The sequence below is a fragment of the Vibrio atypicus genome (genome assembly GCF_009811315.1).
GTDB classification, from domain to species: domain Bacteria; phylum Pseudomonadota; class Gammaproteobacteria; order Enterobacterales; family Vibrionaceae; genus Vibrio; species Vibrio atypicus.
The window spans coordinates 1-230686 of record NZ_BLID01000008.1; the positions used below are offsets into that span (position 1 = coordinate 1).

The 230686-nt window shown below is 43.5% G+C and carries 213 protein-coding genes, 1 tRNA gene, 1 rRNA gene, 2 pseudogenes and 1 riboswitch (1 of these 218 cut by a window edge); of the genes and pseudogenes, 135 read left to right on the plus strand and 82 right to left on the minus strand.

Going from position 1 to position 230686, the window contains the following annotated elements; translation table 11 throughout:
• Positions 1-3 precede the first annotated feature (3 nt).
• Positions 4-120: ribosomal RNA gene (gene rrf, locus GVO60_RS16120) — 5S ribosomal RNA — on the plus strand.
• 70 nt (positions 121-190) lie between these two features.
• Positions 191-281: transfer RNA gene (locus tag GVO60_RS16125), tRNA-Ser, on the plus strand.
• Between the two features lie 76 nt (positions 282-357).
• On the opposite strand, the gene GVO60_RS16130 is transcribed toward GVO60_RS16125, so the two are convergent.
• The 7 genes from GVO60_RS16130 to glnA form a co-directional block, all read right to left on the minus strand.
• Positions 358-1167, minus strand: a complete 810-nt coding sequence (locus GVO60_RS16130; protein WP_225874937.1) for a substrate-binding periplasmic protein — start codon at positions 1165-1167, stop codon at positions 358-360.
• Positions 1168-1286: 119 nt separating this feature from the next.
• Entirely contained in the window at positions 1287-2291 is a 1005-nt protein-coding gene (gene add / locus GVO60_RS16135) for an adenosine deaminase (protein ID WP_159655843.1), read from the minus strand.
• Positions 2292-2389: 98 nt separating this feature from the next.
• Positions 2390-4930 (minus strand): phosphodiesterase GepA, encoded by a 2541-nt coding sequence (gene gepA / locus GVO60_RS16140; protein WP_159655845.1) that lies wholly within the window; start codon positions 4928-4930, stop codon positions 2390-2392.
• A gap of 161 nt (positions 4931-5091) precedes the next feature.
• A complete protein-coding gene (glnG, locus tag GVO60_RS16145) occupies positions 5092-6495 on the minus strand; it encodes a nitrogen regulation protein NR(I) (protein WP_159655847.1) in 1404 nt (467 codons plus the stop codon).
• A 33-nt stretch (positions 6496-6528) separates the two neighbouring features.
• The gene (gene glnL, locus GVO60_RS16150) at positions 6529-7593 is read right to left on the minus strand and encodes a nitrogen regulation protein NR(II) (RefSeq protein ID WP_159655849.1); all 1065 of its coding nucleotides are present in this window, start codon (positions 7591-7593) and stop codon (positions 6529-6531) included.
• A gap of 91 nt (positions 7594-7684) precedes the next feature.
• Entirely contained in the window at positions 7685-8215 is a 531-nt protein-coding gene (locus tag GVO60_RS16155; RefSeq protein ID WP_443098429.1) for a DUF4124 domain-containing protein, read from the minus strand.
• A gap of 150 nt (positions 8216-8365) precedes the next feature.
• Complete coding sequence (gene glnA, locus GVO60_RS16160) at positions 8366-9775, minus strand: glutamate--ammonia ligase (RefSeq protein ID WP_159655853.1); 1410 nt, start codon at positions 9773-9775, stop codon at positions 8366-8368.
• 476 nt (positions 9776-10251) lie between these two features.
• Between glnA and typA the strand changes: the two genes are divergently transcribed.
• Positions 10252-12081, plus strand: coding sequence for a translational GTPase TypA (gene typA / locus GVO60_RS16165; RefSeq protein WP_159655855.1), 1830 nt, complete (start codon positions 10252-10254; stop codon positions 12079-12081).
• A 140-nt stretch (positions 12082-12221) separates the two neighbouring features.
• On the opposite strand, the gene GVO60_RS16170 is transcribed toward typA, so the two are convergent.
• Both GVO60_RS16170 and GVO60_RS16175 read right to left on the minus strand, forming a co-directional pair.
• The gene (locus GVO60_RS16170) at positions 12222-12746 is read right to left on the minus strand and encodes an AAA family ATPase (protein WP_159655857.1); all 525 of its coding nucleotides are present in this window, start codon (positions 12744-12746) and stop codon (positions 12222-12224) included.
• A gap of 6 nt (positions 12747-12752) precedes the next feature.
• Positions 12753-13394: a DUF2959 domain-containing protein gene (locus tag GVO60_RS16175; RefSeq protein ID WP_159655859.1), complete on the minus strand. Its 642-nt coding sequence runs from the start codon at positions 13392-13394 to the stop codon at positions 12753-12755.
• A gap of 35 nt (positions 13395-13429) precedes the next feature.
• Between GVO60_RS16175 and GVO60_RS16180 the strand changes: the two genes are divergently transcribed.
• The 3 genes from GVO60_RS16180 (at position 13430) to GVO60_RS16190 (ending at position 15785) form a co-directional block, all read left to right on the plus strand.
• Complete coding sequence (locus GVO60_RS16180; protein ID WP_371862481.1) at positions 13430-14377, plus strand: virulence factor BrkB family protein; 948 nt, start codon at positions 13430-13432, stop codon at positions 14375-14377.
• A complete protein-coding gene (gene dtd, locus GVO60_RS16185; protein WP_159655863.1) occupies positions 14349-14783 on the plus strand; it encodes a D-aminoacyl-tRNA deacylase in 435 nt (144 codons plus the stop codon). The genes GVO60_RS16180 and dtd overlap by 29 nt, the downstream gene beginning before the upstream one ends.
• Before the next feature lie 66 nt (positions 14784-14849).
• Positions 14850-15785 carry a bifunctional GNAT family N-acetyltransferase/hotdog fold thioesterase gene (locus GVO60_RS16190; RefSeq protein ID WP_159655865.1) on the plus strand — a complete coding sequence of 312 codons (936 nt, stop codon included), beginning with the start codon at positions 14850-14852 and terminating at the stop codon, positions 15783-15785.
• Here the strand turns inward: GVO60_RS16190 and GVO60_RS16195 are convergent.
• The 4 genes from GVO60_RS16195 to hslR form a co-directional block, all read right to left on the minus strand.
• Positions 15743-17698, minus strand: a complete 1956-nt coding sequence (locus GVO60_RS16195; protein WP_225874938.1) for an AsmA family protein — start codon at positions 17696-17698, stop codon at positions 15743-15745. The two genes, GVO60_RS16190 and GVO60_RS16195, sit on opposite strands and share 43 nt — an antisense overlap.
• A 111-nt stretch (positions 17699-17809) precedes the next feature.
• Positions 17810-19441, minus strand: coding sequence for a phosphoenolpyruvate carboxykinase (ATP) (pckA, locus tag GVO60_RS16200; RefSeq protein WP_159655869.1), 1632 nt, complete (start codon positions 19439-19441; stop codon positions 17810-17812).
• Between the two features lie 338 nt (positions 19442-19779).
• The gene (hslO, locus tag GVO60_RS16205) at positions 19780-20655 is read right to left on the minus strand and encodes an Hsp33 family molecular chaperone HslO (protein ID WP_159655871.1); all 876 of its coding nucleotides are present in this window, start codon (positions 20653-20655) and stop codon (positions 19780-19782) included.
• Between the two features lie 27 nt (positions 20656-20682).
• Positions 20683-21069 (minus strand): ribosome-associated heat shock protein Hsp15, encoded by a 387-nt coding sequence (hslR, locus tag GVO60_RS16210; protein ID WP_159655873.1) that lies wholly within the window; start codon positions 21067-21069, stop codon positions 20683-20685.
• A gap of 223 nt (positions 21070-21292) precedes the next feature.
• Here hslR and gspC point away from each other — a divergent pair, with 223 nt between their 5' ends.
• Genes gspC through GVO60_RS16270 form a run of 12 tightly spaced genes read left to right on the plus strand, consistent with a single transcriptional unit; the run spans position 21293 to position 32524 of the window.
• Positions 21293-22183 (plus strand): type II secretion system protein GspC, encoded by an 891-nt coding sequence (gene gspC / locus GVO60_RS16215; protein WP_159655875.1) that lies wholly within the window; start codon positions 21293-21295, stop codon positions 22181-22183.
• Positions 22184-22222: 39 nt separating this feature from the next.
• Positions 22223-24250 carry a type II secretion system secretin GspD gene (gspD, locus tag GVO60_RS16220; RefSeq protein ID WP_159655877.1) on the plus strand — a complete coding sequence of 676 codons (2028 nt, stop codon included), beginning with the start codon at positions 22223-22225 and terminating at the stop codon, positions 24248-24250.
• Complete coding sequence (gspE, locus tag GVO60_RS16225; RefSeq protein WP_159655879.1) at positions 24250-25740, plus strand: type II secretion system ATPase GspE; 1491 nt, start codon at positions 24250-24252, stop codon at positions 25738-25740. Before gspD ends, gspE begins: the two co-directional genes overlap by 1 nt.
• Positions 25740-26963, plus strand: a complete 1224-nt coding sequence (gene gspF / locus GVO60_RS16230) for a type II secretion system inner membrane protein GspF (RefSeq protein WP_159655881.1) — start codon at positions 25740-25742, stop codon at positions 26961-26963. The genes gspE and gspF overlap by 1 nt, the downstream gene beginning before the upstream one ends.
• Before the next feature lie 47 nt (positions 26964-27010).
• On the plus strand, positions 27011-27454 hold the full coding sequence (gene gspG / locus GVO60_RS16235; RefSeq protein ID WP_038140834.1) for a type II secretion system major pseudopilin GspG: 444 nt from the start codon (positions 27011-27013) through the stop codon (positions 27452-27454).
• 46 nt (positions 27455-27500) lie between these two features.
• The gene (gene gspH, locus GVO60_RS16240; protein WP_159656291.1) at positions 27501-28088 is read left to right on the plus strand and encodes a type II secretion system minor pseudopilin GspH; all 588 of its coding nucleotides are present in this window, start codon (positions 27501-27503) and stop codon (positions 28086-28088) included.
• Positions 28072-28431 carry a type II secretion system minor pseudopilin GspI gene (gspI, locus tag GVO60_RS16245; RefSeq protein ID WP_159655883.1) on the plus strand — a complete coding sequence of 120 codons (360 nt, stop codon included), beginning with the start codon at positions 28072-28074 and terminating at the stop codon, positions 28429-28431. The genes gspH and gspI overlap by 17 nt, the downstream gene beginning before the upstream one ends.
• On the plus strand, positions 28418-29074 hold the full coding sequence (gspJ, locus tag GVO60_RS16250) for a type II secretion system minor pseudopilin GspJ (RefSeq protein ID WP_159655885.1): 657 nt from the start codon (positions 28418-28420) through the stop codon (positions 29072-29074). The genes gspI and gspJ overlap by 14 nt, the downstream gene beginning before the upstream one ends.
• Positions 29061-30080, plus strand: coding sequence for a type II secretion system minor pseudopilin GspK (gene gspK / locus GVO60_RS16255; RefSeq protein ID WP_159655887.1), 1020 nt, complete (start codon positions 29061-29063; stop codon positions 30078-30080). The genes gspJ and gspK overlap by 14 nt, the downstream gene beginning before the upstream one ends.
• On the plus strand, positions 30046-31257 hold the full coding sequence (gspL, locus tag GVO60_RS16260) for a type II secretion system protein GspL (RefSeq protein WP_159655889.1): 1212 nt from the start codon (positions 30046-30048) through the stop codon (positions 31255-31257). The genes gspK and gspL overlap by 35 nt, the downstream gene beginning before the upstream one ends.
• Before the next feature lie 10 nt (positions 31258-31267).
• A complete protein-coding gene (locus GVO60_RS16265) occupies positions 31268-31759 on the plus strand; it encodes a type II secretion system protein M (protein WP_159655890.1) in 492 nt (163 codons plus the stop codon).
• Between the two features lie 3 nt (positions 31760-31762).
• A complete protein-coding gene (locus tag GVO60_RS16270) occupies positions 31763-32524 on the plus strand; it encodes a type II secretion system protein N (protein WP_159655892.1) in 762 nt (253 codons plus the stop codon).
• A gap of 55 nt (positions 32525-32579) precedes the next feature.
• On the opposite strand, the gene envZ is transcribed toward GVO60_RS16270, so the two are convergent.
• Positions 32580-33887 carry a two-component system sensor histidine kinase EnvZ gene (envZ, locus tag GVO60_RS16275; RefSeq protein ID WP_159655894.1) on the minus strand — a complete coding sequence of 436 codons (1308 nt, stop codon included), beginning with the start codon at positions 33885-33887 and terminating at the stop codon, positions 32580-32582.
• Between the two features lie 68 nt (positions 33888-33955).
• Positions 33956-34675 carry an osmolarity response regulator transcription factor OmpR gene (gene ompR, locus GVO60_RS16280; protein ID WP_159655896.1) on the minus strand — a complete coding sequence of 240 codons (720 nt, stop codon included), beginning with the start codon at positions 34673-34675 and terminating at the stop codon, positions 33956-33958.
• A 171-nt stretch (positions 34676-34846) separates the two neighbouring features.
• Between ompR and greB the strand changes: the two genes are divergently transcribed.
• Complete coding sequence (gene greB / locus GVO60_RS16285) at positions 34847-35323, plus strand: transcription elongation factor GreB (protein ID WP_159655898.1); 477 nt, start codon at positions 34847-34849, stop codon at positions 35321-35323.
• Positions 35324-35385: 62 nt separating this feature from the next.
• Entirely contained in the window at positions 35386-37716 is a 2331-nt protein-coding gene (locus GVO60_RS16290) for a Tex family protein (RefSeq protein WP_159655900.1), read from the plus strand.
• A gap of 85 nt (positions 37717-37801) precedes the next feature.
• Here GVO60_RS16290 and GVO60_RS16295 read toward each other — a convergent pair whose 3' ends face one another.
• Positions 37802-38272 (minus strand): ATP-dependent Lon protease, encoded by a 471-nt coding sequence (locus GVO60_RS16295; RefSeq protein ID WP_159655902.1) that lies wholly within the window; start codon positions 38270-38272, stop codon positions 37802-37804.
• Positions 38273-38383: 111 nt separating this feature from the next.
• Positions 38384-39181 (minus strand): pimeloyl-ACP methyl ester esterase BioH, encoded by a 798-nt coding sequence (bioH, locus tag GVO60_RS16300; RefSeq protein ID WP_159655904.1) that lies wholly within the window; start codon positions 39179-39181, stop codon positions 38384-38386.
• Positions 39182-39249: 68 nt separating this feature from the next.
• Between bioH and GVO60_RS16305 the strand changes: the two genes are divergently transcribed.
• From GVO60_RS16305 to cysQ, 4 genes are all read left to right on the plus strand, one after another.
• Entirely contained in the window at positions 39250-39957 is a 708-nt protein-coding gene (locus GVO60_RS16305; RefSeq protein ID WP_159655906.1) for a ComF family protein, read from the plus strand.
• Positions 39958-40048: 91 nt separating this feature from the next.
• A complete protein-coding gene (gene nfuA / locus GVO60_RS16310) occupies positions 40049-40636 on the plus strand; it encodes a Fe-S biogenesis protein NfuA (RefSeq protein WP_159655908.1) in 588 nt (195 codons plus the stop codon).
• A 138-nt stretch (positions 40637-40774) separates the two neighbouring features.
• Positions 40775-41323, plus strand: a complete 549-nt coding sequence (gene nudE, locus GVO60_RS16315; protein ID WP_159655910.1) for an ADP compounds hydrolase NudE — start codon at positions 40775-40777, stop codon at positions 41321-41323.
• Between the two features lie 27 nt (positions 41324-41350).
• Positions 41351-42178: a 3'(2'),5'-bisphosphate nucleotidase CysQ gene (gene cysQ, locus GVO60_RS16320; RefSeq protein ID WP_159655912.1), complete on the plus strand. Its 828-nt coding sequence runs from the start codon at positions 41351-41353 to the stop codon at positions 42176-42178.
• 165 nt (positions 42179-42343) lie between these two features.
• Here the strand turns inward: cysQ and recG are convergent, their stop codons facing one another.
• From recG to gmk, 5 genes are all read right to left on the minus strand, one after another.
• Positions 42344-44422: an ATP-dependent DNA helicase RecG gene (gene recG / locus GVO60_RS16325; protein ID WP_159655914.1), complete on the minus strand. Its 2079-nt coding sequence runs from the start codon at positions 44420-44422 to the stop codon at positions 42344-42346.
• Between the two features lie 87 nt (positions 44423-44509).
• A complete protein-coding gene (gene trmH, locus GVO60_RS16330) occupies positions 44510-45193 on the minus strand; it encodes a tRNA (guanosine(18)-2'-O)-methyltransferase TrmH (protein ID WP_159655916.1) in 684 nt (227 codons plus the stop codon).
• 65 nt (positions 45194-45258) lie between these two features.
• Positions 45259-47382 carry a bifunctional GTP diphosphokinase/guanosine-3',5'-bis pyrophosphate 3'-pyrophosphohydrolase gene (gene spoT, locus GVO60_RS16335; protein WP_159655918.1) on the minus strand — a complete coding sequence of 708 codons (2124 nt, stop codon included), beginning with the start codon at positions 47380-47382 and terminating at the stop codon, positions 45259-45261.
• 41 nt (positions 47383-47423) lie between these two features.
• Positions 47424-47696 (minus strand): DNA-directed RNA polymerase subunit omega, encoded by a 273-nt coding sequence (gene rpoZ, locus GVO60_RS16340; RefSeq protein WP_159655920.1) that lies wholly within the window; start codon positions 47694-47696, stop codon positions 47424-47426.
• A 77-nt stretch (positions 47697-47773) separates the two neighbouring features.
• Positions 47774-48397: a guanylate kinase gene (gmk, locus tag GVO60_RS16345; RefSeq protein ID WP_159655922.1), complete on the minus strand. Its 624-nt coding sequence runs from the start codon at positions 48395-48397 to the stop codon at positions 47774-47776.
• A 296-nt stretch (positions 48398-48693) separates the two neighbouring features.
• A riboswitch (purine riboswitch) is annotated at positions 48694-48793 on the plus strand.
• Between the two features lie 64 nt (positions 48794-48857).
• Between gmk and GVO60_RS16350 the strand changes: the two genes are divergently transcribed.
• Positions 48858-50228 carry an NCS2 family permease gene (locus GVO60_RS16350; RefSeq protein ID WP_159655924.1) on the plus strand — a complete coding sequence of 457 codons (1371 nt, stop codon included), beginning with the start codon at positions 48858-48860 and terminating at the stop codon, positions 50226-50228.
• Positions 50229-50336: 108 nt separating this feature from the next.
• Positions 50337-50762, plus strand: coding sequence for a phosphate-starvation-inducible protein PsiE (locus GVO60_RS16355; RefSeq protein WP_159655926.1), 426 nt, complete (start codon positions 50337-50339; stop codon positions 50760-50762).
• A 73-nt stretch (positions 50763-50835) separates the two neighbouring features.
• Here the strand turns inward: GVO60_RS16355 and uxuA are convergent, their stop codons facing one another.
• The 3 genes from uxuA to GVO60_RS16370 all read right to left on the minus strand — a co-directional run bounded on the left by uxuA (position 50836) and on the right by GVO60_RS16370 (position 54022).
• Positions 50836-52023, minus strand: a complete 1188-nt coding sequence (gene uxuA, locus GVO60_RS16360; RefSeq protein ID WP_159655928.1) for a mannonate dehydratase — start codon at positions 52021-52023, stop codon at positions 50836-50838.
• Positions 52024-52149: 126 nt separating this feature from the next.
• Complete coding sequence (locus GVO60_RS16365; protein ID WP_159655930.1) at positions 52150-52938, minus strand: FCD domain-containing protein; 789 nt, start codon at positions 52936-52938, stop codon at positions 52150-52152.
• A gap of 100 nt (positions 52939-53038) precedes the next feature.
• Positions 53039-54022 (minus strand): TRAP transporter substrate-binding protein, encoded by a 984-nt coding sequence (locus GVO60_RS16370; RefSeq protein WP_159655932.1) that lies wholly within the window; start codon positions 54020-54022, stop codon positions 53039-53041.
• A 316-nt stretch (positions 54023-54338) separates the two neighbouring features.
• On the opposite strand from GVO60_RS16370, the gene GVO60_RS16375 reads away from it, so the two are divergent.
• The 8 genes and pseudogenes from GVO60_RS16375 (at position 54339) to GVO60_RS16410 (ending at position 61636) form a co-directional block, all read left to right on the plus strand.
• A complete protein-coding gene (locus tag GVO60_RS16375) occupies positions 54339-54851 on the plus strand; it encodes a TRAP transporter small permease (protein ID WP_159655934.1) in 513 nt (170 codons plus the stop codon).
• 19 nt (positions 54852-54870) lie between these two features.
• Positions 54871-56172, plus strand: a complete 1302-nt coding sequence (locus tag GVO60_RS16380) for a TRAP transporter large permease (RefSeq protein WP_159655936.1) — start codon at positions 54871-54873, stop codon at positions 56170-56172.
• Positions 56173-56243: 71 nt separating this feature from the next.
• Positions 56244-57710 carry a fructuronate reductase gene (locus GVO60_RS16385; protein WP_159655938.1) on the plus strand — a complete coding sequence of 489 codons (1467 nt, stop codon included), beginning with the start codon at positions 56244-56246 and terminating at the stop codon, positions 57708-57710.
• Between the two features lie 83 nt (positions 57711-57793).
• Positions 57794-59226 (plus strand): annotated as a pseudogene (uxaC, locus tag GVO60_RS16390) (glucuronate isomerase).
• Positions 59226-60161 carry a sugar kinase gene (locus GVO60_RS16395; protein WP_159655940.1) on the plus strand — a complete coding sequence of 312 codons (936 nt, stop codon included), beginning with the start codon at positions 59226-59228 and terminating at the stop codon, positions 60159-60161. The pseudogene uxaC and the gene GVO60_RS16395 overlap by 1 nt, the downstream one beginning before the upstream one ends.
• A 43-nt stretch (positions 60162-60204) precedes the next feature.
• Positions 60205-60831, plus strand: coding sequence for a bifunctional 4-hydroxy-2-oxoglutarate aldolase/2-dehydro-3-deoxy-phosphogluconate aldolase (locus GVO60_RS16400; RefSeq protein WP_159655942.1), 627 nt, complete (start codon positions 60205-60207; stop codon positions 60829-60831).
• An 81-nt stretch (positions 60832-60912) separates the two neighbouring features.
• Entirely contained in the window at positions 60913-61116 is a 204-nt protein-coding gene (locus tag GVO60_RS16405) for a hypothetical protein (RefSeq protein WP_159655944.1), read from the plus strand.
• Positions 61117-61129: 13 nt separating this feature from the next.
• Entirely contained in the window at positions 61130-61636 is a 507-nt protein-coding gene (locus GVO60_RS16410; protein ID WP_159656293.1) for a YgjV family protein, read from the plus strand.
• A 65-nt stretch (positions 61637-61701) separates the two neighbouring features.
• Here the strand turns inward: GVO60_RS16410 and GVO60_RS16415 are convergent, their stop codons facing one another.
• The 3 genes from GVO60_RS16415 to GVO60_RS16425 all read right to left on the minus strand — a co-directional run bounded on the left by GVO60_RS16415 (position 61702) and on the right by GVO60_RS16425 (position 63275).
• The gene (locus GVO60_RS16415) at positions 61702-62067 is read right to left on the minus strand and encodes a hypothetical protein (RefSeq protein ID WP_159655945.1); all 366 of its coding nucleotides are present in this window, start codon (positions 62065-62067) and stop codon (positions 61702-61704) included.
• Positions 62068-62069: 2 nt separating this feature from the next.
• Positions 62070-62540 (minus strand): NanQ anomerase/TabA/YiaL family protein, encoded by a 471-nt coding sequence (locus GVO60_RS16420; protein ID WP_159655947.1) that lies wholly within the window; start codon positions 62538-62540, stop codon positions 62070-62072.
• A gap of 522 nt (positions 62541-63062) precedes the next feature.
• Complete coding sequence (locus GVO60_RS16425; RefSeq protein WP_159655949.1) at positions 63063-63275, minus strand: hypothetical protein; 213 nt, start codon at positions 63273-63275, stop codon at positions 63063-63065.
• 395 nt (positions 63276-63670) lie between these two features.
• On the opposite strand from GVO60_RS16425, the gene GVO60_RS16430 reads away from it, so the two are divergent.
• Together GVO60_RS16430 and GVO60_RS16435 are read left to right on the plus strand one after the other, a co-directional pair.
• Positions 63671-64753, plus strand: coding sequence for an AI-2E family transporter (locus GVO60_RS16430; protein WP_140333302.1), 1083 nt, complete (start codon positions 63671-63673; stop codon positions 64751-64753).
• 211 nt (positions 64754-64964) lie between these two features.
• Complete coding sequence (locus GVO60_RS16435) at positions 64965-66596, plus strand: M81 family metallopeptidase (protein ID WP_159655951.1); 1632 nt, start codon at positions 64965-64967, stop codon at positions 66594-66596.
• A gap of 117 nt (positions 66597-66713) precedes the next feature.
• Here the strand turns inward: GVO60_RS16435 and GVO60_RS22685 are convergent.
• Positions 66714-66997, minus strand: a pseudogene (locus GVO60_RS22685) (transposase family protein); the annotation flags it as partial.
• Here GVO60_RS22685 and GVO60_RS22365 point away from each other — a divergent pair.
• The 5 genes from GVO60_RS22365 to GVO60_RS16455 all read left to right on the plus strand — a co-directional run bounded on the left by GVO60_RS22365 (position 66983) and on the right by GVO60_RS16455 (position 72635).
• Complete coding sequence (locus tag GVO60_RS22365; RefSeq protein ID WP_162596553.1) at positions 66983-67177, plus strand: hypothetical protein; 195 nt, start codon at positions 66983-66985, stop codon at positions 67175-67177. The pseudogene GVO60_RS22685 and the gene GVO60_RS22365 overlap by 15 nt on opposite strands.
• A gap of 55 nt (positions 67178-67232) precedes the next feature.
• Positions 67233-68897: an amidohydrolase family protein gene (locus GVO60_RS16440; protein WP_159655953.1), complete on the plus strand. Its 1665-nt coding sequence runs from the start codon at positions 67233-67235 to the stop codon at positions 68895-68897.
• Positions 68898-68965: 68 nt separating this feature from the next.
• Complete coding sequence (locus GVO60_RS16445) at positions 68966-69940, plus strand: CobW family GTP-binding protein (protein WP_159655955.1); 975 nt, start codon at positions 68966-68968, stop codon at positions 69938-69940.
• A 156-nt stretch (positions 69941-70096) separates the two neighbouring features.
• The gene (gene bla, locus GVO60_RS16450; protein WP_225874939.1) at positions 70097-71086 is read left to right on the plus strand and encodes a class A beta-lactamase; all 990 of its coding nucleotides are present in this window, start codon (positions 70097-70099) and stop codon (positions 71084-71086) included.
• A gap of 40 nt (positions 71087-71126) precedes the next feature.
• On the plus strand, positions 71127-72635 hold the full coding sequence (locus tag GVO60_RS16455) for a serine hydrolase domain-containing protein (RefSeq protein ID WP_159655957.1): 1509 nt from the start codon (positions 71127-71129) through the stop codon (positions 72633-72635).
• Between the two features lie 441 nt (positions 72636-73076).
• Here the strand turns inward: GVO60_RS16455 and GVO60_RS16460 are convergent, their stop codons facing one another.
• The 8 genes from GVO60_RS16460 to GVO60_RS16495 all read right to left on the minus strand — a co-directional run bounded on the left by GVO60_RS16460 (position 73077) and on the right by GVO60_RS16495 (position 81441).
• A complete protein-coding gene (locus GVO60_RS16460) occupies positions 73077-74582 on the minus strand; it encodes a phospholipase D family protein (protein ID WP_159656295.1) in 1506 nt (501 codons plus the stop codon).
• A 60-nt stretch (positions 74583-74642) separates the two neighbouring features.
• The gene (locus tag GVO60_RS16465; RefSeq protein ID WP_011081636.1) at positions 74643-75650 is read right to left on the minus strand and encodes a DUF2955 domain-containing protein; all 1008 of its coding nucleotides are present in this window, start codon (positions 75648-75650) and stop codon (positions 74643-74645) included.
• Positions 75640-76704 carry an HlyD family secretion protein gene (locus tag GVO60_RS16470; protein WP_159655959.1) on the minus strand — a complete coding sequence of 355 codons (1065 nt, stop codon included), beginning with the start codon at positions 76702-76704 and terminating at the stop codon, positions 75640-75642. The genes GVO60_RS16465 and GVO60_RS16470 overlap by 11 nt, the downstream gene beginning before the upstream one ends.
• A 981-nt stretch (positions 76705-77685) precedes the next feature.
• Positions 77686-77919 (minus strand): helix-turn-helix transcriptional regulator, encoded by a 234-nt coding sequence (locus GVO60_RS16475; protein ID WP_159655961.1) that lies wholly within the window; start codon positions 77917-77919, stop codon positions 77686-77688.
• Positions 77903-78154, minus strand: a complete 252-nt coding sequence (locus GVO60_RS16480) for a helix-turn-helix transcriptional regulator (RefSeq protein ID WP_025550521.1) — start codon at positions 78152-78154, stop codon at positions 77903-77905. Before GVO60_RS16480 ends, GVO60_RS16475 begins: the two co-directional genes overlap by 17 nt.
• Before the next feature lie 154 nt (positions 78155-78308).
• Positions 78309-80420: a fimbria/pilus outer membrane usher protein gene (locus tag GVO60_RS16485; RefSeq protein WP_159655963.1), complete on the minus strand. Its 2112-nt coding sequence runs from the start codon at positions 80418-80420 to the stop codon at positions 78309-78311.
• On the minus strand, positions 80417-80911 hold the full coding sequence (locus GVO60_RS16490; protein WP_225874940.1) for a hypothetical protein: 495 nt from the start codon (positions 80909-80911) through the stop codon (positions 80417-80419). Before GVO60_RS16490 ends, GVO60_RS16485 begins: the two co-directional genes overlap by 4 nt.
• Positions 80857-81441, minus strand: coding sequence for a hypothetical protein (locus tag GVO60_RS16495; RefSeq protein WP_025550516.1), 585 nt, complete (start codon positions 81439-81441; stop codon positions 80857-80859). Before GVO60_RS16495 ends, GVO60_RS16490 begins: the two co-directional genes overlap by 55 nt.
• Positions 81442-81818: 377 nt before the next feature.
• On the opposite strand from GVO60_RS16495, the gene GVO60_RS16500 reads away from it, so the two are divergent.
• From GVO60_RS16500 to GVO60_RS16540, 9 genes are all read left to right on the plus strand, one after another.
• On the plus strand, positions 81819-82388 hold the full coding sequence (locus GVO60_RS16500) for a type 2 periplasmic-binding domain-containing protein (protein WP_140073712.1): 570 nt from the start codon (positions 81819-81821) through the stop codon (positions 82386-82388).
• 646 nt (positions 82389-83034) lie between these two features.
• A complete protein-coding gene (locus GVO60_RS16505; RefSeq protein ID WP_159655965.1) occupies positions 83035-83772 on the plus strand; it encodes a hypothetical protein in 738 nt (245 codons plus the stop codon).
• Positions 83773-84480 carry a replication protein P gene (locus GVO60_RS16510; protein WP_159655967.1) on the plus strand — a complete coding sequence of 236 codons (708 nt, stop codon included), beginning with the start codon at positions 83773-83775 and terminating at the stop codon, positions 84478-84480.
• 1153 nt (positions 84481-85633) lie between these two features.
• Positions 85634-85990 (plus strand): hypothetical protein, encoded by a 357-nt coding sequence (locus tag GVO60_RS16515; protein ID WP_025550503.1) that lies wholly within the window; start codon positions 85634-85636, stop codon positions 85988-85990.
• A complete protein-coding gene (locus tag GVO60_RS16520; protein ID WP_159655969.1) occupies positions 85977-87953 on the plus strand; it encodes a type IV secretion system DNA-binding domain-containing protein in 1977 nt (658 codons plus the stop codon). The genes GVO60_RS16515 and GVO60_RS16520 overlap by 14 nt, the downstream gene beginning before the upstream one ends.
• On the plus strand, positions 87950-91063 hold the full coding sequence (gene mobF / locus GVO60_RS16525; protein WP_159655971.1) for a MobF family relaxase: 3114 nt from the start codon (positions 87950-87952) through the stop codon (positions 91061-91063). Before GVO60_RS16520 ends, mobF begins: the two co-directional genes overlap by 4 nt.
• Before the next feature lie 99 nt (positions 91064-91162).
• Complete coding sequence (locus GVO60_RS16530; protein WP_225874941.1) at positions 91163-92695, plus strand: hypothetical protein; 1533 nt, start codon at positions 91163-91165, stop codon at positions 92693-92695.
• A 125-nt stretch (positions 92696-92820) separates the two neighbouring features.
• The gene (locus tag GVO60_RS16535; protein WP_139060815.1) at positions 92821-93048 is read left to right on the plus strand and encodes a hypothetical protein; all 228 of its coding nucleotides are present in this window, start codon (positions 92821-92823) and stop codon (positions 93046-93048) included.
• Between the two features lie 11 nt (positions 93049-93059).
• A complete protein-coding gene (locus tag GVO60_RS16540; protein ID WP_159655973.1) occupies positions 93060-93875 on the plus strand; it encodes a hypothetical protein in 816 nt (271 codons plus the stop codon).
• 332 nt (positions 93876-94207) lie between these two features.
• Here the strand turns inward: GVO60_RS16540 and GVO60_RS16545 are convergent, their stop codons facing one another.
• The 8 genes from GVO60_RS16545 to GVO60_RS16580 form a co-directional block, all read right to left on the minus strand.
• Positions 94208-96085: an AAA family ATPase gene (locus tag GVO60_RS16545; RefSeq protein ID WP_159655975.1), complete on the minus strand. Its 1878-nt coding sequence runs from the start codon at positions 96083-96085 to the stop codon at positions 94208-94210.
• Positions 96082-96579, minus strand: coding sequence for an ABC-three component system middle component 2 (locus GVO60_RS16550; RefSeq protein ID WP_078558686.1), 498 nt, complete (start codon positions 96577-96579; stop codon positions 96082-96084). Before GVO60_RS16550 ends, GVO60_RS16545 begins: the two co-directional genes overlap by 4 nt.
• Positions 96569-97633 carry an ABC-three component system protein gene (locus GVO60_RS16555; RefSeq protein ID WP_225874942.1) on the minus strand — a complete coding sequence of 355 codons (1065 nt, stop codon included), beginning with the start codon at positions 97631-97633 and terminating at the stop codon, positions 96569-96571. The genes GVO60_RS16550 and GVO60_RS16555 overlap by 11 nt, the downstream gene beginning before the upstream one ends.
• Positions 97634-97984: 351 nt before the next feature.
• Positions 97985-98284, minus strand: a complete 300-nt coding sequence (locus tag GVO60_RS16560) for a hypothetical protein (RefSeq protein ID WP_053809692.1) — start codon at positions 98282-98284, stop codon at positions 97985-97987.
• A 94-nt stretch (positions 98285-98378) separates the two neighbouring features.
• A complete protein-coding gene (locus tag GVO60_RS16565) occupies positions 98379-98756 on the minus strand; it encodes a hypothetical protein (RefSeq protein WP_140071266.1) in 378 nt (125 codons plus the stop codon).
• A gap of 2 nt (positions 98757-98758) precedes the next feature.
• A complete protein-coding gene (locus GVO60_RS16570) occupies positions 98759-99925 on the minus strand; it encodes a hypothetical protein (protein ID WP_139059361.1) in 1167 nt (388 codons plus the stop codon).
• Between the two features lie 219 nt (positions 99926-100144).
• Positions 100145-100783 (minus strand): hypothetical protein, encoded by a 639-nt coding sequence (locus GVO60_RS16575; RefSeq protein ID WP_159655977.1) that lies wholly within the window; start codon positions 100781-100783, stop codon positions 100145-100147.
• Positions 100773-101159, minus strand: a complete 387-nt coding sequence (locus GVO60_RS16580; RefSeq protein WP_139059360.1) for a hypothetical protein — start codon at positions 101157-101159, stop codon at positions 100773-100775. The genes GVO60_RS16575 and GVO60_RS16580 overlap by 11 nt, the downstream gene beginning before the upstream one ends.
• Before the next feature lie 490 nt (positions 101160-101649).
• On the opposite strand from GVO60_RS16580, the gene GVO60_RS16585 reads away from it, so the two are divergent.
• A complete protein-coding gene (locus tag GVO60_RS16585) occupies positions 101650-102456 on the plus strand; it encodes a hypothetical protein (protein WP_078558692.1) in 807 nt (268 codons plus the stop codon).
• Positions 102457-102601: 145 nt separating this feature from the next.
• On the opposite strand, the gene GVO60_RS16590 is transcribed toward GVO60_RS16585, so the two are convergent.
• Together GVO60_RS16590 and GVO60_RS16595 are read right to left on the minus strand one after the other, a co-directional pair.
• Positions 102602-103819, minus strand: a complete 1218-nt coding sequence (locus GVO60_RS16590; protein WP_025550484.1) for a tyrosine-type recombinase/integrase — start codon at positions 103817-103819, stop codon at positions 102602-102604.
• Between the two features lie 170 nt (positions 103820-103989).
• On the minus strand, positions 103990-104856 hold the full coding sequence (locus tag GVO60_RS16595) for a YicC/YloC family endoribonuclease (protein WP_159655979.1): 867 nt from the start codon (positions 104854-104856) through the stop codon (positions 103990-103992).
• 180 nt (positions 104857-105036) lie between these two features.
• Here GVO60_RS16595 and rph point away from each other — a divergent pair, with 180 nt between their 5' ends.
• Positions 105037-105753: a ribonuclease PH gene (gene rph / locus GVO60_RS16600; protein WP_159655981.1), complete on the plus strand. Its 717-nt coding sequence runs from the start codon at positions 105037-105039 to the stop codon at positions 105751-105753.
• A 114-nt stretch (positions 105754-105867) separates the two neighbouring features.
• Positions 105868-106509, plus strand: coding sequence for an orotate phosphoribosyltransferase (gene pyrE / locus GVO60_RS16605; RefSeq protein ID WP_159655983.1), 642 nt, complete (start codon positions 105868-105870; stop codon positions 106507-106509).
• Positions 106510-106575: 66 nt separating this feature from the next.
• Here pyrE and lpxL read toward each other — a convergent pair whose 3' ends face one another.
• The 4 genes from lpxL to coaBC all read right to left on the minus strand — a co-directional run bounded on the left by lpxL (position 106576) and on the right by coaBC (position 110015).
• Positions 106576-107514 carry an LpxL/LpxP family Kdo(2)-lipid IV(A) lauroyl/palmitoleoyl acyltransferase gene (gene lpxL / locus GVO60_RS16610; RefSeq protein WP_159655985.1) on the minus strand — a complete coding sequence of 313 codons (939 nt, stop codon included), beginning with the start codon at positions 107512-107514 and terminating at the stop codon, positions 106576-106578.
• Positions 107498-108103, minus strand: a complete 606-nt coding sequence (locus tag GVO60_RS16615; RefSeq protein WP_159655987.1) for a YrbL family protein — start codon at positions 108101-108103, stop codon at positions 107498-107500. Before GVO60_RS16615 ends, lpxL begins: the two co-directional genes overlap by 17 nt.
• Positions 108104-108115: 12 nt before the next feature.
• Positions 108116-108706, minus strand: a complete 591-nt coding sequence (gene slmA, locus GVO60_RS16620) for a nucleoid occlusion factor SlmA (RefSeq protein ID WP_159655989.1) — start codon at positions 108704-108706, stop codon at positions 108116-108118.
• A 103-nt stretch (positions 108707-108809) separates the two neighbouring features.
• A complete protein-coding gene (gene coaBC / locus GVO60_RS16625) occupies positions 108810-110015 on the minus strand; it encodes a bifunctional phosphopantothenoylcysteine decarboxylase/phosphopantothenate--cysteine ligase CoaBC (RefSeq protein ID WP_159655991.1) in 1206 nt (401 codons plus the stop codon).
• A 203-nt stretch (positions 110016-110218) separates the two neighbouring features.
• On the opposite strand from coaBC, the gene radC reads away from it, so the two are divergent.
• The 11 genes from radC to GVO60_RS16680 all read left to right on the plus strand — a co-directional run bounded on the left by radC (position 110219) and on the right by GVO60_RS16680 (position 119545).
• Positions 110219-110917, plus strand: coding sequence for a RadC family protein (gene radC / locus GVO60_RS16630; RefSeq protein WP_174244349.1), 699 nt, complete (start codon positions 110219-110221; stop codon positions 110915-110917).
• Positions 110918-111195: 278 nt separating this feature from the next.
• A complete protein-coding gene (rpmB, locus tag GVO60_RS16635) occupies positions 111196-111432 on the plus strand; it encodes a 50S ribosomal protein L28 (protein WP_004743834.1) in 237 nt (78 codons plus the stop codon).
• A gap of 13 nt (positions 111433-111445) precedes the next feature.
• Positions 111446-111616 (plus strand): 50S ribosomal protein L33, encoded by a 171-nt coding sequence (gene rpmG / locus GVO60_RS16640; protein WP_004410866.1) that lies wholly within the window; start codon positions 111446-111448, stop codon positions 111614-111616.
• A gap of 271 nt (positions 111617-111887) precedes the next feature.
• Positions 111888-112370, plus strand: coding sequence for a hypothetical protein (locus GVO60_RS16645; RefSeq protein WP_159655995.1), 483 nt, complete (start codon positions 111888-111890; stop codon positions 112368-112370).
• Positions 112371-112398: 28 nt separating this feature from the next.
• Positions 112399-113208 (plus strand): bifunctional DNA-formamidopyrimidine glycosylase/DNA-(apurinic or apyrimidinic site) lyase, encoded by an 810-nt coding sequence (gene mutM, locus GVO60_RS16650; protein WP_159655997.1) that lies wholly within the window; start codon positions 112399-112401, stop codon positions 113206-113208.
• Between the two features lie 177 nt (positions 113209-113385).
• Entirely contained in the window at positions 113386-114420 is a 1035-nt protein-coding gene (locus tag GVO60_RS16655) for a glycosyltransferase family 2 protein (RefSeq protein ID WP_159655999.1), read from the plus strand.
• Positions 114421-114428: 8 nt separating this feature from the next.
• Positions 114429-115856: an ArnT family glycosyltransferase gene (locus GVO60_RS16660; protein ID WP_371862488.1), complete on the plus strand. Its 1428-nt coding sequence runs from the start codon at positions 114429-114431 to the stop codon at positions 115854-115856.
• Positions 115843-116232, plus strand: a complete 390-nt coding sequence (locus GVO60_RS16665) for a GtrA family protein (RefSeq protein WP_159656003.1) — start codon at positions 115843-115845, stop codon at positions 116230-116232. The genes GVO60_RS16660 and GVO60_RS16665 overlap by 14 nt, the downstream gene beginning before the upstream one ends.
• A gap of 28 nt (positions 116233-116260) precedes the next feature.
• Positions 116261-118240, plus strand: a complete 1980-nt coding sequence (locus GVO60_RS16670) for an LTA synthase family protein (RefSeq protein ID WP_159656005.1) — start codon at positions 116261-116263, stop codon at positions 118238-118240.
• An 8-nt stretch (positions 118241-118248) separates the two neighbouring features.
• Positions 118249-118797, plus strand: coding sequence for a YrbL family protein (locus tag GVO60_RS16675; RefSeq protein ID WP_159656007.1), 549 nt, complete (start codon positions 118249-118251; stop codon positions 118795-118797).
• Positions 118790-119545, plus strand: coding sequence for an acyltransferase (locus tag GVO60_RS16680; protein WP_159656009.1), 756 nt, complete (start codon positions 118790-118792; stop codon positions 119543-119545). The genes GVO60_RS16675 and GVO60_RS16680 overlap by 8 nt, the downstream gene beginning before the upstream one ends.
• Positions 119546-119593: 48 nt before the next feature.
• Here GVO60_RS16680 and coaD read toward each other — a convergent pair whose 3' ends face one another.
• Entirely contained in the window at positions 119594-120067 is a 474-nt protein-coding gene (gene coaD, locus GVO60_RS16685) for a pantetheine-phosphate adenylyltransferase (protein ID WP_159656011.1), read from the minus strand.
• Positions 120068-120115: 48 nt separating this feature from the next.
• Here coaD and GVO60_RS16690 point away from each other — a divergent pair, with 48 nt between their 5' ends.
• Positions 120116-121138: a glycosyltransferase family 4 protein gene (locus GVO60_RS16690; RefSeq protein ID WP_159656013.1), complete on the plus strand. Its 1023-nt coding sequence runs from the start codon at positions 120116-120118 to the stop codon at positions 121136-121138.
• Positions 121139-121141: 3 nt separating this feature from the next.
• Here the strand turns inward: GVO60_RS16690 and GVO60_RS16695 are convergent, their stop codons facing one another.
• Both GVO60_RS16695 and GVO60_RS16700 read right to left on the minus strand, forming a co-directional pair.
• Positions 121142-121924: a glycosyltransferase family 2 protein gene (locus tag GVO60_RS16695; RefSeq protein ID WP_159656015.1), complete on the minus strand. Its 783-nt coding sequence runs from the start codon at positions 121922-121924 to the stop codon at positions 121142-121144.
• Between the two features lie 9 nt (positions 121925-121933).
• A complete protein-coding gene (locus tag GVO60_RS16700; RefSeq protein WP_159656017.1) occupies positions 121934-122980 on the minus strand; it encodes a glycosyltransferase family 9 protein in 1047 nt (348 codons plus the stop codon).
• A 93-nt stretch (positions 122981-123073) separates the two neighbouring features.
• On the opposite strand from GVO60_RS16700, the gene GVO60_RS16705 reads away from it, so the two are divergent.
• Genes GVO60_RS16705 through GVO60_RS16715 form a run of 3 tightly spaced genes read left to right on the plus strand, consistent with a single transcriptional unit; the run spans position 123074 to position 126083 of the window.
• The gene (locus tag GVO60_RS16705; RefSeq protein ID WP_159656019.1) at positions 123074-123463 is read left to right on the plus strand and encodes a diacylglycerol kinase; all 390 of its coding nucleotides are present in this window, start codon (positions 123074-123076) and stop codon (positions 123461-123463) included.
• Between the two features lie 32 nt (positions 123464-123495).
• Entirely contained in the window at positions 123496-124206 is a 711-nt protein-coding gene (locus GVO60_RS16710; RefSeq protein ID WP_159656021.1) for a 3-deoxy-D-manno-octulosonic acid kinase, read from the plus strand.
• A 44-nt stretch (positions 124207-124250) separates the two neighbouring features.
• A complete protein-coding gene (locus GVO60_RS16715; protein WP_159656023.1) occupies positions 124251-126083 on the plus strand; it encodes a DUF3413 domain-containing protein in 1833 nt (610 codons plus the stop codon).
• 30 nt (positions 126084-126113) lie between these two features.
• On the opposite strand, the gene waaA is transcribed toward GVO60_RS16715, so the two are convergent.
• The 6 genes from waaA to rfaD form a co-directional block, all read right to left on the minus strand.
• A complete protein-coding gene (gene waaA / locus GVO60_RS16720; protein WP_159656025.1) occupies positions 126114-127361 on the minus strand; it encodes a lipid IV(A) 3-deoxy-D-manno-octulosonic acid transferase in 1248 nt (415 codons plus the stop codon).
• Positions 127358-128494 carry a glycosyltransferase gene (locus GVO60_RS16725; protein WP_159656027.1) on the minus strand — a complete coding sequence of 379 codons (1137 nt, stop codon included), beginning with the start codon at positions 128492-128494 and terminating at the stop codon, positions 127358-127360. The genes waaA and GVO60_RS16725 overlap by 4 nt, the downstream gene beginning before the upstream one ends.
• Before the next feature lie 43 nt (positions 128495-128537).
• On the minus strand, positions 128538-129800 hold the full coding sequence (locus GVO60_RS16730; protein ID WP_159656029.1) for an O-antigen ligase family protein: 1263 nt from the start codon (positions 129798-129800) through the stop codon (positions 128538-128540).
• Between the two features lie 70 nt (positions 129801-129870).
• Positions 129871-130905 (minus strand): lipopolysaccharide heptosyltransferase II, encoded by a 1035-nt coding sequence (waaF, locus tag GVO60_RS16735; RefSeq protein WP_159656031.1) that lies wholly within the window; start codon positions 130903-130905, stop codon positions 129871-129873.
• 18 nt (positions 130906-130923) lie between these two features.
• On the minus strand, positions 130924-131889 hold the full coding sequence (lpxM, locus tag GVO60_RS16740) for a lauroyl-Kdo(2)-lipid IV(A) myristoyltransferase (protein WP_225874943.1): 966 nt from the start codon (positions 131887-131889) through the stop codon (positions 130924-130926).
• Positions 131890-131901: 12 nt separating this feature from the next.
• Positions 131902-132843, minus strand: coding sequence for an ADP-glyceromanno-heptose 6-epimerase (gene rfaD / locus GVO60_RS16745; RefSeq protein ID WP_159656033.1), 942 nt, complete (start codon positions 132841-132843; stop codon positions 131902-131904).
• Positions 132844-133146: 303 nt separating this feature from the next.
• Here rfaD and GVO60_RS16750 point away from each other — a divergent pair, with 303 nt between their 5' ends.
• From GVO60_RS16750 to GVO60_RS16860, 23 genes are all read left to right on the plus strand, one after another.
• Positions 133147-134187: a Gfo/Idh/MocA family protein gene (locus GVO60_RS16750; protein WP_159656035.1), complete on the plus strand. Its 1041-nt coding sequence runs from the start codon at positions 133147-133149 to the stop codon at positions 134185-134187.
• 16 nt (positions 134188-134203) lie between these two features.
• Positions 134204-135478 (plus strand): Vi polysaccharide biosynthesis UDP-N-acetylglucosamine C-6 dehydrogenase TviB, encoded by a 1275-nt coding sequence (gene tviB, locus GVO60_RS16755; protein ID WP_159656037.1) that lies wholly within the window; start codon positions 134204-134206, stop codon positions 135476-135478.
• Positions 135479-135523: 45 nt separating this feature from the next.
• Positions 135524-136105, plus strand: a complete 582-nt coding sequence (locus GVO60_RS16760; RefSeq protein ID WP_159656057.1) for an acyltransferase — start codon at positions 135524-135526, stop codon at positions 136103-136105.
• A 10-nt stretch (positions 136106-136115) separates the two neighbouring features.
• Positions 136116-137186, plus strand: a complete 1071-nt coding sequence (locus GVO60_RS16765; RefSeq protein WP_159656301.1) for a DegT/DnrJ/EryC1/StrS family aminotransferase — start codon at positions 136116-136118, stop codon at positions 137184-137186.
• A gap of 21 nt (positions 137187-137207) precedes the next feature.
• Positions 137208-138206 (plus strand): NAD-dependent epimerase/dehydratase family protein, encoded by a 999-nt coding sequence (locus tag GVO60_RS16770; protein WP_159656059.1) that lies wholly within the window; start codon positions 137208-137210, stop codon positions 138204-138206.
• Between the two features lie 4 nt (positions 138207-138210).
• Positions 138211-139332 carry a DegT/DnrJ/EryC1/StrS family aminotransferase gene (locus GVO60_RS16775; protein ID WP_159656061.1) on the plus strand — a complete coding sequence of 374 codons (1122 nt, stop codon included), beginning with the start codon at positions 138211-138213 and terminating at the stop codon, positions 139330-139332.
• Positions 139322-140242, plus strand: coding sequence for a methionyl-tRNA formyltransferase (locus GVO60_RS16780; protein ID WP_159656063.1), 921 nt, complete (start codon positions 139322-139324; stop codon positions 140240-140242). Before GVO60_RS16775 ends, GVO60_RS16780 begins: the two co-directional genes overlap by 11 nt.
• Positions 140239-140889, plus strand: coding sequence for an imidazole glycerol phosphate synthase subunit HisH (hisH, locus tag GVO60_RS16785; RefSeq protein WP_159656065.1), 651 nt, complete (start codon positions 140239-140241; stop codon positions 140887-140889). Before GVO60_RS16780 ends, hisH begins: the two co-directional genes overlap by 4 nt.
• Positions 140890-141660, plus strand: coding sequence for a HisA/HisF-related TIM barrel protein (locus GVO60_RS16790; RefSeq protein WP_159656067.1), 771 nt, complete (start codon positions 140890-140892; stop codon positions 141658-141660).
• Between the two features lies 1 nt (position 141661).
• Positions 141662-142810 carry an N-acetyl sugar amidotransferase gene (locus GVO60_RS16795; RefSeq protein WP_159656069.1) on the plus strand — a complete coding sequence of 383 codons (1149 nt, stop codon included), beginning with the start codon at positions 141662-141664 and terminating at the stop codon, positions 142808-142810.
• Positions 142807-143496 (plus strand): polysaccharide deacetylase family protein, encoded by a 690-nt coding sequence (locus GVO60_RS16800; RefSeq protein WP_159656071.1) that lies wholly within the window; start codon positions 142807-142809, stop codon positions 143494-143496. Before GVO60_RS16795 ends, GVO60_RS16800 begins: the two co-directional genes overlap by 4 nt.
• A gap of 2 nt (positions 143497-143498) precedes the next feature.
• Positions 143499-144431 (plus strand): UDP-3-O-(3-hydroxymyristoyl)glucosamine N-acyltransferase, encoded by a 933-nt coding sequence (locus GVO60_RS16805; protein ID WP_159656073.1) that lies wholly within the window; start codon positions 143499-143501, stop codon positions 144429-144431.
• On the plus strand, positions 144428-145267 hold the full coding sequence (locus tag GVO60_RS16810) for a 3-hydroxyacyl-CoA dehydrogenase family protein (RefSeq protein ID WP_159656075.1): 840 nt from the start codon (positions 144428-144430) through the stop codon (positions 145265-145267). Before GVO60_RS16805 ends, GVO60_RS16810 begins: the two co-directional genes overlap by 4 nt.
• Before the next feature lie 113 nt (positions 145268-145380).
• Entirely contained in the window at positions 145381-146526 is a 1146-nt protein-coding gene (locus tag GVO60_RS16815) for a hypothetical protein (protein ID WP_159656077.1), read from the plus strand.
• Positions 146523-147764 carry an oligosaccharide flippase family protein gene (locus GVO60_RS16820; protein ID WP_159656079.1) on the plus strand — a complete coding sequence of 414 codons (1242 nt, stop codon included), beginning with the start codon at positions 146523-146525 and terminating at the stop codon, positions 147762-147764. The genes GVO60_RS16815 and GVO60_RS16820 overlap by 4 nt, the downstream gene beginning before the upstream one ends.
• Before the next feature lie 39 nt (positions 147765-147803).
• The gene (locus GVO60_RS16825; protein WP_159656081.1) at positions 147804-148919 is read left to right on the plus strand and encodes a glycosyltransferase family protein; all 1116 of its coding nucleotides are present in this window, start codon (positions 147804-147806) and stop codon (positions 148917-148919) included.
• Positions 148920-148921: 2 nt separating this feature from the next.
• The gene (locus GVO60_RS16830) at positions 148922-149977 is read left to right on the plus strand and encodes a glycosyltransferase (protein WP_159656083.1); all 1056 of its coding nucleotides are present in this window, start codon (positions 148922-148924) and stop codon (positions 149975-149977) included.
• On the plus strand, positions 149974-151044 hold the full coding sequence (wecB, locus tag GVO60_RS16835; RefSeq protein ID WP_159656085.1) for a non-hydrolyzing UDP-N-acetylglucosamine 2-epimerase: 1071 nt from the start codon (positions 149974-149976) through the stop codon (positions 151042-151044). Before GVO60_RS16830 ends, wecB begins: the two co-directional genes overlap by 4 nt.
• Positions 151034-152260 (plus strand): glycosyltransferase family 4 protein, encoded by a 1227-nt coding sequence (locus GVO60_RS16840; protein WP_159656087.1) that lies wholly within the window; start codon positions 151034-151036, stop codon positions 152258-152260. Before wecB ends, GVO60_RS16840 begins: the two co-directional genes overlap by 11 nt.
• Positions 152257-152853, plus strand: a complete 597-nt coding sequence (locus GVO60_RS16845) for a sugar transferase (protein WP_159656089.1) — start codon at positions 152257-152259, stop codon at positions 152851-152853. The genes GVO60_RS16840 and GVO60_RS16845 overlap by 4 nt, the downstream gene beginning before the upstream one ends.
• Positions 152846-153466: an acetyltransferase gene (locus GVO60_RS16850; RefSeq protein ID WP_159656091.1), complete on the plus strand. Its 621-nt coding sequence runs from the start codon at positions 152846-152848 to the stop codon at positions 153464-153466. Before GVO60_RS16845 ends, GVO60_RS16850 begins: the two co-directional genes overlap by 8 nt.
• Before the next feature lie 14 nt (positions 153467-153480).
• Positions 153481-154662 (plus strand): DegT/DnrJ/EryC1/StrS family aminotransferase, encoded by a 1182-nt coding sequence (locus GVO60_RS16855; RefSeq protein ID WP_159656093.1) that lies wholly within the window; start codon positions 153481-153483, stop codon positions 154660-154662.
• 31 nt (positions 154663-154693) lie between these two features.
• Positions 154694-156598 (plus strand): polysaccharide biosynthesis protein, encoded by a 1905-nt coding sequence (locus tag GVO60_RS16860; RefSeq protein WP_159656095.1) that lies wholly within the window; start codon positions 154694-154696, stop codon positions 156596-156598.
• A gap of 52 nt (positions 156599-156650) precedes the next feature.
• On the opposite strand, the gene birA is transcribed toward GVO60_RS16860, so the two are convergent.
• The gene (birA, locus tag GVO60_RS16865; protein ID WP_159656097.1) at positions 156651-157616 is read right to left on the minus strand and encodes a bifunctional biotin--[acetyl-CoA-carboxylase] ligase/biotin operon repressor BirA; all 966 of its coding nucleotides are present in this window, start codon (positions 157614-157616) and stop codon (positions 156651-156653) included.
• Positions 157613-158659, minus strand: coding sequence for a UDP-N-acetylmuramate dehydrogenase (murB, locus tag GVO60_RS16870; RefSeq protein ID WP_159656099.1), 1047 nt, complete (start codon positions 158657-158659; stop codon positions 157613-157615). Before murB ends, birA begins: the two co-directional genes overlap by 4 nt.
• Before the next feature lie 59 nt (positions 158660-158718).
• Here murB and GVO60_RS16875 point away from each other — a divergent pair, with 59 nt between their 5' ends.
• Together GVO60_RS16875 and pssA are read left to right on the plus strand one after the other, a co-directional pair.
• Entirely contained in the window at positions 158719-159144 is a 426-nt protein-coding gene (locus GVO60_RS16875) for a GNAT family N-acetyltransferase (RefSeq protein ID WP_159656101.1), read from the plus strand.
• A gap of 179 nt (positions 159145-159323) precedes the next feature.
• On the plus strand, positions 159324-160664 hold the full coding sequence (pssA, locus tag GVO60_RS16880) for a CDP-diacylglycerol--serine O-phosphatidyltransferase (protein WP_159656103.1): 1341 nt from the start codon (positions 159324-159326) through the stop codon (positions 160662-160664).
• Positions 160665-160724: 60 nt separating this feature from the next.
• On the opposite strand, the gene GVO60_RS16885 is transcribed toward pssA, so the two are convergent.
• From GVO60_RS16885 to GVO60_RS16905, 5 genes are all read right to left on the minus strand, one after another.
• Positions 160725-162149, minus strand: coding sequence for a hypothetical protein (locus GVO60_RS16885; protein WP_159656105.1), 1425 nt, complete (start codon positions 162147-162149; stop codon positions 160725-160727).
• Positions 162150-162346: 197 nt separating this feature from the next.
• Positions 162347-164536: a YjbH domain-containing protein gene (locus tag GVO60_RS16890; protein ID WP_159656107.1), complete on the minus strand. Its 2190-nt coding sequence runs from the start codon at positions 164534-164536 to the stop codon at positions 162347-162349.
• Positions 164533-165300: a capsule biosynthesis GfcC family protein gene (locus tag GVO60_RS16895; protein ID WP_159656109.1), complete on the minus strand. Its 768-nt coding sequence runs from the start codon at positions 165298-165300 to the stop codon at positions 164533-164535. The genes GVO60_RS16890 and GVO60_RS16895 overlap by 4 nt, the downstream gene beginning before the upstream one ends.
• 7 nt (positions 165301-165307) lie before the next feature.
• Entirely contained in the window at positions 165308-165967 is a 660-nt protein-coding gene (locus GVO60_RS16900; protein ID WP_159656111.1) for a YjbF family lipoprotein, read from the minus strand.
• Between the two features lie 102 nt (positions 165968-166069).
• The gene (locus GVO60_RS16905; protein WP_159656113.1) at positions 166070-166327 is read right to left on the minus strand and encodes a hypothetical protein; all 258 of its coding nucleotides are present in this window, start codon (positions 166325-166327) and stop codon (positions 166070-166072) included.
• 297 nt (positions 166328-166624) lie between these two features.
• Between GVO60_RS16905 and GVO60_RS16910 the strand changes: the two genes are divergently transcribed.
• The 28 genes from GVO60_RS16910 (at position 166625) to GVO60_RS17045 (ending at position 197727) form a co-directional block, all read left to right on the plus strand.
• A complete protein-coding gene (locus tag GVO60_RS16910) occupies positions 166625-167008 on the plus strand; it encodes a hypothetical protein (protein ID WP_159656115.1) in 384 nt (127 codons plus the stop codon).
• A 2-nt stretch (positions 167009-167010) separates the two neighbouring features.
• Positions 167011-168774: a polysaccharide biosynthesis/export family protein gene (locus tag GVO60_RS16915; RefSeq protein ID WP_225874944.1), complete on the plus strand. Its 1764-nt coding sequence runs from the start codon at positions 167011-167013 to the stop codon at positions 168772-168774.
• Positions 168775-168776: 2 nt separating this feature from the next.
• Positions 168777-169562: an ABC transporter permease gene (locus GVO60_RS16920; protein ID WP_159656117.1), complete on the plus strand. Its 786-nt coding sequence runs from the start codon at positions 168777-168779 to the stop codon at positions 169560-169562.
• Positions 169563-169664: 102 nt separating this feature from the next.
• Positions 169665-171080, plus strand: coding sequence for a KpsE/RkpR family capsule polysaccharide export protein (locus GVO60_RS16925; protein ID WP_159656119.1), 1416 nt, complete (start codon positions 169665-169667; stop codon positions 171078-171080).
• Positions 171081-171110: 30 nt separating this feature from the next.
• Positions 171111-172025: a glucose-1-phosphate thymidylyltransferase RfbA gene (gene rfbA / locus GVO60_RS16930; protein ID WP_159656121.1), complete on the plus strand. Its 915-nt coding sequence runs from the start codon at positions 171111-171113 to the stop codon at positions 172023-172025.
• A gap of 60 nt (positions 172026-172085) precedes the next feature.
• On the plus strand, positions 172086-172631 hold the full coding sequence (rfbC, locus tag GVO60_RS16935; protein WP_159656123.1) for a dTDP-4-dehydrorhamnose 3,5-epimerase: 546 nt from the start codon (positions 172086-172088) through the stop codon (positions 172629-172631).
• On the plus strand, positions 172632-173429 hold the full coding sequence (locus tag GVO60_RS16940; protein ID WP_159656125.1) for a glycosyltransferase family 2 protein: 798 nt from the start codon (positions 172632-172634) through the stop codon (positions 173427-173429). It begins immediately after the preceding gene.
• Positions 173422-174387 (plus strand): glycosyltransferase family 2 protein, encoded by a 966-nt coding sequence (locus tag GVO60_RS16945; protein WP_159656127.1) that lies wholly within the window; start codon positions 173422-173424, stop codon positions 174385-174387. The genes GVO60_RS16940 and GVO60_RS16945 overlap by 8 nt, the downstream gene beginning before the upstream one ends.
• Before the next feature lie 12 nt (positions 174388-174399).
• The gene (gene rfbD, locus GVO60_RS16950; protein WP_159656129.1) at positions 174400-175347 is read left to right on the plus strand and encodes a dTDP-4-dehydrorhamnose reductase; all 948 of its coding nucleotides are present in this window, start codon (positions 174400-174402) and stop codon (positions 175345-175347) included.
• Between the two features lie 143 nt (positions 175348-175490).
• Entirely contained in the window at positions 175491-176576 is a 1086-nt protein-coding gene (gene rfbB, locus GVO60_RS16955; protein ID WP_159656131.1) for a dTDP-glucose 4,6-dehydratase, read from the plus strand.
• Positions 176577-176587: 11 nt separating this feature from the next.
• Positions 176588-178831 (plus strand): glycoside hydrolase family 99-like domain-containing protein, encoded by a 2244-nt coding sequence (locus tag GVO60_RS16960; RefSeq protein ID WP_159656133.1) that lies wholly within the window; start codon positions 176588-176590, stop codon positions 178829-178831.
• Positions 178832-178892: 61 nt separating this feature from the next.
• Entirely contained in the window at positions 178893-179738 is an 846-nt protein-coding gene (locus tag GVO60_RS16965) for a hypothetical protein (RefSeq protein ID WP_159656135.1), read from the plus strand.
• Positions 179739-179749: 11 nt separating this feature from the next.
• Positions 179750-180658, plus strand: coding sequence for a class I SAM-dependent methyltransferase (locus GVO60_RS16970; RefSeq protein ID WP_159656137.1), 909 nt, complete (start codon positions 179750-179752; stop codon positions 180656-180658).
• A gap of 124 nt (positions 180659-180782) precedes the next feature.
• Positions 180783-181829: a hypothetical protein gene (locus GVO60_RS16975; RefSeq protein WP_217358370.1), complete on the plus strand. Its 1047-nt coding sequence runs from the start codon at positions 180783-180785 to the stop codon at positions 181827-181829.
• Positions 181826-183859 (plus strand): HAD-IA family hydrolase, encoded by a 2034-nt coding sequence (locus tag GVO60_RS16980; protein ID WP_159656139.1) that lies wholly within the window; start codon positions 181826-181828, stop codon positions 183857-183859. Before GVO60_RS16975 ends, GVO60_RS16980 begins: the two co-directional genes overlap by 4 nt.
• A 3-nt stretch (positions 183860-183862) precedes the next feature.
• The gene (locus GVO60_RS16985; RefSeq protein ID WP_159656141.1) at positions 183863-184726 is read left to right on the plus strand and encodes a hypothetical protein; all 864 of its coding nucleotides are present in this window, start codon (positions 183863-183865) and stop codon (positions 184724-184726) included.
• Positions 184727-184758: 32 nt separating this feature from the next.
• A complete protein-coding gene (locus GVO60_RS16990; RefSeq protein WP_159656143.1) occupies positions 184759-185931 on the plus strand; it encodes a hypothetical protein in 1173 nt (390 codons plus the stop codon).
• Positions 185932-185945: 14 nt separating this feature from the next.
• Positions 185946-186596 carry an ABC transporter ATP-binding protein gene (locus GVO60_RS16995; RefSeq protein ID WP_159656145.1) on the plus strand — a complete coding sequence of 217 codons (651 nt, stop codon included), beginning with the start codon at positions 185946-185948 and terminating at the stop codon, positions 186594-186596.
• A 50-nt stretch (positions 186597-186646) separates the two neighbouring features.
• Positions 186647-188380, plus strand: coding sequence for an SLC13 family permease (locus GVO60_RS17000; RefSeq protein ID WP_159656147.1), 1734 nt, complete (start codon positions 186647-186649; stop codon positions 188378-188380).
• Between the two features lie 121 nt (positions 188381-188501).
• On the plus strand, positions 188502-189416 hold the full coding sequence (gene cysD / locus GVO60_RS17005; protein WP_159656149.1) for a sulfate adenylyltransferase subunit CysD: 915 nt from the start codon (positions 188502-188504) through the stop codon (positions 189414-189416).
• The gene (gene cysC, locus GVO60_RS17010; RefSeq protein WP_159656151.1) at positions 189416-190045 is read left to right on the plus strand and encodes an adenylyl-sulfate kinase; all 630 of its coding nucleotides are present in this window, start codon (positions 189416-189418) and stop codon (positions 190043-190045) included. Before cysD ends, cysC begins: the two co-directional genes overlap by 1 nt.
• Positions 190046-190047: 2 nt before the next feature.
• A complete protein-coding gene (locus GVO60_RS17015; protein ID WP_159656307.1) occupies positions 190048-191010 on the plus strand; it encodes a DHH family phosphoesterase in 963 nt (320 codons plus the stop codon).
• Between the two features lie 78 nt (positions 191011-191088).
• A complete protein-coding gene (gene cysN, locus GVO60_RS17020; protein WP_159656153.1) occupies positions 191089-192495 on the plus strand; it encodes a sulfate adenylyltransferase subunit CysN in 1407 nt (468 codons plus the stop codon).
• Between the two features lie 18 nt (positions 192496-192513).
• On the plus strand, positions 192514-193677 hold the full coding sequence (wecA, locus tag GVO60_RS17025; protein ID WP_159656155.1) for a UDP-N-acetylglucosamine--undecaprenyl-phosphate N-acetylglucosaminephosphotransferase: 1164 nt from the start codon (positions 192514-192516) through the stop codon (positions 193675-193677).
• A gap of 123 nt (positions 193678-193800) precedes the next feature.
• Positions 193801-194133, plus strand: a complete 333-nt coding sequence (locus GVO60_RS17030) for a DUF3135 domain-containing protein (protein ID WP_159656157.1) — start codon at positions 193801-193803, stop codon at positions 194131-194133.
• 261 nt (positions 194134-194394) lie between these two features.
• A complete protein-coding gene (locus GVO60_RS17035) occupies positions 194395-194685 on the plus strand; it encodes a co-chaperone GroES (protein WP_004410737.1) in 291 nt (96 codons plus the stop codon).
• A gap of 56 nt (positions 194686-194741) precedes the next feature.
• The gene (gene groL, locus GVO60_RS17040) at positions 194742-196388 is read left to right on the plus strand and encodes a chaperonin GroEL (protein WP_159656159.1); all 1647 of its coding nucleotides are present in this window, start codon (positions 194742-194744) and stop codon (positions 196386-196388) included.
• A 172-nt stretch (positions 196389-196560) separates the two neighbouring features.
• Positions 196561-197727, plus strand: coding sequence for a nucleotide sugar dehydrogenase (locus tag GVO60_RS17045; protein ID WP_159656161.1), 1167 nt, complete (start codon positions 196561-196563; stop codon positions 197725-197727).
• A 49-nt stretch (positions 197728-197776) separates the two neighbouring features.
• Here GVO60_RS17045 and GVO60_RS17050 read toward each other — a convergent pair whose 3' ends face one another.
• Positions 197777-198358, minus strand: coding sequence for a uracil-DNA glycosylase family protein (locus GVO60_RS17050; protein WP_159656163.1), 582 nt, complete (start codon positions 198356-198358; stop codon positions 197777-197779).
• A gap of 37 nt (positions 198359-198395) precedes the next feature.
• Entirely contained in the window at positions 198396-199322 is a 927-nt protein-coding gene (locus GVO60_RS17055; RefSeq protein WP_159656165.1) for a D-2-hydroxyacid dehydrogenase, read from the minus strand.
• A gap of 71 nt (positions 199323-199393) precedes the next feature.
• On the opposite strand from GVO60_RS17055, the gene GVO60_RS17060 reads away from it, so the two are divergent.
• On the plus strand, positions 199394-199981 hold the full coding sequence (locus tag GVO60_RS17060) for a YjaG family protein (RefSeq protein WP_159656167.1): 588 nt from the start codon (positions 199394-199396) through the stop codon (positions 199979-199981).
• A gap of 88 nt (positions 199982-200069) precedes the next feature.
• Here GVO60_RS17060 and metF read toward each other — a convergent pair whose 3' ends face one another.
• The 3 genes from metF to GVO60_RS17075 form a co-directional block, all read right to left on the minus strand.
• Positions 200070-200960: a methylenetetrahydrofolate reductase gene (gene metF / locus GVO60_RS17065; protein ID WP_159656169.1), complete on the minus strand. Its 891-nt coding sequence runs from the start codon at positions 200958-200960 to the stop codon at positions 200070-200072.
• A gap of 234 nt (positions 200961-201194) precedes the next feature.
• On the minus strand, positions 201195-203606 hold the full coding sequence (locus GVO60_RS17070; RefSeq protein WP_159656171.1) for a bifunctional aspartate kinase/homoserine dehydrogenase II: 2412 nt from the start codon (positions 203604-203606) through the stop codon (positions 201195-201197).
• Positions 203606-204772 carry an O-succinylhomoserine (thiol)-lyase gene (locus tag GVO60_RS17075; RefSeq protein ID WP_159656173.1) on the minus strand — a complete coding sequence of 389 codons (1167 nt, stop codon included), beginning with the start codon at positions 204770-204772 and terminating at the stop codon, positions 203606-203608. The genes GVO60_RS17070 and GVO60_RS17075 overlap by 1 nt, the downstream gene beginning before the upstream one ends.
• A gap of 219 nt (positions 204773-204991) precedes the next feature.
• Between GVO60_RS17075 and metJ the strand changes: the two genes are divergently transcribed.
• Positions 204992-205312, plus strand: a complete 321-nt coding sequence (metJ, locus tag GVO60_RS17080) for a met regulon transcriptional regulator MetJ (RefSeq protein ID WP_038141179.1) — start codon at positions 204992-204994, stop codon at positions 205310-205312.
• A gap of 124 nt (positions 205313-205436) precedes the next feature.
• On the opposite strand, the gene GVO60_RS17085 is transcribed toward metJ, so the two are convergent.
• The gene (locus tag GVO60_RS17085) at positions 205437-206714 is read right to left on the minus strand and encodes a malic enzyme-like NAD(P)-binding protein (protein ID WP_159656175.1); all 1278 of its coding nucleotides are present in this window, start codon (positions 206712-206714) and stop codon (positions 205437-205439) included.
• A 264-nt stretch (positions 206715-206978) separates the two neighbouring features.
• Positions 206979-207197: a 50S ribosomal protein L31 gene (rpmE, locus tag GVO60_RS17090; RefSeq protein ID WP_053410189.1), complete on the minus strand. Its 219-nt coding sequence runs from the start codon at positions 207195-207197 to the stop codon at positions 206979-206981.
• Between the two features lie 324 nt (positions 207198-207521).
• On the opposite strand from rpmE, the gene priA reads away from it, so the two are divergent.
• From priA to GVO60_RS17120, 6 genes are all read left to right on the plus strand, one after another.
• Positions 207522-209723, plus strand: coding sequence for a primosomal protein N' (gene priA / locus GVO60_RS17095; protein ID WP_159656177.1), 2202 nt, complete (start codon positions 207522-207524; stop codon positions 209721-209723).
• 353 nt (positions 209724-210076) lie between these two features.
• Entirely contained in the window at positions 210077-211084 is a 1008-nt protein-coding gene (cytR, locus tag GVO60_RS17100) for a DNA-binding transcriptional regulator CytR (protein WP_159656179.1), read from the plus strand.
• Between the two features lie 112 nt (positions 211085-211196).
• The gene (ftsN, locus tag GVO60_RS17105; RefSeq protein ID WP_159656181.1) at positions 211197-211742 is read left to right on the plus strand and encodes a cell division protein FtsN; all 546 of its coding nucleotides are present in this window, start codon (positions 211197-211199) and stop codon (positions 211740-211742) included.
• 127 nt (positions 211743-211869) lie between these two features.
• The gene (gene hslV / locus GVO60_RS17110) at positions 211870-212415 is read left to right on the plus strand and encodes an ATP-dependent protease subunit HslV (RefSeq protein WP_159656183.1); all 546 of its coding nucleotides are present in this window, start codon (positions 211870-211872) and stop codon (positions 212413-212415) included.
• A 37-nt stretch (positions 212416-212452) separates the two neighbouring features.
• Entirely contained in the window at positions 212453-213787 is a 1335-nt protein-coding gene (gene hslU / locus GVO60_RS17115; protein ID WP_159656185.1) for an ATP-dependent protease ATPase subunit HslU, read from the plus strand.
• A gap of 226 nt (positions 213788-214013) precedes the next feature.
• Positions 214014-215417 carry an SPFH domain-containing protein gene (locus GVO60_RS17120; RefSeq protein WP_159656187.1) on the plus strand — a complete coding sequence of 468 codons (1404 nt, stop codon included), beginning with the start codon at positions 214014-214016 and terminating at the stop codon, positions 215415-215417.
• An 89-nt stretch (positions 215418-215506) separates the two neighbouring features.
• Here GVO60_RS17120 and frdD read toward each other — a convergent pair whose 3' ends face one another.
• Genes frdD through frdA form a run of 4 tightly spaced genes read right to left on the minus strand, consistent with a single transcriptional unit; the run spans position 215507 to position 218863 of the window.
• Entirely contained in the window at positions 215507-215884 is a 378-nt protein-coding gene (frdD, locus tag GVO60_RS17125) for a fumarate reductase subunit FrdD (RefSeq protein WP_159656189.1), read from the minus strand.
• Positions 215885-215896: 12 nt separating this feature from the next.
• Positions 215897-216280: a fumarate reductase subunit FrdC gene (gene frdC / locus GVO60_RS17130; RefSeq protein WP_053441439.1), complete on the minus strand. Its 384-nt coding sequence runs from the start codon at positions 216278-216280 to the stop codon at positions 215897-215899.
• Position 216281: 1 nt separating this feature from the next.
• Positions 216282-217046, minus strand: coding sequence for a succinate dehydrogenase/fumarate reductase iron-sulfur subunit (locus GVO60_RS17135; RefSeq protein WP_159656191.1), 765 nt, complete (start codon positions 217044-217046; stop codon positions 216282-216284).
• Positions 217046-218863, minus strand: a complete 1818-nt coding sequence (gene frdA, locus GVO60_RS17140; RefSeq protein WP_159656193.1) for a fumarate reductase (quinol) flavoprotein subunit — start codon at positions 218861-218863, stop codon at positions 217046-217048. The genes GVO60_RS17135 and frdA overlap by 1 nt, the downstream gene beginning before the upstream one ends.
• Positions 218864-219299: 436 nt before the next feature.
• Here frdA and epmA point away from each other — a divergent pair, with 436 nt between their 5' ends.
• The 5 genes from epmA (at position 219300) to cysE (ending at position 223697) form a co-directional block, all read left to right on the plus strand.
• Positions 219300-220271: an elongation factor P--(R)-beta-lysine ligase gene (gene epmA / locus GVO60_RS17145; protein ID WP_159656195.1), complete on the plus strand. Its 972-nt coding sequence runs from the start codon at positions 219300-219302 to the stop codon at positions 220269-220271.
• A gap of 290 nt (positions 220272-220561) precedes the next feature.
• A complete protein-coding gene (locus GVO60_RS17150; protein ID WP_159656197.1) occupies positions 220562-220996 on the plus strand; it encodes a rhodanese-like domain-containing protein in 435 nt (144 codons plus the stop codon).
• Positions 220997-221153: 157 nt separating this feature from the next.
• Positions 221154-221621 carry a protein-export chaperone SecB gene (gene secB / locus GVO60_RS17155; protein ID WP_159656199.1) on the plus strand — a complete coding sequence of 156 codons (468 nt, stop codon included), beginning with the start codon at positions 221154-221156 and terminating at the stop codon, positions 221619-221621.
• Positions 221622-221792: 171 nt separating this feature from the next.
• The gene (gene gpsA, locus GVO60_RS17160; protein ID WP_159656201.1) at positions 221793-222827 is read left to right on the plus strand and encodes an NAD(P)H-dependent glycerol-3-phosphate dehydrogenase; all 1035 of its coding nucleotides are present in this window, start codon (positions 221793-221795) and stop codon (positions 222825-222827) included.
• Positions 222828-222875: 48 nt separating this feature from the next.
• Positions 222876-223697, plus strand: a complete 822-nt coding sequence (gene cysE, locus GVO60_RS17165; protein ID WP_159656203.1) for a serine O-acetyltransferase — start codon at positions 222876-222878, stop codon at positions 223695-223697.
• Positions 223698-223784: 87 nt separating this feature from the next.
• On the opposite strand, the gene GVO60_RS17170 is transcribed toward cysE, so the two are convergent.
• The 4 genes from GVO60_RS17170 to argE form a co-directional block, all read right to left on the minus strand.
• On the minus strand, positions 223785-224597 hold the full coding sequence (locus tag GVO60_RS17170) for a C13 family peptidase (protein WP_159656205.1): 813 nt from the start codon (positions 224595-224597) through the stop codon (positions 223785-223787).
• A gap of 174 nt (positions 224598-224771) precedes the next feature.
• Complete coding sequence (locus GVO60_RS17175) at positions 224772-225311, minus strand: PadR family transcriptional regulator (RefSeq protein ID WP_159656207.1); 540 nt, start codon at positions 225309-225311, stop codon at positions 224772-224774.
• Positions 225312-225752: 441 nt separating this feature from the next.
• Positions 225753-228389, minus strand: coding sequence for a phosphoenolpyruvate carboxylase (gene ppc / locus GVO60_RS17180; RefSeq protein WP_159656209.1), 2637 nt, complete (start codon positions 228387-228389; stop codon positions 225753-225755).
• A 274-nt stretch (positions 228390-228663) separates the two neighbouring features.
• The gene (gene argE / locus GVO60_RS17185; protein ID WP_159656211.1) at positions 228664-229800 is read right to left on the minus strand and encodes an acetylornithine deacetylase; all 1137 of its coding nucleotides are present in this window, start codon (positions 229798-229800) and stop codon (positions 228664-228666) included.
• Between the two features lie 153 nt (positions 229801-229953).
• On the opposite strand from argE, the gene argC reads away from it, so the two are divergent.
• Positions 229954-230686: the 5' portion of an N-acetyl-gamma-glutamyl-phosphate reductase gene (gene argC / locus GVO60_RS17190; RefSeq protein WP_159656213.1), read on the plus strand. 272 nt of this gene lie beyond the right edge of the window; only the first 733 of its 1005 coding nucleotides appear in the window; it begins with the start codon at positions 229954-229956; its stop codon lies beyond the right edge, outside the window.

The following is a 230686-nucleotide window of genomic DNA, read 5'->3' on the forward strand; positions in this document are numbered from 1 at the left end:
TTGCTTGGCGACCATAGCGATTTGGACCCACCTGATTTCCATGCCGAACTCAGAAGTGAAACGAATTAGCGCCGATGGTAGTGTGGGGCTTCCCCATGTGAGAGTAGGACATCGCCAGGCTTTAAATATCGTTATCTGTATAGACAGGTAACTACATCATCAGTGTACTAATCTGACGATGACAATTTGTGGAGAGATGGCTGAGTGGTTGAAAGCACCGGTCTTGAAAACCGGCATACGTTAATAGCGTATCTAGGGTTCAAATCCCTATCTCTCCGCCACATTGAAAAGCCTCGCTAGAAATAGCGAGGCTTTTTTCATTTCTGTTCAATCCTGTTTCTGTGATTTGTTTGATAATTAGTAATACTGGTTATAAATACTATCTGTTTCGCCGCTTGCTTTCATTTTTATCAAAACCTTCTGTAGTTCATAAGCTTTAGATCCCTTTCTTAGCTGTACTGTGGCGTTATTTGGTCCCTTCTCTTTATTTGGGTTGTAGTCAGGATTTGGTACTTCTTGGTAGTGATTAGAGTTACGTGAGAAACCCAAATATAAAGGTTCCACACCACCACAGCACTCCATGTGAACTTTGATGTCTTGAGCATTATGGATTTTGAGGTAATAGAGTAGAGATGCTCGATTGTAGATATAGAAATCCCCTCGCTTTTTACGTAGCAAGCTAATTGCTTTCGGAATGGTCATTTCTGGTACTGCATAGATTCGAATGTTTTCTAGCTCACGTACAAAGTCGGGTGATCCAAGAGACTGTAAAATGGTCGACCCTTCAAGTTGCTTTAGAGAGGTTATCGTTGGGAATTCGTGCCGAGAGATGCCGATTTCTCCTCCAGGAAAACCATTCTCAATGTAATAGGTATAAACCTCGCGGTGTTCATTGAAATTAAAGCCGGGATAGAAGTCGATCTCGCCATCTTGTAACTGCTTTAATATACGTTTTTTGGGGCCTCGAATGATCTCTAGTTGACAGCCTAGTTTTTCGGCGATGACTTGGTAGAAGTGAGCATAAAGTCCACTGCTATCAGGTGCGGAGGCAATTAAAGGTAGGCGCTCATTTGTTCTATAACCCATTTTTAGAGTACAGGCTTGAGTACTAAACGATACGGTGAGTAGTAAGTATAGAGATACGTGAACCAACATGGTCAAATGCATCCTGTGATCCTCCACGAAAGCGAGCTGGTAGGAATGCATAAAGTTTAGTTGAAGACTAGTCGATAGGTATAAAAAAGCCGACGTTTATTCGTCGGCTTATCAGCATCTAAAAATGAAAGTTATACGCGGTTAGCGACTTTATCTTTAAGCTCTTGTTTTTCTGCATCAGAAATGAAAGCGAGTTCTAGACCGTTGATCTGTGCTTGACAAATTTGTTCTTGGGATAGCCCTGCTTGTGGTGCTGCTACTTCGTATTCATACGGAAGTTCAATACCTTCAACTGCTGGGTCATCAGTGTTGAGACAAGCTAATACGCCGTGCTCAAGGAACTGTTTTAACGGGTGGTTAGCTAACGTTTCAACAGTGCTGGTTTGGAAGTTTGATGTTAGGCAAGACTCAATACCAATACGGTTAGCTGCAAGGTAATCCATTAGCTTAGGATCGTGAATTGCTTTTACGCCGTGACCGATACGAGTTGCACCAAGCTCCTGAATCGCTTGCCACATACTTTCAGCACCAGCAGCTTCACCTGCGTGAACGGTGACTTTTAGTCCTGCATCTTTGACTTGTGCAAAGTGTTTAACAAAACGATCGCCTGGTTGGCCTAGCTCATCACCTGCCAAGTCTACAGCAACAATTTTGTCTTTTTGAGTTAGGATAGCATCTAGCTCTTGCTGACAAGCGTCAGTACCAAATGTGCGGCTCATAATGCCAATTAGGTTGGTCTTGATACCGAAGTCACGCATACCTGCTTCTACACCGTCAACAACTGCCTCAACGACACCAGCGATAGGGAGTTTATGTTTCATTGCCATGTAGTATGGAGAGAAACGTAATTCAGCGTAATCGATTTGTGCGTTTAGTGCGTCTTCTACGTTTTCGTAAGCAACACGACGACAAGCGTCTAGGTCACCTAAAACAGCAACCCCCCAATCTAATTTTGAAAGGAAAGCGACTAATGAAGGCTCAGCTTCGACAATTTGAACGTGAGGAGTTAAAGATTCTACGTCGTAAGCAGGTAAAGCCACACCAAACTTTTGGCCAAGCTCTAGAATGGTTTTAGTACGGATATTACCATCAAGGTGACGGTGAAGATCAGTCAGAGGGAGGTTCTTGGTTATCATTATTGTCATTCCAATTAGATGAGTTGAGCTAAGTATAAGAATCAATGACAGTAGTGTCAGCAGAGTAAGGGCAGAAAAGCAGCGATAGACGTTGCTTTTTATTTCATGTTAACTAAATCTGTTGGCCATTCTTTAAAAGGAACAGGGCGACTATATAGAAAGCCTTGTGCTTGAGGACAATTTAGTTGAGATAGCATTTGTGCTTGTTCTTCAGTTTCTACGCCTTCCGCGACAAGATCCACTTTCATTCCGCGCGTCATATTGATGATGGCGGCAACGATGGAGGTATCTAAGCCATTACTATCCAGTTTATTGACAAAGGTGCGGTCTATTTTTAGACAGTCAAAAGGTAGCTTATGTAAGTAAGCAAGAGAGCTATATCCGGTACCAAAATCATCAATAGCGATATGAACACCAAGCTCTTTGATCGCTTGCATATTCTTAATCGTCACTGGGTCATTATCAACAATGCGTGATTCAGTAATCTCTAGGGTTAGATTATTTGCAGGCAGTCCCGATTTATTGAGAACATTGCGTAAGCTTGCAATAAAGTCGGGTTGTGATAACTGGTTGACTGAAAGGTTAACGTGCATATGGAAGCTTTCATCCCACTTTCCTTCCTCAATACCGCGAATAGCATCTTGGCATGCTTGCGTGAGGATCTGCTCTCCCATTGGCCCGATAAGACCGCTCTCTTCAGCAATTGGGATAAACTCTAAAGGTGAAACTAAACCAGACGTAGGAGATATCCAACGCGCGAGAGCTTCTGCACCCAATATTTTCCCTGTATTGATATCGACAATTGGCTGATAGAAAGGAATGAACTCGCCATTCTCTAGTCCCTCTTTTATTTGCGATAACATCAAGGTTCGCTTGCGGGAGATATCTGCCATTTCCGGACTGTAGTAGCTGACTTGAGAAGATTCTTGCTTGGCATTGCTGAGTGCAATACTGCCGTTGCGAAGCCAGCGAGTCATATTATGATCAGGACCACTTTCTACAATACCGATTGATACGTTAACGACGATGCTTTCTTGCTCCATGATGAAAGGAGACGCAAACATCTGCTGAATTCGGCGCGTGATCAATGAGGTTTGTTCTGCGTCGTACAGCTGAGGTATGTAGATTGCGAACTCATCACCACCGATGCGGGCAAGGTAACTCTCGTCTGAAAAAAGAGATTTCAAACGCTCCGAAAGAATGATTAATAGCTGATCACCTTTATAGTGACCTAGGCTATTGTTGATATTCCTAAATTTGTTGATCCCGATAAGCATTAAGGTGCCATCAAGTTTGTTCAACGTATCGCAAGTGTCGATTAAACCCTCACGGCTATAGAGTTGGGTGAGGGAGTCATAGAGCAGTTGTGAGCGCAGAGCTCGAAATGAGGCTTTTAAATTATTGGCCATTTCGTTGAAGGCGAACACTAACATTGTCGTTTCGTAGATATTGCCTGGTTTCGGCATTTGCGTGTCCCAATCACCTTTGGCGAGGTGTTTTGCTGCAGCCACTGTAGAAGTAATTGGGGCGACCACGCGATTGAATGCAACCAAGCCAATGGTGATACCGGTTAAACAGACAATCACGCCGATAATCCAGCTATAACGCTGGCTCTCTGGGAGTCTTCCCAGTAGATCAGACTCTGAGATCGCTACACCGATTTGCCACTTGAGGCCATATTCGTCGATATATGGTGTCAGGTGATTAAAGAAGCGCTCGCCATTAATCTTGAGTGTAAAACGCTCTATCTGTTCCAGGTGATTGAGATTATTGCTATCGGTGTACTCTGCGCTTCTTTTAACGATTAGGTTGGCGCTTTCAGTCGCAAGTAATCTTTCTCCTTTCTTACTATATGGGGTTCCCCAAGAAACAACGCTCCCGCCCGTAGAGTGTGCCACTAGCCTTTGTTGGTCATCAATAATAAAAATGATGGCATTGGTACGCTCTTGTTGATCCTTTAAGAATGAGTTAAATGTATCAATCTTAACATCGGTGACTACCACACCTTGAAACTGATTCTGTTGGAATACAGGTGTTAGGGCAGAGAGAGTGATTTCTTGTCTTTCATCAGCATTGGCATAGATTGAAGACCAAATCGGTTTTTTTGCTTTGGCGACAGGGGTATACCAAGGACGGACTCGAGGATCGTAGTCACTGATGATAGAGCGAATATCATTGCTTGCTGTTTGACCACGATAGATGATGAGCTGCTGATTGGTGCGGTCATCTTGCACCATGAGAGTAAAGCCTTGGTTTGCTTCTTTTCTAAAGCCGATATATTCGGCATTTTCACCACCAAAGCCAATCACATCCAACTGAGGGATCGAATCATAGCGATCTTGGAAACTAGAGAGAAAGTATTGCTCGATAACTGAGCCATCACCAGGCGTGTACAATTGGTTGAAGCCAATGCTATGACTTAGCGCCAAGCTTGCTTGAAAGGGCTCATTAAGGAACTCATTCAACTCAAGCGTGACATTATTGGTTAAAGCGGAGAGTTGTTTATCGCTAATATCGACCACCATCTCTTCATAGCTTTTTTTCTGGACAGCAATAATGACACCGATTGTGATAATAAAAATCATCACAAAAGGAAGCACTACCGCCGTTCTAAGCGTAATCTGTGTGGTTGTTGACATACTCTTGCTTCTATAGATGGTGTATATCGTATTCTATATTCTTAAAAACACTCAAGCGAGCCATTTTTAGCCAATAAACCATTCATCATAGCTAAAATAGTAAACTGATTGATTACAATTTATCTATTTTTTGTCATTCCTTCAAAACTTAGATTAATGACTTAATAGAGCTCTTTTAGTTTGCGTGTCAGAGTGTTTCTTCCCCAGCCTAATACTTTAGCGGCATCTTGCTTATGGCCATTGGTATGCTCAAGTGCTGCTTCCAAAAGTATACGTTCAAATTCAGGAAGTGCGTAAGAAAGTAGTTCAGTATCTCCCTGAGATAGCGATTGTTTTGCCCAAGATGAGAGTTGAACCTGCCATGAGTCATTGGTTGAGAAGCTTTGCGTCGACTTTTCTTCAAGCAGTTCGGTTGGGAGATCGCTTGGTAATACTTCGCTGCCACTCGCCATTACCGTGAGCCAGCGACAAATATTCTCAAGTTGTCTTACGTTCCCTGGCCATTCAAGGTTGTTGAGCCTCTCAATTGTGGTTGGGTGAAGCGTTTTTACATCCACACCAAGCTCTTCCGAGGCTAATGCTAAGAAGTGCAATGTTAGCTTCTCAATGTCTTGTTTGCGTTCTCGCAGGGCAGGGATTTGGATTCGAATAACATTAAGGCGGTGAAAAAGGTCTTCACGAAAGTCGCCTTCATGGACTAGCTTTTCAAGGTTTTGGTGTGTCGCTGCGACAATTCGCACATCCACTTTTATGGGTGAGTGTCCGCCGACTCGATAAAACTGACCATCGGCGAGAACGCGCAATAAACGCGTTTGAATATCGAGTGGCATATCACCAATCTCATCCAAAAACAGGGTGCCTCCATTGGCTTGTTCAAAGCGACCTTGGCGAATGCTATTGGCGCCAGTGAATGCTCCTTTCTCATGACCAAACAATTCTGACTCGATCAGATCTTTTGGAATCGCCGCCATGTTGAGCGCGATGAAGGGTTTGCTGGCTCGCGGACTGTGCCTGTGTAATGCGTGGGCGACCAGTTCTTTACCTGTACCGGACTCACCATTAATAAGAACAGAAATCGATGAGCGCGAGAGTCGACCAATGGCGCGAAACACCTCCTGCATGGAAGGCGCTTCACCAATGATCTCTGGCGCGTTGTATTCGGCTGTGTCAGCGCTTGCTTGCTCTCTTTTTTGTTCTTGGCTATGAGCAATCGCACGTTCAACTAGAGTAAGAGTTTCGTCAACATCAAAAGGTTTTGGAAGATACTCGAAAGCCCCTTTTTGATAGGCGTTAACGGCGGCATCCAAGTCAGAGTGGGCAGTCATGATAATGACTGGAAGATCAGGAGAGCGTTCATTTACTTGGCGCAGCAGTTCGATACCATCGATGCCCGGCATGCGAATATCTGATACTAATACGTCAGGGCTTTCACGTTCTAAGGCCAGTAATACGCTTTCGGCATCTGAGAAAGTGTCACACTTAATATTGGCGGATGAGAGCGTCTTTTCCATAACCCAGCGGATTGAGCTGTCATCATCGACTACCCAAACGTATCCTTTACTCATAATTCTTCCTCACAGCAATGCAACTCACGTTAATTAAATCGGCAGGTAAATTGTAAATATGGTTCTGCCTGGCCAGCTTTCGACATCGATCTTTCCTTGATGTTGATCGATGAGGTTTTGCGAAATTGAAAGGCCTAGCCCAGTACCGCCTTCTCTACCGCTGACCATAGGGTAAAAGAGTGTGTCTTGTAGATCGGCAGGAATGCCAGGTCCGTTGTCGATAATTTCAACTCGCGCGGCCAGCTTACAACGCTGACCATGAATATTGGCTTGATGCACTGTTCTGGTGCGAACCGTGATTTTGCCATTGTTTTGGTTTTGTAGAATTTGACCAGCATTGCTGACGATATTCAGTAAAGCTTGCTCGATTTGGTCCGCATCCATTAAAAACTCAGGTAAGCTAGGATCGTAGTCACGCTCGATGACAACACTTTGTCCGATCTCCAGTTCAACCAGTTGGCGAACTTTTTCTAAAATAAGGTGCAGGTTTTCATTTTGCTTTTTACCTGGCTTTTGAGGGCCGAGCAGTCGGTCGACTAAGTTTCTGAGGCGATCCGCTTGTTCGATAATGATTTGGGTATATTCAGTCAGCGATTGGTCTGGCAGCATGCGCTCAAGTAATTGTGCTGCACCGCGTAGGCCACCTAATGGGTTTTTGATTTCATGGGCTAATCCGCGAACCAATAACTTGGCGGCTTGTTGCTGCGCATGTTGATTGAGTTCCTGTGAGAGACGACGCTGCTGACCAATTTTACGCATTTCGACCAGCAACATGAGTTCGCGGTTCCAAGAGATTGGGCTAACCGTAACTTCTAACATCAAGGGTTTACCATCAACAACAAAGGTCACGTCACTATCCGTAATGCTCTGGCCACTTTGTAGGGGCTGAGAAAGCAGCGCTAAATCCATTGAGGCGTGCTGAATGAGCTTAGACAATGGTTGATCGACAATGCGCTTGGCACTTTGCGAGAAGAGTTGCTCTGCTGATGGGTTTGCGTACTTCACCTGAAGTACTTCATTCATCACCAAAGTCGCCGTTACTTGGTTGTTTAAAATGATACTGTCGAGTTCATTACTCACAAAATACCTCTCATCCATGATCTTAAAATGTGCAATGCACCATAATGGTGCGTTCTACATTTCAAGTATGGCGCAATCTAGGCTAGAGCAGAAGAAAAAAGTCGTGTAATCACTTAGGTTTTACAGGTGAAGGGACCTTTTTCTGGCTCGCACGTAATAGATGCACCGATATAGGGTTAGAAGATGCAATAAGCTTGCCGTCTCTATGAGCTTGAATCATAAAGGTATGCGTACCTCGATCTAGGTTTCTTAATTCCCAAAGGGACTGAACTTTAGGCGCTGAATGAGGGGCGCCATCCATCACCAGTTGTAAGCTTTCATCAACAGCCAGTTTTCGGTTGACTGTGGCTCTAATCGTAAGCATTCCGGCATTGCTGCGTATGGTTTGGTCATGCAGTGGCGCAATGATACTGATTGTTAGTGGTTCAATGGTGGGTTCTGACGCGCTTGGAGGTTCAGGCGGCGTTGGTTGCTCAAATTGAGGTGCGGGAGCAGAGTCACGATAGTCGGGCATTTCTATTTTTTTAGCATCATTGCTAATCGGTGTATCGCTGAAATGGACAACCCCCATGTCGTCGGTCCAAGTATAGACAGTTTGGGCCATACTTAGCGCGGTTTGGCTTAACATGAGGCAGAGCATGATGAGCGTTCGCATCGCGTGTTCCTAGCTGACTATGGGTGGGAACTTGATTTTAAACCGATGAAAAGCCTAGAAGAAATGAAAAAGGCTCGCCTGCGAGGCGAGCCTTAAATTTTTGCAACATGACTGAATGTTGCCAACTAAAGTCGATTATACAGAGTAGTAAAGTTCGAACTCTAGTGGGTGAGTTGTCATGTTTACTTTCTCTACGTCTTCAGACTTAAGACCGATGTAAGAATCGATGAAGTCGTCAGAGAATACACCGCCAGCAGTTAGGAACTCACGGTCAGCATCTAGTTCTTCTAGCGCGTCTTTTAGTGAGTAAGCCACTGTTGGGATCTCTGCTGCTTCTTCAGCTGGAAGATCGTAAAGGTCTTTATCCATCGCTTCGCCTGGGTGGATCTTGTTCTTAATACCGTCAAGACCAGCCATTAGCATTGCTGCGAAACATAGGTATGGGTTAGCCGCTGGGTCACCGAAACGAACTTCGATACGACGCGCTTTAGGGCTTGGTACCACTGGGATACGGATAGAAGCAGAGCGGTTACGAGCTGAGTAAGCAAGCATAACTGGCGCTTCGAAGCCTGGTACAAGACGCTTGTACGAGTTAGTTGATGGGTTAGCAAATGCGTTGATTGCACGAGCGTGCTTGATGATACCACCGATGTAGTAAAGCGCCATTTCAGATAGGCCGCCGTACTTGTCACCAGCAAATAGGTTAACGCCATCTTTTGCTAGAGATTGGTGAACGTGCATACCAGAGCCGTTATCACCAACAAGTGGCTTAGGCATAAATGTCGCTGTCTTACCAAATGCGTGAGCAACGTTGTGTACAACGTACTTGTAGATTTGGATTTCATCAGCTTTAGTCGTTAGAGTGTTAAAGCGAGTTGCAATTTCGTTCTGACCAGCAGTTGCTACTTCGTGGTGGTGCGCTTCAACAACTAGGCCCATCTCTTCCATGATTAGACACATTGCAGAGCGGATGTCTTGAGATGAATCAACAGGAGCTACTGGGAAGTAACCACCTTTAACGCCTGGACGGTGACCTTTGTTGCCTTCTTCGTACTCAGAACCTGTGTTCCAAGCTGCTTCCACGTCGTCAATCTTGAAGAAAGAACCTGACATGTCAGTTGCGAATTTAACGTCGTCAAATAGGAAGAACTCTGGCTCAGGACCGATTAGTACTGTGTCAGCTACGCCAGTAGAGCGCATGAAGTCTTCAGCGCGCTTAGCGATAGAGCGTGGGTCACGGTCATAACCTTGCATAGTTGCAGGCTCAAGAATGTCACAACGGATGTTTAGCGTTGCATCTTCTGTGAATGGGTCAAGAACCGCTGATGATGCGTCTGGCATCATTACCATGTCTGATTCGTTGATGCCTTTCCAGCCAGCAACAGAAGAACCATCGAACATCTTACCTTCTTCGAAGAAGTCTGCGTCAACTTGGTGAGAAGGTAGAGAGATATGCTGCTCTTTACCTTTAGTATCAGTAAAGCGTAGGTCAACAAACTTAACTTCGTTTTCTTGGATCAGCGATAGAACGTTTTCTACTGACATCTTGGATAACCTCCAGTGTTATTAATTCGGTATTAGCGTGATTTGTTATAAATCCAGCATTGATTAATTTCATTTCAATCGTATTAATCGATGCTGATTTTACTAAAGCTAAAACCGTGCCAAAAAATTAATCCATTAATTTTCAATAAATTAGCGGGCTAGGTTCAAATGTGATGCACTGTTTTGCACCAAAATGATCTTGTGTTGCACCAAGTTGGTGCTTTTGCTTGGTTATGCACCAAGAGTAAACAAAATCGAGTTCCATTCAGCCGAGTTTTGTCCTTGATGTCAATGAGGATTTCACCTTACTCAGAGGCAGCTTGCGTTTCATCAATAAATTATCTTCGCAAAAGTAGCGAATCAGATCACATATTTCTGGGTTTTTCGCTAGAATCTGGTACATTATGGCCGTTTTTTTAATCAAATAAGTTTGCCGAGATTTTCGGTGGGCTACTTATATCGAGCGAATCAAATCCATGGCTACTCCACAGATTGATAAATTAAGAAATATCGCGATCATCGCGCACGTTGACCACGGTAAAACAACACTGGTTGATAAACTACTGCAGCAATCAGGTACTTTAGAGTCTCGCGGCGAAGCTGAAGAGCGTGTCATGGACTCAAACGACATCGAAAAAGAGCGTGGTATTACCATTCTTGCTAAGAACACAGCAATTAACTGGAATGATTACCGCATCAACATCGTAGATACTCCGGGACACGCGGACTTCGGTGGTGAAGTAGAGCGTATCATGTCTATGGTTGACTCTGTGCTACTTATCGTTGACGCAGTTGATGGCCCAATGCCACAAACTCGTTTCGTAACGCAGAAAGCATTTGCTCACGGTCTTAAGCCAATCGTTGTAATCAACAAGATTGACCGCCCAGGCGCGCGTCCTGATTGGGTTATGGACCAAGTATTCGACCTATTCGACAACCTAGGTGCAACTGATGAACAGCTAGACTTTAAAGTAGTTTACGCTTCAGCACTGAACGGTTGGGCTACTAAAGAAGAAGGCGAAACTGGCGAGAACATGGAACCACTATTCGAGACTATCGTTGAAGAAGTAGCGGCTCCACAAGTTGACCTTGAAGGTCCACTACAGATGCAAGTTTCTCAGCTAGACTACAGCTCTTACGTTGGTGTTATCGGTGTTGCACGTGTAACTCGTGGTAGCGTTAAGCCAAACCAACAAGTAACGGTTATCGGTGCTGACGGTAAAACTCGCAATGGTAAAGTAGGTACGGTAATGGGTTACCTAGGCCTTGACCGTCATGAAGTAGAGCAAGCAAACGCTGGTGATATCATCGCTATCACAGGTCTTGGCGAGCTGAAAATTTCTGACACTATCTGTGCTCAGAACCAAGTTGAAGCACTACCAGCACTGTCTGTTGATGAACCAACAGTAACAATGACGTTCCAAGTAAACACGTCTCCATTCGCAGGTAAAGAAGGTAAGTTCGTAACTTCACGTAACATCCTTGAGCGTCTAGAGAAAGAATTGGTGCACAACGTTGCACTACGTGTTGAACAGACTGACGATCCAGACAAATTCCGCGTATCAGGCCGTGGTGAGCTTCACCTATCTATCCTGATCGAAAACATGCGTCGTGAAGGCTTCGAGCTTGCTGTATCTCGTCCAGAAGTAATCATCAAAGAAGAAGATGGTCAGCTAATGGAACCGTTTGAAACGGTAACGATTGACGTTCTTGAAGAGCACCAAGGCGGCATCATGGAAAACATCGGCCTACGTAAAGGTGAGCTGAAAGACATGGCACCAGACGGTAAAGGCCGTGTGCGCATGGACTTCGATATGCCTTCTCGTGGTTTGATCGGTTTCCAAACTGAGTTCATGACACTAACGTCAGGTTCTGGTCTTCTATACCACACGTTCGATCACTACGGCCCACACAAAGGCGGTAACATTGGTCAACGTATCAACGGTGTATTGATCGCAAACGCTGCAGGTAAAGCACTGACTAACGCACTGTTTAACCTTCAAGAGCGTGGTCGTCTATTCATCGGTCACGGTGTAGAAGTATACGAAGGCATGATCATCGGTATTCACAGCCGCGACAATGACCTAACAGTAAACGCACTGAAAGGTAAGCAGCTAACGAACGTACGTGCATCTGGTACTGACGACGCTCAGGTTCTGACTCCACCAATCAAGCACACTCTAGAGCAAGCTCTTGAGTTCATTGATGAAGATGAACTAGTAGAAGTAACACCAGAAAGCATCCGTATCCGTAAGAAGTTCCTAACGGAAAGTGATCGTAAGCGTGCATCTCGCGCTGCAAAATAATCACTGAATTGTTGATGTAAAAAGCCCCGAGTAGCGATGCTGCTCGGGGCTTTTGTTTTATCTGGCATTAGAGTAATCAATAAGACAGTTTATTATTCGTCATTCTCAAGAAGAAGGAACGACCGAGCTGGGATCTCGCTCTAGAGTCCTAATTGGCGCTGAACAAACTGAACTCGCTCTGCGACTGTCATAAATGGCACATCAATCACTTCATAGCCAAGCTGCTGATAAAGCGCAACTAGGCTGTCATGAATCTTGATTGCTCCATCAAAGGGGTAGGGGCGAATTTCATCTTGTACGTAGATGCTCGCTTCAGGGCGACAGAAGAAAACTTGTTTGTGGTAACCCTTACTTGCGGAACTGTATTTGGACTCGATTTCTAACCCTGCCTGCGATAGATAACCACAAATGTCTGGAATCGCCCTATCTAAAAACGCGACGGTTTGTTGGTTGGCTTGTTGCTTTTGTAGCAACATCACCTCTAAGCAGAGTGCCGCGAAGGCGGGTAAATTATCCCAAGGCAAAATGCCATCTTCATACTGACTCTGTTGCTCGATCAAATCACGCGACACTTCACCATAGGTTGCAAAGCCTTGTTGAGACAAGGCTTCTATCAGTGTGGTTTTACCAGCACCAGGGCCGCCTGAGATAATGATTGGCTGCATTCGAGGTTACTTCTGATTGAGCTTTTGCAGGAACTTATCAGATTCAGCAATGGCTGCGTTCATCTGCTTGATCGCGTACTGAATGTCTTTTTCTAGGCTTGAAAATTCGCCCTGTAGAGAGCCGATCGCGCTCGCATTGAGGTTATGTTTCAGATAAAGCGTGTTGTCGCGCAGTGTATTCAGTACTGGTGTCATTTTGTCTTCTGCTCGCTTCATCGCGCTTAGCATAGTTTTGTACGATGTTTTGGTCTCACGCAGTTTCTGCTCGCTTGAGCGGCGTAATTTCGCACTGGTATAAAGGTCTAGCTCGCTCTGCCATTCTGAGAATAGTGCGTCAGAGACATCTTCAATTGCCGCAATACGAGCGCGAACATCTTCAGCTGCTTTTTCACTGTCCTCATACTTATCATTGATTTGGTTGTAAACCGTTTCCAGTTCGCCACCATCAAAGTTAGTCAGGGCTGATAAGGCTTCAAGCGCACTGGTAAATTCTTGTTGTGCGTCTTGTTGAGATTCTTTGGCTTCTTCAACGCGATCCACCATAATATCGCGTTTGTGGTAGCCTACTTGTTCCATTGCTGAATAGTAGGCAGACTGACAACCTGTCAGGGTGAAAATGGATAATACCAAAGCCAGTAAATACGGCATGATTGTTTCCTTTCCTTTAGAATTATGCTGTTAGGATGACCGAGTCGGTTAGGAGTTACAAGTTGAAATTTGAGCAAATCATTAAGCAAAGTCTGAATTTTGGACGCTACCTATTAACCAGAATGAATCACGATAGGGTCAACGTGAATGCTGGCTACCTTGCTTATATCACGCTGCTGTCTATTGTACCCATGTTGACCGTTTTATTGTCGGTGCTCTCTTCTTTTGCCATTTTTGAAAACGCGGGTGATGCGATTCAAGATTTCGTGATCACTCACTTTGTGCCGGCTGCGGGTGATGCGGTTAAAGGAGCGCTGCTCGAGTTTGTTGCTAATACTGGCAAAATGAGCGCGGTTGGTGGTGGCTTCTTGTTTGTTGCCTCTTTGATGCTGATATCCAATATCGATAAAAATCTTAATTACATTTGGCGAGTGAGAAATAAGCGTCGTGCGGTTTTTTCGTTTTCTATGTATTGGATGGTCTTAACGCTCGGGCCGATTTTAGTTGGTGCCAGTATTGCCGCGACCTCTTATGTGACTTCGTTGAAAATTCTCGAAAGTGAAGCGATCTCAGGGGTATACAACTCGCTGTTACGTTGGCTGCCGTTTTTGCTCTCTTTCTTTGCTTTTGTTGGGCTTTATTTACTGGTGCCAAATAAGAAAGTGCAGATCTCTCACGCAATGGTGGGGGCGATTGTTGCGGCGCTGTTGTTTGAGGCGAGCAAGAAAGGCTTCGCTGCGTACATTACTCAATTCCCTTCGTACCAACTTATTTATGGCGCGCTAGCCGCTATTCCGATCTTGTTTGTTTGGGTTTACCTCTGCTGGCTGATTGTATTGGTGGGGGCAGAAGTCACTGCTGCTCTTGGCGAAAGAGAGCACTGGAGTGAGCCTAAAGAAATGGTACACTCCCCTGAAAAACGAATCGAACTTAAGTCGAATAAAGGAAGTCATAGTGATAGCACTGATTCAGAGAGTAAGTGAAGCGGCCGTCCGTGTGGATGGCGAAGTCGTGGGCGAAATCGACCAAGGTCTACTTGTGCTATTGGGTGTTGAGAAAGACGATGACGAAGCGAAAGCCAAGCGCCTGATGGAGCGTGTGACCACTTATCGCGTGTTTAGTGATGAAGATGACAAAATGAACCTCAACGTGAAACAAATTGAGGGTAAAGTGTTGGTTGTTTCTCAATTTACCTTGCCGGCAGATACTAAAAAAGGCACTCGCGCGGGCTTTTCCCGTGGTGCTAACCCTGCGGATGCTGAGCGTCTGTATGAATACTTTGCTGATCAGTGCGCGCAAGTGTTGCCAACGGAACGTGGCCAGTTTGCAGCGGATATGAAAGTGTCTCTGGTCAATGACGGCCCAGTGACTTTCTGGTTGCAGGTATAATTGCACGTATAATTACAATATAGGCTAGAAGGGAAGAAGCGATCTCTTCCATTAAAAAGGACTTTTATGTTTAAGCTGATCACGCCGAAAACCGATAACCAACTCAACAAGTACTACCATTTCCGCTGGCAGATGCTGCGTGAGCCGTGGCGCATGCCATTAGGTTCTGAGCGTGATGAGTACGATCCAATGAGCCATCATCGCATGATTGTGGATGGTCGTGGCCGACCAATGGCGATTGGACGCTTATACATTACCCCAGACAGCGAAGGCCAGATTCGTTATATGGCGGTTAAAGGCTCACGTCGTAGCAAAGGCATGGGTTCATTAGTTTTGGTTGCTCTGGAGTCGTTAGCACGCCAAGAAGGGGCTAAGCGTTTGGTGTGTAGTGCACGTGAAGATGCGATCTCCTTTTATCAAAAGAACGGATTTGAATGCCGTGGTGAGTTAACCGATGAACGCGGCCCTGTTCGCCACCAACAGATGGTCAAACCGCTCGACCCAATGGCGAATGTACTTCGCAAACCTGAATGGTGTACAGAATTACAAGAGCGCTGGGAGCATCAAATCCCGATCAGTGACAAGATGGGCATTAAGATTAACCAATACACAGGTTATCAATTTGAGTGCTGCGCTCAGCTCAACCCAAACCTAAACCCACATAACACCATGTTTGCAGGCTCCGCTTTTACTTTGGCTACGCTAACGGGTTGGGGGATGACATGGCTGTTAATGAAAGAGCGCAACCTGAGCGGTGACATTGTTTTAGCGGACAGTCAGATTCGCTATCGCCATCCGGTGACTCAAAACCCAGTCGCATCGACCTCTTTGGATGGTATCAGTGGCGACTTGGATCGCTTGGCTTCTGGGCGCAAAGCTCGAATTGTGATTCATGTGACCATCTACAGTGGTGAGCATGCGGCGGTAGAGTTTATCGGTACTTATATGCTGTTGCCGGACTACAAAGCGACACTTGATGAGAGTGGCGCACCGGTTTCTTGATCTTCAGCGCCACTGGTAACTGCTGGTGGCGCGACTTCTTCTACGCAATTGTCCTCAATAACGTTCGTCCGCGAGAAAATATCAGACCATAGCCTTTGGCATTGCTGGCTGGTTTCAAACAATAAAGTGGCAAATTCAGGCTTGGTTAAATCAATCACACCTGTCATTTGAGCGTGATCTGATTTGGATTCAATCTGAATTCTTCCACGATCAGCACTGACTGTAATGCGCGCTAAGGGCCAATTTTGTTCAAAGCTGCTTTCTCCGTCGACATTTTTTGCGCTTAAAGTCCCTTGATGTATCTGTACGTGTGTTTTACCACTTAAACTATGAGCAAGCATTGAGTAATCACCTGACAGTCCGCTCAGCTCCAACTCCACTTCTGCTAAGCCTTGCAGTGAAAACGGCAACATCGACTGTAAAATAGGTTGGTCTGTTGGAATGCCGTCTGCGTGTAATACAAGATTCCACGGTGCGCTAATTGTACTGCCATCCCACATGCCATTTGCTTCGATATAGCCTGATTTTAGGGGCAAAAATGCCCGTTCTAAGGTGACTTTGCGCTGTTTGGCATTTACTTCTACCGCAGCTTGGGTTGTGAGTAAGTTATCTAAGCTCGCATTGTTGGCACTGATTTGGAGTTGGCCATCAAACAGCCCGGCTTGACCTTGCTTGATTAGATTTAAATTTCGGCCATCGATCGTCAGACCTGAGAGCTGCCAATACGGACGTTGCTCAACCTGAATGAACTGGCTGTTTTTCACTTCAAGTTCTTTGATGGTGAGAGATTGAATAGGCTCACTGGCTTGAATAGCGGCGTCGGTGATTTCATTCAATCCCTCTAGCCAAGTTATCCCTGACATTCTTAACTCTTCTAGAGTCAGCTCTGAGGGCGAAATTTCACCCTTTAATTGAACCCAGCCATCTTTGAAGTCCGCATTAAATAGATCAACCTTAATACCTTTTGAAGAGAAGCCGACTTCTGCAGTAGGGGAGATGAAACGAATTTGATCGTAAGAGAGGCTTTCCGCATCAAACGAGAAATACCCGCTGGTTTGTTGCCACAGTGACTTCTCAAGATTGATATCTTCCAGTGAGGCATCAAGCTGCTCGAAATGCCAGCCAGAGAAGTTTAAGTTGCTGCGCAGTATATCGAGGCTATTAATATGGTAAACCGGAAAGTCGAGTGTTTTGAGTGTGGTCAGCATCTTGTTGGCGGGTGCAACACTATCTAGATTGAGATTAAATATGGTGACGTTTATCAGTGACCAGCCTTGGTCAAATTGCTCTGCTTGACCTGATATGTCTGCACCGTGCCATTTGAATGAGCTACCGTAAATAGTGCTCTCTTGGGCTTGATACTTGGCGTCAACCAGAACGTCGTTAAGTGCTTCGCCTCGGACGTACAACTGTTTAGCGGCGAATTGGATATCACCAAACGGCAGGGTTTGCTGTGGGGTTTCCCATTGAGGTTGCTCGATTTGTACATTGACTTCGCGAGCTGACCAATCGTGAGTGGAGAGATCGACATGTTGCAAGGCCAGTTGGTGAAGGTACACATCATCAAGCAGCGATGAATCAGTCTTATCGAGGTCAAACGTCGCGCCTTCAATTAATAGAGAATCCAGTGCGATCTTGCCCTGTTGCCAAGGTAAAGCGCTTAGCCAGAGAGTCAATTTGGGGATTTGTAGAGTTTGCTGTTTAGCTTGGATTTCCACATCTTCGAGCGTCAGTTGCAGCGGAGGAGTGTAACGAGCCTGTTGAGCCTTGACTTGATATGGCGTGAAAGTTTCAAATAAAACACTGACAGCTTGAGGGGCGTGACGAGTCTGCATCACCGCGTACAGCGACAGCAGTGAAAGGCCGACAAAGCCAATTATAAGCAGAGAGAGCAGGGTCAGTGTTTTCTTCACAATTGCGAATTTCCATTTCCATGATGGTGATAGCTTGAAACATTTTCTGATGACAGGCAACAAAAAGCCCCTCGAAAGAGGGGCTTAGCATGTTATTTGAAGAGGGGGTCACTAATCTAGCTGAGGACCTGCTGCAACAAGTGATTTCCCTTCATCGTTATCCGTGTACTTATCAAAGTTATTGATAAAGCGAGCAGCAAGGTCTTTTGCTTTGCTTTCCCACTGTAGCGGATCTGTATAAGTATCACGTGGATCTAGGATGCTTGGGTCTACATCATGTAGCGCGGTTGGAACTTCTAGATTGAAGATTGGGATATGCTTAGTTTCTGCATTCTCAATCGAACCATCTAAAATTGCATCAATGATGCCGCGTGTATCTTGAATAGAGATACGTTTACCGCTGCCATTCCAACCTGTGTTGACTAGGTAAGCTTCTGCGCCTGCTGCTTCCATACGTTTCACTAACACTTCTGCGTACTTAGTTGGGTGTAGTGTAAGGAATGCTGCACCAAAACAAGCAGAGAAGGTCGGTGTTGGTTCAGTAATACCACGCTCAGTACCTGCCAGTTTCGCTGTGAAACCTGATAAGAAGTGGTACTTAGTTTGTTCCGGAGTTAGCTTCGACACTGGTGGTAGTACACCAAATGCATCTGCAGACAGGAAGATAACTTTATTTGCATGGCCGGCCTTAGACACTGGCTTAACGATGTTCTCAATGTGCTCGATTGGGTAAGAAACACGAGTGTTTTCAGTTTTAGAACCATCATCAAAATCAATTGAGCCATCACTGCGAACGGTGACGTTCTCTAGCAGAGCATCACGACGGATAGCGTTGTAGATATCCGGCTCAGCTTCTTTCGATAACTTGATAGTTTTCGCGTAACAACCACCTTCAAAGTTGAAGATACCGTCGTCATCCCAACCGTGCTCATCATCGCCAATCAACTCGCGTTTAGGATCGGTTGATAGCGTAGTTTTACCTGTGCCAGATAGGCCAAAGAAGACCGCAACATCACCGTTTTCTTTGCACTTGTTCGCACTACAGTGCATAGATGCGATGTCTTTAAGAGGAAGGAAGTAGTTCATCATTGCGAACATACCTTTCTTCATTTCACCGCCGTACCAAGTACCGCCGATTAGCTGCATGCGCTCAGTTAGGTTGAAAACTGTGAAGTTCTCAGAGTTCAGACCCTGCTCTTGCCATTTTTGGTTTGTACATTTCGCACCATTCATAACAACGAAGTCTGGTTCAAATGTTGCTAGCTCTTCTTCCGATGGACGAATGAACATGTTTTTCACGAAGTGGGCTTGCCATGCAACTTCTGTGATCACTCGAATGCTTAGGCGAGTGTCTGGGTTAGCACCACAGTAACCATCGATGACAAAAACACGCTTACCTGAAAGTTGACCAGTAACGAGCTCTTTCAGTTCGCTCCATACCTTTTGATCGATTGGCTTGTTATCGTTCTTTACCGCGTCTGAAGTCCACCACATATGTTCTTCAGTCGTTGCGTCTTTAACGATGTACTTATCTTTTGGTGAGCGACCAGTAAAAATACCAGTATCAACAGCAACAGCACCTAGCTCAGTGACTACACCTTTTTCGTAGCCTTCAAGATCAGCGCGAGTCTCTTCTTCGAACAGCATTTCATAGCTTGGGTTGCGAACAACCTCTTTAACGTTATGCAGCCCATGTTTGGTAAGATCAATTGTTGCAGCCTTTGTATGTTCCATAACGGTCATAGGTGCTCCTTATCGGAAATATTTGTAGGGATTTTGTAAGAATTTTTTTAATTTTTATCTGCTCACCATGCTAGCAATGGGCTTGCAAGAAAACAGGGATATAGCTCAAATAATATCCATGTTTTCAGTGGGGTTTTAAGCGACTCATCACATATTGGCGTGGTTAGTTTATCGTGTGCGCAAAGCTTTGCGCTAGAGCAAAATGATTATTAATTGTTTAAAATTAACCAGTTGCTTTATTACAGGTGAGGCTAGGGTTTACGGGGCTTTGATCACAAAAAGGCCAGCGTGATGCTGGCCTTTGATCGGTTAATTACGTGCTTGGTAAGCTGTAAAAATTAATGCAGGGTTTTATTGCCTGTTGATGCTTGCTTAAACAGTTCCGACACTTCTGCTTCGTCATACGAATAAGTCGTGCCGCAGTAATCACAATGTAAAGAAATTGAACCAACCTCTGCCAAAATGTCATTCACTTCTGCGCGATCGACGGTCACGATAGCTGCGCCACTACGTTCACGTGAACAGCCACAGTGGAATTCAACCGGTTGTGGATCAAATAGACGTACTTTTTCTTGGTTGTATAGGCGGTAAAGCAGATCATTAGCTTCTAGTGTGAATAGCTCTTCATTTTTAACCGTATTGGTAAGCTGTTCTAGATGCTCAAAATCTTCTGGTGAACCTGTGCCGTCTGGCATCACTTGAATCAGCATGCCTGCTGCGTGTGGTTTACCTTCTTGCTCACCAGTGCGGATCCAGATGCGAGTTTTAAGCTGTTCAGAGTTAGCAAAGTAGCCTTCTAGAATTTCAGCTAGGTTGTCACCTTCTAGGCCTACAATGCCTTGGTAGCGTTCGCCTTTCTTCGGTTCAATCGTGATCACTAGGTAGCCTTTACCCAACATGTCATGGATTGAAGCGTCATCAGCAATGTCACCTTCCCAGCGAGCTACACCACGGATCTTCTGATCGTGGTCACCATTGATAACCGCTAGTGATACAGGGCCGTCGCCTTGAAGTTGCATTGTAATTGAACCTTCGAACTTAAGTGTTGCCGTAAGAAGGGTTGTAGAAACTAATAGCTCACCAAGCAACTTTTGTAGTGCAGCTGGGTATTCCTTGCTAGAAATAATACGTTGGTATGCTTCATCCAATTGTACCAACTCACCACGTACTGATAGGTCTTCAAAAAGGTAGCGGTTTAATACGTTGTTTGCCATTGAGTTAATTCCTCGTACGTATGGTACTTATTGATGTTTAAACTTGATGATGTCGCGGCGCTGTTTCTTATCAGGGCGACGATCAGGGCTTGGATTATGCGCATGAAGTTTACGTTGCATAGCACTTTCTTCACGCTTAGTTACGCTCTCGGCGGTTTCACTGTAGAGCGTCTGCGCTTCAGGTGCACCGCGGCGTTGGTCAGAAATCTTTTCTATAACAACGGTTTTCTCTTCATTGCCTTGGCGAAGAGTAATAATTGCACCGAGCTCAACAGCCTTGCTTGGCTTGCTGCGCTGGCCATTATAGTGAACTTTGCCGCCATCGACCATATTTCGAGCAATGGAACGTGTTTTGTAAAAACGCGCTGCCCATAGCCATTTATCGAGTCTTACTGCTTCTGTTTGGGAACCCATTGTGAAAAGTGACCTCTAATGGTGGTAAAAATGGATGCAAATATGCTGCTGTAACAATGGTGACATGCAGCCCATTTTTCAAGCGAGGGTAGCAAATTTGTCTTTTACCTTAGTGTGTATGACGAGTTAACGGTTTAGCTTGTTTCATATTTTGATACAATGGTTGGCTACCCCTTTGATTTATGGGCACGATTTTATTAAGCGCAGACGAGAAGGATATTCTGTGAAGCAAAAAGGCGTAAACGCACTCTTTAAGTTGGGCGAATCAGTAAAAGAAGTTCAAGTGCAGCAACGTATTAGCTTTACAGTCATGGCGTTGTTGTTGGTGATGAGTGCATGGATCTTGGGTCAACTGGTTTGGCAGCCTTTAACTTCTGAAACGGTCACCAAGTGGCAGCCAACGCGATTCTCTGCTGGCCAAACATCTTCATCTCAAACCGTGAATCTTACTGAACTGCAAAATAGCCACTTGTTTGGTGAATATCAGGAGCAACGTCAAGTTGTTACACAACCAAAGGTAGAAGATGCACCGAAAAGCCGCTTAAGTGTGGTATTAGTGGGTGTTGTGACCAGTACTAATCCAGATAAAAGCCTCGCGGTTATTGCCAATCGTGGTAAACAGGCAACGTATGGAATTGGTGAAGTTATTGAAGGTACTCGTGCCAAGCTTTACCAAGTGCAGAAGGATCGTGTCATTGTTGATAATTCGGGCCGCAACGAGACCGTGATGCTAGAAGGTCTTAAGTACAGTAAGCCTGAGCCTGAAAAAGCCCCTCAACCGTCATCTTCTAGTGCTCAAATTCCACAAAATAAACTGGAACAAATTCGTGATGAAATTCGTAAGGATGCGAAACAAATCTTCCAGTATGTTCGCATGTCTCAAGTGAAGCGAGATGGTGATGTTTTGGGCTATCGACTCTCTCCGGGCAAAGATAAAGCGCTATTTGATTCGGTCGGTTTAAAGCCGGGTGATGTAGCAACGCAAATTAATGGTTTGGATTTAAAAGACTCGTCAGCAATGGGAGAGATCTTCCAAAGCATATCGCAAATGACAGAGTTAACGTTAACGGTTGAGCGTGATGGTCAGCCGTACGAGATATACATTGAATTATAAGGCAGTTGCTCCAGCAGCTGCTTCCACGAGGAGTAATACGTGAAGCATTGGCTTAAGAAAAGCGCATGGCTTTTAGCAGGAAGCTTATTAACCGCCCCGACGTTGGTGGTGGCAAATGAGTTTAGTGCAAGTTTTAAAGGCACTGACATTCAAGAGTTCATCAACATCGTCGGTCGTAATCTCGATAAAACGATCATTGTTGACCCTTCTGTCCGCGGCAAAGTGGATGTTCGTAGCTATGACATGTTAACGGAAGAGCAGTATTACAGTTTCTTCCTTAATGTATTGGAAGTGTATGGCTACGCTGTGGTTGAGATGGAAAATGGTGTCGTTAAGGTTGTGAAAGCGAAAGACGCCAAAACCTCTGCGATTCCTGTTGTTGGTGATGGCTCCGTTCATGGTGACGCAGTAGTTACTCGTGTGGTTGCGGTTCGCAATGTTTCTGTTCGTGAACTTTCTCCTCTATTACGTCAGCTCAATGATAACGCGGGTGCGGGTAACGTTGTGCATTACGACCCAGCCAATATTATCTTGATCACGGGCCGTGCAGCTGTGGTAAATCGCTTAGCCGATATCATCAAACGCGTTGACCAAGCGGGTGACAAAGAAATTGAAGTGGTAGAGCTAGACAACGCTTCTGCTGCAGAAATGGTGCGTATCGTTGAAGCATTGAACAAGACCACCGATACCAAAAACACCCCAGCCTTTCTTAAGCCTAAGCTCGTTGCCGATGATCGCACCAACTCGATTTTGATTTCGGGTGACCCGCAAGTTCGTCAACGCCTGCGTAAATTGATCAAACAGCTAGATGTAGAAATGGCATCAAAAGGCAATAACCGTGTGGTTTACCTTAAGTATGCGGATGCGGAAGAGTTAGTCGATGTGCTTAAAGGCGTATCAGATAACCTACAGGCAGAAAAGTCTTCAAGCAGCAAAAAAGGCTCAAGTGTAAAACGTGGTGAAGTGATGATCGCCGCTCACCCAGGCACCAACGCGCTGGTTCTGACTGCGCCGCCAGATATCATGAATGCTCTGCAAGATGTGATTTCTCAGCTTGATATTCGTCGTGCTCAAGTATTGATCGAAGCTCTGATTGTAGAAATGGCTGAGGGTGATGGCATCAACCTTGGCGTGCAATGGGGTAATCTAGAAACAGGTGCCATGATTCAATACGGCAATACTGGCGCATCGATTGGCGGTGTGATGGTAGGCCTAGAAGAAGCCAAAGATACCGAAACGACTAAAGCTGTTTACAATTCTGATGGTGATTTCTTACGAAATGAAACCACAACAGAGAAAGGCGATTACTCCTCACTTGCCGCGGCTCTTGCGGGTGTAAACGGCGCTGCTGTGAGCTTAGTCATGGGCGATTGGACTGCCTTAATTAGTGCTGTCTCTACCGACTCAAACTCAAACATTCTATCTTCTCCAAGTATCACTGTGATGGATAATGGCGAAGCGTCATTTATCGTCGGTGAAGAGGTGCCAGTGATTACCGGTTCAACGGCGGGTTCGAATAACGACAACCCATTCCAAACGGTGGATCGTAAAGAGGTGGGTATCAAGCTGAAGGTTGTCCCTCAAATCAACGAAGGTAATTCGGTTCAGCTCAAGATTGAGCAAGAGGTATCAAACGTTTTAAGTCCTAATGGTGCTGTGGATGTGCGTTTTGCCAAGCGCCAACTGAACACTTCGGTCATGGTTGAAGATGGCCAAATGATTGTCTTGGGCGGCCTGATTGATGAACGTGCATTGGAGAGTGAATCTAAAGTACCGCTACTGGGTGACATTCCAGTACTTGGCCACTTGTTCAAATCGACCAGTACTCAAGTTGAAAAGAAAAACCTAATGGTATTCATCAAGCCAACCATCATTCGCGATGGTGTGACTGCGGATGGTATTACTCAGCGTAAATACAACTTCATTCGTGCAGAGCAGCTTTATAAAGCAGACCAAGGCTTGAAGCTGATGGATAACAGCCATATTCCGGTTCTACCGAGCTTTGGTGAAGACATCAGTCACCCAGCAGAAATCCAAGCCTTTGTTGAGCAGATGGGCGCGAAGTAATGACGATAGATGCAGCCACGGCGGTTTGTCGTCTTCCGTTCAGTTTTGCTAATCGCTTTAAATTAGTGTTAGAGCCAGCAGAGCAAGGCTCGGTGCTTTACTACATTGCACCGTTAGCCGTTCCTGCATTGTTGGAAGTTCAGCGAGTGGCAGGACAAAACGTTTCTCTGCAAGAGTTAAGTAAAGAGGCTTTTGAGCAAAAGTTGACTCAAGCTTATCAGCGAGACTCTTCAGAAGCGCGTCAGCTCATGGAAGATCTCGGTGCAGATAACGATGATTTTTTCTCATTGGCCGAAGACTTACCCCATGATGAAGACTTGCTTGAGTCAGAAGATGATGCACCGATTATTAAACTGATCAACGCCATGTTGGGTGAAGCAATCAAAGAAGGCGCGTCCGATATTCACATCGAAACCTTCGAGAAGAGCTTGTCGATTCGCTTCCGTGTTGATGGTGTCTTGCGTGATGTGCTTTCACCTAGCCGTAAACTGGCGCCATTGTTGGTGTCGCGCGTTAAAGTTATGGCAAAGCTGGATATTGCGGAGAAACGCGTGCCACAAGATGGTCGTATTTCACTGCGCATTGGCGGGCGAGCGGTGGATGTTCGTGTTTCGACCATGCCTTCATCGCATGGTGAACGTGTCGTAATGCGTCTACTGGACAAGAACGCGACTCGCCTTGATTTGCACAGCTTAGGTATGACTGAGCGCAACCATAACTATTTCCGCTCTATGATTGCTCGTCCTCACGGCATCATCTTGGTGACGGGTCCAACCGGTTCTGGTAAGTCGACCACTCTGTATGCGGGCTTGCAAGAGCTCAACAGTAACGAACGCAATATCCTGACGGTAGAAGATCCGATCGAATTTGATATTGATGGTATTGGCCAAACTCAGGTGAACCCAAAAGTAGATATGACGTTTGCCCGCGGACTTCGTGCCATCTTGCGTCAAGACCCAGATGTGGTCATGGTGGGTGAGATCCGAGATCTAGAAACAGCGCAAATTGGTGTTCAGGCTTCTTTAACGGGTCACTTGGTAATGTCGACGTTACACACCAATACCGCGGTGGGTGCGATTACTCGTCTACGTGATATGGGGATCGAGCCATTCTTGATCTCATCTTCACTGCTTGGCGTGTTGGCGCAGCGCCTAGTTCGAACGCTCTGTAATGACTGTAAACAGCCGTATGAAGCAGATAGCGAAACCAAGAAGCTATTTAATGTTGCTGAGAGTGAATCTTTAACACTTCATCGTGCTCAAGGGTGTGAGAAATGTAGCTACAAAGGCTATCGTGGCCGTACTGGTATTCATGAGTTGCTGGTTGTTGATGAACAAGTTCAAGAGCTGATCCACAGTGAAGCCGGTGAACAAGCAATTGAAAAATCCATTCGTCAGCAGACGCCAAGTATTCGTGATGACGGTTTGGCAAAAGTACGCAATGGTGTGACCTCACTTGAAGAAGTGATGCGAGTGACCAAGGAAGGCTAATGGCAGCATTTGAGTACAAAGCCTTAAATGCAAAAGGCAAAACCCAGAAAGGTGTGATTGAAGGAGATAACGCTCGTCAGGTTCGTGCTCGCTTGAAAGAGCAGGGGCTCGTACCGGTAGAAGTGAGCGAAACTCGTCAAAAAGCCAAACAAGCAAGTAGCCAATCTGGACTGACGTTTAAGCGTGGTATCAGTACACCAGATCTTGCACTGATCACGCGTCAGTTAGCCACATTGGTTCAATCGGGCATGCCGCTTGAAGAGTGTTTAAGAGCCGTATCTGAGCAGTCTGAGAAACCGCGCATTCGAACGATGTTGTTGGCTGTACGCTCAAAAGTGGTGGAAGGTTATACCCTAGCCGACAGCTTGGCGGACTATCCTCATATTTTTGATGAACTGTTCCGTTCTATGGTACAGGCTGGTGAGAAATCCGGTCACCTTGATGGGGTGTTAGAGCGCTTAGCTGATTACGCGGAAAACCGCCAGAAGCTGCGTTCTAAACTGCAGCAAGCGATGATTTACCCTGTGGTGCTGGTGGTGTTTGCCGTCGGTATTGTGGCCTTTTTGTTGGCGGCGGTTGTGCCTAAGATTGTTGGTCAATTTGTTCAAATGGGCCAAGAGCTTCCACAATCGACGCAATTCTTGTTGGCATCGAGTGATTTTATTCAAAATTGGGGCATTCAGCTACTGATCGCATTTATTGCTTTGGTCTACATGGTCAAAGTGATGCTGCGTTCACCGAATGTCCGTTTGAAGTGGGATCGCAAAGTGGTGAGTTTGCCTATGCTAGGCAAAATCTCGCGCGGTTTGAACACCTCTCGCTTCGCTCGCACGCTCTCTATTTGTACTTCGAGTGCTATTCCAATTTTAGATGGCATGAAAGTGGCGGTCGATGTAATGTCGAACCACTTTGTTAAACAACAAGTCATGTTAGCCCGAGATAATGTCCGTGAAGGGGCAAGCTTGCGTAAAGCATTGGATCAAACCAAGCTGTTTCCACCTATGATGCTGCATATGATCGCCAGTGGTGAGCAGAGTGGTGAGTTGGAAGGGATGTTGACTCGTGCGGCAGATAACCAAGACGCAAACTTTGAGTCGACAATTAATATTGCGTTAGGAATTTTTACACCTGTTTTAATTGCATTGATGGCAGGTTTGGTTTTGTTCATTGTGATGGCGACTCTGATGCCGATTCTTGAAATGAACAACTTAATGAGTGGTTAAAAGTTGAGACTGAATATTAGGTCTTAAATTTTGGTTTGGAGAAAATAATGAAAAATAGAACAAAGAAACAGTCAGGCTTTACGCTACTTGAAGTCATGGTTGTAGTGGTTATTCTAGGTATTTTGGCAAGCTTCGTTGTGCCTAACTTGCTAGGTAATAAAGAGAAAGCGGATCAACAGAAAGCGATTACTGATATTGTCGCACTGGAAAATGCGCTGGATATGTACAAGCTAGATAACAGTGTTTACCCAAATACTGATCAAGGTCTGGATGCGCTTGTGACTAAGCCTTCAAGCCCAGAGCCTCGTAACTACCGTGACGGTGGCTACATCAAACGTTTACCGACTGACCCTTGGGGCAATGATTACCAATACTTAAGCCCGGGTGATAAAGGTTCTGTGGATATCTTCACGCTAGGTGCAGATGGTCAAGAGGGTGGTGAAGGTGCCAATGCAGATATTGGTAACTGGAACATCCAAGACTTCCAATAATCAGCTCTCCTATTTAGAGGGTGGTCGATACCACCCTCGTTCTCTTATGCTCAGCCATAAAGGGTTTACCCTCATCGAGATTTTACTGGTCCTTGTGCTACTTTCGGTCGCATCGGTTGCTGTCATCTCAACATTGCCACAAAAAAGCTCTGACGCGGCTAAACAGCAAGCATTGTCGCTTTATCATCGCCTACAACTACTCAATGAAGAGGCGATTTTAAGTGGACGTGATTTTGGTTTGCGCGTGGATGAAAAAAAATCCAAATACTATCTATTAGCTCTGCAACAAGAGGGCTGGAAGCCGCTAGAAGATGCACAATTACCTTCTGAAGTGACCCTGCCTGATGAGTTGGTGATGCAATTAGAGCTAGGAGGGAATAGTTGGAAAGATGAAGACCGATTATTCAAACCTGGTAGCTTGTTTGATGAAGAGATGTTTTCTGAGCTTGAAGAAGAACGCAAAGTGCTTCCGCCTCAAGCCTTTATTATGTCGAGTGGAGAAGTGACGCCATTTTCTATTGCTATTTATCCTCAGCATCTCAGTATTGAGCGTGATGCTTGGCATGTAGTGGCAAAAGAAAATGGAGAGATCATTGTTCTAGCCCCAGGAGAGAGCGATGACGAAGAGAACTAATCGAGGTTTCACCCTATTAGAAGTACTAGTGGCATTAGCGATATTTGCCACCGCAGCGATTGCAACGATTCGTTCGGTCAGTCAGCACATTAATACGCTCAGCTATCTAGAAGAGAAGACTTTTGCTTCAATGGTGGTGGACAACCAAATGGCCAAAGTGATTCTTTCTGGCCGCAAGCCGACCAAGAAACAGGGCGTAGAAGAACTCGCGGGCCGCGAATGGTTTTGGACGGTAGAGCCTGTGTCTACGTCAGGTAATTTGTTGCAGGCGTTTGATGTCAAAGTGGCAGCAAGCAAAGGTGGTTCGGCGATAGTGACGGTGAGAAGTTATGTCTCGAAGTAAGCCAGTTTCTCGACGCCAGCAAGGCTTCACCTTAATTGAAGTGCTCGTCGCGATCGCTATTTTTGCGAGTTTAAGTGTCGGCGCTTACCAAGTGTTGAATCAGGTCCAGCGTAGCAATGAGTTATCACAAGAGCGCAGTGAGCGATTAAAAACCTTGCAGCGCGCCTTGGTGTTTATGAATAACGACTTTCGTCAGATGACCTTGAGACAAACTCGAACTGAAGGTGAAGTCCCAACCACTGAATTACTTCAATGGAAAGATTATCTGCTTGATTCAGATACTAAAGGGATAATGTTTGCTCGCAGCGGTTGGCATAACCCGCAACAACAATTTCCTCGTGGTGAAGTAACCAAAGTGGGTTATCGCCTAAAAGAGGATGTTCTTGAGCGAGTCTGGTGGCGTTATGCCGATACACCGGCAGGTCAAACGCCGATTGTGATGCCACTTATCGATAAGGTCGAAAGTTATGATTTACGCTTTTTTGATGGAAAAGAGTGGAAAAATCAGTGGGAACAAAAAAATGCGTTGCCTGTGGCGGTGGCGTTAACGCTGGAACTTAAAGATTACGGCAGCATAGAGCGCATCTATCTGACTAATGGCGGCCAGTTGAATATGGGTGGGGCGAGCGATGAATCGAGTTAAGTCTCAACGTGGTGTCGCCCTGATTGTTGTCTTACTACTATTGGCCGTGATGGTCAGTATTGCGGCGAGTATGGCAGATCGCTTGTTTGGTCAATTCAAACGCGCGACTAACCAGATAAACTATCAGCAAGCGTATTGGTACAGCATCGGTGTTGAAGCGCTGGCTAAGACAGGTATTGAGCAGAGCTACAAAGACGCTGATACCATTAACTTATCTCAGCCTTGGGCATTAGAAGAGCAAACCTACCCACTCGACTACGGCACATTGAAAGGCCGTTTAGTGGATAGACAAGCGTGCTTTAATATCAATGCATTGGTAGAAGCAAAGCAGGCATCAGGTTCGGATAAATTGCCTTTCTTAGTTGAAGCTTTGCAACATCTACTTGAAGAGCTCGAAATTGAAAACTACCAAGCGGAGACGATCGCACAATCGACATGGGAGTTTGTTGACGCAAATAGCACAGTGAATTCTGTTTCCGGTGTGGAAGATAGTTATTATGAGTCGATGTCGCCTGCCTATCTGCCAGCCAATAGTTTACTTGCAGATAGCTCTGAATTACGCGCGATAAACCAAGTCACGGGTGAGGTGATGAATACGTTATCGCCGTATGTCTGCGCGATTCCGACCACAGATTTTAGATTGAATGTAAATACGGTCCAGCCTGAACATGCAGCGCTTGTTAGTGCTCTGTTTCAACCAAACATCAGTGTCGATCAAGCTAAACAAGTGCTCGAAGATCGTCCGTTCGATGGTTGGGCTAGTGTGGATGATTTTTTGAAAGAAGGTGCGTTTGCCAATATCAAGCCAGATCAACTGAAGACAGCCAAAGGCTACTTATCGGTTGATAGTAAGTATTTTGAAATGGACGCAGAGATATTGGTAGGCGATTCGCGAGTAAGAATTCGCAGCCTGCTATTTAGTGATAATCGAGAAACTGCAACGGTGATCAGCCGTCGCTTTGGAGGTATCGGTGAACGAGTTTCTGATCGTTCGACTGAGCAATAACACCTCATCAGTCATTCAATGGCTGGTTTGGTCTGAGCAGCAAAAGGAAGTGATTGCCAGTGGTGAGTTGACTGGCTGGGAGCAGATCTCTGATTTGACTGCTTACGCTGAAAATCGTCGCACAATCGTATTGGTGTCAGCGGCTAGCTTAGTGCTGACAGAAGTCGAAATCCCAGCGGGTGCAAGCCGTCAGTTTGATACCATGCTGCCATTTATCTTAGAAGATGAATTGGCTCAAGATGTGGATGAACTGCACTTTACCATTCTGGGTAAACAAGCAAGTACGGCGCAAGTTTGTGCGCTAGATAAACGCTGGTTTGAACAATCTTTGGCGCAACTGCGTGACATTGGCTGCGTGATTCAAAAAGTACTGCCTGACGTATTGGCTCTGCCAGATCAAGCGGGTATCAGTGCGGTTGAATTGGATGGCTTTTGGCTACTAAAGAAAAATGCATCGAGTGGACTTGCGGTGAATCGTGATTGGTTGAGCCTAATTGCTCAATCGGATTGGGTTAAAGAGGCCGATGAATACCTGCCACTTACCGCTTACTCAAGTTTGCCTGAATTGGAACTTACAGCAGAACAAGAGTGGCAAAATGGCGAGCCTAAACTCGTGATGCAGATGCTCGCAGAGGGTGCGCTAAACAGCAAAATCAATCTATTAACAGGTCAGTTTAAAGCGAAATCTTCTTTTTCCCGTTACTGGAAAGTATGGCAGAAAGTGGCGATGGCAGCTGTGTTTTTGATGGCTGTGGTGATGGTGGATAATTTACTGCAGATCCAACGCTATGAATCTCAGGCACAAGCCTACCGCGCAGAGAGCGAGCGTATTTTCCGTCAGTCATTACCGGGCAAAACTAAGATTCCGACGGTGAGTTATCTTAAGCGAGAAATGGATCGAGAGGCTAAGCGACTCTCTGGCGGCAGCGTAGAAGAGTCGTTACTGGATTGGATGTCTGGCATGCCTGCTTTACTCAAGCAAGTACCGACGCTCAACCTCACCAGCTTTAAGTTTGATAGCGCGCGTGGTGAAGTCCGTTTGCAAGCACAAAGTAAAGATTTCCAGACGTTTGAAAAAGCACGTGAGTTGTTTGCGGGCCAATTTAATGTTGAGCAAGGACAGTTAAATCGCTCCGGTGATTTGGTCAATGGCTCTTTTGTTTTAAAGCCATTGTGAGGTAGCAAGAATGAACGCATTACTGATACCAATGCAAAATTGGTGGAGCAAGATTAGCTCACGTGAACAAAGGCTCGTTATCGTTTGTGCGATCCTGCTAGTTCTAGGCGGTTTGTATTGGGGTTTGATTCAACCCACAGCGCAGCGTGCCGAAACGGCCCAGATGCGAATTCAAAGTGAGAAGCAGCTTCTGACTTGGGTGAAAGATAAAGCGGACACCATTAGTCAGCTTCGGAGCCAAACTGGGCAGGTCTCTTCAGGTCAGCCTCTAAACCAAGCTGTGTCATCGTCTGCTCGACGTTATAAAGTGGAGTTAGTTCGAGTTCAGCCTCGTGGTGAACAGCTACAAGTTTGGATCGCACCTATGCCTTTCAACCAGTTTCTTGAGTGGGTAAGCGCACTACAAGAAAATCACGGCATCTTCGTGAGTTTCCTTGATATTGATAGAGGTGATGCTGACGGTATGGTTGAAGTGAAGCGTTTGCAGCTCACCAAGGGGTAACCTGTGAAAAAAGTAATTTTATTGAGTTTGGGTTTAATTCTGGTGTTTGTGACCAGCGCCCTTGTGCACTTACCTGCTCAGCTTGTACTTAATTATGCCCCCTTACCTGCGCCGCTGGCGATTTCTGGCGTGGAAGGCACTCTGTGGAAAGGCAGTGCAGCGAATGTTCGTTGGCAGCGAAATAATCTTGGTGCGGTGCAATGGCAATTACAAGTAAGTAAGCTTTTGTCGGGCAACGCCGAAGCTCAAGTTCGTTTTGGTCGCGGCAGTGATATGCAGATAACCGGTCGAGGTTTTGTGGGTTATGGCTTGTCTGGACCTTATGTTGAAAATCTCATTGCTTCGCTTCCGGTTGAGCAAGTGATGGAGTTTGTTCCGCCGATCCCTGTACCGCTAGAGTTATCTGGTCAAGTAGAACTGAGCGTGAAGCGCCTTGTTTACGCTGCTCCATATTGTCAAACTGGCGAGGGTAGTGTTGTGTGGAATACCAATGAGATTGGTACTCCGTTAGAGACACTTGAAGTGGGGCCAGTGGTCGCCAACTTTACCTGTGAAGAGAGTGCGATCACTTTGAAGGGCGATCAGCGCAGTAAGCAGGTAGAAAGTGAAGCTCAGTTGGTTCTACAACCTAATCGTAGTTACCAAAGTAATGCTTGGTTTAAACCGGGCGCTGAATTCCCTTCTGCATTTAGCGAGCAGTTAGGTTGGCTACCTAAGCCTGATAGAGACGGGAAATACCAATTTACCTACAGCGGAAGATTCTGATTGTAGTGAGAAAATAAAAGGCCGCTTAAAGCGGCCTTTTGTTTTTTTGTTTCGATTACTTAATGAGTGGAAAGCTAATCTGCACTCTTAAGCCACCACCACTGCGATTATTCACAATGACAGAACCATTGTGCTGACTAACAATCCGCTTCACGATGGCGAGTCCAAGCCCTGTTCCTTCACTGCCTCGCGCTGTATCTCCGCGGGTAAAGGGTTCAAACAGCTTACCGATTTGGCTCTGCTCGATACCCGGGCCGTTATCCTCGACACAAACCCAAACCAGTTTGTTATCTGCTGTGGTACCTGTGCTGATCTTAATCCAGCCATTACCATAACGGAGCGCATTAACAACCAGGTTACTCACCGCGCGTTTGATCGCAATAGGGCTACCAAGCGTCTCTTTCATCGGTTGTTGGAATTCAGTCTCAATTTGAACCTCATAACCACCTTCGGATGATGCCACATCATTAGCGACATCATTGAGATCAACCTCGATGAAAGATTGCTTGTTCACTGGTTTGAGGTAATCCATAAATTGGCTGATGATCTCATTACACTCTTCGGTGTCGCTGATAATGCCTTCTGCCAAATAGCTGTCTTCTGGTGACATCATTTCCGTCGCAAGACGAATGCGGGTCAAAGGTGTGCGCAGGTCGTGGCTAATCCCAGCCATCAGCAGCGCACGATCTTCTTCTAATGCCTGAATACCTTTCGACATCTGGTTAAATGCGCTGGTTACAGAACGAATTTCTGATGCGCCTTTTTCTGGTAGTGGAGGTGGAATTTCACCTCGGCCTACACCTTTTGCGGCTTTTTCTAACGCGATCAACGGTCGATTCTGCAAACGGATGAACAACCAACCGCCAGCGATAATAAGTAGCGCCATAATTAGGCTGTTACGAAATAGCGGTGCAAAGTCCTCTTCTTGTAGCTCAGACAGCGGTATTCGCAGTAATGAATCGGGTAAAGAGTCGATCTGCATCCATAAAATGTAGCTTTCGGAGCCCAGCATCATGCGTACATCAGTTGGCGAGCCAAGTTCGTTGCTCATCTCTTCGCTCATTAAATCGATCGTCACCGCGTGATAGTACTCATCGGCGATAGGGCTGTCTTTGGCGTGAATCGTCACACCAAGCTGTTCGAGCACTCGGCGGCGAATCGGCGCATCAAGATCTAACTTATCTTCCAACCCTGCAGAGTCATTGAGCATCAGGTTGATTTCGTGGCCGAGGATTTTATTGAATTGCTGCAAGCTCGGCATGAGAGCGTAATTGAATACGGCGTAGTACGAGTAGATCTGGCTGGCAATTAATAAGGTGACAAAAATGATGATCGATTGAGTAAATGAGCTGTGAATGCGCATATTAGCAACCTTGCTAGTGGTAAAACAAAAAGTGCGAGACAATGTCTCGCACTTTAGCAGAATTCGAATTAGGCTTCTTTGCCGTCTGGGACAAATACGTAACCTAATCCCCAAACCGTTTGAATATAACGTGGTTTGCTTGGGTCAACTTCTAACATGCGGCGTAGGCGAGAGATTTGTACGTCGATAGAACGTTCCATCGCTGAATACTCACGACCGCGAGCCATGTTCATGAGTTTATCGCGAGACATTGGCTCACGCGCGTTAGTGACGAGCGCCTTCAGTACCGCAAATTCCCCAGACGTTAAAGGCATTGCTTCATCGCCACGGAACATTTCACGGGTGCCTAAGTTTAGGCGGAACTCACCGAACTCAACCACAGACTCTTCACTGCTTGGTGCACCCGGTAATTCCATCGTTTGACGACGCAGTACCGCTTTAATACGAGCTAAGAGTTCACGCGGGTTAAACGGTTTAGGCAGGTAGTCATCTGCGCCCACTTCTAGGCCAACGATTCGATCGACTTCGTCACCTTTCGCTGTCAGCATCAAAATTGGCAGCATGTTGTTGGCGTTACGTAAACGGCGACAGATAGAAAGGCCATCTTCACCCGGCAACATTAAATCCAACACCATTAGATGGAAGTTTTCACGAGTTAATAGGCGGTCCATCTGCTCGCTATTCGCGACACTGCGAACTTGGAATCCTTGTTCAGACAAGTAACGCTCTAGCAACGCACGCAGGCGCGCATCGTCATCAACGACTAAAATCTTGTAATTTTCTTGCATGTAGTGATTCCACCTATCAAATACGCTTAGCGCTCAAGACCAGGCTATGTTGCCCTTTTTAACCAGTCAAAATGTAACACTGTTCTGACTAAAGTGGCGCAAAGAATTGTTAACGTTTATTTCCTTTTTAGCTAATGTATACGTCATATTCAATTCATTAACGTCAGAAACATGAAAACAAACCTAATTACGCGCGAAGGCTATGATCGTTTAAAGAAAGAACTTGATTTCCTTTGGAAAGAGGACCGTCCGGAAGTGACCAAAAAGGTGACTTGGGCCGCGAGTCTTGGCGATCGTAGTGAGAATGCAGATTACCAATACAACAAAAAACGTCTGCGTGAAATTGACCGCCGCGTCCGCTACCTGCGTAAACGCTTAGAGCAGGTCAAAGTGGTGGATTATTCACCTCAGCAGGCTGGTAAAGTCTTCTTTGGCGCTTGGGTTGAAATTGAAAATGACGATGGCGAAGTGAAAAAGTTCCGAATCGTAGGGCCAGATGAGATCTATGGTGACGCAAAAGGTTATATCTCGATCGATTCACCAATGGCACGTGCGCTGCTGAAAAAAGAGGTGGATGACGAGTTTAGCGTTAAAACCCCAGATGGCTTCAAAGAGTGGTTTGTAAATAGTATCGACTATCACCAATAGCTTTATATTCCATCATTCTGTCCCCATATACCCACTAAAGCATAATTAAAGAGATTCAACGGATGAGCCAAGCTATCTGTCACATGATTGCTCAAGAACTGAATGTTCGCCCAGAGCAAGTTACCGCTGCTGTTAACCTAATTGATGATGGTAATACGGTCCCTTTTATCGCCCGTTACCGTAAAGAGGTGACAGGTGGCCTAGATGATACTCAACTGCGTAATTTAGATAGCCGACTTTCTTACTTACGTGAGTTGGATGATCGTCGTCAAACCATCCTTAAGTCAATCCAAGAGCAAGGCAAGCTAAGCGCTGAACTTGAAGCAGAAATCAACCAAGCCGACAGTAAAACTCGCCTTGAAGACTTATACCTGCCATACAAACCAAAACGCCGCACTAAAGGTCAGATCGCGATTGAAGCCGGTCTCGAACCATTAGCGGATAAGCTGTGGAATGAGCCGCAATCCGAGCCAGAAGCGGAAGCTGAGCTGTATGTTTCAGCGGATAAGGGCGTGGCGGATACCAAAGCGGCGCTTGATGGTGCACGTGCGATCATCATGGAACGCATTGCTGAAGACGCCAATTTATTAGAGAAGATTCGTCATCACCTTAATCGTAACGCTGAGCTGGTGGCTCGCGTGATTGAGGGTAAAGAACATGAAGGCGAAAAATTTAAAGATTACTTTGCGCATAATGAAGCTTTGAGCCGAGTACCATCGCACCGTGCGTTAGCGATGCTGCGTGGGCGTAACGAAGGTTTCTTAACGTTGGCGATGAATGCCGATCCTGCACAAGAAGAGGGCGTGCGCCAATCTCATTGCGAAACGATTATTTCTGACCACTACGGCATTTCATTGAGCCACGCACCAGTCGATGGTTGGCGTAAACAGGTGATCAGTTGGGCATGGCGCATTAAAGTGTCAATGCACATGGAAACTGAATTGATGGGCGCGATGAAAGAGCGTGCTGAAGTTGAAGCAATCGAAGTGTTTGCCACTAACTTAAAAGACTTGTTAATGGCAGCGCCAGCAGGTCCGCGCGCGACATTGGGCCTAGATCCTGGTTTGCGTACAGGTTCGAAAATTGCAGTGGTTGATTCGACCGGTAAAGTGCTGGCAACGGAGACTATCTACCCGCATCCACCGCAAAAGCAATACGACAAATCAGCACAAGTAGTGGATGCTTTAGTGCGTAAATACAATGTCGATCTGATTGCGATTGGTAACGGCACCGCTTCACGTGAAACAGACAGCTTTGTGGCTGATTTGATTAAGCGTGGCAACCTAAAAGTGCAGAAGATCATGGTCAGCGAAGCGGGCGCATCGGTTTACTCTGCATCTGAACTGGCAGCGAAAGAGTTTCCAAATCTAGATGTCTCTCTGCGCGGCGCAGCATCGATTGCTCGTCGTCTGCAAGACCCACTGGCAGAACTGGTGAAGATTGATCCGAAATCCATTGGTGTGGGTCAATACCAACACGATGTTAGCCAGTCAATGTTGGCAAAACGTCTCGATGCGGTAGTTGAAGATTGTGTAAACGCCGTAGGTGTGGATGTGAATACCGCTTCACCGGCACTGTTAACCCGAGTGGCGGGCTTATCGAGTACGATTGCGCAAAATATTGTTGATTACCGTGATGAAAACGGCCGCTTTGAAGCGCGTACCACACTGAAGAAAGTGGCACGTCTTGGGCCTAAGGCGTTTGAACAGTGTGCGGGCTTCCTGCGCATTATGGATGGTAAGAACCCATTAGATGCCTCTTCTGTTCACCCGGAAGCGTACCCAGTTGTTAAAGCGATCGCGGAAAAGAACAGTAAGAATGTGAAATCACTGATTGGTGATACCCAATTCTTACGTGGTCTGCATGCAGTCGACTACACGGATGAAAGCTTCGGTGTGCCAACCGTGACGGACATTATTAAAGAATTGGATAAGCCAGGTCGTGACCCTCGTCCAGAATTCAAAACAGCAACGTTTGCTGATGGCGTCAATTCTGTTTCCGATCTGGAGCCGGGCATGGTTCTAGAAGGTGTGGTGTCTAACGTAGCGAACTTTGGTGCCTTTGTGGATATCGGTGTTCACCAAGACGGTTTAGTCCATATCTCTGCGCTAACTGACAAGTACGTTGCTGATCCGCGTGAAGTGGTGAAAGCTGGTGATATTGTGAAAGTGAAAGTGATGGAAGTGGATGTGCAACGTAAACGTATCGGCCTGTCTATGCGCTTGACTGATGAGCCTGGTCAAGACAATCGTGCGCAGCGTGCTTCTGCTCCTCGTCATCAACAGCGACAAGCGCAAAACCATCAAGCTAGTCAGCGTCGTCGTGAAGAGTCTTCAGGCAACAGTGCTATGGGCGGGGCATTCGCAGCGGCATTTGCTAAAGCAAAGCGCTAACTACTTTACGTTAAGTTAAAAAGACAAATCCCCGTTCCTTTTCAGGTTCGGGGATTTTTTTCGGTATTTCCTAACTAGGTAGGTACTACAACACCGCAATGACATCAGATGGTGTATGTGGCGCAACCGCTTGACCATAATGAAATTTAATCACAGTTCGGCGTTTGGCCATTTTTCCTTCTGTTATCGCCGCATCGATGATGCGTTTGGGTAACCGAAAGCGCATTGCGTAGCCTTTACCCTGACTTTGACTGTAGCTGTCGAGGGAAAGCAGTTGGAATATTCGCTCGAGAGTATCGTGTGGGTTTTCCTGAGAAGTCGCGCTCACCTCATCTTGTTCATCAGCATCATAGCTTGGGTGCTCTGCTGGATCCCAAGAAGACTGTTTGCGCCGCTTGTCGTCTGCTTTGACTTGTCGCTCTGCATTACTCTTGGTCAATGCCATGGTTGGGGCAACTGGTTCGCGGACTTTATTGTCGCGAGCGACTTGCTCCGTTTGAACATTCACCGATGGGGCGATTAGCGGCACACTTACGTTCGTAGGTGATACGAGCATCGCTAAACCTCCTCACGCCCAACCCTTACCGCTGTATGGCGATATTATTAGGGTTCGTATATTTATCGACCGCAATGGTCAAAAATTTAGCGCTGAGAGTGTAATAAATTGTTATTTGTCGGTGATAAAGCGGCTAACTTGCTGACAAAAATCGCTAAATTCCGTCATGAATGGAGCATGAGAAGAAGCGCCAAACATATAACTCTCACTGGATGGCATGAGTTTATCTACGTCACTAGCGACTTTGGCCGGCACTAACCCATCCAATCGACCATAAAGGCGCAGGGTCGGCATACTAATGTGAGTTAAAGCGTCACGATAATCGAGCTCTGCTAGTAAATTAAGACCAGAAAGAAGTGATTTAGGGTTAGGTGTTGGGCGCGATAAGACCGCTTTTTTAAGTGTTTTCACATCTTGCCGTGCGGATGGGCTGCCCATTGCTTGCAGTGCCATAAAGCGTTCAATGGTGAGCTGAAAATCTTCGACGAGTTGATCAGTAAATGCACTTAGTACGTTGGGCTGAATGCCTCGCCAAGGACGCTCTGCTGAGAACTTTGGTGAACTTGCGACAGTAATGAGCTTCTCCACTCGCTCCGGATGATGAAGAGCGATATGGGTTGCGAGCAATCCACCGAGAGACCAGCCCAACCATGTGGCTTTTTCCGGTGCGTGCTCTAGGACAAGCTCTGCCATGTGTTCGACGGTATCAAAGTGGTGTTGATGGCTATGGCCAAAGCCTGGTAAGTCGACAACATGAACTCGGTAGTTTTGGCTCAGCTCTTCAACCGCTTGATGCCAAACTGCGCCGTTCATACCCCAACCGTGCAATAGCACCAGATCTTCTCCTTCACCACTGGATTGCCAATATAGAGACGTTGCTTTGCTCTCACTCTGTACCACTTTTCTCATCCTTTTCACTTGTTCTACTATCGCATAGTACCTATTGAGACGGTTATTGGGTACTCAATAGAGGAATTATGGTATCGCAGCAATGGAAGAAATACATAACCGACCTGCTGCCACTGCAATGTGAATTGTGCGGCTTAGCGATTGAAAGTGACTTGCAACTGACTTGGCTGTGTGGCGATTGTATTCGTTATTTTACTGAGCAGACACGTTGCCAGTGTTGCGGCTTACTGATGCTTTCTTCGGTTTCGCAATGTGGTGCTTGTTTAACAAAGCCGCCCCTATGGCAACGTGTTTATTGTGTTGGTGATTATCAACCGCCCTTGTCGACTTATGTACATAATTTCAAGTATCTACGTCAGTTTTGGCAAGCGGAAAAGTTGGCTCAGTTGCTCTCACCAAGAATCCATCAGCCAGCAGATTTGATTACTTCTGTTCCACTGCATTGGCGCCGGCATTGGGTGAGAGGGTTCAATCAGAGTGAGTTGTTGGCAAGAGCATTGTCGAGTCAACTGCAGCGCCCTTATCAAACTTTATTTAAACGAGTTAGAGCAACATCACCGCAGCAAGGCAAAAATCGCCAACAACGGAGAAGTAACCTAAAGCGAGCATTCAAATTGTATCAACCCGTTACTGCGGATCGTGTCGCGATTGTTGACGATGTTCTCACTACGGGCAGTACCGTGCAGCATTTATGCAAATTACTGCTTGATGCGGGAGTGAAAAGCGTTGATATTTACACGATATGCCGTACTCCTGAGCCGTCAGACAAATCTTGAAGTCGAGTTTTCATACTCTAGGGCTAGATCTTGGCAAAATCAGGAGTAGAATGGTGACCAAATAGCCTACAAAATTACTCAGGTATTCGTCGTGTCAAATTCTATTACTATTACAGAAAATGCTCAGTCGCACTTTGCTAATCTGCTGAGCCAACAGCCAGAAGGCACCAACATCCGTGTATTCGTTGTGAACCCTGGAACTCAGAATGCTGAGTGTGGCGTTTCTTACTGCCCACCAGAAGCGGTTGAATCGACGGATACAGAACTGAAATATGAACCATTCTCTGCTTTTGTTGATGAACTAAGCTTGCCATTTCTTGAAGATGCAGAGATCGATTTCGTGACTGACAAGATGGGCTCTCAGTTAACTCTGAAAGCGCCAAACGCGAAAATGCGTAAAGTGTCTGACGATGCGCCGCTTGTTGAGCGTGTAGAGTACGTGATTCAAACTCAAGTAAACCCTCAGCTAGCAGGCCACGGCGGTCACGTGAGCCTAGTAGAGATTACTGAAGAAGGTATTGCAATTGTTGCCTTTGGCGGCGGTTGTAACGGTTGTTCTATGGTTGATGTGACATTAAAAGAAGGCATCGAGAAAGAGCTGCTGCAACAATTCGAAGGTGAATTAACAGCGGTTCGTGATGCGACCGAGCATGACCGTGGTGAGCACTCTTACTACTAATCAATCCAGTTAGTGAGATTGGGTGTTTAAACCATATGGAATACAAAGGGTTGACGATAATGTCAGCCCTTTTTTGTTGTCAAATTATCCTAATTTCTCATATATTATGAGATTCATTATTTGCTAAGGAGCAAGCTCATGGCCAAACGGATACCGCCGGAAGTACTGGCACAACACACAGTTGCACAATCAAGACTGTTTACCGTCGAAGCTATGGATTTGCGTTTTAGCAATGGTGAAGAGCGTACCTATGAACGTATGAAGCCGAGTGGTCGTAATGCAGTCATGATGGTGCCGATTACGGAGCAAGGTGACATACTTTTGGTGCGTGAGTACGCGGCAGGAACAGAGCGTTATGAGCTTGGTTTCCCTAAAGGTTTGATTGATAGTGGAGAAACACCATTTGAAGCGGCTGACCGTGAACTCAAAGAGGAGATTGGCTTTGGATCACGTAAGCTAACCCCGCTGAAAGAAGTGATCTTAGCGCCGTCTTATTTCTCGAGCAAAATGACCCTGTTTATTGCAGAGGATCTATACTCAGAACAACTAGAAGGTGATGAGCCTGAGCCACTTGAAGTGATCCGTTGGCCTTTAGCACAAGCGGAAGAGCTCTTAACCCATCTTGATTTTTGCGAGGCGCGGAGTATTACCGCGTTGTTACTCGCCCTGCGTATCCTAAAACCATAAATTAAAGCAGGGTGATAAGGATTTATTATGCCAATGACAAAAGACCTGTCTCATCATTTGCCTGCAGTGATTGAAATTGCCCGTTCTGCTGGGCAGCTTATTCTCGATATCTACGAGAAGAAAGAGTACGAAGAATACACCAAAAGCGACGAAACACCGGTCACCAGTGCCGATATCGCCGCGCATAAATTCATTGTTGAAAAGCTCTCTGAGTTAACGCCTGATATCCCAGTGCTGTCAGAAGAAGACGCAGATATTAGCCTTGATAAACGCTCTCAATGGGGGCGTTATTGGTTAGTGGATCCGTTGGATGGTACTCAAGAATTTATTGCTCGCAGTGGAGACTTCGCAACCATTATTGCTTTGGTTGAAAACCACAAACCGGTTATGGGTGTGGTTTACGGCCCAGTATCAGGTGTGACCTACTATGCCTATCAAGGTAAGGGTGCGTGGAAGATCCCTGATATGAGCGAGAGTGTGAAGATAAAGACTCATCAACATGATGGTCAAGCGCACCCAATTGCGATTGCCATCAGCCGTCGTCAAGACATTAATCGCATCACCAATCGTATGTGCAGTGCATGGAATTATGATCTTGTTCCATTGGGTTCTGCTGCCTTGAAAGCCTGCTTAGTTGCAGAAGGTGCTGTGGACTGTTACTTACGTCTTGGCCCAACCGGTGAGTGGGATACCGCTGCGACACAATGTATTGTTGAAGAGGCTGGCGGTCGTATTTTGAGTACACAGTTAGCGCCATTGTCTTATAACGAGCGAGATACGTTAGAAAATCCGAATTTTATCGTGCTGGGAGATGAAAGCTTGCCGTGGGATGAGATTTTGAAGGTGAAGGATTAGCTCCGTTCTCGACTGACTTTAAGAGATCTTCAACTCGTTTGTATCTCTCTCTTGGGAATGACGCAGATAAATGTGTCATTCCATAAAGTGACCAATGAGCGAGTTGGGAATATCTAGAAGAATTCGACTCGCCTACGCCTTGTCTTCGAAGGTGACAGTTATAGACTAGGCCTTTGAATAGACATCTCTATCACCTAACCAGCGATCAATAATCGCAACCGCATTGTCTGGGTAATTGTCGTGAATATAGCGAGCGATGCGCTGAACTTCTGGAATTAAGCGTCGATCTCGCACTAAATCGGCAATTTTAAAATCTGCCATACCTGTTTGTTTAGTGCCGAGTAACTCGCCCGGACCTCGAATTTCAAGATCGCGCTGAGCGATGACAAAACCATCGTTGCTTTCCCGTAGAACCCCTAAACGCTTTTGCGCTGTTTTTGAAAGCGGCGAGTGATAAAGCAAAACACAATGGCTTGCGACGCTGCCTCGACCTACTCGACCGCGTAGCTGGTGGAGCTGAGCCAAACCTAAACGCTCTGGGTTTTCAATGATCATTAAGCTGGAGTTAGGGACATCTACACCCACCTCAATCACGGTTGTCGCGACCAGCAGTTGCAGCTTATTGTCTTTGAAATCCTGCATTACCGCTTGTTTTTCTGCCGGCTTCATTCGGCCGTGAACTAAGCCTATTTTGACTTCGGGTAGCTTACGTTGCAGATCTTCGGCCGTTTCTGCTGCTGCTTGGGCTTCGAGCACTTCAGACTCATCAATCAAAGTACAAACCCAGTAAGCTTGTTTACCTTCGTTGAGGCAGGCGTTACGCACGCGCTCAATGATGGTGTCGCGTTTTGTATCCGGGATCGCTACCGTTTGAATTGGCGTTCGGCCAGGCGGTAACTCATCAATAACGGACGTTTCAAGATCTGCATAAGCCGTCATCGCGAGAGTTCGAGGAATTGGCGTGGCAGTCATGATTAACTGATGTGGGTAGGTTCCTTGTTTTTCCCCCTTCTCACGCAGCTCTAAACGTTGATGAACACCAAAACGGTGCTGCTCATCAATAATCACCAGCGCGAGGTGACTAAACTGCACATGCTCTTGGAATAACGCGTGTGTCCCCACTACCATTTGGGCTTCCCCACTGGCGATGCGTGCTAACTCTGTCTCTTTTGCTTTGCCTTTGAGCTTACCTGCGAGCCAACCCACCTTAATACCCATAGGCTCAAACCAGTTAGCAAAGTTAATCGCGTGCTGCTCGGCCAGTAATTCGGTTGGTGCCATGAGTGCGACTTGATAGCCGTGCTCGAGTGCTCTTACTGCAGTTAAAGCGGCGACTAATGTTTTACCCGAACCTACGTCTCCCTGCACTAAACGCATCATAGGGTGAGCTTTGACTAAGTCCTGCTCAATTTCAGCAACTACTCTCGCTTGAGCATTGGTCGGTGAGTAGGGTAATTGAGCGAGTAATTGCTGTTTAAGCGTGTTGCAGTCGTTGAGAGGCAAAGCAGCGTCTTGTTGACCTTTACTGCGTACTGACAGCATCGAAAGGTTTTGTGCCAATAACTCTTCCATAATTAAGCGAATCTGAGCTGGGTTCTTGCCTTCATCAAACTCGTCTAAATTTATGGTTGGTGGTGGTCTGTGAATAGTATGCAGCGCCTGAGATAAAGTGATTTGGTGATCGTAAAGCCCCGCAGGCAGTAGTTCTTGTACGGCGGTTTTGTCGAGTAATTGTAGCGCTTGGTCGGTGAGGTTACGTAGGGTAATTTGACGCAAACCATCGGTCGTTGGATAAACAGGAGTCAGTGTTTGCTCAACATCGGCGCTCTGATTTGGTGCGTAAAACTTGTAGTCTGGGTGGACGATTTCTAATCCAAATCCACCGCGCTTTATCTCTCCATACGCATGGACTGTTTTACCTTCGGCAAAGTTGTTTTTCATCCCTGCGGTAAAATTAAAAAAGCGCAGTGTGATGGTGCCATTGCCGTCACTAATTTTGACTGACAACATTTTACGCTTACCGAAAAGGGTGTCGACACTCATGACTTTGCCTTGAACTGCAGCCCACAGCCCAGCGTGAAGTTTAACGATTGGGTAAATACGAGTGCGGTCTTCATAGCGCAATGGCAGATGGAAAAGCAGATCTTGAACGGAGTTGAGCCCAACTTTTGCGAGTTTCTCAGCAACTTTCGCACCGACGCCTGTCAGTGAGGTTAGCGGGATTGCAGATAGCAGTTGGGACATAACAAAGCTCGGTAAGTCGTTCAATCAGTTAATGATAGTTAACCACCGAGCTGTGTATTTGTACAGGATAAATTGAGCAGGAAAGCCTTACTTCTTCTGCATCTCTGCCCACCAAGCCTCATCGGCAATGATTTGCCCTTCTTCGTCCAGTGGTGGGTACTCGAGCCCTTTGCGCTTAGCAACTTTAGCCAGCACAGGGTGGCCACGCTCAAACAGAATGCGGTGGATGGTCTCGGCAGGAATTGAGCTTTGATCTTTGTCGTACATGCCCGCTTCATCGCGTTGGCGCTGCGCTTCATAAAGGATGACAGCACTGGCGACGGAGACGTTTAAAGACTGCACCATGCCTATCATTGGAATGATGATGTCTTGGTCTGCCAGCTTTTTCGCTTGTTCAGACGCACCAGTTTTCTCACTACCTAAAATGATGGCAGTCGGCTTGGTGTAATCAATTTCACGGAAATCCACTGCAGTGTCAGATAGGTTGGTCACCAACACTTGCATACCTTGCGCTTTTAACTCAGTAATGGCTTCTTCAATGGTGTCATGAGTCTCTAAGTCGACCCAGTTACGTGCGCCTGCTGAAGTGTGGCTAAGCGTGCGCATCTCGTTTGGCCAAACAGCATGAACTTTGTGGATGCCTGTTGCATCTGCGGTTCGAATCACTGCAGAAACGTTATTTGGTTTGTGGACTTCTTCTAGGCAAAGCGTCAGATCAGTCTGGCGAGCTTTGAGGACTTGTTGAATTCGATTGTAGCGTTCTAAGTTCATAATCTTTATAAAACAAAAACCCTTGAAACGGTTATTTCAAGGGCATTTTCAATCAATTTAGCGGGTTAGTTTTTACGACGACGAACCTTAAGGGTATGAGGCATACTCTTAATTTTGCGCATAATCCCAGCTAAGTGGACACGATCTTTGGTTGTGAGCAGCACAGTCACTGTATATAAGCGACCATCACGCTCTTCGGTCGATAGACCGTGGATGTTAGAACCGGTTCTTGAAACGACATTGGTTAGCTCAGCGAGCGCGCCCTGACGATTCTGAACATCAACGTTAAGTTCGGTAATGAACTCTTGGTCGTAACCTTCTGACCATTCCACTGCCATGTATTTATCCGGCTCTTTTTGGTAGCCACGGACGTTTGGACAAGTTTCACGGTGCACCACCAAACCACGACCCGGAGAAACGTGGGCAATGATGTGATCGTCTGGAATTGGGTGACAACAGTTCGCATAAGTCAGAAGTAGGCCTTCCGCACCACGGATTGGCAGTTTTTTCTTATTTGAATTGTCGCTCTTACTATCGACTTCAGTCAGTTCGTCAGCGTCACCGAGTAGGCGGCGTGCAATGACGATACTCATCAGTTCGCCAAGACCAATATCTGCTAACAGGTCGTCAATAGAAGCAATCTTCAGATCGCCAAGAACATGGTTGATGTTCTCTTCATTGATATCTGAAAGAGACTTCTCACCAAGTGCATGATTGAGCAGACGACGACCCAGCGTGATCGACTCTTCACGGCGCATGGTTTTCAGTACTTGGCGAATCTTAGTGCGAGCACGTGAAGTCACCACGTAGTTTAGCCATGCGGCATTTGGACGAGCGCCTGGCGCGCTGATGATCTCAATGGTTTGACCGTTTTTCAGCGCCTTACTTAGTGGGTAAGGGTTACGATCAACGCGAGCACCAACACAGGTATTGCCGACATCAGTGTGAACAGCGTAAGCAAAATCCACCGCAGTCGCACCGACAGGTAGCTCTACAATTCGGCCTTTTGGTGTGAAGACGTAGATTTCATCTGGGAATAGGTCAGACTTAACGTTCTCGATAAACTCAAATGAGTTACCGGCACTTTGCTGAAGCTCTAGCAGGCTTTGCATCCAGCGCTGAGCTTTCACTTGCGCTGTGGTGCCAGTACGATCGCCATTGCCTTTGTAAGACCAATGCGCCGCGACACCTTTGTCTGCCATTTGATCCATATCTTCGGTACGGATCTGTACTTCAACCGGCACGCCGTGTGGACCAACCATCGAAGTGTGCAGAGACTGGTAGCCGTTAGCTTTTGGTACCGCGATGTAATCTTTCATGCGGCTCGGGCGGGGTTTATACAGGCTATGTACCTGTCCAAGTACGCGATAACAAGTATCGGCATCTTCAACCACGACACGAAACGCGTAGATATCCATGATGGTGTGGAAGCGCTGCTCTTTGGTTTTCATCTTGTTGTAGATGGAGAACAGGTTCTTCTCACGGCCGAATACACGTGCTTTTAAGCCTACCTCTTCAAGGCGGCCTTCGATTTCCGTATGGATGCGTTGAATCATCTCTTTACGGTTACCACGAGCAGCTTTCACTACTTCTTTGAGAACACGGTAGCGGTTTGGATAAAGGGCTTCAAAACCGAGCTCTTCAAGCTCTGTTTTGATGTTATGAATACCGAGGCGGTGGGCCAAAGGTGAATAGATCTCTAACGTTTCACGAGCAATGCGACGCTTTTTATCAGGACGAAGAGCCCCTAGAGTGCGCATGTTGTGAGTACGGTCAGCAAGCTTGATCAGGATAACGCGAATGTCTTGCACCATGGCAAGGACCATTTTGCGGAAGTTTTCAGCCTGAGCTTCTTTGCGATCACGAAATTTAAGCTTATCCAGCTTAGAAACACCATCTACAAGTTCAGCAACGGTATTGCCAAATTGACCTTCGAGTTCTTCTTTGGTGACTTCAGTATCTTCAATGACGTCGTGAAGAAGCGCTGCTTGAAGTGTCTCAATATCTAGGCGCATTTCTGCCAAGATACGAGCAACAGCTACAGGGTGGATGATGTAAGGTTCACCGCTAGAGCGGGTTTGCCCTTCATGGGCGTCTTTCGCTACCACATAAGATTGACGCAGAGCCTCAATTTGAGGCTCTGTTAGGTATTCTTGGGCAACGTCTTTGAGGCTATCGAATAGATACAAACTTTAGGCCCGAAAAGATAGTTGTAGTGAAGAGAGTCAGATTAACGACTGTGAGCAATGCTGCTTACTGCTGCTAATTCTGCTGCTTCTTGCTCTTGTTGTTCCTGACGCTCGCGAGCATCTAGGATCTCTTTAGTGATTAGGCTCTCTTCGATTTCGCGTAGAGCGATAACCGTTGGCTTATCGTTCTCTTCTGGCACTAGTGAATCTTTACCGCCAGTTTGCATTTGACGAGCGCGGCGAGCCGCAATTAGAACTAGGTCGAAACGGTTGCCAACTTTTTCAACAGCGTCTTGAACAGTTACGCGTGCCATGAGGACTCCAAATTAGTTAACTAAAAATTTTGTATGACGAGAAATTATACAGCCTGAGTGTTCCCAGTGTCTAGGACTTACTCTGCTAACAGCGCATCAAGCATGCCTTTATATTTAGCAGCTTGCTTGTCTTGCTTCAATCTTTCTGCGCGAATGATCGCTTTAAAGTCCATTAGTGCATTATCAAAATCATCATTTACGATGACATAATCGTATTCAGCGTAATGCGAAATCTCTGATTTTGCTTCAGCCATGCGTTTAGCGATAACGGCTTCACTATCTTGACCGCGTGCGTTTAGGCGACGTTCTAGTTCACCATTTGACGGCGGTAGGATAAAGAGACTTTTCGCTTGCGGCATTTGCTCACGGATTTGGCGAGCACCCTGCCAGTCGATATCTAAAAATACATCAATGCCTTTTTCTAGGTTTTCTTCAATCCAAATGCGTGAGGTGCCGTAGTAGTTACCAAACACTTCAGCGTACTCAAGGAAAGCGCCTTGTTCGATTAGCTCTTCAAAGTGCTCTTTTTGTACGAAGTGGTAATGAACACCGTCTTGCTCACCAGGGCGCATGCCACGAGTGGTGTGCGACACTGACACTTTCATCGCGTAAGTAGGGTTGGTTTCCAGCATGGCTGAAATCAAGCTCGATTTACCCGCGCCGCTTGGTGCAGATACGATATAAAGAGTGCCTTTGCCCATAGGTACAATTCCACGTTTGATTTGATGTCGCCGACAAGAAGTTATCGACATATTTTAAAGATAGCACTGACCATGCTGAATCACCGAATTGGCGAAAATTAGGTCAGAAAAATGGACGCGAAGAGTAGCACAAATCGGCATTTCAGAACAACTACAACAAGGGTTAGTGTGACAATGGCGTTTGAAACCAGCTATAAGCATTAATAGATGTGATTTATTGATTAAGGGCAAACGTTTGCTTTATTTTCTGTTTTACGCCAGAAAAGCATTGAGTTTTAGTTTGGGATTCGTACAATGCCGCGCAAACGATTAAATGCTGTATATTTCTAGTGAATTGGACTGGATGTTTCTACCACTAAGCCTATCTTAGTGACTACAGCCTTGTTAGTAGTTAGCGCGAGTTTCTTTCTCTATCAGCATTTGATTCCGTTCCTGTTTCTTCAATAGTTAAGGTTTCATTGTGAGTCTCGATACTGCTGTAAAAGCCCAGAATAATCCTGGCATTCTAGAGTCCATTTTTAAAATTTCTGAGCGAAAAACCACCATAGGCACCGAGCTGTATGCGGGTTTCATTACCTTCTTAGCGATGAGCTACATTCTAGCGGTTAACCCAGCCATCTTGGGTGGTATTCCTGGTATGGATAAGGGCGCTGTCTTTACTGCAACAGCATTGGCAGCCGCAGCAGCCACCTTGATTATGGGTATTTGGGGTAATTATCCGGTCATGTTAGCCCCAGGCATGAGCATGAACGGCTTCTTCAAAGGTATGTTACTGAGTGGTTCGGTAGCGTTGGTTTGGCATGAAGCATTGTTTGGTATTTTCTTATCTGGTGTGCTTTACCTGATTTTATCGATGACCAATATTCGTAAGTCGATGATCGAATCGATTCCTGAAGATTTAAAGCTCGCAATTACCGTCTCTTTGGGTTTATTTATCGCGTTCTTGGGTTTAAAGAACGCGGGTATTATTGTTTCTAACCCGATCATTTTGGTTAGCATGGGAGATATCTCAGACCCGAAAGTGATCATCGCTTACATCAGTATTTTTATCGCACTTGGTTGTATGATTCGCGATATTAAGCTAGCGACCTTTATTTCGTTTGTGTCGGCGATCGCTTTAACCGTTCTTGCAGACGCAGTTATGGGGACCAACAACGCACCAATTCCAGATCAAATCATTTCAGCACCGCCTAGCATAGAAGGCAGTTTTGGGGCGGTATTTAACTTCTCTGGACTGACGGCAGAGAAGATGTTTGACCTACTGTTTATCGTCATTATCTTCCTGATTGTTGATTTCTTTGATGGCTTGAGCACCATTATCGGGGTAGGTCGTGATGCGGGCATTATTGATAAAGATGGCAAAGTGCCTAATGCTCGTTCTGCGTTGGTCGCGGATGCGGGTGGTACAGTGATCGGTTCAGTCTTGGGTACGACTTCGATCACCGCTTTCTCTGAGTCCGGTATTGCTTCTTCTCAAGGAGCGAAGACGGGTCTAGCGGCCGTTGTCGTTGCTGGCTTGTTCTTAGTTTCTCTGTTTTTGTATCCGCTGTTTTCTATCTTCTCAGCAGCAATGGTTGCTCCTGCGATGGTTGTCGTGGGTATCTACATGATTGGGCGGTTAGGTCAGATTCAGTGGGAGCAAAAAGAGTCTCGTATCGCCGCTTTCTTTACCATAATGTTCACGGTATTGAGCTTCTCACCGGCGAACGGTATGGCGATGGGTTTCATTAGCTATGCTTTCTCTATGGTCGTTGCGGGCAAGGGTAAGGAAGTTCACCCGGTTATCTACGTGCTGTGTGGATTGTTCATGAGCTACCTGATTTTGCTCTAATTGATACTCGACTAATTTCTAATGGCTCTACAAAGGTAGGGCCATTTTTTATTGTAAAAGCCGTGCTAGAATCGAATTTCATCATTTTACTGTTTGTGAAACTAGGATATGCCGTCTCATTTACCTAAAGGCTTTAGTCGCCCTTTTCTTAAAATCTTCCATATCTTAGAAGCTGTGCTCTTGGTTGCGATTACGCTCGCTACCTTATTTGCCATGGTGGAAGAGTTCGTCTATGTGTTTGTCGAAAAACGTGTTCAACTGACTGATATTCTATTGATGTTTATCTATCTTGAAGTGTTGGCGATGGTTCAGCAGTTTGTGGTGAACGGTAAAATCCCGGTTCGCTACCCGATCTATATCGCGATGATGGCAATCGCGCGCTATATCACTTTGGGGATGAAAGAGTTGGATGCGACCTTAGTGGTATGGTTATCCGTTGCCGCCTTTATTCTCGCTGCCGCCACGTTAGTGATCCGAGTTGGGCACCATTATTGGCCATATATCGATGGTAAAACCACGGAGAAAGATGAATAGCCTTTATTTTGTCAGAAACCAGCAACGAAAAAGCCCCGCAGTGCGGGGTTTTTGCATAACTAGCTCGGGTTACTTACTTAGTGAAGAATGCGCGTTTTAGTGCAAGCTCAAGACCACGAACTTCAGCCAGACCTTTCAAGCGACCAATCGCTGAGTAACCTGGGTTGGTTTTCTTCTTCAGGTCATCCAGCATTTGATGACCGTGGTCAGGACGCATTGGGATCTTACGTAGATCACCACTCTCTTCACGGCGCTGTTCTTCTTCAAGAATCGCCATTACTACGCCATACATATCCACATCACCTTCTAGGTGCGCAGCTTCGTGGAAAGTCATTGGGTTATGCTCTTCACGTTTTGTTGAACGTAAGTGAGTGAAGTAAACGCGATCGCCATGCTTTTTGATCATGTTCACTAGGTCGTTGTCGCCGCGCACACCGTAAGAACCCGTACACATGGTGATACCGTTGTTCTGGCTTGGCACTTGTTCTGTCAACCAATCGATATCTTCGATGGTTGAAACGATACGTGGCAGACCTAGAATAGGGCGCGGTGGATCGTCCGGGTGAACAGCCATCTTAATGTTTTCTTCGTCACACACAGGCATAAGCTCAGCTAGGAAGTGACGCATATGCTCTCGCAGTTTATCTTTGTTGATGCCTGCGTAACGGTCAAGTTGCGCTTGGAATGCTTCTAGTGTGTAGCCTTCTTCTGCACCAGGTAGACCTGCAATGATGTTGGCTGTCAGCTGTTTAACTTGCTCTTCAGACATGTTGTTGAAGTATTCAAGTGCCTGCGCTTGTTCCGCTTCTGTATAATCAGCATTTGCACCAGGACGTTTCAAAATGTGAAGTTCAAAAGCAGCAAACGCGATCTGGTCAAAACGTAGCGCTTTCGAGCCATCAGCCATTTCGTATTCAAGATCAGTACGAGTCCAATCTAGAATTGGCATAAAGTTGTAGCAAACTGTGTCGATGCCACATTGCGCTAGGTTACGCAGAGTTTGCTTGTAGTTTTCAATCCATTGTTGGTAGTTGCCAGTTTGAGTTTTGATCTCTTCGTGTACTGGCACGCTTTCAACTACAGACCAAGTAAGACCTTTCGCTTCGATGATCGCTTTGCGAGCTAGGATTTCTTCTTTAGTCCATACTTCACCATTTGGGATATGGTGCAGTGCGTTCACGATACCAGTTGCGCCAGCTTGGCGGATATCGTCTAGAGATACAGGGTCATTAGGACCGTACCAACGCCACGTTTGTTCCATGACAAATTACCTTTCAATGGGCAGACTTGACCCGCTCAGCTCAGTGAGTGGCTAAGTTGCGAATAATAAATATAACGACTTTGTAGGTATTATTAGGTTGCTAGCAAAGCTACCTATAGGGGCGGATTATTGTCCGCCGCCTAGTAAGACGACTGGGTTGGAGCTAAATAAATAGCCATCAAAGTCCGGGTCGTCTATATCGGATAGTTCGAGAAGTCGTTGTTTTACGTTTTCAAGGTGCTGCCACATGGCGTTTTTAGCGGCGATCGGATCTTTACGCTGCATCGCAGCCAAGATTTTTGCATGATCTTCCATCCACTCTTGGCGGTAGTCATGACCGCTAATGCGTGAGTGTAGCTTCTGCCACATTGGGCTTTGCTCACGACGTTCCCATGATTGTTTGAGCATATCGACCAACACAGAGTTGTGTGTCGCTTCAGCAATGCTCATATGGAATCGTTCGTCTCCCACGCATTGTTCGCTTTGTGCTGCTAACTCTTGGCGCTCCAATTTGAGCGCTGAGCGCATTTTGGCGATGTCGCCAGGCGTAACTTGGATTGCAGCAAACTCTGCAATGTTGCTTTCCAGCAACTGTCGCGCCTGTAACATTTCGAAAGGTCCCGCATCATCACTGATGATGCGTTCGCGATGAGGTGATTGGTCAGGAATATTCGTGACGTACACACCAGAGCCTTTTTTTACTTCGACAAGGTTTTCTAGCTCAAGCATGATGATTGCTTCACGTACAACTGTACGGCTGACATCAAGTCGTTCAGCAATATCGCGCTCAGGCGGTAGACGATCACCAACTGTATAGTGACCTTCAATTAACTCTTTTCGTAAAACCAAACCCAACTCTTGGTAAGGACGCTTGGGTTCAAAAGGCATCATGATGATGTTATCGCTTATTTCCATTACTACTCACGCCATCATAACCAATCAAAGTAATTGGTCAACCTATCTCAATAGTTATGTGGCAATACCTATACTTCTCTAACAAAATTACTTTAGTTAATTACTTAACTGCTTGAATACGCTCGATCAGTGCAGACAACTCTGGGTTGTTTTTCTTCACGTCGTCGTACATTGGTTGTACCGCTTGCACAAATGATGCTTTGTCTACATTGACAAACGTTACGCCCATATCTTCTGCTTTTTTACGCTCTTCAGCTTCTGATTCAGCCCACAATTTTTTCATCAATTGCATAGAGTTAAGTGCTGCAGTCTTCACAGCTTGTTGGTGCTCTGCTGATAGACCATCAAACGCATCTGTAGAGATCACTAGTACGTCAGGAACCATAGTGTGCTCATCTAGCGAGAAGTATTTTGATACTTCGCTGTGGCGGCTCATGCCGTATGACGGAATGTTGTTTTCTGCTGCATCTACAACGCCTTGCTGTAGAGCTGTGTATAGCTCACCGTATGCTAGTGGTGTTGGGCTGCCACCTAGTGCTTCAACCATCGCGATCGCAGATGGACTTGGCTGTACGCGTACTTTCAGACCTTTTAGATCTTCAGGTGAGTTAATTGGTTTGTTGGTGTAGAAGCTGCGTGCGCCTGCATCGTAGTAAGTCAGACCGATAAAGCCGCTTTCACGAGATGACGCTAGGATCTCCTCACCGATTTGACCTTCTTGAGTTGCGTAAAAGTGTGCTTGGTCACGGAATAGGTAAGGCATGTTGAATGCAGAGTAAGCAGGTGCGAACGCTTCTAGTTCTGCTGCGTTGGTTTTAACCATGTGCAGCGCACCGTTTTGCATAAGTTCCATCGATTCACGCTGAGAACCCAGCTGTGCATCAGGGTAAATACGAATACGTACTTCGCCGTCAGTGGTTTTACGCACTTCTTTTGCCATAGCATCCATTGCTTTATGCACGGCGTGGTCACGAGTGTGGTTGTGGCTCAGTTTTAGAGTAGTAGCAGCAAACGCTTGTGCACTTACACCGAATGTTAGCGCCGCACCAATCACAGCTGTTAGGACACTTTTACGTGTTTTCATTATGGTTTCTCCGTGAGATGGAATCCGTAAATTTTTTGTAGGGGGTTACAGGTTTCGGAGCCAATCTTGCGACCAATTCCTACTACCGTCAAAACAAAAAACACAATTGGTTGAGCAATATCACAGATAAAACCCTTTAATTGGTCGACCAATTCAAATGTGAAGATGGTCACAGTCAGTAAAGTGATACTGCCTATAATGCCCGCAGAAAAAGAAATGTTATTGGTCAGATAATATGAGCTTGAGTTTATATTGGTTAACCAGTGGCGAGACGCGGTTCGTTATATGAGATAGCGACGTTGTTAAGGAAACAATAATGAAAAAATTGGTTGAGTACATCAATAAAGGCTTGGCGACATTTACCGTCTCGCTCTCTTCTTTCCTAGTGCTTTGTGTAGTTTGGCAAGTCCTATCACGCTACATCATTGGTAAACCAAGTACCGTTACTGACGAGCTTGCACGTTACTTGTTTATGTGGGTGGCGCTTATTGGTGCGGCATACACAACGGGTCTTAAACGCCACCTTGCTATCGATCTGATGACGATGAAGCTTAAAGGTAAGCGCAAAATCATCAACGAAATAGTTATTCAAATTGCTATCGCGGTATTCGCATCGGTTGTATTGGTTTACGGCGGTTCAAACCTAGCAATGAAAACGCTGGCAACAGGTCAATTGACGCCTGCTCTAGGCTGGGAAATGGGTTACATCTATTTCTGTTTACCAATTAGTGGTGCGTTGATGATTTTCTACTCTGTAGTTTATGGCGTTGAAAAGATTCAACAATTAATTTCTGGCGACGTGGCTACTAGCGACGTACAACAAAACTAATTTCTAGAGGAATTCCACAATGGAATGGCAATTAATTCTTACCCTATTTGGTACTTTTGCAGTCTTGCTGACGCTTGGTATTCCAGTTTCATTTGCGATCGGTCTTTCGTCGCTGGCAACCATTATGATGAGCCTACCGCTAGAGCCTGCAATCGCCGTCGTGGCGCAGCGTATGGCGGCTGGTTTGGATAACTTTGCTCTGTTAGCTATCCCGTTCTTTATTCTCGCGGGTAATGTTATGAACCAAGGCGGTATCGCACTACGTCTGATTAACTTTGCTAAAGTTCTAGGTGGTCGCTTGCCAGGTTCGCTTGCTCACGTAAACGTACTAGCAAACATGATGTTTGGTTCTATCTCTGGTTCTGCAGTAGCTTCTGCGGCGGCAGTAGGTGGCACTATGTCACCACTACAAAAGAAAGATGGTTACGATGAAGCGTACAGCGCAGCAGTAAACATCACTTCTTGTCCTACGGGTCTTTTGATTCCGCCGAGCAACACCCTAATTGTTTTCTCTCTTGTATCTGGCGGTACTTCAATCGCAGCACTATTCCTAGCGGGCTACCTACCAGGTATCTTGATGGGCTTAAGCTTGATGATTGTAGCAGGTGTGATTGCTAAGCGTCGCGGCTACCCAGTGGCACCACGTCCAACACTTGCAGCGGTATGGGATACCTTTATTAAAGCCGCGCCTTCACTACTTCTTATCGTCGTTATTATGGGCGGTATCATCGGTGGTATCTTCACTGCAACAGAAGCTTCAGCTATCGCGGTGGTATACACGCTAGTACTGGCAGTGGGTGTTTACCGTGAAGTAAAAGTGAGCCAACTACCAAAGATTGTGCTTGAGTCAGCAGTAACCACTTCTATCGTGTTGCTTCTCGTTGGTGCTTCGATGGGTATGTCATGGGCAATGGCGAACGCGGATATCCCATACATGATTGCAGATGCGCTACTAGCGGTTTCTGAAAATCCACTGATTATCCTACTGATCATCAACATCATTCTTCTGATTGTTGGTATCTTCATGGATATGACGCCAGCGGTTCTGATCTTTACACCAATCTTCCTTCCTATCGTGTTGGACCTAGGTGTTGACCCAGTACACTTCGGCATCATGATGACGTTTAACCTTGCAATCGGTCTATGTACGCCACCAGTAGGTAGTGCGCTTTTCGTAGGTTGTTCTGTTGCCAATATCAGTATTGATAAAGTCATTAAACCTTTGTTGCCTTTCTATGCAGCACTGTTCCTAGCACTACTAGCAGTAACGTTCATTCCACAAATCAGTCTACTGCTACCACAACTGTTCCTAGGTTACTAATCTCCCAAATTTCGGATTTGCCTCCCAACAAAATACCTTACCGCTACGGCGGTAAGGCTTAGGAAAAAACAATGAAAACAATCGCAAATACCACTTTGAATGCTCAAGTTGTTCGACCAAATTACGATCGCTCTGCTCTGAAAAGCCGTATTGTTCACCTAGGTTTTGGTGCTTTCCACCGTGCACACCAAGCGCTATTCACTAACGAAATGTTAGAAAAAACCGGCAGTGATTGGGGCATCTGTGAAGTTAACTTGTTCGGTGGCGAAGATCTGATTAAGCAACTTCGCGCACAAGATCACCTCTATACAGTGGCAGAAAAAGGCGCTCAGGCGACGGAAGTAAAACTGATTGGTTCGGTAACGGAATCACTTCACCCAACATTAGATGGCAAAGCCGCTGTACTTGCGAAAATGACTGAAGAGCAAGTTGCGATTGTTTCTATGACTATCACAGAGAAGGGTTACTGCGCGGATCCAGCAACGGGTCGCCTAGACAAAAACAACTCGCTGATTGTTAGCGATCTGGCTAACCCACAAGACCCAAGCTCTGCGATTGGTTATATCGTTGAAGCACTGCGTCAACGCCGTGAACAAGGCATTGCACCCTTTACCGTGATGTCTTGCGACAATGTGCAAGAGAATGGTCATGTTGCTCGTGCAGCAGTACTGGATTTCGCTAACTTGGTGGATGCAGAGCTGGCGGCATGGATTGAAGCAAATGTGACCTTCCCATGCACCATGGTTGACCGCATCGTACCAGCGGCAACAGAAGAAACACTAAACGAAATTGCAGAGCTTGTTGGTGTCGCTGACTATTGTGGCATCGCTTGTGAGCCATTCCGTCAATGGGTTATCGAAGATAACTTCGTTGCAGGTCGCCCTGACTGGAACGTAGCTGGCGCTGAGTTTGTTGCTGACGTAGTACCATTTGAAGAAATGAAACTGCGCATGCTAAACGGCAGCCACTCTTTCCTAGCTTACCTAGGTTTCCTAGGCGGCTACGCACACATTTCAGATACCATGACGAATGAAGATTACCGCCAAGCAGCATTCGACATGATGATGAAAGCGCAAGCTCCAACGCTAAATATGCCACAAGGCACGGATCTAGAAGCGTACGCGAAGCTACTGATTGAGCGCTTTACCAACCCAAGTCTGAAGCACCAAACATGGCAAATCGCGATGGATGGCAGCCAGAAGATCCCACAACGCATGGGCGGCTCACTGCGTCATCACTTAGCACAAGGCAGCGACTTCAAATGGCTAGCAATGGGTATTGCTGGTTGGATGCGTTATGTCTCTGCCCAAACTGAACAGGGCGAAGCGATTGATGTGCGCGACCCAATGGTTGAGCAGTTCCAAGCGATTTACGCAGAGCACGGCTTGAACGTGAGTGTAGTGAAAGCACTGTTATCGATTGAAGCTATCTTTGGTACTGATTTAATCCAAAACGATACCTTCGTAACCGCAGTGACTGACGCATACCAGCGTCTACTTAATGACGGTGCTCGTGGTGTAGTAGCCTCACTTATCTAATTAAATATGCCCTCCTCAGTGAGGGCATTTCTGTTCCTACCAGATATTCGGCGTGGGTAATGCCGGCGCCAATGGAGTTAACGATGAAAAACTTTTTGTGTGAAGACTTCTTACTAGCAAATGATACCGCTCGAGAGCTATACCATGACTACGCGAAAGCAATGCCAATCTACGACTACCACTGTCACCTAAATCCTAAAGAAGTGGCTGAAAATCGTCAGTTCGATAATTTGGGTCAGATTTGGCTAGAAGGCGATCACTACAAATGGCGTGGTATGCGCTCAGCAGGTATTCCTGAGTCATTGATCACTGGCAAAGAAACCTCAGACTACGAGAAGTATCAAGCGTGGTCGAGAACGGTTCCACAAACTTTGGGCAACCCACTGTACCACTGGACTCACCTAGAACTGCGTCGTCCATTTGGCGTAACGGGCAAGCTATTTGGTCCTGAAACTGCCGATGAAATTTGGCACGAGTGTAACGAGCTATTGGCAACGCCAGAGTTTTCAGCGCGTGGCATCATGAAGCAAATGAATGTGGTGATGGCGGGTACAACTGACGACCCAATTCATACACTTGAGTACCATAAAGCGATTACTGAAGATGAAAGCTTTGATGTTGAAGTCGCACCAAGCTGGCGTCCTGATCGTGCGTTCAAAATTGAGCTTGAAGGCTTTGCTGAATACATGACATTACTTGGTGAAGCCGCGGATGTGGAAATCACCCGTTTTGCTGATCTGCTTACTGCGTTAGAGCGTCGTCTTGAGCACTTTAGTGCGCACGGTTGTCGCACGGTTGTCGCGCGGCTGACCACGGTATCGAAATCGTGCGCTATGCAGCAGTACCAGCCGAAAGCACGCTAGACAGCATTCTTGCACGTCGAATGTCAGGTGAAACACTGTCTGAACTAGAGATTGATCAGTTTTGTACCGCAGTACAAGTTTGGATGGGTAAGCAATACGCAAAACGTGGTTGGGTGATGCAATTGCACATTGGCGCGCAGCGTAACAACAACACCCGTATGTTCCGCCAGCTAGGCGTGGATTGCGGTTTTGACTCGATTGGTGACCGTCCATTCGCGCTACAACTGGCTTGCTTAATGGATGCCATGGATGTGACCAACGAGCTGCCAAAAACCATTCTGTACTGCCTAAACCCACGTGATAACGAAATGATGGCAACCATGATTGGTAATTTCCAAGGTGGTGGTATCGCAGGCAAGATCCAATTTGGCTCTGGCTGGTGGTTCAATGACCAAAAAGACGGCATGGAACGTCAAATGCAGCAACTTTCTCAACTGGGTTTACTCAGCCAGTTTGTTGGTATGCTAACCGATTCTCGTAGCTTCCTTTCATACACTCGTCACGAGTACTTCCGTCGTATTCTATGTAACATGATCGGAATGTGGGTAGAGAATGGTGAAGTGCCACGTGATATGCCGATGCTAGGTAAGATGGTACAGGATATCTGTTACTACAATGCGAAAACCTACTTCACTCTACCTGGAGAACGATAATGAAACGTATCGCATTACTAGGTGAATGTATGATTGAGTTAAATGGTGCCCCTTTTGGTGCCATGACTCAAGCTTATGGCGGTGATTCACTTAATACTGCTGTTTACCTTGCTCGTTGTGGTGGTGAGCAAGTGAGTGTGGAGTATGTTTCTGCGCTTGGTAACGATGCAATTAGTGATGGCATGATCGCTCGTTGGCAAGCTGAAGGTGTGAATACTGATTTAGTTTTACGTGATAACACGCGCCAACCAGGCTTATATTTGATTCAGTTAGATGAGCAGGGTGAACGCACCTTTCTTTACTGGCGCAATCAGTCTGCAGCGCGCTACATGATGCAGCATGCTGATTTTACCAAGGTTGAAGCGGCGCTTGCAGAGGTGGATATGGTTTACCTAAGTGGTATTAGCCTCGCGATTCTTCCTCAACAAGATCGTACACGTTTAGTTGAGCTGTTAACAAAGCTCCGTCAACAAGGTGTTGAAATCGCTTTTGATTCAAATTACCGCCCAGCGTTGTGGCAGGATGCGAATGAAGCGCGTGAGTGTTACCGCCAAATCTTAGCGCTCACTGATCTTGCTCTAGTAACGAATGACGACGAGCAGAATCTATGGGGTGACAGTGATGAGGAACAAACGCTGGCCCGCTTGCAAGCGGCTGGTGTAAAGAAAGCCGTGGTGAAGATGGGTGCAAAAGGTAACCATTATAACGATTTTGTCGCGGGTACGTGCCAAACAATCGCAACCACACCAGTTGAAACCGTGGTTGATACCACCTCAGCGGGCGATTCATTTAATGCTGGTTTCTTAGCTGGTTACCTTCAAGGTAAAGACGCAGAGCAGTGCTCACGTCAAGGTCATCAGCTTGCGGGAATTGTCATTCAGCACAAAGGTGCAATTATCCCGAAACAAGCCACTGATGCGATTCAATTCGCGTAACTAACACAAGTAATTAATCCAATTAAAATAAAGGTAAAGAATAATGACTACAATTGCACAGCAGCTTGCAGAAATCAAAGTAATCCCAGTTATCGCGATTGATCGCGCAGAAGACATCATTCCTCTAGGTAAAGCACTGGCAGAAAACGGTTTGCCAGCGGCTGAAATTACTTTCCGCTCTGACGCTGCGGTTGAAGCGATTCGCCTACTGCGTGAAGCTCAACCTGAAATGTTGATCGGTGCGGGTACCGTACTAAACCGTGAGCAAGCACAAGCGGCAAAAGACGCGGGCGCAACCTTTGTAGTATCACCAGGCTTTAACCCAAATACAGTGATTGCATGTCGCGAAATCGGCATCGATATCGTACCGGGCGTGAACAACCCAAGTGCGGTAGAAGCGGCAATCGAAATGGGTCTAACCACGCTGAAATTCTTCCCAGCTGAAGCGTCTGGCGGTATCAACATGGTGAAATCTCTGCTTGGTCCTTACACGCAAATCCAATTTATGCCAACTGGCGGTATCAGCCCTAGCAACGTCAAAGAGTATCTAGCGATTGACCGCGTTATTGCCTGTGGTGGCACTTGGATGGTGGATAAAGCGATGATCAACGAAGGTCGTTGGGATGAGATTGGTCGTCTAGCTCGCGAAGCGGCTGATTTAGTTAAATAAGCCACACTGCCAAATTAGGTACAGGAATAAAGTGAGTAGAGTAAGGCTTCCGATAGGAAGCCTTTTTTAAAGGGATGGCCTGTGCAAGTTGCATTTTTACACACCTTGGCTGCTAACCAAGTTTTGTTTGATGGTTTTATTCAAGGCAGTGAATTACCACACTTAGCTAAGATGGTTCATCATAGCGCGCCATCACTACAGGGCAAGGTGATTACTAGCCCAGCACTTTGTATTGACTATTTGTTGGCTCAGCTTGAGCAGCGCAGCGGTCAGGGAGTAGGTTGAAATAGTGCTAGTGTTGCCAGAATGGGACCTCGCTCAAGCGGTGGGTATGGTGGCTTTCACCTTTGGCGCTACCGCATTTGTGCATCGCGATGGACGCCGCTTTCGTCTCCATTTAATGCTGTTTCAAATCGTGTTGTGTAGCCATTTTATGCTAATGGAGGCGTTGGTGGCTGCGTTTGGTTGTGGTATCAGCGCGATTCGTAGTTATGCTTCTACCAAGACCGAGTCGACCAGTGTGATGCTGTTTTTTATTGCGATGTTATGGCTGATGGGTTTACCACAACTTGAGTATAGCTACGAGTTGTTGACGATATTCGGCTCTTCAGTAGCAACATGGGCACTATTTAAAACCCAAGGTATTCAACTGCGTTTGTTGGTGATGTTTAACTCTTTCTGCTGGGTGACGAACAATTTGCTGCTTGGCTCGATAGGCGGCACTTTGATGGAGTTGACCTTTATTGTCGTTAATAGCCTGACGATAGTGAGAATGTATCGTTCAGAGCAGCGAGCCTCAGTTTGAGGCAAGAAACGCCATCAATAGCAAAACCGAGCATTAGGCTCGGTTTTGTGTTTTTACTGGGCTGATTATACGGCGACTAGCTGACCATCTTTTCCATGCATAGAGGGAACCCAAGCTAAGCGGTCAGTGGAGATCTTGTTGCCGCAAGGCATTTTGATATGATTCACCAGCCAAATGACACAGCCATTATCTAAGTTAAATAGCACTCGAACTTGAGAGTAGAGAGTACCATCATCGTAAGCGGTTGAGATTGGTAGCGCCGCTCCTTGCCATGCATCAATTAAGGTTTCTACAGACCAATCAACGCTTAAGCAAACCACTTCTGGTTCAACATCTTTGACGACACGCATTTCAATACGGGTATGCTGACCTTCATTCTCCAGAGCGATCTGGTGTGGGATAGTGCTGTCATTCCAAATTAGAGTATGCATCTCTATGCCTCCAGCCAGTCGTTGGCAACTTTGATGATCGCCTTACGCACAGGCATCGGCTGATTGATTGCGACCAGTGGGCGGTGCGGCTGGGCAACATTGAAGATAATAAAATCATGTTGGTTGAGATCGGTAAATTGCTCTTCGACAATATCTTCACTAAAGGCAATGTCTTTAGCTTCAAGTAGATCTTCAGCAATGGTATTGAATGGAAGGAGGCTATAGCCATAACGTTCTTCACCTGCGAGTAGGATCTGCACGTCTATATACTTGCGATGACACTCAGAGCGACGTTCACTTAGCAATTGAGTGTTGTCATCAACTACAAAGAAAAATACATCATCCCCTTCAATTGGGTATCGGTCATTATCTACAGAGTCATAGATACGTTGTTTGACTTGTTCAATCACGTTCAGCAGTTTGCTTGGCAGGTGCTGGTAATTATCCAGCAGAGAAAGGTTGCCTTTAAACACTTAATACCTCATTAACCACATTGGTGTTCGTGTTGGAAAGGCTAATTATAAATTGCTTAGTTTTATTGGTTGACCAATTTAAGTAAGGAAGGAGAAGCGGATCAAAAATTAGTTTCAATCTATAATCCGCTATCACTATCGCCGCATGTTCATGTGATTGGTTTCATTCACATCTGGGGCTGGGAGAGTGCGAGATTACTCTATGTTTTGGATCTGCTCGTGGAGTGAAAAGTATATGAATATATAAATCAATTGGTTATATGTATTTTTTGCCATGATTTAATGTTCATACTTACCAGTTCACTCACCATTTGGCAAAAGTGAAACAATACCAGTTTAAAGCGACATTCAGGCGCAATCATACCGGAAGTGTAGGAGAGGAATAAAGTTTCATACTCGTTATAACTCACTTCTGGACAATTCCGAGTTAAAGTCTTAACTCTAGCTCGTAAGTTTTGGATAAAAATTTCTATTGGTTAACTAGATGTATATTTTTCACAGAGTACCAAACATATCATCTATTTATTTGTTCTCTCGTTGCTCTGTTTGACGAGATTCCCACACTGATTCTGAATATTCATCATCATCAGAGTCAGCCTCGGATTCCTCTTTTTCTAGCTCCGAGATCTTGTCTTGAACCTCGTCAAGCAAAGATGAGTGAATCATGCCACTGTTCGAAATGAAATCGGAAATAGCCTCTTCTGTCTTTCTAAGTTCATATTGATGGCTTGCCACTCCTAGGCCGAATCGGCTTTCGGTACTTAACCCGTCGTGTGAGTGTGGAGGTAGGCGATACTAGTATTTTCATGTGAAATATCCTTATGTGCAGGTATGCGACAGAGTATCAACGCCATTGCGTTTCAGTCAGGAGTATGACAATCGTGAAGCCAGTGAGAATATGTTGGACCAATAAAAAATCGGAAATCGGATAAAAGCTGAGGTGATATAGGTTGATTACAATTGGACAAGAAGGCACAGTTGTTGGGCATCAACGCCAAGTTAACGTTGAAAATCAAAAATTCGTTTAATGAAGCGGCCAGTATAACTACTGGTTCAGATCACGTGTTAGCCGAAGTCCACACGCAGACAAACCGTTTAATTAGTTCTAGGAATAGAAAAGGAGGAGACACTTGAATAATTCAAATGAGAACTTAGAAAAGGTATTAGTGAAAGCATTTAGTACTTCATTGATACGATTCGCAGCAATTACGCTTATTGTTATTGTCTGTTGGTGGGCGTTTTTACCCTTTTTACCTATTTTACTTTGGGCTCTGGTATTGGCTATTGCACTTTACCCTCTTAAGTTGGCTATTGAACGTAAACTGGGATTAAGATCCAGCCGTTCAGCTACTTTAGTCGCGGTGATTGGCGTGCTTGTACTTGGAACGCCTACCGCTATGGTTGGTAACTCATTTGCGTCTAAAACGTTAGAAGCACTCGATTCTTATCGAAATGGCACACTAGCCGTATCGAAGCCAACTGACAGCGTAAAAGAATGGCCATTAGTCGGGGAAAAAGTATATGCTGCCTGGGATGAAGCCGCTGTCAATCTGCCTGTTTTCATAGACAAGCATCAGCCTCAAATAAAAAGCATTTTCGGTTGGGTGTTCGATAGTGCGGCGGGCGCAGCTAAGAGCGTATTTGTCTTGATAGGTGCTGTGATCATTGCTGGGATAATGTTAGCTTGGGCTGAACCCGCATCAGCATCAATACGTAAGATTTTTATAAGTTTTACAGATCCGATCAAAGGACCCACGCTGCATAAATTAACAACAGCAACCCTAAGGCAGGTAGCTGTTGGCATTATTGGAATCGCATTTTTAACAGCAATGATATTTGGTGCTATCGTAGCGTTAGCAGGCGTTCCAGCGGCTTCTCTGTTTACGTTAATCGCCTTAGTCTTTGCTATCGTTCAGCTCCCAGTGACCGTCGTAGCTCTGGTCGCTGTTGCAATATTGTGGTCAGGAGATAGTGGAACAGCACACAATGTTATCTTCACAGTATTAATTATTGCTGCAAGCTTTATAGATAATTTCTTAAAACCGATCATTCTTGGAAGAGGGTTGGATGTCCCAATGCCTATAATACTCATTGGCGCTGTAGGTGGGGTCATGTCTGGGGGAATACTGGGCATGTTCGTTGGTGCGGCATTTTTAGCTGCAGGATATCAAGTTTTTATGCAATGGGTAGAGTCAGAAAACAAGCAAGTCTGAGAGATCGTTGAAAATTCGAAATCGGAATATAAAGGCGCTAGTGAGTAATGTTTTATTTGAGCATAAAATTGATATCTGCGTTTTTAAGGTTGGTGTGAAGCCAGCTAGGTAAAAGAAGGATTGTACAGCAATGAAAGAAAGTAAAAGCAACAACATTGAAACTAGCCGCCGAAATATACTCAAGATTCTCGGTTTGAGCTCAGCGGCAATAATGTCGAGTGGTATAACAAATGTTTTTGCGGCTGGAAATAACGCAAAAACAGACAGCGGTGTTATGTCAAAAGGCAAGTTAAAAAATTTAAAAGTCGCTTGTGTCGGTTTTTTCCATGAAAGCAACACCTATCTAACCGAAGCCATGGGCGAAACCGAGCTCGACAGTATGCGAGTTTTTCGCGGTGATCAGATCAAGGCGGCATTGAGAGGGACGGCCATTGGCGGACCGGTGGATGTCTGTGAGGAAGAAGGCTGGGAGTTAGTCCCGGGCGTCGTATATTACATAGATTCATCCTTTAGCACAGTGAGCGATCAGGCTTGGAAAGATGCGAAAAAGGATATCATGGACACGCTGAAGGCACAGTTACCGCTAGACATGGTCTACCTCTGTGTACACGGTGGCGGTATGGTGAAAAGCACCCCCGATCTTGAAGGTGACTTAGCAGAGTCGGTCAGAGCCCTAGTAGGGAAAGACACGATGATCGTTTGGTCCGGTGACCTCCATGGTAAGATCACCGATAAAATGAAGGACAACATGAACTTCTTCAGCGCCTGTAAAGAATATCCTCATATGGATATGAATGCCGCTGGCCGTGATGCGATGTATCGTGGTGCTGCAATTTTAGCAGGAGAATCGCACCCTACCGTTGCCTACCACAAAATGCCAATGCTGATGCCGATGAGCAATACCGAAGAAAAGGGCAGCTTTGCCAATCGACTCAAAGAAAAATGCATTCAAATCGAAAAGCAGCCAGGTGTTATCAACTGCTCCGTCATGCATGGCTTCCCATACCAAGACAGCGATTTTTGTGGTGTATTCCCTATGGTGACCACAGAAAATAACCCCCAACTGGCACAAGACTTAGTTGACGACCTAGCAAGGTGGATCTGGAAACATAGAAAAGAATCACTTATTGAACTCAATGATATCGGCAAAACCATGGGTACTGTCCTGGCCATGCTCGAAAAGGACGGCCACTATGTACGTCAACCACCAACGAAAGGCGGTATCATTGAGCATTCTCCGATTGTGATTGGCGATGCTGCGGATAATCCCGGTGGTGGCGCTGGTGGTTCGGGTACTCATCTACTGAAAGCTTTGCTAGAGACTAAAGGCTTGGGTAAAGTCGTTTTCATGTCGATACACGATCCGGAGACCGCAAAGGCCGCAGTCGCTGCCGGTGTTGGAGCAACAATCAATGTGAGCCTCGGTGGTAAATTTGAGAAATTGGCAGGTGCACCAATTAAAACCAAAGCTTATGTCAAGTCCATTTCGGATGGCGATGAGATCGTTCGCGGCGGGACCGCTTACAACGCCCCATTTAAGCTTGGCCCTACCGTTAGGTTGGTCATTGAAGCGGAGAATACGGTGGATGTCATTGTTATATCAGGCCTATGCCAGACGTATGATGATACACAAGGACGCCCACATGGTATCGCCATTCAAGAATATGACGTCATCGGTGTCAAAAGCGGGATGCACTATCAAGCTTTCTATAAGAACTTCACCGACAAGTTACTGATCGTTGATGTTCCAGGGGCCACCAGTCGCGATGTGACTCTTTTCGAACATACTCAGTTAACAGCGCCTGTGTACCCTTTAGATAAAAACGCAACGTTTAATATTTAACGGAGTACTGCTGTTAATCAGGGCAACCTCTCGAGTGCTTGGTTTTTCGCCAACGCGTTAAAACAAGCGCTCAACACAGCTTCCAACATGTCACTATTAACAACATAGCATTGATTATATCCAATCAACGAAACGTACGTGAAATTGAGCTGGTTCAATCGCCGATATAATACGAGCGATACATCATCAACGGGGCCCCCTCCTTTTTAAAACAGATCATTCCCTTGAAGCCTATCGTGGTAGCCAAGGATGTAGCCTCGAATATCAAACAGCCCTTTCGTACCAGCTATAACAGCACACAATGACCCAAGCAGGATCTCAAAAAGACAACAAGTGACTTTTGTACTCCGACCCTAGACAGCCACAGCTTGAAAATGTTCTTCAACATGCTCAATTTGCACCAAGATCCATTATCTGGTGATGGCGCATACGACACAAGATATTGTCACGATGAAACCCGATTTAAGCGACCCGTTTGGCTCATCCCGCCAGAGAGTGAACTGCGTTTGGGGAAAATGGTTAGCCTGAGACACTTAGCGTTCGTCAATAATGTCTTGATTAAGTTAACAGAACTCGCATAAAGAACGAGATACACTATAATTTTAATCAACTTTAGCTAATGAGATAAGGGAAAAAATGAAAGATGACATCTTAACTGAACAGACTGGATCTCATGAGATAGACCATACAAAACGTTCTACGTTAACTAAATTAGCCTTTGGCGCAGCAACACTTCCATTTGCTTCGGTTCTGCATGCAGCTTCCGACAAACTGGCTGTACAGAATATTTCCCTAATGCCTAATGAAAAAGGCCCGTTTGATATTGTTATCGAAAATGGTCGTGTGGTTGATCCTGAAACGGGCTTAGATGCGATTCGTAATGTAGGGATCAAAGGTAAGCGTATTGCTGCTATTTCAAAAAATACCTTAAAAGGGGCCAAAGTAATTAATGCTGAAGGTTTAGTCGTTGCTCCAGGCTTCGTTGATTTACATGCACATGGTCAACAGCTTCCTGCGGCGCGCGCTCAAGCATTTGATGGTGTTACCACCCAACTGGAAATGGAATCGGGTTTATTACCCATCTCTAAATTCTACGATGATACCGCAAAAGAAGGTCGACCTCTTAACTACGGCGCTTCGGTTGCTTGGACCTACGCGCGAGTTATGGCAAAAGAACCAACAATGCCAGCAGCGGATGGTACGATTGTTTGGTTCCAAAAAGCATTTTCATACAACAATTGGCAAAATACTCTAGCAACACCAGATGAGCTAAAACAGATCCTCAATGATATCGAGCAGGGTCTGAAAGAAGGTGGTTTAGGCATTGGGATTAACGCAGGTTATGCGCCGGGTTATGGCCATAAGGAGTACTACGAGCTAGCGAAGCTCGCCAAACGCTATAATATGCCAACTTATACGCACGTTCGTTACTTAAACAGTACAGAACCAAAATCCAGCTTTGAAGCCTATCAAGAACTGATCAGTTTATCTGCAACGACTGGTGCACACATGCACATTTGTCACCTGAATAGTACCTCTGTGCAAGATATTGATGATTGTGCGGACTTAGTACAATCAGCGATTGATAGTGGTTTGAATATAACAGCCGAAGCTTACCCTTACGGTGCCGGTTCGTCACTGATTGGCGCAGAAGTTTTCCGTGGTGATGATTGGTTAGCGCGCTGGGGTGTGCCAAGTGCAAGTTACATGGAAGCTAATGGGAAACCACTAACACAAGAAAAGATCACTGAGCTTCAAGCAAATAACCCAGGCCAAGTGGTAGTAATGCATTTCTTAAAACCTGATGATAATCCATCTGATCGTCAAAAAATGGATCGTTCAGTCCTGTTTCCTGGTGCTGCAATTGCTTCAGATGCAATGCCTTGGATGGACTCAAAAGGACAAGTCATTGAAGGTGATGTATGGCCATTACCAAGCGACGCCATTGCTCACCCAAGATCGATTGCTTGTTACACTCGCTTTATTAGTAAATACGTAAACGAGTACAAAGCCATTTCACTGGTTGAGGCAATGGAGCGTTGTAGCTTAAACGCATGTCGCATTATAGAAAACAGCGTCCCACAAATGAAAAATAAAGGCCGTGTTCAAGTGGGTAAAGATGCCGATTTAGTGATATTTAAACTTGAAGATATCAAAGTGCATGCGACTTTCGAAGCTCCTAATGCACTGTCTGAAGGTATGCATCATGTCATTGTTAACGGTACGCCCATCATTGCAAATGGTGAATTACAGTTAGGCGTCAATCCGGGTGAACCTATTCGCAACCCTGTTATTGCATAATTAACTCTCAATATAATTAAGCTCGGCGCAAGTCGAGCTTTTTCATGAAATGATATAGAGAAATGTCGATGAGTAAAAAGCCAATTCCAGTCACTATCTTAGCCGGATTTTTAGGGGCAGGTAAAACCACCCTGCTCAATCATATTCTGACCAATGCCAATGGAATGCGCATGGCCGTTATCGTCAATGACTTTGGTTCGATAAATGTTGATGCTGAACTGGTAAAATCTGAAAGCGACAATATGATCAGCCTAGAAAATGGTTGTGTTTGTTGTAATCTCGCTGAAGGTTTAGTGGTTTCTGTGATGCGTTTATTAGCACTCGAACAGCGTCCAGACCACATTGTGGTCGAAACCTCTGGTATTTCAGAACCAAAAGAAGTGGCGCTGAATTTTGAAGATCCTGAGCTGCAACAGCATGCGCCCCTCAATGCTATTATCACCACCATTGACGCTAAAAATGTACTAACGCTCGAAAAACAGATGGCAGAATTAGCTGAACAGCAAATTCAAGTCGCTGATATTGTTTTGGTCAATAAAGTCGACCTGGTAGAGCCAGAAGAGCTAGCAAAAGTTAAACAATGGTGTCAGGTACAAGCGCCATTTGCAAAGCTGGTTGAAATTGAGTTTGGTAAAGTCGATTTACCTATTTTATTTGAAGTACCAGAGAGGCTTCAGGTTTCATCCCATAACAGAGAACATGGTGGCGGTCACCATCACTGTCATGATGACCATTGTGATCACGTTAACCATCAGTTTGAAACATTCAGTTTTGAAACAGAGCGTCCCCTTTCACTGCAAGCCTTGTACCCTCTATTGCAGCAATTTTCTATCGATGCGTATCGCATGAAAGGCATCTTAAACCTTGATGATAAACCCGATCACCGTTGTATTTTCCAATGCACAGGACAACGTGCACAAGTGACCATTGGCGATCCATGGCAAGAGGGTGAAAAAAGAGCGACTCGACTTGTTTTCATCGGCCCTAAAGGGAGATTAGATAGGGATGTTATGCGCAAGAAATTGGACGCTCTTGTGATCTAACAATAAGTTTATTGGCTCGATAAATGCAGTTAAATTTAACCAAGTGTAACTAATGAAAAATGGTGTGATAAAGTGCTATTGGGGCCAAATCGAAGTTGAATCACGAAATCGTAATAACTAAGATGATAAATGAAAAAACTAACCATGGAGAGGTTTATGAATCGTAGTATAGCACTTTGTTTTACTTTACTTATCTCGTCATTTGTTCCAATTCAACCAGCAGTTGCTAATGAGCATAATTTTAAAGATGTTTCGCAGAAACTTGAGACAGTTTCACAGAGGCTAGTTGGCCGCATCGGTATAGCAGCTCAGGAAATAGGCTCAGGAGAGAGGGTCACCGTAAACGGTGATGAAACCTTTGTAATGGCAAGTACCTACAAGGTTGCAATTGCCGTTGCTTTGCTGGATCGTGTCGATAAAGGTGAGCTTAAACTTTCCGATTTAATTGATATTTCGCAAGATATGATGGTCGCAGGCGACAACGCGATCGCACAGAACTTCGTTCATCCCGGCATCAAGTTGTCTGTAGCCAATTTGATTGAACCCATGATTACCGAAAGCGACAATACAGCAACGGATATCTGTCTTAAATTGGCGGGAGGTCCGGAGGCGGTCACGAAGAAGCTTCGCAGCATTGGGATAACAGACCAACGAGTTGATCGCTATGTTACTGAAATTCTGAGAGACTTCTATGGCTTACCTGACAAGGCCTATACTTCAGTACTTGCTGAGGCCATCGCCAAAGACCCAACACTTGCAGCCAAGCAATCAGTTCGAAACCTTAAGTTTGAACAGGAAGACCTACGTGACCAAAGCTCGCCTAATGCCATGTTGGAACTGCTTCTGGCGATCGACAGCGGCAAAGCATTGAGCGAGACAAGTAGCGAATTCTTGCTTAATGTCATGTCTCGTACACGCACGGGTAGTGGAAGGCTAAAAGGACTGCTGCCAAAAGGCACACCGGTTGCACACAAAACAGGCACGATTGGCGGTGTTGCTAATGATGTGGGATTTGTAACGCTACCCGATGGCCGACGTTTTGCTATTGCGGTATATACCAAGAGCAGCACGACGTCCGATGCTGATCGGGATCGGGCTATCGCAGAAGTTAGCCGAACGCTATACGACTTTTATTATTTAAAGTAACGAATTAAATTCAACTGTTAGTGCTTAAAAAGGTATAAATATGGATCAAGCCATTAAGAAGAAAATGAAATTATTACCTACCGTAATAGTTTCGTCTTTATTGACAATGCAGCCTGCATTGGCACATCAAAGTAACAAAATGACAAAAGAAGAAGGCCAAGCAACCTTCAATGCCGTCGTTGCCGATGTCAATAAAATGATCAAAGAAATGCACATACCGGGACTTGCTGTCGGTGTTATTCATGGACCTAACATCTACAGTGCCGGACTCGGTATCACCAAGGTAGGCACCGACGAGGCCGTTACCCCTGATACACAATTTCAAATTGGCTCTGTGACCAAAACCTTCCTTGCGACCCTAGCCATGCAGCAATCCGAACAGGGCATTCTGGATTTAAACGCACGTGTCGTCGATATTCTGCCGTGGTGGAGGGTTTCAGATCCCGAGGCGACGTCTAAAGCGAGGGTTGTTGACCTATTCCACCATCGTGCTGGCTGGTATGGCGACCATGGGTTCCTTCGTGTTCCTCCAGGTGGATCGATATCCGAGAAGGTCATGCTTCAAGGGGCTTACGCCCAGCAGATCTATCCGTTCGATCAAACCTGGATGTACAACAACACCAGTATCACTTTCGCTACCCATGTAGTGTCTCATGTCGGTGGAAAGCCGATCGAGACACTGATCGAAGAGAACCTGTTAACTCCGCTCGGCATGAATTCGTCATCCTTTAATTACGATGCTACCCCTCCTGCTAAAGATTACGCATGGGGCCATCCGCCGATCTACGGGAAAGGCAGCATCAGTGAACTCAAGCCGTACTACATTCCGTTGATTAGAGAGTCCGCAGCCTCCGGCGCACTCCGCTCTACGGTGGCCGACATGCTTAAATACGCCCGCTTTCAGCTAGACGGTAAGGATGCCTCCGGTAAGCAGTTGTTGTCTAAAAAAGCACTGGACTATGCCCACGCACCTGCGGTCGAGGCTTCGACCGGAGACTTTACCGGACTGACATGGTTCGTCCACGACTACGATGGGACCACAAGCCCTAGCCATGGGGGGAATTGGCCCGGTACGCGTTCTTTTCTGCAGTTGATCCCGGATCACGACTTTGCCGTAGTGGTTTTGGTTCACAGCGATCGCGGAGCTGAAGCTTACAAAAAAGTGGCCAACGCAATGGTCAAAGCCTTTACGAAAATCGAATCCAACTCTCCGGTCTCCGTTGGTGCGACTCCATCTGTGCTCGACCCCTTCGTCGGTGTGTTTAAGGGTAATTCCCAAAACATTGAGATCCGTAAAGATGGCGACAAATATGTGTTTGTCCAGTTTTCAGCATTGACTAAAGGAGCGGATCCTGCCCCTGCCAATGTAGAAAACACGGCCGAGGGTTATTTTATCATCACCGAAGGTCCGAATAAGGGAGCACTTGGTGAATTGCTGAAAGACCCATCTGGCGAACTCAACTACGTGCGCTTCAACCACAGAATCTTTATTCGCGGTGAAGGTGCGGTTAACGAGTTCGACCTATCTGGATCGGTATTCGATAAGTAGGATGAGTAAAAGACATTAATTCACGCGGATAATGATTTCTGACAGACATCTATTAGCTGCATGAATACCCTTAAGCATCAAAACACGCCATAAGGACATGGGTGTTTTGATGGAAGAAAAACAAATTGCCTGAGATATCAAAGCATCAGTCAGAAGGAGCAGAGGACATTGAAGGCAATGAGAAAATCATGATGCCTTGGTTGATGATCGGTCAAAAGCATCTCAACTAAGGCTGATTTTTATTAGCTGAAAGTTCGCCATCATGATTGGGCTAGACAAGTAACCATTGGCCCTTGATGAAAAACTTGCAGTCCGTGGGAATAATGGCGTTGATGACTTCAGCCTGAAGAGGGCTAGCGACGAAAAATTCTTGCTGGAACCGAACGTTCTATCAGCACGAGTAAAAATACGGACCAACCCATATTTAAGAAATGATTATATTTAAAGCATACCTTCAATAGGTAAAACACCAGAGAGCCAAGCTCCAATGCTTCTCCAGATACTAGATTCTGGCTCGCTGTCATAAACTTTACCATTCCCTAAATCTGTCCAATGTAAATTTCCCTCTCGAATCTCAACGTAATATGCGTCTTTAGGCAACGCACTGTTTAATTGAACAGTGGCCTTTTTAACATATTCAGGATGTGTAATATGAACTGCCATTTCAGTATTGATATAGGCTGAGCGAGGATCCCAGTTCATCGATCCAACAATAAAATCAGCATCATCGATGACGATGACTTTGGCATGGAGGCTTGCTCGCTGACTCCCGATCAAACTCCATTGGCGTTTGATTTCTGCACTGGCTTTAATTTCCCAAAGGGTAATGCCACTTTCCAGCAATTCTTCTCGATATTTGGCATACCAGCCATGAACCGCGAAAACATCATTTGAAGCCAAGCTGTTAGTGACAATCGTAACTTTCACTCCGCTCTCCGCCAACCTTTTCAGTCCTAGGGTACCTGCTTCAGTGGGCACAAAATAAGGAGAAATGATCAAGATGGAGTCAGTTACATTGTTTAGTCTTTCGGCGAGTTGTTCCGCTACCTGACTATCACGGGTTTCTACCTTGTCTGGTAAGTCATACCAGAGTACTGCTTCACCCCAGTAAAGCTTGAGCGTACCGTGCTTTAGGTGCTCAAATAGCTCTAGTTGGCTGATGTCATATTCACCGTCTCTAAAAGGCGCTTCTAATGCGTTCACATCAACAAGGTCTTCCAAGGCATATTGCGTCTCGTAATCAGAGAGCGAAACAAGCGCACTGACAGATTGTGTTTGGTCGCTGTTCCAGTACAAATCAAACTGAGTTGCTGTTTCAACAACCGCAGGACCAAAAAGCAGCACGTCAAAATCGCCAAATTCAACTTGGGTGGAAAATGAAAAATATTCGTTGCCGATGTTCCGACCACCCACAATAGCTGCCACACCATCGGCAGTCATCGATTTATTGTGCATACGATGATTGAGTCGAGAAAAATCGGTGAGGAAAGATAAACCCCGGAAAAACCTGTTGGTGTATGGATTGAACAGACGTATTTCGATATTCGGATGGTCATTCAACAGCGCCATGACCTGGTCGTCCCGACGCTGCATATCGTCAAGCAAAAGTCTCACTTTGACGCCGCGTTGCGCTGCTTCATAGAGCCGCCATGTGATGATTTTGCTTGTTTCATCATCTCCAAACAGGTAGTACTGCAAATCCAACGAGTGCTGAGCACTTGTAATCAAGGCGATTCGGGCGAGTAGGGCGTCATCGCCATTATTGAGAGAGTGAAAGCCGGTTAAATTGTCTTTCACCGTTTCAGGGCGAAGCTGCTCATAATATTTGGCCAGAGTGCTACCTTCCTGATAGCCAGAGTGGTAGCTAAGCTTTTTTTCAGTCACTAATGGGTTGGAAGCTGAACACGCAAGCAATCCAAAACAGCTAGCAATAACTAGAACACGCATCCATTTCAAAAAAACCTCCTTAAGAACGAGTTAGTCAAAGTTGAACCCAAGTAATGACGATTAATCTACTTTATCAACCACATAGTGAGAAGTAGTCTGAGTAAGGTTAAGTATCAAGTAACCAATCAAAATGGCTGTTGCGATTGATATTAATCGCGTCAAGTGAGAGGAGAATGGGTCATCTCCCTGATAATTTAAAACCTGACTGACAAGAACAAAAAAGTTGGTAAACAGGAGTTGATAGATACTCATACGGCATCGCTGGCGCATAGCGAAGCAAGCCAATTGCAAGCCTAAAAACAACGTAGCGCCGAACAGTGCCCATGTAGGCCAGCCAACAATCGAAAGCAGAACCATTGGGAGCGTGAAGAGTATACCGATAGCGGTGGTCGTGATACGATTCCGACTAAATAAGCGGTGATCATCAGAAAATGGCACCCTAATCATACTACTGATGGTAATACCAATTAATATGGATTGGGAGCTTCCTGAAGCGATAAGCGCAACCATCACTAAGGCCATTGCAATACTTTTGAAAAAGATAAGCCCCAGGTGGGAGTTTGCTCCTTTGGGGTCCTCTTCATCAGTCTTTATTTCTTTTTCATCGCCTGGGAACAGCAAAAAGCTAAAGTAAGTGACGATCAACGCGATGACACTCGCTTCAAGCATCAGTGCTGGCAAGCCAAAACTTGATATACCGAATTGCAGATTGATGACACTCATCATAATCACAACCAATAAGACAAATGTGGCCAAAATGTCTTTGGGATTTTCGTGACTTCGGTAAAAACTCCAGAATAAAAGCGCCCAGCAATAAAGCCCGTAGCCCGTTGGAGAATCGATGAGCTGTTCCCCTAACAATACAACACCAAGGCTGACAAATACCATAACCGCAAGAAGCTTAATCAGCATATCTACGGGAGGTTTTGATGGCATGATCGTTAAAAAAATCACCACAAAAATTGGGGCAAGTATGGGCAAAATCGCTCCATGTGCTGAGAGATAAAAGAGCAGTATTGATGGTGCTAAAACCAAACGAAGCACCGGATTCGCGGCGCTACGAAACATAAGTCCAAACACTCAGTACATGCATCCAAATGCTTGCTAGCCACTCACCAAATTTGCTTTTCTCAGTATAGACTACAACGGTAGCTTGAGAACCAAATCGGACGTTTGAAAGTCTCTCTACGTCATCAAAGACAATATTAACAGGGTAACGCTGGGCACTGATTGCCTTGTTATCTGCGACTAAAAAACCTGTAGTGGCATCTACATTATTACTGCCTCCTGTCCCCCAGCCAATGCTGTCAATTTTTCCGGAGAGAACACGACCTGGCAGCGCATCCAATACAATATCGACACGTTGTCCTTCTCGAATATGTTCAAGAGAGTTTTCTCGTAACTGGGCCGAGATCCATACGCCACGAGGGTCAATGAATGTTAATAATGGCGTGCCAGCATTAGCGCGTTGTCCGTTCGTGAGTTGGACATTAGTCACAACTCCCTTTGAAGGCGCAGTAACATTGGTTTTTTGAAGGTCAAGCTGAGCTTTTTCAAGTTTGGCCATCGCCGCGAGAATTTGCGGGTTGTTATTACCAGCAGGCCCCAAGTTTTGTTTTGCTTGCACTAATGCAGCTTCCGCGGCCTCCAGCCCAGCTTGCGCACGAGTTTTTGATTCTAGTGCATTGTCCAGATCTGCCTTACTTAAGACCCCCCGCTTAGCCAGTGTTTCCGTTCTGGCTGCTTGCTCACGAGCATTATTTCTCGCAGCCAGAGCTTCTACAACTCTAGCCTGTGCAACCTCTACGGCCGCAGTATTTGCGCCAATACTTTGACCGACTAACTCCAACTCTGCTTGAGCCGCTCTAAGAGCAATGTCGTAGTTTCTTGGATCGATTCGGAACAAAAGGTCGCCGGCATTCACGATCTGATTGTCACTGACTGAAACGTCAATGATATTGCCTGTTACCTCAGGTGCGATCTGAACAAGATAAGAATGGATCCGAGCACTGCTGGTGATTGGTGTAACCCTGTCGGCCCAAAGGCTATAAAGCCAAATTACTAAAATCGTTGTAATAATGTAGATACTTAGTTTTCTCGATGATGATTGCGTGTCAGACATCAGTAATTCTCTATTTTGCGTTACGCTAATTTGCGAGAGTATACCATTTAATTTGACATTTTATACATGCCAAGGGAACGGCTTTGATGTGATGGACGCACCTCACTTCTTACATTGTTGCACCACACTACAGGTACAGCTATTAAGATCAGAAGTAACAGCCATGTCGATTAAAGTTATTGGGATCGATTTGGCTAAGAACTTCTTTCTAGTATGCTTATTGAATATTGACGGTACCATCTCGTCAAATCGTAAGGTCCTTCGAGACAAACTGCTCCATACAATCCGTCAACTTCCAGATAATACACCACAGGTTATAGAGTCATGTGCTTCATCACAATATTAGGGGCGAGTCTTTTTAGGGCTTAGTTTCAAGGTATCACGCATACTAACGCAGCATGTTAAGTCGTTCGCCGATAGACAAAAGGTCGACGCAAACGATGCAAGAAACATTTCTTTCGGCTACTAAAAAAGCCGCTTAACCATGATTGGTTGTATCCATCACCCACAGCTCCGACTCCGTTATAGTTGCTGAATTGTCTAGACTCACTGATAGCTGCCTATATTTATGAAATAGGTTAGAAAGTTCTTCAATATCCTTAAGGATAGCTGTTCTAATTTCCATCATTAACTCTTTATCTTTGTTAGGTTTTTAAGTGTATTTGAGGTGACATCTAGGTTAAGTAGAAATCTCTCTACCTTTCTCTAATGAACATTCACTTTCAACCTAGTGAATTTTTATCCCAAAATAAAAATTTTTGGGAGTTTTTGTAACGGTCTGTCGGCGGGCAACCATGAACAAAAGTATGGTGATTTTAGTGGCACGATTTACCACTGAGTAATTACGTTAACACCGAATGGGGCATTTTCGATTTAGGAATGACAGCGTATCGACTGTGATCGCTGCCATTTTAGTATGATACTTTAATACTCAGTATGAACCGTTATTACTCTCTTACAGCAAGGCTTATCGTTGTGCTGTTACTTTTGCATCCAAGCTAGAATGTCTGACAGCAACCAGACCGTGCTTCCTCCAATTCTTTTCCTTTTGGGTACTTGACCAGCTTTTTCCAGTCTCCACCAAGTTGTTCTGCTAATCGATGTTATGCGCTCTCGCTCGTTCTCTTTTACAAAGCGTTCAGATTCACGGTAGGCACAGAGAAGCGCTCCGCGCTTATCTATAGGTGGAGGAGAGTATCTATTGGCTTGCTTCATCGAAACCTCCTTTATTATTACGCAACAGCCACTGATCAATTTTTGAACGTTCAAAGTAGACTCTTTTACCCAAAGGTTTAGAGAATGGGATCTTTTCTTTGTGTGTCAATTTGTAGAGGTAGGACTTTGAAAGCCCGGTATATAATGAGCACTCTGAAATAGTCATAATCTCTTTTGTCTGATTAGTCAGAGATTTGATACTAGTTAATAACTCAGCGATTTGTTTCTCAGTCATTTTTTTACCTTCTCTTACTTTATTTGTTGTTATTATCCCATTTCTCCTTTCCGGTGATGTCCTCTGGAATTGCCCATCATGGACAAATAGAGCGTTTTTTTGAAAATGAATATCAACTGGGTTGTTTCATATGGACAATTGATACATCAAACTTTCACATGTGAAAGTTATTAGCTAGTCTTGCCTCTGGTCGCACCACAACTTTAACCTTGCGTTCAGATGGTGCGTAAAACAGGTACCAGCCTCCAAAATTGGTGGTTTGCTCGTCCATAACATCTCCCGTTTCTGTATCAATGAGAGCAACTCTAATCCCATCACGATCCAGTTGTCCCTCAATTTCACGAATTTCAGTTAACGGTAAACGTAGCCGATTTATTCCCCCTCTTATCAACCTTGTTGATTCCACTACCTTGTGACGAGGAGACAAGCCGAAACTATCACCTACTTGAATTGTGTAACGTTTATAGGGGGTGAGTGAGTCCACAATAGCTGGTGTTACAACTTCTCTTCCCGCCACTGTTGCAGTTACGCCTTCAACGTCAGGTTCAGATGGTTCACAGACCCCATTAAAATTTAAATCTTTGCAGGCTGAGAGCTCTAGCTGTGCTTGGTTACGTTGAGGGTTTTTTGAGAATCCGGAGCGGCCAAAGCTACCACTGATGGATATTCCAATGTTGTTATCACCAGTTGGTGAATGATTGAACGATGCTGACACAGTCGCGGCTTTCCAGTTCCAAAGATCGACGCGTAGGCTTTGTTGCTGGCTTTCCCACCCATGACCATAATTGTTAGCGGTGAAGCGATAAGTGAGCCGTCCCAGGTTGAACCGTTTAGATAGCTCTCCATTGAAACGCTCCACATCCCCAAGGCTACCAATATTGTTGTGTTCATACTCATAAGATGCCTGAAGCTGCCAGCCATCCTTTATATTCGCGAGCATTCGTCCGCCAAAGGTATCTGATCTAACTCCATTGTTTAAACTGCGAGAGTAGTATGGAGATAGAGAAAGGGAAGTGCTCAGAGTATCAATACGAGTACTGTGATATGTTCGAAGAGTTGTATCTTCGGTTTCATAGCCATTGTGCTTTCGAGAAGAATACTGAACGGTTGGCTGGAACAGAGAGCGAGATGAAATGCTAAAAGAGCGTAGTTTATAGTTATCCAAATCACTAAAACGGCCAAAAATAGACAAATTGTCACTTTGCCAGGATCCATTCATAGCGTATCCACTATTACCATACCAGGCGGGTTCAAATGAAAAATCATCTTGTGCGTATAAAGCGGAAAAATAATGTCTTTCCTGTTCATCCTGACCAACGAAAAGCGACAATTCGTTAGTCACTCCGTAGGCTAAGTGTCCAATTAGTTTGCTTTCATTTGAGATTGGAGACTTGCCTATAGCTGTCTGGTAGTTTAAACCTCCTACTGGCGCAAGTCGTCCCGAAATGGCTCTTTCTACTGTTTTGGTGTCCGTTGTGCCATCGGGCAATACAGCGTCAAACTTATATAGATTAGTGTTGTAATCCAGCTCGATTTTGTAAGAGAACGGCTCACTATCCAGAACCAGAGATTCTAGATAGGTTCCGCCACGGTATACATCTACCCTTGTTCCAATAGGCCAGTACAACTCTATCTGGTCACTAGAAAATGAACCTGTAGCCAAATAGTTTTCGTTTGTTACGGCAAAGCCATCTAATCCATATCGCTGCACTCGTCCCAGCTCAACGTCTTTTATATAGCGATTCTCTTCGCTATGCCATTGTGATGAGAAATATGACTCTTGTCCTCCTATCCCCGCTCTAACATCAACATCGAGATCTGCGACTCGGCCTGTTCCCGTGATACTACCCGCAATATCACCTTTTTTTTGATAGGTGAGAAAGTAGTCAAAGGATTTTACATCCAGATTGGATACATTTGGTTCAATTGTAACCTCTGGCGTGATCGTTTGGGGCTTGGCTGTGTTATTACGTGGGTAAAAGTAGATGGTTTGTTCTGACCAAACAATTTTGACATGACCAAGGTTATTTAGCCTTTCCAAGGGTAGTTGCTCTTTTGTGTTTACACCAGCGGCTTGCCATAGACCTGGTTCAGCAATGGTGCTATCTGCTTCACGAGAAACAAGATATTCCCCCTTGTTTTGTCCGTTCACGACAAGCTGCATCAAGTAGTCATCCGCACGTGTAGGTGAGGCTGTAAGTGTGAAAGCTGCGGCCAAGACTGTGGGCACAAAAACTTTCACATGTGAAAGTTTTTTCTTCATCATCGAGACTCCTCCCTGACCGGGAGTCTGAGCGTGATTCTTGAGTGAACGCCTTGTTTTTCTTCGCTTTGTACGGCATATGAGAATGCCATCTTCGCGTCTGGTTTTAATGCTTTTCCATTACTCTCACGTGCTTTTACTACTTGCCGTTCTCCTGGAAGAAGTTGGAAACTACGGGGGAATACTTGCACTCCATCCGGGGGGGTAATTCTCACGACTATTGGTGAATTTAAGGTATTTGCAACGGGGATTTCAGCAACCGCCTTGTGAGCGATGTCCACTTCGTGGATCTTGAGTTGGAAGGCTGATGCTGGTCTAGATAGAGATAGAAGCGCTACCATTGCTACCATCAAACCTGAATTAATAAGGGACTTCATTGGGACCTCTGTGAATTGGCAATGGTCAGGGCCAACGTTTTGCTGGCCCTGACACTCTGGAATTATTGGTAGTCGACGGCGATATCGACGGTTCCAGAAAAGATCCCTTCTTCCCATGCGCTGAGCTGCATGAATCCTGATGAGGCTGTGGCGGGTTGGCGATACGACCAGGCGATGTAAAGCTCGCCCGAGGATGAAGTGGTTGTTGTTAAAGGTGCAGCGTTTAAACCGACTCCTGTTGATGTTTGCGCGATCGCATCCGAGCAATCCACATTTGAGGTACGAAGATCGATTTTAGGTGTACCACTGAAGCTAAGAGTTGCTCCACCCGGCGCTGTTGGGTTGGATAGGTTAGTTATGGAAATTCCAACCGATTTGTTCATGTCTCCCGACACTTTTAGGCAGCCAGGTTGTACCGTGTCCTCCGGATTTTTCGCAAGGTAAGTCGCCCAACTTTTTAGAGAGAAACCTCCAGTTGGGGCGGCTCCGGGCAAGCGCTCCAACGTCATCGTGTACGGTTGAACTTCGACCACCGATAAAGATGGCGGGGTTGCTGAGATTTCAGCAGTTCCGGTTCCAGTACCAGCAAAGGCTGGTGATAGTGAAAAGGAAAGGATAAGTGAAGCTGTAATAGACTTAAATTTCATTTTTATCTCCATTTATATATGCCATTTTTGATTTCATGGAGATTTTGCAGCTTATTAAGATGAAAATAGGCACGCCAAACTGCCCGATTTAGACAAGTTTTATGGTTTGTTTTCTATAAATATCTATTGCTTTGTTTCGTCGGTACAAAGCAAATAAATTAATATTTCAGTAGTTGACTTTTAAAATGTGTGAGTATATATTTTTATTTGGTAGCTAGCCTTTGAATAGCATTTTACTCCAAGCTGAAGTAGCAATATTTCAGTTTTCACATCTTAGCTTGTATATATTCTTGTATGTACAAGACATCAGGATCGCAATGGTGCCTTCCTGTTCATTGTTTTATTTTCTTTAAGCATTTGAACAGGAGGTTTCAGCCATGCAATTTAGTCTACTATTAAAACAGCTGAGTTTTTTGCCCGAGCGCCACCATCTTAAACGATGGGCGCTTGGATATTATCTTGTGAAAATTGGATTTTGCAATTCAATCGTTCAAACAGAAACAAGCTTGAGCTATAAACAAGTGAGAAGAATTAGAGCTGATTTAAAAATTAAAGCACATCGTCGTTCAAACTACGGGCAGGACATTACTTCTGGTTCTGATTTAATTAAGTATTCAGCTGCCTTGACTATATATTGTGAGCTTCGTCAGAAATCTAATCACCTTGAGTCAGTTATAGATGCTTATAATATTTCTTTTAAAAATAAAAAAGACATTGATATCTCTGGTTTTTATACTGCTTGTGAAGAAGCATATGATGAAAAATTATTTGTTGAATGTGTCCACTGCAATGTTGAAATATTCACAGGCGAAGGGTTGAGAGATAAACTGGTTATTCATAGGTGCCCAGCTTGTAAAAAAACTAAGTGGAAAGGCCCAAGCTTTTCTCATAAAACTGGACATATATCACGATCATTTGAAAAAGGTCAACAACAATCACTATTCTAAGTTTTGGTGAGTTTATGTACAAGAAAATAAGCAAGATTGAAATGACATTGGCTCTGGCTTTAATATTTTTATTTTTTGGTGTAGATATTATCAGAGTATTAAGCTCAATTCTCGGTTCAATCATATTATCAAGTTTTTAGTTAAGAGTGAGGTAGCTGGCCTCTATAAATAAATAGCATGTTATTTATTTAAAATTTATTTGGTTAGCAGAAAATTATCAAACTCTTAAATTTGAAATTTCCGCTGCGAGTTCATGCTCAATTGGCTGGCATGAGCGGCCTCACAGGTTTATAGCCTGTTTGTGCTTTTGCGTATCGTCATTAACCCCCATCATCCAGGCACGGGTGGGGCTGAGTGCTGTTTTAACAGCCGCGAGCGCAGTGCCTCAACATCAAATTCTGTTGAGGTTCACAATGAAAAAACAAACCCTCCTATTCTCACATCAGGTTAGAGAGTTTTTTACATCTGAATTATTTTCGTTGATGCTTGATGTTTCTGCGGCGTCCGGCAGCCCTGGGCACGAATCATATTGCACTATAACACTGGCTAAAAAGGCGCGAATTCATCGCTTGCACGCGAGGAAAATTGTCAGAGCGGAACTCCAACGTAGGCAGTCATCAAATTACGCACGTCTTGGAGGTGACTTATGAGTGTAATCCGCAGAGCGCAGGAACAAGAATTTACAGTTCTGCCAAATCGAACAATTCGTGACTCAAGACTATCTCTGGATGCGCTAGGTCTCCTATTGAAGCTAATTTCACGTCCGCCAAACTGGGAAGTACGGCCTTATCAACTGCAAAAAGAATGCTCAATTGGCAGAGATAAGTTACGCCGCTTGCTCGCGGAGCTACAGGATTGTGGTTATCTCGTTCGTATTAAATCAAGGCGTGCAGATGGAACATGGGACTGGGTTTCAGAAGTTTATCAGGAGGCCCAAACTCAGAGTGATAGCACCATGTGCGGAAATTCAGGGCATGGTTCTACCATAGCCGTGTTTACCGTCGATGGTTCAGCCGTAAGTGGTTCACCCGACGACGGTAAACACGGCGCTCTAAAAAAGAAAGTTTTAAAAAATACAGAATCACAAAAAACAGATACAAGAGAGAGCTCTTCCTTTACTCGTCGTGATTTGGTTATAACTGATGAAATGCGGCACTGGGCGAATTCTGTTACGCCACTGGTCAGTATCGAGTGGGAAAGCCAAATTTTTGTTAACCATCCCAGTGGACAAACCCAGCGGTTCAACTCAAATGAGGCACTCATCGGCGCATGGCGAACTTGGATGATCAGAGGTCAAAAGTACGCAGAGCAACAACAGTCAATCCCTCAAAGATGCTCTTTAGTAAATGATTTGGCTGACACTTCATGGATCGAGGGGTTATAAATGTCAGCACGAAACATAGTCGAAATCATTTCATCTGATAGCAATGCTCAAGCAATAAGGTTTGAGCATAAGAGATATACCACTACCTTTCAGCGAACTGATAGTCAATTTGATGCCCAGTATCTTAAAGATGCGGCGGTGATCATCAACAAGCTTTTCAGCGAACTGCAAACATGTTTTCCAGCTTGGAGACAAACGTTTACTTCTAAGGCTGACATTGATGCAACTAAACGAGCTTGGGTTCGTGGATTTGTTGAAGCGAAGATTACGTCAGAGAAGCAGTTGCAATGTGGATTAGCAAAAGCTAGAAGATCAGAATCTCCTTTCTGGCCTAGCGTAGGACAGTTTATTTCTTGGTGTCAGCCAGATCCAATGGATCATGGTTTACCTACGCCAGAAGCCGCGTTCATTGAGGCATCTAAAAATTCACATCCTGCCTACTCTGGTAACAAATGGTCTCACCCAGCTGTATATGTTGCCACTAGGGAAGTGGGACGCTTTGAGCTGGCTAATCTTCCACGAGATAAGAGTTGGCCGCTTTTCAAAAGAGCTTACAGTATTGTTGTTAGTCGGGTTTTGGCTGGGGAGAGCCTGGAAGGAGAGATTCCAAAGGCTTTACCTGAAAAATCGGAGTCGCGTCCGGTCGATCCAAAGGTAGCGCAGCAGCACATCGAGCGGTTGAAAAAAATGTTGAAGGGCGGTAAGTAGTCGCCCTTAAATGACAATTGGACAAAATTTAGCTAAGTAGTTGCTAAATTAGCTGAATAAGGATTATGTAACGTATTGTAAAAGTATGCAGCTCGACAGATGGAAAATTTCAATTTTATAGGGTGCGGAGATATTTCGTGAAAATATCATACCCCCCACCTTCTATAAGCCAAGTTTAAATAATAAGCTCAAGCCTCCAAATTAAACTGCTTTCAGTTTAGCTTGCTATTAAATGATTAAAAAGCATTGACCATGAAGGAAAGTTAACTACAATAATTTACATGACGGTTACGTCACTTGATTGAAAGCGCGGAATGGTGTGAAGCCAGTTGGTCATTGACCCCGTTAGCGAACTTTTTCGAAGGGCCACTTTTTAGTGGCCTTTTTCGATCTTGTCTTCATCCCTTAAGCCCAGCCTGTTTTTTTGAACCCCAAAAACAAAACTGAATTCGTTGTTTTTCTCAAAAGTCACTGAAACACTACTAATAGGTGGTTTTACGATGGCTTTGGAAGGGGGCGAATGTCTACGTCCTACTTAATTCGACCAAAACACTACCGATAGATCGCTTTTCTGTGACGAACAAGGAGAGTTGTGGTTGTGCTACATCAAAAAGTCATCAACAGGTGGCTTTTTAGTTACAACAGCCATTTTTCCAAGTGACCGATTTGTCCAAATTGGGCAGTTTTGCGTGCCGAAGTTCAAACAACTACAGGCCAGAATCTCACTGAGACGATTACTCAGGAGATAATGAATGAAACTTCACCCTCGACAATGTCAGCAATGTTCTGGCGCTTCAATTCTCTCAATCCTTGAGAATGCATCTGATTCAAATTCTGTAGAGCAAGCTATCACATCGATCGCCAACGGCCTGATGTTTATGGCAAGGAGAAACCATGAGTATGAGACACGGAAATTGGCTATGTCTTTCCTTCGAATCGCAGAAGCCAGTCACCCCACTCTATCGAGCGGGGACCCCAAATTAGCACAAGAAAATTCCGTGCTTTGCCCGGATTTTTCTCCACACCCCACTCACCGCGAGTGGTCTGTCTCATCCGGCGCAGTAGCGCCTTCTGAGGGGACTCCCTGCGCCTCTGCACATGCAGAGTTGCAAGGGAGTCACACACAAGAGAATCAGGGATAAGGGGGACTATAATGGGAGTTTCTAAGGCGTATCGCGTACAAATATATCCACCCAGACAAGTACATATATTGTTGAAGGAATTAGCTAAAGAATCAGGACAAACGGTTAGTAAAACGGCTGTGTCTTTGATTGAGCAGGCATTAAATAATGACTCAACACTGCACGAAATCAGAAACGTACAAGTGGATCAGAAGGAGATTTATCAGCAGCTAATTAACTTGCTGTCGATCAACGTGGCAACGACAGACTTTCTGCTCAAAAAGACCTGCTCTGAGGATGAAATGGCTGAGGCTAAACAGGTCATTTCAGCGCGCACAAATGCTCTGCGTTCTCACTTTATTGGAGGGGACGATAATGGCAACGATTAGAAAAGGTCGAGTCGGTGACTTTGTTCGTGGTGCGGACACATGGCTTCATAGCCAGCAGATGTTGTTATTCAGCGGAATTTGGATCTTTCTGCCTGGTGTTTTGTTGGCGATTGTCGGTGGCCTGTTATACATCGGGATAGACGCCGATAAATGTGTTTTGCAAAACGCTAGTACATATCTTTGGGCACAATTGAAGGCACTAGTACAACCATTTTCAAGCCTGACTATAGGAACCTGTGTTGCCCTAGATGGGCGCGACTCTCTGCCATCCTCTGTGGTGATAAATGAGCCACTATTCCAGGAAGCTGCTGTTAATCTTCTCAAATCCTTTGGATGGGCTTTCAGTTCGCTCTTTGTATTGTACTTGCCTATTGGTGTTTATCTTGTTGTTAAGGCCGTTAAACGAGGTAAGGAAATCAAAGAAGACAAATATATTCGAGGGGCGAAACTTGTTTCAGCCGAAAAGTTGAAAGGTGAAATCGTAGAAAAACATGGTGTTTCTGATTTAACCCTCGGCGATTTCCCTATACCTACAGGATTTTCAAAAAAGCATACCTTGATTAGTGGCACCACCGGGGCTGGTAAATCTACAGCACTAACTCATTTGCTTAAAGCCATTCGCGCTCGTGGAGACCGAGCCGTGGTATATGACAAGAAAGGCGAGTTCGTAGAGATGTTCTACCGGGACGGAGTTGATCACATACTCAATCCGGCAGATAGCCGCTCACACCAATGGACTCCATGGGAAGAAATGGAGTCACCATTTGATGCAGACTGGATATCTGAGACACTTTTACCTAATTCTAATAGTAATAGCGGTTCTGAGAAATTCTTTACATCCGCTGCCAGAGCAGTTGTTTCTGCCGCACTTCAGAATTTATATCTAGACGGACCGAAGTCATTGCTTTCGCTTCTTCGGGCGACAGCGTGGAATGATCTTGAGTTACTCAAAGAACTGGTTGCAGGTACTCCAGCAGCGACATATTTCAATGAAGATAACGAGAGGACTCTCGAAAGTATTCGTTCAACCATCGTAGATGGTGTTCGTCCACTTCGCCTGTTGAAAGAAGAGAATAAAAAGGGATTCTTTTCTATAAGAGATTGGATAGCAGAAGGCGATGAACCTAATGCCGATGATAGTTGGTTATTCTTACCAGTACGAGAATCTGAAATAGAAATACAGAAACCTCTTATCTCGACCTGGATACAAGCTGCGGCCAAAGGGTTGATGGCACGCGGGGTTAATAACGAGCGGACTCTTTGGATTGTTGTCGATGAGCTACCAAGCCTCAAAAAAATTCCTGCTCTTTCAATGTTGATGGCCGAAGGGCGGGGCTTCGGTGCGGCTGTTGTTTTGGGTATTCAGGAAATAAACCAATTAGAGGAAGAGTTCGGGAAAAACGCCTCTAAAACCATACTTGGCCTGTGCTCCACACAGTTTCATTTTCGTTTGAATAATGCCGACACTGCTGAGTGGGTCTGCAAAGTACTTGGTGAAGCTGAACGTGAGGAAGTTGATGAAGACTTAAACTACTCCGCCGATGACATTCGAGATGGCGTCCGGGTCAGTTCTAAACGCCAAAACCGAAAAATTGTTCTTCCCAGTGAAATCATGGACCTGCCTGATTTGTCTTGTTTTGCCAAAATTTGGGGCGTAGAGAGTAAAGCCCGTATTGATATTCCTTTCTTGAGACTTCCGAAGATCGCTGACGGCTTTATTCAAGGTGATGAGAATGAGACGGTTGGTATGCGTCTGCTCAATGCTGCAAGAGCAATGAAAATGGAAGCTGATACTGACTTTGTTCCGAATGAACTTTCCAATAAGCATGGTACTGAGGTGTCTAAAGGGCAATTACCAGCCCTAAGTGATATAGAACAGGAAGTACATTCAGTGTTGGGAACGAATGGAGTGGATGATGATTTGGTATTTAGTCTGCTTGGAAAAGGAGGCAAAAAATCATGATGTCTGCGTCTTCTATTAAAAGTGCCGGAGCGGCCGGTCATTACTTTGAGCATGATGACTACTATGTAGACGGACTATCTCCTTCCACATGGATAGGTTCTGGTTCTGAGACTCTTGGCCTTGCTGGTGAGGTGGATAGAGAAACCTTTAAATCACTTTTGGAGGGACGGCTCCCTGACGGTCAACAGGTTGGCACTTTCCGTGACGGAGAATGGAAACACCAACCAGGAACCGACCTTACGTTTTCGGCACCTAAGAGTGTTTCTATTCTGGCAGAGGTAGCAGGCGACAAACGGCTTCTCGAAGCCCATGACCGGGCTGTCCAAGCGGTACTTCAATATATAGAGAGCGAATATATTGTCACAAGGAATCGCAACCGTACTAAGGATACCGTTGAATACGAGAAAACAGGTTCGCTGGTCGCAGCTACTTTCAAACACACAACCAGTCGTGCCCTTGATCCTCAGCTTCACACACACTGCGTGGTAATGAACTTAACACAGCGAAATGACGGCCAGTGGCGCTCAACGGAGAATAAACCAATCTTCATTGACCAAAAGCACCTTGGTCTGGTCTACCGTCAATTTCTCGCTCAAGAGGTTAGTTCACTGGGTTTTCGACTAGAGCACCCGGGTAAAGATGGGACCTGGGAAATTGCTGGGGTAAGTAAAGAGACTGTGCGTGAACTTTCGAAACGATCAGAGGCAATAGGAGATGCGCTGGAGGCTAGGGGAAAGACTCGTGAGACGGCCACGGCTGTGGAAAAGGAGACCGCCACGCTCGACACGCGGGATCGAAAGGTTGCCGCTGAGCGAGGTGAGCTTCTGAATCGCTGGCATGCCGAATTGGGGAAAGAGAAGTTGGAAGAATTGGAAGAGGTCATCGCTCAGTCTCGGGAAAAAATCCCATCTCTGGAGTTGCAATCCGAGGCGATTTTGGCGCGGGTTCAATTAGCCAACGAAGCCGTCATGTGGGCGACTGAACACCTTGGAGAGCGTGATACATCTTGGACTCATCACGATCTAGTCAAAGAGGTTAGCCGCTATGCTGGATCGCGAGTACTACTTTCTGATGTAAATAATGCGATTGATGCTGCAATTGGCAGTGGTCAGCTCATAGAGAAGTCGGTTAGAACCTTTGATAAGGTCAGTAAGCAAGAGGTTGATGTTCGAGGATATACATCGCACGCGGCCATCGCCATTGAGGATGAGCTTCTTAGAGAGGAATATCTAGGTCGAGACCGAGTTCAGAGGCTTTGCAGCCGAGAGCAGGCGGTTGAGGCTATTTCCAATGCCGAGGAGAAGGCAAACGAAATTGGATATGAATGGAATACTGACCAAAGGAAAGCCACAGAGGGTATTTTGCTCTCTGAGAACAGGATCGTCGGAGTACAAGGGCTCGCTGGTACTGCTAAAACAAACAGCGTACTCAGCACAGTTGCCAATACAGCACGAAATATGGGATACGAAGTAAAAGGTCTTGCTCCAACCAACTCGGCAGCTCAGAGTCTATCCGAGGGCGCGAATATTTCTTCTAGTACAATTCAAAGTTTTCTAGGTAGAAGCCGCAACGAATGGGTAGAGGAAAAAAGGCTGCTCTCACAAATAGAGAAAATTGACAGGCGGCTGGAGCGTATCATCAATGCACTCAAAAACCCTGGAGTAGACCTCAAAACAGGTACTCAAATTCCCGAAACTTCTCCCATTTACCAAAAGAGAATTGATGAGCTTTGTTGTGAAAAAGACGAGTTAAAGAGCCAGCGTGAAGAATTAGCGAAGGGATTGCAGCGCTCCCCTCAACTTTGGATTGTCGATGAGGCATCGATGGTTGGTACAAAGCTGATGCACGATCTATTTCAAAGAGCTAGCCAGGTGGGAGCTAGAGTTGTATTAACAGGAGACGTTCGCCAGCTTGCCTCTGTGGAGGCTGGGGCTGCTTTTCGTCAGCTTCAGGCTCATGGTATGGAAACGTATCGACTAGAAGAGATCGTTCGACAGACTAATCGAGGTACGAGGGATGCGGTTTATCTCTCTTTAATGAAAAGGGCTTCAGATGCCTTAGCTCGATTGCAAGAAAGTGGTAGTACCATCAAGGAACTGGTTCACCATAAACAAAACGGAAGAATTGATTATGTAAAAAGTGGAGAGATTCGCAGGCAAGAGCTAGTGAAAGACTATATGGGTCTTGCGCCAGATGAGCGAACTAAAAGTATTATCCTTGAACCAAGCCGCGAGGGTAGGTGGAGCACTAATAAGTTAGTTCGCGATGCCCTAAAAAGAGAAGGTGCTCTGAGCGAAGAGATTCAAACTAACCAGCTATCACCAGTCGATACAACCGAAGCTGAAAGACGAGTGGTGACATCGTATCAAAACGGGCAAATCGTCCGATTTGCCCGTAGCTTCAAACGTGAGGGTATCAAGCAGGGCTTGTATTACGAGGTCGTTGGCCGAGATAGTCACGATATCTTACTCAAGAAGTTCGGGAGTAATGAACAGTCCGAACCGATTCGATTTTCACCTGAACGCTATGTGGCCAAGAATATTCAGTTGTTTAATTTGACTAAAAGTGGTCTCGCCGTTGGTGAGAAGATCGTATGGCGTGATAATGATAAAACTTCTGGGCGATTAAACAACGACACGGCCACAGTTGAGAAAATAGAATCCACGAACGTAACCTTCAGACTTTCAAATGGGAAACTCAGTGAGTTTGATATGTCCACAATGGCGAATTCTCATTGGGATTATGGATACGCAATGACTGTCCATGCAGCTCAAGGTAAGACTGCTCAAAATGTATTTGTTCATGCTGAAGCGAACCGAGATGCATTATTGAACACAGAGCAGTTCTACGTGCAAATATCGAGAGCAAAGGACCGCGTGTATCTCTACACCAATTCTAAAGAGGGACTTATTAGGGCTGTTGAGCAGCGATCAGGGCAGAAGCAGGCTGCTAAAGAAAGCCGCTACCAACCATTGGAACGGCTTGACCATTTGTTCGAAAAGCTATGGCATCAAACAACAGATCGAGAAGTTTTGCCAGAGCAATCACCTGATAGAGGCCAGGGTAAAGAGACAGCAAGAGGTGATATAGAGCGCACTTTAACAAGATAATAATTGTCTGTTGTCCAAATTGGTAATTTTGGCGTGCTGCTTACGCTGCCCTCTTATTTCAAAATGGAATGAACATAAAATATAAATGGAGATATCAACGTGAAAGTGTTTTTTTTGCCAATAATTACGGCTGCTTTATTAATGGGGTGTTCCGCGACTACGTCTAGTAACACAAGTAATATTCTGTCAGATACGGTAACTCAAACAAACGATGAAGTGGAGCCTGATGTTCAAGCTGCACTGGATAATATGAAGGCTGTTGGGTACAAGTTGGAAGACTTTGGTAGTGATGCTTCGTTCAATTCGGCAGCTAAGATGGTTGCCGAGTTAGGGGCTGAATGGCAAATGTTTAATCTTTGGGCGGAAGACTTGCTAGACCCAAGAAATCAAAAGAAAGCTTTGGATTCTATTCGTATCGCTAATGATAAGAGACGAAAAGAAGCAAGGACGATAAACTTTTCAAAAAAAGAGCGATATTCTGAGAAAGCTGATCTGGCTATGAAATATGCGTTTTCGGATTGTTTCGATGATTCTGGTCAACTGCGTTCTGCTGATGCTTATATCAACCGCTACGCGCGAAGTAATGTTGCTTCTTTTGGAATACAGGCTGAGTTGTATGAGCGTTGCTTGATTAATGGAGGTGTGGAATGTACGGAAAACGGCCAAGAGCTGGATTTGGAAGGTTTTCTAGTAAAATACAATAAAACCGCACCAGAAAATATGAAAGTTCTAGCCTTCAACCAATACTATGAACGCTGCTCGGTTCCCACTCCGGTATCCTTCGTTCATTATACCATTTCGGCTCATGATAATGATGTTATAGGTAGCTTGATAGCTGCGAGTGCTCCGCGAGTTGGGTGGGAATATGCGCTCAAAATGGCTCATGATGTGGTGGATATTCAATCCCGATCTGGGGTCATGAATATGATTGCATCCAATTTCTATAACTACCAAAGAACGGGATACTTTGATGCTTTCGATATTCGGCCTTTCAGAATTTCCCGAGCTAATGTGATATCGGTAATGCATGTCGGTGGAATGTGTGCAGCGTTTGGTGCAGAGACAATAGCAGGAAATAACAACGATAGTGGTATCGAAATCGACGAAATAGCAATTGCTCTGGGTGCACAACCTCGTCAACGGGATAGAGGCTATCACTGCTTGAATTGGACGGATGGTAACTGGAAGCGTGTAGCTAACTATGTGGCTGGCGAAAGTGAAGGGATTCGTAGATTTATGTCGGTTTATTCTCCAGCATTCAATAGCTATTCGGTGCCTTATTGGAGCTACCCTGGTCCTTACCAAAATTATTCTATTTTTCAGACAAGGAACCTTAAAAAAGGAAGTGGTGTTGCAAGTTATACCGAGCGAGTAAGAGAGAAAGAAATCTGTTCGACATACGCGGCATCCCATTCTAGTTTAGCGACATGGTCCTACCCTGCTTGTGATTACTTGGAAAAGGCAAGTTTATCAATGAGGAATAAGGAGAGCATGACGCAAGCTGCTGGTAGATTAGATGCTTATATATGTAGCAGTGCAGAGGCTGAAAACGGCTACGGTCAACCAGACTTATCGCGCTGCCCAACAGTCTTCACACGAAAGCAAATAGAGGCTGGTGAACACAAATATTGAAACTCTTTCATTACTAATTTAGGAGCCTCTTGGGCTCCTTTTTTGTCTCAATTGGGCGATTTGACGTGCTATCTATTGGCCCATGCTCTGAAAGAATAAGATTTAGAACATTCGGGAGGTACTCAATGATTACTGGAATTTTTAAGAAGTTATTTAGGGAAGACTCTGCATTAGATTTGCGTCATCAACTATCCAGTCTTGTAACTGAAATGGAGTCATATCAAGCTGAGTTTGAACGCTTCCATGCAGATATAGAAGTGTCGGTTAGTCATTTCGAGCATATTTTGGAATCAAATAATTTCATAAGTGCAGAATGGGTTAATGGGAATCTGTATATAACACATCGTTATTAAAGGGGAGTGGTATGGAACTCAATGAAAAAGCAAAAGTTACAGCAATTTATCAAGAGCTTAGTAAAGTTGATGCTTCTGAGCCTAACAAGTTGGTTTCTACGCTCGAAAACTCGGCTAAATTAGCAGTTAAAAACATAAATCACCGTATATCAAATGATGAACATATTAAAACTAGCGTTTTTAATTTTAGTCATATGAATGAACAATATAGGCGGCTATCTCAGCAGCAGATGAAAATAGTGGATTCTGTTCAAATGCTTGCCAAAAAGGTAGAAAGCCTAGGGTATGAGAAGCCAAGTCAAGATAACTGGCTATCCAAGACTCTATCGAACTATCAGAGAGGATACTTAGAGAATGATATTTTCACTGAAGCGGCAGGGGCTTTAGTCTGGATGGCTGCAAAAGCTGTTCAAAAAATATTTTTTGAGTCAGATAAGAATAAGCAACAACAAGAAGCGCATCAACTAAAAAAAGATATTGGAAAAATGACAAAGGTCTTGGGAGTTGAGTTATCTCGCCTTCATCAGGATACCAAATTAGAACAGCGCCATGAACAGATGTCTCAAGCGATTGGAAATGCACAACAATTGGAACAACGTGGACAGCAGAAAGAGGCTGATAAGTTGATTGTTAATGCTTATAACAATCTATCTTCGACTGCTAAAAAAGAATACGGCTTGTATGAACCTAGGCCAGAACATCAAAAAATTATCTTCCAAGCTCAGTCTAGAGAAAAACTCCGTCATGAAGCAGAAGCAAGAACCCAGAATCAGTTGAACAGTGATCAAGTGAAAGAGCGTGATAAGAGTAAATCCATCGAACGCTGAAACACTATTACGCCTAGAAACGCACTTAGACGTAATGGTACATAGATGCTTGCCAGAAGAGTCACGAGTCGTTGTGCTTCTATTTCTGGATGCTTACTTAAGAACGCCTAGGGTAGTTAAATTCTAGGCGTTTTTTATTTGTGGTAAGTTGTGGTAAAAAATTTACCACAAACAGTGTTTGTGGTAGCTTTTGTAACAAAAGCTATCAAAGCACTTTAAAAACATATACTTAAAACCGATCTCGATACCCACTTGTTACGTTTATCCTGAATGCAATGGACTAGGTTTCTTCTGAGGGGACCAATCAACGTTCCACGTAAATGATGTAAGATTTACTGTACAGGATAAAAACCATAGCGTCCTCGATTTTTATCTTCCGTGAACTCAGTGTACCCAATGTGTAGAGAGTCAGGTTCTATTGGACCATCATTGTCCAATATTATTATTTGTCCTAAGTCACGGTATTTTGAGATAGAAGCATAAAACTTTTCTTTGGTAGCATCTCCTATGACATCTTTTTGTTCATAAGTAGATGATTTGGTTATATGTCGAGACCGCAGCGTACATAGAGGTGAATCTAATAAAACAACACCACTATGACTTCGACGATTTTCTATACAGTGGTGCATTAATCCAATAATAAATGCGGAATAAGATAGAGCTCTATAACCTTTTCCTGCTAAGTTTCTATGCTCACCGTTAATAACAAGATCACAGGTTTCTTCACTAAATGAAACGGATTTTATATCTGAGTAACTCCACTCTATTAATAACTGCTTTATAACCTTACATAGTTCTGTTGTGGTTGCAGTTGTTAATTCATCAAATGTATAATTACCTTCCATTGGGTCAATTTCTTCTTTATAACCAGATTTTTGGTTTTCTAAATTAGAAATCTTTTCAATTATCCGATTAATTTGCTTTCGCTCAGTAAGTTTGTTTTTTAATAGATCTAATTTTTCTACGTTGGTTTTTATGTTTCTTGAGATGAAATCTGAAAGTTCTTCTTGGTATTTAATGTGATTTTCTTTATTTGATTTTATTTTTTGCGACAGTTCTTCTTTTTCAAAGATTAAGCTGTTGCGTGTGATGTCAAGATCGAAAATTAATTTTTTTATTTTTTCTATTTCTTTTCTTGAGGCCAATTTTATATTCTCCAAATCATTAATATCACATTCTAAGTGTTCATCTCCTTCTAACGATTGTTTGCATGTTGGGCAGTTTCCAAATTGTAGTTCTGAAAACAAATTACTTGTTTCCTGAACCGATTCTAATCTGTCAATATCATTTAAGTAATGCTGATGTAGCAAGTTAGATCTAGATAACAATTCATTAACGGTTAAAAGCCTTGACTCATTACTCTTCCACTCTTTCCAGCTTCTATTAATAGTTGATTCATATTTAGTGACACGTACGTATAATGAATCTATCAAATCTTTTAGTTCAACTATTGAGCTCTCTAATTTGTCAATTTGTTCGTCTATTTTTTCATTTTCTTGCAAGATATAGTCATAATCATTAAGCTCTGAGCTATACTCTTCAATAAGTTGATCTATAACTTCCATTCGACCTTTTCTATTGGAAATTACATCCTTTTTAGGCTTTGAAATAATCCCGCTATCATCTTTTCCAGTGGATAAATATCTCAGTATAGATTTTTCTTTAGTATCTTCACCGTATTGCCCTGTGAAGATTGGAGATGATTCTTTGATTATCGATGTCTCATCAATTAACGTGAGATGTCTTATAAAGCTAAATTTAAATTCATCAGATACACCACTAAGGTTTCTTCTTACTTTTACATTTCTAAGATTGGAAACATCAAGAAGATAATTATTTAGAGTTCCAATTTTTTGTGTGGGCTTTTTACCGACTCTGAGTATAGTAGGGGGTTCTGGATAATTTCTTATCTCAGAATGTTTGCATTTGTATAATTCTGCATCTCCGCCATCGAGAGATCTACGTAGTGTTATAATATCGCCATTAGCGAGAGTCACTTCTAAAAAACAATCTTGATAACCAATTGATTCGGTGATTCTTTTTGGCTTGGTTTCACTACCAAGCATATACTTTATACACTGGAAAACGTAGGACTTACCAGTATTGGATGGACCAACAATTACATGTGTATTTGGGTTGAAGTTGATGCTAACGTCTTCAACATTATCTCCAGTACATATCAGTCTATTGATTAGAAATCCACTATTCATTCATCATTCTCCCCTCTAACAAGGGATTCATCGATGAACTCTCCTCCCCAAACTTGTAAATTTTTGTTAATTAGATCTCTTATTTTTTGATTTGGCTGCTTATCGAATATTTCAACAACCCAAATAGCAGTGTCTATCATTTTTCTTGTATAGTTGGCTTGAAGAGAATCTAAGAAAGGTGTAGATAACTCCGTTGCTATATATCTTATACCAGATTGAGAATAATCAATATCTACAAGCCCTCTTGAAATCATTACCGCTAGACCTTTTTCAATAATAGGCCTTCTGATTAGAAGCTCTCCAGATCTATGGGGGGTATTCGGATGTATGCTGTTAGGGCCACCTTCGATATCACCGGAATGAACGAGGAGATAGTCGTAGTATGTTATTCTCTCTAAGTCATATGCGTTTGGATAGCCAGCTTCAAGTAAAGTTAAACTTCTAAGTCCAGTTTCAATAGGTGAGTTAAATACACTGAAAGTATTAACATTCATCTTCACACCATGATATTTCATTGTTATTAGCTAATTGGTGGCAAACTCCACCACGGTCGTTTATCGTTAAACACGATGAAAGCGGACTGGTGGGCAATTGTAGTCTTTTCGCTTCTCTAACAGCTTCTTTTACTTTATCAAATCCGTTTTCGTGGTCGTCTTCTACGATGTCTATAACACCACTTAATATTTGGCTCTGGATTCTTTCGAACTCACCTTTTGGTAGAGTGTCTCTAGAAAAATTTCTTAATGTTTCCGCATTTAAAAAGTCTTCTCTAGAACGTTTTAAGTGGTTGTTATATTTAGGGTGATTGTCTAGATTACTGACTGACACTATTTTTTCACTACAATGGCTATCATAGGCTTGAAGTAGTTTTTTTACGTATATTAACTCATGCTCTCCCACGACAGATGATAGTTTGGGAGTGTCGGGTCTTTTGGGGAGCTGTGTTCCGAATCTTGTAACATGAAATTGAGTTTTGCTATGCTCAATAATAATCTTAATGGTTGCTATTTTATCGAATACAGAGAAATCCAGCTCGTCTATATACGTCTTTAGTTTTTCGTCCAGAACTATGCTTTTTTTGTCCGTGATCCCATTTTTACAGTACATATCCCAGTTTTCATATAAACCGGATTTTAGTTCATTAGGCTTTTTTAGTAGGTTTGATAGTTTTGTACCAACACCACGAGGTGCAATAAAGTAATACTTCCTAGGAAAGGGGTAGTCACGATTGAAAGAGAAGTAACATATTTTGCCTATTTCTACCCATATCTGTGAAGGAGAAAGAGGTGCGCCATAGTGTTTGCATTGGAAGTTGTCCCAAGTATAGCAGTCCGATCCGACAGGATTATCAACGTAACCAACGACGTCTCTGCCTTGATCTCCCGCTCCTCCTAACCTCTCAAAATCGAAGTATTCTTTAGACTTGTACGTCATCCACTCTTCGATAAAGTGTTCCCAGTCATCTGGTGACATGGTGTAGATCTGGTTTTGAACAGGAGTTGTTTGCAATTTACTAGAACCCTTGACTGAACGTGCGATAGCATACATTTTTACTCATATTCACAGCTTATCTCATCTCACTTAATATGCAATGAGATACTGTAGGCTGGGTATGAAATTTTAGACTTGAATTCAATTGGTTAAGCGAGCTCGTAAGTTGGCATCTATTCATATGGTTTACATTGGGGTGGACTGGGACTTGCGTGTTGAAAGTACTACCCGAGAGCTTCTCGGGCAGCTTCGTTCGCAGGTGCGTTTTTAAGCTTAAAGTTAGGAAACTGAGAGTTTTACTGTCAATCTTGTTATCTATTTCCTAAGACTAAGCTTAAAAACAGGAAATGCGTGGTATCTAGTAGCCTTTTGATGGTGGTTTCCTCATTTTAAGCTTAAATTGAACCATTAATATTTACTTTCCTGTGGTTCTAGCGTTGGCAGTGATGGGCAAGGGAATTCGATAGAACAAACTCTTACGTTCTGTATACCTTCATGCTCACATGCTGCGTTATTCAGCATATACAGCAAATCCTCACTCAGCTTCAGCTTGCTGTTGTACTTTGTAGTATCGACAAGAACTAGGCATGTACTGCTGTTCCCTGCGCTGCCACTAACTACTGTCATGGTTTGCGCAAGGTCTTCTGTTGTAGTGCATGCAGTTAAAGTTACAGTCAAAGCTGTTGTAAGAATAAGATTTTTTGACATGGCTTCGTTTCCTTTTAAATGTAGTAGTGTCCATTTTTTCTTCCTTTTTAGGAGGGCTAGGCGGCCGAGAGGTCGCTGAAGCCCTTGGATTAAATTAATTCGGTAACTCTTGAACTTGTGATGGCTGTTGCTCTTGTAGAGCTTTCTTCATCTCACGCAAGTCGTCATGAAGGTTTTCGAATGACTCATTGTCGAAGGCTTCAATGTTTGAGCGAAGTTGCTTTAACTTTTCTATCCGAGCTTCTCTCTCGGCAGCTTCTGATGCCAAGAGAGCCATTTCATGCTGACTGGGTTGGTCAAATTCAGACCAAGCTCTGGAAAAACTACGCTGAAATTCTTCTGAGCGAAGCTGCTGTTGAACTTCATGCTTTTTCTGTTGGATAAGTACTTCCTGCCTGCCGGACAGGGCAAAATAGATAACAAGCGCGGTGAGTGGGCAGGCAATGATGATGCCATAAATTACAGATTTCATTCTTAGTTACCTCCTTTGATTCCAGGCTGAGATGCTGTAAAACTTGCTTCTGTGGAGTTGCTGAGATTGGATGCTTCTTCTGTCTGTAAACGCTCAGACGTTCTCATTGATAAATTGCGTGATTTAGATGAGCGATTGTCAGTACTTGCATACTGAGCTTCAGAAGTTGAAGCTTCTCTTGAATTTGAGCGAGTCGTCGATACTGAAAAGAGGGCATCCTGACTTTGAGATGTTTCCATCTCCCAGGTTTCACCAAATAGAGAGTTTCCCCTCCCAAACAAAGTGAATTCACCTACTGAGGCAGAGATGGCTTTAGGATCAACAGAAAATGAGCCGCAGGACCACTCATACTTTCCTTCATAACGATATCCACGACTTGTCGGTATTACACAGTTCTGACCAAATTGCCTCTCCACAATTTTTCTAGCCTTATCTGGCAAGTCATTTCTCACCAATTGTTTACTCATTGCGTTTGCTAGAGCTAATTTGATTCCAGAGGTGCTATTTTCGTTGAGCGGAATTCCCTTGGAGGCCTCTTCAAGTGTTGCTTCTGAGACAAGGCCATATAGAGCCCAACATATACCATCTTCAATGAGTCTTTCTGATGGAACCCGAATGAACGATGGCATGCCTGTTGTTGCCCAATTAAAGTTTGCTTGATGTAACTCAACTTGGCACTGTCCCAAAGTTTTTTCCTTGTTCCAGGCCATGCATGCTTGAACGCTAGTCACTAGGGGTTTAGGTTCAAGATCTGGAAATTGTGGTGCTTTTGGTTTTGTAACGAGCGCACAATGCTTTATTACATTTGCAGTTCGCCCTCTAGTCGAACGGCCTTTCTCTATGTATGTAAAAAGTTCATTGAGTATTGCAAGAGGTGCCGTTTTAACCGCCAGACGGTTAGTTGTTTGATTTTGCTGCCGAGATGATGTTTCATCCGAGTCTCGTACAGAAGTTGAGGTACTATTCCGTGTCTCCTTTCCATCACGTTGTTCCGCCCCCTTTTGTCGTTGTAATTCCATACTGGCTTCATCGTTGATTGCAGTTTCCTTCTGTGTACGTTTCTCCTGCGTTGACTTTTGCCCTACGGTAGCGCTTTCCTGAGCCAGTAAGCTACTAGGGTAAGGAGTTAACGTAATCGCAACGATGCTCAATATATGTTTAATTCTCATGATGAAACCCCTCCATCCACTCTATTATGGGTATGGAATGATTTTGTCTCTGATCACCGTTAGGATAGGTATGTGAAACTGCCCATTTTGGACAAATGTTTTAATCTTCCGTAACTGTTGGTTTGCAGAAAAATAAAGGACTTTTAAATAATCTTGCTGATGATCTACTTTACTGCCGCTTCTCGAGATTTGTTGTTACCCGATCAAGAGAACAAATCACTAGAAAGAGAATCCAGCGCGGACAAAGGTTGTTGGAAAGTTATTAATTCCTTTGACTCTAGGGATGTGGGTAAGATCAAAGTGCATAATGTCATCGACGTACCATGTAAGCCCAGGCAATGCGAATGGAAAAGTGATTCTTTCCCTTGAATATATCTCTCCGGTTTGAAGGTCGGCTATTCCATCAGATCGAGACATTACGCCAAACATTAAATCTAGCTCAACTCTTCGCATAAACGGTAGGTTAGGATCGAACCTCTTATATAAAGTTGTTGATGCTTGAGCTTGCCCCATTCTAAAAGAGTCTTTCATGTAAAATAATTCATAACTATAGGCATCAAAAACTTTTGAAAGAATATTTAATTCTTCAACCTTTTTGTAGAGTCCTATCCCTAACCCATTATGGCTTTGATTGAAATCTACTTTCACATCTGACTTATATTTATGGTGAGACCACCCTCCAACTTTTAATTGTATCTCCCAATCTTTTTTGTTTTTTTTAAAGCTGTCATTCCAAGATGAAAGTGGGGATGTTTGTATAATTAGGTTCTTTGATGTCTCATGAGCCCAAGATGGAATAGCATTTAGTACCAGCAGACAGAAAAAAAACCATGATCTTGCCGATAGCCTAGTCTTCATATTGAAATACCTCCATCAAGATCTCAACCTGAGAGATGCTTTCTATGCTTGGCTCAATTAGATATGCATAACGATATGCCTCTATGTTTCTACATGAAATGACGACGTGCTGTTCGCTACTATTTGGTATAACAATCGGAACTGAGGCCTCTGAAGCCATGAAAAGCTCAAAGTCTTCATGTGACGCTTTGTTAAGGAAATGAGCCAAATCTATGGCATCCTTTTCGCTCTTGCATAAGAGAACCTCCGGCCACAACAAATCGCCGTCGGGTCCCTGATTTCCATTTTGCTCTGGAAACTCGATTTGAACTATCCAAGTAGTTTTAATGTGTTGTGCTAATTCTCGCGTTAGCAGTTCTATATTATTAAGCTTCATATAACACTCCGATTTATGTCGTTGAGCACGATATGATTCTGCTGCAATGCAAAGCGTATCCAGGCACGTCAATTGGCCCGATTTGGACAAATGCTCTCAAGAAATGCTAGATTTTGACCTAAGTTCCCCCCACTAATATGAGAGAGGATGATGGAGCTATGGATTTGGTTAGCAGGACTGTTAGCTACAGTTGCTTGTGTTGGCGTGATTTACTGGTATGCAGGGAGTTTGAAAGATAAATCAGATGTAGATGATTGATTTAATTAAGGATTTATTCAAAGCTTAAAAGAGCTGCACCTGTATCATGATACATATAAGATACTTTCCTGGTTGTGTATTAGCTGGTTCAGATAAATGACTTAGGTAGTAGTTTCTAGGCTCAGCTTCTTCAGAACCGATCGTAAGGTGATATAACTTTCTTTGTTCAGATACGGCACAAAAAACACAGGTAGTTATCATTCAACTAACAAGAAGCAAAAGGAATAGTAATATGTCACTACCTGAGAAAAGCCCAACGACTTTTTGCACCGCTTTCGTTAAAGATGAGCTCTCTGACTATCGGCAAAAAGAAATTTACATGAGTAGTTGGTCGGCAATGTCTAGAATGATTGAGCGTGCTAACGAGTTAAGTTCTGCCTATGACGAGATAATTAAGGCCTTTGGTTATTCCAGTAAGCAACAGTGCTCTTCTGTGTGGTTGTTACTCGAGTTGATATGGTCAAGTTCTGACTTCTCTAGAGGCGAGGTTGAAAATGCTCGGTATGAATTGGTAGAGCTCAATAGCCTTAGCTCTGAGATTGAAGCTTTGGCATCAAAGCTTGCTTATGCTCTGGAGCGTCAAAGCGAAATCTATAATCGCTCTGGGTTCTGTAAAAATGATTATCAATCATCTATAGATATGATTTTTGCAGCCACTGAAGATAACTACTTGTTTCGTAGCCATGTTGCGGACAAGCTACGTTCTCTCCAATATCAGTATGACTTGAAGTATTGGCCTAGTAGAGCTGATGTAGTTAGGTCTATTGCAGAGTTTGAGAGTGTACAGCCAGAACCATTGCATTCTGAGTATCCTGAAGCAGTTTTAAAAGGTAGAGCGTCAGATATTAAAAACTTCGTCCTTGCCTTTGATGCAGCTATTGATGAACCCAATGGACTCCCAACCGGGTTCAGGTTTACTAACAATTCTATGGCTGGCATTATCAATGTTATTCTCGACTTACCAGTTGATAAGCTGGCAACAGGTGATGCGGTGAGGGTTGTGAGAAATCGCTATTCGTGTACTAAATCAATTACATAGATTACCCAAAGAAGGTTTGAAGTATGTTTCGTGGTTAAGTTTGAGGGGGAAGCGACTTTACGTGCGGTACAAAAACCCGAAGTCTATAAAAATAGCTAATAGCTTCGGGTTTCCTTAGATGTGGCCAATTCAATTAATAGCTTCTTCAAACCAAGGGAGAAACTAGATCTGCAACTTTCTGATGTGCGATTTTTCGTTCATCAAAGTACTCATATCTATCATAAATACCGTCAACACCTCCCTGTCGATGATTTATGCACAGCCGAGCGACGTGATTTGGCGTTCCTACCGATGCAGCTAGACTCCTGAATGTTCGCCGTAGGTCATGCACTGTAAAATGCTTTATATCACCCATCACGTTAGGTGGCTGAACCTTCCTCCCTGCTTCTCGTCCAAACAACTTTGAGATTGCGCTATTCAGGGTATCAGGTCCCATATGTAATAGATTACTTCTGCGTCTGGCTGGAAAAACATACTCAGACCCCATTGACCTTACTTTTAGCTCACTGAGCCATGTCATTGCCTGACGTGGCAGGGGAATAGATATAGCGATTCCTGTCTTTACTCGCCACTCTGGGATATGCCAGACAGATTCCTCAAGGTCAAACTCTGACCAAGGTGCCTCACATAGTTCACTCTTCCTATTACCTAGAACCAAGAAAAGGCAGCACAACAAATAGTTATCTCTACCAAAGCTGTTTAGATTGCTGCGAAATACTTCAAATACTTTCTCTATTTCATTTAGGTCCAATGCTCGCTTACGAGTTTTTTCGAGCCCTCCAGCATCGTTTATTGTGAAAGGTGCAGCGGGATTATTAGAGGTTAATTCAAGCTTTAATGCGTGCTTGAAAAGCTGCTTCATATAGCCAAGCGTGTCATTTGCAACGGTTAGACGACCACTATCCCTAACTCTTTGAATTATCTCTCGAACATCCAGAGCCGTTACGTCCTGAATTTTGAACTCGCCAATTACTGGCTTAATCTCTTTCCGATATATTCGAGCTGGAATGTGGTGATGCTTTAACCTTGAGGCTAAATCGTTTTTATACCAATCCTCAAATAAATCATCGACCGATGTTATTCCAGTCCACTTTTGACGCTGTTTTGCAATAAGGGGATCTACTCCTTGCCTTAAGTCACGCTTGAAAACTTCGGCTTCTGATCTTGCATCGGCCAAAGACATTCCAGGGTACTGGCCCAGAGTCATTTGTTTACGTTTACCACAGTTTCCACTATATCGAAGGGCCCAGTAGGGCGCTCCTGAATCTGGAACGACAAAGTAGAGTCCTTTTCCGTCGGACTTTCTGGTCGGTTCACCTGATTTTGCAAGCGCGGCTACCTGCTTTGCTGTCATTGATGCCATGATACCTCCAATACTCACCATTTGAACTAAGTATAGCGAGCTATTACTCACCATTTAACTCACCGTTTTTTTGGAACATGTTGAAACGGAGTGGTTCATGTTGGAAAAGTAAAACCCTGAATAATCAGGGTTTTAGAATAAAAAGGAAGGTATTGGAAAGAGAAGGAAAATTATTCGATATTCTGGATCTGCTCACGCATCTGTTCAATCAGAACTTTAAGTTCAACACCTGAAGCGGTGATATCTGTACTGATTGACTTAGAGGCTAGCGTGTTAGATTCACGGTTAAACTCTTGCATCATGAAATCTAAACGACGGCCAACAGCGCCACCTTTCTTCAAGATGTTATTCGTCTCTTTAATATGAGAGTCCAAGCGATCCAGCTCTTCAGCAACATCTGACTTTTGCGCCAGTAAGATAAGCTCTTGTTCAACGCGAGAAGAGTCTAGCTCTACTTTGGCATCTTCAAACTTAGACAGTAGGCGTTCACGTTGCCACTCAAGAATTTCAGGCATGCGAGCACGTACTTTGACCACTTCTTCCGAAATAGCCGTTAGACGCTGTTCAATCAGCGCTTTCATGTTATCACCTTCGCGGCCACGTGCTTCGATGAATTCACCAATTGCGTCATCAAATGCAGCAAGTAGGTCTTTGTTCATTGCATCCATATCTTGTTCTGGCGTTTCCATAACACCTGGCCAGTTCATCACTTGGAACGGGTTAAGACGGCTGCTTTCACCAGTTAGAGACATGACTTGGTTTGCTGCATTGATGACCTGTTTTGCTAGGTCTTCATTGATGGTTAGCTCACCTTTTGCTGCCGGGTTGGCTTCAAAGCGCAGAGCGCACTCGACTTTTCCGCGAGCAAGGCGCTTACGAAAACGCTCACGCAATACTGGCTCTAGGCCACGAAACTGCTCTGGCAGGCGGAAGTAAGTTTCTAGGTAGCGCTGATTAACGCTGCGGATTTCCCAAACAGCGGTGCCCCAATCGCCTTTCGCTTCTTTACGTGCGTAGGCAGTCATACTATAGATCATCGAATTTTCCTGTTTATTCATCTTTGAAAATAACGCGCGGCCATAGTAGCACAAAGGGTGGCTCAGACTGCACTGTTTGGCGAAGTAATGCGCGTAGCTTTGTTTAGCAAACTTCGCTATAATCCTGCTCCAACCAAATCGTCTCCCCCTATCACAGATAGATAACTAAGGTAGATGCCAATGCGTCCAAACGATCGCAAGGCGGATCAAGTTCGCCCAATCAAAATTACCCGTAACTATACTGCTTATGCAGAAGGCTCTGTGCTTGTTGAATTCGGCAACACGAAAGTACTGTGTAATGCGACAGTAGAAGAAAACGTGCCACGTTGGCTAAAAGGCCAAGGTAAAGGCTGGGTAACGGCTGAATACGGCATGCTACCGCGTTCTACTCACTCACGTATGCGTCGCGAAGCTGCTAATGGCAAGCAGGGCGGTCGTACGATGGAAATCCAACGCTTAATTGCACGCAGCTTACGAGCGGTGGTTGACCTAGAAGCGATGGGTGAAATCATGGTGACAGTCGACTGTGATGTTATTCAAGCAGATGGCGGTACGCGTACTGCGTCTATCTCTGGTGCGAGTGTGGCGATGGCAGATGCATTCCAACACTTGGTCGAGAAGGGCAAGCTAAAAGCGAACCCAATGAAAGGCCATGTTGCTGCAGTTTCTGTGGGCATCTTAGGCGAAGATATCCTTTGTGATCTTGAGTACACGGAAGATTCAGCTGCTGATACAGACATGAATGTTGTGATGACTGAAGATGGTCGTATGATTGAAGTTCAAGGTACTGCAGAAGGTGAACCGTTCACTCATGCAGAGCTGATGAAGTTGTTGGAATCAGCAACCAAAGGTATTACCGAGATTGTCGCAGCGCAGAAGGCGGCGTTAGAAAACTAGTTTTTAATAGCTCCCAATTGGGGGCTATTTTTTTATCAAAATTTGGCAAAGGTTGAATTTTGAGCTGTTTATAAACCGTCTAGGAAACTAGACCCTTTATTTAGAGAGAAAGTAATGAAAGCATACCAGCGTGAATTTATTGAGTTTGCACTAGAGAAAGAAGTCCTGAAGTTTGGTGAGTTTACTTTAAAGTCAGGCCGTAAGAGCCCTTATTTCTTTAACGCTGGTCTTTTCAATACAGGCCGTGATCTTGCTCGTTTAGGTCGTTTTTATGCAGCAGCATTGGCAGATTCAGGCATTGAATTTGATGTTCTATTTGGCCCTGCATACAAAGGTATTCCAATCGCAACAACGACAGCGGTAGCCTTAGCTGACCACCACGATGTCGATACGCCTTACTGTTTTAACCGTAAAGAAGCGAAAGATCATGGTGAAGGTGGCAACCTAGTTGGTAGAGCACTGGAAGGTCGTATCATGCTGGTTGATGATGTTATCACTGCGGGTACCGCGATTCGTGAATCAATGGAAATCATCCAAGCAAACGGCGCTGATCTAGCTGGTGTTCTTGTTGCGATTGACCGCCAAGAGAAAGGCAAAGGTGAGCTATCTGCGATTCAAGAAGTTGAGCGCGACTTTGGCTGCGCGATTATTTCTATCGTGAGCCTGATTGATCTGGTGACTTTCCTAGAAGAGAAAGGTACGGCTCCAGAGCACCTAGAAGCAGTAAAAGCGTATCGCGCGCAATACGGCATCTAAGCAACGCTGTTTTACTCTGTTATAAAAAAGGCATCCGTTTGGATGCCTTTTTTATTGTCATCTTTGTTACTTATATCGCGAGCCTTTACCCATAGAGCGTTCGACCATGGTTTTGAAACGTTTGTGTACCCACATCCATTGATCTAGGCCGCGAAGGATTACCTTTTCAATGGCTCTGTTCATGACGCGTGCGGCTCCCTCTGCATCTTTACGTGGGAAATCAGCGCTAAACTCATCATCAACTTGCAGCGTGTAAGTGTGGCCTTTTCTAAAGCTTGATGCTGTAACGACGGCACATTTACTCGCATCGATTAATACGCCTGTTCCAGCTGTTGTACATGCATCTTCAACTGCGAAGAAGGGAACGAACACTGCGTTGCGTCGACCATAGTCGTGATCAGGAAGGTACCAAAGGCGACCACCACGACGAAGAATCTTGAGCATACCTTTCACATCTTTGCGATCCACCATTTGATTGCCAAATCGGGTGCGTCCCCAAGTCTGGATGAAATCGTAGACAGGGTTGTCGTGTGGGCGATAAACCCCATAACCCGGTGCAAAAGTCGCAAATGCGCGTGCGGTAATTTCTAAGTTGAGCGCATGAGTACAGACAACTAACACGCCTTTTTTCTGCTGGTCTAGTTCAACGATTTGGTCGATATTTTTAAACTCGATCAAACGTTTGAATCGCCAGTTCGGCCAAAACCATGCGATGCCCGTTTCAATCAGTGCGAGCCCCGTATTTTTTAAGTTCTCTGCTACTATGGTTTCGCGCTCATTGCTGCTCATCTCTGGGAAGGCAAGCTCGAGATTGCGACGCACGATGTGAGCGCGACTTTTTAATAGTCGAGCGGATAGAGATCCAATACCTCGGCCAATTTGGAGCAGAAGAGCATAAGGCAAAACAGTGACAACGAGAGCCAGGAGGCCAAACCCTAACCATAAGCCCCAGCTTTTAGGATGAAGGATTTGAGATAGTTTTAGTTGGTTATTTATTGCATTCATGGTTTAGCATCATCGAGATTAGTTTTTGCCATAAAGATTTGGTTTTTCTGCGAGCAAAAAAGTGAACATAGGTCAGTAAGTAGAGTTTCCAATCATTGTAGCGGCTTCCAACGCCATCAATGACTTTTGGCGTCAGTTGGCCGTTTTGCTCTTGCATCAAAATGTGCCCAGGGCTGACATCACAAATGCTAATCGAATATTGAAGCAAATAAGCTTCAACTGATTTGAGGATATCGTGAGCTTCACTTTGAGAAACAGTGCCTTGTTTAAGCATAGCGGTTAAGGGCTGACTTGCTGAGCCACTGTCATCTACAACGCGATCGAAAACCAACCCTCTTCCCAAAGAAGTTTCTATCCAGCCATGGCATCGAGGTATGAAGGTGAAAGGAACATCACGTTCTACTAATTTTTGAAAGTAGTATTGTTCCATCTCGTTTTGCTGACGAACGACCTTAGTATGCTTAAGGATCTCTTCCATCGGGTGGTAAACTTTGATGCAAAGCGCCGGGTTTTCTGGGTGCTCAAAGCAGATTCGCTCATTACCAGTTCCGATTCGATTTGCATTCGACAAGTCTATGCTAGATGGCATGTCGTTCCTCGTTTACTTAATTTGCGCACTCAGTAGTGCCCAATATTCTTCAAAGTTAGCGGTAGGTTGATACTTAAAGTCAGAACGCACAAAGCGGTTCAAGCTGCCTTCTACCTGGCCTAACAACTGCGCAGCTAGGATCTTTTCATCCACAGGGAAGGATTTACCCTCACGCAATTTACGTTCACGCAAAATCTGGCGCAGTGATGTTTCGATACGTTCATAAAGCTGGTTAATACGCTCGCGTAGACGTTCGTTTTCAAACATTAAAGCGTGGCCAGAAAGAATGCGACTTAAGCCCGGGTTACGCTCAGAAAACGCCAGGATCAACTGCATCACGAGACGAATTCGAGTGAGGGTGTCTTTTTCCTCATCCAAAATGCGGTTGATGCGTGACATTAATGACTCTTCGATAAACTCGATTAAGCCTTCAAACATACGCGCTTTACTTGGGAAGTGTCGATATAGTGCTGCTTCAGAAACGCCGACCTGCTTAGCCAGTTTAGCAGTAGTGATACGAGATGCGCCTTCATTGGATTCAAGCATTTCTGCGAGCGCTTGCAATATTTCTTCGCGGCGGTTGGTTTTTCTTGTTCCGGCCATGAACACTTTCCTTTTTAACCCATTCTGAATAAAAGACGAAAGCCCGCTATAGAAACGAGCTTTAAGTCAAACAACCTAAAATAGTGGTGTGAAGCTGACGCTCTTAGGCTTCTAGCTTCTCTGCGATTGACGCCATAATTTGCTGGGCAATCTGCTGTTTACTGGCAAGCGTAAGTGATTGCTTACCCTCTTTCCAGTATACGGTGATTGCATTGTCGTTGCTATTAAAGCCTTGCCCTTCTACCGAGACATCGTTAGCACAAATCATATCTAGATTCTTTTTCTTCAACTTAGTGCGAGCATAGTGCTCAACGTCTTGAGTCTCTGCTGCGAAACCAACAGTGAATGGGCGAGCTTCTTTCATTGAAGCGACAGATGCGATGATATCTGGGTTTTTCACCATAGTGATGCTCATTTGATCGCTGTCGTCAGTCTTTTTGATTTTCTGCTCTGCGATGACTTCTGGTCGATAATCGGCAACGGCGGCACAACCGATAAAGACATTATGCTTGGCTGCTTGTTCCATCGCTACAGCATGCATGTTCTGTGCACTGTCAACGTTAATTCGTTCGACACCTTGTGGAGTGGCAAGAGAGGCAGGACCTGCAATGAGCGTAACTTGAGCGCCAAGCTTCTGCGCCGCTTCTGCTAAAGCAAAGCCCATTTTACCTGAACTATGGTTAGAGATGTAACGAACGGGGTCGATGGCTTCACGAGTCGGACCTGCGGTGATCACCACAGATTTGCCTTCAAGTGTCTTATCAGCAAAGAAGGCTTCACAATGAGCGACAAGCTGCATTGGCTCTAACATTCTGCCCGGGCCAACGTCGCCACATGCTTGTTCACCTGCTGCTGGACCCCAAATGCTCATACCGCGTCTAGCAAGCGTCGCTATGTTCTCTTGAGTGGCGATATTTAAGTACATTTGTTGGTTCATCGCTGGAGAAACAGCAATAGGTGCATCTGTTGCAAGTACAAGTGTCGTCAATAAGTCGTTGCCCATTCCCGCAGACATACGAGCGATAAGATCTGCCGTGGCTGGCGCAAGTAAGACCAAATCAGCCCACTTCGCTAATTCGATATGGCCCATCGAAGCCTCCGCAGCAGGATCCAATAGGCTATCAGAGACAGGGCGACCCGATACCGCCTGCATGGTTAACGGAGTGATGAACTCTTTGGCTGCATGAGTCATTACTACCTGTACTTGTGCTCCGCGTTCAATTAAACGACGTGTTAGCTCTGCACATTTATAAGCAGCAATACCACCGCTAATTCCCAATAGGATCTTTTTACCCGCTAATATTTGCATGAGGATCTCCCTTAATTTTGCTGCGGGTAAGATAGCACGGCTCATAATCGTGTGCCTAGTCGCGCCATTTTAGTGACCAGTTTTGATCTCTATGTGATTTCACGTTCTCTCATACTCTGTACGCTTTTTGTTCTTAGCAGGAGTGAATAACCCTCGCAATGATCGCTTTTGCATCATGCTGAGTGAGGAAGATTGATTACTCTATGCTCTCTTTATATAGAAGGTTTCACGCGATGAACTCTTTACCTCAAGAATCTATGCCAAGAGAAAAGCTCATATCTCATGGCCCGCAAGCATTAACGGATGCGGAATTGTTGGCTATTTTTCTCCGCACGGGCACTCGAGGGATGAATGTGATTGAGTTAGCGGACTTTCTAATAAAAGATTTTGGTTCGCTGAGAAAGCTGTTTGGCGCAACTCAAGATGAGTTTTGTCGCCATAAAGGATTGGGTAGTGCTAAATATGTTCAATTACAGGCTGTTTTAGAGCTTACACAGCGCTATTTGTCCGAAACATTAAAAAGAGGAGATGCCTTAACTAGCCCAGAGCAGACAAAATTGTACCTTTCTGGTCTCCTGCGAGATAAGCATAGAGAAGAGTTTTTTGTACTTTTTCTCGATAATCAGCACAGAGTCATCTCTGGTGAGCCATTATTTCAAGGAACGATTGATGCTGCATCTGTTTACCCTAGAGAGGTGGTAAAGCGTTCTTTAGAGCACAATGCCGCAGCTTTGATTCTAGCCCATAATCACCCCTCAGGCGTTGCGGAGCCTAGCCAGGCGGACCGACGAATCACCCGTAGAATTAGTGATGCATTGGCGCTGGTGGATATCCGAGTCCTCGACCATTTTGTGGTTGGAGATGGCGAGGTTATTTCTTTTGCAGAGCGTGGATGGATTTAAATCACATTATTAGTTGTGAGTTGCGCGATTTCTGCTACAATCGGCCCACATTTTTTGAACTTAAATCAGCTCTGTTTAAAAAAAGATCACGAAAACCTGCAAAAAGGATCTGTTCGGGTCTTGAGCAATGCTAATCAAGTTAGTATAATGCGCGACCTTTGATAGCCTTGTATGGTTTTCCATAACGGAGTTAGACCTCATTTCTTCTTTTTGAGAATGTAGAGAGGTTCGGCCACCAAGGTTGATATCGAGCTGAAACGATTTTGGAGAAGACATTCATGTCACGAGTATGCCAAGTAACTGGTAAGCGTCCAGTAACGGGTAACAACCGTTCACACGCACGAAATGCTACTAAGCGTCGTTTTCTGCCGAACCTACAAACTCATCGTTTCTGGGTAGAGAGCGAAAAACGTTTTGTTAAACTACGTCTATCTGCTAAAGGTATGCGTATCATCGATAAGAAGGGCATCGATGCTGTTCTTGTTGATATCCGTGCAAACGGCGTAAACGTTTAAGAGGAAATAGACAATGGCAAAGAAAGGCGTACGTGAGAAAATCCGTCTAGTATCTTCTGCAGGTACTGGTCACTTCTACACGACTGATAAGAACAAACGTAACATGCCAGGCAAATTTGAGATCAAAAAGTTTGATCCAGTAGTTCGCCAGCACGTTATGTACAAAGAAGCTAAAATCAAGTAATTGATTATTCTTTGAGCTTCCTTCGGGAAGAGTGAATTAGAAACCCAATTATAGCGATATAGTTGGGTTTTTTATTATCTGTAACAAAGTCGTCAATCCGGAATAGCGAACGAATTGTCCGGAATCTAAAACAGCGTGTGCATTAGCCAAATCTTGAGTCGCACTCGAGTCAGGATGCCAATCTTGTCGCTATGTAAGTTTTAACACACCTCGCCTCCATCCCCCTTTTCTGCTACTTTTGAGACTGTTAATAGCAGTGAAGAGATCAATCATGCGCGTTTCACCAAGGCGTCGACGTCGTTGGAATAACATCCTGATCCTAGGCATTATTGCCTTTATTGGTTTACTTAACTTACCAACTTTGATTAAAACCTACTTAATTGATGAGCCTGTTGTAGAGAGCGCTTATCCCTACCTATTGAACCCGTCAAAGGAGCTACAAGCTTTGCATTTCTCGACTTGGTCGTTAGAAAAGCAGCAAGGTCAGTGGACGAGTACTCTTGAATCTCATATTGCAGAAGCCGAGTTGGTTGGTCGATGGCAAGATCTAGTGGGTACCGAGGTTCCACAAGCAAATTTTGATAGCTTGAAGCCATCGCTTGGTGCCCCTAAGTCGATAGAAGTTTGGTATGTGGATCAAGAAGAACCGCAAAGGATCACTTATTATCAAACACCGCAATTTTTACTGTTAAAAAACTGGCAAGACAAATGGATAGCCGTGTCAGTCGATAACCGTTACCTGATGCCAGAATGATTTAATTGAGTACCGATTAGGAAGACGAATGCCTGAATTACCAGAAGTCGAAGTGAGTCGAATGGGGATATCGCCTCATCTTGTAGGAGAAAAGATCGCGAAACTGACTTTTCGTACCCCAAAGCTACGTTGGGATATTCCTCTAGAGCTGAAGCAAATAGAAGGTCAAGTGATCAGAGGTGTTCATCGCCGTGCTAAGTATCTGTTAATTGAAACAGATGTGGGTAGTGCGATTGTACATTTGGGTATGTCAGGCTCTTTGCGCGTACTCGACGCAGAGATTGCGCCAAGTAAGCATGATCATGTTGACTTGAAACTCGAAAATGGCAAGGTCCTGCGTTATAACGATCCACGACGCTTTGGCGCTTGGCTATGGACAGAAGATGGCGATCATTCGGTCCTTAATAATTCGGGGCCCGAGCCGCTTACCGATGAATTCAGCGCTAACTATATAGCGAGTAAAGCGGTCAATAAGCGAGTGGCAGTGAAACAGTTCATCATGGACAACAAGATTGTGGTTGGGGTGGGGAATATCTATGCCAATGAGTCATTGTTTAGCGCACGTATTCATCCAACAAAACCGGCAGGACAGTTAACTGAGCAAGAGTGGTCACTGTTAGTGGCTGAAATTAAGCTAGTTTTGGATACTGCGATCAAGCAGGGTGGTACAACCTTGAAAGACTTTTCTCAAGCCGACGGTAAGCCTGGGTACTTTGCTCAAGAGCTACAAGTGTATGGAAAAAAAGGTGAACCTTGTCTGGTGTGTGGCGGTCCAATTGAAGAATTAAAGATTGGTCAGAGAAATACTTTTTTCTGTTCTGATTGCCAGAAAATGTAGCAGACTCACTAGTCGTCTTTAGTTACGTTCTTGATGATGTTCAGCCAATGTTCATCTACTTTCGCCTATCCTACGCTTGAGCTAATAGTGTAGAATATAGCCCCTTTTCGCGGTAAGCCGTCCATTGTTATTAGTGACGACTTATCTAAAGTGATTTTTGTACATAAGGTACCTTCCATGACAGAGCTTTCATCTGCGGTAACTTGCCCACATTGTGGACCTTCAACAGAGAGTGAATCTGATATTCTGCTATCTGTGCTTGTTCCATATTTTAATGAAGAAGAGGTGCTACCTGCTTTTCATGACAGATTGATGCCTATTTTAGAAGGGATCGATGGGCATTGTGAAGTTATCTACATTGATGATGGCAGTAGCGACAAAAGCCAAAGCATCGTTGCTGATTTTGAAAGTGAGCATAGTACGATTGTGAGTTTAAACCTGAGCCGAAACTTCGGTAAGGAAGCCGCGATGAGTGCAGGTTTAGAGTACAGTCGCGGTCAAGTGGTGACAATCCTTGATGCCGATTTGCAAGATCCGCCCGAGCTATTGCCTGAAATGTTAGACAAGTGGCGCGAAGGCTTCGATGTGGTCAACATGCAGCGTAAAGAGCGTCACGGTGAAACTTGGATGAAGCAGAAGTCAGCGGCATGGTTCTATCGCTTGATGAACTCTGTGTCGCAAATGGATGTTCCTGAAAATGTGGGTGACTTCCGCCTACTAAGCCGCCGCGTGGTTGAACATATTAATCAGCTTCCAGAGCGTAATCGTTACATGAAGGGGTTATTCTCTTGGCCTGGCTTTAACACTACAACGCTTCAATTTGAACGAGACCCTCGCTTAGTCGGTGAAACGAAGTGGAACTACTTAAAATTGGTCGGTTTGGCGATTGATGGTATTTCATCATTCTCGATTCGTCCGCTACGTCTAGCGACCTTGCTGGGTGCTTTGATGGCAGTTGTTGCCTTCCTTTATGGTTTTATCATTATCTGCAAAACGGTTTTCTTAGGCGAACCGGTCGTGGGTTACCCATCAATGATGGTTGTACAGTTAGGTTTAGGTGGTATTCAGCTATTGTGTATTGGCCTTATGGGTGAATATATTGGCCGAATCTTCATTGAGACAAAACGTCGTCCACTGTTTATTGTGCAATCGAATATCGAAAAACAAGCAAAAAAAGCATCACTGCAAAATAATCAAACTGAGGATAAATAACAGTGAATATTAAGATCACAGCTAAGCACCTTTGGGGTTTATTGGCTGTCGCATTATTATTGCGCCTGATTTCTTTGGGTCTTTACCCTCTAATGGATACTACTGAAGCACGCTATGGTGAAATGGCGCGTCTTATGGTGGAGACAGGTAACTGGTTAACTCCTCAATTTGATTACGGTGTTCCTTTTTGGGGTAAACCGCCACTATTTACTTGGATGAGTGCAACAGGTGTAGAACTGTTTGGCTTGAGCGAATTCTCATTACGTGCGCCGCATTGGTTAGCAAGCGTATTGGTTATCGGTTTGATCGGCTATGTAGCAAAACGCGAAGGCTTCAATTGGTTGGTTGCATCGATAGTGCTGGCAACCTGTGGCATTTTCTCGATTGCTGCTGGCGCGGTTATGACGGATATGGCGCTGACACTAGGTATGGCGATGGCGATGGTAGGCTTTTACTACTGTTGGCTTGAGAAAGAAAAAGGTGGCATCAAGGATACTTGGGGTTACTTTGCCTTTGCTGGTCTTGCTATTGGTCTATTAGCTAAGGGCCCTGTAGTGATCGTGATTATGGGGCTAGCGGTGTTCCCATGGTTAGTGCTGCAACATGGTCTTATCGGTGCTTTTGTTCAACTTTGGCAACGTTTTCCTATCGTTAAGGGCTTGATTCTGATGCTAGTCATCGCTCTACCTTGGTATATCCTAGCAGAGCGTGCGACACCAGGCTTTATCGATTACTTTATTGTTGGTGAGCACTTCAAGCGATTCGTTGTGAGTGGTTGGGAAGGTGATCTTTACGGCAGTGCTCATGATGAACCTCGCGGTATGATTTGGTTGTTCTGGTTACAAAGTGCAGCGCCATGGTCGATTGCACTACCAATTTTAGCTTGGTTCCGTCGTGATCGTATCAAAGAAACTAATCAATCGAATAAAGGCCTATTTTCGTTTGCGATTTTCTGGCTAATCTCTCCGCTGCTGATGTTTACTATGTCAGGTAACATTCTGCCTGCTTATGTACTTCCTGGTATTCCTGCGCTGGGTATCATTGCTGCAATCATGGTAGTCGAGAAGGATTGGAAATGGTTCAGTGTTGTATCGCTAATCTTGCCAATTGTTCTGCTTATTGCACTGATTCTGTTGAATACTGGAATGGAAAATAATAAGAGTGATCGTGTGTTCTTTGAATCACAGTCAGAACAACTGGATACTTATTATGCACGTAGTCGTCCTTTCTCTGGGCAATATTACAGCTCAGGCAAAGCGATCAAAGTAACGACACCTGAAGAGATCAAAGCGGATGAGTTTTACTTGATTGGCCGCGAGCGCCACATGCAAGGCTTCTTAGGCAGTGACAAGCTTGAGTGTCAATTGCAGTTAGAACCGGTGGGCTCTCGTCGTTCCATGTATCGTTGTAGCACCGTTAGCAATGAAGCTAATTAAGTTCGCATTTGTTGGAGGCATCGGCTTTATCGTCGATACCTCCATCTTTACGCTTTGCCTTCATTTACTCGAGTGGCCGTTGATGTCATCTCGTGTCATCGCATTTTTCTGCGCCGCCACTTCAACTTGGTTAGGTAATCGCTACTTAACCTTCTCAGATACTTCTCAACAAGGTTCTAAACGAAAACAGTGGTTGAAGTTTATGACTTCGGCATGTATTTCGGCGATCCCGAATTTCATCATCTTCAAATTATCGTTAGAGTTTTTAGGGAGTGAGGGCATTTGGGCGTATGTCGCTTTAGTTCTTGGTATTCTTATCGGTATGATCAGTAATTATTTACTTAGCGATAAGTGGGTTTTTAAGGCAAAACCTTAATCTTTATAACGCGTCAAAATGGGAAATTATGGTCTCTTTTCAGCATAACTACCGTCTCTTAATTCGAATTGTCCTGTTCGTTAATTTTGCTGCTATTGCTTTGCTAGCTGTTTCTAGAGGTATCTTTTTCTCTTTAGCTGTTGAGCCTGAACGTTTAACGGGTCTTAGTAGTGATGTGATACGCGCATTTTGGGTTGGGGCCAGATTTGACGCTAAAATCGCTTTTATTGGCTTTGCCCCTCTATTTTTAAGTGGCCTGATACTGGCAAAAACGCGTTTCTTTACTTGGTGGAAATCTGCAACTCCGTGGTATAGCGCTGTTATCTTCTTTTTGCTGTGTGGTTTTTCGATCGCCAATTATTACTATTTCGTGACGTACGGCAGTTATATCGATGTTTTTGTCTTTGGTTTATTCGATGATGACACCAAAGCAGTACTGGATAATGCTTGGGAAGATTACCCAATTTTACGCTCTTTCTTTACTGCGGTTGCTGTTGGTGGTTTGAGCTTTATTACGACCCGGAAATTGCTTGGGCGCAGCCTTCATTGGTCTTGGCCGAAACGTCATTGGGCTATGACGACACTTTCTGTCGTTGTAGCCATTGTGCTGTATGTGATCGTCGCTCGAGGTTCTATTGGAAGCCTGCCACTTAAACGTTACCACGCCAATGTTTCGCAATATAAGCCGCTTAATATTGTTACCCCAAATGCTTTTATGGCACTAAGTTGGGCTAACGGTGATTATAAGAAGCAGGCCAAATTCGCTCCTATTGCTGAACAAGCCGTAACAGATCAGATGATGAAAATGCTTGGACAGCCGACTCCTGAATACCACACCGAAAAAAATCCATACTTGGCTGATAACCCTCCTCATGTTGTGATGGCACTAATGGAAGGGCTAGGAACCAACGTTCTGATTGAAGATGACGCGCAGCAAAATGATCTATTGGGCAGCTTACGTGATGCTTTTGCGGAAGACTTTGTCTTTGAGCGCTTTATGGCAGGTACAACGGCGACCATTGATAGCATCGTTATGATGTTGTTCCATAGTGATATTCCAACCATCAGTCACTCAGGTGCTCAAAAAGTGGCATTACCAAGTTCTGCTGTCTTGCCTTATAAGCGAGCAGGTTATGAGGTGGTGTTCATTTACGGTGGTAACAGTATGTGGCGAAACTTAGCCAATTACTTACCCATTCAAGGCTTTGATGCGGTTTACGATGAAAACAGCATTAAAGCGGCTTTTCCAGAAGCAAAAGAACATGCAGATACCTGGGGAGTAGCCGATGAATATACATTTAATTTTGCTCGTAAATTGCTTGATGAAGCAACCAAACCGACACTCATCTACATCATGACAGTGACCAACCATTCACCGTATCGTCCGCCTAGTGATTATCAGCCTAAGCCGACATTGGCGAGTGAGCGCTTGAAGGATGTGATTGGTAGTATTGCTGGTCAAGAGACAGAAATGCTTGAAGCGTATCAGTACGCGAATGATGCTCTGGGCAATTTTATCCTTGATATCAAAGGCTCAAATCTAGCGAAGAAAACTTTGATTGCCGCATCAGGGGATCACCGTGTTCGCTCTATTTCGACTAAGAATCTTGATGAATTCGCGGTGAGTTACGCAGTGCCGTTTTACCTTTATGTTCCAGATGAAATCTTAGCGCAGACTGACTACCAGTATCAGCCTGAAAGGATTGGCTCTCATAGAGATATTTTCCCAACACTGTACAGTTTTAGTCTCTCTGATCAAAGTTATATCAGCTTAGGTGGAGAGAACATTTTGTCGACTGGTGGCGTGAGCAATCGTGGTTATAACAAAGTACGCAGTATTAATCAGTGGGGTGCATACGAGAATGGTAACCCTAGGCGACTTTACTCTTGGGAAGATGGTGTTATGACAGAGTCGACCCCTACGGAAAACCCTGAGGCTGACTGGGCAAGTGAATATCACAAATTGCAGAACTACTATTTGCGCTCTCAGGTCGCAGGCAATAAATAGGGCACTCGATGCAAAATAGTATAGATCTGGCTAGTGCGAAGATCATTGGTAAAGGCTCGGAACGAATTTGCTATCAACATCCGGATGACCACAATCTTTGTATTAAGGTACGTTATCGAGTTAAGCGTTCACGTGACGAAAGTGAACGTGAATACGATTACGCGAAAAGGTTAAAGAATCCTAATTTGGCTCCTTATGCATTACCTTTAGAATGGGTAGAGACCTCTGAGGGAAAGGGGCTCGTTTTTCCTCTGATTCGTGATGATGACGGCCAGTTGTCTCAATCGCTATCGAAAGTTGAAGATAAATCTCAGCTTGCCGCGCTGTTTGATGAGTTTGCTCAGAGTGTGTTGGATAATCGGTTGTCCGTGACAGATTTGCGTTTGCAGAATCTTGTGCTTCAGAAAGTGGCAGGCCAGCAACGGATTATCATGATTGATGGTTATGGGTTTACGAATGATTTTTTAAAAAATGTTTTTCGTATTACGTCACTCGTCACCCATATTCAAACCAAGCGTCGTTTGGATAAGTTTAGAAGGAATTACATCAATGATTGAAACCAGTGAGTTGAAAAGATACATCACTAAATACCCGGAGTCGTTTGGTAAGGGAATGAGTCAATTTACACTCTTCTTAAAGATGGTGACGGGCATATTTCGTAATCAGGTATTGTTCATTAAAGGCGCAAAAGGCAATAAAGTTTCAATTGGCAAGACCAAGCACCGATCTCGAATTGTCATTAAGTTTGATAAGAAAGCCACTGGCAACAGAGTTGTTATTGGCAACAACTTCAATGGTAATGTGAATGTTTTGGTAAAAGGTAAGAACAGTACTCTGTATATTGGTGATGATGCTGTGATTAAAAAGAGCAAATTCTCTCTATTGAGGGATGACTCTGTGTTTGCTGTTGGAGATCATGTAGGGATTCGTGCTGGCGCCAATATTAAGTCTTATGGTCAATTGGTGCTTGGTGATGATGCCATGTTGTCTGCGAACATTCTGATTCAAGAATATGATGGCCACCCAATTTTTGATCACCAAGGAAATGAAATTAACAACCGAAATACCGGTGTGTTTGTTGGGCCACATGTTTGGCTTTGTCGAGACGTTAAAATCATTAAAGGTGTCACCATAGGTAAAGGCTCTATTATTGGTGCTTTCAGTACTCTGACGAAAAGTGTCCCAGCGGATGCTATTGCAGTGGGCATTCCGGCAAAATTGGTGAAAGAGGGGGGAGTGTATTGGTCAAGAAACCATTCAGAAAAAGAACTCTCCAAAGCGAAAGTTTTCTTTAACGGTGAATAGCGATTTTGTTGTAAAGGCTACCATAGGGTAGCCTTTTATTTTTCTGTTCTATTTGTTGCGCAGTTTTTGTGCAACATACGGATGAACAAAATCATCGACGGCTCCACCATGTAGCGCTACTTCTCGAACAATGGTCGAGGACAAAAATGCATACTTTTCATTCGGTGGTAGGAACAAGCTTTCTATTTCTGGCATCAGCTTCTGATACATGGTCGATAAGCCAAGTTCATACTCAAAGTCGATGGTGGTACGTAAACCACGAATCAAAATATTGGCATTTTCTGCTTTGGCAAAATCAACCAGCAACCCAGAGAAACCTTTTACAATAATGTTTGGGTGGCTTTTGAATACCTCACGAACCATGTCGATACGCTCATCCAAAGTAAACAATGTATTCTTTCTTGGGCTTTCAGCGACAGCCACCGTCACTTGATGGAACATCTTAGATGCACGCTGAATGATATCCACGTGGCCGTTGGTGATAGGATCAAAGGTCCCAGGATAGATAACGTTAGTGTTCATTTTATTGTATAGTTCTGGCGTTGGTAGAGAGTATGAACTGGTTATTATATGACAGATAGAACCCTTATACACATAAACTTAGCATCTGGTTTTGGTGGCGGTGAGGTGCAAACCTTAAATTTAATTGAGCAGCTATCCGGCTATCACCAGTTGATTGTGTGTAAAAAAGGTCGTGAGTTTGAACAGAAAGCTCGTGAGTTAGGGGAAGCCAAAACGGACATAAAAGTGGCCACGTTTTGGTCGGCTTTTTACTGCGTATTAATGAAGAAGAATGTCGTCATTCATGCTCATGATGGCCGGGGAGCTCACTTAGCTCGGCTGCTCGCCTTATTCTCTGGTAAAAAGTATCTAATCTCACGAAGAGTTGATAAGCCACTAAAGGGAAAACTATCTGAGCAAACTTATCGAGGCGCAGGTGCTTTGGTAGCCGTTAGTCAGAAAGTAGCCGCTAATCTACATGAGCTCAATAATAATATCTCTGTCATCCATGATAGCTACTCCCACTTACCAAGTAGCCAGAGTGTCGATGAACGTTTGGCTGAGTTAAACGATAAATTTGTCGTCACACAATTGGGTAGCTTACTCGATATCAAGAATGTCCCTTTTACGATTGAGTTGGCTAAACAGGTAGAGCATTCGCACCCTCACGTTCACTTTTTAATTGTCGGTAAGGGAAAAGAGGAATTGAGTTTGAAAGAGCAGGCTAAAGAGCTTTCAAACGTGACATTTTTTGGTTTCACGCCTTATGTCGCTTCAATTCTTGAGCGAACTCAGCTTTTGATCATGCCATCAAAGAGTGAAGGGCTTGGTTCTGCCGTGCTGGAAGCTTATCAGCATAATAAGCCTGTAATGACCTCTAAATCAGGAGGCCTTCCTGAAATCGTTCAGCACGGTCAAACGGGGTATTTAGTTGATATTGATAATACTGAACAAGCAAAAGCGTATTTAGTGGATCTGGTGAATGATAGAGCTTTGTATGAAAGGTTGCAGGAGAATATTGGTCAGATTAAGCATCAATATAGTCCGCAAAGTATGGCTACGAACTATATTGAGTGTTATCAGAAGCTTTAGTGTTTACCAGACCTTATTAAAGTCTTCTTTTTCAAGTACTTTTGGATCACGTTGGAACTCAAGTAGACGTGCGTATTTTAAGTAACTGCTTAGAGCGGCGCTGATTGAAACGGTTAGGCCGTCAGCCCCACCTAAGAAACCTTTCTTGATAAGATAAGATTTAATGAAGGCGTTGAGTCCGTGTAAAAATGGGCTCATTGAATTCACACGCTTACCTTTCTGATACATGATCTTTGCTGCTCGGCCACTAAAATCTCGACCCGGTTTAGCAAATAGTTGACCAAGGTTTTCAAATGAATAGTGAATTAAATCTGCGTTGATGCGCTCAGGGTTCTTTGCTTGAACTGCCGCGTGCTGCTTTACTTCTGCAAAGCGAGTTTGGGTTTTGTCATAGAGTCGAATACAAAAGTCTGGGTACCAACCACACTGTTTTATCCAACGGCTACCGATATAGTTTCTTCGGCGAAATGCAAAAGCATCATGCTGAGTGCTAGTTAGATCAAGTTGTTTGATAGCGGTGACCATCTCATCGGTTAAGCGCTCATCGGCATCGATACTCAAGATCCAGTGATTGTTTGTATAATCTAAACCGACATTTTTCTGAAAACCATCACCGAGATAGCTCTGAATCACAACTTTTGCACCAGCTTGCTCTGCGAGGTCACGGGTGTTGTCCGTACTATTCGAATCAACGACAACGACTTCAGAGCATACTTGTTGAAGGGATTGAATACATTCAACGATGTTTTTTGATTCGTTGAGGGTAATAACCACGCCAGTAATCATAGTTCTGCCTTACTTAATTTTGTGCAAAAGTGGAGTGAGCTGAGATTGTACCATGTCTAGAGTAATTGCCTGCATAACATGTTCTCCCTTTACTCGGGTACTCCATGGAAGTTGTGCCGCAGGTTTATCTTGTTGTTGTTCAACGAAAGTTTCGTAGACGCTAACAACAGAATCAATGTTGTTATAAGGCCCTGTACGTTTTGGATTGCTATGGCCATACAGGCCAACGACAGGGGTTCCTTGGGTCGTTGCTATATGAGCGGGTCCTGAATCAGGCGCAATCACCACTTCGGCTTGCTTCAGTACAGCGGTTAGTTGTTTCAAGGATGTTTTACCAATCAGATTAAGCGGCTTATTGTTGCAGAGATCGGTAATATCACTGCCTAAACGTACTTCTCTGTCTGCTGGGGAGCCACACAACGCCACTTGATAGCCTTGTTCGTGCAGCCAATCTGCAATCTCTGCGTATCGCTTTGTTAACCAGTTTCGTTCATCTTTGCTCGCTGCTGGGCTAATGACAACCGTTGGCTTATCGCCTAATAGTTGTTTAGCTACCGCAATATCTTGCTGTGAAATGGGCAGGTTCCAAGTGGGTGCTGAACGAGGGACACCAAGATATTCAGTAAAGGCAAAAAAACTGTCCAAGACATGTGCAGAGGTTGTGTCGGCAATTTTTTTGTTAGTGAATAGCCATTGCGCCTCTTTAGCGCGTTTGAAATTAAAGCCGATCTTATATTGGGCTTTAATGCCGAGTGTTAATAAGCTAGCTCTCAGCGCTAACTGCATGTGAACTAATGCATCGAATCTGCGATCTTTCAGTTGAGACCAAACCGCTTGCATGCCTTTCAATCCTGATTTTTTGTCGAATACAATTATTTCAACATTGTCTAAGCCATCGAGAAGTTGCGCTTCTATTTTTCCAATTATCCATGTGATTTTGGTCTCTGGCCAGTGGCGTTGTACCGCTTGGATAGCAGCGACGGCATGGCAAGTATCGCCGATTGCAGACAAACGCAAAAAACAGATGGACTTGGGAGGTGACGTAAACAGAGGCATAAAAGGTGCTCGCGCGTTTTAATTGGTTAGAATTATGCAGATAACGCTAAGAAATGTAAAATAGCCTCAGTATTGAAATTTATAAGGTTAGTAATGAACCCAGATCAAAATGGTAAGCCTGGAGCAACAGGGCTGACGCGTATTGTTAACGCCACAGGATATTCTATTCAAGGCCTCAAAGCTGCATTCAAACATGAAGCGGCGATTCGTCAAGAAATGACACTTTTACTGGTTGCCATTATCACTTTGGTTTGGCTTTCTCTACCTGTGGTGGAGACAGTCTTAATGCTTGCCAGTGTTGTGTTGGTCTTGATTATTGAACTGGTCAATTCCGCCATTGAAGCCGTCGTCGATCGAGTTGGGACAGAAAGACACGAGCTGAGTGGTCGTGCAAAAGATATTGGCTCTGCGGCAGTATTAGTGGCACTAACGTTAGCCGGCTTTACATGGAGTTACATCCTTTATCATCAATATTTAGCCTAGTTTAGGTACAATCTCCGCGATACAGGTAAACCATGATCAAACGTTATCAATCCCAAAATCAGATTGTTTGGTATGACGAGCAATTATTGCTCGAACCACCTGAGCAAGTGTTTAATGTTGACTTTTGGCAGCAACAAAACTCGGTGGTTGGCAGCGCGCAAGGGCGTGGGACGACTTGGTTTGTTCAGACTCAAGTACTACAAGCTGCCTTACGTCATTATCACCGCGGCGGATTGTTTGGCAAATTGGTGTCAGACAGTTATTGGTTCTCGGGTTGGGAAAAAACGCGCAGCTATGCCGAGTTTCGACTGTTAACACAGCTCGCAGATGCTGGGGTAAACGTACCGAAACCTATCGCTGCAAGAGTGATAAAGAAAGGCTTTACCTATCAAGCAGACTTGTTGAGTGAAAAGATTGCCAACGCCAAAGATTTGGTGGGCATATTGCAGCACAAAGACCTGCAGCCTAAAAAGTATCAGGCTATTGGTGCTGAAGTTGCGAAGATGCACAAGGCACACGTCAACCATACTGACTTAAATATTCATAATTTGTTGCTGGATAGCAGCGGAAAAATTTGGATCATTGATTTCGATAAATGTTACCAACAGCAGGGAACTGATTGGCAACAAAGCAATCTAGATAGATTGCTCCGTTCTTTTCGTAAAGAGCAAAAAAAACGAAACATTCATTGGAACGAAGATGATTTTGGCCACCTAATGGATGGCTATAATACAACGATTTAATTTGCTGCTCTTGGTGGCAATACTCACTATAACCGGGACATCTAATGCCTTTTAAACAAAGACTCCATGCCCACGGCTGGTTCATTCTTATCAATGCGCTAGTAGCCGTTGCGATAGCTTGCCGTTATTTTGCTTTTCTTCCTGAGTTCCCTTCAGATGCCTTAGGTATCACGTTTATTTTTGCTGGTACATTAGGTCAAATGACTTTATTGGCCAGCATTATTGGCTTAGTAAGTTTGCCTGCGTTATTGCTACCGAAAGCAAGTCGTAACACTATCCAAGCTTTGGTGGCTTCTATCGGTATTGCGGTCCTTTTTATTGATACCATTGTTTACGCTCAATATCGTTTTCACATCAATGCAGTTGTTTTAGAACTCGTTATGTCTGGCCAGGTGGTGAGCTTCCCGCTAGTTACTTGGGTGACGGTTATTGGTTCAGTAATTGCGTTGCTTGTTGGGCAATGGTGTTTGATTCGCTGGTTAGAAAACGATGCGCCTGTTCGCCAGTGGAAGTTGGGCCGAAAGTTCACCTACCTTACGATTGTTGCCTTGTTACTGACTAACGGCATTCATATTTGGGCAGCAGCTCATGCATATCAGCCAGTGACCATGGTGAAGCGCTATTTGCCTCTGTTTTATCCTGCGACAGCTAATAAATTCATGGAAAAACGTGGTTGGTTAGATAAAGAAGCGATTGCACAACAGAAAGCGATGCGTGTACCGCCAAAAAGTGATTTGAACTACCCGTTAAAGCCGGTTGAATTTGAGCCAGTAAAACCAGTCAACATTATGCTGATTACTGTCGATTCTTGGCGTGCAGACACCTTTAATGCTGATAATACCCCTTACATGTGGGAATACGCGAAAAACGGCGCTATTTTCCAAGATCATATCGCGACTGGTAATGCGACAAGAACGGGGATTTTCGGCTTGTTCTACGGGTTGCCTGGTACATATTGGCATGGGTTTATCGCCAACCATCAATCGCCAGTATTGGTCGATCGTCTTCAGGAGTTGGATTACCAATTGGGTCTATTTGCGGCCGCGAGATTGACCAGCCCTGAATTCCATCAAACCGTGTTTGCTAACGTGCCAAATTTACGTGTTGGCTCGAAGGGACTAACGCCTTCACAGCGAGACCGTCACTTGACTGATGATTGGATTAGTTGGTTTGATAGCCGTGATACGTCGAAGCCAACGTTCTCGTTCTTATTCTATGATGCACCTCATGGCTACGATTTCCCTAAGAACTTTGAACCTAAATACGAGCCAATGATCCCGCGTGTGGATTACCTCAAGTTGGATAACAACAGCGATCAAGAGAAGTTCTTTAATCGCTATAAAACCTCTGTTCGCTACGTTGATACTCAAGCGAAGCGTGTTCTGGATAGGCTAAAAGAGTCGGGTGAGCTAGAAAATACGCTGGTTATTATCACTGGTGACCATAGCCAAGAGATGAATGACAACAAGCAGAACTTCTGGGGACACAACGGGAACTTCTCGCGTGCTCAGACTCAGGTTCCATTTGTCATGTTTGGTCCAGGTGTGGACAAAGAGAAGCTTAATGCGGCAGTGACGTATACGACTTCTCATGAAGACTTAGCACCTACGCTAATGAAGAACTACTTGGGCTCGAAGAATGATATCCAAGATTACTCCACTGGTGAAGATCTGTATGGTGATAACGTAAAACGTGATTGGGTGATGACATCAAGCTACAGCGCTTACGGCATTCTATATGACGATACCATTATTGAAGTAAATGGTGCAGGTCAGTCTCAGATCCTTGATAGTACCTATCTACCAAAGAAAGGTGAGTCGATGAACTATCAATATGTTCAAGAAGCGCTAGAGAAGATTAGTCGTTTTAGGAAATAAAAGAAAAATGGCCGGTTTATCCGGCCATATTCAAATGAGTTTTAAGGTCTTATCAATACATCCTCTATGACGGAGCATAAATTTATCCATTCGTTCTTGAATATCTTGAGTGTTGCTATCCCAGGCATTTAATACTTTGTTAGCCATTTCGAACTCAGAATTGCATATAGTCATGAGGTCTTCCGCTAGCAATTGCTCGCTGATTTCTTGAAAATTAAAATAACTCGGGCCATTGATAACCGGAACGCCTAGAGCAATCGGCTCTAGCATATTGTGTCCGCCTACTTTATCACCAAGTAAACTCCCGCCCATAAAGCAGACATCTGCAGCACTGAGCAGAGTGAGCATTTCTCCCATAGTATCACCCAAGTAGATCTGGCTTTGTGGACTGACGTTGTCTTGAGTTCGGCGAGAAATATTAAAGTTTGCTTGTTTGCAAAGTTCATAGACTGAGTTGAAGCGCTCAGGGTGTCTAGGTACTAAGATAAGGAGAGTATCGGGCCGTTGTTGAATGATCTCCTTATGCGCAGCGAGTACTTTCTCATCTTCCCCTTTATGAGTGCTAGCCGCGATCCAGACTGCACGAGTACTACCTAGTTGATTGCGTAATTGTATCCCTGCAAGCTTAGCTTCTGTAGGGATTGAAATATCAAACTTAATGGAGCCTGTTACTGAAATCTTATCTTCATCTACGCCAAGCTTTTCAAAACGATGGGCGTCGTCTTGATATTGGCAACAGATATGAGAAAGGTTTTTTGCAAGTATATCGAACAGAGGGCGGACTTTTTGATAGTTGCGATAAGATTTCTCAGATAAACGTGCGTTAAGGACGGTTATTGGGATGTTGTGGTAAGCAACGGTATGGAGCGTATTTGGCCATAACTCTGTTTCCATGATCAGCATTTTATTCGGTTTAACACTTTTCAAAAAACCATGAACAGCGAAAGAAAAGTCGATGGGCATGTAGCGATGCTCTACCAAATCTGCGAGTTTCTCGACTTGCTCTGCCCCTGTACTAGTGGTCGTGGTTACCACAATAGGTTGATATGGGTTTTGAATCTTTAATGCTTTGATGATAGGGGTAACTGCAATCACTTCACCTACAGAGACAGCGTGAATCCATATAGGTGAAGTTGGGTTTTGTAGTTTAGGAGTTATCCCAAAATGCTCTTTCCACCTCGGACCAAAAGAGGGTTTACCAGGTTTACGTTTGTAAAGTCCAAAGAGCAGGATTGGCGACACTAAGAAGAGAAGGATTGTATAAAGAACACGAATCATTGTTTCTCCGCGAATTCGTCAATATAAGCTTCGACGATTTTCTTACCATCAAACTTATCGAGAGTCTCTTGGACATAGTCATTAAATGATGTATCCCATTCATGGTGGAGAGCAAAATAGATGGCTTCACCCAAAGACTCAGGAGTTTCTTTTGCTAAAAATGGTTCCAATGCACCATTCATGATTTGGCGAACACCACCTCGGCTATCTGTGCTAACGACAGGGGTTCCGCAAGCTAGTGACTCAATTAGCACCATGCCTAATCCTTCATGCTTAGAACTGAGAACATAAAGATCGGCGGCTTTGTACCATGGAAATGGATTGGTTTGTTGGCCTTTAAAGTGAACTCGCTCTGTGAGGTTAAGTCGCTTCACTTCAGCTTCAATGTTATCTCTATCGTTTCCTGCACCGACAATCACTAAGTCTTGCTGTAAGTTATATGTATTCGTAGCGTAGTGATACGCTTGTACCAACAGCGAGAAATTTTTTTGAGGAACCAGTCTTCCAAGACCCAAAATGTATGGCTTGTCGTGCAATTTTTCTTGAATACACTCTGCCTGCTGCCGGATGTTGATAAAGTCATTAGGATTATTGACCACAATTGCTTTCTTTGGCGTAATTTGGTGCGTTTCGACCATATCTTGAAAACTACCTAGTGCGCCTTGGGATACGCAGGTGACGTTTCTATTTTGGAAAAGCTTGGTGAAAACCCAGCGGGACAGTCGGCCGTACATGTGCTTCTTTTGTACGTTCTCACACACGTAAACAAAGCGTTTGTCTTGAATTGGCCAAAGGTGCTCAAAGGTGCCTTGGCCACGAAATATAATTAAGTCAAAAGGTTGCCCGTTTTGCGCTTCGAGCTTTCTTAGCTGCTTTTTAAAAGCCATAGATTCAGTGTATGCAAACCAAAGCGGAAAGGTTTTGCTGAATACAAGATTCAATACCTTGCAAACACCGAACCAAAGTGCACCAAGCCCAGTAGAAAACACTGACTTTTTTAGGTTGAACAGGTGTACTGGAAGACCGTTGTTTTTGGGTTCAATTTCTTTCTTGCGGTTTTTTAGGTAAATTAAATCGGTCTTATGCCCTGCATCATGAAAAGCGTCGGCAAGATTGACGGCAACGCGTTCCATTCCGCCTATTTTTAAGCAATTAACAACGACCGCCACCCTCATGTTAGTTCTCCTGCTTATTTAGCGAGTGAGTTAAATAGAAAGTGTAAAAGCCCGCAAACATAATATTATGGACATAAACGCCCATGCTGCGACTGTTGAAAGTTTCAAAACCGTTTACAATGAACCAATATGTAGTAAATGCGAGTGCGAACCATAGAAAAGGAGTAATTTCTGGCTGATGATTTTTCTGAATAAACAAAGAGCGAATCATCCAATAATACATTAAGTAAACAAGCCCAAGACCTATAAAGCCGTATGCAACTAAGGTTTCAATGTGATAGCTGTGTAGATGACTGAATCTCGATTTTAGTTCATCTGAGAATAGGTCGGATTGTTGAATTACTTGTCCAATCGCTGCGTTATCGTTTCCTACGATTGGGCTTTGTTTGATCCATTTAATCGCTTCAATCCAAGAGTGGATACGAATGCCTGTACTGTCCATGGGTAGTGCACTGATATTTCCAGTAAGAAGCATTTGATTTGAGCTAAATCCTCTTTGTAAAATTAACTGAAAAACGTCAAGTTGTGAAAATCCTATAGCGACAATACATAATGCCAAATAGCTAAAGTATATTTTCTTTTTATTTACACCATCGTTCACTAATGCGTAATAAATAGGAACAAATATAGAAGTAATAGCTAATGCTAACCATACTTGTCTAGATTGTGAGACTACGGCGATAAACACCAAACTTACGATAGAGAAAGAACAAATGGATACAATAAGAGTTCTTGTACGTTTGCTTAATGAGGTAAATGGGCTAAAACGAGTAGTATACAAATAAATAATAAATGAAGTAATAAGTAGCGAAGAGCCAGCTAGCATAGTTGTAAACTGAGCATTTTTCATCCCGAAGTCAATTCGAGTTCCAGAGAGTGCGTTAGATACTTCTGCAGTAAAGTTTGGATGTAACATGCAACCAATTATAAAACCAATAGCTAACCCTCCCCACAACATACAAACTGAGCTTATTTTTCCTTTTAGCCAGTATGCTATTAAGAAAAAACTAAATAGTTTTGCCAGTCGGTCAATTTTAGGGTTTGCGTCCGCGATGTCAGATAAATAAGCTGAAGCATAGAGCCAACTGAGGATCTGAGCGATGATCACCGCTCCCAAAATTTTTATCATAGGGTCTTTAAAAATGACGCGTCTATGACAAACGAAAATGGGCAAGCTTCCTAAAATTATTAATACTTGGAATATTTTTGCGACATCATCATTAATTAAAAAAAAGCAGCCATATAACACGGAAAAAAGCAACATAGCTGAACTATAATATCGATGTTCGAAGGTATTTATTATTCTGTTCATTATTTTTTAATGCTCGATAATGTTAAATAGAGGATATTGCACTGATTACGTTATGCGGTTTAAGCTCTTTTAAGCACTTGAGATGGCCTAACGGACATTCACGCTTAAAACACGGACGGCACTCAATGTCTGTGCTCACAATATCCACTTTCCGCGCAAGGGGGGGAGTATATTTTGGAGACGTTGAGCCATAAACACCCACTACATGACAGCCAACCGCGGCTGCGACATGCATTAAACCTGAATCATTGCTTACCACGCTTTGGCACGCTGCGAGCAAATCAACGGCCTCTATTAAAGATGTTTGTCCTGCTAAATCAAAGCAGGCCTGCTTCTGCTCTTCTGTAAGATTCAGTAGAATCGAAGATGTTGTTAGCTGATCTTTCGCAGAACCAAACAGCCATACTTGATGACCTCGTTCAATCATTTCCGCAGCGACAGCAGCGTAGTGCTCAATAGGCCACTGCTTTGCAGGGCCAAACTCTGCACCAGGGCACAAACCAACAATCGGTTTATCTTGCGCTAGCTTGAACTTTGCTAGCGTAGCCTCTTGTATGGATTCATTGATCGATAAACTTGGTTTTGGTTGAGCCTCAATGCCACCTAGGGACTGTGAACCAACCATCTCCTTTCTTGGATGTGCTAAAGCGACGTAGCGCTCAACCATATATTGGAAGGCTTTTTTATTTGGTCTTAAATCATTGAGCAGACCATAGCGCATTTCCCCTTTCCATCCTGTTCTCACTGGGACCTTGGCAAACCAAGGAATTAGCGCGGATTTGGCTGAGTTAGGCAGAACAAAAGCGTGAGTGTAGTGTTCATTAATCAGCGAGCGACCAAGGTTCCTTCTTCCTGACCAGTTAAATTCACCATGGCCAAATGGCATTTCAATGGCGCGATTAACTTCCGGCATTCTTTCTAAGATAGGCTTGCACCAACCAGGCGCAATAACATCGATGATCGCGTTAGGTGACTGTTGCTTTAGCGTAATGTAGAGTGATTGTGACATCACCATATCGCCCACCCAAGATGGGCCAATGACCAATATTTTATTCACGGTGCCTCGTTGTTATTTCTATAGTTTACCGCGCATTTCTCGGTAGAGGTTACGACCATCTTGTTGGGTTCTGAGCAAGCGGAGAATCCACATATACTGATTAGGTGCTTTGGCGACAAAGTATTCAATTGCTTTATTCATCCCACGAGCATCTTCAGGGTCGGTATCTTGCAATTCGAGCGGTGGCATAAACTCAATGAAGTATGTGCCCGTATCAGGATCGATAGACGCAAATGTTGCGATTATCTTGGACTTGGATAGCTTCGCCAACTTTGTTAGCCCTGGTAAGGTCGCTTTAGTGGTTGCAAAGAAATCGACAAACTCACTGATATCAGCACCGTGGTCTTGGTCAGGAAGGTAATACCCCAGATAACCGTCTTTGATCGACTTGATGAAAGGTTTGATTCCTCCAGAACGCTCGTAAACACGTCCACCGTATTGCACGCGTTGACGATGCATCAACCAGTCACTCACAGGGTTTTTTTGCTTTTTCGCCATGGCTGAGACAGGTAACCCTTTTGAAGCAAGCAATACGGCAGGGATATCAATCGACCAAGAGTGAGGAACCAAAAGGATCACATTTTCATTTTGCTCAGTACAGTCGGTCAAATAGTGCTCGTTTATCAGAGTGCATTGAGTTTGAAGCCATTGTGGAGAGCGTATAGTGAGCAAGCCGAAGCGCATCATAAAGACGCCAGCAGTTAATAGTGTTTCATACACTATTTTTTCTCTCTCTTGCTCCGTTTTATCTGGGAAGCAAAGAGAAAGGTTGACTCGAATGTTATGCACTGCGCCTTTGCGTTTATTAACCAAACGAGAGGCGACCTGGTGTGCGATCCATTTATGTACTTTAACTGGCATTAGGGATATTGGCAGAGAAACTAACACGCCTAGCCAAGTCCCCCAATATTTAGGTGCAAGAAAACCCCACTCAAAAGCGGGGTTGTATGCTTTCGGATCGAAATCGTTACGTGGTTTACTCACAATGCGTCGCTATTATTTGTTAATGATTGCCATGTACTCTGCAACACCTTGAGCAACTGGTTTGAAAGTATGGTTGCAGCCTGCAGCGCGAAGTTTGGTTAGATCAGCTTGAGTATATTCTTGGTAGGCGCCTTTGAGATGCTCTGGGAATGGAATAGTCTCCACTTCGCCTTTGTCATGATAAGCTATAACTGCTTTCGCGACTTCTTCAAAAGACTCTGCACTGCCAGTTCCTAGGTTGAAAATACCAGAAACACCATTTTGTAAGAACCATAGGTTTACTTCAGCAACATCGCCAACGTATACAAAGTCACGTTTGAACTGTTCGCTGCCCTCAAACAATTTTGGGTTTTCACCTGCATTCATCTGATTGTTTAGATGAAACGCTACAGACGCCATCGAACCTTTGTGTTGTTCACGTGGTCCGTAAACGTTGAAGTAGCGGAAGCCTGTAATTTGAGAAAGTGTTTCACCATGTTCTTCAGCATCTTGCCAGATTCGACGAACATAGTTGTCAAATTGCTGTTTAGAATAGCCGTATACATTGAGCGCCCCTTCATATTCTTTTTCTTCAATGAAGGTATCTGTCTCACCATAAGTCGCAGCTGATGATGCGTAAAGGAAAGGAATTTCACGCTCTAAACAGTAGTGAAGCAGCTCTTTGGAGTACTCATAGTTGTTGAGCATCATGTACTTGCCGTCCCACTCAGTGGTGGCGGAGCAAGCTCCTTCATGGAAGATTGCGTCGATTGGACCAAAATTTTCGCCCGACATAATTTGAACCAGGAAGTCATCGCGATCCATGTAATCGGCGACATCTAGATCAACAAGGTTTTGAAACTTCTTACCATTTTTAAGGTTATCGACGACTAGAATGTCGTTGATGCCTTGCTCATTCAATGCCTTGATGATGTTGCTGCCAATCATGCCAGCCCCGCCAGTTACGATGATCATACTTTTTGCCTTATTTCTTTCATCCAGAACTTGCACGATTGTAGCATGTTGAATAGGAGTCGACTATTAACAAAGCTTTTAGTCGTGGTCGTAACTTTTCTCGCGATTGAACGTCTGTTTCGATATACTTCCCTGCACTATTAGCTATGCCGTTAGTCTCGGAACTCTGCCTTTGGGAGCGTAACCCAAGGGCGGTAGCGTTTCTAGATTCATCTAAATTTAGTTTATTGATATAGCCGGACAATTGTACAAATGCACATATCCCTATGTTGATTTACATTAATACAAGTGAAAGAACTGACTATGGAACAAAAGAAAAAAATTAGAATTGCTGTTGTAGGTTGTGGTCGTATCTCAAAAAACCACTTTGGTTCTATTGAACAATTAGAATCGGAATACGAGTTGGTCGCTGTTTGTGACAATGACCCGGAGGTGTTAGACGCCCATAAGTCACAGTATCAAGTTCCCGGTTATCTTTCACTTGATGAGCTTCTTAATTCAGAGCGTTTGGATTTGGTAACTTTGTGCACACCTAGTGGCGTTCATGCCTCTCAAACAATTAAAGCGGCTAAGGCTGGAATCAATGTTATTACCGAAAAACCTATGGCTACGAAGTGGGAAGATGGTTTAGCAATGGTTAAAGCTTGTGATGAAGCTGGGGTGCGCCTATTTGTGGTCAAGCAAAACCGTCGAAACTCCACACTTCAGATGCTTAAACGAGCAGTGGATGAAAAACGCTTTGGTAAAATTCACATGGTTCACTTAAATGTTTTCTGGACTCGCCCTCAGGAATACTATGATCGTGCATCGTGGTCAGGGACATGGGACATGGATGGTGGTGCTTTCATGAATCAGGCCACCCATTATGTTGATTTAATGCATTGGCTAATTGGCCCGGTAGAAAAAGTTCATGCGATGACATCGACACATCGTGATATCGAGGTAGAAGATACTGGAGTTGTCAATTTAAAGTGGCGTAATGGAGCGTTAGGCTCGATGTCCGTTACAATGTGCACATATCCTAAGAACTTAGAGGGGTCTATTACAATTTTGGGCGAAAAAGGAACTGTTAGGATTGGTGGTGTTGCAGTAAATGACATTCAGGAATGGGTGTTTGAAGATGAGCGCGACTATGATGCAGAGATTGCTAAAGCTAACTATCAAACAACTTCTGTTTATGGCTTTGGACATCCTCCTTACTTTCAAAATGTAGCTGATGTATTACGCGGTAAAGCTGAACCTGAAACTGATGGGCGAGAAGGGCTTAAATCTTTAGAGTTATTGATAAGTACTTATCGTTCTGCTCGAGATCACAAAGAAATTGGTTTACCTCTAAATCTATAACAAGTCGGATAAGAATATGAATTTGAATAACCTCAAAATAGGTATTATAGGGTTAGGCTATGTAGGCCTCCCTTTAGCTGTTGAGTTTGGGAAAAAATACCAGACTATCGGCTTTGACATTAATACAGGACGTGTTTTAGAGCTAGAATCAGGATTTGATTCAACATTGGAATGCACCAATGATGAGCTAAAAAGTGCTAAGTTACTGACTTATTCAAGCAATTTAGAGTCAATAAAAGGTTGCAACTTTTATATAGTTACTGTGCCGACTCCCATTACAGAAGAAAATACACCTGACCTAACACCACTCAAGAAGGCTTCTGAAGCTCTTTCTAAAGTGATTTCGAAAGGCGACGTCGTGGTTTTCGAATCTACAGTATACCCAGGGGCAACAGAAGAAGTATGCATCCCAATTATTGAAAAAATGTCTGGCTTGACGTTTAATCAAGACTTTTTTGCTGGTTATAGCCCTGAGCGGATAAATCCAGGAGATAAGGTTAATCGCCTCACAACAATAATGAAAATCACTTCTGGTTCTACTTCAGAAGTTGCGGATTTTGTTGATGCAGTATATGCCTCTATTGTTGATGCGGGTACTCATAAGGCATCTTCAATTAAAGTAGCAGAGGCAGCGAAAGTAATTGAAAATACTCAACGTGACTTGAATATAGCGATCATAAATGAGTTTGCTAAGATTTTTAATAAACTTGATATTGATACGGAAGAAGTCCTAAAGGCTGCAGGTACAAAATGGAACTTTTTGCCATTTAAGCCAGGTTTAGTAGGAGGGCACTGCATTAGTGTCGATCCATACTACCTTACGCATAAAGCTCAAGAAGTTGGATATCGTCCTGAAGTCATATTGGCTGGCCGTCGAATTAATGATGGTATGGGAGAATATGTAGCAACGCAGTTAGTGAAAAAGCTTGCGAGCAAGAAGATTCACATCGACGAAGCTAAAGTATTAATTCTGGGCTTTACTTTTAAAGGAGATTGTCCTGATGTACGAAATACGAAAATCATTGATATCGTAAAAGAGCTAAAAGATTTTAATATGTCTGTAGATGTTTATGACAGTTGGGCTTCGAAAGAAGAAGTTCAACGTGAATACAATCTAGAGCTGATCGATGAGTTAAATGAAGGGCAGTATGATGCAATTGTGTTGGCCGTTGATCATAGTGAAACGAAGCTTATGGGGGTAGACGCTCTTCGTAAGTTGGGTAAGCAAGAGCATGTTCTCTATGATGTGAAACATGTTCTATCGGTCGATGACGCTGATATCCGTTTATAGCTAGGTAAGGGAGCATTGGCTCCCTTTAGTATTCTTGGAGTAATTATGGGTTTCTATAAACATGAAACCGCAATCATCGATGAAGGGGCTTCAATCGGTGTTGAAAGTCGAGTTTGGCATTGGGCGCATGTATGTTCTGGTGCGAAAATAGGCTGTGGTGTCTCGCTTGGTCAAAATGTATTTGTGGGTAATAAAGTTACTGTTGGCGACTACTGTAAGATTCAAAATAACGTTTCAGTCTATGATAATGTTCACCTAGAAGAGGGGGTCTTCTGTGGACCAAGTATGGTTTTTACCAATGTATACAATCCTCGTTCGTTAATTGAGCGCAAAGACCAGTACCGGGACACGTTGGTAAAAAAAGGCGCAACACTCGGGGCCAACTGTACGATTGTGTGCGGTATCACAATAGGTGAGTACGCATTTATAGGTGCAGGTACTGTCGTAAATCGCGATGTTAAGCCTTTTGCTTTGATGGTTGGTGTACCGGCTAAGCAAATTGGATGGATGAGTATGTTCGGTGAGCAACTAGATTTACCTTTGCAAGGTGAAGCAGAGATCATGTGTCCTCATTCAAAGTTAGTTTACAAGCTTGAAGGATCAAACCTTAGCTTGCTAGAAGAGTAATTTGAAAGTTATGCAATTCATAGATTTAGAAGCTCAGTATCAACACTTAAAAGAAAAAATTGATGCACGTATTCATAAAGTTCTCGATCATGGCCAATACATCATGGGGCCAGAAGTATCGGATCTTGAAGAAAAGCTGGCTGAATATGTAGGCGTGAAACATGTAATTACGTGTGCTAACGGTACTGATGCACTGACACTAGCTATGATGGCTTTGGATATAAAAGAAGGAGACGCAGTATTCTGTCCGACTTTTACTTTCTTTGCTACTGCTGAAACTATTGCGTTTGCAAAAGCGATACCCGTATTTGTCGACTCCAATGAAGCGACTTACAACTTGTGTCCGATTGATCTTGAGAAACGTATTCAATCTGTAATCGCAGAGGGAATACTAACTCCTAAAGCTATCGTCGCTGTCGATTTGTTTGGACTTCCAGCAGACTACGCTGCGATTGAAGCTTTGGCTGAAAAATACGATTTGAAGTTAATTGAAGATGCAGCGCAAGGATTTGGTGGATCGATTAACGGGAAAATGGCAGGCTCGTTTGGTGATATTGCTACAACCAGTTTTTTTCCTGCAAAACCACTCGGTTGCTATGGTGATGGAGGGGCAATTTTCACAGATAACGATGAGTATGCTGAATTGATCCGTTCCTTAAGAATACATGGTAAAGGTACTGATAAATATGACAATGTTAGAATTGGAGTAAACAGTCGTTTAGATACAATTCAAGCTGCAATTCTTCTGGAAAAGTTAGCAGAGTTCCCGCAAGAACTAGAAGCTAGAAACAAGTCCGCAGAAAACTACAAAAAAACTCTTTCAAATGACTTTATTACTCCGAGTGTGCCGGACAATTATTTCAGCTCTTGGGCGCAATATACGGTGAGAAGCAATCGTAGAGATGACGCGATGAAAGCGTTTCAAGAGCAAGGTATACCGACAATGGTGTACTACAGAACTTGTATGCATGAGCAAAGTGCTTTTTCGAACTTGAACTATAAGAAAGGTGATTTTCCAGTAGCAGAGAAACTTTCTAGTCAAGTATTTAGCCTGCCGATGCATGGATACATGAAAAAATAAATTTAAGTATTGGAATACATAATGATTGAATTAAAAAATAAGAAAATTTTCATCACAGGTGGCGCAGGCTTTATTGGCTCCACACTGATTGGAAAGTTGATTGATGAGAATGAAATTGTCGCATATGACAACTTAGATCGTAATACTTTAAAGAGTCAGCCGTTCTCAAAACATAAAAACCTGACACTTGTTGAAGGTAATGTTTTGGACCGCGCTCATCTGATCAGATCTGCTCAGGAATCTGAGATATTTATTCATGCAGCAGCTATCGCAGGTATTGATAATACAGTTAAGAGTCCTGTAAGAACGATGACTGTAAATATGACGGGTACCTCTAATGCTTTAGAAGCCGCTTACCAAGCTGGTACTGTAGAAAGGTTTCTAGAGTTCTCTACTTCTGAAGTTTTTGGTTCTAGAGCGTATCGAGTTGACGAACTGAATTCTACGACGACTGGAGCCGTGGGCGAAGCTCGCTGGACCTATGCCGTGAGCAAGTTAGCTGGAGAGCATCTAACACATGCATATCATAGAGAGCACGGCTTACCTACTGTTACTTTTAGACCTTTCAACGTCTATGGACCTGGACAAGTTGGAGAGGGGGCGATCTCTATTATGATTCGTAAAGCACTTAGAAATGAAGATATTTACATTTTTGGTGATGGTTCTCAAATCCGTGCATGGTGTTTTGTTGATGATATGATCGACGCTCTAATGAAGGCCTTATCTATGCCTAAGGCTGTTGGTGAGTCGTTTAATATTGGTAATGCCAGAGCCGTAACAACAATTTATGGTTTGGCAGAAACGATTTGTCGAGTTCTAAACTCAAAGTCGAGAATTATTTTTAGAGACGCACTTTCTGCTGATATCGAACTTCGTATACCTAATGTAGATAAAGCAGATGATTTATTAGATTTTAAAGCTCAAGTAGATTTAGAGGAAGGCTTAGTTCGCACAGCTGAATGGATAGCAAAGAATATGGATGATCTACCGCAAATGCCGGATATGTTCTTGAGTAAATAACAGCATGATCAAATTATCACAACCCCAAATACCGGAATCAGCTATATCTCGAGTTGGTGATATATTGCGAAGTGGTCAACTTGTTCACGGTGAAGAATGCTTAGCATTTGAAAAAGAACTTGCTGAGTATTTAGGTGCGAAGCATGTTTTGGTTGTTAGTAATGGTACCGCCGCGTTACACGTCGCGTTGCTGAGCCTAGGCGTAGGACGAGGGGATGCCGTAATAGTACCGGACTTCACCTTTACCGCGACTGCAAACATAGTTGAAATGACTGGGGCTAAAGCGGTCATCGTTGATGTCGAATCCTCTTCTTATAATATGTGTCCAAAGCTATTGGAAGAAAGAATTGCATCTTGGCAAGGGCCTGAAAAGCTCAAGGCAATTATGCCTGTTCTAGAGTTCGGAAACCCCAAAAATTTAAAACTCTACCGAGCAATAGCGGATAAATACAATTTGAAGCTTATTGAAGACGCTGCTTGCGCTCTTGGTGCTTCAGATGGGGATGCTAAAGTTGGTACAGTGGGAGATTTTGGTTGTTTCTCATTCCACCCGAGAAAGACATTAACTACTGGTGAAGGTGGAGCGATTGTTACCAATGATGATACATTGCACAAAAAAGCGATGTTGTTTAGAAATCATGGTATGGAAAGGTCGGACAAAGGCATCGAGTTTAAGAGTATTGGTTTAAATTATCGGCTGACCAATTTTCAAGCTGCAATCGGTCGAGCAATACTGCCAGAGCTAAATGATTGGATTACTAAACGTCGTGCACTTGCTAATCGATATACTGAGTTGCTGAGCCCTATAGTGGCCCAAGGATTAATAACACTACCTAATATCGTAGATGGTCACAGTGTTCAAACCTATATGATTGTATTGTCCCAGCGCTTTGAAAGAATTGAGGTTATCAAAGCACTAAGAGCAAAAAAAGTTGAATCAAACCTTGGGGCCCAAAGTATGAGTTCGCTTAGTTTGTTCAATCATTCAAGAAATATAGAGAATAGCTTTGTTGAAGGATCATATTTATATACACATGGACTAGCATTGCCCTTACATGAAGGCATGAGCAATGATGATGTTGAATTTGTCGTCAATGAATTGAGCGTGGCTTTATATGGTTTATAAGAATAAGGTTCTATTTCTGATTTCAAAAAACTCAGGATTGGCATGCCTTAAATCTTTTGTTGCTTACAATAAGGTACAAAGCCAAGTTTTTGTTATGACATTTGATGATACTGTTGACGAGCGTAATTGCTTCGAGGACATCAAGTATTATTGTGAAAGCGAAAATTTAGATCTTAAAGTAGTAAAAAATAATAGAGAATTTCTCGAGATTGTTTTCGGTTATAAATTTGATGCAGCTTTTGTATGCGGTTGGTATTGGATTATCCCCAACTCCGTTTTGCTTCATCTAAATGATCAGGTTTTTGGTATTCACCACTCTCTTTTACCGAGGTACCGTGGCTTTTCTCCTTTAGTTTGGTCAATGATAAATGGTGATGATATTGTAGGCTCTTCACTGTTTAAAATCTCAGATGGTATTGATGTTGGTGATGTTTACTATCAATGGACCGTCGCTGGAAAAGGAAAAAAAGTTAAGTGCGTCCTAGCTGAATTAGAGTCAAAAATAGCAGATAACTTTGGTTATGTTCTTAAACAAATACTCGATGGCAATAATTTAGGGAAAGAGCAAGATCATAGTTCGGCTAGTTATTGTGCGCGAAGAAATATTGACTCAGGTTTAATAGATTGGTCACAGTCTGCAGATCGAGTTCTTTGGTTTATCAACGCACAAACAGAACCATACCCTGGAGCTTACTTCGAAATCAAGGGAAAACGGTTTATAGTCGAAAGTGCTGAACTATTTACATATCCAGTCTATGCAAAGCCCGGTCAGGTTGTGATGTTTTTGGACTCAGGCATTGTTATTGGCTGTGGTGATAGTCGTGGAATTGAAGTAAAAGAAATACGTGGCAATGAGGAGCTGAATAAAGTTCTTAATAGTCATGATTTAGTTTTAGGTCATTCGTTATGATTTCAATAATTGATTGTCAAATGGGTAATATAGGTTCTGTGGTCAATATCATTAAGCATATAGGTCATGAAGTGCAAGTTATTAGCAAGAAAGAAGATGTCCTCAACGCTGAAAAACTAATATTTCCGGGAGTGGGCCATTGGGACAATGGAGTTAGAAAACTCAACGAGAGTGGGTTAAAACCAGCAATCCTTGAAGCTGTCAATGCCCGCGATACCCCCCTGATGGGTATTTGTCTGGGTATGCAACTTCTTTTTAGCACTAGTGATGAGGGAAATCAGGAAGGTTTGGGGTTAATCCCAGGCCATGTGAAAAAGTTTAACTTTGACACAGTTTCAGGTGACTTATTAACTGGCCCTAACCGTTTGCGGATTCCTCATATGGGCTGGAATATTGTACAACCTTGTAGAGAGCGAGAGTCAATCTTGGCAGGCCTTGAAGAGCTTGATGATGAGACTCGTTTCTACTTTGTACATTCTTATCATGCTAGCGATGTGCCAAAAGAATATCAGCTATTAACGAGTCATTATGGGCATGATTTTGTGTGCGCGGTGAATAAAGACAATGTCTGGGGGTTTCAGTTTCATCCTGAAAAAAGTCATAAGTTTGGTATGCAATTAGTTAAGAACTTTGCAGAGAGCATTTAAATGTTACGAACTCGAGTAATTCCAGCTCTATTACTTGATGGACAGGGTTTGGTAAAAACAACCAAATTTAAGTCTCCGGTATATGTAGGTGATGCGTCGAATTCATGTCGAATTTATAATCAAATGGAAGTGGACGAACTAGTTTTGTTTGATATTAGAGCATCAAGTAAAGCTTTGCCTGTTCAGTTTGAACTTATCCAGCAAATAGTTTCTGAGTGTTTTATGCCGATTTGCTATGGCGGAGGGGTAAAAACACTAGAAGACTTTAGAAATCTATTTTATCTAGGTGTAGAAAAGGTTTCTGTAAGTTCACTGTTATTTGAAAACCCTCAAATCGTGAAGGAAGCAATAAAGATTTATGGTGCTCAGAGTATTATAGCTACTCTAGATATAAAGCGTTCACGATTTAGAAAAGTTCAACAGGTATATATTTACAATGGTAAGAATAGAGTTAAAAAAAGCCTAGATGAAATCTTAGGCTTACTCAATTATTTGGGTGTTGGTGAAATCATCGTTAATAATATTGATAACGAAGGAACGTGGGAAGGATTTGATTGTGAACTCATTAGGTACTTCACGGATAACACAGAGGTTCCAGTTGTAGCATTAGGTGGAGCAGGTTCTAAGGAAGACATAAGAAAAGTAATACAACATGGTCATGCGTCAGCGGTCGCATTAGGCAGTATGGCTGTATTTCAATCCAAAGGGATGGGAGTATTAATAAAGTTCCCAAAATTGAGAGATTTAAAAGAATTATTAGGGGGAAACTAAAATGAGTGTGCAAATTTGTCAGCGTTGTATTTATGACGAAACCGTTCCCAATATTACGTTTGATTCAGTAGGTGTTTGTAATTATTGTCGTCAAATTGAAGAGTTTGAAATACAGTTTCCTAATGATGAGCGAGGTGCGCAAGAGTTACAAAAACTTGTAAATGAAATGAAGGCTGCTGGTAAAGGCAAGAAATATGACGCTCTGATTGGCGTGTCAGGCGGTTGTGACTCATCTTACCTAATGCACCTCATGACAAAAAAATATGGTCTTCGCTTATTAGCTGTGCACTTTGACAATACCTGGAATTCAACTATTGCAACAGAAAATATTCATGTATTAACAGATAAGTTAGGAATCGATTTATATACACATGTTGTTGAGTCGAGAGAGTTTGATGACATTTTACTGTCATTTCTAAAATCTGGAGTGCGTGATATTGAGTGTCCAACAGACATCGGTCTGGCCACCACAATGAATATGGCTGCCGAAAAATATGGCATAAAGTATAAGATTGATGGTCATTCCTTCAGAACAGAAGGCTCTGCTCCTATGGGGTGGATTTATATGGATGCAAAGTATATTCAGAGTGTCCATAAAAAGTACGGCTTGATACCGATGAAGACTTTTCCTAACTTATGGTTGTCAAAACAATTGAAATGGATGATGTTCAACCAGATAAAATCAGTAAGGCCACTGTATTATTTAGATTATGATAAAGAAGCCGCAAAAGAAATGTTAACTCGTGATTATGGATGGACATGGTATGGTGGCCATCATTTAGAGAATAGAACGGCTGCATTTTTTCACAGTTATTTTTTTCCTAAACGTTGGAATAGTGACTTCAGAATAGTCGGTTACTCTGCTTATTGTCGAGATGGGCGAATGACTAGAGAAGAAGCATTGGCGTTAATGAAAGAAGAACCTCATATTGAGGATGGACTACTTGAGTATTATAAAAAACGTTTGAATTTGAACGATGAAGAGTTTGAGGCATTAATGACTCAGCCTAAAAAATACTATACCGATTTTAAAAACTATAAAAAGACATTTGAACTTATGAGGCCATTCTTCTACCTTATGGCCAAAAAAGGACTAATTCCGTGGAGCTTTTATATCAAGTATACCTTACCTAATGAGGAACAATCATGAGTTTTAGTTTTCTGGATTTTGAGCAACAGATAACTGGTCTTATTAATGAAGGTTATAGCTTTATAAGGGTTTCAGATTATTTCATAGAGGGCGCCACTGTTAAAACGGTTATTAATCGTATTGATGTCGACTTTTCAATTGATAAAGCTTGGGAAATAGCTAGGATTCTTAAAAAACATAATATTAAGGCAAGTTGGTATTTCAGGTTTAGTTGTCCTAAATATAATTTATTTGAATACTCTACTATTAACTTAATTAATTATCTTAAGAAGTTAAAACATGAAATTGGACTTCATACAGAACTAGTAGATTTAGAGAAATTTTGCTTTATTGATGCTGATGAAATGCTTATTAAACAAAAACATATATTCGAAAATTTTTTCAATATAAATATACTAGGCACAGCTTCACATGGTGATATAACAGGGAATAATAATTTAGATTTCTGGAAAACACGTAAGCCTAGTGAGTTTGGACTCTTATATGAAGCGTATGACGAGAGCCTTTGGAATCATTGTAGATATGTCTCAGACTCTGAATGGATCCGTTGGAAATCTTACAATAACGGTATTATTATGGCAGGCGATGAGAGAAGTCCTATACAGCATGCAAAGGATAATCCTGACCTTATTTATCTCTTAACTCATCCTGATACTTATTATAATAAAAACATTCATGAGGGATAGAAATGTTCAATATATTTGAGTGCCTTAGTTTATTGAATTTAAAATATAAATTTCATGGGAACATCAATACTACTTTTACAAATTTCTGCTCGGCAACAAACCAAAAGACTAATGGTATTACTTTTCTTGACGGAAAGCGAGTTAAAGATATGACGTTGGTCAATGAGGGAGTATGTAGTGTTTATATTTTACCATTGTCAATGGTAACTAATTTTTCCAATGATGTTATTTGCGCTATTTTTACGGAAGATCCAAAAATTACTTTCTGTGAAATATACGATTTATGCTACAAGAAAAAAAATAGAAATTATATTTCTAAGAATTCAACCATTGATGATAGTAGCGTAGTTTCACCATCATCCTTTATAGGGAATAATGTGATTATTCATGAGGAGTGCGTTATTGAGAAGGGATGTCAAATTGGAGATAATGTAGTAATTTATCCGAATACAAAAATTGGAAAGAATTGTGTTGTAGAATCCAACACTACGATAGGTAGCGTTGGTTTTGGGTACTATCAATCTGAAAATGGAGCACTTAAAAACTTCCCTCACATTGGTGGGGTATTAATTGAAGATGAAGTGTATATAGGATCAAATGTATCTATAGCTCGTGGTGCTTTAAGCAATACTATTATTGGTCGCGGCTCAAAGATTGATAATCTTGTTCATATATCCCATAACGTTAAAATTGGATGCAATGTGATGATCGTTGCATCAGCTGTAATTTGCGGGAGCGTAGTCATTGGTGACGATGTGTGGATTGGGCCCAATTCAATTATTTCAGACGGTGTATCTATAGGTAATAAGGCATATATAAGCCTTGGTTCGACAGTTATTCGGGATGTACAAGACAGCCAAAAAGTCACGGGATACTTTGCAACAGAGCATCGAAATTTCATTAAATTATTGAAAAAAAATCGAGGTGGTATATGAAGTATAGTGTGCTCGGTTGCGGTGTGATGGGACAAGGGATTGCTGCTGTATTAGCATGCTTACAGGATAGCATTGAAGTTAATGTGTGGTGTCGGCAAGAAGATTCTATTGAGCAAGTTACTCAAAAGATTAAAAAATCTGTACGTCGAATTGCCAAGAAGTGTACTATTAGTTATCAAGAAGCAAGTGAAAAGATTACCGTTGTTTCGGATATTAGCTCTATCTCTGACTCACTGTTTATATTTGAAGCGATTGTAGAAGATATTGAAGAAAAGAAGAAATTATTTTCCCAGGTCTCTAATTACGCATCAAAGGAAACTGTAGTTGCAACTAATACATCGTCATTATCGATTTCTTTGTTGTCCATGGCATATAAGCACCCAGAGAATTTTGTTGGTGTTCATTTTTTTAACCCTATATCTGACCTGGATTTGGTTGAAGTTATATCTGGAAACATGACATCTAATAATACAATAAAAAAAGTTAAAAATATAATAACAGCAAGCAATAAGAAATCTGTAGAGGTCAAAGATTCACCTGGTTTTATTGTTAATCGCTTATTAATTCCAATGATTAATGAAGCTATAAACTTATTCCATACTGGGGTAGCATCTAAAGAAGATATTGACGTTTCAATGAAGCTTGGGACGAGTCATCCAATTGGACCCTTCGCGTTAGCTGACTTAATTGGAACTGACGTTTGTTTATCAATAATGAATAGTTTATACAAGGATACTGGTGATATTAAATATAGACCAAGCCCATTATTAAAAGAATATGTTCGAACTGGTCGACTAGGTCGAAAAACTGGTCGTGGATTCTACGAGTATTCCTAGTCTTGTACGCACCTATTATATTATTGTATCTTTTAAATATCACTATTTCATTATAATTGATGGTTTACATTTTAACTATTTTGAACAAAAGTTAGACATATCGAACTGCTAAGATGAAAGAAATTCTAAAGAAATTATTGTTTAATTTACAAAAAAAGCTTGTAGTTGGGTTACAGTATGCCTTTCCTGCCTCAACCTTTTCGGATTCCAAGGGTTTGGTTTTAGGAGTTGAAACTGCTTCTATATTAAAAAACATGTCCGAAATTCTCGGGCATGATTCAGTTAATTTATCTGAAAATTATTTTTATGACTTTCCGTACACCTTTGAACCTAGTAAAAAAAATCGCTTAGCTGGATTTTTTTATCGATGTTATATTCTCGCATGTGTCGTTCCAAGATACAGTACAGTAACATACATAGGTAACGACGGGTTAATAAATTTCCCCGATGATGGGCGTTGCTGGGAATTTGATTTTTTAAAATCAAAAGGTTTAAAAATTGTTTGTGTATACACGGGGACAGATATAAGATCTTTCGATAAAATGCTATCTCTTCCTCAATTGAAAAATATGGATACAGTAGCCACTTATCACCCATATATTTTAAGGTGCAGTTTGGATACTAGAGAAAAAAACATCAAGAAATTGAGTGTGGCATCAGATCGATTTTCAGATTTGATATTTAACTATCCTGTAGATCAGATATCATATATGCAAAGTGATGCTCATTACTTGCCATACATGCTACCCGATGAATTTTTTGAGTTGAGTGAAGAGCATAAATGGCTTAATGTTGAAAAATTAGTGGTACTTCACTGCCCATCTTCTCCTATACCTAAAGGTACACAGATAGTACGTGCTGCTATTAAGAAGTTACAAACTATTGGATATGAATTCGAATATGTTGAGCTTATTGGAGTTACCCACGATAAGGTTTTATCGGAGTTAGCCCGTGCTCATATAGTACTTAATGAGTTCTACGCTTTTGTACCTGGTGTTTTTGGGATTGAGGCTATGGCTACAAATTCGGTACTTCTGACATCAGCTGACAAAAATATTGAACCTATGCTTCCTGAAGGAGCTAACGAAGCGTGGGTAGTAACACCCTATTGGGAAGTGTTTGACAATCTAAAGAACGCTCTAGATTCTCCAGTCGAACAGTTACAAGAACAAGCAGAGCGAGGCTATCGTTGGTCAAAGTTACACGGCTCTCATAGTCAAGCTAAGCGATACCTTGAAAGTAAGTACGAGCAAATATGATTCGCACGTTTTTTAAGGATAGTTTTCTATATACATTAGCCAACCTCTTCACTAAAGGTATTGGTTTTGTAATGCTTCCAGTGTATTTGAACTTTCTAGATAAAGTTGAATACGGTACTTATGATTATGTTTTTACTATAGGTAGTTTTATTGCCGTAATTGTATCACTTGAAATAACTCAATCTGTGTTAAGGTTTTCTTCAGAAGCAAAGTCCCACCAAGAGAAATCTTTATATATAACCAATGGTGTTTTTTTTAACTTTGTATCTTATACCATTCTTTTGATTATTGGGTTATTTTTTATAGATGATTTGTCTTTATTTTTAACGGGGCAGTCTGATCAGAAATTAATAGCATTTTTGGCTTTGATTAGTTATTTTGTTACATCAACACTATACATGAGTTCTATTGTATTCAGGTCTAATCTCGATAGTAAATCTGCTACTATCTCCTCTGCATTCTCCGCTGCTATAGTAGCAATTTTAGGTTTTGTTGGGTTAAATGCTTTTGAACAATCATTAATAGTGATTTTGTTGAGTACCATAATAGGGCAACTGGTCGTCGTTGTTTACAACTATTCGAAAATAAGTTCTTATTGGCTTAATAAACCTAATTATGATGTTTTGAAAAAGATGCTTCTTTTTTCTTCCCCTCTCGTTTTGTCTAGCCTTGGTGTTATATTGTCTACATTGGTCGATCGTATGGTCATTAAAGAGCTTCTTGGATTTTCTGAACTCGCTGAGTATGGAGTGGCTGCAAGGTTTGCATCAATTGTGACTCTTATAACTCTGGGGTTTCAGAGTGCTTTAGCTCCTTTGATATACAGTCAGTTAGATAATCCTAACGTTAAATCTAGTATTAAAAAATTGTTCTCAATATATTGCTGTGCATCACTGATTTTTTTGGCTTTCTTGTTTTTTGTTTCTGATAAATTCTTGCTAGTGATTGTAGGTGATAACTATCATAATTCAGCATATGTCTTTGTTCTATTATCATGTGCAATGCTCATTCAAAGTGCATATGTGTTCTTTCCTGGGCTGAGCATTAGCGGTAAAACAAAAATTCTTGCAATTGTTAATATCGCAGTGGGTTTTATAAATTTATTGGGTAACTATATGTTAGTCCCTGTGCTTGGAATTGAAGGCGCTGCGTACTCAACACTGTTTTGTTCTGTATTGTTTTTTCTCATTAATATGTTTTTCTCTGAAAAAGAATTTCCTATTTTTCAGAGATTTTAAATCGCTTCAATTGCGAGATTTAAAATTAGGTTTGAAGTAATGAAAGTTGCATACTTGATTGAAGGTGAAATTGATACTGAGAACCCCAGTTCAGTATTATGTAAAATCCTTAGGAAAACAAAAATATGGACTTCTAAAGGTCATACAGTTTTGGTCTATTCTCTACGTACCGGAAATTATCTGGATGTTTGCTCTTTAGAGGTGGTTACGTTGGGGAAAAAATACACTTTAAATAGCACTGCAATTAGTAAACTATTTATAATTAACTACAACGCATATAAATTTTTTCAACACATAAGCAATCAATCTTTCGATCTGATGTACTCTCGATTGATCACTTATACTCCTCATATTGAGCTTTTATTTAGGAAAATTCCTACCATATTAGAGATAAATTCATATGAAAAAAAAGAATATTCAGGGGCAGCATATAGTACTTATACTCGAATTTATAACTCGGTATTGGGAGATAGACTGAAAAATACAGCCTCAGCATATGTGTTTGTCACTAACGAACTCGCAGCGCTCTATCGGCGAGACTTAAAAAATATACCCCGATATTGTGTTATTGCTAACGGTTACGATTTTGGTAGAGTTCCGAGCCTTAATGAGAGCGTAAGTTGTCGGGTATCGTTAGCTTTTATTGTATCACCTGGTTTGCCATGGCATGGACTTGATCACTTAATTGAATTAGCGAAAAGCTTGCCTGAATACGATTTTCATGTTGTGGGTGAAACAGGTAGTAACACTCTGAATGTCTTTTATCATGGCTATAAGACAGGAAGTGAGCTTGATGAAATATTATCAAATTCTCATATCGGTATTGCTTCATTAGCTTTGGAGAGAGCTGGGCTTTCAGAAGCTTGTCCTTTGAAGAGTCGTGAATATTTCAATTATGGCCTACCTTGCTTTGGTAGTTACGTTGATACAGATTTTTTTGATGCATCTTCTAATTTTAATCCTGTATACAAACAGATAGCAAACATTGAAGATTATGATAAATCTAAAAAAGAGATTAAGCAATTTGTTGAAAGTTGGATAAAGCAGTCACCTTACAAAAATGATGTACGGCGTAACGCTATGTTATTGTTAGACGATAGAGTCAAAGAAAGGCGAAGATTAGAACTATTTAGTGAAATATGTCAGCGGAGGTAAGTATGAAATTATTGGTTTTGGGTGATCTTGCCAGTGTTCATATGAAACGTTGGACCGATTGCTTAGATAGTAGTTATGAAACTTTTGCTTTTACTTTCGCAGAGTCTAATGTCACGTCGATTTTGGATAGCAACGTTTATTTTTATAGCAGCATTTTTCATAAGAAATCTTGGTGTGTTACAGCAATTAGACAATTGATAACGTTTTTTGATCGTGTAAAGCCAGACGTTGTACATGTGCATTATGCCAGCTCTTATGGGTTGCTGGCTTCTTTTCTCAAAACGAATAGGAAAGTACTTTCTGCGTGGGGGTCGGACATCAATTATTGTGAGAGATCTGTGCTACGTCGACTTCTGATGCGTTATACTTTGTCGTCTTATCCTATCGTAAACTGTGCGTCAAAAGCGCTTGCGGCACGAGCGGAAGCCATTTCTACTCATCCTAGTTATGAAGTGTTTCAGTATGGGATCGATACATCTATTTCTGTTAAACCGATTCAACATGATGTTGCTTCCCCAATATTTATTATTAATAGAGGCTTCCTTGATATTTATCGAGTAGATTATGTCGTGCGTGAATTTGACCAATACTTAACAAATGGTGGGAAGGGGACTTTGTTGGTCTATGGTTATGGAAAACAAACGGATGAAGAGCGAGTTCGTGAGGCTATAAAGTCATGTGATAACAGACACTCTATTCTGTTCAAAGGAAAAGTTGAACATAGCGTTTTGTTCGAATTTATGCGCAATGCTCAGTATTATATTTCCATACCAACTACAGATGGAGCGCCATTAGCATTATATGAGGCGATGCATATTGGGTTGTATCCAGTAGTTTCGGATATTGAGTCCAATCGAGAAACTTTTTCTGAAGGTTATGCAGAGTTTTTGAGCGATGATAGAAAAGCCAGTTTAGCTGTTATTTTAGAACGTTTGGTAAAGTATGGTGTTGAAACCAAAGCTATTGAAGCTAACAGAACGATTGTACAACAGAAGTACAACTATCAGAAAAATACATCTCGAATGAAGCGAATTTACGAAGGTTTATTGCAACAATGAAAATCGTAACAGTGGTGGGGGCTAGACCTCAATTTATTAAAGCCGGAACCGTTAGCAGAGAGCTACTTAACTATCCCAACGTTGAAGAAGTTATTGTGCACACTGGTCAGCACTATGACCAGAATATGAGTGATATTTTTTTCGAAGAAATGAAAATCCCCAAGCCAACTTATTCGCTGGGTATTGGAGGTAAATCGCACGGTGCCATGACTGGTCAAATGATTGAGTCCATTGAGAAGGTGCTCGTGGATGAAAAACCTGATTGGGTATTGGTTTATGGAGATACTAATTCTACATTAGCGGCTTCTCTTGCTGCATCGAAGTTGCACATTAAAGTTGCACACATTGAAGCTGGATTGCGTTCCTTTAATATGAAAATGCCAGAAGAAATAAATAGAATCCTTACCGATAGAGTGAGCTCGTTACTATTTTGTCCTACTCGAGCAGCGATTGATAACCTAGAGAGTGAGGGACTTAGCTTTTGGGATGGGGAAGCATTTCTTTCTGGTGATGTTATGCAAGATGGTGCCCTGTTCTACAAATCATTGGCGATCAAACCTAAAAATCTGGGAATAGAAGGCCCTTTCATATTATCAACGATCCACCGAGCAGAAAATACAGATGATCAATCGCGTCTACGTTCTATTTTCACTGCTCTTGAAAAGCTTGCGCTCGATACTCAAGTTGTTTTGCCATTACATCCAAGAACAAGAAATATCATTGCAAATTGGGGTATTAACTTATCAAAAAATATCAAAATTATAGACCCTGTAGGATATCTCAACATGGTGTGGCTTATTGATCACTGTAAACTCGTGATGACTGATAGTGGAGGTTTACAAAAAGAAGCTTTCTTTTTTGCTAAGCCATGCATTACGTTACGAGATGAGACAGAGTGGGTTGAGCTTGTTGAGAACAAATTCAATGTTCTTGTGGGGGCGAGTTCAGAAAAAATCTTAACGTGCTACCATAATTTCCATTTTTCATCAGACTTTAAAATGAACTTATATGGTGGTGGGCATGCAGCGAAAAATATCATCAATACTTTAGTGACATATGAAAACTAAGCTTTGGTATATTTCTAAATACGCCAACATTAAACCGTTTGGTGCTGATACTCGCCAATCTATGCTGTGTAAGCAGTTTGCGAAGGCTGGTATGGATGTTCGTTTAGTTCTTTCTAATTCCTCGCATTTGTATGATAGTTTGCCGACGTTTAAACAGCGTTACCTTGATCAAGAGCATGATGGCTTTGATGTTACTTGGGTTAATACTCCAAAGTACGATAAAGCGACCAGTGTCAAACGTTTACTTGGCTGGTTGTATTTTGAGTTAATGGTGGTTTGGTTACTGATTAGCAAAAAATACCCTAAGCCTGATGTTGTTATCGCATCTTCTTTATCTTTGTTTTCAATTATTTCTGGCGCTTTTGCTAAGAAATTTTTTGGGGCGAAATTAGTTTTTGAAGTGCGTGATATTTGGCCTCAGACCTTAATGGATTTGAAAGGCTTATCATCTAAACATCCTTTGGTAATGGTGCTTGGAAGTATGGAGAAGTGCGCTTACAAATATGCGGATGAAATCGTTGGTACCATGCCGGGGTTAGAGGCGCATGTTAAGAGCATAGTAACAACAGATTGCCGAATAACCTGTATTCCTCAAGGGGTTGATCTGAGCTTTTACCATGATCAGCAAGAGGATATTGGCGATGATTATCGTACATCTTATATCCCATTCGGCAAGTTTATTGTCACATATACGGGGACATTTGGTAGTGCCAACTCTTTGGATCGGATAATCGAATCGGCGAAACTCATTGAATCTCAAGGGTATCAAGATATTCATTTCTTATTTGTAGGAGATGGTTACCTCAAAGAGGATTTGGAGATGCATGCAAAAGGTTCAACAAATATTACATTTGCTCCGAAAGTAAAGAAATCTCAGGTGCAATCTATATTAGCTGCTTCGGATATCCTTGTTGCCGCGGTGCAAGATGAGCCCATCTATAAATATGGATTGTCATTGAACAAATTTATTGACTATATGTATGCTTCCAAACCAATAGTGGCAATGTACTCAGGTTATCCGTCAATGATCAACGAAGCTGACTGCGGGGAGTATACTCCTGCCAACGATCCTGTAGCTTTTGCTAACGCGGTCGTAGGTTTATACAAAAAACCTGTTGATGAACTTAGTATGATCGGTAAACGTGGTCATCAATTTGTTGTCGCCCAAAGAGAGGTGAGTGTTATCGCTAAGAAATATATGGAGCTTCTAGGATGAAGAGACTGTTTGATTTCACTACGTCGTTGATAGCACTGATTGTATTATCCCCAATCATTGCACTCGTTGCTTACAAGATTAAGAACAACTTGGGTTCCCCAGTACTTTTTCGTCAAACTCGCCCAGGATTGAATGGTAAACCTTTCGAAATGATCAAGTTTCGGACAATGAAAGATGCCACGGACAAAGACGGTAACCCACTTCCTGATTCTGAGCGTATGACGCCATTCGGCGATAAGCTAAGAAACTCTAGTCTAGATGAACTACCCGAACTTTGGAATGTTCTTAAAGGCGAAATGAGTCTTGTTGGCCCTAGGCCGTTGCTTATGCAATATCTTCCTCTGTACAATAAAGAGCAAGCTAGACGCCATGATGTTCGCCCAGGTGTAACAGGTTGGGCACAAATAAATGGGCGCAATGCAATCAGTTGGGATGAAAAGTTCAAGCTTGATGTTTGGTATGTTGATAATCGTTCATTTTGGCTTGATATTAAAATCCTCTTTTTTACAGTTAAAAAAGTGTTTGTAAAAGAGGGTATTTCAGCAGATGGACATGTCACTATTGAACCATTCAAAGGAAATGCCGATGACTAAATGCGCCATTTTAGGTGCTAGTGGCCATGGGAAAGTGATTGCTGAGATAGCGGAGCTTAACGGTTATCGTGAAATTCACTTTTTTGATGATCGTTGGCCTGCCTTGAAAAATGTCGAGCATTGGAGCGTGTTGGGAGACAGTGATACTCTGCTGAAGCATGCGACATCATACGATTTAGTGGTAGTTGCGATAGGCAATAATCATATCCGATTGCCAAAAATTAAGGCTCTTGAGCAAGCCGAAGCCGTTTTAAAACCATTGATACATCCGTCTGCATCGGTGAGTGGTTACGCTCAGTTAGGACTAGGTACGGTCGTAATGGCGAATGCTGTCGTGAACCCTTTTGTGACTATAGGCGTTGGGTGTATCATCAATACTTCTAGTTCCATCGACCATGATTGTATAATATCAGACGGCGTTCATATCAGCCCAGGCGCTAATATTGCAGGTGGTGTAACAATCTCAGAATACTCCTGGATAGGTATTGGCTCTCAAGTAAAGCAGTTGGTAACGATAGGTAAAGATGCCACAATCGGTGCCGGAGCTACTGTTATTCATGATGTCGCTGATGATGCCACAGTTGTTGGAACTCCTGCTCGTCCTCTTTCATAACATAAGGTTTTATTGTGCTAAATACGCCCTTTTCCCCTTGGCCATCATATACCGAAGAAGAATCAAACGCGGTTTCAAGAGTATTGCTTTCGAATAAAGTCAATTACTGGACTGGAACAGAGTGTCGTGAGTTCGAAAAAGAGTTCGCTGCTTGGGTTGGCTGTGATTATGCGATTGCATTAGGTAATGGGACCTTGGCTCTGGATTTGGCATTAAAAGCACTTGATGTGGGGGAAGGTGACGAAGTGATCACTACACCACGTACCTTTTTAGCGTCAGCGTCATCGATTGTGACGGCAGGAGCTAACCCAGTATTTGCAGATGTGGATCTAAATAGCCAGGCTATTACGGCAGCCTCTATAGAAGCTGTTCTTACTGATAAAACCAAAGCCGTGATAGTTGTGCACCTCGCTGGTATGCCTGCGGAAATGGATGACATTATGGCTCTATCTGAGAAGCATGGTTTTAAAGTCATTGAGGATTGTGCTCAAGCACATGGCGCCAAATATAAAGGTCGAAGTGTAGGTAGTATTGGCCACATAGGAGCATGGTCTTTTTGCCAAGATAAAATCATGACCACTGGTGGAGAAGGCGGCATGGTGACGACAAACGATAAAACTCTCTGGGATACTATGTGGTCTTACAAAGATCACGGAAAAAGCTACGACGCTATCTACAATCGCCAGCATCCACCAGGATTTCGTTGGCTACATGAGTCTTTTGGGACCAATTGGCGAATGACAGAAATGCAGGCCGCAATTGGGCGTATACAGCTACAGCGTATGCCTGAGTGGACTGAAGTAAGACAATCTTACGCGTTGATTATTGATCAAGCTGTAAGTGATCTACCTTTAGTCCGCCGTGTTGAAGTGCCAGAGTATGCTGAACATGCGGAATACAAGCACTACTTGTTTGTGGCTCCTGAACTATTAGCTGACGGTTGGAATCGCGATCGAATCGTTGATGAAATGGTTGCGCGTGGTGTTCCAGCTTTTCAGGGGAGTTGCTCTGAGGTTTATCTTGAAAAAGCATTTGATAGCACACCATGGCGCCCAGAAAAGCGTCTCCCAAATGCCGTTGAACTTGGTGAAACAAGCTTAATGTTTTTAGTGCACCCAACACTCACTGAGGATGAAATAGAAAAAACCGCTTTCGTTTTGCGTGAAATCATCACTAACGCAACGCGCTGTGATTAAACAACCAATAAAACCTTTAGGAAAGTGATTCGTGCGTTTTCTGTTTACATTATCACGCCCCGTAAAACGTGTCGTTGGTGTACTTTCTGATGCGTTAGCCATTACAGCTGCGTTTTGGGGAGCCTATTATACCCGAATGGGCGATATTTCTGAGTATGTCGCTGACCCAGAGTATTGGTTTCTTTTAGCTGCCCTTATTGTTGCTACAATCGCTATTATTGTTCGTAGTGGTTTATATCGTGCGATTTTGCGCTATATGAGCACCGCGGCGATTGTTTCTGTATCTGCAACGGCGGCTGTATCAGCTCTGTTAGTTGTGTTGTTGGCACACTACCTCCAGGTCTTTCTTCCTCGCTCTGTTCCTTTCATATATGCAAGCTACTTTGTGATATTTTCTGGGGGCTCTCGTCTGCTAATGAAGCACTATATTAATAGTGCGTTATCGAGTGATTCTGAACCCGTTATCATTTATGGTGCCGGCTCTGCAGGTCGCCAATTAGTCAACCTTATTCGGCAGGGAAAAGAGTACAAAGTAGTTGCGTTTATCGATGATGATAAGTCACTCAAGAAAACTACCATTCATGGTATTACGGTATTTAGACGCTCTAAGCTCAAATCTCTGGTCGAAAAGCACAGCGTTGCTAAAGTTTTGTTAGCTATACCTTCCGCTTCTCGTGGCCAGCGCCGAGATATTATCGAGCGCTTGACTGAGCTTCAAGTTGAAGTACTGACGGTTCCTAACCTTGATGACATTATCAACGGCAGCTTTCAACTAGATCAGTTAAAAGAAGTGACGGTCGAAGATCTACTGGGCCGAGATACTGTAGAGCCGAATCAAGAGCTATTAGAGAAAAACATTACAGGCAAAGTTGTAATGGTCACAGGAGCTGGTGGCTCAATTGGTTCTGAACTTTGCCGTCAAATTATTAGTAATCGACCACAAGCGTTGGTCTTATTTGAACTGTCTGAATTTGGCTTATATCAGATTGATCGAGAGGTTAATCAATTAGTTAATGACTTAGGTTTAGAAATTACTGTCTTCCCCATTTTAGGCTCAGTACAAAATAGTGAACGCCTAAAGTCTGTGATGAGTTCGTTTAAGGTCCAGACGGTCTATCACGCTGCCGCTTATAAGCATGTCCCATTGGTTGAATACAACGTTATCGAAGGCGTGGAAAACAATATCTTCGGCACTTTCCGAACAGCACAAGCAGCTGTAGCCTCAAAGGTTGAATCCTTTGTTCTTATATCGACTGATAAAGCTGTTAGACCAACCAATGTTATGGGGACCACCAAACGCATGGCAGAACTTGGCCTTCAAGCATTAGCTGAACAAGAAGAGCTGAAGGAAAATGGCACCCGCTTTTGTATGGTTCGCTTTGGCAACGTTTTAGGCTCTTCTGGTTCAGTTATTCCATTATTCAAAAAACAGATCGCGATGGGGGGGCCAGTAACTGTGACTCATCCTGATATTATTCGCTACTTCATGACTATTCCGGAAGCCGCTCAATTGGTTATTCAAGCAGGGGCTATGGGCAAAGGTGGAGATGTGTTTGTTTTAGATATGGGAGAGCCAGTCAAAATTGCAGAGCTGGCAATAAATCTTATTCACCTTTCTGGACTCGAAATAAAAGATGAATCTAATCCAGAAGGAGAGATTGAAATTCATTATTCAGGTCTTCGCCCTGGTGAGAAACTGTTTGAAGAGTTATTGATTGGTGATAATGTCAGTCAAACAGAGCACCAACGTATATTGACTGCTAATGAAAGTTATTTATCGGTCGAAGACTATCAAGAGTTGTTGCAACAAATAGACGATGCTTGTCACATTACTGCTCACGAGCAGATACGTCAGTTGCTCTTGGATGCCCCTACTGGTTTTGCGCCAACTGATGGCATTGGTGACTTAGTGTGGAATGCGAGTCAGCGAGCTTAAAAAGAGTTGAACATTCAAAAGTCTAGCCAAATAAGCTAGGCTTTTGATTCGTTTAATTTGCATTGTCACGCAAAGAAATCTCCCCACCAATAAAGCTCTCAACGCTATTTTCTGTCTCGAGTAATACAGCACCTTGCTCATTAATTCCGCGGCAAATCCCCGTGATTTCTCTTGGTCCCATAATCAGCTTTATTGGTCTATCTAAAAAGTTATCTAGGCGGTTCCAGCGTTCAACAAAGCCTTGCATACCATACATTTCATAATCCGTGAGGGCTGTATGGAGTGTGGTGATTAAGCTAATCGCAAGCTTGTTACGATCAATGCTGTCAGTGCCTGCCACATCTTTTAAGCTGGCCCAAGGCTGGGTGATGCCTTCGGTTTGTTCCGCCATCATCAAGTTCATACCTGTACCAATCACTAGGTTAGCTGCAGCGCCAGCTTGGCCCGACATCTCGACTAAAATACCTGCTAGTTTTCGATCTTGGTAGTAGAGGTCATTTGGCCATTTGAGTTTGACCCCTTCAATGCCAAGTTTTTCGAGCGCTTCTACAATGGCAACCCCGACCACTAAGCTTAGTCCCATCGCGGCAGCCATTCCGGCATCAAGTCGCCAAAACATAGACATGTATAAGTTTGCACCAAAAGGGGAGACCCATTCTCTGCCACGTCGGCCGCGACCTTTTGCCTGATACTCGGCAACACAAACAGCACCAGACTCAAGTGAATCAACTTTATCGAGTAAATACTGGTTAGTAGAGTCAATCACCGGAATGAGCTCGACTAAAGCGCCAAACTGAGCGCTAAGTACCTTTTCATCTAGCAACTGCATCGGCTGGGCAAGTTGATAGCCTTTACCTTGAACGCGATATATATCGACGCCCCATTCTTGAATGCCTTTGATATGCTTACTAATCGCAGCGCGAGAGACACCAAATTGCTCGCCTAGCTCTTCACCAGAGTGAAAACCGCCTTCAGCAAGCGTCTTTAAGATGGTGAGTTTAATAGTGTGCTCTTTCATGCTCTATTCTCCAAAATTTGTGCGAGATAGGTCTCTTGCTGGCTGCCCATAAAGCGCACTTCGTGTTCTAGCATCACGCCAAATTTGTCCAGTACGCTTGCTTGCACTTTTGCTGCAAGGTTGGTCACATCTTCTGCGGTCGCAGAGCCTGTATTCACCAACACAAGCGCTTGGTTTGGATGAACTTGAGCACCGCCAATCGTTGTGCCTTTTAAGCCGCATTGGTCGATGAGCCAGCCCGCTGCTAACTTCAGACCATTATCGGCTGGGTAGGCGACTAAATCTGGGAATTGCGATTTGAGATTTTGATGTTGTTGGTTGGAAATTATCGGGTTCTTAAAAAAACTCCCAGCATTTCCAGTGACTGATGGATCGGGTAGCTTGGTCATACGCACTTGGCAAACTTGGTCAAAGATTTGTTTAGCAGTTACGATTGAACTATCAAATTCTCTAAGCGGTCCGTATTCAATATTCGGTTGCCACTGTTTCGTAAGCTTTAAACCTAAAGCCACAACAATCGCTTTTTGATATAAGCTTTGCTTGAAAATCGAGTCTCGATAACCAAATTGACACTCGCTCGCGGATAGGCGTTTTACTGCAAATGTCTCTAAACAAAGAATATCGACGTATTCACACACATCTTGCAGTTCAATGCCATAAGCGCCGATATTTTGAATTGGAGCACTGCCTGCGCAACCAGGAATGAGTGCTAAGTTTTCAAGCCCGTCATAACCTTGTTCAACGCTCCACTCGACCAAAGATGGCCAATCTTCACCGCCAGCAATATGCAAATGCCAATATGCGTCAGTCTCGGTCACCGATTTACCCAGCAAACGGTTGATCATTACCACACCTTGGAAGTGTTCAGTAAAGAGCATATTACTGCCTTTTCCAATCATCAATTTAGGATGCGCTTGCCATTGTGGGTTCTGATAGGCGGCAATAATGTCGTCTACGCTGTGAACTTCAATTAGGTAGTCACAAGTTTGTGAAATAGAAAACGTATGGTAGGGCGCAAGGTTAGCGTTGGTCATTATTTGCATCAGCGTTATCGAGTCATCTAAACTGCGCGTATTCTACCTTAAAAAACTATTGGGCGATAATGAGCGTGTTAACAATCGAAACCTTAGACCCGATCAAACTGCCTTTGGTGGCGCGTCTGTATAAGCAGTATTATCCATCGGGCAAAGCGAAAAAGGATGAGCTGACTATCGTCGGCTACGAGCAAGCTAACATGGTGGCGGTCGTGCGCTTTCGTAACATAGAAGAGTACCGCTTGCTCACCGGAATGCTGGTGGTTCCGGAGCAAAGAGAAAAAGGATTCGGTCATCAATTGATGGCACATTGCCGTGAACAGATACTAACGGCAAATGATTACTGCTTTGCTTATCAACACCTAGAAAGCTTTTACACTCAGCATGGTTTCATAACACAGCAAGAACAACAATTGCCAAACTCACTGAAACAGCTCTTTCAGCGCTACTCGAATAGCGGTAAGAAACTGGTCGCGATGCAATATCAGGGATAAGCGTTAAGGCTTTGATGATTATCAATAATCACGCCAATCTGCGCTAAACTTTCATCAGGCTGTGAGCTAAGGACAATTCTTAGCCAGTCAAATGCTAAACTGGCGCAGCAATTCTAGGCAAAATCCTCCATATTTTGATAATATCGCTCTCCACTTTAAGTAAAGGTATTACATCCAACATGATGACCAATAGGAATATATTCGAACAACTGCCAACTCTGGCGCAAGATCCGGCTCAGTTTGAGACGCTCTATGCTGCGCGAGATTTCAGAACTCGTCTGATTGAGGCGATTCAGAAGGCAAGTAAGCGAATCTACCTTGTGGCACTTTACCTAGAGGATGATGAAGCTGGCCGAGAGATCTTAACCGAGCTTTATGAAGCCAAGCAGCGCAACCCAGGCTTAGATATTGCGGTATGTGTAGACTGGCACCGGGCTCAGCGCGGTTTGATTGGTGCGGCTCCGGGTGAAACGAACGCATCCATGTACAAAGCGTTTGCAGACAAATACGAACATAAGCTCCCAGTGTACGGCGTGCCAGTTCGCGGTCGTGAAGTGTTTGGTGTATTGCACTTGAAAGGCTTCATCATTGATGACCAAGTCATTTACAGCGGTGCGAGCTTAAACAACATCTACTTGAACTATAAAGATCGTTACCGTTTTGATCGTTACCATGTGCTGGGCAATCAGGCGCTAGCAGACAGCATGGTGAAAATGGTTCAGCAAGAGATGATCGCTCACCCTGCTGTGAACGATTTAGCGTGTCCAACAAAGCCTGAAACCAAAGAGATCAAAGCGCAAATTCGTCAGCTACGTGGTTCATTGGCAAAAGCATCGTACCAGTTTGAAGACCAACCGATCTCTCCTGAGCATGTCGCGGTGACACCCATTGTCGGTGTCGGCAAAAAACGAAATAAACTCAACCAAGGCATTAATCAGTTGTTGGCTCTCGCGCAAGATGAGATTTTCATCTGCACGCCTTACTTTAACTTCCCGCGTAGCGTAGCAAAAGAAGTGAAAAAGGCGATCAAGCGGGGCGTAAAAGTGACGATTGTCGTCGGTGATAAAACGGCAAATGACTTTTACATCTCTCCAGAAGAAGAGTTTAAAACCATCGGTGGCTTACCTTACTTATATGAGCGTAACTTACGTCAGTTTGCGAAAGCGAATGAAGCGAATATCGCTAGCCGTAAGCTCTCCATCTATCTATGGAAGCATGAAGAGAACAGCTACCATCTAAAAGGTATTTGGGTAGATAAGCGTTATATGCTGATCACCGGCAACAACCTGAACCCGCGTGCATGGAAGTTAGATTTGGAAAATGCGATTCTTATTCAAGATAACTACCATCACCTAACTAAGCAGTTTGAAAAGGAAGTAGAGAACATCCTTCAGCACACTCAGTTAATCTGTACCTATAAGCAGTTAGAGAAGTTTGAGAATTATCCAGAACCAGTACAAAAGCTGATGCGTAAGATCACGCGAGTGAAAGCGGATAGGGTGTTGAAGCAGATTCTGTAGAAGAGTCGAAAGCTTGAATTCGATAGAGAAAGGGCAGCGAAGTAACGCTGCCCTTTTTGTTTATTTTGATATGAATGTGTAATCATAGGATGCTATGGTTACACGGTGCTGAAGATCATCGCTAGGCATTGCAAGTAATTCAATATAGTCCGCTGAAGGATCGTAGTTTCTGGTCGTATCATTTACCAAGAAGGCTTTTCTCAACTCTACGCTACTATTTTCTGAAAGTAGCATTTTGGAACTGATAGTTGTGCTAGAGTCTGGGTAGGTGACATTGGTGATTTTTGGTACGAGAGCATTCCCAGTGGATACCAGTGCGTAACGGGCATTACCGCTAGAAAGGCGGATGGTATTCAGCTCTGAGTTAAGTGATGTTACATCGGTTTCGGAAAAGTAGCAGTTTGTACCAGAGCAATCTAGACTTACGGGCTGTGTTGGCATATCCAAGGCAGCCAAACTAACATTGTTAGCTGCATTTTCAAGCACAGAGTTATGATCTACACTCCAACCATTAAGAGTTCCCTTGTAAGATGAAGAGTAGTCGATAGAAGATGTATCAGGAGCACTCGTGGTGAAAGAGTTTGCTTCCGTAGTCCAGTCGTACCAGTCAAATGTTAAACCTGAGTAAATAGCTTTCATTGTCAATGAGCCAAATACTGCTCCAACTGTATTGGTGAAGTCGATAGTTTTGTTATCGAATATAGGGTCAAGAAAAACAGTGTTTGGTGTCGAGGAGGAATTATCTGAAAGTTCAGATTTATTGATGAACTTGTAGCCAATAACCTCGCTGCTAGCGTTGTAGCCGGACAATAGTAAGCTTTCGTTGGTAGCAAGAACTTCTATATCAGCCTTGATAGTACCACTATCTTTTGTGGATTTTCCGTCTACATAGCCTTCTACTGACGTTGTTACAATGCCATTAAAAGTGCCTGTATTCACTTTCTTTAGTCGGGATTCATTGATGAGACTTCCGCCAGTAAGACAGCTTTGTTGGCCTTGCTCTCTATTAACTTTGACGACAAAGTTCTGAATAGCATCCTTTTCTACACTTAATACATTGTCTATGCTATTCGAAGAGTCAACTATTACTAGGTAACCACCATCAGGTACATCATTTTCGGTAAACGTTAGAGTGCCATTAGTTTGATTGATATCGAACTTATCCAATGAGCTGTTTGCTAAACTTCCGTCAGCGTTATACACAATAACGTCTGAGATATTGGGAGCTTTGGCTGCGAAAGTATATAGCCAGTTTGAGCTGTCACTGTCGCTATCATCTATATTGAAGACTGTAGCATTCCCAACTCCACAAAATTGTTCCATAGCACTTTTCGGTAGTTCTTTCATTTGAACAAACTGCCAAGTGTATGTTGTAGGAGTTGTACCACCATTGTTGCCACCACTGCTACCACTGCCACCACTGCCACCACAACCGACCATTAGGGCTGGTAAAGTCAGTAAAATGGCTGTTTTTGCTGCTTTCATCGTCAATATCTCGTCCAATTCATATTAATCTGACAGGATTTAAGCAATAAATGTGCCTAACGTTATTATTGTCATTCCGGAGATGAGGCACGAGTTGTCCGGAATCTTAAGTAGCGGGTGAAAGACTTAGCTACAGAGTAACTAAACCAAAAAGGGCCGATGTTCTCACATCAGCCCCTAACATTAATCACCGCAAATTACTCAACACTATTTGGTCGTTGACTCCACTGTGATCTAGCATCAGTACGGTAGAATAGGTGGTACTTCTTACGCAACATCTGACCACCATCACGGGTAATTGGTTCCCAAGCGAGCTGAGTTCGACTGGTGCTTGGCTTCACTGTCATGATGTCCATAGGGATGGAGACATAAAAGCCCTTGTTGTAGCTACCTTCACCATACTCTTCAGCTGTTAAGTCCGTCAAAGTGGCATAGGCGCCTACAATCACACCGGATTTAAACTGTTTAGAGAAATCGACACGCGCACCAACATCACCGCCAAGGAATTTACCAGCGCTCACCTTAAACAAAGTGCTGTCTAAAAATTGCCACTGCGGCATATAGTAGCCAGTTACGTGTCCTGTAGTGCCTTGGCTAAGAACATAAGCTTGGCATTGCGGGATCGGTTGGTTACAGGCTGCTTCATCGTAGAAGAAATAATCTTCGCTAAATACTCCGAACCAAGAATCTGGGTCACGCTGGCTGACTAAGTTCACATCGGCGCCCACTGCCCAGTTAGCATTGAGTGGGCGATATAACACTTCACCACCCACACCGGCAAACATTGACTCTAAGTAACCACCATAAGCTTGGGTATAAACCGACTCTGTTGGTTGTTCAAACCAAGTTAACTGAAGTCGATTTAAGCGAACTGGATTATCATGGACATAAGCGCGGAACATCGTACGCACGCGTGGTGTTGCGTAGTTACGTACGTGTGGAGAGTACTCAACATAATTAAACTTGTCATAGTTATCGGTTAGGTTGAAGTAAACCGAGCCAGCCAGCTCCACGTTATCGGTTAGCCAATAATTCGATTTCGCGTTTAAGCCAATGCTATATAGATAGAAAGCTTCTGGCGCACCGATGCTTTGTTTCAAAACGGGATCAACGCCATAATCCCAACGTTGTTTCGTTGAAGCGAGCGCAGCATTAGTTTTAGAGGTCACTTCCTTAGTCGAGAAAGCATCTTCAACCTTAGCCTCTGTGGACATGTGAGTCGCAGCAGCAATATACGTATCACGGTCGATAATTGTTTCAGTTAATGGCATGCCATTTTTGGTTTCAATTACAACAAATTTATCAATGGAGTCATCACTGTTGTTTGTCAATATTGCTGCAGTTCTATCGAGGGCTTCATTACGATCACGGTATTTAACTTGCTCTCCAGTAACCACAAGCGTATCGCCTTGTTTGGATACGGTGTTTTGCTCGTAGCCTGCATTACTATCAATTTGCTCAGCTACTTGTCGCCAATCACTGTCTTTGTTGCTTGGTCTTAACTCGGCTTTAGGCTCATCTCGCCAAATTGCCTTCATATCATTGAAGTTGGTGTAGATATTAAAGCCTAAGGTTAGCGTATCTCCGCGTTGGTAGCTTAACTTAGCATCCCCCCAATCACCTAAGCGATAGTTCATACCAAAGTTCCAAGGTGTATGCTGCGTCATCGATTTTCCGCCACGAGTGACAGGGAAATCCTGACTGTAGTTGTTGCCGTCATACTCTACTTTTAAACGCAGTGGTTCATAAGGTGTTTGATATTCGATACCACCAAACAGAGATGCAGGGCCTTTAAACCAACGCTCGAAGTCGACACTGCCTCCGGTGCCTTTAAAGTCGGTAGGGCGAGAGCAGTACTCATCGCTGAATTTACAAAACGGATTTGTGGTATTGCCACTTTGGCCTAAGTATCCCCAACCAAGTCCTAGAGTGAAGTCGACGTTGCCAAAGCGTTTAGTGGCAGCAAGGTACTCCGCATCAAAAAGGCCAGTACCACCAAAGTCTCTTACGCCGATAGAGGTTTCAGGCAACCAGTAGCTCTCCTCAAGTAAACGAATTTTGAAATCGATGCCTTTATCGGTGTAGAGGTTATCACCACTGTACTCAGGGTCGTTACTAAAGTCGAGGTCAGGCACACGTGTGTAGCGAATAGTCGTTTCGAGCCAACTCATCAGTTGAAGTGAAACCATATAATGATGGTAATCATCGTTAACGCTAACACCAATATTAAACTCGCCTTCATCAGCCATTCTTGCTGTTGGCGTTTGCATCAAGCCAGTACCACCAAAATCGGTTTGCGATACTTGCCAATCTGCATTTGTCGCTGAGCTTGGCAGAGAAATTAAGCCAAATGATGAAAGGAGTAATGGAAGCTTACGGATTTTCATTGTGTGCCTTTTCTCATACTGATTAGCTTAACGATGTCTTTTTCGATGTTCTGCATTTCACGGGTATCAGAGTTGTAACCTAAAAATACCACGCTGCCCGGAGTCAATTGAGTACTGTCATTATTCCAGTAGGCATAGCCAGCCTTAATGTAATGGCCATTAGGGTAGATAACCCATGCATAACTGGGGTGCGCGCTAGAGAGCAGGTTGAGTTTACCCAAGTAGTCGCTCAATGTTTGGTTTGACTTAAAATCAACCTGTTGAGGAGAGAACAATAAGCCCTCGAAGCTAACGGTATTGCTACGGCCAGGAATAATAAATTCGTATTCGCCACTTAGCATAGGGTTAGCCTTTGATTGCAGCCGTATTTCATCAAAATCTAACGTGATTGATTCGCGATAGCCGACTTGCCAATCTTTGATTTGCTCAATCAGAATGCCGATAGATTTTTTTTGCTTACCACTACCTGAGGTTAAATCAGTCAGTTTTTTCAAAACTTGCTGCTTGAACTGTTCACTTTGCTCTTGTTTCTCTAAATTGAACAGTTGATTGGCGATGGGGAAATTAACTGGAGAAGGTGATGGTTTTTGCGCAATAACATCAGTGAATACTTGATCAATCCGCTGTGGCTGAGCGTATTCAAGTGCGATGCCTGTTGAGGGTAGGTTTACTTTAAGCGCCTGTGCCGATGCGTTCGATGCCGTAATTAGGCTGCAACCTGCGAAGAACAGTGCTGTAACTTTTTTGATAGATGATAAATGCATGGTTGAATTACTCCGCGTAAGGCTTAAGAACTTCTATTTCTATCAAAAGCTCGTTTGGAACTAACCACTGAGCACTTTTTACTACACTACCTTGGTTATCTACCCAAAAGTCGTTTTGCATTTGTTGGTCTGAATCAGGAAAGGTGATGATTTCACGAATATGGCTCGTTTGTTTTTCCCATAGTAAGGAAGTTGTCACTCCCATACCTACCGGTGAGCTTTCTACTTTTGCTTGTTTTCCATAGTGATAGCCTGGCTGCCAGTCATAGCTATTTTGCCAAGAGGTGGTTTCGTTATTAGGTGCAGCTAGATTGGTGCTTGATGATAAGCCCAATAAGTTGTGGCTAGGTAGAGCGGTCGTTTTGACTACTCGGCCATTTTCAGTGGTGATTACCGCACTATCAGAGGAAAGCCATTTTAGCTGTTGGTTGCCGGTAACAGGGTTGGTATCAACAAACCCTAATACCATGAAAATTTGTGGGCCTTGATTTACGCGGGCATAAATACTGGCGTAGGGCAGTTCGGCGACTTGCTCCTTTTTTAGGCTGATGTCATCGAACCCAAAGAGACCTTCGGAAATTGTAGCGTTAACATCTTGAAAACGCTGGGAGCAACCAGATAAGAAGCTGAGAATAAGAATGAGTAGAGCGCTGCGAAGATAAGTCATTCATTCATCCTGACAATGACATAAAAAGAAGATATGGCGTGCGTTATTAACTAAAAAAACACCCTTAGCCAAGCTAAGGGTGTTTAGACTAACAGCTAATGATTAGTTAGTACCATCAGTACCATCAGTACCATCAGTACCGTCGTTGTCAGAGCCAGCAATAGCGACAACGCCAACAGCGACAACAGCACCAACAGCTACAGCAGTCGTTGTTGCTACACCAGCAGCCGCAGTTGTTGCAGCAGCGCCGCCAGCAGCACCGCCACTTGCAGAAGCTGCACCAGTAGCTGCTTCACCAGCTGCGAAAGCATTTGTTGCCGCACCTAGTGCAACCAACATTGCTAGAGCAATATTTTTCATTAATTTATCCTTGTAAATTTACAATTTAACACATCGATGTTAGTGCATATCAGTGCACAATCTTTATTCTATTTAATAAACAGTAAGAAGTAAAAGTGAAATAAGATAAATCAAAAAACAGGAGGTAGTTTCATTACGGATTGAAATGAAATACACTAGAACGTCAGGAAAACCTTACTAACAAACAACTCAGTAATACAATAAGAATCTCCGCTTAATTTATATAATGTGGAGTTGCATAGTGTGGTTTGCGTCAATACCGATGGGCGGTAGCGTAATTTTATATTGGATAATAAAATGAACAAAGTGATCTCTATCGCATTTTTGATGCCGATATTACTTGGGGGCTGCTCAAATAAACCTCGCGAAGTTGAGGCGAGTGTTGAACTCGTTAATGCTGCTATTAAGCCAGTAGGTATCAAATTACCAGAGCACTACCAACAAACCTTAGATACCCCGTCAAGTACAACTTTGCCTCATGGTGATTATTACATTGAGTTGGGACCTAACTATAGTTCTAGTTTGGGAAATCAATGCCGTCAGCTGTTTATACATAAAAAAGTTCAACAAACGGAGCAGCGCGTGGTATGTGCCAATAGTGAGCAGAAACAAGGAAAGCAAGTAAGCACTTGGTATCTAGTGCCTAACATTGTTCAATCAGCAACGTCGATTCAGCTATAATTATGAAAAACTTATCTTTTAGGCTAATGAGTCAAACATTAGCTAGCTTAGGCTTGATTATCACATCCCCCTCCAATGCTGTAACTATCCCTTCTGAATACCAAGCCGCTGCATCTCAATTTTCTACAACGACTTCGGCTGATGTCAAAACAACGGCATTGGCGGGTTCGACTTCTCCTAACCAAGTCTTGGAAAGTGGCGGATATAGCGTAGAAAATCGTAACAATCTTCTTTTACCGGGTGAGACGGATGTAAGGCAACTTTTGCCATCTAGTGGTGAGGACTTACCACCACCGTATGGAGCTAACCTATTTGCTGGTGGTTACGAGACAGAACGCAGTGATGGCCTAAATGATAATTATCTAATTGCAGCTGGTGATAAAATAAATATATGGCTATGGGGTGCGGTAAATTATTCGAATGTCGTTACTGTTGATAACCAAGGTAATATATTTATTCCAGAAGTTGGGCCAGTAAAAGTTCAGAATTTACGTGCAAGTGAAGTGAATAAATACGTTACTTCGCAAATTAGAAAAGTGTATACCGCAAATGTAAGCGTTTATGTAAATCTACTTACATCGACACCTATTAGTATATATCTCTCTGGACCTGTTATTAGACCAGGGCAATATGCTGGAATGGCGTCTGATAGCGTACTTTATTTTTTAAAGCGAGCTGGCGGTATAGATCCTGTGCGTGGTAGTTACCGTGAAATTGTTGTACTTAGACAGAATAAAAAGTTAGCGACAATAGATTTATACGATTTTATCCGCAGTGGTGAAATGCCAGATATCAGCTTTAAAGATGGCGATGTGATTCTGGTTAAGCCTCAGAAGTCGGCTATTACTGTAGCGGGTGGTGTTAGAAATCCATTTCGATTTGAACTTGAAGAATTAAGTGCTTTAGGAGCAAAACTAACAGACTACTCACGTCCATTAGCCAAAGTAAGCCATGTAGGGGTGGTAGGTAATCGAGACAGTGGTCCTTTCTCTCTATATATGCCTTACAGTGATTTCTTGAACTTTTCTCTTCAAGATGGTGATAAAGTAATCTTCAATGATGATTTGCATGCTCAAGTTATCGACGTACAGATCAGTGGAAGTTATCTTGGCCCATCTTATTTCGCGGTTAACAAGCGCACTCGCCTTCACGAACTCTTAAGTTATATTCCTGTTGATTCCGAACTGGCTAATAATCGAGCTATCTATATTCTGCGCCAAAGTGTTGCTTTAAGGCAGAAAGAGATGATTGAAGAGTCTTTGAACCGTTTAGAAAGAAGTGTATTTACAGCCCCAGCATCATCAGACGGCGAAGCTGCAATCCGTGCTAAAGAAGCGCAAATGGTGATGCAGTTCACTGACCGAGCGCGTCAAGTTGAACCGCTTGGTAAAGTGATTGTCGCTGATAATGGCAGCATTGCAAACATTCTACTTGAGCAGGGCGATAAAATTGTTATTCCGCATAAGACCGATTTAATCCAAATTGGTGGAGAGGTCTTGATGCCACAAGCTGTAGTGTTTAACTCCAAAGCAACGATTGATGACTACATTGCTTGGGCTGGCGGTTTTACCGATAGAGCGGAAGATAGCCGAATTGCGATTGTCCGAGCAAACGGATTGGTAGAGTTTGATAGCAAGCGACCTATCGAGAGTGGCGATCAAATTTTGGTACTGCCTAAAGTTGATAGTAAAACTATGCAAGCGGTAAAAGATATTACCCAAATAATCTACCAAATTGCTGTGGCAGCTAACGTAGTAATTAAGTAACCATGGCAAAGGTAGAAAAGCGCTCCATTCTACAAATATGGGGAGATGTCATATTTGCCATTTTCCTTAGGGAAATTAAAGGTACTTTTAACGACAAGTTCGGCTTAAGTTGGGCATTAATAAGTCCCATGATTATGGTCGTCGTCATGGTGGCGATACGTGGCGCGTTGAGTGGTACAGAAACACACGGTATGCCTACCATATTCTTTGTGCTTTATGGTGTAGTGTTAGTTCAGTTTTTTTTAGGGATTGTTGAAAAGTCATCAAACTCTATCCAAAAAAACAAACCATTATATGCATTTAGGCAAGTGCAACCGATCAGCTCATTAATTGCGATATCAGGCTTTGAGCTATTGACGAAGTTTTTTCTAGTTATCTTGTTGGCTATAATTGGCTACTTTGCTCAAATAAAAGCGCAGATAGATGATCCTCTTGAAGTGATCCTGATTATTCTTCGAGTATGGTTGATAGCTACATCATTTGGTTTGCTGTTATCACTGGCGAAGTGCTATGTACCGGAAATAGCGAAAATCCAACAACTAATCACTCGGCCAATATTTTTTATCTCGGGTATCTTTTTCAGCCTTCAAGATATCCCGATGGAATATTGGAAGTATTTGACTTGGAATCCACTTTTGCACGCTGTAGAGCTATCCCGCTTCGCTGCGTATCCTCAATATGGTGATGCAGGGGTGAGCTACTTCTACCTAGATATTTGCACTCTAGTCATGACATTTTTTGCCTTGGCTTGTTATCAAATAAGCTGGAAGCAAGCGATAAGTCGCTAAAAGTTAAAAGTTAAAAGTTAAAAGTTAAAAGTTGCACTGTGCAGCTTGGTTTAGGCAGATTTTATGGGCTTCAATTTAGTTAGCCTAGTAAGAATATAAGCAATGACAGCACAAACAACAGAACAGCGATTTCAGGCGTTTAAAAACAGCGTGCAGCAGCAAGATTTTGATAGTATTCAGTTTCTTGTTGCTAGAGCTGAGCAGTTGGAATTTCAAGATCCGGAACTAGCAAAACGCATTTTAGTTCGAGTGACTAACTTAAAGAACCTTCAGGTGCAAAAAAAACAGCAGGGTGAGGCGAATAAATCTGCGGGTTTGAAAACTGAAAGTCGACCTGCAAAAAGCCCTGAAGATAAAGCTAGCGCAGACGAAGGTGAATTACCTACCGACACTTATCCTTTTGCGACATATATCTCTCCAGCAATAGAGCTGATTTCAAAGCATGCTTTTATCTCATGGGTAGTTATTCCAACGCTACTATTCGCTTTCTATCAGGTTTTTTTAGCAACCGAGCGTTATGAAAGCCAAGCTCAGGTCATCGTTCAACAGCCAGATGGAATGGCGACTATGGATGCTTCAATGGCCGTATTAACAGGGCTTGGTGTTTCAAATACGGGAGTTTCGGATACCGAGCTGGTTAAGGCATACATTCTATCTAATGATATGCTCAACTACCTTGATGAAACGCTAAATCTGCGTGCGCACTACTCACTATCGCAAGCGGACTTTTTTAGCCGTTTAAGTGAGGATGCGAAGCAAGAAGAGTTTTTGGAATATTACCAATCACGATTGAAGGTATATATTGATTCGAACTCGAGTATTGTCCATGTATATAGCCAAGCATTTGAACCTGAATTTGCCCACAAGTTGACTCAAACAATCGTTGATAGGGCGGAATGGTACATCAACTCTATAGGCCACCAGCTCGCTGAGGCTCAGCTAGATTTCATTAAAAGTGAGCACAAGAATATTGAGCAACAACTAGAGCAAGCTCAAGCGGCTTTACTAACCTTTCAGCAGCGCTACAACTTACTTGACCCAACTGCTGAAGGTATGGCGATGCAACAAATTACTTATGGTATTGAAGGGCAGATTTCTGCTAAGGAAGCAGAGCTAAAAGGCTTACAAGGAATAATGACGCTGAATGCTCCACAGGTAATAGCATTAAAAAATGAGCTTAAGGCGCTTAAAGAGCAGTTGAGTAAGGAAAGGGCTAAGCTATCCGATGAGAGCAATCAAAGCATTCCTGTGAGCGAAATCTTAGCCAAATATACTGACTTGAAAGTGAAGATGGAACTGGCGCTGCAAGCTTACACGTCTTCGCAAGTCTCACTCGAGAAATCACGGATAGAAGCATATCGTCAGTTGAAATATCTCATAGTCGTTGAATCAGCGACGAAGCCGCAAGAGAGTAAGTACCCAGATATTTATTACAACCTTGCTTTATTTGCAGCGTTGGTAGCAATGTTTTTTGCGATCGCAAAAATTATCATTTCAACTATTCGTGAGCTTAAATAATAACTTAAGAAAAAAAGGACCAGTTGGACTATGAACTTAACGATTGAATCACCGATTAACCCCTATGGGCGTAAAGGTATTATCTTAGCGGGTGGCTCAGGCACACGCTTATACCCACTCACTCAAGTTGTGAGTAAACAACTTATGCCTATCTATGATAAACCGATGATTCATTACCCGCTCGCAAACTTAATTATGGCGGGCATTCGTGAAATTTGTATTATTACCACTCAAGAAGAGCAGCATCGTTTTAAACGCTTACTAGGTGACGGATCTCAATGGGGAATTTCTCTAAAATACGTTGTCCAGCCTTCACCTGATGGTTTAGCACAAGCCTTTATTTTAGCTGAAGAGTTCTTAGCGGGCTCACCAGCAGCATTGGTTTTGGGTGACAATTTGTTCTATGGCCACGATCTGGCAAAATCTTTCCGCAATGCAAATAACCAAGCACAAGGTGCAACGGTATTTGGCTATCATGTCGCTAATCCAACCTCTTATGGTGTCGTTGAGTTTGACAAGCAAGGTAAAGCAATTTCAATTGAAGAGAAGCCAGTTCAACCTAAATCAAACTATGCTGTTCCAGGAGTATATTTCTTTGATCACAACGTGGTCGAATTTGCTAAAAACGTCAAGCCGTCTCCTCGTGGTGAATTAGAAATTACAGATGTAATTGACCAGTACTTGAAATCTGGTCAATTAAATGTAGAAGTAATGGGGCGAGGCACGGCTTGGTTAGATACTGGTACACTCGATGATCTACTTGATGCTGCTATCTTTATTCGAGCGATTGAGCAGCGACAAGGACTAAAGGTGAATAGTCCTGCAGAAGTAGCTTACCGAATGGGATTCATTGGTGAAGAAGAAGTTCGTAAGATCGCTGAACCATTGAAAAAATCAGGCTACGGAGAATACCTACTTGGTTTGTTGGACCAACAAGTATTCTAAGAGATAGTTGTTTTCCTTTGTCCTTTGTCCTTTGTCCTTTGTCCCTTGGAACCTGATGTTATGAAATTTATTGAAACTAAAATCCCGGATGTGAAAATCATCGAACCGACAGTGTTTGGTGATGAGCGTGGCTTTTTTATGGAAACCTTCCGCACTTCTCTGTTCAACGAAAATTGTGGTGAACGCGAGTTTGTACAAGAAAACCACAGTAAATCAAGCCACGGAATTCTTCGTGGCTTACATTACCAAACAGAAAATACTCAAGGTAAATTAGTTCGTGTTGTGTCTGGTGAAGTATTTGATGTTGCCGTTGATATGCGTGAACATTCGTCAACATTTGGCCAGTGGGTCGGTGTTGTACTTTCTGCGGAGAATAAGCGCCAGCTTTGGGTACCAGAAGGCTTTGCTCATGGCTTTTACGTTATGTCAGATGAAGCGGAATTTGTTTACAAATGTACCGACTACTACAATCCAAAAGGCGATGTATCAGTTAAGTGGGATGATCCTTCTATCGCGATAGAGTGGCCATTGGTTGATGGTAAACAACCTAATTTGTCAGATAAAGACCGAGCAGGTGTTAGCTTTGAACAGGCTCCTAAATTTTAAATGACAGTGATTGCTCACCCCATCTCTTTTGTTACTGTTTCTCATGACCACCTTGAGTATATTGAGGAACTGATTGCATCGATTATAGAATATTGGTGTTCTCCATTTGAGTTTATTGTGGTTGACAATCTAAATAGTGGGAAGTTTGAACTTCTTGCCGAGCGATACAATACTCAACTTGATCGCGGAGGGCGAGATTCTTTGATTCGTGTCTTACCCAATAAAGTGCCAACTTCTTTTGGGGTTGGCAATAATATTGCGATACAGCAAGCAAAGTATGAACAGCTGTTTATCATTAACCCTGATACTCGTTTTTTAGATACATCTGTACACGATTGGTATGCAAAACAAGCAAGTTTAGACCAGATGCAGCTTTGTTACCCAAGACTATTGAATAGCGATGGATCTGTTCAGCAACACTATAATGAATGGCCAAATATTGCTAACCAAGCTTTTCGTCTAGTCCGCGCGAAATTGGGTATGTCAACGGCTCAGTTTCAGCGCAGAAAAGATTGGTTTTTCGCTTCAGCGATAATTACGAGTAAATCAACATTTAATCAACTTAATGGCTTTGAAGAACTGTTTCCTCTTTATTGTGAAGATGTCGATCTTTGTTATAAAGCGCGATTGTTGGATATCCCTTGTAAATTGATAAACAACGTGCAGATGATTCATCACCTCGGTGGAGAAGCAAAGCACAAACACCTCGCCAAAGCGCTTATATCCAACATACTTTGGCGATATGTGAAAGTCAGAAACTATATCTACATTAAGCTATTAAATAAACGATATGGTTAAGCCTTGTATTGATATTATTCTTGCCACTTACAATGGTGCGCGCTATATAGAGCAACAAATTCGTTCTATTCAGCAATGCGATCACTATTTTTATTTAGTTGCTCGTATCATTGTGGTTGATGATGGTTCTGTAGATGATACTAGAGCCATTGTGTGTAATCTTCAAAATAGTGATTCAAAGATTGAGTGGCACATTAATAAAAGCGGTAAACAAGGTGCGAAAGAAAATTTCTCATATGCGCTTGGTCTAGCTCAATCTGAATATATTATGTTGTGTGACCAAGATGACTTTTGGCACAAAGATAAGATTCTCTTGAGCTACCAAGCTTTAATTGCATTACAAGCTAACAATCAGCCTCAACTAGTCTTTACGGACAAAGTTGTTGTCGATGATTTGTTAAATGTGATTTGTGAAAGTTTTTTTAAATACAGAAAAATCCCTATTAACTGGCATGAGTCGACCGAGCGCTTGCTGCAGATGAATGTCGCTTCTGGTTGTACCATGATGTTCAATCAAGCTCTATTAAGGCAAGCGATGCCGATTCCTACTCAGGCATTTATGCATGATTGGTGGTTAATCCTTGTTGCACAGTTAAGTGGTAACGTCATATTAATCAATAGAGCAACAATTAAGTACCGCCAACATAGTAAGAATACGATTGGCGCAAAAGATTACTCTCTGAACTATCTTGTTCGGAATTTTAGCGAGCATCTCGAAAAATTTGAACGGAATTTTTGGCGAGCAGTTGAACAAGCTGAAACTATTACGAGCTTGTTCAATAATGAGCCAGATGTCGATGTGCCATTCTCTCACTTTCGTAAACTCGGATATTGGCGGCGGTTAGGTTACTTCTTTCAAGGACGAGTATGTCAATCGAACTGGAAGAGCCAATTAGCATTGTTTCTCATTTTGTTAAAAGGGACGAGCTATACAAAGCTGAACTCCCATAAATCTTAAAAAGAATCCTTTATGAAAATTTTAATTACAGGTAAAGGCGGTCAACTTGCTTGGGAACTCGAGCAAACAGTGCCTAATAATCTAGATGTTGCTTCTTTTGATGCAGAGCAACTGGATATCACCAATCAGGCAAAAGTAAATGAAATTTTGATTGCCTACTCACCTGATGTTGTGATTAATGCAGCTGCATACACAGCGGTAGACAAAGCCGAAACAGATAAAGAGACAGCCTATGCGGTGAATGAGAAGGGCAGTGAATATCTAGCAATCGCCTGCAAAGAGATCAATGCTCAGCTTATTCATGTATCTACTGATTTTGTGTTTGATGGCACTAAGACTACACCATACCAAACTGCAGATACACCAAACCCAATTAACGTGTATGGGGACTCTAAACTTCAGGGTGATTTAAAAATCAGCCAGATCTTAGGTGATCAAGCGGCCATTATTCGTACCGCATGGGTTTACTCGGCACACGGCAACAATTTTGTTAAAACCATGCTTCGCTTAATGGTTGAAAAGGATCAACTTGGTATTGTTTATGATCAGGTTGGTACACCAACTTGGGCGAAAGGCTTAGCTCAAATGATATGGGCATTGGTCGCAAAAAGTGGTGATTTATCCAAGTATCATGATTCCGGTATCGAGGAACAAGATGTCCTGAATCGAAGTACCTCTTCAACTCCAATTTACCACTGGACAGACGCGGGTGTGGCATCTTGGTATGACTTTGCAGTAGCAATTCAAGAATTAGCGCTTAAGAAAGACATGCTTGATAAAGCCATTCCTATTCGCCCTATTCCTGCTAGCAGTTACCCAACCCCAGCGAAGCGCCCAAGTTTTAGCGTAATTGACAAAGCCTCCGCAGAGAAGGCAAGTGGTGTTGAAACCACTCACTGGCAACAGCAACTATCCGTAATGATGGATGAATTGAAGTTACAGGAACAAGGCGAAAGTTAAAAGGGCCTCGCTTCGCTCCTTCAAGGAAAAAGCATTGGAAATTATTAAATATAAAGGTCTGGGTATTTGATTAGGTATCAACATACGCTTTGTGTGAACCTTGAACCTTATTTCTACTTTCAACTAAACATAGAAGTTAAAAAATGACTCAAAAGCAACGTAATTTATTGGTCACCGGTGGCGCCGGCTTTATTGGTGCAAACTATGTGCATTATTGGTTAGAACAATACCCAAATGATAAAGTTGTGGTATTGGATGCACTCACCTATGCAGGTAATAGAGCTAACCTAGATCCTGTAGAAAACAATCCGAAATTTGTATTCGCACATGGTGACATTTGCGATACACAGTTAGTAGAGGCTCTGCTGAAAGAGCATAAGCTGGACACTATTGTACACTTTGCAGCAGAATCTCATGTAGACCGCTCTATTACCGGTCCAGATGCGTTTATTGAGACAAATATCATTGGCACTTACAGCTTACTAAAAGCGGCGAAAAAAGTATGGATAGATGAGCCAAAATCGGAAGGAAAATCACCTTTACCGCATCGTTTCCACCATGTTTCTACCGATGAAGTCTACGGTACGCTAGAGCCAAACGATCCAGCATTCACCGAAGAAACGGCCTATGCACCGAACTCTCCATACTCTGCTTCAAAAGCGGCATCTGATCACTTAGTACGTGCTTATCACCACACTTATGGCCTTGAAGTAACAACATCTAACTGTTCAAACAACTATGGCCCTTATCATTTCCCCGAAAAGCTAATCCCGCTAATCATCACTAACATTCTGCATGACAAGCCACTACCTATTTATGGAGACGGCCAACAAATCCGCGATTGGTTATATGTAACCGATCATGCCCGTGGTATTGATTTGGTTCTCAATAAGGGGCGTTTAGGTGAGAACTACAACATCGGTGGCCACAATGAGTGGGCGAATATCGATATTGTAAAAGTGGTTTGCGAGCTAATGAATGAAGCATTTGCAAATGATAGCTCGCTTATTGCACGTTACCCGGAAGCAACCACTGTTGCACAAGGAAAATCTGAAGATTTAATCACTTACGTCACTGATCGTGCTGGTCACGATCGCCGGTATGCAATTGATGCGACTAAGACTAATGGAGAGCTTGGCTATAAGCCGTATGAGTCATTTGAGAGTGGTATCAAGAAAACCGTCGAATGGTACCTTGCTAATGAAAACTGGTGGAAAGAGCTTCGATAACGGTGATGACGATGATATACGATCAAGAAAAATATAGCCTAGAACTTTGTGAACTAACCCAAACTTATTTTGACGAAAATTACTATATAGAGAACTATCCAGATGTAAAAGAAGCTCCTATTTCACCTTTTGAACATTACTTAAATTATGGTTGGTCCGAAGGACGCAATCCTAGTGAAGATTTTGACTCTTATGGGTATTTAAATGAGCATCCTGATGTTGCTGATGCTGGCCTTAATCCACTATATCACTACGTAGTTTGGGGACAGTATGAAGGTCGGTCTCGAGGGATAAATGAGATTAACGCGACAGCTAGTAGCGAATGTTATAGGTCAATGCAAAGAGTTCATATTGACGGTGGGCGTTCTCCAGAATATGCACCTAGAATAGAGGCTACTGTGAACAAATCAGAAGACGCCCCAAAAGTAGTTGCTTTCTACCTCCCTCAATTTCATCCATTTACAGAGAATGATGAGTGGTGGGGAAAAGGGTTTACAGAATGGAGCAATGTTGCAAAAACAATACCTCAATTTGAAGGCCATTATCAGCCGAGGTTGCCTAGTGATCTCGGTTATTATGATTTACGTTTGCCCGAGGTAATGAAAGAACAAGTCGAAATGGCGAAATTGCATGGAATAGAGGCTTTTTGTTTCCATTACTATTGGTTTGCTGGACATCGACTAATGGAGCGTCCGATAGATCTATATTTAGACAACTCTGACTCACTGGACCTTCCTTTCTGTTTATGTTGGGCAAATGAGAATTGGAGTCGAAGATGGGACGGCTCTGAAAATGACATTTTGATTGCTCAAGAGCATAGTGAGGATGACAACGAGGCCGTATTTTATGATCTCTTGCGACATTTCAAAGACCAGCGCTACCTCACTGTTGATGGAAAACCATTTATCGTAATTTATCGTCCTGACATTATTCCAGACATTAAAGGTTTGACAAAACTGTGGCGTGAGCTTGCCAAGAAAGAAGGCTTACCAGGCTTACATATGGTTGCAACAAACTCATTTGGCTTTCGAGAATACTCTGAGCTAGGTTTTGATGGCTTGGTGGAATTTCCTCCTCATAATATTGTTGCAGGTCAAATAAATTCAAAACTTGATTTCTACAATGAAGATTTTCAGGGAGCAGTATACGACTACCAAGATGTAGTGGATTTCTCCTTAGAACGGCTAGAGTCTCAGAGCGAAAATAAAGAATCAAAAGCGTATTATCCCACTGTAATGACGGCTTGGGATAATAGCGCGCGTAAGCCTGGTAGAGGTAACGTATTCCATGGAGCAAGCCCTTCCAAGTTTCAGAAATGGTTGAGTGGCTGTTATGATTGGTCTAAACGAGTTCATCCTAAGGGAGGGCAATTTGTCTTTGTTAATGCTTGGAATGAATGGGCAGAAGGTACATACCTGGAACCTGATAAGAAATACGGTTACGCGTATCTAAATGCTGTGCGTTCAACTATAAATGAGAAAGCAAAAAAAAAAAATGAATTGCTAAACTTAGCCAATGAAATATCTTTTCCTAAAAAAAATGATGCAGTTGTTGTTGCTCATGTTTTCTATGAAGATCTAGTGGAAGAAATTGTTCTTTGCATCAAGAAAGCCCGAGAAGTCTATGGTCTAGATGTTGCTATTAGTTTACCGGAAACCTTTTCGGTGCCTTGTGCAAAGAAACTAATAGAGTCATTAGAGCCTGTGCAGGTTACTATTTGTGAGAATAGGGGACGAGATGTTTGGCCATTTTTGCAGACTTTGAAGAATATTCGAAACTTAGATTATAAGTACGGTTTGAAAATTCATTCGAAGAAGTCTACTCATTTGTCCAAAGGAAATGGTTGGAGGAATGCAATATACAAAGGTTTATTGTGTGAAAAAGCGCTTATCGAGGTGGCGGACATTTTTACAAATAGCAATGTAGGGATTGTATCGCCAAAGTCATTTCTTTATTCATTGTCTGGTGCAACGCTAGTGGATAATGTAAATAACTTACAGAAGCTTTCTCAGGTATATAATTGTCCTATAAATTATGATATCCCATTTATTGCAGGGACAATGTTTTGGTTTAACTTTGAATTTGCGGAAAAATTGCTGATTTCTGACGTGAATCGAGATTTATTTGGAGTAGAAATGGGAGCGATTGACGGCACGGTGGCACATGCTTTTGAGAGGTTTATTCCATCTTTGTCAGATAACCTTGGATTCGCTTTGGTTAGTTATGAGATAGAGCATTTGTATATGCCGTATTGAAGATTTATCTGTCAATAAGGGGCTGCTAGCTCCTTATTGTTCTATATGAAAGGGGGATATAGTGACTAGGAAATTAATAATTCATCCAGGTATTGGTAAGACTGCTACTTCAGCAGTCCAGTATGGGCTATTTGAAAACTCAAACTTTGAATCCGACAATACAATATATATATACCCAAATGTTGGTCTTGATAGTGAACATGCCCATCATTACTTTGCAGATAATTATCCAGGTTTCTCAGCAGGAAATATAAAAGATAATATACTTCAGATAAAAAATGAAGTATGTGCTATCGGTAATGAGAAGAATGTTGTTTATATACTATCTTCAGAGTTTTTGGTGCATAGTTCACAAGCTCATATTGATTTTTTGCTTAGTGAATTTAAGTCTTTTTTTGATTCAGTAGAAGTTGTATTTTCAGTCAGGAATTATGTGGATTTGGTTTATTCTTCTTACTTGCAGGCGGTAAAGGTTAACTATGGAATAATTAACTCAGAAAGTATATTGGATTATTATTCAAGGATGGGTGATGGTTTTAACTTTCCTGTCTTGCTGGATAAGTTTTCAAAATATGATTGTGTTAAATTCATCGACTATGATAAGAATAAGATGGACTTCATAAGGGTGTTTTTTTCTTCAATTGGTTTTGATTCTTCAAAGTTGAAGATTGCTAATAATAAAAAAAACTTATCAATAATTGAAGATGTGGTTGATATTATATTTTCCTTTGATAAATTAAACGACAAAACTGCCAATAGGCAAACTTTTATATCAAATATGGTGGCTTTTTCCAATAACTACAAAGACTTCAGTAGCAGAAAAATGAAAGAACAACTAATTGAAAAAATTGGTAGTATTTATGAGTCGGACTTAAGGTGTATTAGAGAGAAGTATGTTGAATTGTAGAGGAGTATATTGTGTTAGGGAATCTTAGCTCAATCGAAAATATTAAAAGATTGGATTCGTCCTCATATGATTGGGTTGGCCATATACCTTTTGCCTACTACTTGACATATTGGATGAAGCCAAAGGTAATTGTCGAGCTTGGTTGTTATAAAGGTAATTCTTTAAACGCTTTTAGCCAATCAGTCTTAGAGCATAACCTTGATACGAAAATATATGGGATTGACATGTGGCAAGGCGACCTTCACATGGGGGAATTTCCTGAAGATATATTTATTGAAGTTGAAGGTTTTTTTTGTAGAAATTATCCCTCTATTGTTACGTTGAAGAAAATGTCTTTTAATGATGCAGTAAATGATTTTGAAGATGAGTCTATAGATTTACTGCATATTGATGGTTTGCACACTTACGAAGCAGTTAGAGAAGATTTTGAAACTTGGCTTCCAAAAATGAGTGATCATGGTGTTGTTTTGTTTCATGATACTTTGGTAGAGAAAGAAAATTTTGGAGTGAATAAATTTTGGAGTGAAGTCTCAACTCAATATCCAAGTTATAATTTTTCTTTTTGTCATGGGTTAGGGGTTTTACTTGTAGGGAAACAAATACCAACGAAAGTGGAAGAGGTTATTGAATTCGCACAGCTTAATTCACATTTTTTTGAATCTGTTTTTCTGTCTCTATGTGAAAGCAGTTTATCTAAGAATGCTTTTGATTTCATAATTAAGTTGAAGCTAAATAGTGACGAGGACGAAAGTATTACACCAGAATTAATTGATGCTATCAGAGACGGTGCCTTGTCTATTGAAAATCATGATTTAAATAAAGCATATTTGTTAATGAAGTATGCTAACGCTCTTCGACCAACAGGCCCTTTCATAAAGCAAAAGCTATTGGAATATGAAACTAAACTTACGTTAAAATAAGTGGATGTATGTTAATGTTGGTTTTTTGATAATGATGTTGCTTTAAGAGCTGTTACTGTTAGGTATTTTCGTCAGTTGGAACTTACGATAACAAAGAAATTGAAAATTATTATTGGATGAACAAATGGCTATCGAATCACTACAGCAGCTAGGTGCTGTGTTCCTTTCTCCCGTTTTGAGCTATTTTCATCAACATCTGCTTGATAACCGACCTCAAGAACGTCCGCTATTTTTTCTCGCTCGAGAAGGTTATTGGTTAGAGCGTTCATTTTGTGAATATGCTCAAGCGCAGCAAACCGCTGTAAATACCCGCTATATGTTGGTATCGCGCGCGTTTCTTTTCAAAATCGGCTTACTAAACCCAGCCACGTACGATTATTCACTCAACTTCAAATTTGCTGGCTCAATGTATGAACTCCTTAGAACTCGCTTTATGTTGAGTGATCCCACCATCAAGCAGATTTTATCAAGCAAAGAGCAAGCTAAGAAAGTGATGCTCCCAGCTGACCTAGGCAAAGTTTCCACTGTGCTAGAAGACAAGTTAGAGCAGCTAGAGCCCGTTATTTCCCAGTCAAGCAAAGCGTATCAGGCGTATTTGCAATCGCTGGGATTTTTCGATCATAAGAGTGTCGATATTGTTGATATTGGCTACGGAGGAACCATTCAAACGTTGCTAAGCCTTATCTTTCAAGTTGACACCAATGGGCACTACTTAATTGCTTCTAATCCAGGGGTAAAGCTGGTTGCAGGCCATACGGCAAGAATGACAGGTTATCTCAAAGAAGGCGTTAAGCTTGGTGGAGGGTATATTCCTTTGGATCGTTCGATGTTTTTGGAAGGATTGCTTACAGCACCCGTTGGCCAGTTTCAAGATATTCGTTTTAGCCCATTACCAAGCAAAACTTTTGATTATTACTACGGGCGTAAAGTCTCTACTCAACATAACTTTCATTTGATCGAAACGATCTGCAAAGGTGCATTTGAGCAAATGGCTTACAATGTTAAGCACAATATTGACTTTTCTCGTCAAGAAGTTGAATCCCTCTACAGTGCGTTTGTGAGCAAAAAAGGTATGTTACCTAGAGATAGTTGGCCATTGTTTGAAATTGACGACGATATCGCCAGTGAAGGGACTGTTAATGGAATCGACTTTTTTGGTTTGAAAATATGAATTACCGAGCACTCATTAAACAACGTTTCCCTCGTATCGAGCGCACGTTACGCCATAACCCGAAAATGATGAATTTGGCAGTTCGAGTCGAAAGGCGACTGCTAAATCGTAAGTTAAGCAAATTGACCAAGCAGCTGAATGGTAGAAGTGTTGCGCTAAATTTTGATGAACAGCAACTACTAAGAGATGCAAAACATCATGGGTTGTTTGATTACCAATGGTACAGCGACGTACAAAAACGCGCATTTGAAAGTGAACAACATGCGTTCAGTGACTATTTACACAAGAGTACCTTTTCTTCTGTCAGTCCAAGCCCTAGCTTCTCAAATTTAGCGTACCAAAAACAAAACTTGGATGTTTACCATACAAACATGAGCCCGTTGGCGCACTATTTAAGTGTTGGTCACAGTGAAGGCAGGAACGTTCAACCGTATACTCCTAGCTGGACATCGACATCGGAGATTCAAATTACTCCTGATATCGAGAGGTTGAAAACACTTAAGGTCGCGGTCTGTCTGCACATATTCTATGAAGACTTTATTGACTATTACGCGAAATGCTTACGTGATTTCCCAACAAGTGTTGATCTATTTATCAGCGTTAGTGATAAATCGTATCAAAGTAAAATAGAACAACAGCTTGGTACTCTAAGTTCCGTAAGAAATGTAGAAGTAGTTGAAGTTCCAAACCGCGGACGTAACTTTGGTCCAATGCTCGTAGAGTTTGGGCGTTCACTACTCGACTATGATTTATTTTGTCACCTGCATTCTAAAAAATCGCTTTATTCAGGGCGCCCGCAAACTCAATGGGCAGATTACCTCGGTGAGTTTTTGCTTAATGATCATCATGTGTTGTCAAAAATGATGACACAAATGTTAGATGATGAGCAGTGCGGTGTTTATTACCCGACTTCATTTTCTATGATGCCTGATTGGGTGAACCATTGGTTGAAGAATAAACCATATAAAGGTGAATTTTATGAAGCGTGGGATCTGCAAGACCATTCCGAGTTTATCTCATATCCGGTAGGGGGGATGTTCTGGGCTAAGCCTGCGGCGATTAAACAGTTATTAGACAAAGAGCACCAATATACAGACTTTCCTGAAGAGCCCCTTCCAAATGATGGCTCCCCATTGCACGCATTGGAACGATGCGTTGGCTTATTGGCTGAGCGCAATGGCTATTCGCAGCTCTTCTATCATCCAGAACTCGCCACCTTTACGCAAGATAAGAGCTATGTTTTTGCAAATTACGTTTGCAGTAAAGAGCAGCTTGTGCATAAAGTACAGCCGTTTGAGATTATCTCTTTTGATGTGTTTGACACGCTTGTTCGCCGTAGCCATTACGCTCCCGATTATGCAAAGTTGCGTTTAGGTAAACAACTGGTGAGCGACGGCTTATTTGAGTCTGAGCATCAGTTTGTGGAACTGCGTAATCAAGCGGAATACCAAGTTCGTGTAGACAAAAAGTTTCAAGGAGATGTCTCTATTTTCGAGACATACCAAAAATTAGCGGCAACGCAAGGTTGGGATGACGAACAAGCGAAACAGTTCGCAGAGCTAGAGTTTGCCTACGATCTTGAAATGATTGAAAGCAAAGATGAAGTCGTGGATGTACTCAATCACTTGATTGGGCTAGGTAAGCAGGTTTACATTATTTCTGATACTTATTACACCGAGTATCAAATAGTCCTCATGTTACGTAAAGCAGGTGTAACCAATGGTTATAAACTGTTTGTTTCCTCTGAGATGGGCCTAAGGAAAGACAACGGGACTATGTGGGCACATGTTAATGAACTACTTAAGAATAAAGCCCAATTTGTTCACATTGGTGATAATGCTGTAGCAGATGCACAGCTACCTGGCGATTTTGGCTTGGCCAACCTTCACATTTTGAATCCCATTGACAAGTGGCAAGCTGCGGGATGGACGAATCCTTTTGCAAACGGCAATGACTTAAACGAACAACAGATTTTAAAATGGGGGCCACTGATCAGTCAGTTTGGTCGCTACCCATTTTTAGGTGAGTAATAAATGTACAATAATATCTTAAACCAAGAAAAAACAATTGTTTTTCACCCAGGGATAGGGAAAACAGCAACCAGTAAGATACAAGAGATAGGCCTTAAACTTCCTCTTGGTAACAATGGAGAGGCCTGTTTCTCACCATATGGAATTTATGGTGGAGCACATAACTATTTTTCATCAATTCATCCTGGGTTTAATGGAGATAAGTTCAACTCAGAATGGGAGCTCTTACTAGATTTTGTTAGTAAGCGTAAAGGTTCTACGATTGTTTCGACAGAGTTCCTCATCCGAGATACTCACGAGCATATCCGTAAAATGATTGAAAGCGCTAGATCAAAAGGTATAGGCGTTAAAGTTGTGTTTTCGATTAGGAGTTATTCCGAATATCTATTATCTTCTTATATGCAAGGAGTTAAAGTTCAGTGGGGGATAAGGAAGGATGAGAACTTCTTGGAATATTGTAGAAGAGAAGTTGATAATATTAGATACCCTTTACTTATTGATAAATGGTCGAACCTGGTTGGGAAAGAAAGTATCTACTTGCTAGATTATACGAATAATAAAAATAATTTTGTTGGTTCTTTTTTTAACTTGTTTGGCATCGATGTTTCTGAATCATTCAATCCAGGTGATAAGGTTAATTTATCAATGCCATTTGAAATCGCACCAATAATTAGACACTTTGATAACATATCTGATGATTCGGAAGTTAGGGAAAAGCTAATAGAACTGTTGGGAAATGTGAAATTTAAAACCAATATGAAGGAAACGATTTTATCTAGAGTTGAGTCAGAGATTATAATGAATAAATATACACATGACATTGGTCGTTTGAATGAATTATACCGCTGGGTAGAATTAAAATCCTAAGTAGAGTGTGAATTTATTTCTGGTATCCTTGAATGTTAGAAAAGGTAATTTTTCATATAGGTCTACACAAAACAGGAACAACCAGCCTACAGTTTGATTTTTTAAGAAATAGTAGAAGGTTGAAAAAGAGTGGAATTTCATATCCTAAGTTTTATGCCCGTAGGAATGCACTCTCTAATCATAGTTGGCCAATATTAAATTTGATTCTTAGTAGCCCATCTGATTACCACTTGAATATATCAAATAAAATGACCAATAATGAACGGGATGATTTTTTCAAAGCTACACTTAAAACGCTACACTCTCAAGCGAAGGATTCTCCAGTGATGCTAATTTCTGGAGAAGGTTTATCAATAGTTGGCTATGATGCTTTGGTTAGACTCAGAAATCACTTCCAGCTTCTCTCGATTAAGCCTATTGAGTTTGAGTTCCATTACTTTACTCGTTCAAAATTTAGTTTTATTCAAAGTATTATTCAAGAAAGAGTGAAAAATGGGGAGAGTGAACATGCTATAGTAAATAGTATGGCCTCAAATATGCCAAGTAATGAATACATACACATTGATGAATTGAAGCGTGTTTTTAATAAATCAAAATTATATAAGCATGATTACGATTTGGCATGTAATTATGAAGGTGGAATTAAAAGTTACTTCTTCTCTAACGTATTAGGTATGGATTCTTCGTTGCTAAGGTTAAATGAAAAATATAGTAAAAATAAAAGCCTTAGTGTTCAGTCGTATGAAATGATTAAATTTTACACAGAGAATAGTGTGTCTAATACTGGTGTTCCTGTTTTGGGTTCAGAGTACAAGTCTAACATAGATTTACTGTCAAGGTTTTCTGGAAGGCGTTTTCAGATTAATGAAAGACACAAAGAGCTAATCTTAGATGTGGCAGCAAAAAAAAATACGGCAGTGAGAGAAGCATGGGAAAAGTTTTTTCTCGAACGGAATAATATCTTTAGCTTGCAGGAGGTGTGGCAAGGTGTTGATGTTAAAAAATTGACCAAGATTATTAACCTAACCTCTGAGGAGTGTAAGAATATTTTAGTAGATTACTTTGTTGCTCAGGCATTGTTTTACAAGTCACTAAATGATATTAACACGGCTAACAATTTAATAAATGTAGTGAAAAAAATAACTTTAGATGGTGAGTTGAACAATAGTAGGCTTGCTTCTTATTTTTGTTGTGATGAAGTTTAAGTTAAGATAGTGATGTGATTAAACTAGACAAGTTAACGAAATACTACCCTTCAGACCTAGGTAATCAATATATTTTTCAGGATATATCTTTCACCTTTCCTGAAGGGCGCAATGTCGCTTTACTCGGCTCAAACGGGGCTGGTAAATCGACACTTTTCCGTATATTGGCAGGTAGTGAGTACCCGAATAAGGGGAAAGTGGTTACGGATAAAGCGCTCTCTTGGCCTGTTGCGCTTGCGACAGGTATTCACCCGCAAATGACAGGGCGTGAAAATACCCGTTTTATTGGACGAGTGAATGGCGTTGCTAATTTAGATGAGTATGAAGAAAAGGTGAAGGCGTTTGCGGAACTTGGCGTTAAGTATGATCTTCCCGTAAAAAATTACTCCAGTGGTATGCGTTCTCGCTTAGCATTTGGTTGTTGTGTTGCTATCGATTTTGACATCTATCTGATTGATGAAGCGACCTCAGTCGGAGATCAAAAGTTTAGGCAAAAGGCCAAAAATGCCTTGTTGGAGAAGAGTAAAACCGCTAGCGTAATCATGGTTAGTCATGACATGAAAGAGATTCGCCAGTTTTGTGATAGTGCAGTTATTCTTCATCAGGGTGAACTAACGTTTTACGATGATCTAGAAGAAGCGCTAGACGTGTATAAGACCCTTTAGGGAAGATGGCTGCCATCTTGTACCTTCTTGACTTTTAATGAACTTGAACCTTGAACCTTGAACCTTCCCATATAGTCCTAGCTCTGTTTGCATTTACTATAGCTGGCCTCATAAAGTTTCAGTCCAAACCTGAAAGAGTGTTTGGTGTTTTATTGTTAGTACTATTTGCTTGTGGCTTTGTTACTAATGAGCAAGTCGTCGCGAGTTTCGCTAACACAGGTGTCCTGACACTTATACTGTTGATGGTGTGCTCACTTGCACTGGAAAAAACTAAGATATTACGCCAAATTGCCAATTACGTTGTTAGACCTAGTTATATCCGCTCGTGGTTAAATTTATTCACATTTAGTGCGCTATCTTCTGCTGTTCTTAACAACACTGCTGTCGTTTCTGCCATGTTGGCTCCGATACGCTCAAACCTTTACCACGCTCCCAGCCGATTGCTTATTCCTCTTTCTTATGCAGCTATTCTAGGTGGTACGCTAACGCTTGTTGGTACATCAACGAACCTTATCGTTAACTCTATGGTGGTAGAGTCTGGCTTGCCAGCATTAGGCTTTTTTGATTTTACGTTGATTGGTTCATTTTTAGTGGTAGGGTGTGGCGTTACTTTGTTTTTGATAAGTCGCTGGTTGCCTAATCGCTTTGAGCATACCAAAGCAATTGCCGACTATTTTATTGATACTAAAGTGATGGCGGGTTCTTCATTGATTGGTCGCTCTATTGAAGATAATGGGCTGAGGAACTTAGAAGCCCTGTTTCTGGTTGAGCTGCAAAGGGGGGGGCATCTTATTTCGCCTGTTTCTCCATCCCAAGTTTTACAGCAGGGTGATAGGTTGCTTTTCAGTGGCGATATTAAAAAAGTTACCTTGCTCAATCAATTTTCTGGCTTAGAGTCTTTCGCCAACCAAAATGGCTTACCATTGGATAATCTCTCTGAAGTGATTGTACGACCTGAGAGCAGCTTGGTTGGTAAGACACTCAAACATGCAGGATTTCGTGCCCTATTTGATGCTGCGGTGGTCGCGATTAAACGTGATGGTGAGCGCTTATCGGGGAAATTAGGTGATGTCACGCTAAAGCCTGGTGATAACTTAGTGTTGGCAGTGGGTGAAGACTTTAAATCTAGGCACAACTTGAATAAGAACTTCTTTTTTGTGAGTGGTGTCGAAACAGAACGCACTCTCACTCCAAACAAAGAGCGGTTGGCTGTGTTAGGTTTTGTTACCTCTATAGCTTTATCTGCTTTGGGTTTAGTTCCACTTTTTAAGAGTTTGTTACTGTTTTTAGGTGTATTACTTTTAACCAATACGTTAAAACCTAATGAGATTTTGCAGCGTCTGCCAACTCAGATTTGGCTGATCATCTCATCAGCACTTCTATTGTCCTATGCGCTTTCAAACACGCAAGCGACAGACTTGTTAGACAAACTAATAGATACCCATCAACAAAGCTTTACGCCTTTGTTGGGGTTGTGTGTGGTTTACCTAGTTACTTGGTGGTTGACAGAGCTCGTCACTAATAATGCTGCGGCAGCTCTGGTATTTCCCATTGCGATAGGACTGGCGAGTAGCCTTGGCGTCGATCCAACCGGATTTATTATGGCAGTCGCTTTTGGTGCCAGTGCTAGCTTTGTTAGCCCTTACGGTTATCAAACCAATTTAATGGTTTATAATGCGGGGCAATATCGTATCGCTGACTTTATTAAAGTCGGTTTGCCCGTCAGTTTGGTATTTGGATTGATCACGGTCGGCAGCATCGCCGTGATTTATGGATATTTATAATAGAGACAAGGGAAAGGACAGGTCTGCTTATTATTAGCTGTTAGAGGTTAAGCTCTTGAACCTTGAACCTTGAACCTTGAACCTTGAACCTTGAACCTTCTAATTAATGGAACAGTTAGGAATGAAGATTTCCCAAGAACGTATGACTCACCTGAAACAGTTAGAGGCTGAGTCTATTCATATTATGCGCGAAGTTGCCGCTGAGTTTGATAACCCGGTTATGCTTTACTCGGTAGGTAAAGATTCTTCAGTCATGCTACATCTTGCTAAAAAGGCTTTTGCACCAGGGATTCCTCCATTCCCATTGATGCATGTTGATACGACATGGAAATTCAAGGAAATGATTGCGTTTCGTGATTACATGGCGAAAAAACTGGGTATGGAGTTGATCGTACACCAAAATCCAGAAGGCTTAGAAATGAACATCAGCCCATTTGTTCATGGCAGTTCAGTGCATACAGATATCATGAAAACTCAAGGCTTAAAGCAAGCATTAGATAAGCATGGTTTTGATGCTGCTTTCGGTGGTGCACGTCGTGATGAGGAAAAATCTCGCGCGAAAGAGCGTGTTTACTCATTCCGAGATGAACACCATCGCTGGGATCCAAAAAATCAGCGCCCAGAGCTTTGGAATGTATACAACGGTAAAGTGAACAAAGGTGAGAGCATTCGTGTCTTCCCTCTTTCAAACTGGACAGAGCTTGATATTTGGCAATACATCTATTTAGAAAGTATCGAAATCCCGAGTCTATACCTATCAGCTAAGCGTCCTGTTGTTGAGCGCGATGGCATGCTAATTATGGTTGATGATGAGCGTATGGAGCTTAAAGAGGGCGAAGTGATTGAAGAGAAAATGGTTCGTTTCCGTACTCTTGGCTGCTACCCATTAACAGGTGCGGTAGAATCTGAAGCCACAACGCTACCAGAGATCATTCAAGAAATGCTTCTAACGACGACGTCAGAGCGTCAAGGCCGTGCCATTGACCACGATAGCGCAGGTTCGATGGAGAAGAAAAAACGCGAAGGTTATTTCTAATGTCCACTCCCTACGAGCGTAAAGACAACGACTCAGTGAGCAATGATGTGGTGTGGCACAACACGACAGTAACGCACCAAGATAGAGTATCACTGAAAGGTCAAACACCAGCTGTGCTTTGGTTTACTGGACTGAGTGGCTCGGGAAAATCGACAGTTGCAAATGCAGTAGAAAGCAAACTACTGAGCTTGGGTAAACACAGTTACCTGCTTGATGGTGATAATGTTCGTCACGGTCTAAATAAAGACCTTGGATTCAGTGATGAAGATAGGGTTGAAAATATTCGCCGCATTGGTGAGGTGGCCAAGCTGTTTGTTGACTCCGGTACTCTGGTATTGACTGCGTTTATTTCACCGTTTATTTCTGACCGCGAGCAAGCGCGCTCATTGGTGGCGGAAGGCCAGTTTCTGGAGGTGTTTATCGATACTCCTTTAGAGATCTGTGAGCAACGTGATCCAAAGGGGCTATACAAGAAAGCCCGTGCTGGTGAGATCAAAAACTTTACTGGTATTGATTCGGCCTACGAAGCGCCACTTAAGGCTGAGATCCATGTGGAAACAGCGAATAAGTCTATAGAAGAATGTGCAGAAGCTGTCGTTAATCAGTTACAACAACTTGGGTATATTTAATGATGCATTACGATGTATTCAACGGGGATGCGGATGGCATTATTGCCTTGCTTCAGTTACGTAAAGCAGAGCCTAAAACGTCAAAGTTAATTACTGGCGTAAAACGTGATATCAAACTGCTCAAGCAAGTCGCGGCCCAATCAGATGTAAGTGGCGTGACGGTATTAGACATCTCAATGGAGAAAAATACCGATGCTCTTTATGAGTTGATTGAGCGTGATATTCCGGTTTTTTATTGTGATCACCATCGTACAGGTGAAGTTCCGCAAGCAAATAATTTTACTGCTCTGGTCAACTTAGATGCTCAGATTTGTACTAGTTTGCTGATTAATCAACATCTAGCTGGTCGTTATGCAGAATGGGCTGTGGCAGGTGCTTACGGTGATAACTTATTTGCTAGCGCAGAGGCCCTGGCGGACCAAGTGGGTTTAAATGCAGAGCAACGAGAATTTCTCAAAGAGCTTGGTACGTTAATTAACTATAACGGTTATGGTGCAACGGTTGAGGATTTGCATATCCCGCCGGCGGAGCTTTTTGTCCAGTTAATGCAATATGGCTCGCCGTTTGAACTGATCCAAGATCAGGCATCACCATACTACGTACTAAAACAAGGTTATGAAGCCGACAGTGCGCACTTAGCGGTATTAAATCCACTAGAGAATAGTGATATCGCGGAAGTCTATGAACTGCCATGCGAAGCGTGGGCAAGACGAATTAGTGGCGTATTCGGGAATGCATTGGCGAACCAATCGCCAGACAAAGCTCATGCAGTTTTAACGCTTAATCAAAACCAGCAAGATTACACAGTGAGTGTTCGCGCACCACTTAATAATCGTACTGGTGCAGATGAAGTGTGTACGCAATTTCCAACCGGTGGTGGTCGAAAAGCAGCTGCAGGTATTAATCAGTTGCCCACTTCCGCTAAACAAGAATTTATTCAAAAGTTAGAGAGTTTCTACTCTTAAATTAATTTGAGGCGTGAGGCTGAGAATAGGGGTGAACCTTACATCTTGGCTTATATCGCGTAATGAAAGGATTTTATAATGTCTCATTCATCAGATTTAATTGCTGAGGATATCGAAGCGTATCTGAAAGTGCATGAAAACAAGGATCTTCTTCGTTTCCTTACTTGTGGTAACGTAGATGATGGTAAATCAACACTGATCGGTCGCCTACTTTATGATAGCAAGTTGATTTATGAAGATCAGATGGCGGCGATTGAAAAAGATTCGCAAAAGTTTAATACCACTGATGAAGCGTTTGATTTAGCTCTGTTAGTTGACGGCCTGCAATCTGAACGTGAGCAAGGCATCACGATTGATGTCGCTTATCGTTACTTTTCTACAGATAAACGTAAGTTCATTATTGCGGATACTCCAGGGCACGAGCAATACACCCGAAACATGGTAACTGGCGCTTCAACGTGTGAGTTGGCGATCGTGATGGTGGATGCGCGTTACGGTATTCAAACTCAAACTCGTCGTCATAGTTATATCTGTTCTTTGTTAGGCATCAAGCACATTATTGTGGCAATTAACAAGATGGACCTAATGGATTACAGCCAAGAGGTATACCAGAAGATCAAAGCAGATTACCGTGAAATGGCGAAGAACTTTAATATCGATGATATTCGTTTTGTGCCAATTTCAGCACTGAAAGGGGACAATGTTGTCACGCCAAGTGAAAACATGGATTGGTACCCAGGTGCGACTTTGATGAAGCTGCTTGAAACGGTAAAAGTGGACCAAGATAAAAATCTTGAGCAGATGCGATTCCCTGTGCAATATGTAAACCGACCTAACCTTGATTTTCGTGGTTTCTGTGGCACTTTGGCCTCTGGGGTGGTGCAGCCTGGCGATGAAATTACAGCATTGCCATCAGGTAAGTCGTCTAAAATCAAGTCTATTTACACTCATGATGGCGAGCTAGAAATAGCTTATCCAGGCCAAGCGATTACTATTACACTTGAAGATGAGATCGACGTGTCTCGTGGTGATATGCTTGTCCATACAGGGCATGAGCCTGCAGTAACGAATAAGCTAGAAGGTCACATTGTGTGGATGGATGAAAATCCACTTCGTACACACAAAGAGTACACCTTCAAGTTTGCGACGAAATCATGTGCTGGTCGCATCACTGAAGTGGTTCATAAAGTGGATGTGAATACCCTAGAGAAGCATGCTGAACAGAGTGATTCGTTAGACTTAAATGAAATTGCACTGACTTCGATTGCTCTGAACGATAAAGTTGCGGTAGATGAGTATCAAACTTTACCGCAAACAGGTGCTTTCATCGTGATTGACCGTTATACAAACGTCACCGTAGGTGCGGGTATGGTTTATGCGGTGGGTGATGCGCACGATCATGCTCGTCATTACTCTCAGTCTGAAATTGAGCTGAATGCTTATATTCGCAAGCATTACCCTGAATGGGGTTGTGCGGAAATCTAATGTGAAAAGCGGCACACGGTGCCGCTTTTTTATTGGAGTGTATTTGATTTATACCGTACTCTTAAATCAACACTGATCATTCTTTTCCTCGCAGGTTTCAAATTTCATTATATGGACATGATGTTTACGGCTTTTGTAGTCTTTGCCACTTCTTTTATCTCTCTGTCCGTATTGCGACCACTAGCTATTCGTCACAACCTTGTCGACGTACCTTGCCAGAGAAAATCTCATAATGGGCACATTCCTTTAGTTGGGGGTATCTCTACGCTCCTTGGCGTTTGGATGATTGAATTTTTACTACCCGATCTGATCGTTTTTCAACTTGAATATACATCCTTGGCGACGTTACTTGTTTTTGTCGGTTTGATTGACGACAAACTGGATATTAGTGCGATGGCTCGACTCGTGGTCATTGCGGCGATCTCTGCTTGGCTCGTCTTAGCTGAGGGAATCGCTTTGAGCGAGTTAGGTGATTTGTTGGGAAGCGGAGAGGTCTCTCTAGGCTTTTGGGCTTTGCCCTTTACGATGGCAGCTGTGATTGGTTGTGTGACTGCATTCAATATGATGGATGGCATTGATGGGTTATTAGGCGCTTTGGCCGCTGTTGCAATTGCAAGTTTAGGGTATATGTTTTGGTTAGCAGGTCACATTAAGGTTAGTGTTTTTTGTGCACTGTTTATTATTGCCATGCTGCCTTACGTTTTCTTTAACTTAGCTTTAAAAGTAAGGTCTAATCTGAAAGTTTTCATGGGGGATGCAGGGAGTTTTTTGGTCGGGTTTACGATTATTTGGATGCTTGTTTTTGCCACTCAAGATATGCCCTTACTCAACCAAACTACTGTTTCGATGAACCCTGTCACTGCTTTGTGGGTGATTGCCTTGCCATTGATGGATATGACATTAGTTATGTTTAGAAGGATGTTGAAAGGAAAATCTCCATTTGATGCCGATAGAACTCATATCCATCATATACTCATTGCCAGTGGCATGCCTTCGAAAGTGGTTTTGTTTGTTGTCGCGGTGTTTGCGACTGCAATCGCTTTTTTTGGAATCGCGCTAGATGTTTATGACGTGGCCGAATCCGTTTCATTCCAGTTATTTTTAGTCTTGTTTGGTAGCTATTGTAGCTTGATGTATGTGATCCACTCTCGTGTTAGTAAGTTTTCACAAGTTGAGAGTTAATTATTGAGTGATAAATTGCTCGTCTTATTTATGAGAAGTCCTTAACTCTGTTCGTTAACTTCTGCTTCCTCATCTATCATTTAGATATTCTGTTGATAAATGCATCAACGTTGAGGAGGCAACATGAGCTCACCACTAGTTACCCAAACTCTTCCATCTTTTGATGAGTTAGTTGAGTTAGCGCAGCAAAACCCTGAGGCATTTCGTCAGTTTAAGCAGGATATGTGTGAAGAGTTGATTTTGTCTGCCTCTGATGAAATGCAAGATAGACTTTGGGCTCAGCAAAGCCATATCGATCGTGTGGTTGGAACTTGCAAAAATCCGAACCAAGCAAATGTGTTATTGATGCGTGAATTGGTATCACAAATGGTCAAGTTTCAAGATGTGCTTGAGCAAGACAGTAGTCAAACAGAAAAGGAGAGTGCAGAAATTATTCCCTTTGATAGTTGGCGCTAGAGTTGATTTTCCTGCCACCCTTATTGCTTGCTCCGCCATTCCAGAAGCGAGACGCGATCTTTCAGGAATCTCCAACCAACTGCGACAGCGTCAGATTCGAAATAACGAGGCAGCACTAGTATCCCCCGCTTCTCTGATGTCGATCACAAAAAATCTTTCCTTTCCCCTTGGGTTTACTTAATCCATCCCTCATATAGATACCACAAGGCTTTGAAAGCCATTTATCAAATCTATCATGGAAATTTTCAGGAGAGTCGACCGATGAATATTCGTCCATTACACGACCGAGTTATCGTAGAACGTCAAGAAGTTGAATCTAAGTCTGCTGGTGGCATCGTGCTAACTGGTTCAGCTGCAGAGAAATCTACTCGTGGTGTTGTTCTAGCTGTAGGTAAAGGCCGCATCCTAGAAAACGGTACCGTGCTACCGTTGGACGTAAAAGTGGGTGACACAGTGATCTTCGCTGAAGGTTACGGCACAAAGACTGAAAAAATCGACGGCAAAGAAGTGCTAGTTATGTCTGAAAACGACATTATGGCGATCGTTGAGTAATAGCAACAGTTGATCCTAGAAATAGCGAACGAATAAAGAATTTAAAGGAAATAAAGATGGCTGCTAAAGACGTTAAATTTGGTAATGACGCACGCATTAAAATGCTAGAAGGTGTAAACGTTCTGGCTGACGCAGTAAAAGTAACTTTGGGCCCTAAAGGTCGCAACGTAGTACTAGACAAATCATTTGGCGCACCAACCATCACTAAAGATGGTGTTTCTGTTGCACGTGAAATTGAGCTTGAAGACAAGTTCCAAAACATGGGCGCACAAATGGTGAAAGAAGTAGCGTCTCAAGCAAACGACGCTGCGGGTGACGGTACAACGACAGCAACAGTACTTGCACAAGCTATCATCACTGAAGGCCTAAAAGCAGTCGCTGCAGGTATGAACCCAATGGATCTGAAGCGCGGTATCGATAAAGCGGTACTTGCTGCAGTTGAAGAGCTAAAAGGTCTATCGGTTGAGTGTAAAGACACTAAAGCAATTGCTCAGGTAGGTACTATCTCTGCAAACTCTGACTCAACAGTGGGTAACATCATTGCTGAAGCGATGGAAAAAGTAGGCCGTGATGGCGTTATCACAGTTGAAGAAGGTCAGGCTCTACAAGATGAGCTAGATGTAGTTGAAGGTATGCAGTTCGACCGCGGTTACCTATCGCCATACTTCATCAACAACCAAGAAGCAGGTTCTGTTGATCTAGAAAGCCCATTCATTCTTCTAATCGACAAGAAAGTATCAAACATCCGTGAACTTCTTCCTACTCTAGAAGCGGTTGCTAAGGCATCTCGTCCACTTCTAATCATCGCTGAAGATGTAGAAGGCGAAGCGCTAGCAACGCTAGTTGTGAACAACATGCGCGGCATCGTGAAAGTTGCAGCTGTTAAAGCACCTGGTTTCGGTGACCGTCGTAAAGCAATGCTTCAAGACATCGCTATCCTAACTGGCGGTACGGTTATCTCTGAAGAGATCGGTCTAGATCTAGAGAAAGTGACGCTAGAAGACCTAGGTCAAGCTAAGCGTGTGACTATCACAAAAGAAAACTCAACCATCATTGATGGGGCGGGTGAAGAAGCGATGATCCAAGGTCGTGTTTCTCAAATCCGTCAACAAATCGAAGATGCAACTTCAGATTACGACAAAGAAAAACTTCAAGAGCGCGTAGCTAAACTAGCGGGCGGTGTTGCAGTTATTAAAGTTGGTGCAGCAACTGAAGTTGAAATGAAAGAGAAGAAAGACCGCGTAGAAGACGCACTTCACGCAACTCGCGCTGCAGTTGAAGAAGGTGTCGTTGCTGGTGGTGGTGTAGCACTCATCCGCGCTGCATCTAAAGTGGCTAATCTTGAAGGTGACAATGAAGAGCAGAATGTTGGTATCCGAGTTGCTCTACGTGCGATGGAGGCGCCAATTCGTCAAATCACTAAGAACGCAGGCGATGAAGAGTCAGTCGTTGCTAACAACGTTCGCGCAGGCGAAGGTAACTACGGTTACAACGCTGCAACGGGTGAATACGGTGACATGATTGAAATGGGTATCCTTGACCCAACGAAAGTTACTCGCTCAGCACTGCAGTTCGCGGCATCGGTTGCAGGTCTTATGATCACAACAGAAGCGATGGTGACTGATAAGCCTCAAGACTCTGCTCCAGCAATGCCTGATATGGGTGGCATGGGCGGTATGGGTGGCATGGGCGGTATGATGTAATCATCATTCACTAAGCTATCTAATTGCTTGAAAAGCGGAGACTTCGGTCTCCGTTTTTTATGGAAATAAAGGTGACAAAGTTGATTTCGTGCTGTTTCTCGCTCCATTATAGAGTTGGTGCTAATATAGGTACGGCAATTAATTATATTCTGTAAGAGTAACGAGGTTAGTAGTGAAAATTGCAGTAGCAGGTACAGGTTACGTTGGTCTTTCTAACGCGATGTTATTAGCGCAAAACCACCAGGTAGTGGCGCTAGACGTCATTGAGAAAAAAGTAGAACTTCTCAATAACATGGTTTCGCCTATTGTTGATACTGAAATTGAAGACTTTTTAGCCAATAAAGATATTGATTTCATTGCGACCACAGATAAGCAGCTTGCTTACGAAGGTGCTCGTTTCGTTGTGATTGCTACTCCGACGGATTATGATCCAGTGACTAACTACTTCAATACTTCATCTGTTGAATCTGTTATCAAAGATGTTTTGGCCGTTAACCCTCAAGCGGTGATGGTGATTAAGTCTACTGTACCTGTTGGTTATACTGAGCGCGTGAAGCAAGAGCTGAACTGTGAAAACATTATCTTCTCGCCAGAGTTTCTGCGTGAAGGTAAAGCGCTGTATGACAACCTACACCCGTCACGCATTATTGTTGGCGAGCAGAGTGAGCGAGCGAAAGAGTTTGCTGACTTATTGGTTGAAGGGGCAGAAAAGCAGAACATTGATGTGTTGCTAACTAACTCGACAGAAGCGGAAGCGGTTAAGCTGTTCTCAAACACTTACCTAGCCATGCGAGTGGCTTATTTTAATGAGCTTGATTCGTATGCGGAAGCGCATGGATTAGACAGCCGTCAAATCATAGAAGGGGTAGGTTTAGACCCGCGAATTGGCAATCACTATAACAACCCGTCATTTGGTTATGGTGGCTACTGCTTACCGAAAGATACCAAACAGCTATTAGCCAATTATCAGGCAGTGCCAAACAATATTATTGGTGCGATTGTTGATGCTAACCGTACTCGTAAAGACTTCGTCGCGGAATCAATTATGAAGCGCGATCCTAAAGTGGTAGGTATTTACCGTTTGATCATGAAAGCGGGTTCTGACAACTTCCGCGCATCTTCGATTCAAGGCATCATGAAGCGCCTGAAAGCGAAAGGTATTACGGTGATTGTGTTCGAACCTGTGTTAGAAGAAGAGGAATTTTTTCACTCAGAAGTCGTTCGTGATTTAGAAGCCTTTAAAGCTCAATCAGATGTGATTGTCTCGAATCGTATGGCTGAAGAGCTGGTTGATGTCGCGGATAAGGTTTACACACGCGATTTGTTTGGTTCGGACTAAGTTCTAGCTACTTTTGAATGCTGAATGAAAAGCTCCCTTGGGAGCTTTTTTAGTTTTTAAGTTGCTGATGAACGTAGCGCCTAATGTAAGGAACGACCTCATTCTCAAACCAAAGGTTCTTCTTTAACCATAAAGTATTTCTCGGAGAAGGGTGAGGCAGCGGCAAATATGTTGGTGCCCAGCGATGCCACTCTTTTACGGTTTCGGTTAGAGTCTTTGGTTTGTCTTGTAAGTAGTAGCTTTGCGCATATTGGCCAATAAGTAGAGTCATCCCGACATTGGGCAGTTGTTCTAACACTGGTTTATGCCATTGTGGTGCGCACTCTTTTCTTGGTGGTAAATCACCACTTTTTCCTTTCCCCGGATAGCATAGTCCCATCGGAACAATGGCAATTTGGCTGCTATCGTAAAACTGTTCTTTATCCAATTGCAGCCAATCTCGCAGCCTATCACCGCTTGGGTCATTCCAAGGTATTGAGGTTTGGTGAACTTTTAATCCTGGTGCTTGGCCTATAATGAGTAACTTGGCAGATTCATGGGCTTGAATGACCGGGTTACAACCCTGCTCTAAGTGAGATTCGCAAGTTCGACAATTTCTTGCTTGGTCGAGTATTTCATTCAATCTGCTCATTTTCTTACTCACTTCATTTATCGGTTGTTTCTCAAACTTAATAGCCCTTATTTACATCAACCTGATTGATCAAACCAAACCCATCACGCCAGCGCTGATAATTTTCAATAAAAATCTCGACGACTTGTTCAGGGAAGCTCAGGGCGGCGATGTGTGGTGTCACCGTGATATCAGGATGGTGCCAGAATGGGTGTTCTTTGTTTAATGGTTCACTTTCAAAGACATCAAGATAAGCATGGCTGATCCAGTTGTTATTGATGGCTTCTAGTAGATCTTGCTCATTCAGCGCGCTTCCCCGACCGACATTGAACAGTATGGTTTGGTGACAATGACTTAAGTTATCGAGGTTCAATATACCTGCAGTTTCAGTTGTATTTGGCAAGGTATTAACGATGACATCCGCCTGGGAGAAAGCTGTGTGCAATTCTTGAATGTGGTAAGTCATATCAAACGTAGAGTGCTTGGCGGGAATACCACTGCGGTTTACGCCTGAAACATGAATACCAAATGCTTTAGCGGTAGTGGCAAGATAACTGCCAATCGAACCCGTACCCAGAATGACCATCTTTAAGCTATTGAGTGATTGGTAAGGAATTGGTCGCCAGTTCGCTTGCCGTTGTTGCTCTTGGTAGTGCCTGAAATGACGTTGGTTTTGAATTAAGTAGCCAAGAACATACTCTGAGATTTGTTGGCCGAAGATACCCTTCACGTTGGTCAGTTCGCCGTAATAGTTTTCTAGATGCGGCGTTAACGCATCGACTCCAGCGTAAACAGATTGAATCCACTCAAGGTTGGGGAACTGATCTAAACAGTTTGCAGCCATTGGTGGTGAGGCGAGTAATATCGTCGTTTGCTGTTTGTCTGTGGTGATTTCCAGCTCGGGTAGGTTTGCCTGCTCGAGCAGTGTTTGGTATTTGCTATCATCTTCGGTAAGAATAAATGCTTTATGAGTGAAATTGTTCATAGGCGATGCTTTTTTCCCTGCTGGTTATCAAGTACACTTTCGCTGTTTATTTCCGCAACCGATGAGTCGCTATGCTACAGAATCCTCTTCAACTTCGTCTGGAGAAGTTTGAACCCTGGAAACAGATTACCTTTATGGCGTGTCTATGTGAACGCATGTACCCAAACTATGCTGTATTTTGCCAAACGACTCAGTTTGCAGAAGCGCGAGTTTTCCGCGATATCCTAGATAGTATTTGGGAGCAGCTAACGGTAAAGACAGCCAAGGTGAACTTTGAGCGTCAATTAGAAAAGCTAGAAGAGATCATTCCAAGCTCTGAAGATTTTGACTTTTACGGTGTTTACCCAGCGATTGATGCTTGTGTTGCTCTTTCTACGTTGATCCATGGTCTGCTCGATCGTGATTACCTGTATGAAAACATGCAGAAGCTGAGCCAGCAGTCAGTGATGACAGTCGCGCAACTTGAAGAAGCGCAGACAGGCGAAGAGATCACGAATGAGAATCAAAAAGAAAATGAAGCGGTTTGTGAAGAGTGGGATGTACAGTGGGCGATTTTCCGCCCATTGAAAGACGCCGAAGAGCGCGACATTGACTTGATCAAAGACTTGCGTGCTGAACTGAAAGAAGAAGGTATCAGCAACATTGGTGTGAGCTTATAAGCCACCCAGTGCTGAGCATAAAAATGAAAAAGGTTGGCCTGAGCCAACCTTTTTTGATCAAGTTATTAATTCAAGGACGAAGGGCGTTCTACGCGCCAGGACGTACACCAAGCGTGTGACACAGTGCGTAAGTCATCTCTGCACGGTTAAGTGTGTAGAAGTGGAAGTCTTTCACACCTTCACGGCCAAGAACGCGAATTAGGTCGATTGCCTGACTTGCCCCCACCAATTGACGTGTGGTTGGATCATCATCTAGGCCTTCAAACTGTTTTGCCATCCAGCTTGGTACTTTTACGTTGTTTTGTGCAGCAAAGCGCGAAGCTTGCTTGAAGTTTGAAACCGGTAAAATTCCCGGAACAATTTCCACATCAATACCGGCTGCCACACAACGGTCACGAAAACGTAAGTAGCTTTCCACATCGAAGAAAAACTGAGTAATAGCACGGTTTGCGCCGGCATCTACTTTACGCTTTAGGTTCAGTAAGTCTGATTGCGCACTTTTTGCTTCTGGGTGAACTTCAGGGAAGGCCGCAACTGAGATGTCAAAGTCATGGCGTCCTTTCAGTAGTTCTACCAAATCAGAGGCGTACATTTCTGGTTTGCCGCCGCCCGGTGGAATGTCACCACGCAGAGCAACAATACTTTCAATGCCATTGTTCCAGTAGTCATCAGCAATTTGGATGAGTTCTTCACGGCTCGCATCAATACAAGTTAAGTGCGGCGCAGCGACTAGGCCGGTTTCAGCTTTGATCTCTTTGATGATGGAGTGAGTACGGTCACGCTCACCAGAGTTAGCACCATACGTAACAGAGACAAACTTAGGTTTAAGGGTCTTTAGGCGGTGTACAGAGTTCCAAAGTGTCTCTTCCATCTTTTCACTACTTGGCGGAAAGAATTCAAATGACACATTGATGTTGTCAGAAAGTTCAGCGATATTTTGGTTTAAAGCGTCTATGTGACTTGCGTGTGTGTATCCCATCTTACTCTCCCTGTGGCAACTCTGCCCACAAATTGCTAATCCTTGAATTGACGTTTAGACGTCTATATGTCCACAGAATGTATTGAATACGATTTAATGTCAACAGTGTGATTATGAATTTTATTCAAGTTGATCATGAAGAGGATTAAAGTTTGTGTGTTGGCAATGCTTTATAGGGTTTAGACTCATCAGCCGAAAAGAAAACAGGCAACCTAAAGAGGCTGCCTATTAAGATTAAAGAAAGCTAGAGAGTAAGTTCAGGTCGGATTGAATCGCCCCCGATGTGACCTCTCTTCCTGCCCCTGGACCGCGGATAACCAACGGGTTGTCTTTGTACCACTTACTCTCAATGGCAAAGATATTGTCACAAGGTAGAAGGTTAGCCAAGGCGTGTTCTTTGCTTAGCGCTTCAACGCCTACTGTTGCTTTGCCATCTTTTTCCAATCTTGCGACGTAGCGTAGAACTTTCTCTTCGCGCTGCGCTTTTTCTAGGCGTTCTGCCAATAGTTCACTTAACAGTTGGCTTTTGTCTAAGAAGTCATCCAAAGAAAGTTCTGCAAGCTCTTTTGGTACTAGGCTTTCCACTTTGACTGCCTCTGGCTCAATATGTAAACCAGCTTCTCGCGCCAAGATAACTAATTTACGCATCACATCAGAGCCGTCGAGATCATTACGTGGATCGGGTTCAGTTAAACCTTGTTGCCATGCTAGGTCGACTAATTCCGCAAAAGGAACAGAACCATCATATTGCTGGAAAAGCCATGAGAGCGTCCCAGAGAAGATTCCAGACAGCGCTTGAATGTCGTCACCACTTTCACGTAAATCGCGCACTGTGTGGTTGATAGGTAGCCCTGCACCGACAGTTGCATTGTAAAGCCAGTGGCGGTTTATTTTGGCAAAGGCATCTTGTACTTGATGGTAGTACTCGCTAGATGCAGAACCTGCGACTTTATTGGCTGAAATAAGGTGCATGCCTTGCTCAGCGATTTGTAGGTATTGAGCGGCTAAGTCCTTACTTGCAGTAACATCAAGTACCACAACATCGTCATAGCCTTGAATGGCGCCCAGTTTGCGAATCCATTCTCCGGTTTCATGCTCAATCGCTTCTTCATCAAAATGGCTACTGACCAATGTCGCATCGATACCTTCTGGGTTGAACCAATAGGTTTGGCTATCAACTACTGCGACAAGCTCGAAGTTCATGCCGCGTCGTTTCTCCAGTTCAGATTTCTGTTCAGCAAACAGCTCAAGCCAGCTTGAACCGATGTTGCCTTTACCACATAACGCAATACCAACGCGCTTTTGAGCTTGGAATAACTGGCTGTGAATCGCTTTAACTAACGAAGAGGTTTCCGTGCGGCGTAATACCGCAACTAGACTCAGCCCTGATTGTGATTCTGAGATAAATTCAATCGGTGAAGATTTGAGTTTTTGATAGAAGCCATAGCAATGGTTGGCATTTTTCGTTACGCCCGCTCCGACAGCTGCAACCAAAGAATAGCCCTCTTTGAGTTTAATCTCCGCGTCGATGGCAGCATCTTGTAAATACTCTAAAGCGCCGCCAGCAATTTCCGCTGTGTAGGCCAAGCGCAAGCAGTGTTGATCATCTTGCACTTCATAGGTCAGCGGTTCGAGTTGAGCGCGCTTCAGGCCGGCTAGCACTTCTTTCTCTAGTCTTTGGAAATCATGCCCTGCATTGAAATTCAGTTGGATGAGCAGTACTTCATCAAGGGAAGAGATGATTTTTGCCCCGCGGCCCGATGCCAGTACACGTTCGATACGTGTTGAACCAGACTCAGGCTCATAGCTACAACGTAAATGCAGGTCCATCGCGCTTTGAGCAACAGGTTGCAATGTTCGGCTGTGTAAAACTGGGGCGGCTAAACGTGCCAATTCGCTGGCTTCATCTAATCGAAGTAGCGGCAATAGACAAGCATCTGACACTAAGCGTGGGTCTGCGCTGTATACCCCTGCCACATCACTCCAAATAGTGACTCGACTCACTTCTGCCAACGCGCCAATGACAGTAGCCGAGTAGTCAGAACCATTACGACCTAGTAGAACCGTATGACCTTGGCTATCTTGCGCCATGAATCCTGTGATCACGACTCGATGATGCGTATGTTGGGCAAGCACTTCTTTGATTAAAGGGTAGGAAACACCGCGATCGACTTCTGGCTGAGTCGATGCTTCTGCGCGAAGAAAAGCGCGAGCATCTTGAGCCACGGCCTGCAAATCGCTTTGGTTTAGCAGAGCGGCTAATAAGCGCGATGACCAAATTTCGCCATGCCCAAGTACGGCTGCTTTTTCTGTTTCAGTCAGTGGAGCAGTAAGCTCACCCAAAGTGGCAAACTCATCATTGAGTTGCGCGAGTAAATTGGTTTGCTTATCTCCAATAATCAACTCTTCGACCAGAGAGGTTTGAAACTGACGCAGTGTTTGCAAAGCTTCATGAGCAAGGCGACCATCTTTGTTTAACGCATCTAAGAATTCGATCAAACGGTTTGTGGTTTTCCCTGCCGCAGAGACAACAATCAGGTCATCACTGCCTGAGTATTCTTTGAGGATGTTCACCACTCGGCGATAGCACTCAGGATCCGCTAAGCTGCTACCTCCAAATTTATGCAGTTGGCGCGAGATTGTCATTAGCAAGCCTCCTTAGTCTGAGCAAAGGCTTGTTCTAAGTCTGCAATCAAGTCATCTGCATCTTCTAGACCGACAGATAAACGAAGAAGCTGATGGGTTACGCCTGCCTCGGCTAATGCTTCTTCACCCATAGCTCTGTGAGTCATAGAGGCAGGGTGACAAATAAGGCTTTCTACGCCACCTAGTGATTCCGCAAGAGAAAAGAGTTCAAGTTTGCCGACAAAGAATTTGAGCTGCTCAAAGCTTCCTGCGAACTCAAAGCTGAGCATAGAGCCAAAGCCAGACTGCTGCTTTTTCGCAATCTCGTGTCCTGGGTGCTCAGGCAAACTTGGGTGGTAAATCGTGCCAACCAGTTCTTGTTGCTGTAAGAACTTCAGAATTTGAGCTGAGCTCTCTTCGTGCACTTTCATACGAGCGCCTAAAGTGCGGATGCCTCTTAGTGTCATGTAACTGTCGAAAGGTGTTCCCGTCGCACCAATGCAGTTACCCCACCAAGCGAGCTCCTCAGCATGCTCTTCGGTTTTAGTGATCACTACACCGCCGATAACGTCTGAGTGGCCGTTAATGTATTTGGTGGTGGAGTGAATAACAAAGTCGGCGCCAAGTTCGAGAGGCTTCTGGAACACAGGAGTCAAAAAGGTATTGTCGACAGCCACTAATGCGCCAACTTGTTTCGCTTGCTGACACACTTCTGCGATGTCGACCACGCGAACAAGTGGGTTTGATGGGGTTTCAAGCAGGATCAGTTTTGGTTTTAGAGCGATAGCGTCTGCCAGTGCTTGTGAATCTGATTGATCGACAAACAGCACTTTGAAATCGCCTTTTTGTGAGCGAGTGTTAAACAGACGATATGTGCCACCATAGCAATCGTGAGGCGCAACAATGAGGTCGTTAGGGCCCAAAAATGCAGAAACCCATAAGTTGAGCGCAGAGGTACCACAGTTTGTCACCACCGCACCTTTACCTGATTCTAATTCAAACAGAGCGGTTTCAAGCAATCCACGGTTTGGGTTGCCGGAGCGCGTGTAATCATACTTAGGCACTTCACCAAAAGCTGGAAAGCCATAGTTTGTCGAGAGGTAAATTGGTGGAACAACAGCATGGTGTTGAGTGTCTGATTCAATACCAGTACGTACTGCGATGGTGGCTGGCTTACGGGCGCTCATAAGTGTTTCCTTTCGAACAGTGATGACAACTTGTAGGGAATAGTTTATACCTGTTTGATGTTAGATATATGTTATTCCTTCTCCATATCTGCCCACTTTACTTCTCATTTTTTGAGACGTCAACACTTCTAGACGTCTATATGTCTTTGCTTGTGGCCATAAATGCCGCTAAAATTACGGATTCTGGATTTAATCACGATGAATTATAAAAGGTGCGCAATGGCAGACTGGAATGGCGAATACATAAGCCCATACGCTGAACATGGAAAGAAAAGCGAACAAGTAAAGAAGATTACTGTTTCTATTCCATTGAAAGTATTAAAGGTATTAACAGATGAGCGTACACGCCGTCAGATTAATAACCTTCGCCATGCAACAAACAGCGAGCTATTGTGTGAAGCGTTTTTGCATGCTTATACCGGGCAACCTCTGCCAACGGATGAAGATTTACGTAAAGATCGCCCTGACGATATTCCAGCAGAAGTGAAAAAGTTGATGGAAGAGATGGGTATTGAATACGAAGCGTTCGACGAAGAATAACAATAATTGGCCTAGATGATCATTTAGGTAATCAACGCACCATTTTATTCGCTGAAGCCGATAGCTACAGAAACAAAAAAGCCGCTGATGAGATCAGTGGCTTTTTTATTGTGCTTAGGAAAGATTACGCTTCCATGTAGCCTTCTGGCATCTCGATGCGAGCAACACCAGAATCGACTGCTGCTTGAGCTACGGCTTTTGCAACGCGAGGAAGTAGACGTGGATCCATTGGCTTAGGAATAATGTAACCAGGACCAAACGCTAGACTTTCAACGCCTGCAGCTTTCAGTACTTCTGCAGGCACTTCTTCTTTTGCTAGTTGACGGATCGCATCAACCGCCGCCAGTTTCATTTCGTCATTGATTTCACTTGCGCGAACATCCAATGCACCGCGGAAAATGAATGGGAAACAAAGAACGTTGTTCACCTGGTTAGGGTAATCAGAGCGACCTGTACCCATGATAAGGTCGTCACGCACTTCATGAGCAAGTTCAGGTTTGATTTCTGGATCTGGGTTTGAACACGCGAATACAACAGGCTTGTCTGCCATCAACTTAAGTGACTCAGCTTGCAGTAGGTTAGGGCCAGATACACCTAAGAAGAGATCCGCACCTTCGATAACGTCTTCTAGAGTACGTTTGTCAGTGTTGTTCGCGAACAGCTGTTTGTATTCGTTCAGATCATCACGACGTGTATGAATTACCCCTTTGCGGTCAAGCATGTAGATCTTCTCACGCATTGCACCACACTTGATTAACAGTTCCATACACGCAACGGCTGCTGCGCCTGCGCCTAAACAAACGATGGTCGCTTCTTCTAGCTTTTTACCTTGCAGTTCAATGGCATTCAACATACCCGCTGCAGTAACAATGGCTGTGCCGTGTTGGTCATCGTGGAAGACTGGGACATCACAGCGTTCAATCAGTTGTTTTTCGATCTCAAAACAGTCAGGTGCTTTGATGTCTTCTAAGTTGATACCACCAAAGGTATCTGCGATGTTCGCAACGGTATCGACAAACTCTTCGATTGTGCGGTGTTTCACTTCAATATCGATGGAATCAAGACCAGCGAAACGTTTGAATAGCAGTGACTTACCTTCCATTACTGGCTTAGAAGCAAGAGGACCTAAGTTACCAAGACCAAGAATAGCTGTACCGTTAGAAATAACCGCGACCATGTTGCCTTTAGATGTGTACTTATAAGCATTGTCTGGGTTTTGCGCGATTTCACGGACTGGCTCCGCAACACCTGGGCTGTATGCTAGGGCAAGATCATTAGCGGTTTCTGCTGATTTAGTGAGCTCAACAGAAATTTTCCCCGGAGTTGGGTACGCGTGATAATCAAGAGCTTGCTGACGGAATTGCTCTTCAGGGGATAATTCTTGGTGGTTGTCGTCTGACATAGGTGTAGGTACTCGTTAATAATAATATGGAAAGGGGAAATCCATTCTAGAGTAACTAAGTCAAGCTGCAAAGGTCAGAATGCGACCCACGACGCCAAAAAGTGGGAAATGACTGGAGATAAGACCAGATGAAAAGAGATATAGCTGGCAAATGTCGGTTTGGTGAAAATAATCCCCTATTCTTATAGGGTTAGTTCGAAGCGTAAAATAGAAATAACAAAAAAGGACGCCTTAGCGTCCTTTTTTCCAATCAAGTCGAAGAAATTACTTCTTGCTTGAAAGAGCACCGAAACGCTTGTTGAAGCGATCAACACGGCCGCCTGTATCTACGATGCGTTGCTTACCAGTGTAGAATGGGTGACATTTGTCACATACGTCTAGGTGGATAGAATCTTTAGCTAGAGTTGAGTTGAACTCGAAAGAGTTACCGCAAGAACAAGTAGCTTTGATTGCTTTGTATTCTGGGTGGATACCAGTTTTCATGGGAGAACCTCAAATATGGGCCGTGTCGCTATCCGAGTCTAAGCCGGACACCACACGTAGTTAATAAAAAATTATCTTGGATACCGCTGCCCGGAGGCGAGCCATATCACTAAGGCGCGATATAGTAATGAATACCTGAGCTAGGATCAACCAATTTACCAAGAAAGTTGCTACTTTTTTAGCCTGATTTAGTCCTTATCGTCATATAGCAAATCGAGACGGCATTGACATGGCAAAATCTAGCAAGGCTCAGGGCTCTCTTTCTACTTTGGTCCTTTTCCCTTAGACTAGTTGGGTTCCTTTTTTTACTTCCTTATGGCTTGTATGCGACCAACGATTGCTCGAGTGGCTTTACCTGTTCCACTTGATAAACAGTTTGATTATCAGATTCCTGGACACCTTTTTCCTATTATAGGAGGTAGGGTTTCTGTGCCGTTTGGTCGTCAGACATTAGTTGGGATTGTGACGGCTTTAGTCAACCAGTCTGAGTTTGATTTCGATAAGCTAAAACCCATCAAGCAAGTTCTTGATAGCCAACCGGTATGGCCTGATTCGCTTTACTCTCTATTACTTTGGTGCAGCCAGTTTTATCAATATCCGCTTGGCGATACTTTGATGAATGCCATGCCAAGCGCCTTACGTAAAGGAAAGCCCGCTGACTTTTCAGCGCTCGTGGAATGGCAGCTGACTGCAAGTGGCAAAGATCAATTGATGCAAGGTTTTGGACGCGCGGTGAAGCAGGCCAAGGTGATGTATATGTTGGAAGCGGGATCCGTTCCGCATCAAGAGTTTGTCGATCAAGAGATTAGCTCCAGTGTCCTTAAAACCTTGGCTGAGAAAGGTTGGATTGAATCGCTAGAGAAGAAGCCAGTGGTTCGCGATTGGAGCCAAGATGTTGAAGCGCAAGTCGATAAACCTAAACTCAATACTGAGCAAGCTGTTGCCATTGCTACCGTTAATAGTACCCTAGAGTTTGGTTGCTTTCTTCTTGAAGGGGTTACTGGTTCAGGTAAAACCGAAGTCTATTTGAATCTCATAAAGCCAGTATTGGAGAAGGGAAGACAAGCTTTAGTCTTGGTCCCTGAGATTGGCTTAACTCCGCAGACCATCAACCGATTTAAGAAGCGTTTTAATGTGCCTGTTGAAGTGATTCACTCCGGGCTCAATGACACCGAACGCCTCAATGCTTGGCTTTCTGCGCGAGATAACGCTGCAGGTATCGTCATTGGTACGCGTTCGGCGCTGCTCACGCCCTTCCATGATCTGGGTATAATTATTGTTGATGAAGAGCATGACGCCTCTTATAAGCAGCAAGATAGCCTGCGATACCATGCGCGTGACGTGGCGGTCATGCGTGCTAATAAAGAGCAGATACCAATAGTGCTTGGTTCTGCGACGCCAGCATTGGAAACTCTACATAATGCGCTTTCAGGTAAATATCATCATCTCGTCTTATCCAAACGAGCGGGTAATGCGACGCCCACTACCAACAAAGTGCTCGATATTAAAGGGTTGTATTTAGAGAGTGGACTTTCTTCGCCTTTAATTGCTGAAATGCGCAAGCACCTTCAGGCGGGTAACCAGGTGATGTTGTTCCTCAATCGTCGCGGCTTCTCTCCGGCCTTGATGTGTCATGAATGTGGTTGGATTGCAGAATGTAAACGTTGCGATGCCTATTATACTTACCATCAGTACAGCAATGAGATTCGCTGCCACCATTGCGGATCACAGCAGCCAACCATTCATCAGTGCCAAGGGTGCGGTTCTAGCCACCTAGTGACGGTTGGAGTTGGCACCGAGCAACTTGAAAACCAGTTGGCGGATCTGTTTCCTGAATACAAAACCATTCGTATTGATCGCGATAGCACTCGTCGAAAAGGCAGCTTAGAGAGCGCCTTAGCCTCGATTCGTAACGGGGAATACCAGATTCTTATCGGCACCCAGATGTTGGCTAAGGGGCACCATTTTCCTGATGTGACGCTGGTGGGGCTGCTTGATGTCGATGGCTCGCTATACAGCAGTGACTTTCGCGCTTCTGAACGTTTAGCTCAGTTGTTTATCCAAGTCGCGGGCCGTGCTGGTCGCGCGAGTAAGCCGGGTGAGGTGGTGCTTCAAACTCACCATCCAGAACATAGCTTGCTTGAAGCGCTACTGACGAAAAGCTACCGTGACTTTGCAGAAACCGCATTACAAGAACGAAAAATGGCGATGCTGCCGCCTTTCTCATTTTTGACTCTTTTCCGGGCTGAAGCGAATAATAGTGATCACGTAGAAGACTTCCTGCGCCAAGTGCGTCATACACTGGAAGCCCACCCACTGTTTGATAATTACTGTCAGGTATTAGGCCCGACGCCAGCGCCTCTTGCGAAACGAGCCGGTAAATATCGCTGGCAGTTGTTACTACAAACACAAAATCGCTCAACGATGCAGCGTTTGTTATCTAGCGCAAAGCCTGCAATTCAATTGCTCCCGAGTGCAAAAAAAGTTCGCTGGACGCTCGATATTGAACCGCAAGACTTAAGCTAATAATTAACCAAACGGAGCGCTAGTCTGTTAATTTTGGCTAGTTTGACTGTTACAAATAATTAATGAGTTGCACTTTTTTCATTTATTTGTGATTGAGATCTAGTTTGCCCTGTCCGTTTTGTTAAATCTCCCGTAACTTTGTGTTCTGAAATGAATAAACTAGTCCAAGTATTACTTTAATCGAAGTATTTGATTGTAGTAGGTTAAACGTTTGCTTAGCGCAGATGGACGATAAGAATGGGTAATAGCCCATCACCAACATACATTTTGCCGTTTTCGCAAGGTGTATCGTTCAGCAAGGTTTAGGTGGCACAACCGCTACCAATTTTAGAAATTGAAGAGGGTAAAATTTTATGGCGACAATGAAGGATGTTGCCCAGCTAGCAGGAGTTTCGACGGCGACGGTTTCAAGAGCGCTGATGAACCCAGAAAAGGTATCTTCCGCAACTAGGAAGCGAGTTGAAGATGCTGTGCTAGAAGCTGGATATTCACCAAACTCTTTGGCGCGCAACCTGCGTCGGAATGAATCTAAAACCATCATTGCGATTATTCCTGATATCTGTGACCCGTATTACACAGAGATCATTCGTGGTATTGAAGATGCTGCAATGGAGCATGGTTATATTGTGTTACTTGGTGACAGCGGTCAGCAGAAAAAGCGTGAAAGCTCTTTTGTAAACCTTGTCTTTACTAAGCAAGCTGACGGTATGCTATTACTTGGCACGGACTTGCCATTTGATGTGAGTAAACCAGAACAGAAAAACCTACCACCTATGGTTATGGCATGTGAATTCGCACCTGAACTTGAGCTGCCTACTGTTCATATCGATAACTTAACATCGGCATTTGAAGCGGTGAATTACCTGACTCAAATGGGGCACAAACGTGTGGCACAGATTTCAGGTCCAGAGACAGCTACACTGTGTCAATTCCGACATCAAGGTTATCAGCAGGCGTTGCGCCGTGCGGGAATCACGATGAATCCAAATTATTGCACTTATGGTGACTTTACATTCGAATCGGGCGCAAAAGCGATTCGTCAGTTGTTGTCACTGTCTGAGCCACCAACCGCTGTTTTCTGTCATAACGATGCGATGTCGATTGGTGCTATCCAAGAGGCGAAGAAGCTTGGTTTACGTGTTCCCCAAGATCTTTCTGTGGTTGGTTTTGATGATATTCAGTTTGCCCAATACTGCGATCCACCGTTAACAACGATTTCTCAGCCTCGCTATGAGATTGGTCGTCAAGCGATGCTAATGATGTTGGAGTTATTGCGTGGACATGACGTAAGAGCGGGTTCGCGCTTACTCGAAACAAAACTGGTTGTGCGTGAGAGTGCTGCACCACCGAGAGTTCTTTAGTTTAGTGATATAAGCGGCGCATTTTGATGCGCCGCTTCCATTTCAGCGCTGTCATCGAATGCTAATCTGGATTAACATGTTGTCAGTAGTAATAAACAATTGATGTACAACAGTGGCAAACAGAGATTATGTAAAACGTGGTCGAGGGAACAGCGGGCGAAAACCTGCAAGTAAAAAAGCAGCTCCTCGAAGAAAACCATGGCGCAGTGGATTGATTGCAATCCTATTAGTCGGCGTATTTGGCTACGGTCTATATACGTTGAGCAATGATCCTGAACCACCAGCGCCAGTTGTTGAAACCAAGCCAAAACCGAAACCAAAGCCTAAAGCGACCTTACCACCGCCACCGGAAGAGAAGTGGGATTACGTCGATACCTTGCCAAGCCGTGAAATAGAGGTGAAGGCAAAAGAGCAAGTGGTTTCCGAGATTCCTTATGTGATGCAGTGTGGCGCGTACAAAAATGCGCAGCAAGCTGAAGCACGTAAGCTTGATATCGCTTTCCAAGGAATAAAGAGCAAAATCCGCAAGAAAGAGGGCAGCAGCTGGTATCGCGTGGTACTAGGACCTTACAAATTTAAGCGTGATGCAGAGCGAGATAAACATAAACTGCAACGTGCCAAGATTGAACCTTGTGCGATTTGGAAAGAAACGCAATAAGAATAACAAAACGAACCTTTCGGGGTTCGTTTTTCGTTTCTATCTCTGCTCCATTCCCTTGAATTCCTCTATCTATAACCTCATATACTTTTAACACTGAGATTAAAATAACTATGAGGCCCTACTCGTGACTACCATTGTATCTGTACGTCGAAATAACAAAGTCGTCATCGCTGGTGATGGACAAGTATCTCTGGGTAACACAGTAATGAAGGGCAATGCGCGCAAAGTGCGTCGCCTCTACAACAATAAAGTACTGGCTGGCTTTGCTGGTGGTACAGCAGACGCTTTCACCTTGTTTGAAAAGTTTGAGAGCAAACTGCAAATGCACCAAGGTCATTTAACTAAAGCAGCGGTAGAGCTTGCGAAAGATTGGCGCAGTGATCGCGCACTACGTAAGTTAGAAGCCTTGCTTGCGGTTGCTGACGAAACGGCATCACTTATCATCACGGGTAACGGTGATGTGGTTCAGCCAGAAAACGATCTGATTGCGATTGGTTCTGGTGGTAACTTTGCACAAGCTGCAGCGACAGCGCTACTTGAAAATACAGAATTAGATGCACGTGACATCGCAGAAAAATCACTGACTATTGCAGGTGATATTTGTGTGTTCACTAACCATCACCACACTATTGAAGAACTAGAAATCCCAGCGGACAAAACTGCTGAATAACCAAAGATAGTGGCAAACAAATTTAAGGAAATTGATTATGTCTGAAATGACTCCTCGCGAAATTGTTCATGAACTAAACCGCCATATCATTGGTCAGGAAAACGCGAAACGCTCGGTAGCGATTGCTCTACGTAACCGCTGGCGCCGTATGCAGCTTGAAGAGAGCTTACGTGTAGAAGTAACACCAAAAAACATTCTGATGATCGGCCCAACAGGTGTGGGTAAAACCGAGATCGCTCGTCGTCTAGCTAAGCTAGCAAATGCCCCTTTCATCAAGGTAGAAGCGACTAAGTTTACTGAAGTTGGCTACGTGGGTAAGGAAGTGGAAACCATCATCCGTGATCTGACGGATGTGGCAATCAAAATGACCCACCAGCAAGCGATGGAAAAAGTAAAGTTCCGCGCAGAAGAGCAAGCAGAAGAGCGTATCCTTGATGCACTACTACCGCCAGCTCGCGATGCTTGGGGTCAAAACGAACAGCAAGATGATACTTCTTCAAATACGCGTCAAATCTTCCGTAAGAAATTGCGTGAAGGCAAGCTTGATGACAAAGAGATCGAAATCGATGTCGCTGCGCCGCAAATGGGTGTAGAGATCATGGCGCCTCCAGGTATGGAAGAGATGACCAATCAGCTACAAGGCATGTTCCAAAACCTTGCCGGTGACACGAAGAAGAAGCGCAAGCTAAAGATTAAAGATGCGTTTAAAGCGCTGTCTGAAGAAGAAGCGGCGAAGCTGGTGAATCAAGAAGAGCTTAAAGAGCAAGCGATCTACAACGTTGAAAACAACGGTATCGTATTTATCGATGAGATCGACAAAATCTGTAAGCGCGGTGAAAGCTCTGGCCCAGATGTGTCTCGTGAAGGTGTTCAGCGTGACCTACTGCCTCTGATTGAAGGTAGCACAGTGTCGACTAAGCACGGCATGGTGAAAACAGACCACATCCTATTTGTTGCATCAGGCGCATTCCAAGTGGCTAAGCCATCGGATCTAATCCCTGAGCTACAAGGTCGTCTGCCAATTCGTGTTGAGCTAGAAGCGCTTTCAAGCAATGACTTCAAACGTATCCTAACTGAGCCTAAAGCGTCTCTAACAGAGCAATACGTTGCACTAATGAAGACCGAAGAAGTGGATGTTGAGTTTACTGAAGACGGTATTACTCAGATCGCAGAAGCGGCCTGGACAGTGAACGAAACTACGGAAAACATTGGTGCTCGACGCCTGCATACTGTGATGGAACGCTTGATGGATGAGATTTCATTTGAAGCAACAGACAAAGCGGGCGCGAAGTTAACGATTGACGCTGAGTATGTGAAAGACAAACTGGGCGACACGATTGAAGATGAGGACCTAAGTCGTTTTATTCTTTAATCGACAATTTATTTTATCAAGCCGACCGAATGGTCGGCTTTTTTGTCTCCTTAATTCATAAATAAGATTTTTATATATTTCGGAAAAATCATGTTTATTTTGTGAATCTTTCGATTATTCCTAAGTTAAATGTTTTGTTACATTTATAAATGTTGATGAGCTTCTTTATAACATTTTGTTTTTATTTGGTTTTGAGAACCCTCATTCAACACAAAGGAGAATTAGAATGAACGATTTGGGCTTAGGACAAACTTCGAAGGTGGAACAGCGTCGTCAGATGTTACACCGAGGAATTAAAGCGGCAGTATTTGGTGTGCCGTTACTCGCATTGGGCTTAACAATTAATAGCTCAGTCTTAATGACTGACGCAGGTTACAGCTACGTACACCAAAATAACATTACTGGCGAATTGGATGTGTTCACCGAACCTGGGATTCACTTCCGAATGCCGTTTCTTTCCAAGATCACTCAGTATGATCAAGTTATTACTGTGTCATTTGGTAACAGCAAAGGTGAAGACTTTTATCAACGCCTTGACCCAGTACAAGTGCGATTTGCAGATACCTACATAGGTCAAATACCGGTGACGTTTCGTTTCAAGCTCAGCAACGATCCTGAAGCGGTTAAGAAAATGCATAGAGAATTTCGCAATAACAGTAACCTTATTGATGCGCTTTTAGTAAAGAATGCACGTAACGTGACTGTCATTACCGCAACTCAGTACACAGGGGAAGAGTTTTTCCAAGGTGGTTTGAATCAATTCAAATCAAAACTTGGTGATCAGCTGCGCGACGGCATCTACACCACAGAGCGTCGTCAGGTGGAAGTGGAGCAGCTAGATCTCGCGCCAGTGGGTGTCGATCAGTCGAATGCCAATCAGCTGCAACGTACGAATCAGCTCGTTTGGAAAACAGTGCCTGTGGTGGACGAAAGTGGCCAACCTGTTCGACAGGATAATCCATTACAACAATATGGAATTCAAGTGACGCAGGTGACTATTGGCGATCCTCAACCTGAGAAGCAGCTTGATCAACTATTAGCTGATAAAAAGCGTTTAGTGGCCGACCGCATCCGTGCAATACAGGAGCAAGAAACATCTAAGGCACAGGCGGAAACCGAGCAGCTTCGTAAAGAAATTCAGCGAACTCGTGAAGTTCAAGATGCGCAGCGTCAGAAAGAACTGGCTATTATCTCTCAACAGAAAGAGGTTGAAGTCGCAAGGCAAATTGCTGAGCGAGAAATTGTTGAAGTCGAGAAGACCAAACGCTTAGCTGAAGTGGACAAAGAGAAAGAGTTAGCGATTGCCGAAGCAAACCTAGCGATTCAGCAAGCGAATGCTTTATCGGCAGAATTTGAAGCGAAAGCGATTCTAGAGAAAGGTCGAGCTGAGGCTGAAGTATTAAAAGCGAAGTACGCTGCGTTGGGCGCTAACCGCGAAGTCTATTTAGCAGAATTAAACCGAGATGTTGCAAACTCTCTCTATAGTAACCTGCAAAACTTCCAAGTTCAGATGCCACAAAATTACATCGGTGGTAGTGACGAAACTGGTCTAAAAACCAACTTGGATGTGATTACAGGATTTGGCGCATTAGGCTTAATGGACCAAACAAAGAAGGTGGCGCAGCAATAGGAACATGGGTAACCCAAAGCACTGAGAGCTTTGTAAAATAAAAAGAGGCTGATAGATACTATCAGCCTCTTTTTTACTTCAGTTAGTCTCTAAATCATGAAGATAAAGATAACCGCTAGCGCTGAGATTAAACCAGCAAAAGCGTAGCATGCCACTTTACCAACCACACCTGTGTGGAATTTCAGGTCGTGCATGCCGTGATGTACACGGTGCATTGCGTGCCACATTGGTAGAGCTAGCGTACCAATGATAAACAGTGCACCGATGATGCTAGTTGCAAACTCAGACACACGCTCGTAGCTAAGTGCTTCTGCGTTAATCACGCCCAGTGGTACTAGTACGCCAAGCACTAAGATAGTGATTGGAGTAATCATCGCAAACCAAGTACCGCCAGCGCCAAATAGGCCCCACCAGATTGGCTCATCTGAACGTTTCGGAGCTCTATCAACAGAGTAATTAGGTTTCATCGTTAACGCTCCTTACACCACGACTAAGACGATTAGTGAAATAAATGCCACGGCAGCCCATTGAGTTAGCACAATAATCTTTTTGTCTACTGGCTTACCTTTTAGGCGAATTGGCATAACTTGCGGCATCATGCTAAAGAAAGTCTGAGCATGAAGCAGACTACCAGCGAGTGCCACGATGTTAATCGCGATGATCACTGGGTTAGCCATGAAGTTTAGCCAGGTTTGCCACGCTTCAGGCCCTTTCACTAATGAGCCTAAACCGAAGGTTAGGAACAGTGTGAATAGGATCAATGGCAGTACGGTGGCTTCACGCAGCATGTAGAAGCGGTAAAACGGATGATTTTTCCACCAAGTACGTTTTACTTCACGAACGTAAGGTTTACGGTTACTCATCTTACGCCTCCTCTGCTGTTTTCGTTGGTGTGCCGTCAGGCTTGAACATTGAGATAACGAAGTCCATTGAAGACTCAACTTTACCTTGGTTTACTGCTGCTGCAGGGTCTACGTTCTTAGGACATACGTCTGAACAGTAACCAACAAACGTACAGCCCCAGGCACCGTTTTCACCATTAATTAGCGCCATACGTTCAGATTTACCGTTGTCGCGGCTATCTAGGTTGTAACGGTGCGCAAGCGTTAATGCTGCAGGACCGATAAACTCAGGGTTTAGACCGAACTGAGGACATGCCGCGTAACAAAGGCCACAGTTGATACAACCAGCGAACTGTTTGTATTTTGCCATCTGCTCAGGCGTTTGTAGGTTCGTGCCATCTTCAGGTTTACGGTCATTACCAATGATGTAGGGTTTGATCGCTTCAAGACGTTCGATGAATGGCGTCATATCCACAATCAAGTCTTTCTCGATTGGGAAGTTAGCTAGCGGCTCAATTTTCACGCCATCTGGGTAATCACGTAGGAAACTCTTACATGCAAGCTTCGGCACACCGTTAACCATGATGCCGCAAGAACCACAGATCGCCATGCGACAAGACCAACGGTAAGATAGGTCTTTATCTAGGTTATCTTTGATGTAACCAAGTGCATCAAGCGTTGACATAGTTTCATCAAACGGCACTTCAAAGGTTTGAAAATGCGGTTCTGCATCTTGCTCTGGGTCGTAACGCAGAACTTCTACTTTTTGGATGCGATTCGCTGACATTATGCTTGCTCCTCTGCTTTCTTCTCTGCCGCTTTAGCCGCTTCTTCTGCTGCCGCTTTTTCTGCTGCTTCACCATATAGACGTGCTTTTGGTTGAGATTTAGTAATCTTCACGCTGCTGTAGTCGATACTTGGTGCTGAATCTTCTTTGAAGAAGGCCAGAGAGTGTTTCAGGAAGTTCACGTCATCACGCTCAGTGCAGTTGTCATCAAGACGCTGGTGCGCACCGCGAGACTCTTTGCGCAATATTGCTGAGTGAACCATAGCTTCAGCAACTTCAAGGCCGTAGCCCACTTCGATAGCGTACAGAAGGTCAGTGTTGAACACTTTGCCTTTGTCTTTGATGCTGATGTTTTTGTAGCGTGCTTTTAGCTCAGTGATCTTATCGATCGTAGCTTGCATCAGATCTTCTTGGCGGTAGATACCACAGCCAGCTTCCATGGTGTGACCCATTTCAGTGCGGATATCAGCCCAGTTTTCATCACCTTCTTGGTTCATCAGTGCTGCGATGCGCTCTTCAACCGCTTTTACTTGAGCCGCGATAGACTCTTCGTTCCAGCCTTTGAATTCTGCTGCGCGTTTCACCGCTTGTTCACCAGCAACGCGGCCGAATACCACAAACTCAGCCAGTGAGTTAGAACCTAGGCGGTTTGCACCGTGAAGACCAACTGAAGCACACTCACCGACAGCAAATAGACCTTTAATACGCGTTTCACATTCGCCGTTAGTTTCAATACCACCCATGGTGTAGTGAACAGTAGGGCGAATTGGAATTGGCTCTTTTGCTGGGTCAACGTTCACGTACGCTTTCGCTAGTTCACAGATAAACGGTAGACGCTCTTGCAGGTACTCTTCACCTAGGTGGCGAAGGTCTAGGTGTACGACGTCACCAAGAGGGTGCTTGATGGTGTTGCCTTTCTGCTGTTCGTGCCAGAAAGCTTGAGAAACCTTGTCACGTGGACCCAGTTCCATATATTTGTTCTTCGGCTGGCCAACTGGAGTTTCAGGGCCCATGCCGTAATCTTGTAGGTAACGGTAGCCATTCTTGTTAACGATGATACCGCCTTCACCACGACAACCTTCGGTCATCAGGATACCTGTACCAGGAAGACCCGTTGGGTGGTATTGAACGAACTCCATATCACGTAGGGGAACGCCGTGACGGTAAGCCATCGCCATGCCGTCGCCTGTTACGATACCGCCGTTGGTATTACAGTGGTAAACACGACCTGCGCCACCTGTTGCCAATACAACTGATTTTGCTTTGATGGTAACTAATTCACCTTCTGACATGTGAATCGCGATAAGGCCTTGAACCTCGCCTTCATCAACAAGTAGATCCACCACGAAATACTCATCAAAACGTTTGATGTTGTCGTATTTCATTGATGTCTGGAATAGGGTGTGAAGCATGTGGAAGCCGGTTTTATCGGCTGCGAACCAAGTGCGCTCAACTTTCATACCGCCAAAGCGACGTACGTTGACTTCACCGTTCTCTTTACGACTCCATGGGCAGCCCCATTGCTCCATTTGGATCATTTCGCGAGTCGCGTTTTCTACAAAGTATTCAACAACGTCCTGTTCACATAGCCAGTCACCACCGCCAACAGTATCGTTAAAGTGGTTGTCTAGGCTATCTTCATCCTTGATAACTGCTGCTGAGCCGCCTTCCGCTGCGACTGTGTGAGAACGCATTGGATAAACTTTAGAAATCAGAGCAACTTCTAAGTCAGGGTTTGCTTCAGCTGCTGCAATAGCAGTGCGAAGACCAGCGCCGCCTGCGCCGATCACTGCGATATCTGTGGTGATAATCTGCACAGTTATCCTCCAGTGTGAAATTGCGGAATTATCCGCTTGTTATAATTAAATGGGGTAATTCCCCAAAAGTGGTAGGGTTAGTTTAGAAGAGCTTTTTTGGAGAAAAATTGATGTAGTCAGGTTTTTGCTCCGGTAATGCATATAAGAGCATAAAATTTATAGATTATGTGACTACAATCACGGCAGGGAATGTTTCGCTATCTCGCTTTGCCTAGGAGTTTGTTAAGTGGCTGTTGCATAACATTGCTCTCATTGATAATAGGGTTAATGGTGGGTGATTTTTGTACTGTGGTACGTGGAATGCTTGCTTCAGTTTTGACCGTTATTAGTTATTATTTACGGCTTCAGTGTATGAGGATATTTCGACTATTTGGCTAGGCAATATTCGATAAACTTGATATTTTCCGGCTCTAGATACCGATGAAGAGAATATGCAATGAATAGTGATTGGCAACCTACCGCTTCGATTGAGCAACTTCGCCAACGTGCAAAGCTATTAAATAGCATTAGACAGTTTTTCGCAGAGCGAGACGTATTAGAAGTCGATACGCCAGCAATGAGCCACGCCACTGTGACGGATGTTCATTTGCATACCTTTCAAACTGAATTTGTGGGCCCAGGCTACGCGGATGGCAGCAAGCTTTATTTTATGACTAGCCCAGAATTTCACATGAAGCGACTTTTGGCAGCCGGAAGTGGGTGTATCTATCAGATCAACAAAGCATTTCGTAATGAAGAGAATGGCCGCTACCACAACCCAGAATTTACCATGCTCGAGTGGTATCGCGTCGGGTTTGATCACCATAAGCTCATGGACGAAATGGACCAATTGCTGCAACGAGTACTTGAATGTGACGAGGCTGAGCGTATGACCTATCAGCAAGCGTTTATCAAGGTGCTTGGAGTGTGTCCGCTTGAAGGTTCTATGGATGAACTGAAAGTGGTGGCAGGTGAGCTTGGGTTAAGTGATATCGCAGAGCCAGAACAAGATCGTGATACCTTATTACAACTGCTGTTTAGTATTGGTGTAGAAGCAAAGATTGGCCAAACTGTGCCAGCGTTCGTCTATGACTTTCCGGCCTCACAAGCGGCATTGGCGAAGATCAATCAACAAGACCCACGCGTCGCTGATCGCTTTGAGGTGTACTTCAAAGGCATTGAGCTAGCGAACGGCTTTCATGAACTTGATAACCCACAAGAGCAACTGAAACGTTTTGAAGAGGACAACGTAAAACGAATCGAAATGGGTTTGTCCCCTCAACCTATCGATCATCATTTGATCGCTGCTCTTCAGTCTGGTTTACCAGAGTGTGCTGGAGTCGCGCTAGGTATTGATCGGTTAATCATGTTGGCGATCGGCTGCGATCATATCGATCAAGTTACGGCATTTCCGTTTCCTAGAGCATAGAGAAATGTGTAATAGATTCCTATTCTGCGTGTAATTGACTCGCTTAGGCATCTTAACCTCGCTATACTTCGAGTCTGAATTTTTAGCCTAAAGTCGCTATACCCTTCATATTTGAAGCTGCAAGCGTTGTTGACGGCGTCAATTCACCGGATCGCCGGGCCGCCCTAATCACATAGAAGATCTATGCTAGTGGGGCCGAATTGACTTGTCGCCTAGCTGCAACTCCAACTATTTTGGTTATACATTCTTCATATTTGAAGTGGCGGCTTTATCATCAAAGAGCACAGGACATGCAAGAGTACATCGCATTTTTTCAAGAGAACATGATTCTTTCTCTGGTATGGGTGGGTTTATTAGTCGCCCTTATTATGAATATCGTAAAGTCTGCGACAGCAGCTTATAAAGAGATCTCAGCAAACGAAGTTACCACTCTTATGAACCGTGAAAATGGTGTGGTTGTTGATATTCGTGCGAAGGATGAATACCGCAAAGGTCATATTACCGATGCAGTTCACATTTTGCCGTCTGATATTAAAGCCGGTAACTTCGGTAGCCTTGAAAACCGTAAATCTGACCCAATCATCGTAGTATGTAAGACAGGTCAAACTGCTCAAGAAAGCGCTAATCTACTAGCGAAAGCAGGCTTTGAAAAAGTAAACATGCTGAAAAACGGCTTAGTTGCTTGGAACGAAGCGAACCTACCTTTAGTGAAAGGTAAAAAGTAATTTCTTAGCGAATACTTGCAGCGCTGATTGAAAAGTCAGCGTTTGACGGAGAGAGATGTGAAGGCTTCCACGAAATTGTGCGTAAACCTAGTCATAGCAAGCTCTCTCGGTTAGTCTCAAAACAGACTTAATATTCAAGGATTAAAGGATTTTTAAAATGGCTGAAGCAGCACCGCAACAAGAAGCTCAAAACTTCGCAATTCAACGTATCTTCCTAAAAGATGTTTCATTCGAAGCGCCTAACTCTCCAGATATGTTCCAAAAAGAGTGGAACCCAGATGTAAAGCTGGACCTAGATACGCAAAGCCGTGAGCTAGGTGAAGGTGTTTATGAAGTTGTTCTTCGTCTAACTGTAACGGTTAAAAACGCTGAAGAAACAGCTTTCCTATGTGAAGTTCAACAAGGCGGTATTTTCACAGCTGATAAGATGGAAGCAGGTCAACTAGCACACTGCCTAGGTGCTTTCTGTCCAAACATCCTATTCCCATACGCTCGTGAAACTATCTCAAGCCTAGTTGTTAAAGGTACGTTCCCTCAGCTAAACCTAGCACCAGTTAACTTTGATGCTCTGTTTATGAACTACCTACAGCAACAAGCTCAGGCTGAAGGCCAAGCGGAAGCTTAATTCACTGACTCTGATTTTTCAGGGCAGTAATAAAATGCACAGAGCATCCAATATCATGATGCACTGTGCATTTTTTGTTTAAATGGACCAGAGTTTATTGGTCAGTATCTAAATGCAATTTGGCTACTTACTACTGGATTCTAGTCAATTACACGACAATCAGGCGGAACAATGACAGATAAAAATATGGCCAATGCCTACGGTAAAGAGATTTCTATGACGGTGCTTGGTGCTGGTTCATACGGTACTTCTTTGGCGATCTCTTTGGCACGTAATGGTGCGAATGTTGTAATTTGGGGCCACGATCCAGAGCATATGGCTCGACTAGAAAAGGATCGTGCCAATCATGAATTCTTACCTAATATTGATTTCCCTGAGTCACTCATCGTGGAATCAGACCTAGAGAAAGCGGTGCAAGCGAGCCGTGACCTTCTGGTTGTCGTACCAAGCCATGTGTTTGGTATTGTATTGAATAACGCTAAACCATTCCTACGTGAAGATACCCGCATCTGCTGGGCAACCAAAGGCCTAGAGCCTGAAACGGGTCGCTTACTGAAAGAAGTCGCTAATGATGCTTTAGGTGAGGGGTATTCACTGGCCGTTTTATCTGGCCCAACCTTTGCGAAAGAGCTCGCGATGGGGATGCCGACAGCGATTTCGGTTGCTTCGCCAGATGCTGAATTTGTTGCCGATCTTCAAGAAAAGATCCACTGCAGCAAGACTTTCCGTGTTTACGCTAACAGTGACTTCATTGGTATGCAGCTTGGCGGTGCCGTGAAAAACGTGATTGCGATTGGTGCAGGTATGTCGGATGGTATGGGTTTTGGTGCCAATGCCCGTACAGCATTAATCACTCGTGGTCTTGCAGAAATGAGCCGCTTAGGTGCAGCTCTAGGCGCGCAACCAGAGACCTTTATGGGTATGGCGGGTCTAGGTGATCTCGTTTTGACTTGTACAGACAACCAATCGCGCAACCGCCGCTTTGGTTTAGCTCTGGGTCAAGGTAAAGATGTGGATACGGCACAAGAAGAAATCGGTCAAGTGGTTGAGGGTTACCGTAACACCAAAGAGGTCTTTTTGTTGGCTGAACGTGTTGGTGTTGAGATGCCAATTGTTGACCAAATTTATCAAGTATTGTATCAAGGAAAGGATGCACGTTTGGTTGCGAAGGATCTTCTTGCTCGTGATAAGAAAGCAGAAGCATAAAGCCGTCGAGAGAAATTGTATCTAGCGGATTGGATACTAGGAAGTCACATGAAACATTGCGAAAAACAGAAAGTCTGGAAAGCGATTGTGCGCGAAGCACGTGAGCTTTCTGAGCAAGAGCCAATGCTAGCAAGCTTTTATCATGCCACCATCATTAAGCATGATAGTTTAGCGTCAGCCTTGAGCTACATCCTTGCTAATAAGTTAAATACAGCTTCAATGCCAGCAATGGCAGTACGTGAAGTGGTCGAAGAGGCATTTAATGCTGATCCATCGATTACCGAAGCAGCGGCTTGTGACATCTGCGCAACAGTGAACCGAGATCCAGCGGTTGCTATGTACTCTATGCCGTTGCTTTATCTTAAAGGCTATCACGCCCTTCAAGGCTATCGAGTGGCGAATTGGCTTTGGAAGCAAGGCCGTATAGCGCTTGCGACTTACTTACAGAATCAAATTTCAGTCGCGTGTCAGGTTGATATTCACCCAGCAGCGCGCATTGGTCGTGCGATCATGCTTGACCATGCTACTGGTATCGTTATCGGTGAAACGGCGGTGGTCGAGAATGATGTATCCATACTGCAGGATGTGACCTTAGGTGGTACAGGTAAAGAGTGCGGTGATCGTCACCCGAAAATTCGTGAAGGTGTGATGATTGGTGCTGGCGCGAAGATTTTAGGTAATATCGAAGTCGGTGAGGGCGCTAAAATTGGCTCTTGTTCTGTGGTATTGCAAGCTGTACCAGCCCATACAACTGTCGCGGGTGTACCGGCTAAAATCGTCGGTCGCCCGAAAACCGATAAGCCATCGCTTGATATGGACCAACAGTTTAACGGTAAGTCACAAAGCTTTATTGGCGGTGACGGTATCTAGATTACTGAGTGCTAGGTAGAAATAATAATGCCAGTTGTTATTACAACTGGCATTTTTGTTTTTAGAGCTTAGGTCAACACACCCTAGTTATAAGTCCATTAACGAAAGCTGATCGTCAATCGGCTTAGCGCTTTGATACATAGGGTTGGAGTTATCATAGCCAAGCTTGTTCTCTTTGATGGTGACCTCTTGTTTGGCATCAAGGAAAGCTTCAAAGAAGGAATGGGTTCGAGTTAGGTTATTTTTAAAAAATGCCTCGCCAAAGAAAGTAAACTCTGCAGTATTAGTACAACCAAATGAAGGCTGGTAAGGGTCAGCAGCGGTGATGACTAATGTGTTAAGGTCAGCCAGCTCTTTTACGAAGCTGCCAGAGAAACAAGCAGATACCACAACGACACGCCATTTTATCTGTGACTCATCCAGTATGGTTTTTAGCTCATTTGGTGAGATAGTTTCATTGTGGTTTGGACCGAAACTCGCGCTTAAGCCATATCGATACTCACCATGACCTGTTAGGAAAAGAAACAGCACATCTCGCTCGCGATCCATCTGCTGGCCAATGTTATTCAAGCTTGTTGCAAGATTGGTTGAAGTAGCCATTGGATAGCTATCTTGAGTTTTCTTGTTGTTGATTAACAGCAGAGAGCGGCCCTGAGTATCAAACTTACTGTCAAATAGCTTCTGGACGTAAGTGACTTCTTTCATAAATACGTCTTGGTAAGCGTTAGCGGCAAAACCAACGAAATACATATCAACTTTATCCGCCGACTGGGGCACTAATTGGGTGCTTTGCTGCGACACCATGGCTGGCTGTGCATCTAGTAGGGCTTGGTTTGCACAACCGGTTAAGAGTAAGCAAAAGATGAAGAGAATTGATGAAGGGAATTTAAGCCGCGACATAGACAGATCCTTGTATGTGATATAGTGTGCATAATGGCGTGGTTACAGGCTAAATTCTGTTGGGTTTTATAAACTTGCGAGAGATTTCAAAAACAAATGCGGTTAGTCGGAATGTCATACAAAAAAACCGAGCTGTTTAGCTCGGTTTGTTATTTCTGAGTACATTAATGGCGATTAAGCCAATGCAGTGAGTTCTTCTAGAACTTCATCAGCCCATTGTATCCATGCTTGACGGATCAACAGGTTGCGGCGAAGTGTCAGGCGCTCAAGGCGTTGCTGCTTATCCAGTGTTGATGACGTAGAGTAGTAGGCGCTTTCTATTTCTTGATAGTGTGCTACAAGTTTACGAGATTCTTCAACAAGCTCTGCTAATTGCACTCGGTATGGCGCTGATGGTTGAACAGAACAAGCCATCAATTTCGCAGAAAACTCATCACGGACGGTTGGGTGTGCAGTTGGTTGATCGAACCACTCTCCTAATGCAGTACGGCCGGCATCAGTAATAGAGTAAACTTTACGGTCAGGTTTGCCTTCTTGAGGTTCAAGGACGCAGGTTACTAGCTCATTCTGAGCCATCTTGTTGAGTTCGCGATATACTTGCTGGTGGCTTGCTTTCCAGAAGTAACCGATAGTTGCTGAAAATTCTTTGGTGATATCGTAGCCAGTTGCATCGCGTGTGCTTAGAACTGTTAGGATAACGTGTGGTAATGACATGTCTTCAATCCAAATGGTCAATAAACTTCAAATAAAACTGCTTAGTTCCTGTGTGCTTCTATGGCACTTATAATCAGAAAGATACCCGTGGGTATGGTTAAGCAGCGCCAACTAATATGTTGGCCATGTCACCTTAAAAGCCGTTTATCACCTAGATCGATACACATTGGAATCGAGGAAACTACATGGTGGAATTATTATATATACATGTAGCGAACGAGTAGTATATCTAAATAATAAGCATAAAGTGGAATAGAAGGACAAAATAAACCAAAAAACTGATAATTTTCTCAATAATTAGAAAATATAGGGATATATTCTGCAGTTTGGTTCTAATTGTCCGTCTGGTGGTTTGAGTTGTTGGTAAAGTCTGTTTACTTAGATGGGAATAAAAAAAGGCTAGCGAACGCTAGCCTTATTAAAATAAGAGTCTGGTTGCGATTAACCCGTGTTACGCATACCGGCCGCAATACCTGCTATGGTGACCATCAAGGCTTCTTCAAGCTCATCTGTTGAAGCATCTTCACTTTGTCGCGTGCGATAAAGCAGTTCAGCTTGCAGCATGTTCAATGGCTCAACGTAAATGTTACGTAGACGAATCGATTCAAGGCCCCATGGGTCGCTTTGCATCAAGTTCTCATTGTTCTCTACAGCCAGTACAGCTTTGATATCTTCTTGCAGTTGAGCTCGTAGACGATCACCCAATGGCAGTAACTCTGGATCCGCTAGGCGTTCATCGTAGTAGCGAGAGATCTCAAGGTTACACTTGGTGTACACCATCTCTAACATACCTAGACGTGTCGAGAAGAATGGCCATTCACGACACATCTCTTCTAATAGCGCTTGATGACCTTTGTCGACAGAGTATTGGATCGCTTCACCTGCACCTAACCAAGCTGGAAGTACCAAGCGGTTTTGGCTCCATGAGAAGATCCAAGGGATAGCACGTAAACTTTCTACACCACCATTTGGGTTACGCTTCGCAGGGCGTGAACCAAGCGGTAATTTACCCAATTCCAGTTCAGGCGTTGCTTGGCGGAAGTAAGGAACGAAATCTGGTTCGCCACGTACAACGCTACGGTATGCTTCACAGCTCACCTCGGAGAGTACGTTCATCAAATCACGCCACTCTTGTTTCGGCTCTGGTGGTGGCAGTAGGTTCGCTTCCAAGATCGCACTTGCGTATAAGTTGAAGCTGTTTACGGCAACTTCTGGCAGGCCAAGCTTAAAGCGTATCATCTCACCTTGCTCGGTTACACGTAGGCCGCCTTTCAAGCTCTTTGGTGGCTGAGAAAGTAGTGCTGCGTGTGCTGGTGCACCACCTCGACCAATCGTACCGCCTCGGCCGTGGAATAGTGTTAGCTCAACGCCTTCTTCTTCAGCGACTTTCACTAAAGATTCCATTGCGTGGTACTGCGCCCAACCTGCCGACATAACGCCAGCATCTTTTGCTGAGTCAGAATAGCCGATCATCACCATTTGGTGGTTCTGAATAAAGCCACGGTAAAGGTCGATACCCATAAGTTGCTTGATCACTGACTCTGCGTTGTTCAAATCTTCTAGCGTTTCAAACAGTGGGCAGACATCCATGCGATACGGACAGCCAGATTCTTGTAGCAGTAGGTGAACAGCCAGCACATCCGATGCGGTGCGAGCCATTGAAATTACGTAAGCACCAAATGCTTCACGAGGTTGAGCGGCGACAATCTTACACGTATCAAGTACTTCTTTGACGGGCTCTGATGGTTCCCAATCACGCGGTAATAGAGGACGCTTTGACGCTAATTCATTAGTTAGGAAAGCAACCTTGTCTTGCTCGCTCCATTGGTCGTAATCACCGATACCAAGGTAACGAGTCAGCTCTGAAAGCACATCTGAATGGCGAGTACTTTCTTGGCGAATATCGAGGCGAACTAGGTGCACGCCGAATGCTTTGATGCGGCGTAGTGTATCGAGTAGAGAGCCGTCAGCAATGATGCCCATGCCACACTCATGCAATGACTGGTAACACGCGTAAAGAGGTTCCCAAAGCTGCTCAATTCGCTGAAGAGGCGCTTTCACTGCCAGCTTTTGGCCGTGAATTTTAGCGTCCAGAATCTCTTTGGTTTCGTTCAGTAGTGTACGAAGTTCTTTAAGAACGGCACGGTATGGTTCGTGCTCATCTTCACCTGCCAATGCACGAATCTTGTCATTACATTTGGTCATGGAGAGTTCACTAACTAACTCATTGACATCATTGAGGTAAAGATCAGCAGCCTTCCAACGAGAAAGTAGCATCACTTCACGGGTGATCTTATGAGTCACAAACGGGTTACCGTCACGGTCTCCACCCATCCAAGAGGAGAAGTGAACTGGGCGCGCATCAATCGGTAGGCCTTCGCCTAGATAATCTTTTAGGCGGCCATCCATTTCACGTAAGAAATCTGGTACGGCTTCCCATAATGAGTTTTCAACAACCGCAAAGCCCCACTTTGCTTCATCAAGTGGCGTTGGGCGCTGTTTACGGATGGTATCTGAATGCCAGCTTTGTGCGATAAGCTGCTCAAGACGACGCTCTGTTTTCGCTCGCTCTTTTACTGATAGATCACCGAGCTCAAGTTTAGATAGGCACTCATTGATTTTAACAAGCTTGTTAATCATGGTGCGTCGGGTGATTTCAGTTGGGTGAGCGGTGAGCACTAACTCAATGTTCAGTTCACGAACCGCTTGAGCAGTATCCAGTTTGCCAATGTCATTTTGGCTCAACTTAGAGAAAAGGCTATTTAGAGCATCTGGTTCACAGACATGAGCATCACAATGACGAGAAATTGTGTGGTACTGCTCTGCCATATTGGTCAGGTTGAGGAATTGGTTGAATGCGTGAGCAACAGGGGTAAGCTGCTCATTCGGTAGATTTTTGATTTCCTCAATCAGGCTTTCTCTGTCTGCTTGATTTCCTGCTAGGGCGGACTTAGAAAGTTTACGAATCGTTTCGACTTTCTCTAGTAGTTCCTCACCATGCGCATCCTTGATGGTGTTGCCTAACAAGTGTCCGAGCATGCTTACATTGCTTCGGAGAGCAGAGTATTTCTCATTCATTGTCATCCTGCCTTGTAAAAAAATTACATCCAATGTTCTTTTGTTCAACAGACAATCTAGCTAAAAATGCTGCCCGGAGTCAATTAACGCATGCAAAGTTTGCAAATATTGTGCAAAGGAATGTAAAGCTATTTTCGTTATGTGATTGACTAATTATGTTGAAACTTTATTACAGAATGGGACTGGTAGGTCGGTTTTTCCTGTTAGAGGTGGAGTCTCTATATTCAAAAAGGGTTGGCGTACGACACCAACCCTTTTCACAGATAACTAGGCACTAAAAACAATACTTATGCATTGCCTTCGACAAGATATTGATTGTCGGGTCGATAAATTCAAATGCCAAGAACTCATCAGGTTGGTGTGCTTGATCTATTGAGCCAGGGCCAAGAACAAGCGTTGGGCAGAGTTCTTGTATGAATGGCGCTTCTGTACAGTAGTTGACGGTTTGTGAGTCGATACCACAAATCTCTTCTACCCCACCAATGAATGGGTGGTCATGTTGGCACTCATATCCTGGGATTGGCTCATGCAGTGGCGTAATTTCAATTCGGCCTGGCCATTTGGCTTCCACTTCGTTGAGCGCTCCACGTAACATATTGTCCAAACCATCTAAGCTAATGCCAGGCAGTGGGCGCACATCATAATGAAGCTCACAGCAACCACAGATGCGGTTTGCACTGTCACCGCCATGAATATGACCAAGGTTGAGGGTTGGACTTGGGATCGCAAATCCAGGGTGGTGATATTCCTTAATAAGTTTGTCACGAAGCTGCATTAACGCAAACAGCACCTCATGCATGATCTCGATTGCATTCACGCCAAGAGCTGGATCGGAAGAGTGCCCTGATTTACCTGTTACACGCACTGCATTGGCAACATGACCTTTGTGGCCGCGAATCGGTACTAGGCTAGTCGGTTCACCAATAATGCAGTAGTCCGGTTTAAAGGGAGCGTTTTCAGTAAAGTGACGTGCACCCAGCATGGTGGTTTCTTCATCACAGGTCGCAAGTATATAAAGCGGCTTGGTCTGTTTACTCCAGTCTACTTTCTTTACTGCTTCAATAATAAAGGCAAAAAAACCTTTCATATCCGCCGTACCTAGACCATAGAAGCGGTTGTTTGCTTCAGTCAGAGCGTGTGGGTCAAAGTTCCATCGTCCCTCATCAAATGGAACAGTATCACTGTGACCTGCAAGTAACAGCCCGCCTTCGCCACTGCCTTTTTTGGCGATTAGATTAAATTTGTTTGGTTCGACTTCGGTGACTTCGACACTAAAGCCGACATCCTTTAACCAGCCTGCCAGCTTTTCAATCACTTGTGCGTTACCTTCATCCCAACTCGGGTCAGTTGAGCTGATCGATGAGGTAGAAATTAGGCCTTGATAGACCTCTTTAAAACTCGGTAATTGCATATTTAGTTTGCTTTCCCTGTTGACATAAATCAATTTAGAAGGTAAAACACATAATAAATCACTTTTAATGAATAAAAAACCGATAAAAGCGATGTTTTTGTAAATTTGTAGTCACTCTTTGAGCGGCTGATTTAAAAGAAAATGGATGTCGAAATGCTTAAAACCACAATCATTGGCGCAAGCGGTTATACCGGAGCTGAACTCGCACTAATGGTGCACAAACACCCAGAGCTTACGCTAACAGGTTTATATGTATCCGCCAATAGTGTTGATGCGGGTAAAAGCATTTCTGATTTGCACCGTAAGCTAAAAGGAATAATTGACGAGCCTGTTCAACCACTTAAGGATGTTGAACAGGTAGCGAAGGCTGCTGATGTGATTTTTTTAGCCACTGCTCATGAGGTGAGTCATGACTTAGCTGCTCAGTTTTTAGAGCAAGGGTGTCAGGTCTTTGATCTCTCTGGTGCTTTCAGAGTGAAGAAAGAAGGTTTCTACACGGAGTTTTACGGTTTTGAGCATAAATATGAAGCTTTACTAGATAACTCTTCATACGGCTTAGCGGAGTGGAATGCATCTGAAATAAAGCAAAGCCAACTTGTAGCGGTTCCTGGCTGTTACCCAACGGCATCGCAATTGGCAATTAAGCCTTTACTAGCAGCCAAGCTTTTAGATACGACCCAATGGCCTGTGATTAACGCGACCAGTGGTGTTTCTGGCGCCGGAAGAAAGGCGTCGATGACTAACAGTTTTTGCGAAGTAAGCATGCAGCCATATGGTGTGTTTAATCATCGTCATCAGCCAGAAATTGCCAGTCATCTCGGCTGTGATGTCATCTTTACGCCACACCTAGGTAACTTTAAGCGTGGCATTCTGGCGACGATTACCA

Excerpts from the sequence above, each read along its gene's own strand:
- GVO60_RS17015 (WP_159656307.1), top strand. The coding sequence starts at position 190,048 with ATGCATTACGATGTATTCAACGGGGATGCGGATGGCATTATTGCCTTG.
- GVO60_RS16290 (WP_159655900.1), top strand. The coding sequence starts at position 35,386 with ATGAGCCAAGCTATCTGTCACATGATTGCTCAAGAACTGAATGTTCGC.
- GVO60_RS17050 (WP_159656163.1), bottom strand. The coding sequence starts at position 198,358 with ATGAGCAGATTGAATGAAATACTCGACCAAGCAAGAAATTGTCGAACT.
- cysD (WP_159656149.1), top strand. The coding sequence starts at position 188,502 with ATGAAGATTTCCCAAGAACGTATGACTCACCTGAAACAGTTAGAGGCT.
- radC (WP_174244349.1), top strand. The coding sequence starts at position 110,219 with ATGCTCTCTTTATATAGAAGGTTTCACGCGATGAACTCTTTACCTCAA.
- gspI (WP_159655883.1), top strand. The coding sequence starts at position 28,072 with ATGACGAAGAGAACTAATCGAGGTTTCACCCTATTAGAAGTACTAGTG.
- cysC (WP_159656151.1), top strand. The coding sequence starts at position 189,416 with ATGTCCACTCCCTACGAGCGTAAAGACAACGACTCAGTGAGCAATGAT.
- GVO60_RS16905 (WP_159656113.1), bottom strand. The coding sequence starts at position 166,327 with ATGAAAAATATTGCTCTAGCAATGTTGGTTGCACTAGGTGCGGCAACA.
- GVO60_RS16850 (WP_159656091.1), top strand. The coding sequence starts at position 152,846 with ATGACTAAATGCGCCATTTTAGGTGCTAGTGGCCATGGGAAAGTGATT.
- mutM (WP_159655997.1), top strand. The coding sequence starts at position 112,399 with ATGCCTGAATTACCAGAAGTCGAAGTGAGTCGAATGGGGATATCGCCT.
- GVO60_RS16365 (WP_159655930.1), bottom strand. The coding sequence starts at position 52,938 with ATGGAAATAAGCGATAACATCATCATGATGCCTTTTGAACCCAAGCGT.
- GVO60_RS16815 (WP_159656077.1), top strand. The coding sequence starts at position 145,381 with ATGAAAGAAATTCTAAAGAAATTATTGTTTAATTTACAAAAAAAGCTT.
- GVO60_RS16775 (WP_159656061.1), top strand. The coding sequence starts at position 138,211 with ATGATCAAATTATCACAACCCCAAATACCGGAATCAGCTATATCTCGA.
- GVO60_RS16190 (WP_159655865.1), top strand. The coding sequence starts at position 14,850 with ATGTTTAAGCTGATCACGCCGAAAACCGATAACCAACTCAACAAGTAC.
- murB (WP_159656099.1), bottom strand. The coding sequence starts at position 158,659 with ATGCAAATAATGACCAACGCTAACCTTGCGCCCTACCATACGTTTTCT.
- GVO60_RS16415 (WP_159655945.1), bottom strand. The coding sequence starts at position 62,067 with ATGCATACTCTAATTTGGAATGACAGCACTATCCCACACCAGATCGCT.
- GVO60_RS16945 (WP_159656127.1), top strand. The coding sequence starts at position 173,422 with ATGGTTAAGCCTTGTATTGATATTATTCTTGCCACTTACAATGGTGCG.
- GVO60_RS16490 (WP_225874940.1), bottom strand. The coding sequence starts at position 80,911 with ATGGGAAGAAGGGATCTTTTCTGGAACCGTCGATATCGCCGTCGACTA.
- glnL (WP_159655849.1), bottom strand. The coding sequence starts at position 7,593 with ATGGATGAGAGGTATTTTGTGAGTAATGAACTCGACAGTATCATTTTA.
- coaBC (WP_159655991.1), bottom strand. The coding sequence starts at position 110,015 with ATGCAAATATTAGCGGGTAAAAAGATCCTATTGGGAATTAGCGGTGGT.
- typA (WP_159655855.1), top strand. The coding sequence starts at position 10,252 with ATGGCTACTCCACAGATTGATAAATTAAGAAATATCGCGATCATCGCG.
- GVO60_RS16990 (WP_159656143.1), top strand. The coding sequence starts at position 184,759 with ATGTTAGAAAAGGTAATTTTTCATATAGGTCTACACAAAACAGGAACA.
- GVO60_RS16595 (WP_159655979.1), bottom strand. The coding sequence starts at position 104,856 with ATGATCTATAGTATGACTGCCTACGCACGTAAAGAAGCGAAAGGCGAT.
- greB (WP_159655898.1), top strand. The coding sequence starts at position 34,847 with ATGAAAACAAACCTAATTACGCGCGAAGGCTATGATCGTTTAAAGAAA.
- GVO60_RS16580 (WP_139059360.1), bottom strand. The coding sequence starts at position 101,159 with ATGAAGCTTAATAATATAGAACTGCTAACGCGAGAATTAGCACAACAC.
- GVO60_RS17175 (WP_159656207.1), bottom strand. The coding sequence starts at position 225,311 with ATGTCATTACCACACGTTATCCTAACAGTTCTAAGCACACGCGATGCA.
- bla (WP_225874939.1), top strand. The coding sequence starts at position 70,097 with ATGAATCGTAGTATAGCACTTTGTTTTACTTTACTTATCTCGTCATTT.
- GVO60_RS16585 (WP_078558692.1), top strand. The coding sequence starts at position 101,650 with ATGTCACTACCTGAGAAAAGCCCAACGACTTTTTGCACCGCTTTCGTT.
- GVO60_RS16375 (WP_159655934.1), top strand. The coding sequence starts at position 54,339 with ATGAAAAAATTGGTTGAGTACATCAATAAAGGCTTGGCGACATTTACC.
- GVO60_RS16940 (WP_159656125.1), top strand. The coding sequence starts at position 172,632 with ATGACAGTGATTGCTCACCCCATCTCTTTTGTTACTGTTTCTCATGAC.
- GVO60_RS17120 (WP_159656187.1), top strand. The coding sequence starts at position 214,014 with ATGAACGATTTGGGCTTAGGACAAACTTCGAAGGTGGAACAGCGTCGT.
- GVO60_RS16840 (WP_159656087.1), top strand. The coding sequence starts at position 151,034 with ATGAAAACTAAGCTTTGGTATATTTCTAAATACGCCAACATTAAACCG.
- trmH (WP_159655916.1), bottom strand. The coding sequence starts at position 45,193 with ATGAACTTAGAACGCTACAATCGAATTCAACAAGTCCTCAAAGCTCGC.
- secB (WP_159656199.1), top strand. The coding sequence starts at position 221,154 with ATGGCTGAAGCAGCACCGCAACAAGAAGCTCAAAACTTCGCAATTCAA.
- GVO60_RS16805 (WP_159656073.1), top strand. The coding sequence starts at position 143,499 with ATGTTCAATATATTTGAGTGCCTTAGTTTATTGAATTTAAAATATAAA.
- pckA (WP_159655869.1), bottom strand. The coding sequence starts at position 19,441 with ATGACCGTTATGGAACATACAAAGGCTGCAACAATTGATCTTACCAAA.
- argE (WP_159656211.1), bottom strand. The coding sequence starts at position 229,800 with ATGCAATTACCGAGTTTTAAAGAGGTCTATCAAGGCCTAATTTCTACC.
- gpsA (WP_159656201.1), top strand. The coding sequence starts at position 221,793 with ATGACAGATAAAAATATGGCCAATGCCTACGGTAAAGAGATTTCTATG.
- recG (WP_159655914.1), bottom strand. The coding sequence starts at position 44,422 with ATGTCCCAACTGCTATCTGCAATCCCGCTAACCTCACTGACAGGCGTC.
- uxuA (WP_159655928.1), bottom strand. The coding sequence starts at position 52,023 with ATGGAACAAACGTGGCGTTGGTACGGTCCTAATGACCCTGTATCTCTA.
- GVO60_RS16510 (WP_159655967.1), top strand. The coding sequence starts at position 83,773 with ATGTCAGCACGAAACATAGTCGAAATCATTTCATCTGATAGCAATGCT.
- GVO60_RS16380 (WP_159655936.1), top strand. The coding sequence starts at position 54,871 with ATGGAATGGCAATTAATTCTTACCCTATTTGGTACTTTTGCAGTCTTG.
- GVO60_RS16440 (WP_159655953.1), top strand. The coding sequence starts at position 67,233 with ATGAAAGATGACATCTTAACTGAACAGACTGGATCTCATGAGATAGAC.
- bioH (WP_159655904.1), bottom strand. The coding sequence starts at position 39,181 with ATGAGAAAAGTGGTACAGAGTGAGAGCAAAGCAACGTCTCTATATTGG.
- tviB (WP_159656037.1), top strand. The coding sequence starts at position 134,204 with ATGAATTTGAATAACCTCAAAATAGGTATTATAGGGTTAGGCTATGTA.
- cytR (WP_159656179.1), top strand. The coding sequence starts at position 210,077 with ATGGCGACAATGAAGGATGTTGCCCAGCTAGCAGGAGTTTCGACGGCG.
- GVO60_RS16655 (WP_159655999.1), top strand. The coding sequence starts at position 113,386 with ATGACAGAGCTTTCATCTGCGGTAACTTGCCCACATTGTGGACCTTCA.
- envZ (WP_159655894.1), bottom strand. The coding sequence starts at position 33,887 with ATGCGCATTCACAGCTCATTTACTCAATCGATCATCATTTTTGTCACC.
- gepA (WP_159655845.1), bottom strand. The coding sequence starts at position 4,930 with ATGTCAACAACCACACAGATTACGCTTAGAACGGCGGTAGTGCTTCCT.
- GVO60_RS16715 (WP_159656023.1), top strand. The coding sequence starts at position 124,251 with ATGCCTTTTAAACAAAGACTCCATGCCCACGGCTGGTTCATTCTTATC.
- rpmB (WP_004743834.1), top strand. The coding sequence starts at position 111,196 with ATGTCACGAGTATGCCAAGTAACTGGTAAGCGTCCAGTAACGGGTAAC.
- metJ (WP_038141179.1), top strand. The coding sequence starts at position 204,992 with ATGGCAGACTGGAATGGCGAATACATAAGCCCATACGCTGAACATGGA.
- GVO60_RS16680 (WP_159656009.1), top strand. The coding sequence starts at position 118,790 with ATGATTGAAACCAGTGAGTTGAAAAGATACATCACTAAATACCCGGAG.
- GVO60_RS16400 (WP_159655942.1), top strand. The coding sequence starts at position 60,205 with ATGACTACAATTGCACAGCAGCTTGCAGAAATCAAAGTAATCCCAGTT.
- GVO60_RS16645 (WP_159655995.1), top strand. The coding sequence starts at position 111,888 with ATGCGCGTTTCACCAAGGCGTCGACGTCGTTGGAATAACATCCTGATC.
- birA (WP_159656097.1), bottom strand. The coding sequence starts at position 157,616 with ATGAAAGAGCACACTATTAAACTCACCATCTTAAAGACGCTTGCTGAA.
- ompR (WP_159655896.1), bottom strand. The coding sequence starts at position 34,675 with ATGCAAGAAAATTACAAGATTTTAGTCGTTGATGACGATGCGCGCCTG.
- pyrE (WP_159655983.1), top strand. The coding sequence starts at position 105,868 with ATGAAAGCATACCAGCGTGAATTTATTGAGTTTGCACTAGAGAAAGAA.
- GVO60_RS16615 (WP_159655987.1), bottom strand. The coding sequence starts at position 108,103 with ATGCCATCTAGCATAGACTTGTCGAATGCAAATCGAATCGGAACTGGT.
- GVO60_RS16455 (WP_159655957.1), top strand. The coding sequence starts at position 71,127 with ATGGATCAAGCCATTAAGAAGAAAATGAAATTATTACCTACCGTAATA.
- GVO60_RS16155 (WP_443098429.1), bottom strand. The coding sequence starts at position 8,215 with ATGCTCTGCCTCATGTTAAGCCAAACCGCGCTAAGTATGGCCCAAACT.
- GVO60_RS17170 (WP_159656205.1), bottom strand. The coding sequence starts at position 224,597 with ATGTCGCGGCTTAAATTCCCTTCATCAATTCTCTTCATCTTTTGCTTA.
- rfbB (WP_159656131.1), top strand. The coding sequence starts at position 175,491 with ATGACTCAAAAGCAACGTAATTTATTGGTCACCGGTGGCGCCGGCTTT.
- GVO60_RS16500 (WP_140073712.1), top strand. The coding sequence starts at position 81,819 with ATGCAATTTAGTCTACTATTAAAACAGCTGAGTTTTTTGCCCGAGCGC.
- GVO60_RS16555 (WP_225874942.1), bottom strand. The coding sequence starts at position 97,633 with ATGTATGCTATCGCACGTTCAGTCAAGGGTTCTAGTAAATTGCAAACA.
- GVO60_RS17075 (WP_159656173.1), bottom strand. The coding sequence starts at position 204,772 with ATGAGCGCCCGTAAGCCAGCCACCATCGCAGTACGTACTGGTATTGAA.
- GVO60_RS16770 (WP_159656059.1), top strand. The coding sequence starts at position 137,208 with ATGATTGAATTAAAAAATAAGAAAATTTTCATCACAGGTGGCGCAGGC.
- GVO60_RS16985 (WP_159656141.1), top strand. The coding sequence starts at position 183,863 with ATGTACAATAATATCTTAAACCAAGAAAAAACAATTGTTTTTCACCCA.
- GVO60_RS16560 (WP_053809692.1), bottom strand. The coding sequence starts at position 98,284 with ATGTCAAAAAATCTTATTCTTACAACAGCTTTGACTGTAACTTTAACT.
- GVO60_RS16710 (WP_159656021.1), top strand. The coding sequence starts at position 123,496 with ATGATCAAACGTTATCAATCCCAAAATCAGATTGTTTGGTATGACGAG.
- GVO60_RS16355 (WP_159655926.1), top strand. The coding sequence starts at position 50,337 with ATGCCGTCTCATTTACCTAAAGGCTTTAGTCGCCCTTTTCTTAAAATC.
- GVO60_RS16520 (WP_159655969.1), top strand. The coding sequence starts at position 85,977 with ATGGCAACGATTAGAAAAGGTCGAGTCGGTGACTTTGTTCGTGGTGCG.
- GVO60_RS16800 (WP_159656071.1), top strand. The coding sequence starts at position 142,807 with ATGAGTTTTAGTTTTCTGGATTTTGAGCAACAGATAACTGGTCTTATT.
- GVO60_RS16465 (WP_011081636.1), bottom strand. The coding sequence starts at position 75,650 with ATGTTTCGTAGCGCCGCGAATCCGGTGCTTCGTTTGGTTTTAGCACCA.
- GVO60_RS16670 (WP_159656005.1), top strand. The coding sequence starts at position 116,261 with ATGGTCTCTTTTCAGCATAACTACCGTCTCTTAATTCGAATTGTCCTG.
- GVO60_RS16700 (WP_159656017.1), bottom strand. The coding sequence starts at position 122,980 with ATGCCTCTGTTTACGTCACCTCCCAAGTCCATCTGTTTTTTGCGTTTG.
- rph (WP_159655981.1), top strand. The coding sequence starts at position 105,037 with ATGCGTCCAAACGATCGCAAGGCGGATCAAGTTCGCCCAATCAAAATT.
- GVO60_RS16915 (WP_225874944.1), top strand. The coding sequence starts at position 167,011 with ATGAAAAACTTATCTTTTAGGCTAATGAGTCAAACATTAGCTAGCTTA.
- GVO60_RS17030 (WP_159656157.1), top strand. The coding sequence starts at position 193,801 with ATGAGCTCACCACTAGTTACCCAAACTCTTCCATCTTTTGATGAGTTA.
- GVO60_RS17035 (WP_004410737.1), top strand. The coding sequence starts at position 194,395 with ATGAATATTCGTCCATTACACGACCGAGTTATCGTAGAACGTCAAGAA.
- gspH (WP_159656291.1), top strand. The coding sequence starts at position 27,501 with ATGCTCAGCCATAAAGGGTTTACCCTCATCGAGATTTTACTGGTCCTT.
- gspF (WP_159655881.1), top strand. The coding sequence starts at position 25,740 with ATGGCAGCATTTGAGTACAAAGCCTTAAATGCAAAAGGCAAAACCCAG.
- nudE (WP_159655910.1), top strand. The coding sequence starts at position 40,775 with ATGGCCAAACGGATACCGCCGGAAGTACTGGCACAACACACAGTTGCA.
- GVO60_RS16175 (WP_159655859.1), bottom strand. The coding sequence starts at position 13,394 with ATGCCGTATTTACTGGCTTTGGTATTATCCATTTTCACCCTGACAGGT.
- GVO60_RS17150 (WP_159656197.1), top strand. The coding sequence starts at position 220,562 with ATGCAAGAGTACATCGCATTTTTTCAAGAGAACATGATTCTTTCTCTG.
- frdC (WP_053441439.1), bottom strand. The coding sequence starts at position 216,280 with ATGAGTAACCGTAAACCTTACGTTCGTGAAGTAAAACGTACTTGGTGG.
- GVO60_RS16975 (WP_217358370.1), top strand. The coding sequence starts at position 180,783 with ATGGCTATCGAATCACTACAGCAGCTAGGTGCTGTGTTCCTTTCTCCC.
- rfaD (WP_159656033.1), bottom strand. The coding sequence starts at position 132,843 with ATGATCATCGTAACTGGCGGGGCTGGCATGATTGGCAGCAACATCATC.
- GVO60_RS16480 (WP_025550521.1), bottom strand. The coding sequence starts at position 78,154 with ATGACTGAGAAACAAATCGCTGAGTTATTAACTAGTATCAAATCTCTG.
- GVO60_RS16900 (WP_159656111.1), bottom strand. The coding sequence starts at position 165,967 with ATGACTTATCTTCGCAGCGCTCTACTCATTCTTATTCTCAGCTTCTTA.
- rfbD (WP_159656129.1), top strand. The coding sequence starts at position 174,400 with ATGAAAATTTTAATTACAGGTAAAGGCGGTCAACTTGCTTGGGAACTC.
- GVO60_RS16705 (WP_159656019.1), top strand. The coding sequence starts at position 123,074 with ATGAACCCAGATCAAAATGGTAAGCCTGGAGCAACAGGGCTGACGCGT.
- GVO60_RS16895 (WP_159656109.1), bottom strand. The coding sequence starts at position 165,300 with ATGCATTTATCATCTATCAAAAAAGTTACAGCACTGTTCTTCGCAGGT.
- GVO60_RS16980 (WP_159656139.1), top strand. The coding sequence starts at position 181,826 with ATGAATTACCGAGCACTCATTAAACAACGTTTCCCTCGTATCGAGCGC.
- GVO60_RS16385 (WP_159655938.1), top strand. The coding sequence starts at position 56,244 with ATGAAAACAATCGCAAATACCACTTTGAATGCTCAAGTTGTTCGACCA.
- GVO60_RS16830 (WP_159656083.1), top strand. The coding sequence starts at position 148,922 with ATGAAATTATTGGTTTTGGGTGATCTTGCCAGTGTTCATATGAAACGT.
- ppc (WP_159656209.1), bottom strand. The coding sequence starts at position 228,389 with ATGAATGAGAAATACTCTGCTCTCCGAAGCAATGTAAGCATGCTCGGA.
- glnG (WP_159655847.1), bottom strand. The coding sequence starts at position 6,495 with ATGAGTAAAGGATACGTTTGGGTAGTCGATGATGACAGCTCAATCCGC.
- cysE (WP_159656203.1), top strand. The coding sequence starts at position 222,876 with ATGAAACATTGCGAAAAACAGAAAGTCTGGAAAGCGATTGTGCGCGAA.
- GVO60_RS16845 (WP_159656089.1), top strand. The coding sequence starts at position 152,257 with ATGAAGAGACTGTTTGATTTCACTACGTCGTTGATAGCACTGATTGTA.
- GVO60_RS16470 (WP_159655959.1), bottom strand. The coding sequence starts at position 76,704 with ATGTCTGACACGCAATCATCATCGAGAAAACTAAGTATCTACATTATT.
- GVO60_RS17085 (WP_159656175.1), bottom strand. The coding sequence starts at position 206,714 with ATGTCAGACGACAACCACCAAGAATTATCCCCTGAAGAGCAATTCCGT.
- GVO60_RS16485 (WP_159655963.1), bottom strand. The coding sequence starts at position 80,420 with ATGATGAAGAAAAAACTTTCACATGTGAAAGTTTTTGTGCCCACAGTC.
- groL (WP_159656159.1), top strand. The coding sequence starts at position 194,742 with ATGGCTGCTAAAGACGTTAAATTTGGTAATGACGCACGCATTAAAATG.
- GVO60_RS16575 (WP_159655977.1), bottom strand. The coding sequence starts at position 100,783 with ATGAAGACTAGGCTATCGGCAAGATCATGGTTTTTTTTCTGTCTGCTG.
- hslR (WP_159655873.1), bottom strand. The coding sequence starts at position 21,069 with ATGGGTTCCCAAACAGAAGCAGTAAGACTCGATAAATGGCTATGGGCA.
- GVO60_RS16690 (WP_159656013.1), top strand. The coding sequence starts at position 120,116 with ATGACAGATAGAACCCTTATACACATAAACTTAGCATCTGGTTTTGGT.
- hisH (WP_159656065.1), top strand. The coding sequence starts at position 140,239 with ATGATTTCAATAATTGATTGTCAAATGGGTAATATAGGTTCTGTGGTC.
- rpmG (WP_004410866.1), top strand. The coding sequence starts at position 111,446 with ATGGCAAAGAAAGGCGTACGTGAGAAAATCCGTCTAGTATCTTCTGCA.
- add (WP_159655843.1), bottom strand. The coding sequence starts at position 2,291 with ATGATAACCAAGAACCTCCCTCTGACTGATCTTCACCGTCACCTTGAT.
- GVO60_RS16435 (WP_159655951.1), top strand. The coding sequence starts at position 64,965 with ATGTCGAGTGGTATAACAAATGTTTTTGCGGCTGGAAATAACGCAAAA.
- GVO60_RS16675 (WP_159656007.1), top strand. The coding sequence starts at position 118,249 with ATGCAAAATAGTATAGATCTGGCTAGTGCGAAGATCATTGGTAAAGGC.
- GVO60_RS16820 (WP_159656079.1), top strand. The coding sequence starts at position 146,523 with ATGATTCGCACGTTTTTTAAGGATAGTTTTCTATATACATTAGCCAAC.
- GVO60_RS16130 (WP_225874937.1), bottom strand. The coding sequence starts at position 1,167 with ATGCATTTGACCATGTTGGTTCACGTATCTCTATACTTACTACTCACC.
- GVO60_RS17070 (WP_159656171.1), bottom strand. The coding sequence starts at position 203,606 with ATGACAATCTCGCGCCAACTGCATAAATTTGGAGGTAGCAGCTTAGCG.
- mobF (WP_159655971.1), top strand. The coding sequence starts at position 87,950 with ATGATGTCTGCGTCTTCTATTAAAAGTGCCGGAGCGGCCGGTCATTAC.
- cysQ (WP_159655912.1), top strand. The coding sequence starts at position 41,351 with ATGCCAATGACAAAAGACCTGTCTCATCATTTGCCTGCAGTGATTGAA.
- cysN (WP_159656153.1), top strand. The coding sequence starts at position 191,089 with ATGTCTCATTCATCAGATTTAATTGCTGAGGATATCGAAGCGTATCTG.
- coaD (WP_159656011.1), bottom strand. The coding sequence starts at position 120,067 with ATGAACACTAACGTTATCTATCCTGGGACCTTTGATCCTATCACCAAC.
- GVO60_RS16760 (WP_159656057.1), top strand. The coding sequence starts at position 135,524 with ATGGGTTTCTATAAACATGAAACCGCAATCATCGATGAAGGGGCTTCA.
- GVO60_RS16665 (WP_159656003.1), top strand. The coding sequence starts at position 115,843 with ATGAAGCTAATTAAGTTCGCATTTGTTGGAGGCATCGGCTTTATCGTC.
- GVO60_RS16725 (WP_159656027.1), bottom strand. The coding sequence starts at position 128,494 with ATGGAACGCGTTGCCGTCAATCTTGCCGACGCTTTTCATGATGCAGGG.
- GVO60_RS16810 (WP_159656075.1), top strand. The coding sequence starts at position 144,428 with ATGAAGTATAGTGTGCTCGGTTGCGGTGTGATGGGACAAGGGATTGCT.
- wecB (WP_159656085.1), top strand. The coding sequence starts at position 149,974 with ATGAAAATCGTAACAGTGGTGGGGGCTAGACCTCAATTTATTAAAGCC.
- slmA (WP_159655989.1), bottom strand. The coding sequence starts at position 108,706 with ATGGCCGGAACAAGAAAAACCAACCGCCGCGAAGAAATATTGCAAGCG.
- GVO60_RS16515 (WP_025550503.1), top strand. The coding sequence starts at position 85,634 with ATGGGAGTTTCTAAGGCGTATCGCGTACAAATATATCCACCCAGACAA.
- GVO60_RS22365 (WP_162596553.1), top strand. The coding sequence starts at position 66,983 with ATGCTCAATTTGCACCAAGATCCATTATCTGGTGATGGCGCATACGAC.
- gspK (WP_159655887.1), top strand. The coding sequence starts at position 29,061 with ATGAATCGAGTTAAGTCTCAACGTGGTGTCGCCCTGATTGTTGTCTTA.
- GVO60_RS16790 (WP_159656067.1), top strand. The coding sequence starts at position 140,890 with ATGTTACGAACTCGAGTAATTCCAGCTCTATTACTTGATGGACAGGGT.
- GVO60_RS16445 (WP_159655955.1), top strand. The coding sequence starts at position 68,966 with ATGAGTAAAAAGCCAATTCCAGTCACTATCTTAGCCGGATTTTTAGGG.
- frdD (WP_159656189.1), bottom strand. The coding sequence starts at position 215,884 with ATGAAACCTAATTACTCTGTTGATAGAGCTCCGAAACGTTCAGATGAG.
- GVO60_RS16170 (WP_159655857.1), bottom strand. The coding sequence starts at position 12,746 with ATGCAGCCAATCATTATCTCAGGCGGCCCTGGTGCTGGTAAAACCACA.
- hslO (WP_159655871.1), bottom strand. The coding sequence starts at position 20,655 with ATGGCAAACAACGTATTAAACCGCTACCTTTTTGAAGACCTATCAGTA.
- waaA (WP_159656025.1), bottom strand. The coding sequence starts at position 127,361 with ATGATTCGTGTTCTTTATACAATCCTTCTCTTCTTAGTGTCGCCAATC.
- gmk (WP_159655922.1), bottom strand. The coding sequence starts at position 48,397 with ATGGGCAAAGGCACTCTTTATATCGTATCTGCACCAAGCGGCGCGGGT.
- GVO60_RS16960 (WP_159656133.1), top strand. The coding sequence starts at position 176,588 with ATGATATACGATCAAGAAAAATATAGCCTAGAACTTTGTGAACTAACC.
- GVO60_RS16495 (WP_025550516.1), bottom strand. The coding sequence starts at position 81,441 with ATGAAATTTAAGTCTATTACAGCTTCACTTATCCTTTCCTTTTCACTA.
- GVO60_RS16550 (WP_078558686.1), bottom strand. The coding sequence starts at position 96,579 with ATGAATGTTAATACTTTCAGTGTATTTAACTCACCTATTGAAACTGGA.
- rpmE (WP_053410189.1), bottom strand. The coding sequence starts at position 207,197 with ATGAAAACTGGTATCCACCCAGAATACAAAGCAATCAAAGCTACTTGT.
- GVO60_RS16395 (WP_159655940.1), top strand. The coding sequence starts at position 59,226 with ATGAAACGTATCGCATTACTAGGTGAATGTATGATTGAGTTAAATGGT.
- gspJ (WP_159655885.1), top strand. The coding sequence starts at position 28,418 with ATGTCTCGAAGTAAGCCAGTTTCTCGACGCCAGCAAGGCTTCACCTTA.
- GVO60_RS16765 (WP_159656301.1), top strand. The coding sequence starts at position 136,116 with ATGCAATTCATAGATTTAGAAGCTCAGTATCAACACTTAAAAGAAAAA.
- GVO60_RS16925 (WP_159656119.1), top strand. The coding sequence starts at position 169,665 with ATGACAGCACAAACAACAGAACAGCGATTTCAGGCGTTTAAAAACAGC.
- gspE (WP_159655879.1), top strand. The coding sequence starts at position 24,250 with ATGACGATAGATGCAGCCACGGCGGTTTGTCGTCTTCCGTTCAGTTTT.
- GVO60_RS16535 (WP_139060815.1), top strand. The coding sequence starts at position 92,821 with ATGATTACTGGAATTTTTAAGAAGTTATTTAGGGAAGACTCTGCATTA.
- gspG (WP_038140834.1), top strand. The coding sequence starts at position 27,011 with ATGAAAAATAGAACAAAGAAACAGTCAGGCTTTACGCTACTTGAAGTC.
- glnA (WP_159655853.1), bottom strand. The coding sequence starts at position 9,775 with ATGTCAGTAGAAAACGTTCTATCGCTGATCCAAGAAAACGAAGTTAAG.
- GVO60_RS17135 (WP_159656191.1), bottom strand. The coding sequence starts at position 217,046 with ATGTCAGCGAATCGCATCCAAAAAGTAGAAGTTCTGCGTTACGACCCA.
- GVO60_RS17055 (WP_159656165.1), bottom strand. The coding sequence starts at position 199,322 with ATGAACAATTTCACTCATAAAGCATTTATTCTTACCGAAGATGATAGC.
- GVO60_RS16890 (WP_159656107.1), bottom strand. The coding sequence starts at position 164,536 with ATGAAAATCCGTAAGCTTCCATTACTCCTTTCATCATTTGGCTTAATT.
- GVO60_RS16475 (WP_159655961.1), bottom strand. The coding sequence starts at position 77,919 with ATGAAGCAAGCCAATAGATACTCTCCTCCACCTATAGATAAGCGCGGA.
- GVO60_RS17060 (WP_159656167.1), top strand. The coding sequence starts at position 199,394 with ATGCTACAGAATCCTCTTCAACTTCGTCTGGAGAAGTTTGAACCCTGG.
- GVO60_RS16910 (WP_159656115.1), top strand. The coding sequence starts at position 166,625 with ATGAACAAAGTGATCTCTATCGCATTTTTGATGCCGATATTACTTGGG.
- GVO60_RS16295 (WP_159655902.1), bottom strand. The coding sequence starts at position 38,272 with ATGCTCGTATCACCTACGAACGTAAGTGTGCCGCTAATCGCCCCATCG.
- GVO60_RS16795 (WP_159656069.1), top strand. The coding sequence starts at position 141,662 with ATGAGTGTGCAAATTTGTCAGCGTTGTATTTATGACGAAACCGTTCCC.
- GVO60_RS16265 (WP_159655890.1), top strand. The coding sequence starts at position 31,268 with ATGAACGCATTACTGATACCAATGCAAAATTGGTGGAGCAAGATTAGC.
- rpoZ (WP_159655920.1), bottom strand. The coding sequence starts at position 47,696 with ATGGCACGCGTAACTGTTCAAGACGCTGTTGAAAAAGTTGGCAACCGT.
- GVO60_RS16730 (WP_159656029.1), bottom strand. The coding sequence starts at position 129,800 with ATGTTGCTTTTTTCCGTGTTATATGGCTGCTTTTTTTTAATTAATGAT.
- GVO60_RS16505 (WP_159655965.1), top strand. The coding sequence starts at position 83,035 with ATGAGTGTAATCCGCAGAGCGCAGGAACAAGAATTTACAGTTCTGCCA.
- lpxL (WP_159655985.1), bottom strand. The coding sequence starts at position 107,514 with ATGAATGCAATAAATAACCAACTAAAACTATCTCAAATCCTTCATCCT.
- GVO60_RS16590 (WP_025550484.1), bottom strand. The coding sequence starts at position 103,819 with ATGGCATCAATGACAGCAAAGCAGGTAGCCGCGCTTGCAAAATCAGGT.
- priA (WP_159656177.1), top strand. The coding sequence starts at position 207,522 with ATGCGACCAACGATTGCTCGAGTGGCTTTACCTGTTCCACTTGATAAA.
- GVO60_RS16565 (WP_140071266.1), bottom strand. The coding sequence starts at position 98,756 with ATGAAATCTGTAATTTATGGCATCATCATTGCCTGCCCACTCACCGCG.
- GVO60_RS16920 (WP_159656117.1), top strand. The coding sequence starts at position 168,777 with ATGGCAAAGGTAGAAAAGCGCTCCATTCTACAAATATGGGGAGATGTC.
- GVO60_RS16180 (WP_371862481.1), top strand. The coding sequence starts at position 13,430 with ATGACCGAGTCGGTTAGGAGTTACAAGTTGAAATTTGAGCAAATCATT.
- rfbC (WP_159656123.1), top strand. The coding sequence starts at position 172,086 with ATGAAATTTATTGAAACTAAAATCCCGGATGTGAAAATCATCGAACCG.
- GVO60_RS16460 (WP_159656295.1), bottom strand. The coding sequence starts at position 74,582 with ATGCGTGTTCTAGTTATTGCTAGCTGTTTTGGATTGCTTGCGTGTTCA.
- pssA (WP_159656103.1), top strand. The coding sequence starts at position 159,324 with ATGATGACCAATAGGAATATATTCGAACAACTGCCAACTCTGGCGCAA.
- GVO60_RS16540 (WP_159655973.1), top strand. The coding sequence starts at position 93,060 with ATGGAACTCAATGAAAAAGCAAAAGTTACAGCAATTTATCAAGAGCTT.
- GVO60_RS16695 (WP_159656015.1), bottom strand. The coding sequence starts at position 121,924 with ATGATTACTGGCGTGGTTATTACCCTCAACGAATCAAAAAACATCGTT.
- GVO60_RS16875 (WP_159656101.1), top strand. The coding sequence starts at position 158,719 with ATGAGCGTGTTAACAATCGAAACCTTAGACCCGATCAAACTGCCTTTG.
- rfbA (WP_159656121.1), top strand. The coding sequence starts at position 171,111 with ATGAACTTAACGATTGAATCACCGATTAACCCCTATGGGCGTAAAGGT.
- GVO60_RS16545 (WP_159655975.1), bottom strand. The coding sequence starts at position 96,085 with ATGAATAGTGGATTTCTAATCAATAGACTGATATGTACTGGAGATAAT.
- GVO60_RS16885 (WP_159656105.1), bottom strand. The coding sequence starts at position 162,149 with ATGAAAGCAGCAAAAACAGCCATTTTACTGACTTTACCAGCCCTAATG.
- GVO60_RS16370 (WP_159655932.1), bottom strand. The coding sequence starts at position 54,022 with ATGAAAACACGTAAAAGTGTCCTAACAGCTGTGATTGGTGCGGCGCTA.
- GVO60_RS16780 (WP_159656063.1), top strand. The coding sequence starts at position 139,322 with ATGGTTTATAAGAATAAGGTTCTATTTCTGATTTCAAAAAACTCAGGA.
- GVO60_RS16750 (WP_159656035.1), top strand. The coding sequence starts at position 133,147 with ATGGAACAAAAGAAAAAAATTAGAATTGCTGTTGTAGGTTGTGGTCGT.
- metF (WP_159656169.1), bottom strand. The coding sequence starts at position 200,960 with ATGGGATACACACACGCAAGTCACATAGACGCTTTAAACCAAAATATC.
- hslU (WP_159656185.1), top strand. The coding sequence starts at position 212,453 with ATGTCTGAAATGACTCCTCGCGAAATTGTTCATGAACTAAACCGCCAT.
- epmA (WP_159656195.1), top strand. The coding sequence starts at position 219,300 with ATGAATAGTGATTGGCAACCTACCGCTTCGATTGAGCAACTTCGCCAA.
- GVO60_RS16570 (WP_139059361.1), bottom strand. The coding sequence starts at position 99,925 with ATGAGAATTAAACATATATTGAGCATCGTTGCGATTACGTTAACTCCT.
- GVO60_RS16825 (WP_159656081.1), top strand. The coding sequence starts at position 147,804 with ATGAAAGTTGCATACTTGATTGAAGGTGAAATTGATACTGAGAACCCC.
- GVO60_RS16305 (WP_159655906.1), top strand. The coding sequence starts at position 39,250 with ATGGTATCGCAGCAATGGAAGAAATACATAACCGACCTGCTGCCACTG.